The organism is Cupriavidus sp. BIC8F (assembly GCF_032465815.1).
Classification (GTDB): domain Bacteria; phylum Pseudomonadota; class Gammaproteobacteria; order Burkholderiales; family Burkholderiaceae; genus Cupriavidus; species Cupriavidus necator.
Window position 1 is genome coordinate 1,635,944 of sequence record NZ_CP136094.1, and the last position, 224,390, is coordinate 1,860,333.

213 protein-coding genes, 1 tRNA gene, 1 other RNA gene and 3 pseudogenes (2 of these 218 running past the window's edge) are annotated in these 224,390 nt (G+C 67.2%); 140 read left to right on the plus strand and 78 right to left on the minus strand.

The window, feature by feature from the left end:
- The 4 genes from icmF to RS901_RS07690 form a co-directional block, all read left to right on the plus strand.
- Positions 1–2,187, plus strand: the 3' portion of a protein-coding gene (gene icmF, locus RS901_RS07675; protein ID WP_316152565.1) for a fused isobutyryl-CoA mutase/GTPase IcmF. 1,104 nt of this gene lie to the left of the window's left edge; the window shows 2,187 of its 3,291 coding nt (coding positions 1,105–3,291); the start codon falls outside the window, past its left edge; the stop codon is at positions 2,185–2,187.
- 143 nt (positions 2,188–2,330) lie between these two features.
- Positions 2,331–2,768, plus strand: coding sequence for an HIT family protein (locus RS901_RS07680; RefSeq protein ID WP_316152567.1), 438 nt, complete (start codon positions 2,331–2,333; stop codon positions 2,766–2,768).
- Entirely contained in the window at positions 2,725–3,675 is a 951-nt protein-coding gene (locus RS901_RS07685; RefSeq protein ID WP_316152569.1) for a 3-hydroxybutyryl-CoA dehydrogenase, read from the plus strand. Before RS901_RS07680 ends, RS901_RS07685 begins: the two co-directional genes overlap by 44 nt.
- Positions 3,676–3,858: 183 nt before the next feature.
- Positions 3,859–4,191 (plus strand): hypothetical protein, encoded by a 333-nt coding sequence (locus RS901_RS07690; protein WP_316152570.1) that lies wholly within the window; start codon positions 3,859–3,861, stop codon positions 4,189–4,191.
- Positions 4,192–4,194: 3 nt separating this feature from the next.
- On the opposite strand, the gene RS901_RS07695 is transcribed toward RS901_RS07690, so the two are convergent.
- Entirely contained in the window at positions 4,195–4,617 is a 423-nt protein-coding gene (locus RS901_RS07695) for a DUF3293 domain-containing protein (RefSeq protein WP_316152572.1), read from the minus strand.
- A gap of 1 nt (position 4,618) precedes the next feature.
- Positions 4,619–5,287 (minus strand): Crp/Fnr family transcriptional regulator, encoded by a 669-nt coding sequence (locus RS901_RS07700; protein ID WP_316152574.1) that lies wholly within the window; start codon positions 5,285–5,287, stop codon positions 4,619–4,621.
- 238 nt (positions 5,288–5,525) lie between these two features.
- Between RS901_RS07700 and RS901_RS07705 the strand changes: the two genes are divergently transcribed.
- From RS901_RS07705 to RS901_RS07735, 7 genes are all read left to right on the plus strand, one after another.
- Complete coding sequence (locus RS901_RS07705) at positions 5,526–7,484, plus strand: AMP-dependent synthetase/ligase (protein ID WP_316152576.1); 1,959 nt, start codon at positions 5,526–5,528, stop codon at positions 7,482–7,484.
- 14 nt (positions 7,485–7,498) lie between these two features.
- A complete protein-coding gene (locus RS901_RS07710) occupies positions 7,499–8,461 on the plus strand; it encodes an ABC transporter ATP-binding protein (RefSeq protein ID WP_013955385.1) in 963 nt (320 codons plus the stop codon).
- 11 nt (positions 8,462–8,472) lie between these two features.
- Positions 8,473–9,387, plus strand: a complete 915-nt coding sequence (locus RS901_RS07715; protein WP_013955386.1) for a branched-chain amino acid ABC transporter permease — start codon at positions 8,473–8,475, stop codon at positions 9,385–9,387.
- A 24-nt stretch (positions 9,388–9,411) separates the two neighbouring features.
- Entirely contained in the window at positions 9,412–10,488 is a 1,077-nt protein-coding gene (locus RS901_RS07720; RefSeq protein ID WP_013955387.1) for a branched-chain amino acid ABC transporter permease, read from the plus strand.
- A 91-nt stretch (positions 10,489–10,579) separates the two neighbouring features.
- Positions 10,580–11,917 carry an ABC transporter substrate-binding protein gene (locus RS901_RS07725; RefSeq protein WP_013955388.1) on the plus strand — a complete coding sequence of 446 codons (1,338 nt, stop codon included), beginning with the start codon at positions 10,580–10,582 and terminating at the stop codon, positions 11,915–11,917.
- Positions 11,918–11,995: 78 nt separating this feature from the next.
- Entirely contained in the window at positions 11,996–12,814 is an 819-nt protein-coding gene (locus RS901_RS07730; RefSeq protein WP_010814873.1) for an ABC transporter ATP-binding protein, read from the plus strand.
- 92 nt (positions 12,815–12,906) lie between these two features.
- Positions 12,907–14,157 carry a phenylacetate--CoA ligase family protein gene (locus tag RS901_RS07735; RefSeq protein ID WP_316152583.1) on the plus strand — a complete coding sequence of 417 codons (1,251 nt, stop codon included), beginning with the start codon at positions 12,907–12,909 and terminating at the stop codon, positions 14,155–14,157.
- A 48-nt stretch (positions 14,158–14,205) separates the two neighbouring features.
- Here the strand turns inward: RS901_RS07735 and RS901_RS07740 are convergent, their stop codons facing one another.
- The 8 genes from RS901_RS07740 to RS901_RS07775 form a co-directional block, all read right to left on the minus strand.
- Positions 14,206–14,574 carry a YbaN family protein gene (locus RS901_RS07740; RefSeq protein WP_316153416.1) on the minus strand — a complete coding sequence of 123 codons (369 nt, stop codon included), beginning with the start codon at positions 14,572–14,574 and terminating at the stop codon, positions 14,206–14,208.
- Positions 14,575–14,706: 132 nt separating this feature from the next.
- On the minus strand, positions 14,707–15,684 hold the full coding sequence (locus RS901_RS07745) for a nitronate monooxygenase family protein (RefSeq protein WP_316152586.1): 978 nt from the start codon (positions 15,682–15,684) through the stop codon (positions 14,707–14,709).
- Between the two features lie 127 nt (positions 15,685–15,811).
- The gene (gene creC / locus RS901_RS07750) at positions 15,812–17,248 is read right to left on the minus strand and encodes a two-component system sensor histidine kinase CreC (RefSeq protein WP_316152588.1); all 1,437 of its coding nucleotides are present in this window, start codon (positions 17,246–17,248) and stop codon (positions 15,812–15,814) included.
- Positions 17,249–17,257: 9 nt separating this feature from the next.
- Entirely contained in the window at positions 17,258–17,950 is a 693-nt protein-coding gene (gene creB, locus RS901_RS07755) for a two-component system response regulator CreB (protein ID WP_316152590.1), read from the minus strand.
- 9 nt (positions 17,951–17,959) lie between these two features.
- Positions 17,960–19,087: an NAD(P)/FAD-dependent oxidoreductase gene (locus RS901_RS07760; protein WP_316152592.1), complete on the minus strand. Its 1,128-nt coding sequence runs from the start codon at positions 19,085–19,087 to the stop codon at positions 17,960–17,962.
- A 368-nt stretch (positions 19,088–19,455) separates the two neighbouring features.
- Positions 19,456–20,781, minus strand: coding sequence for a sigma-54-dependent transcriptional regulator (locus RS901_RS07765; protein ID WP_041227706.1), 1,326 nt, complete (start codon positions 20,779–20,781; stop codon positions 19,456–19,458).
- An 8-nt stretch (positions 20,782–20,789) separates the two neighbouring features.
- On the minus strand, positions 20,790–22,796 hold the full coding sequence (locus RS901_RS07770; protein WP_316152595.1) for a sensor histidine kinase: 2,007 nt from the start codon (positions 22,794–22,796) through the stop codon (positions 20,790–20,792).
- A gap of 70 nt (positions 22,797–22,866) precedes the next feature.
- Positions 22,867–24,162 (minus strand): dicarboxylate/amino acid:cation symporter, encoded by a 1,296-nt coding sequence (locus RS901_RS07775; protein ID WP_013955397.1) that lies wholly within the window; start codon positions 24,160–24,162, stop codon positions 22,867–22,869.
- Positions 24,163–24,555: 393 nt separating this feature from the next.
- Between RS901_RS07775 and RS901_RS07780 the strand changes: the two genes are divergently transcribed.
- The 5 genes from RS901_RS07780 (at position 24,556) to RS901_RS07800 (ending at position 28,614) form a co-directional block, all read left to right on the plus strand.
- A complete protein-coding gene (locus tag RS901_RS07780) occupies positions 24,556–24,876 on the plus strand; it encodes a (2Fe-2S) ferredoxin domain-containing protein (protein ID WP_010814863.1) in 321 nt (106 codons plus the stop codon).
- Between the two features lie 148 nt (positions 24,877–25,024).
- Positions 25,025–25,666 (plus strand): alpha/beta hydrolase, encoded by a 642-nt coding sequence (locus RS901_RS07785; protein ID WP_010814862.1) that lies wholly within the window; start codon positions 25,025–25,027, stop codon positions 25,664–25,666.
- A 63-nt stretch (positions 25,667–25,729) separates the two neighbouring features.
- On the plus strand, positions 25,730–26,929 hold the full coding sequence (locus tag RS901_RS07790; protein ID WP_013955398.1) for a D-alanyl-D-alanine carboxypeptidase family protein: 1,200 nt from the start codon (positions 25,730–25,732) through the stop codon (positions 26,927–26,929).
- Between the two features lie 66 nt (positions 26,930–26,995).
- A complete protein-coding gene (locus tag RS901_RS07795; RefSeq protein ID WP_013955399.1) occupies positions 26,996–27,304 on the plus strand; it encodes a YbeD family protein in 309 nt (102 codons plus the stop codon).
- 113 nt (positions 27,305–27,417) lie between these two features.
- Positions 27,418–28,614 (plus strand): class I SAM-dependent rRNA methyltransferase, encoded by a 1,197-nt coding sequence (locus tag RS901_RS07800; protein WP_316152602.1) that lies wholly within the window; start codon positions 27,418–27,420, stop codon positions 28,612–28,614.
- A gap of 113 nt (positions 28,615–28,727) precedes the next feature.
- Here RS901_RS07800 and RS901_RS07805 read toward each other — a convergent pair whose 3' ends face one another.
- The 3 genes from RS901_RS07805 to RS901_RS07815 form a co-directional block, all read right to left on the minus strand.
- Positions 28,728–30,827: an ATP-dependent helicase gene (locus tag RS901_RS07805; RefSeq protein ID WP_316152604.1), complete on the minus strand. Its 2,100-nt coding sequence runs from the start codon at positions 30,825–30,827 to the stop codon at positions 28,728–28,730.
- A gap of 158 nt (positions 30,828–30,985) precedes the next feature.
- Entirely contained in the window at positions 30,986–31,522 is a 537-nt protein-coding gene (locus RS901_RS07810; protein ID WP_316152606.1) for a TlpA disulfide reductase family protein, read from the minus strand.
- Positions 31,523–31,633: 111 nt separating this feature from the next.
- The gene (locus RS901_RS07815; RefSeq protein WP_316152608.1) at positions 31,634–32,143 is read right to left on the minus strand and encodes a thioredoxin family protein; all 510 of its coding nucleotides are present in this window, start codon (positions 32,141–32,143) and stop codon (positions 31,634–31,636) included.
- A 118-nt stretch (positions 32,144–32,261) separates the two neighbouring features.
- Here RS901_RS07815 and RS901_RS07820 point away from each other — a divergent pair, with 118 nt between their 5' ends.
- The 3 genes from RS901_RS07820 (at position 32,262) to RS901_RS07830 (ending at position 33,853) form a co-directional block, all read left to right on the plus strand.
- On the plus strand, positions 32,262–32,864 hold the full coding sequence (locus tag RS901_RS07820; RefSeq protein ID WP_010814855.1) for a hypothetical protein: 603 nt from the start codon (positions 32,262–32,264) through the stop codon (positions 32,862–32,864).
- A gap of 83 nt (positions 32,865–32,947) precedes the next feature.
- Positions 32,948–33,595: a LysE family transporter gene (locus RS901_RS07825; RefSeq protein WP_211980651.1), complete on the plus strand. Its 648-nt coding sequence runs from the start codon at positions 32,948–32,950 to the stop codon at positions 33,593–33,595.
- Between the two features lie 78 nt (positions 33,596–33,673).
- Entirely contained in the window at positions 33,674–33,853 is a 180-nt protein-coding gene (locus RS901_RS07830) for a hypothetical protein (RefSeq protein WP_316152613.1), read from the plus strand.
- Here the strand turns inward: RS901_RS07830 and RS901_RS07835 are convergent.
- Positions 33,835–34,557, minus strand: a complete 723-nt coding sequence (locus RS901_RS07835) for a GntR family transcriptional regulator (RefSeq protein WP_316152615.1) — start codon at positions 34,555–34,557, stop codon at positions 33,835–33,837. The two genes, RS901_RS07830 and RS901_RS07835, sit on opposite strands and share 19 nt — an antisense overlap.
- A 394-nt stretch (positions 34,558–34,951) precedes the next feature.
- On the opposite strand from RS901_RS07835, the gene ptsP (RS901_RS07840) reads away from it, so the two are divergent.
- The 8 genes and pseudogenes from ptsP (RS901_RS07840) (at position 34,952) to RS901_RS07880 (ending at position 45,018) form a co-directional block, all read left to right on the plus strand.
- Positions 34,952–37,504: a phosphoenolpyruvate--protein phosphotransferase gene (gene ptsP / locus RS901_RS07840; RefSeq protein WP_316152618.1), complete on the plus strand. Its 2,553-nt coding sequence runs from the start codon at positions 34,952–34,954 to the stop codon at positions 37,502–37,504.
- A 57-nt stretch (positions 37,505–37,561) separates the two neighbouring features.
- Positions 37,562–39,271 carry an N-acetylglucosamine-specific PTS transporter subunit IIBC gene (nagE, locus tag RS901_RS07845; protein ID WP_410054163.1) on the plus strand — a complete coding sequence of 570 codons (1,710 nt, stop codon included), beginning with the start codon at positions 37,562–37,564 and terminating at the stop codon, positions 39,269–39,271.
- Between the two features lie 118 nt (positions 39,272–39,389).
- A complete protein-coding gene (locus RS901_RS07850; RefSeq protein WP_316152619.1) occupies positions 39,390–40,454 on the plus strand; it encodes a porin in 1,065 nt (354 codons plus the stop codon).
- Between the two features lie 42 nt (positions 40,455–40,496).
- Positions 40,497–41,600, plus strand: coding sequence for an N-acetylglucosamine-6-phosphate deacetylase (nagA, locus tag RS901_RS07855; protein WP_316152622.1), 1,104 nt, complete (start codon positions 40,497–40,499; stop codon positions 41,598–41,600).
- Positions 41,593–42,624: an SIS domain-containing protein gene (locus RS901_RS07860; RefSeq protein WP_316153418.1), complete on the plus strand. Its 1,032-nt coding sequence runs from the start codon at positions 41,593–41,595 to the stop codon at positions 42,622–42,624. The genes nagA and RS901_RS07860 overlap by 8 nt, the downstream gene beginning before the upstream one ends.
- A gap of 58 nt (positions 42,625–42,682) precedes the next feature.
- On the plus strand, positions 42,683–44,170 hold the full coding sequence (gene zwf / locus RS901_RS07865; protein ID WP_316152624.1) for a glucose-6-phosphate dehydrogenase: 1,488 nt from the start codon (positions 42,683–42,685) through the stop codon (positions 44,168–44,170).
- 184 nt (positions 44,171–44,354) lie between these two features.
- Positions 44,355–44,657: pseudogene (locus tag RS901_RS38825) on the plus strand (glucose-6-phosphate isomerase); the annotation flags it as partial.
- Positions 44,593–45,018 carry a hypothetical protein gene (locus tag RS901_RS07880; RefSeq protein ID WP_316152628.1) on the plus strand — a complete coding sequence of 142 codons (426 nt, stop codon included), beginning with the start codon at positions 44,593–44,595 and terminating at the stop codon, positions 45,016–45,018. The pseudogene RS901_RS38825 and the gene RS901_RS07880, both read left to right, overlap by 65 nt.
- Positions 45,019–45,028: 10 nt before the next feature.
- Here the strand turns inward: RS901_RS07880 and RS901_RS07885 are convergent, their stop codons facing one another.
- Entirely contained in the window at positions 45,029–46,573 is a 1,545-nt protein-coding gene (locus RS901_RS07885) for a YifB family Mg chelatase-like AAA ATPase (protein WP_316152630.1), read from the minus strand.
- Positions 46,574–46,654: 81 nt separating this feature from the next.
- Positions 46,655–46,933 carry an accessory factor UbiK family protein gene (locus tag RS901_RS07890; RefSeq protein ID WP_316152632.1) on the minus strand — a complete coding sequence of 93 codons (279 nt, stop codon included), beginning with the start codon at positions 46,931–46,933 and terminating at the stop codon, positions 46,655–46,657.
- 388 nt (positions 46,934–47,321) lie between these two features.
- On the opposite strand from RS901_RS07890, the gene RS901_RS07895 reads away from it, so the two are divergent.
- The 12 genes and pseudogenes from RS901_RS07895 (at position 47,322) to mnmH (ending at position 58,982) form a co-directional block, all read left to right on the plus strand.
- A complete protein-coding gene (locus RS901_RS07895; protein WP_013955418.1) occupies positions 47,322–48,119 on the plus strand; it encodes a TorF family putative porin in 798 nt (265 codons plus the stop codon).
- 49 nt (positions 48,120–48,168) lie between these two features.
- A complete protein-coding gene (locus RS901_RS07900; protein ID WP_010814843.1) occupies positions 48,169–48,507 on the plus strand; it encodes a P-II family nitrogen regulator in 339 nt (112 codons plus the stop codon).
- Between the two features lie 33 nt (positions 48,508–48,540).
- Positions 48,541–50,125 (plus strand): annotated as a pseudogene (locus RS901_RS07905) (ammonium transporter).
- Positions 50,126–50,670: 545 nt separating this feature from the next.
- On the plus strand, positions 50,671–51,966 hold the full coding sequence (gene gshA / locus RS901_RS07910) for a glutamate--cysteine ligase (RefSeq protein WP_316153419.1): 1,296 nt from the start codon (positions 50,671–50,673) through the stop codon (positions 51,964–51,966).
- 9 nt (positions 51,967–51,975) lie between these two features.
- A complete protein-coding gene (gene gshB, locus RS901_RS07915) occupies positions 51,976–52,944 on the plus strand; it encodes a glutathione synthase (protein WP_316152660.1) in 969 nt (322 codons plus the stop codon).
- Between the two features lie 67 nt (positions 52,945–53,011).
- Positions 53,012–53,467: a PTS sugar transporter subunit IIA gene (locus RS901_RS07920; protein WP_013955422.1), complete on the plus strand. Its 456-nt coding sequence runs from the start codon at positions 53,012–53,014 to the stop codon at positions 53,465–53,467.
- Positions 53,436–53,705, plus strand: coding sequence for an HPr family phosphocarrier protein (locus RS901_RS07925; protein WP_010814838.1), 270 nt, complete (start codon positions 53,436–53,438; stop codon positions 53,703–53,705). The genes RS901_RS07920 and RS901_RS07925 overlap by 32 nt, the downstream gene beginning before the upstream one ends.
- A 49-nt stretch (positions 53,706–53,754) precedes the next feature.
- Positions 53,755–55,527 carry a phosphoenolpyruvate--protein phosphotransferase gene (ptsP, locus tag RS901_RS07930; protein ID WP_316152664.1) on the plus strand — a complete coding sequence of 591 codons (1,773 nt, stop codon included), beginning with the start codon at positions 53,755–53,757 and terminating at the stop codon, positions 55,525–55,527.
- Positions 55,528–55,741: 214 nt separating this feature from the next.
- Positions 55,742–56,047 (plus strand): bacterioferritin-associated ferredoxin, encoded by a 306-nt coding sequence (locus tag RS901_RS07935; protein ID WP_316152666.1) that lies wholly within the window; start codon positions 55,742–55,744, stop codon positions 56,045–56,047.
- 126 nt (positions 56,048–56,173) lie between these two features.
- Entirely contained in the window at positions 56,174–56,653 is a 480-nt protein-coding gene (gene bfr, locus RS901_RS07940; protein ID WP_316152669.1) for a bacterioferritin, read from the plus strand.
- 182 nt (positions 56,654–56,835) lie between these two features.
- Positions 56,836–57,879 carry a selenide, water dikinase SelD gene (gene selD / locus RS901_RS07945; protein WP_316152672.1) on the plus strand — a complete coding sequence of 348 codons (1,044 nt, stop codon included), beginning with the start codon at positions 56,836–56,838 and terminating at the stop codon, positions 57,877–57,879.
- Positions 57,879–58,982: a tRNA 2-selenouridine(34) synthase MnmH gene (mnmH, locus tag RS901_RS07950; RefSeq protein ID WP_316152675.1), complete on the plus strand. Its 1,104-nt coding sequence runs from the start codon at positions 57,879–57,881 to the stop codon at positions 58,980–58,982. The genes selD and mnmH overlap by 1 nt, the downstream gene beginning before the upstream one ends.
- Before the next feature lie 9 nt (positions 58,983–58,991).
- Here mnmH and RS901_RS07955 read toward each other — a convergent pair whose 3' ends face one another.
- The 3 genes from RS901_RS07955 to gpmA form a co-directional block, all read right to left on the minus strand.
- Positions 58,992–59,765, minus strand: a complete 774-nt coding sequence (locus tag RS901_RS07955) for a molybdopterin-synthase adenylyltransferase MoeB (RefSeq protein WP_316152678.1) — start codon at positions 59,763–59,765, stop codon at positions 58,992–58,994.
- 172 nt (positions 59,766–59,937) lie between these two features.
- Positions 59,938–61,545 (minus strand): S41 family peptidase, encoded by a 1,608-nt coding sequence (locus RS901_RS07960; protein ID WP_316152680.1) that lies wholly within the window; start codon positions 61,543–61,545, stop codon positions 59,938–59,940.
- Between the two features lie 179 nt (positions 61,546–61,724).
- Positions 61,725–62,471 (minus strand): 2,3-diphosphoglycerate-dependent phosphoglycerate mutase, encoded by a 747-nt coding sequence (gene gpmA / locus RS901_RS07965; protein ID WP_316152682.1) that lies wholly within the window; start codon positions 62,469–62,471, stop codon positions 61,725–61,727.
- Between the two features lie 188 nt (positions 62,472–62,659).
- Between gpmA and RS901_RS07970 the strand changes: the two genes are divergently transcribed.
- From RS901_RS07970 to RS901_RS07990, 5 genes are all read left to right on the plus strand, one after another.
- Positions 62,660–63,073 (plus strand): rhodanese-like domain-containing protein, encoded by a 414-nt coding sequence (locus RS901_RS07970; RefSeq protein ID WP_041227714.1) that lies wholly within the window; start codon positions 62,660–62,662, stop codon positions 63,071–63,073.
- Between the two features lie 83 nt (positions 63,074–63,156).
- Positions 63,157–63,414, plus strand: a complete 258-nt coding sequence (gene grxC, locus RS901_RS07975) for a glutaredoxin 3 (RefSeq protein WP_013955430.1) — start codon at positions 63,157–63,159, stop codon at positions 63,412–63,414.
- A gap of 200 nt (positions 63,415–63,614) precedes the next feature.
- Positions 63,615–64,133 (plus strand): protein-export chaperone SecB, encoded by a 519-nt coding sequence (gene secB, locus RS901_RS07980; protein WP_010814828.1) that lies wholly within the window; start codon positions 63,615–63,617, stop codon positions 64,131–64,133.
- 104 nt (positions 64,134–64,237) lie between these two features.
- Positions 64,238–65,254 carry an NAD(P)H-dependent glycerol-3-phosphate dehydrogenase gene (locus tag RS901_RS07985; RefSeq protein WP_316152692.1) on the plus strand — a complete coding sequence of 339 codons (1,017 nt, stop codon included), beginning with the start codon at positions 64,238–64,240 and terminating at the stop codon, positions 65,252–65,254.
- 36 nt (positions 65,255–65,290) lie between these two features.
- Entirely contained in the window at positions 65,291–66,268 is a 978-nt protein-coding gene (locus RS901_RS07990) for a Bug family tripartite tricarboxylate transporter substrate binding protein (RefSeq protein WP_013955432.1), read from the plus strand.
- Positions 66,269–66,284: 16 nt separating this feature from the next.
- Here the strand turns inward: RS901_RS07990 and trmL are convergent, their stop codons facing one another.
- Together trmL and RS901_RS08000 are read right to left on the minus strand one after the other, a co-directional pair.
- Positions 66,285–66,755, minus strand: coding sequence for a tRNA (uridine(34)/cytosine(34)/5-carboxymethylaminomethyluridine(34)-2'-O)-methyltransferase TrmL (gene trmL, locus RS901_RS07995; RefSeq protein WP_316152695.1), 471 nt, complete (start codon positions 66,753–66,755; stop codon positions 66,285–66,287).
- 247 nt (positions 66,756–67,002) lie between these two features.
- Positions 67,003–67,864: pseudogene (locus RS901_RS08000) on the minus strand (ComF family protein).
- Here RS901_RS08000 and RS901_RS08005 point away from each other — a divergent pair.
- From RS901_RS08005 to RS901_RS08040, 8 genes are all read left to right on the plus strand, one after another.
- Entirely contained in the window at positions 67,853–68,806 is a 954-nt protein-coding gene (locus RS901_RS08005) for a methyltransferase domain-containing protein (RefSeq protein ID WP_316152698.1), read from the plus strand. The pseudogene RS901_RS08000 and the gene RS901_RS08005 sit on opposite strands and share 12 nt — an antisense overlap.
- Positions 68,807–69,078: 272 nt before the next feature.
- On the plus strand, positions 69,079–69,588 hold the full coding sequence (locus RS901_RS08010) for a DUF2244 domain-containing protein (RefSeq protein ID WP_316153420.1): 510 nt from the start codon (positions 69,079–69,081) through the stop codon (positions 69,586–69,588).
- A gap of 58 nt (positions 69,589–69,646) precedes the next feature.
- On the plus strand, positions 69,647–70,909 hold the full coding sequence (gene coxB, locus RS901_RS08015) for a cytochrome c oxidase subunit II (protein WP_114136414.1): 1,263 nt from the start codon (positions 69,647–69,649) through the stop codon (positions 70,907–70,909).
- Positions 70,910–70,947: 38 nt separating this feature from the next.
- Positions 70,948–72,555 carry a cytochrome c oxidase subunit I gene (ctaD, locus tag RS901_RS08020; protein ID WP_010814820.1) on the plus strand — a complete coding sequence of 536 codons (1,608 nt, stop codon included), beginning with the start codon at positions 70,948–70,950 and terminating at the stop codon, positions 72,553–72,555.
- Between the two features lie 74 nt (positions 72,556–72,629).
- On the plus strand, positions 72,630–72,761 hold the full coding sequence (locus RS901_RS08025; RefSeq protein WP_010814819.1) for a cytochrome oxidase small assembly protein: 132 nt from the start codon (positions 72,630–72,632) through the stop codon (positions 72,759–72,761).
- 17 nt (positions 72,762–72,778) lie between these two features.
- Positions 72,779–73,390, plus strand: a complete 612-nt coding sequence (locus tag RS901_RS08030) for a cytochrome c oxidase assembly protein (RefSeq protein ID WP_316152708.1) — start codon at positions 72,779–72,781, stop codon at positions 73,388–73,390.
- 39 nt (positions 73,391–73,429) lie between these two features.
- Complete coding sequence (locus RS901_RS08035; RefSeq protein ID WP_114136416.1) at positions 73,430–73,654, plus strand: DUF2970 domain-containing protein; 225 nt, start codon at positions 73,430–73,432, stop codon at positions 73,652–73,654.
- A 144-nt stretch (positions 73,655–73,798) separates the two neighbouring features.
- The gene (locus RS901_RS08040) at positions 73,799–74,659 is read left to right on the plus strand and encodes a cytochrome c oxidase subunit 3 (protein WP_316152712.1); all 861 of its coding nucleotides are present in this window, start codon (positions 73,799–73,801) and stop codon (positions 74,657–74,659) included.
- A 130-nt stretch (positions 74,660–74,789) separates the two neighbouring features.
- Here the strand turns inward: RS901_RS08040 and RS901_RS08045 are convergent, their stop codons facing one another.
- Positions 74,790–74,999, minus strand: coding sequence for a twin transmembrane helix small protein (locus RS901_RS08045; protein ID WP_013955442.1), 210 nt, complete (start codon positions 74,997–74,999; stop codon positions 74,790–74,792).
- Positions 75,000–75,074: 75 nt separating this feature from the next.
- Here RS901_RS08045 and RS901_RS08050 point away from each other — a divergent pair, with 75 nt between their 5' ends.
- The 5 genes from RS901_RS08050 to RS901_RS08070 all read left to right on the plus strand — a co-directional run bounded on the left by RS901_RS08050 (position 75,075) and on the right by RS901_RS08070 (position 79,358).
- The gene (locus tag RS901_RS08050; RefSeq protein WP_316152715.1) at positions 75,075–75,842 is read left to right on the plus strand and encodes an SURF1 family protein; all 768 of its coding nucleotides are present in this window, start codon (positions 75,075–75,077) and stop codon (positions 75,840–75,842) included.
- Between the two features lie 53 nt (positions 75,843–75,895).
- On the plus strand, positions 75,896–76,546 hold the full coding sequence (locus tag RS901_RS08055; RefSeq protein ID WP_194946769.1) for an SCO family protein: 651 nt from the start codon (positions 75,896–75,898) through the stop codon (positions 76,544–76,546).
- Between the two features lie 10 nt (positions 76,547–76,556).
- Positions 76,557–77,669 (plus strand): COX15/CtaA family protein, encoded by a 1,113-nt coding sequence (locus tag RS901_RS08060; protein ID WP_316152718.1) that lies wholly within the window; start codon positions 76,557–76,559, stop codon positions 77,667–77,669.
- A complete protein-coding gene (gene cyoE / locus RS901_RS08065) occupies positions 77,666–78,610 on the plus strand; it encodes a heme o synthase (RefSeq protein ID WP_037025354.1) in 945 nt (314 codons plus the stop codon). The genes RS901_RS08060 and cyoE overlap by 4 nt, the downstream gene beginning before the upstream one ends.
- 127 nt (positions 78,611–78,737) lie before the next feature.
- A complete protein-coding gene (locus tag RS901_RS08070) occupies positions 78,738–79,358 on the plus strand; it encodes an SCO family protein (protein WP_013955447.1) in 621 nt (206 codons plus the stop codon).
- Between the two features lie 106 nt (positions 79,359–79,464).
- Here the strand turns inward: RS901_RS08070 and rpoH are convergent, their stop codons facing one another.
- A complete protein-coding gene (gene rpoH / locus RS901_RS08075; protein WP_114132175.1) occupies positions 79,465–80,391 on the minus strand; it encodes an RNA polymerase sigma factor RpoH in 927 nt (308 codons plus the stop codon).
- Positions 80,392–80,731: 340 nt separating this feature from the next.
- On the opposite strand from rpoH, the gene RS901_RS08080 reads away from it, so the two are divergent.
- Positions 80,732–81,607, plus strand: a complete 876-nt coding sequence (locus RS901_RS08080; RefSeq protein ID WP_316152725.1) for a pirin family protein — start codon at positions 80,732–80,734, stop codon at positions 81,605–81,607.
- A gap of 19 nt (positions 81,608–81,626) precedes the next feature.
- Here RS901_RS08080 and ybiB read toward each other — a convergent pair whose 3' ends face one another.
- The 5 genes from ybiB to RS901_RS08105 all read right to left on the minus strand — a co-directional run bounded on the left by ybiB (position 81,627) and on the right by RS901_RS08105 (position 86,817).
- Entirely contained in the window at positions 81,627–82,619 is a 993-nt protein-coding gene (gene ybiB, locus RS901_RS08085; protein ID WP_316152727.1) for a DNA-binding protein YbiB, read from the minus strand.
- A 95-nt stretch (positions 82,620–82,714) separates the two neighbouring features.
- Positions 82,715–83,518, minus strand: a complete 804-nt coding sequence (locus RS901_RS08090; RefSeq protein ID WP_316152729.1) for an ABC transporter ATP-binding protein — start codon at positions 83,516–83,518, stop codon at positions 82,715–82,717.
- An 18-nt stretch (positions 83,519–83,536) separates the two neighbouring features.
- Complete coding sequence (gene ntrB, locus RS901_RS08095; protein WP_316152731.1) at positions 83,537–84,442, minus strand: nitrate ABC transporter permease; 906 nt, start codon at positions 84,440–84,442, stop codon at positions 83,537–83,539.
- Positions 84,443–84,493: 51 nt separating this feature from the next.
- Positions 84,494–85,804, minus strand: coding sequence for a CmpA/NrtA family ABC transporter substrate-binding protein (locus tag RS901_RS08100; protein ID WP_013955453.1), 1,311 nt, complete (start codon positions 85,802–85,804; stop codon positions 84,494–84,496).
- Positions 85,805–86,169: 365 nt separating this feature from the next.
- The gene (locus tag RS901_RS08105) at positions 86,170–86,817 is read right to left on the minus strand and encodes an ANTAR domain-containing response regulator (RefSeq protein WP_316152734.1); all 648 of its coding nucleotides are present in this window, start codon (positions 86,815–86,817) and stop codon (positions 86,170–86,172) included.
- A 255-nt stretch (positions 86,818–87,072) separates the two neighbouring features.
- On the opposite strand from RS901_RS08105, the gene RS901_RS08110 reads away from it, so the two are divergent.
- Together RS901_RS08110 and maiA are read left to right on the plus strand one after the other, a co-directional pair.
- Entirely contained in the window at positions 87,073–87,774 is a 702-nt protein-coding gene (locus RS901_RS08110) for a fumarylacetoacetate hydrolase family protein (RefSeq protein ID WP_316152736.1), read from the plus strand.
- 4 nt (positions 87,775–87,778) lie between these two features.
- Positions 87,779–88,426, plus strand: coding sequence for a maleylacetoacetate isomerase (maiA, locus tag RS901_RS08115; RefSeq protein ID WP_316152738.1), 648 nt, complete (start codon positions 87,779–87,781; stop codon positions 88,424–88,426).
- A gap of 72 nt (positions 88,427–88,498) precedes the next feature.
- Here the strand turns inward: maiA and ftsY are convergent, their stop codons facing one another.
- A complete protein-coding gene (gene ftsY / locus RS901_RS08120) occupies positions 88,499–89,617 on the minus strand; it encodes a signal recognition particle-docking protein FtsY (protein WP_316152741.1) in 1,119 nt (372 codons plus the stop codon).
- Positions 89,618–89,834: 217 nt separating this feature from the next.
- Between ftsY and RS901_RS08125 the strand changes: the two genes are divergently transcribed.
- From RS901_RS08125 to RS901_RS08145, 5 genes are all read left to right on the plus strand, one after another.
- On the plus strand, positions 89,835–91,382 hold the full coding sequence (locus RS901_RS08125) for a pitrilysin family protein (RefSeq protein WP_316152743.1): 1,548 nt from the start codon (positions 89,835–89,837) through the stop codon (positions 91,380–91,382).
- A gap of 9 nt (positions 91,383–91,391) precedes the next feature.
- Positions 91,392–92,774, plus strand: a complete 1,383-nt coding sequence (locus tag RS901_RS08130; RefSeq protein WP_316152745.1) for a pitrilysin family protein — start codon at positions 91,392–91,394, stop codon at positions 92,772–92,774.
- An 82-nt stretch (positions 92,775–92,856) separates the two neighbouring features.
- Complete coding sequence (gene rsmD, locus RS901_RS08135) at positions 92,857–93,561, plus strand: 16S rRNA (guanine(966)-N(2))-methyltransferase RsmD (protein WP_316152746.1); 705 nt, start codon at positions 92,857–92,859, stop codon at positions 93,559–93,561.
- Between the two features lie 240 nt (positions 93,562–93,801).
- A complete protein-coding gene (gene coaD, locus RS901_RS08140; RefSeq protein WP_010814369.1) occupies positions 93,802–94,287 on the plus strand; it encodes a pantetheine-phosphate adenylyltransferase in 486 nt (161 codons plus the stop codon).
- A 68-nt stretch (positions 94,288–94,355) separates the two neighbouring features.
- Positions 94,356–94,616 (plus strand): YfhL family 4Fe-4S dicluster ferredoxin, encoded by a 261-nt coding sequence (locus RS901_RS08145; protein WP_316152749.1) that lies wholly within the window; start codon positions 94,356–94,358, stop codon positions 94,614–94,616.
- Positions 94,617–94,717: 101 nt separating this feature from the next.
- Here the strand turns inward: RS901_RS08145 and RS901_RS08150 are convergent, their stop codons facing one another.
- From RS901_RS08150 to RS901_RS08185, 8 genes are all read right to left on the minus strand, one after another.
- The gene (locus RS901_RS08150) at positions 94,718–96,577 is read right to left on the minus strand and encodes a PhoX family phosphatase (RefSeq protein ID WP_316152750.1); all 1,860 of its coding nucleotides are present in this window, start codon (positions 96,575–96,577) and stop codon (positions 94,718–94,720) included.
- Positions 96,578–96,772: 195 nt separating this feature from the next.
- Positions 96,773–97,369 carry an aminoacyl-tRNA hydrolase gene (gene pth / locus RS901_RS08155; RefSeq protein ID WP_013955462.1) on the minus strand — a complete coding sequence of 199 codons (597 nt, stop codon included), beginning with the start codon at positions 97,367–97,369 and terminating at the stop codon, positions 96,773–96,775.
- A 151-nt stretch (positions 97,370–97,520) separates the two neighbouring features.
- On the minus strand, positions 97,521–98,138 hold the full coding sequence (locus RS901_RS08160; protein ID WP_316152755.1) for a 50S ribosomal protein L25/general stress protein Ctc: 618 nt from the start codon (positions 98,136–98,138) through the stop codon (positions 97,521–97,523).
- Positions 98,139–98,270: 132 nt separating this feature from the next.
- A complete protein-coding gene (locus tag RS901_RS08165; protein WP_010814374.1) occupies positions 98,271–99,224 on the minus strand; it encodes a ribose-phosphate pyrophosphokinase in 954 nt (317 codons plus the stop codon).
- Positions 99,225–99,318: 94 nt separating this feature from the next.
- A tRNA-Gln gene (locus tag RS901_RS08170) sits at positions 99,319–99,395 on the minus strand.
- Between the two features lie 59 nt (positions 99,396–99,454).
- On the minus strand, positions 99,455–100,333 hold the full coding sequence (gene ispE, locus RS901_RS08175; RefSeq protein WP_316153422.1) for a 4-(cytidine 5'-diphospho)-2-C-methyl-D-erythritol kinase: 879 nt from the start codon (positions 100,331–100,333) through the stop codon (positions 99,455–99,457).
- Between the two features lie 8 nt (positions 100,334–100,341).
- On the minus strand, positions 100,342–100,935 hold the full coding sequence (lolB, locus tag RS901_RS08180) for a lipoprotein insertase outer membrane protein LolB (RefSeq protein WP_013955465.1): 594 nt from the start codon (positions 100,933–100,935) through the stop codon (positions 100,342–100,344).
- Between the two features lie 93 nt (positions 100,936–101,028).
- Positions 101,029–102,984 (minus strand): tetratricopeptide repeat protein, encoded by a 1,956-nt coding sequence (locus RS901_RS08185; RefSeq protein WP_316152760.1) that lies wholly within the window; start codon positions 102,982–102,984, stop codon positions 101,029–101,031.
- A gap of 153 nt (positions 102,985–103,137) precedes the next feature.
- Here RS901_RS08185 and mutM point away from each other — a divergent pair, with 153 nt between their 5' ends.
- The 3 genes from mutM to mutY all read left to right on the plus strand — a co-directional run bounded on the left by mutM (position 103,138) and on the right by mutY (position 107,689).
- The gene (mutM, locus tag RS901_RS08190; RefSeq protein WP_316152761.1) at positions 103,138–104,016 is read left to right on the plus strand and encodes a bifunctional DNA-formamidopyrimidine glycosylase/DNA-(apurinic or apyrimidinic site) lyase; all 879 of its coding nucleotides are present in this window, start codon (positions 103,138–103,140) and stop codon (positions 104,014–104,016) included.
- A 282-nt stretch (positions 104,017–104,298) separates the two neighbouring features.
- On the plus strand, positions 104,299–106,251 hold the full coding sequence (locus RS901_RS08195) for a dynamin family protein (protein WP_316152762.1): 1,953 nt from the start codon (positions 104,299–104,301) through the stop codon (positions 106,249–106,251).
- Between the two features lie 259 nt (positions 106,252–106,510).
- Complete coding sequence (gene mutY, locus RS901_RS08200) at positions 106,511–107,689, plus strand: A/G-specific adenine glycosylase (protein WP_316152763.1); 1,179 nt, start codon at positions 106,511–106,513, stop codon at positions 107,687–107,689.
- Between the two features lie 28 nt (positions 107,690–107,717).
- Here mutY and RS901_RS08205 read toward each other — a convergent pair whose 3' ends face one another.
- The 11 genes from RS901_RS08205 to RS901_RS08255 form a co-directional block, all read right to left on the minus strand.
- Positions 107,718–108,377: an LON peptidase substrate-binding domain-containing protein gene (locus RS901_RS08205; protein WP_316152765.1), complete on the minus strand. Its 660-nt coding sequence runs from the start codon at positions 108,375–108,377 to the stop codon at positions 107,718–107,720.
- Between the two features lie 91 nt (positions 108,378–108,468).
- Positions 108,469–109,353, minus strand: a complete 885-nt coding sequence (rapZ, locus tag RS901_RS08210; RefSeq protein ID WP_316152767.1) for an RNase adapter RapZ — start codon at positions 109,351–109,353, stop codon at positions 108,469–108,471.
- Between the two features lie 117 nt (positions 109,354–109,470).
- Positions 109,471–109,863 (minus strand): PsiF family protein, encoded by a 393-nt coding sequence (locus tag RS901_RS08215; RefSeq protein ID WP_316152769.1) that lies wholly within the window; start codon positions 109,861–109,863, stop codon positions 109,471–109,473.
- Between the two features lie 167 nt (positions 109,864–110,030).
- Positions 110,031–111,002, minus strand: a complete 972-nt coding sequence (hprK, locus tag RS901_RS08220; protein ID WP_010814384.1) for an HPr(Ser) kinase/phosphatase — start codon at positions 111,000–111,002, stop codon at positions 110,031–110,033.
- Positions 111,003–111,082: 80 nt separating this feature from the next.
- The gene (ptsN, locus tag RS901_RS08225; RefSeq protein ID WP_010814385.1) at positions 111,083–111,538 is read right to left on the minus strand and encodes a PTS IIA-like nitrogen regulatory protein PtsN; all 456 of its coding nucleotides are present in this window, start codon (positions 111,536–111,538) and stop codon (positions 111,083–111,085) included.
- A 455-nt stretch (positions 111,539–111,993) separates the two neighbouring features.
- The gene (gene hpf, locus RS901_RS08230; protein WP_010814386.1) at positions 111,994–112,344 is read right to left on the minus strand and encodes a ribosome hibernation-promoting factor, HPF/YfiA family; all 351 of its coding nucleotides are present in this window, start codon (positions 112,342–112,344) and stop codon (positions 111,994–111,996) included.
- A gap of 48 nt (positions 112,345–112,392) precedes the next feature.
- Positions 112,393–113,874 carry an RNA polymerase factor sigma-54 gene (locus tag RS901_RS08235; RefSeq protein WP_316152779.1) on the minus strand — a complete coding sequence of 494 codons (1,482 nt, stop codon included), beginning with the start codon at positions 113,872–113,874 and terminating at the stop codon, positions 112,393–112,395.
- 135 nt (positions 113,875–114,009) lie between these two features.
- Complete coding sequence (gene lptB / locus RS901_RS08240; protein ID WP_316152781.1) at positions 114,010–114,810, minus strand: LPS export ABC transporter ATP-binding protein; 801 nt, start codon at positions 114,808–114,810, stop codon at positions 114,010–114,012.
- A gap of 57 nt (positions 114,811–114,867) precedes the next feature.
- Entirely contained in the window at positions 114,868–115,518 is a 651-nt protein-coding gene (gene lptA / locus RS901_RS08245; protein WP_316152783.1) for a lipopolysaccharide transport periplasmic protein LptA, read from the minus strand.
- 100 nt (positions 115,519–115,618) lie between these two features.
- Complete coding sequence (gene lptC / locus RS901_RS08250; protein WP_316152785.1) at positions 115,619–116,248, minus strand: LPS export ABC transporter periplasmic protein LptC; 630 nt, start codon at positions 116,246–116,248, stop codon at positions 115,619–115,621.
- A gap of 43 nt (positions 116,249–116,291) precedes the next feature.
- Entirely contained in the window at positions 116,292–117,275 is a 984-nt protein-coding gene (locus tag RS901_RS08255; RefSeq protein ID WP_035822810.1) for a KpsF/GutQ family sugar-phosphate isomerase, read from the minus strand.
- Positions 117,276–117,416: 141 nt separating this feature from the next.
- Here RS901_RS08255 and RS901_RS08260 point away from each other — a divergent pair, with 141 nt between their 5' ends.
- Positions 117,417–119,396 carry a monovalent cation:proton antiporter-2 (CPA2) family protein gene (locus RS901_RS08260; protein WP_114132151.1) on the plus strand — a complete coding sequence of 660 codons (1,980 nt, stop codon included), beginning with the start codon at positions 117,417–117,419 and terminating at the stop codon, positions 119,394–119,396.
- A gap of 18 nt (positions 119,397–119,414) precedes the next feature.
- On the opposite strand, the gene RS901_RS08265 is transcribed toward RS901_RS08260, so the two are convergent.
- Positions 119,415–119,789 carry a ribbon-helix-helix domain-containing protein gene (locus RS901_RS08265; protein ID WP_010814393.1) on the minus strand — a complete coding sequence of 125 codons (375 nt, stop codon included), beginning with the start codon at positions 119,787–119,789 and terminating at the stop codon, positions 119,415–119,417.
- A gap of 101 nt (positions 119,790–119,890) precedes the next feature.
- Positions 119,891–120,469 carry a DJ-1/PfpI family protein gene (locus RS901_RS08270; protein WP_316152789.1) on the minus strand — a complete coding sequence of 193 codons (579 nt, stop codon included), beginning with the start codon at positions 120,467–120,469 and terminating at the stop codon, positions 119,891–119,893.
- A 216-nt stretch (positions 120,470–120,685) separates the two neighbouring features.
- Here RS901_RS08270 and RS901_RS08275 point away from each other — a divergent pair, with 216 nt between their 5' ends.
- From RS901_RS08275 to RS901_RS08285, 3 genes are all read left to right on the plus strand, one after another.
- Positions 120,686–121,258: an adenine phosphoribosyltransferase gene (locus RS901_RS08275; RefSeq protein WP_316152791.1), complete on the plus strand. Its 573-nt coding sequence runs from the start codon at positions 120,686–120,688 to the stop codon at positions 121,256–121,258.
- 43 nt (positions 121,259–121,301) lie between these two features.
- Complete coding sequence (locus tag RS901_RS08280; RefSeq protein ID WP_035822654.1) at positions 121,302–121,913, plus strand: LysE family translocator; 612 nt, start codon at positions 121,302–121,304, stop codon at positions 121,911–121,913.
- A 276-nt stretch (positions 121,914–122,189) separates the two neighbouring features.
- Positions 122,190–123,869, plus strand: coding sequence for a Na/Pi cotransporter family protein (locus RS901_RS08285; RefSeq protein WP_316152796.1), 1,680 nt, complete (start codon positions 122,190–122,192; stop codon positions 123,867–123,869).
- A 9-nt stretch (positions 123,870–123,878) separates the two neighbouring features.
- On the opposite strand, the gene RS901_RS08290 is transcribed toward RS901_RS08285, so the two are convergent.
- The 4 genes from RS901_RS08290 to uvrA all read right to left on the minus strand — a co-directional run bounded on the left by RS901_RS08290 (position 123,879) and on the right by uvrA (position 128,268).
- Positions 123,879–124,364, minus strand: a complete 486-nt coding sequence (locus tag RS901_RS08290; protein ID WP_316153425.1) for an adenosine-specific kinase — start codon at positions 124,362–124,364, stop codon at positions 123,879–123,881.
- A gap of 128 nt (positions 124,365–124,492) precedes the next feature.
- Positions 124,493–124,882 (minus strand): hypothetical protein, encoded by a 390-nt coding sequence (locus tag RS901_RS08295; protein ID WP_316152798.1) that lies wholly within the window; start codon positions 124,880–124,882, stop codon positions 124,493–124,495.
- 122 nt (positions 124,883–125,004) lie between these two features.
- Positions 125,005–125,274: a hypothetical protein gene (locus RS901_RS08300; RefSeq protein WP_316152799.1), complete on the minus strand. Its 270-nt coding sequence runs from the start codon at positions 125,272–125,274 to the stop codon at positions 125,005–125,007.
- Positions 125,275–125,406: 132 nt separating this feature from the next.
- Entirely contained in the window at positions 125,407–128,268 is a 2,862-nt protein-coding gene (uvrA, locus tag RS901_RS08305) for an excinuclease ABC subunit UvrA (protein ID WP_316152801.1), read from the minus strand.
- A gap of 364 nt (positions 128,269–128,632) precedes the next feature.
- Here uvrA and RS901_RS08310 point away from each other — a divergent pair, with 364 nt between their 5' ends.
- The 5 genes from RS901_RS08310 (at position 128,633) to RS901_RS08330 (ending at position 133,806) form a co-directional block, all read left to right on the plus strand.
- On the plus strand, positions 128,633–129,883 hold the full coding sequence (locus tag RS901_RS08310) for an MFS transporter (RefSeq protein ID WP_316152803.1): 1,251 nt from the start codon (positions 128,633–128,635) through the stop codon (positions 129,881–129,883).
- Between the two features lie 183 nt (positions 129,884–130,066).
- Complete coding sequence (locus RS901_RS08315) at positions 130,067–130,627, plus strand: single-stranded DNA-binding protein (protein ID WP_316152804.1); 561 nt, start codon at positions 130,067–130,069, stop codon at positions 130,625–130,627.
- 201 nt (positions 130,628–130,828) lie between these two features.
- Complete coding sequence (locus RS901_RS08320) at positions 130,829–131,872, plus strand: porin (RefSeq protein WP_316152806.1); 1,044 nt, start codon at positions 130,829–130,831, stop codon at positions 131,870–131,872.
- A 15-nt stretch (positions 131,873–131,887) separates the two neighbouring features.
- A complete protein-coding gene (locus RS901_RS08325; protein ID WP_316152807.1) occupies positions 131,888–132,874 on the plus strand; it encodes a tripartite tricarboxylate transporter substrate binding protein in 987 nt (328 codons plus the stop codon).
- Positions 132,871–133,806 (plus strand): BMP family lipoprotein, encoded by a 936-nt coding sequence (locus tag RS901_RS08330; protein WP_316152808.1) that lies wholly within the window; start codon positions 132,871–132,873, stop codon positions 133,804–133,806. Before RS901_RS08325 ends, RS901_RS08330 begins: the two co-directional genes overlap by 4 nt.
- 27 nt (positions 133,807–133,833) lie before the next feature.
- Here the strand turns inward: RS901_RS08330 and RS901_RS08335 are convergent, their stop codons facing one another.
- On the minus strand, positions 133,834–135,006 hold the full coding sequence (locus RS901_RS08335; RefSeq protein ID WP_316152809.1) for a GGDEF domain-containing protein: 1,173 nt from the start codon (positions 135,004–135,006) through the stop codon (positions 133,834–133,836).
- 396 nt (positions 135,007–135,402) lie between these two features.
- Between RS901_RS08335 and RS901_RS08340 the strand changes: the two genes are divergently transcribed.
- The gene (locus RS901_RS08340; protein WP_013955494.1) at positions 135,403–135,747 is read left to right on the plus strand and encodes an RcnB family protein; all 345 of its coding nucleotides are present in this window, start codon (positions 135,403–135,405) and stop codon (positions 135,745–135,747) included.
- 84 nt (positions 135,748–135,831) lie between these two features.
- Here RS901_RS08340 and RS901_RS08345 read toward each other — a convergent pair whose 3' ends face one another.
- A complete protein-coding gene (locus tag RS901_RS08345; protein ID WP_114131544.1) occupies positions 135,832–136,125 on the minus strand; it encodes a hypothetical protein in 294 nt (97 codons plus the stop codon).
- 85 nt (positions 136,126–136,210) lie between these two features.
- On the opposite strand from RS901_RS08345, the gene RS901_RS08350 reads away from it, so the two are divergent.
- The 6 genes from RS901_RS08350 (at position 136,211) to RS901_RS08375 (ending at position 141,254) form a co-directional block, all read left to right on the plus strand.
- Entirely contained in the window at positions 136,211–136,417 is a 207-nt protein-coding gene (locus RS901_RS08350; RefSeq protein ID WP_316152813.1) for a hypothetical protein, read from the plus strand.
- 204 nt (positions 136,418–136,621) lie between these two features.
- Positions 136,622–137,386 (plus strand): hypothetical protein, encoded by a 765-nt coding sequence (locus RS901_RS08355; protein WP_316152815.1) that lies wholly within the window; start codon positions 136,622–136,624, stop codon positions 137,384–137,386.
- 181 nt (positions 137,387–137,567) lie between these two features.
- Entirely contained in the window at positions 137,568–138,068 is a 501-nt protein-coding gene (locus RS901_RS08360) for an ion channel (protein WP_316152816.1), read from the plus strand.
- Positions 138,069–138,143: 75 nt separating this feature from the next.
- On the plus strand, positions 138,144–139,619 hold the full coding sequence (locus tag RS901_RS08365; protein ID WP_316152817.1) for a DUF308 domain-containing protein: 1,476 nt from the start codon (positions 138,144–138,146) through the stop codon (positions 139,617–139,619).
- Positions 139,620–139,667: 48 nt separating this feature from the next.
- Positions 139,668–140,018: a hypothetical protein gene (locus tag RS901_RS08370; protein WP_316152818.1), complete on the plus strand. Its 351-nt coding sequence runs from the start codon at positions 139,668–139,670 to the stop codon at positions 140,016–140,018.
- Between the two features lie 297 nt (positions 140,019–140,315).
- Positions 140,316–141,254, plus strand: coding sequence for a transporter substrate-binding domain-containing protein (locus RS901_RS08375; RefSeq protein WP_316152820.1), 939 nt, complete (start codon positions 140,316–140,318; stop codon positions 141,252–141,254).
- Positions 141,255–141,269: 15 nt separating this feature from the next.
- Here the strand turns inward: RS901_RS08375 and RS901_RS08380 are convergent, their stop codons facing one another.
- Complete coding sequence (locus tag RS901_RS08380; protein ID WP_316152821.1) at positions 141,270–142,178, minus strand: MurR/RpiR family transcriptional regulator; 909 nt, start codon at positions 142,176–142,178, stop codon at positions 141,270–141,272.
- A gap of 292 nt (positions 142,179–142,470) precedes the next feature.
- Here RS901_RS08380 and RS901_RS08385 point away from each other — a divergent pair, with 292 nt between their 5' ends.
- The 6 genes from RS901_RS08385 (at position 142,471) to RS901_RS08410 (ending at position 148,867) form a co-directional block, all read left to right on the plus strand.
- Positions 142,471–142,998, plus strand: coding sequence for a type IV pilin protein (locus tag RS901_RS08385; protein ID WP_316152823.1), 528 nt, complete (start codon positions 142,471–142,473; stop codon positions 142,996–142,998).
- Positions 142,999–143,006: 8 nt separating this feature from the next.
- The gene (locus RS901_RS08390; protein ID WP_316152825.1) at positions 143,007–143,501 is read left to right on the plus strand and encodes a GspH/FimT family pseudopilin; all 495 of its coding nucleotides are present in this window, start codon (positions 143,007–143,009) and stop codon (positions 143,499–143,501) included.
- On the plus strand, positions 143,501–144,088 hold the full coding sequence (pilV, locus tag RS901_RS08395) for a type IV pilus modification protein PilV (RefSeq protein WP_316152828.1): 588 nt from the start codon (positions 143,501–143,503) through the stop codon (positions 144,086–144,088). Before RS901_RS08390 ends, pilV begins: the two co-directional genes overlap by 1 nt.
- 7 nt (positions 144,089–144,095) lie before the next feature.
- Positions 144,096–145,151 (plus strand): PilW family protein, encoded by a 1,056-nt coding sequence (locus tag RS901_RS08400; RefSeq protein ID WP_316152830.1) that lies wholly within the window; start codon positions 144,096–144,098, stop codon positions 145,149–145,151.
- Positions 145,152–145,153: 2 nt separating this feature from the next.
- The gene (locus tag RS901_RS08405; RefSeq protein ID WP_316152832.1) at positions 145,154–145,630 is read left to right on the plus strand and encodes a pilus assembly PilX family protein; all 477 of its coding nucleotides are present in this window, start codon (positions 145,154–145,156) and stop codon (positions 145,628–145,630) included.
- Positions 145,631–145,696: 66 nt separating this feature from the next.
- Positions 145,697–148,867 (plus strand): pilus assembly protein, encoded by a 3,171-nt coding sequence (locus RS901_RS08410; RefSeq protein WP_316152834.1) that lies wholly within the window; start codon positions 145,697–145,699, stop codon positions 148,865–148,867.
- Here RS901_RS08410 and RS901_RS08415 read toward each other — a convergent pair.
- The 5 genes from RS901_RS08415 to RS901_RS08435 are packed head-to-tail and all read right to left on the minus strand — an operon-like array spanning position 148,843 to position 154,172.
- A complete protein-coding gene (locus tag RS901_RS08415) occupies positions 148,843–150,354 on the minus strand; it encodes an efflux transporter outer membrane subunit (protein WP_316152835.1) in 1,512 nt (503 codons plus the stop codon). The genes RS901_RS08410 and RS901_RS08415 overlap by 25 nt on opposite strands.
- Before the next feature lie 11 nt (positions 150,355–150,365).
- Complete coding sequence (locus RS901_RS08420; RefSeq protein WP_316152837.1) at positions 150,366–151,529, minus strand: ABC transporter permease; 1,164 nt, start codon at positions 151,527–151,529, stop codon at positions 150,366–150,368.
- A complete protein-coding gene (locus RS901_RS08425; RefSeq protein WP_316152839.1) occupies positions 151,526–152,494 on the minus strand; it encodes an ABC transporter ATP-binding protein in 969 nt (322 codons plus the stop codon). Before RS901_RS08425 ends, RS901_RS08420 begins: the two co-directional genes overlap by 4 nt.
- Positions 152,491–153,471, minus strand: coding sequence for an HlyD family secretion protein (locus tag RS901_RS08430; RefSeq protein WP_316152840.1), 981 nt, complete (start codon positions 153,469–153,471; stop codon positions 152,491–152,493). The genes RS901_RS08425 and RS901_RS08430 overlap by 4 nt, the downstream gene beginning before the upstream one ends.
- Positions 153,468–154,172, minus strand: a complete 705-nt coding sequence (locus tag RS901_RS08435; RefSeq protein WP_316152842.1) for a TetR/AcrR family transcriptional regulator — start codon at positions 154,170–154,172, stop codon at positions 153,468–153,470. Before RS901_RS08435 ends, RS901_RS08430 begins: the two co-directional genes overlap by 4 nt.
- Positions 154,173–154,364: 192 nt before the next feature.
- Between RS901_RS08435 and RS901_RS08440 the strand changes: the two genes are divergently transcribed.
- Positions 154,365–155,741, plus strand: a complete 1,377-nt coding sequence (locus tag RS901_RS08440) for a carbohydrate porin (protein WP_316152844.1) — start codon at positions 154,365–154,367, stop codon at positions 155,739–155,741.
- 15 nt (positions 155,742–155,756) lie between these two features.
- On the opposite strand, the gene queF is transcribed toward RS901_RS08440, so the two are convergent.
- Positions 155,757–156,590, minus strand: coding sequence for an NADPH-dependent 7-cyano-7-deazaguanine reductase QueF (gene queF, locus RS901_RS08445; protein WP_114131557.1), 834 nt, complete (start codon positions 156,588–156,590; stop codon positions 155,757–155,759).
- Positions 156,591–156,607: 17 nt separating this feature from the next.
- Positions 156,608–158,146, minus strand: a complete 1,539-nt coding sequence (gene ilvA / locus RS901_RS08450) for a threonine ammonia-lyase, biosynthetic (RefSeq protein WP_316152846.1) — start codon at positions 158,144–158,146, stop codon at positions 156,608–156,610.
- 311 nt (positions 158,147–158,457) lie between these two features.
- Here ilvA and otsB point away from each other — a divergent pair, with 311 nt between their 5' ends.
- From otsB to RS901_RS08470, 4 genes are read left to right on the plus strand one after another with little or no spacing between them, the layout of a single operon-like run.
- On the plus strand, positions 158,458–159,258 hold the full coding sequence (otsB, locus tag RS901_RS08455) for a trehalose-phosphatase (RefSeq protein ID WP_316152848.1): 801 nt from the start codon (positions 158,458–158,460) through the stop codon (positions 159,256–159,258).
- Positions 159,259–159,271: 13 nt separating this feature from the next.
- Positions 159,272–161,137 (plus strand): glycoside hydrolase family 15 protein, encoded by a 1,866-nt coding sequence (locus RS901_RS08460; RefSeq protein WP_316152849.1) that lies wholly within the window; start codon positions 159,272–159,274, stop codon positions 161,135–161,137.
- Between the two features lie 60 nt (positions 161,138–161,197).
- Positions 161,198–162,589 carry an alpha,alpha-trehalose-phosphate synthase (UDP-forming) gene (otsA, locus tag RS901_RS08465; RefSeq protein WP_316152850.1) on the plus strand — a complete coding sequence of 464 codons (1,392 nt, stop codon included), beginning with the start codon at positions 161,198–161,200 and terminating at the stop codon, positions 162,587–162,589.
- A gap of 35 nt (positions 162,590–162,624) precedes the next feature.
- Positions 162,625–162,969, plus strand: coding sequence for a 4a-hydroxytetrahydrobiopterin dehydratase (locus RS901_RS08470; RefSeq protein WP_316152852.1), 345 nt, complete (start codon positions 162,625–162,627; stop codon positions 162,967–162,969).
- A 13-nt stretch (positions 162,970–162,982) separates the two neighbouring features.
- On the opposite strand, the gene RS901_RS08475 is transcribed toward RS901_RS08470, so the two are convergent.
- From RS901_RS08475 to RS901_RS08510, 8 genes are all read right to left on the minus strand, one after another.
- Positions 162,983–163,588, minus strand: a complete 606-nt coding sequence (locus RS901_RS08475; RefSeq protein WP_316152854.1) for a nucleotidyltransferase family protein — start codon at positions 163,586–163,588, stop codon at positions 162,983–162,985.
- 20 nt (positions 163,589–163,608) lie between these two features.
- Positions 163,609–164,646: an XdhC family protein gene (locus RS901_RS08480; protein WP_013955522.1), complete on the minus strand. Its 1,038-nt coding sequence runs from the start codon at positions 164,644–164,646 to the stop codon at positions 163,609–163,611.
- The gene (locus RS901_RS08485; RefSeq protein WP_316152856.1) at positions 164,619–165,176 is read right to left on the minus strand and encodes a carbon monoxide dehydrogenase subunit G; all 558 of its coding nucleotides are present in this window, start codon (positions 165,174–165,176) and stop codon (positions 164,619–164,621) included. Before RS901_RS08485 ends, RS901_RS08480 begins: the two co-directional genes overlap by 28 nt.
- On the minus strand, positions 165,167–166,423 hold the full coding sequence (locus tag RS901_RS08490) for a VWA domain-containing protein (protein ID WP_316152857.1): 1,257 nt from the start codon (positions 166,421–166,423) through the stop codon (positions 165,167–165,169). The genes RS901_RS08485 and RS901_RS08490 overlap by 10 nt, the downstream gene beginning before the upstream one ends.
- A 2-nt stretch (positions 166,424–166,425) precedes the next feature.
- Positions 166,426–167,322 (minus strand): AAA family ATPase, encoded by an 897-nt coding sequence (locus RS901_RS08495; protein ID WP_035822733.1) that lies wholly within the window; start codon positions 167,320–167,322, stop codon positions 166,426–166,428.
- A 194-nt stretch (positions 167,323–167,516) separates the two neighbouring features.
- Positions 167,517–168,317, minus strand: a complete 801-nt coding sequence (locus RS901_RS08500) for a xanthine dehydrogenase family protein subunit M (protein WP_316152860.1) — start codon at positions 168,315–168,317, stop codon at positions 167,517–167,519.
- A 27-nt stretch (positions 168,318–168,344) separates the two neighbouring features.
- Positions 168,345–170,720, minus strand: coding sequence for a xanthine dehydrogenase family protein molybdopterin-binding subunit (locus RS901_RS08505; protein ID WP_316152862.1), 2,376 nt, complete (start codon positions 170,718–170,720; stop codon positions 168,345–168,347).
- Positions 170,721–170,732: 12 nt separating this feature from the next.
- Positions 170,733–171,230: a (2Fe-2S)-binding protein gene (locus tag RS901_RS08510; RefSeq protein WP_018314794.1), complete on the minus strand. Its 498-nt coding sequence runs from the start codon at positions 171,228–171,230 to the stop codon at positions 170,733–170,735.
- A gap of 334 nt (positions 171,231–171,564) precedes the next feature.
- On the opposite strand from RS901_RS08510, the gene RS901_RS08515 reads away from it, so the two are divergent.
- The 17 genes from RS901_RS08515 to RS901_RS08595 all read left to right on the plus strand — a co-directional run bounded on the left by RS901_RS08515 (position 171,565) and on the right by RS901_RS08595 (position 191,511).
- Positions 171,565–172,143, plus strand: coding sequence for a YqaA family protein (locus tag RS901_RS08515; RefSeq protein WP_013955529.1), 579 nt, complete (start codon positions 171,565–171,567; stop codon positions 172,141–172,143).
- Between the two features lie 181 nt (positions 172,144–172,324).
- Positions 172,325–176,299, plus strand: a complete 3,975-nt coding sequence (locus RS901_RS08520; RefSeq protein WP_316152867.1) for an FAD/FMN-binding oxidoreductase — start codon at positions 172,325–172,327, stop codon at positions 176,297–176,299.
- A 9-nt stretch (positions 176,300–176,308) separates the two neighbouring features.
- Positions 176,309–176,746 carry an HIT family protein gene (locus RS901_RS08525; protein ID WP_316152869.1) on the plus strand — a complete coding sequence of 146 codons (438 nt, stop codon included), beginning with the start codon at positions 176,309–176,311 and terminating at the stop codon, positions 176,744–176,746.
- A 123-nt stretch (positions 176,747–176,869) separates the two neighbouring features.
- Entirely contained in the window at positions 176,870–178,735 is a 1,866-nt protein-coding gene (locus tag RS901_RS08530) for an ABC transporter ATP-binding protein/permease (protein WP_316152871.1), read from the plus strand.
- 72 nt (positions 178,736–178,807) lie between these two features.
- Complete coding sequence (locus RS901_RS08535; RefSeq protein ID WP_078195253.1) at positions 178,808–179,230, plus strand: gamma-butyrobetaine hydroxylase-like domain-containing protein; 423 nt, start codon at positions 178,808–178,810, stop codon at positions 179,228–179,230.
- A gap of 34 nt (positions 179,231–179,264) precedes the next feature.
- Positions 179,265–179,996: a bifunctional demethylmenaquinone methyltransferase/2-methoxy-6-polyprenyl-1,4-benzoquinol methylase UbiE gene (gene ubiE / locus RS901_RS08540; RefSeq protein WP_013955533.1), complete on the plus strand. Its 732-nt coding sequence runs from the start codon at positions 179,265–179,267 to the stop codon at positions 179,994–179,996.
- A gap of 63 nt (positions 179,997–180,059) precedes the next feature.
- Positions 180,060–181,052, plus strand: a complete 993-nt coding sequence (locus RS901_RS08545; RefSeq protein ID WP_316152875.1) for a Tim44 domain-containing protein — start codon at positions 180,060–180,062, stop codon at positions 181,050–181,052.
- Positions 181,053–181,181: 129 nt separating this feature from the next.
- On the plus strand, positions 181,182–181,871 hold the full coding sequence (locus RS901_RS08550; protein ID WP_316152877.1) for a ubiquinone biosynthesis accessory factor UbiJ: 690 nt from the start codon (positions 181,182–181,184) through the stop codon (positions 181,869–181,871).
- A 67-nt stretch (positions 181,872–181,938) separates the two neighbouring features.
- The gene (gene ubiB, locus RS901_RS08555) at positions 181,939–183,519 is read left to right on the plus strand and encodes a ubiquinone biosynthesis regulatory protein kinase UbiB (RefSeq protein ID WP_316152879.1); all 1,581 of its coding nucleotides are present in this window, start codon (positions 181,939–181,941) and stop codon (positions 183,517–183,519) included.
- A 33-nt stretch (positions 183,520–183,552) separates the two neighbouring features.
- Complete coding sequence (locus tag RS901_RS08560) at positions 183,553–184,173, plus strand: methyltransferase domain-containing protein (RefSeq protein WP_316152881.1); 621 nt, start codon at positions 183,553–183,555, stop codon at positions 184,171–184,173.
- Positions 184,174–184,466: 293 nt separating this feature from the next.
- On the plus strand, positions 184,467–185,903 hold the full coding sequence (locus RS901_RS08565; RefSeq protein ID WP_316152882.1) for a sodium:solute symporter family protein: 1,437 nt from the start codon (positions 184,467–184,469) through the stop codon (positions 185,901–185,903).
- 164 nt (positions 185,904–186,067) lie between these two features.
- Positions 186,068–186,418 carry an FmdB family zinc ribbon protein gene (locus RS901_RS08570; RefSeq protein WP_316152884.1) on the plus strand — a complete coding sequence of 117 codons (351 nt, stop codon included), beginning with the start codon at positions 186,068–186,070 and terminating at the stop codon, positions 186,416–186,418.
- 14 nt (positions 186,419–186,432) lie between these two features.
- On the plus strand, positions 186,433–187,146 hold the full coding sequence (locus tag RS901_RS08575; RefSeq protein WP_316152887.1) for a DUF502 domain-containing protein: 714 nt from the start codon (positions 186,433–186,435) through the stop codon (positions 187,144–187,146).
- A gap of 66 nt (positions 187,147–187,212) precedes the next feature.
- Positions 187,213–189,021 carry an aspartate--tRNA ligase gene (aspS, locus tag RS901_RS08580; protein ID WP_316152889.1) on the plus strand — a complete coding sequence of 603 codons (1,809 nt, stop codon included), beginning with the start codon at positions 187,213–187,215 and terminating at the stop codon, positions 189,019–189,021.
- A 212-nt stretch (positions 189,022–189,233) separates the two neighbouring features.
- Entirely contained in the window at positions 189,234–190,145 is a 912-nt protein-coding gene (locus tag RS901_RS08585; protein ID WP_316152891.1) for a hypothetical protein, read from the plus strand.
- Between the two features lie 98 nt (positions 190,146–190,243).
- Positions 190,244–190,732: a dihydroneopterin triphosphate diphosphatase gene (gene nudB, locus RS901_RS08590; protein WP_316152893.1), complete on the plus strand. Its 489-nt coding sequence runs from the start codon at positions 190,244–190,246 to the stop codon at positions 190,730–190,732.
- Positions 190,729–191,511 (plus strand): endonuclease/exonuclease/phosphatase family protein, encoded by a 783-nt coding sequence (locus RS901_RS08595; protein WP_316152896.1) that lies wholly within the window; start codon positions 190,729–190,731, stop codon positions 191,509–191,511. The genes nudB and RS901_RS08595 overlap by 4 nt, the downstream gene beginning before the upstream one ends.
- A 4-nt stretch (positions 191,512–191,515) precedes the next feature.
- Here the strand turns inward: RS901_RS08595 and mobB are convergent, their stop codons facing one another.
- Positions 191,516–192,031 carry a molybdopterin-guanine dinucleotide biosynthesis protein B gene (gene mobB / locus RS901_RS08600; protein ID WP_316152898.1) on the minus strand — a complete coding sequence of 172 codons (516 nt, stop codon included), beginning with the start codon at positions 192,029–192,031 and terminating at the stop codon, positions 191,516–191,518.
- Between the two features lie 93 nt (positions 192,032–192,124).
- Between mobB and clsB the strand changes: the two genes are divergently transcribed.
- Entirely contained in the window at positions 192,125–193,468 is a 1,344-nt protein-coding gene (gene clsB / locus RS901_RS08605; RefSeq protein WP_316153426.1) for a cardiolipin synthase ClsB, read from the plus strand.
- Here clsB and RS901_RS08610 read toward each other — a convergent pair.
- Positions 193,462–193,779 carry a hypothetical protein gene (locus RS901_RS08610; protein ID WP_316152900.1) on the minus strand — a complete coding sequence of 106 codons (318 nt, stop codon included), beginning with the start codon at positions 193,777–193,779 and terminating at the stop codon, positions 193,462–193,464. The two genes, clsB and RS901_RS08610, sit on opposite strands and share 7 nt — an antisense overlap.
- A gap of 49 nt (positions 193,780–193,828) precedes the next feature.
- Here RS901_RS08610 and RS901_RS08615 point away from each other — a divergent pair, with 49 nt between their 5' ends.
- From RS901_RS08615 to RS901_RS08650, 8 genes are all read left to right on the plus strand, one after another.
- Positions 193,829–194,419 carry a TetR/AcrR family transcriptional regulator gene (locus tag RS901_RS08615; protein ID WP_026201385.1) on the plus strand — a complete coding sequence of 197 codons (591 nt, stop codon included), beginning with the start codon at positions 193,829–193,831 and terminating at the stop codon, positions 194,417–194,419.
- 76 nt (positions 194,420–194,495) lie between these two features.
- Positions 194,496–196,283 (plus strand): acyl-CoA dehydrogenase C-terminal domain-containing protein, encoded by a 1,788-nt coding sequence (locus RS901_RS08620; RefSeq protein WP_316152901.1) that lies wholly within the window; start codon positions 194,496–194,498, stop codon positions 196,281–196,283.
- Between the two features lie 76 nt (positions 196,284–196,359).
- Positions 196,360–198,783, plus strand: coding sequence for a 3-hydroxyacyl-CoA dehydrogenase/enoyl-CoA hydratase family protein (locus RS901_RS08625; RefSeq protein WP_316152903.1), 2,424 nt, complete (start codon positions 196,360–196,362; stop codon positions 198,781–198,783).
- A gap of 21 nt (positions 198,784–198,804) precedes the next feature.
- Positions 198,805–200,004, plus strand: a complete 1,200-nt coding sequence (locus RS901_RS08630) for an acetyl-CoA C-acyltransferase (protein WP_316153430.1) — start codon at positions 198,805–198,807, stop codon at positions 200,002–200,004.
- A 111-nt stretch (positions 200,005–200,115) separates the two neighbouring features.
- Positions 200,116–201,072 (plus strand): DegV family protein, encoded by a 957-nt coding sequence (locus tag RS901_RS08635; RefSeq protein ID WP_316152905.1) that lies wholly within the window; start codon positions 200,116–200,118, stop codon positions 201,070–201,072.
- 34 nt (positions 201,073–201,106) lie between these two features.
- Complete coding sequence (locus RS901_RS08640) at positions 201,107–201,883, plus strand: enoyl-CoA hydratase (protein WP_316152907.1); 777 nt, start codon at positions 201,107–201,109, stop codon at positions 201,881–201,883.
- A 182-nt stretch (positions 201,884–202,065) separates the two neighbouring features.
- Positions 202,066–202,638: a PAAR domain-containing protein gene (locus tag RS901_RS08645; RefSeq protein ID WP_316152909.1), complete on the plus strand. Its 573-nt coding sequence runs from the start codon at positions 202,066–202,068 to the stop codon at positions 202,636–202,638.
- Complete coding sequence (locus RS901_RS08650) at positions 202,631–203,236, plus strand: type VI secretion system amidase effector protein Tae4 (RefSeq protein ID WP_316152910.1); 606 nt, start codon at positions 202,631–202,633, stop codon at positions 203,234–203,236. The genes RS901_RS08645 and RS901_RS08650 overlap by 8 nt, the downstream gene beginning before the upstream one ends.
- Positions 203,237–203,634: 398 nt before the next feature.
- Here RS901_RS08650 and RS901_RS08655 read toward each other — a convergent pair whose 3' ends face one another.
- Positions 203,635–204,039 (minus strand): acyl-CoA thioesterase, encoded by a 405-nt coding sequence (locus tag RS901_RS08655; protein WP_013955553.1) that lies wholly within the window; start codon positions 204,037–204,039, stop codon positions 203,635–203,637.
- 107 nt (positions 204,040–204,146) lie between these two features.
- Here RS901_RS08655 and RS901_RS08660 point away from each other — a divergent pair, with 107 nt between their 5' ends.
- The 10 genes from RS901_RS08660 to RS901_RS08705 all read left to right on the plus strand — a co-directional run bounded on the left by RS901_RS08660 (position 204,147) and on the right by RS901_RS08705 (position 214,874).
- The gene (locus RS901_RS08660) at positions 204,147–206,045 is read left to right on the plus strand and encodes an ABC transporter ATP-binding protein/permease (protein WP_316152915.1); all 1,899 of its coding nucleotides are present in this window, start codon (positions 204,147–204,149) and stop codon (positions 206,043–206,045) included.
- Between the two features lie 205 nt (positions 206,046–206,250).
- On the plus strand, positions 206,251–207,393 hold the full coding sequence (locus RS901_RS08665; protein ID WP_316152917.1) for an ABC transporter substrate-binding protein: 1,143 nt from the start codon (positions 206,251–206,253) through the stop codon (positions 207,391–207,393).
- Entirely contained in the window at positions 207,390–208,244 is an 855-nt protein-coding gene (locus RS901_RS08670) for an ABC transporter ATP-binding protein (RefSeq protein WP_316152919.1), read from the plus strand. The genes RS901_RS08665 and RS901_RS08670 overlap by 4 nt, the downstream gene beginning before the upstream one ends.
- Before the next feature lie 12 nt (positions 208,245–208,256).
- On the plus strand, positions 208,257–209,030 hold the full coding sequence (locus RS901_RS08675) for an ABC transporter permease (RefSeq protein WP_316152920.1): 774 nt from the start codon (positions 208,257–208,259) through the stop codon (positions 209,028–209,030).
- A gap of 55 nt (positions 209,031–209,085) precedes the next feature.
- The gene (locus RS901_RS08680) at positions 209,086–210,069 is read left to right on the plus strand and encodes a LysR substrate-binding domain-containing protein (RefSeq protein ID WP_316152921.1); all 984 of its coding nucleotides are present in this window, start codon (positions 209,086–209,088) and stop codon (positions 210,067–210,069) included.
- A 103-nt stretch (positions 210,070–210,172) separates the two neighbouring features.
- On the plus strand, positions 210,173–211,480 hold the full coding sequence (locus RS901_RS08685) for a Glu/Leu/Phe/Val family dehydrogenase (protein ID WP_316152923.1): 1,308 nt from the start codon (positions 210,173–210,175) through the stop codon (positions 211,478–211,480).
- Positions 211,481–211,758: 278 nt separating this feature from the next.
- Entirely contained in the window at positions 211,759–212,658 is a 900-nt protein-coding gene (locus RS901_RS08690; protein ID WP_316152925.1) for a glutamate/aspartate ABC transporter substrate-binding protein, read from the plus strand.
- A 63-nt stretch (positions 212,659–212,721) separates the two neighbouring features.
- On the plus strand, positions 212,722–213,450 hold the full coding sequence (locus RS901_RS08695; protein ID WP_316152927.1) for an amino acid ABC transporter permease: 729 nt from the start codon (positions 212,722–212,724) through the stop codon (positions 213,448–213,450).
- Between the two features lie 9 nt (positions 213,451–213,459).
- On the plus strand, positions 213,460–214,143 hold the full coding sequence (gltK, locus tag RS901_RS08700) for a glutamate/aspartate ABC transporter permease GltK (protein WP_316152929.1): 684 nt from the start codon (positions 213,460–213,462) through the stop codon (positions 214,141–214,143).
- Positions 214,140–214,874 (plus strand): amino acid ABC transporter ATP-binding protein, encoded by a 735-nt coding sequence (locus RS901_RS08705; protein WP_316152931.1) that lies wholly within the window; start codon positions 214,140–214,142, stop codon positions 214,872–214,874. Before gltK ends, RS901_RS08705 begins: the two co-directional genes overlap by 4 nt.
- Positions 214,875–214,936: 62 nt before the next feature.
- On the opposite strand, the gene RS901_RS08710 is transcribed toward RS901_RS08705, so the two are convergent.
- On the minus strand, positions 214,937–215,767 hold the full coding sequence (locus tag RS901_RS08710; protein WP_316152933.1) for a class II glutamine amidotransferase: 831 nt from the start codon (positions 215,765–215,767) through the stop codon (positions 214,937–214,939).
- A 139-nt stretch (positions 215,768–215,906) separates the two neighbouring features.
- Between RS901_RS08710 and RS901_RS08715 the strand changes: the two genes are divergently transcribed.
- The 5 genes from RS901_RS08715 (at position 215,907) to rnpB (ending at position 220,586) form a co-directional block, all read left to right on the plus strand.
- On the plus strand, positions 215,907–216,980 hold the full coding sequence (locus RS901_RS08715) for a tartrate dehydrogenase (RefSeq protein WP_316152935.1): 1,074 nt from the start codon (positions 215,907–215,909) through the stop codon (positions 216,978–216,980).
- Complete coding sequence (locus RS901_RS08720; RefSeq protein WP_316152937.1) at positions 216,977–218,284, plus strand: glycerate kinase; 1,308 nt, start codon at positions 216,977–216,979, stop codon at positions 218,282–218,284. Before RS901_RS08715 ends, RS901_RS08720 begins: the two co-directional genes overlap by 4 nt.
- Positions 218,285–218,328: 44 nt before the next feature.
- A complete protein-coding gene (gene pyrC, locus RS901_RS08725) occupies positions 218,329–219,363 on the plus strand; it encodes a dihydroorotase (RefSeq protein ID WP_316152939.1) in 1,035 nt (344 codons plus the stop codon).
- Between the two features lie 20 nt (positions 219,364–219,383).
- Positions 219,384–220,211: a DUF3025 domain-containing protein gene (locus RS901_RS08730; RefSeq protein ID WP_316152941.1), complete on the plus strand. Its 828-nt coding sequence runs from the start codon at positions 219,384–219,386 to the stop codon at positions 220,209–220,211.
- 34 nt (positions 220,212–220,245) lie between these two features.
- Positions 220,246–220,586, plus strand: an RNA gene (rnpB, locus tag RS901_RS08735) — RNase P RNA component class A.
- Between the two features lie 54 nt (positions 220,587–220,640).
- Here rnpB and RS901_RS08740 read toward each other — a convergent pair.
- Positions 220,641–221,063: an OsmC family protein gene (locus RS901_RS08740; protein ID WP_013955568.1), complete on the minus strand. Its 423-nt coding sequence runs from the start codon at positions 221,061–221,063 to the stop codon at positions 220,641–220,643.
- Between the two features lie 726 nt (positions 221,064–221,789).
- Between RS901_RS08740 and rplM the strand changes: the two genes are divergently transcribed.
- The 4 genes from rplM (at position 221,790) to erpA (ending at position 223,835) form a co-directional block, all read left to right on the plus strand.
- On the plus strand, positions 221,790–222,218 hold the full coding sequence (gene rplM / locus RS901_RS08745; protein WP_010813907.1) for a 50S ribosomal protein L13: 429 nt from the start codon (positions 221,790–221,792) through the stop codon (positions 222,216–222,218).
- Positions 222,219–222,230: 12 nt separating this feature from the next.
- Positions 222,231–222,623 carry a 30S ribosomal protein S9 gene (rpsI, locus tag RS901_RS08750; RefSeq protein ID WP_010813906.1) on the plus strand — a complete coding sequence of 131 codons (393 nt, stop codon included), beginning with the start codon at positions 222,231–222,233 and terminating at the stop codon, positions 222,621–222,623.
- 253 nt (positions 222,624–222,876) lie between these two features.
- Positions 222,877–223,365: a polymer-forming cytoskeletal protein gene (locus RS901_RS08755; protein ID WP_316152960.1), complete on the plus strand. Its 489-nt coding sequence runs from the start codon at positions 222,877–222,879 to the stop codon at positions 223,363–223,365.
- Between the two features lie 101 nt (positions 223,366–223,466).
- Positions 223,467–223,835, plus strand: a complete 369-nt coding sequence (gene erpA, locus RS901_RS08760) for an iron-sulfur cluster insertion protein ErpA (protein WP_010813904.1) — start codon at positions 223,467–223,469, stop codon at positions 223,833–223,835.
- A gap of 59 nt (positions 223,836–223,894) precedes the next feature.
- Here erpA and RS901_RS08765 read toward each other — a convergent pair whose 3' ends face one another.
- A protein-coding gene (locus RS901_RS08765; RefSeq protein ID WP_316153432.1) for a phytanoyl-CoA dioxygenase family protein crosses the window boundary here: on the minus strand, positions 223,895–224,390 show its 3' portion. Its footprint extends 302 nt past the window's final position; 496 of the gene's 798 nt are visible here — the last part of the coding sequence; its start codon lies beyond the right edge, outside the window; it ends in the stop codon at positions 223,895–223,897.

A 224,390-nucleotide genomic window follows, 5' to 3' on the forward strand; every position in this document is an offset into this window, starting at 1 on the left:
GACGCGTGGCGCGATGTCGCCAAGCAGGTGCAGCGCAATCGCGAGCAATGGCACGGCAAGGCGGAAGACATGCCGGTGTACGGCACGCAGGCCTCGCGCTTCAATGACGATGGCGTGACCATGCTGTACCAGGGGCTGCGCGCGGCGCTGGCCGAACGCGGCCTGAAGGTGCAGGCGGGCGCGCTGCCCGTGCTGTGGGGGCGTATCTCCACCGGCCAGAACGTGATCGTGCCGCCGGCACGCAGCCGCTACCTGGCGGAACTGGCCGATACGGTGCGCGGCTACCACCGCCGCGTGCGGGAGCAGAGCCGCATCGCGCGCGAGCGCCAGCAACTGCGCGAGTCCAGCCGCATGCTGCAGGCGGCGCAGGGCGATGGCACCGCACTGGACGCATTGGCTGTGGAACGCGACGCCGCCCTCGGCCAGGTCGAGCGCAAGCTGCTGGCGATGTGGCCGCAGATGCGCGAAGCCTACAGCGGCGACGAGTACGTGGTCAGGATCCGCGACAAGGAGATCCGCACCGGGCTGGTCACCACCACGCTGTCCGGCACCAAGGTGCGCAAGGTGGTGCTGCCGCGCTTCGAGGATGACGGCGAGGTGCTGAAGTGGCTGATGCGCGAAAACGTGCCCGGCAGCTTCCCCTACACCGCCGGCGTGTTCGCCTTCAAGCGCGAGAACGAGGACCCCACGCGCATGTTCGCCGGCGAGGGCGATGCCTTCCGCACCAACCGGCGCTTCAAGCTGGTGTCCGAAGGCATGGATGCCAAGCGCCTGTCGACCGCGTTCGACTCGGTCACGCTATACGGCGAAGACCCGCACGTGCGCCCCGACATCTACGGCAAGGTCGGCAACTCGGGCGTGTCGATCGCCACGCTCGACGACCTGAAGGTGCTGTACGACGGCTTCGACCTGACCAGCCCGAGCACCTCGGTGTCGATGACCATCAACGGCCCGGCCCCGACCATCCTGGCGATGTTCATGAACACCGCCATCGACCAGCAGCTCGACAAGTTCCGCGCCGACAACCAGCGCGAGCCCACCGCCGACGAGGAAGCCAAGATCCGCGCCTGGGTGCTGCAGAACGTGCGCGGCACGGTGCAGGCGGACATCCTCAAGGAAGACCAGGGCCAGAACACCTGCATCTTCTCCACCGAGTTCTCGCTCAAGGTGATGGGCGATATCCAGGAGTACTTTGTCCACCACCAGGTGCGCAACTTCTACTCGGTGTCGATCTCCGGCTACCACATTGCCGAGGCCGGCGCGAACCCGATCTCGCAGCTGGCGTTCACGCTGTCCAACGGCTTCACCTATGTGGAGGCGTACCTGGCGCGCGGCATGCATATCGATGATTTCGCGCCCAACCTGTCGTTCTTCTTCTCCAACGGCATGGACCCCGAGTACAGCGTGCTGGGCCGCGTGGCGCGCCGCATCTGGGCCGTGACCATGCGCGACAAATACGGCGCCAACGAGCGCAGCCAGAAGCTGAAGTACCACATCCAGACCTCAGGCCGCTCGCTGCATGCGCAGGAGATCGACTTCAACGATATCCGCACCACGCTGCAGGCGCTGATCGCGATCTACGACAACTGCAATTCGCTGCATACCAATGCCTACGACGAGGCCATCACCACGCCCACCGGCGAATCGGTGCGCCGCGCGCTGGCGATCCAGCTGATCATCAACCGCGAGTGGGGTGTCGCCAAATGCGAGAACCCCAACCAGGGCAGCTTCCTGATAGAGGAGCTGACTGACCTGGTGGAAGAGGCAGTGCTGCAGGAGTTCGAGCGCATTGCCGAACGCGGCGGCGTGCTCGGTGCGATGGAGACCGGCTACCAGCGCGGCAAGATCCAGGAAGAGTCGCTCTACTACGAGCAGCTCAAGCACGACGGCACGCTGCCCATCATCGGCGTGAACACGTTCCGCAACCCGGACGGCGATCCGACCCCGCAGAAGCTGGAACTGGCGCGCTCCAGCGAGGCCGAGAAGCAGAGCCAGCTCGACCGCCTGCAGGCGTTCCAGCAGGCCCATGCGGCCGAGGCCCCGGCCATGCTGGCGCAGTTGCGCCAGGCGGTCATCGACAACCAGAACGTATTCGCGGTGCTGATGGACGCGGTGCGGGTTTGCTCGCTGGGGCAGATCACCCACGCGCTGTTCGAGGTAGGCGGGCAGTACCGGCGCAATATGTAGACCCGGCGGCACCGCGCAGCAAGCAGTGCCCGATTACCGCGCAGGGCGGCCGCAGTGAAGGGCCGCCCTGCGTTACACTCGAAGGCTGCGCCGGCGGGCCGCGCCACGGCAAACGTATTCGAGACAACAGCAAGCCAAAGACCATGAACACCCAGTACAACCCGACCAATATCTTCGCGAAGATCCTGCGCGGCGAGCTGCCGTGCATCAAGGTCTACGAGGACGACGACACCATCGCCTTCATGGACATCATGCCGCAGGCCGACGGCCATACGCTGGTGGTGCCCAAGGAAGCCGCGGTCAACCTGTTCGACCTGTCCGAGCAGGGCGCGCAGGCCGCCATCGTTGCCACGCAGCGGGTGGCGCGCGCGGTGCGCGCGGCGTTTGCGCCCGACGGCATCTCCATCGGCCAGTTCAACGGCGCGGCCGCGGGCCAGACCGTGCCGCACGTGCATTTCCATATCGTGCCGCGCTATGCCGACGCCGCGCTGCGCGGCCACGCGCGCGAGATGCAGGACCCGGAACAGCTCAAGGGCCATGCCGAGCGCATCATTGCCGCGCTGCGCGAGCAGGCGGCCTGATCAAAGCATCAAAGCATCCAAGCATTCAACCAAGCAAGCAGAGGAAGACAAGATGGCAATCAAGACTGTAGGCATCGTCGGTGCCGGCACCATGGGCAATGGCATCGCCCAGGCCTGCGCAGTGGTAGGTCTGAACGTGGTGATGGTCGACATCAGCGATGCCGCCGTGCAGAAGGGTGTTGCCACCGTGGCGGGCAGCCTGGACCGGCTGATCAAGAAGGAAAAGCTGACCGAGGCCGACAAGGCCAGCGCGCTGGCGCGCATCAAGGGCAGCACCTCGTATGACGATCTCAAGGCCACCGATATCGTGATCGAGGCCGCCACCGAGAACTACGACCTGAAGGTCAAGATCCTCAAGCAGATCGACAGCATCGTTGGCGAGAACGTGATCATCGCGTCCAACACCTCGTCAATCTCGATCACCAAGCTGGCCGCCGTGACCTCGCGCGCCGACCGCTTTATCGGCATGCACTTCTTCAACCCGGTGCCGGTGATGGCGCTGGTGGAACTGATCCGCGGCCTGCAGACCAGCGACACCACCCATGCTGCCGTCGAGGCCCTGTCGAAGCAGCTCGGCAAGTACCCGATCACGGTCAAGAACAGCCCGGGCTTCGTCGTCAACCGCATCCTGTGCCCGATGATCAACGAGGCCTTCTGCGTGCTGGGCGAAGGCCTGGCCTCGCCGGAAGAGATCGACGAAGGCATGAAGCTGGGCTGCAACCACCCGATCGGGCCGCTGGCGCTGGCTGACATGATCGGCCTGGACACCATGCTGGCGGTGATGGAAGTGCTGTACACGGAGTTTGCCGATCCGAAGTACCGCCCGGCGATGCTGATGCGCGAGATGGTGGCCGCGGGCTACCTGGGCCGCAAGACCGGCCGCGGGGTGTACGTCTATAGCAAGTAAGCTGCCCGGCACTTGCTGCGTGGTACGGCGGCCGCCTGCGGGCGGCCGCCGCTTTTTCCGGTGCCGGTTCCGGTCGCCGCCAAATCCCGCTTACACGGCGTTATATGCCGAAACACTCCGCCGCATCCGGTAACAGGAATGCGCGGTAGAGTGCACCCTTCCGTTTACGACAAGACAAGCTCCATGGCTCACCCGATTCTCTTTGCTGCGCTGCTCGCGGGCGCAATGTCCCTGCTGGCGGCCCGTTCGGCGATGGCTCATGTGGATGTGGGCGTGCAGGTCGGCGCGCCGGTCTATGTGGCCCCGGCCCCTGTTTATGTGGCGCCCCCGCCGCCCGTGGTCTATGCGCCGCGCTACCACGGCTGGCATGGCGACCGCTATTGGGACGGACGCCGCTGGTATGGCCGCGGTGAGTGGCGCGGGCGGCATCACCACCCGCATCACTATCGGTACTACGATCGCCATTACGGGCACGGCCACGGCCACGGCCACGGGCACCGCGGCCACGGCCACTGACCCTCAGCGCAGCAGCACCAGCCGCGGCACCGCGTCCGCGCCGCTCCAGACCACCGCGTTCTGTCCGTATCGTTCGCCGAGCGCGCGCGCATCCTCCAGCGACAGTCCCGGCACCAGGAAGCTCGGCTCGGCCGGCCAGCCGTTGGCAGGATGCTCGCCGGCGGCTTCGATCGCGCGCAACCCCATCCTTGCCACGTCCTGCGCCAGCGCCTGCTGGCGCCGTGCGTTGGCGTCGTCGTCGCAGCGCAGGCTGAACGGGTTGGCGGCGGTAATGAAGGCGCTCGATGCCACACCCAGCGCGCGGTGCAGCGCCGCCAGCGGGGCGCTGGGTTGGTCTACCCGCAATATCATCGGCAGGTCGCCCAGCACGCGGTAATGCGTCTCGCGATAGGCCTGCAGCGTGGCGGCATCGATGGCGCTGGCCATGTTATTCGCCGTACTGCCGCAACCCCTCCAGGTCCAGCACCTCGATCACGCCGTAGTCCACCCGCACCAGCCCCTGCTGTTCCAGCACCTTGAGCGCCTGGTTGGCGCGCTGGCGCGAAATGCCCGCGAGCAGGCCGATTTCTTCCTGCGAGATTTCCAGCGTCTTGCCGATCCCCGGATACAGGTGCTCATTGAACAGCGACGACACCGCGCGCGCCACGCGCGAATCGATGTCGAGCAGACGCTCATACTCCACCGCGGCGATGAACTGTCCCAGGCGCTCGTTGAACTGCATCAGCAGGAAACGCGTGAACGGCAGGCTGGTATCCAGCAGCCACTGAAAAGTGTCGCGCGGCAGGAAGGCGATGGTTGAGCGGCGCAGCGCCATCACGTCGTACTTGCGGATTTCCGACTTGAGTACGGCGCCTTCGCCGAACCAGCCGCCGGTGGGCACGCCGGTGAAGGTGACCGACTTGCCCGAGGGCGACACCGTGGTGATCTTGACGATCCCTTCGAGCACGCCCATCCAGTGCTCGGCCATGTCACCCTTGTGGCAGACGTAGTCGCCCTGGGTGTACTCGTGCACGAACATGGCGCGGCGCACGCGCTCGCGCTGCTCGGGGCTCAGGTCTGCTGCCCACACGCAGCGGTCGACAAAATCGTTCAGCATGGCCTGCAGAAGCTCCGGTAGGGATAAACCCGGAATTGTCACCGGCGTGACAACCCGGGGTTTTTGCATCGGCTATCTTACGATCACCACGGAGCCGGCAAGTGCCAGAAAAACAAGGCACTACGGGCTTGATGCGCTGCGGCATGATGACCGCCAGGCAAAACAGGCCAAGTATAACGACCGGACCGCCGCTTGACACCGGGCGTGGACCCCCACGCCGGAGGGACAGGAGACAGCGATGCAGGAATCGTCGGCGACGACCTTCCCGCGATGGCTGCTGGCGCACGCCCAGCAGCGGCCGGATCATCCGGCTCACCGCGAGAAGGATCTCGGCATCTGGCAGACATACAGCTGGGCCCAGGCGGCGCAGCAGGTGAGGGCACTGGCTTGCGGGCTGGCCGCGCTCGGTTTCAGGCGCGGCATGAACCTGGCGGTGGTGGGCGACAACCGCCCGCGGCTGTACTGGGCCATGACCGCGGCGCAGGCGCTTGGCGGCGTGCCGGTTCCGCTGTACCAGGACGCCATCGCCAACGAGATGGTCTACGTGCTCAACGATGCGGAAATCGAGTTCGCCATCGTCGAGGACCAGGAGCAGGTCGACAAGCTGCTGGAAGTGGAGGCGCAGCTGGCCGAGTCCGGCCGCGCCGTGCGCCACGTCATCTTTGAAGACCCGCGCGGCCTGATGGACTACGACCATCCGTCGCTGATGTCTTATGAACGGCTGCAGGAGCTGGGCCGCGAGTTCGACCAGGCGCACCCGGGCTTCTATGACGAGGCCATCGCCGCCGGCCAGCCCGACGACACCGCGATCATCCTCTATACCTCTGGCACCACCGGCAAGCCCAAGGGCGTATGCCATTCGCACTACGGCCTGATCGGCGCGGCGCGCAACGGCTGCGCCTTCGACAAGCTGAGCGCTGACGATGACGTGCTGTCCTACCTGCCGATGGCATGGGTGGGCGACAACCTGTTCTCGTACGCGCAGGCGATGGTGGCGGGCTTCACGGTGAACTGCCCTGAATCGCGCGAAACGGTGATGACCGACCTGCGCGAGATCGGCCCCACCTACTACTTTGCGCCGCCGCGCATCTATGAGGGGCTGCTGACGCAGGTGATGATCCGCATGGAGGATGCCGGCTGGATCAAGCGCAAGCTGTTCCACTGGGCCATGGATGTGGCGAAGCGCTGCGGCACCGATATCCTTGACGGCGAGCCGGTATCGCTCGCGGACCGCGCGCGCTACGCCGTGGGCGAAGCGCTGGTCTACGGTCCGCTGCGCAATGTGCTGGGCATGAGCCGCATCCGCGTGGGCTATACCGCGGGCGAGGCGATCGGACCGGACCTGTTCCGCTTCTACCGCTCGATCGGCGTGAACCTGAAGCAGTTCTACGGCCAGACCGAGACCTGCGCCTATGTGTGCCTGCAGCCGGACGGCAAGGTCAAGTTCGATTCAGTCGGCCCGGCGGCGCCGGGCATGGAAATCCGCATCGCCGACAACGGCGAGGTGCTGGTGCGCGGCGTGGGCCTGCTCAAGTCCTACTACAAGCGCGACGACGCCACGCGCGAGGCGATCAACGACGAGGGCTACTTCATGACCGGCGACGCCGGCGTGATCGACGCCGACGGCCACCTGAAGATCATCGACCGCGCCAAGGACGTGGGCAAGCTGGCCGATGGCTCGATGTTCGCCCCCAAGTACATCGAGAACAAGCTCAAGTTCTTCCCGTACATCAAGGAGGCGGTGGCCTTCGGCAGTGACCGCGACCAGGTCTGCGCCTTTATCAATATCGACTTCGAGGCCGTGGGCAACTGGGCCGAGCGCCGCCATCTGCCGTATGCCGGCTATGTCGACCTGGCCGCGCAGCCCGACGTGCTGGAGATGATCGGCGAGTGCGTGAACCAGGTGAATGCCGACCTGGCCAACGACCCGATGCTGGCCGGATCGCAGGTGGCACGCTTCCTGGTCCTGCACAAGGAACTGGATCCGGACGACGACGAGCTCACGCGCACGCGCAAGGTGCGCCGCGGCTTTATCGCCGACAAATACGGCGTGCTGGTGGAGGCGCTCTATGCGGGCAAGTCCGAGCGGTTCATCGAGACACGCGTCAAGTTTGAAGACGGACGCGAGGGCAGCGTGTCGGCCACGCTGAAGCTGGTCAATGCGAAGCGCCTGCCTGTGGCGGCGCGCGCGGCATGAGCGAGGGCAGCAAGATGACGCAAGTAGCCTGGCAAGGCGCGGGGCAGCGCGAATGGGCGGGGACGGCACGCACGGATGCCAGCGGCACGGGCAGCGGCGGTGCGATCGCACCGGCAGGCCCGATGTCTCCCGCGGGTCTGGCGGATGACAGCGGCGCGCATCCCGGCACGCAGCGCGCACAGCGCACCGGCGAGCAGGCGCGCACCGGCGGCGAGGTGATCCTGGACCTGCAGCATATCTCGCTGTCGTTCGGCGGGGTCAAGGCGCTGACCGATATTTCGTTCGATGTGTGCGAGCACGAGGTGCGCGCCATCATCGGCCCCAACGGCGCCGGCAAGAGTTCGATGCTCAATGTGATCAATGGCGTCTACCACCCGCAGCAGGGACGCATCGTGTTCCGCGGCGAGGAGCGCAAGCAGATGCACCCGACCGCCGCGGCACGCCAGGGCATTGCGCGCACCTTCCAGAACATCGCGCTGTTCAAGGGCATGACGGTGCTGGACAACATCATGACCGGGCGCAACACGCAGTTTCGCACCGGGCTCTTCGCCCACGCGCTGTGGTGGGGCCCGGCGCGCAACGAAGAGATGCGCCATCGCCAGAAGGTCGAGGAAGTAATCGACTTCCTCGAGATCCAGTCGATCCGCAAGACCCCGGTGGGTCGCCTGCCGTATGGCTTGCAGAAGCGCGTGGAGCTGGCGCGCGCGCTCGCGGCCGAGCCCTCGATGCTGCTGCTGGACGAGCCCATGGCCGGCATGAACGTGGAAGAGAAGCAGGACATGTGCCGCTTCATCCTGGACGTGAACCGGCAGTTCGGCACCACCATCGTGCTGATCGAGCACGACATGGGCGTGGTGATGGATATCTCCGACCGCGTGGTGGTGCTCGACTACGGCAAGAAGATCGGCGACGGCACACCGGACGAGGTCAAGGGCAACCCTGACGTGATCAAGGCATACCTGGGCACTTCGCACTGAGGCTCTGAATCATGACGTTCTTCTTTGAAATCCTGATCGGCGGCTTGCTCTCGGGCCTGATGTACTCGCTGGTGGCGCTGGGCTTCGTGCTGATCTACAAGGCCTCGGGCGTGTTCAACTTCGCGCAGGGCGCGATGGTGTACTTTGCCGCGCTGGCGGTGGTGGGGCTGATGGACAAGGGCCTGCCGATGTGGGCCGCGGTGATCGGCGCCTTCGTGGTGATGATCCTGGTCGGCATGAGCACCGAGCGCTTCGTGCTGCGCAAGCTGGTCAACCAGCCGCCGATCACGCTGTTCATGGCGACCATCGGGCTGTCGTTCTTTCTCGAAGGCCTGGGGCCGCTGCTGTTCGGCAATGAGGTGCGTCCGATCAACCTGGGCATCGTCGACGAGCCGATCGAGTCGATCCTGACCAACTTCAATATCGTGTTGTCCAAGTTCGACATCGCGGCGGCGGCCATCGCCGGCGTCCTGGTGGGCTCGCTGGCGCTGTTCTTCCAGTACACCAAGGTCGGCCGCGCGCTGCGCGCGGTGGCGGACGACCACCAGGCTGCGCTGTCGCTGGGCATCCCGCTGCAGAACATATGGGCCATCGTATGGGGCGTGGCGGGCTTCGTTGCGCTGGTGGCCGGCATGCTGTGGGGCTCGCGCAATGGCGTGCAGTTCGCGCTCACGCTGACCGCGCTCAAGGCGCTGCCGGTGCTGATCCTGGGCGGCTTCACCTCGGTGCCCGGCGCCATCGTCGGCGGGCTGATCATCGGCGCCTCGGAGAAGCTGGCCGAGATCTATATCCCGCCGGTGTTCCAGTCGATGTTCGGCGGCAACTTCGGCGGCATAGAAGGGTGGTTCCCGTATGTGTTTGCCCTATTGTTCCTGCTGGTTCGGCCCGAAGGGCTGTTCGGCGAGAAACATATTGATCGCGTCTGACCGACTTCGCACAGGAGACTTGCCATGTTTTATCGTGAAGCCGGCCAGTTCAAGACCAGCTACGTCGCCGACAGCCAGATCTTCCCCATCCGCCAGGACCGCATCGGCTTTGCCGTGCTGATGGCCGTGGCCTTCGTGGCGATCCCGTTCGTCGGGTCGGAATACTGGTTCTCGGCCATCCTGATCCCATTCCTGATTTTTTCGCTGGCGGCGCTGGGGCTGAATATCCTGACCGGCTATGCCGGCCAGCTGTCGCTCGGCACCGCGGCCTTCATGGCGGTGGGTGCCTACGCGGCCTACAACTTCCAGTTGCGCATCGAAGGCATCCCGGTGTTGCTGTCATTCCTGCTGGCCGGGCTGTCGGCGGCGCTGGTGGGGGTGGCCTTCGGCCTGCCGTCGCTGCGCATCAAGGGCTTCTACCTCGCGGTGGCGACGCTGGCGGCGCAGTTCTTCGTGGTGTGGGCGCTGACCAAGTTCCCCTGGTTCTCCAACAACAGCTCGTCGGGCGTGATCACGGCGCAGCGGCTGGACCTGTTCGGCGTCGCCATCGACACCCCGCTGAAGAAGTACCTGTTCGTGCTGGCCATCGTCACGGTGCTGGCGCTGGCGGCCAAGAACCTGGTGCGCTCGGCCACCGGGCGCGCGTGGATGTCGGTGCGCGACATGGATGTGGCAGCCGAGGTGATCGGCATCCCGCTGATGCGCACCAAGCTGCTGGCGTTCGCAGTCAGCTCGTTCTACTGCGGCGTGGCCGGCGCGCTGTACGCGTTCTGCTACCTGGGCTCGGTCGAGCCCGACGGCTTCTCCCTGGACCTGTCGTTCCGCGTGCTGTTCATGATCATCATCGGCGGCGTGGGCAGCATCCTGGGCTCGTTCCTGGGCGCGGCCTTCATCCTGCTGCTGCCGATCTTCCTGGACAACGTGCTGCCGCCGCTGGCCGCGCTGCTGCACCTGCCGTTCACCAATGCCACCGTGTCGCACATCCAGCTGATGGTGTTCGGCGGGCTGATCATCTTCTTCCTGATCGTGGAGCCGCACGGGCTGGCCCGGCTGTGGCAGATCGCCAAGGAGAAGCTGAGACTGTGGCCGTTCCCTCATTGACGGAAGGGGTGCCTGTGTTACCGCAGTTCCTGTGTGAAGTTCTGAAGCTTACGCATAACGAAACGCTCCCTTGAGGGCGATGGAGACTGTCATGACCAACCTGATTCGCAATGTGCAACGCGCCGCCCTGGTGGTCAGCGCCGCGGCGGCACTGCTGGCGCCGGCGGCGCCGGCCATGGCGCAGAGCAACGAGCAGTTCGTGGCGCTGCCAAGTTATCGCGTGGGGCCATATGGCGCCAACGGGCAGTCCTGGTATGGCGGCTTCATCGACTACCTCAACTACGTCAACCTGAAGGAAGGCGGCGTCAACGGCGTCAAGCTGTCGTGGGAAGAGTGCGAGACCGAGTACAACAACGCCAAGGGCGTGGAGTGCTATGAACGCCTGAAGTCCAAGAACGCCACCACCAAGGGCACGGCCTACCACGCCATGTCCACCGGCATCTCATACGCGCTGGTCGACAAGACCGCCGCCGACAAGGTGCCACTGGTGATGATGGGCTACGGCCGTACCGACGCGGTGGATGGCTCGGTGTTCCCGTACGCGTTCCCGCTGGTGACCACGTACCAGATGCAGGTCTCGGCCATCGTCAAGTACCTGGCCTCGAAGAACGGCGGCTCGCTGGCCGGCAAGAAGATCGTCTACCTGTACCACGACTCGGCCTATGGCAAGGAGCCGATCGTGGCGCTTCAGGCCGAGGCCAAGCTGGGCAAGTTCAACCTGGTGGAGATTCCGGTGGCGCACCCGGGCAACGAGCAGGGCGCGCAGTGGCTGAAGATCCGCCAGGAGAACCCCGACTACGTGATCTTCTGGGGCTGGGGCGTGATGAACCAGACCGCGTTGAAGGCCGCGCAGAAGGTGGGTTTTGCACGCGACAAGATAATCGGTTCGTGGTGGGCCGGCTCGGAAGAAGACACGGTGCCTGCAGGTGATGCCTCCAAGGGCTACATGAGCGCCACCTGGAACGTTGCCGGCCGCAACGTGCCGCTGATCGCCGATATCGACAAGGTGGTCTACGGTGCCGGCAAGGGCAATATGCAGGACAAGAACAAGGTGGGTTCGGTGCTGTACAACCGCGGCGTCTCGGCGGCGGTGGTGACGGTGGAAGCGGTGCGCGTGGCGCAGGCCAAGTTCGGCAAGGGCAAGCCCATGACCGGCGAGCAGATGCGCTGGGCCTTCGAGAACCTGAACCTGACCAACGCGCGCCTGCAGCAACTGGGCGCCACTGGCCTGCTGCCCGAGATCAAGACCAGCTGCGACAACCACGAAGGCTCGGGCAAGGTGAAGATCCAGCAGTGGGACGGCACCAAGTGGGTGGTGGTGTCGGACTGGATCGAGGGCAACAAGAGCCTGATCCACCCGCTGTTCAAGGCCACGGCGGCGCAGTATGCGAAGGAGAAGGGGATTACGCCGGCTTGTTCGAAGTCCTGATAGCAACCTGGCGGGCATGCGGTGCCTGGCGCCGCGTGCCCGCCTGAGCCGAACCGTCTTACCAACACGAGCCGCACCATGAGCCTTCTGTCCGTCAACAATATCGAAGTCATCTACGATCACGTGATCCTGGTGCTCAAGGGCGTCTCGCTCGAAGTGCCGGAAGGCAAGATCGTGGCGCTGCTCGGCGCCAACGGCGCGGGCAAGACCACCACGCTCAAGGCCATCTCCAACCTGCTGCAGGCCGAGCGCGGCGATGTCACCAAGGGCTCGATCGAGTATCGCGGCGACCGCGTCGACCAGCTCACGCCCAACGACCTGGTGCGCCGCGGCGTGATCCAGGTGATGGAAGGGCGCCACTGCTTCGCGCACCTGACCATCGAAGAGAACCTGCTCACCGGTGCCTACACGCGCGGCCTGTCGCGCGGCCAGACACGTGACGAGCTGGAAAAGATCTACGAGTACTTCCCGCGCCTGAAGACGCGCCGCAAGTCGCAGGCCGGCTACACCTCCGGCGGCGAGCAGCAGATGTGCGCGATCGGCCGGGCCATGATGGCCAAGCCCGCGATGATCCTGCTGGACGAGCCTTCGATGGGGCTGGCGCCGCAGATCGTCGAGGAGATCTTCGAGATCGTGCGCGGCCTGAATTCGCGCGAGAACGTCAGCTTCCTGCTGGCCGAGCAGAACACCATGGTGGCGCTGCGCTATGCCGACTACGGCTACATCCTGGAAAACGGCCGCGTGGTGATGGACGGGGACGCCGAGTCGCTGCGCACCAACGAGGATGTCAAGGAGTTCTACCTGGGCGTGGCGGCCAACGATGCGGACGACGGTGCCGGGCGCAAGTCGTTCCGCGATGTGAAGAGCTACCGGCGCAGGAAGCGCTGGCTGGCCTGAGCCGACGTAAGCCGACCCAATTTATCCGGCATTGCCACCACGCGCCTGTGGCGCGGCGGCATGCCGCATCCCATTCCCTGACGCACAGCACCATGCCAGAAAACTTCGATTCGCTCGAAACCCGCGCGCCGGAAGTCCGCGAGCAGGCGCTCCTTGCCGCCCTGGCACGCCAGGTCGCCCACGCGCGCGACAACGCGCCCTACTTTGCCGAGATGCTGAGCGGGGTCGATCCGCGGCTGCTGACCTCGCGCGGGGCGCTGGCGGCGCTGCCGGTCACGCGCAAGTCGGACCTGACCGCGCGCCAGCGCGCGCTGCCGCCGCTGGGCGGGCTCAACGCGACGCCGCTGGGCAAGCTGCGCCACGTGTTCCAGTCGCCCGGCCCGATCCACGAACCCGACGGCCATGACGCCGACTGGTGGCGCGTGGCCCGCGCCATGCATGCGGCGGGCTTCCGCGCCGGCGAGCTGGTCTACAACACCTTCTCCTACCACTTCACCCCGGCCGGCATGATGATGGAGACCGGCGCGCACCGGCTGGGCTGCTGCGTGTTCCCGGCCGGTGTCGGCCAGACCGATTCGCAGGTGCAGGCGCTGGCCAGCCTGCAGCCCACCGCCTACGCCGGCACGCCGTCGTTCCTGAAGCTGCTGCTGGAGCGCGGCGACGAGCTGGGCACGCCCTGCACCAGCCTGGCCAAGGCGCTGGTCTCGGGCGAGGCGCTGCCGCCGTCGCTGCGGGCCTGGTTCCAGGCGCGCGGCGTGCGCGTGCAGCAGATGTATGGCACCGCGGATGTCGGCCTGATTGCCTATGAGACCGAGGGCGGCGACGGCTGGGTGGTGGACGAGGGCGTGCTGGTAGAGATCGTCGAGCCCGGCGGTTCCCGGCCGATGCCCGAAGGCGAGACCGGCGAGGTGGTGGTGACGGTGCTGGGCAACGGCGACTACCCGCTGATCCGCTTCGGCACCGGCGACCTGTCGGCCATCGTGGCGGAGTCGTCGCAACGGCCCAGCCCGTGCGGGCGCACCAACATCCGGCTCAAGGGCTGGCTGGGCCGTGCCGACCAGGCCACCAAGGTCAAGGGCATGTTCGTGCATCCGGGGCAGGTGGCGGATGTGCTGCGGCGCCATCCGGAGATTCGCGCGGCGCGGCTGGTGGTGACTGGTGACCCTGGCGCGGACGTAATGACGCTGCGCTGCGAGGCTACGCGCGAGGATGGTGACTTGCAGCGTGCGGTGGCGGAATCGCTGCGCGAAGTGATGCGGCTGCGCGGAGAGGTGGCCTTCGTGGCGGCGGGGTCGTTGCCGCAGGATGGGAGGCTGATCGAGGATGCGCGGCGATACGACTGAAGACAAGGCAAAGGCCCCGCATGGGCGGGGCCTTTGATGCAGGGCAGGTCAGGACTTCCCCCCCTCCACCGGCCGCGTCGGCAGCCTGACCATCCACACACTCACCCCCACCGCACAAGCCAGCAGCGCCGCCGAAGCAATCGGCCGCGCCCGCAGCAGCCACGCGGTCGTCCCCATCGACACCCACATCATCGACAACGCCAGGCACTTGGCCCGGAAGGGAATGCTGCGATAGCGCTGCCAGTCGCTGACGAGCGGCCCGAAGCGCGGATGTCCCAGCAGCCATTCATGGAAGCGCTGGGACCCCCGCGCGAAGCATGCCGCGGCCAGCAGCACGAATGGCGTGGTCGGCAGCACCGGCAGGAAGATGCCGATCACCCCCAGCAGCAGGAAGGCCGCGCCCAGCACCACCCACATGGCGCGCAGCGCCTGCTGCCGGCGGCTCAGCGTGGCGACGGGGTCCGGAGCGGAATCGGGCGGGGTGGCGGGGCTAGGACCAGGCAATGGATGGGGGAAGGGCCGCAGCAGCGGCCCGGTGGTGACTGGGGTTTAGCGCGCGATACCCAGGCGCGCCTTGGCGGCATCGTACTCCGCTTTCATGCGCACGACGATTTCGCCGGCGGTGGGGATGTCGTGGATCTGGCCCACGCCCTGGCCGGCGCCCCAGACGTCCTTCCACGCCTTGGCCTTGGAGGCGCCGCTGGAGAAGTCCATCTTGCTCTTGTCGGCCACCGGCAGGTTGTCCGGATCCAGCCCCGCGTTGCTGATGCTTTCGCGGATGTAGTTGCCGTGCACGCCGGTGAACAGGTTGGTGTAGATGATATCGGCGGCGGCCGAGCTGGTGATCGACTGCTTGTACGTTTCTGCCGCGTGGGCCTCCTGCGAGGCGATAAAGCGCGTGCCCACGTAGGCAAAGTCCGCGCCCATGGCCTGCGCGGCCAGCACCGCCTCGCCGGTGGCGATCGAGCCCGACAGCGCGATCGGGCCGTCGAAGATCTTGCGCACCTCGCCCACCAGCGCGAACGGCGACAGCATGCCGGCATGGCCGCCGGCGCCGGCCGCCACCAGGATCAGGCCGTCGACGCCGGCCTCGATCGCCTTCTCGGCATGGCGCAGGCTGATCACGTCGTGCAGCACGATGCCGCCGTAGCTGTGCACCGCGTCGATCATTTCCTTGACCGGGGCGCGCAGCGAGGTGATGAAGATCGGCACCTTGTGGTCCACGCACACCTTCACGTCGTGTTCGAGCCGCGCGTTCGAGGTATGCACGATCTGGTTGACCGCGACCGGGCCCACCTGCGCGCCCGGGTTGGCGGCCTTGAAGGTGGCCAGCTCGCCTTCGATCTGGGTAAGCCACTCGTCGAGCAGCTCCGCCGGACGCGCATTGAGCGCCGGGAACGAGCCAACGATGCCGGCCTTGCATTGCGCCAGCACCAGCTCCGGGTAGCTGACGATGAACATCGGCGAGGCGATGACGGGCAGGGCCAGGTTCTGCAGGGCCTGGGGCAGTTGCTTGGCGGCGGGCATGGTGTCTCCTGAACTACTGGGCGGGCACGTTGCAGGTGCCCTAAATGAACGGTCGTTCGATTATAGGGAGTTTCAGCGCGGTCACGTTAGAAGCCCCAGTCTATGCCGGTGCGGTCACCTCGTCGAACTACCCGGCCGGAAGGGACAGTTCCGCCAGCGCGCCGCCGCCGGGGCGGTTGGCCAGCGTCACATCGCCATGATGCAACGTTGCCACCTCGCGTGCAAAGCACAGGCCCAGGCCGGTGCTCTTGTCCGCACCGTGCGGGCGCGGCAGCGAGTAGAAGCGCTCGAACACGCGCGGCAGCGCGTAGTCGGGGATGCCCGGGCCCTGGTCGGCGACGGCGATGGCCAGCGCGCCGCCGCGGCGCTCCAGCCGCACCGTGACTTCGCTGTCTGGCGGGGCGAAGTCGATGGCGTTCTCCAGCAGGTTGGCGATGGCCTGGCGCAGCAGGAACGGATCGCCGGCGACCAGGTCCGGGCTGGCGTCGGCGGCCAGCCGCAGCGTCACGCCGCGCTGGCGCGCGCGCGGTTCCAGCTCGTTGCCCAGTTGCGCCAGCAGCGGGGCCAGCCGCACCGGCTCGCGCACTTCCAGGCGCTGGCGCTGCTCCACGTCGGCCAGCGCCAGCAGCTTGCGGATCATGGTTTCAAGCCGGCCCGACTGGGCGCGGATATTGGCGACGAAGCGCTGGCGATCCGCCGCCGGCATCTCTTCCTGCAGCAGCTCGGCGGCACCGCCGATCGCGGCCAGCGGGCTTTTCATCTCATGGGTCAGCGTGTGGATGTAGTGCTCGACATACTGCTTGTCTTCCAGCCGCTCGCGCATGCCCTGCACCGCGCGGCCCAGCTCGGCCAGCTCGCTGCCGCCGCGCAGCGGCATCTCGGCGCGCTCGCCGGCCGCCACCGCGCGTGCATACCCGCGCAGCCGGCTCAGTCCATGCGCCAGCCACAGCGTGCAGGCCAGCCCGATCACGCAAGCCGCGCCGATCAGCAGGCCGCCGTAGAGCAGGATCTTGCGCTGGCTGCGCTCGATAAAGGGCGCCATCGCCGCATTGGGCTTGGCCACGGTCAGCACGCCGATGATGCGCTCGCCGTCCCCGTCGCGTATTGGCGCGGCCACGTGCATCACGGTGCTGGCCTCGTCGTCGGGGTCGGTGCGCGTGCTGCGCGCGCCGTACTTGCCGCGCAGCGTCAGGTAGACATCGTTCCAGCGCGAATAGTCGCGGCCCACGTCAGTGCCGGTGGAGTCAAAGCGCACGATGCCCCTGGCATCGGTCACGTAGACGCGGTAGCCGATGCTGTCCTTGTGCAGGCCCGACACATCGGCGTCCACCGGCAGGTCGCGCAGTGCCGCCATGTGCCGCGCGAAATCGCCGTCGGCAATGCGGCCGGCCTTCATGTCGTCGGCGGCAAGCGCCGCCAGCACGTGCGCGGTGTCGATCAGGGTGTCTTCCATGGCCTGGCGCACGCCGGGCTTGACCTCCTGCACGAACACGCGCAGCGTCAGCACGGTGGCCAGGCCCACGATCAGGAAGAAGCCGAAGAAGATGCGCAGGCCGATATGCATGGCGTGCGCTCAGGGTTCCAGCGAATAGCCCATGCCGCGATGGGTGCGGATGCGCTCGGCGCCGTCGGGGGATGCCTCCCGCAGCTTGGCGCGCAGGGTCTTGATATGGGTGTCGACGGTGCGGTCGCTGGTGTCGAGCGCGTTTTCCCAGACGCATTCCATCAGCTGCGCGCGCGAATAGATGCGGCCCGGATGCGCCACCAGCCAGGCCAGCAGCAGGTACTCGTAGCGGGTCAGCTCCAGCCAGCGGCCGCGGTAGGCCAGGCGCGCGCCGTCCTTGTCGTGCGTGAAGCCGGCGACCTCGTCGCCCTTCGCTGTGCTGCCGCCGCGCGCCCGGCGCAGGATGGCGCGCACGCGCGCGGCCAGCTCGCGTGGCGAGAAGGGCTTGACCACGTAGTCGTCGGCGCCGATCTCCAGCCCGACGATGCGGTCGATCTCTTCATGGCGCGCGGTCAGGAAGACCACCGGCGCATTGCTGAAGGTGCGCAGCGTGCGGCAGACCTCGAAGCCGCTGAGATCCGGCAGGCCCACGTCCAGGATCACCAGGTCGGCCGCGCCGGCGCGCATGCGCTCGAGCGCGGCGCCGCCGAGCGTGCAGTGCTCGGCCAGCATGCCGTCGGTGCGCAAGGCATAGAGGATGGTGTCGGCGATGGCCTGCTCGTCTTCCACCACCAGGATCCGCGGTTGTTCCATGCCCGGCATTCTAGCCGGTCAGGCGCTGGCCGCCGTGCGGGCCGGCGGCGCGGGTTCGTCGCCCCGGCGCTTGTGGAAATAGATCTGCTCCGCGGCCCAGCGCAGCGGCGGCGAGTACAGCATCAGGTCAAAGGGCCAGTCGCACTGGAAGCGGTCGAACATCCAGCGCAGCGCACGCTTGGCGCGGAAACGGGGCGCGCTGGCGGTGGCGGCGGCTTCCGGGGCCGGGCCGCCGCGCAGCAGATGCGCGGCCACGGCCTGGCCGACCGACTCGCCATGGGCAAAGGCATGGTGGATGCCGCCGGCGGTGACCGGCGAGACGATGCCGGCGGCATCCCCCGTCAGGATCACGCCGTCGCGCGCCAGCGGGAAGACCGGGCCGCCGCACGGGATCAGGCCCGCGCGCGTTGCCGCGGGCTGCGCCAGCTGCGGCAGGCCGGCGCGCTCGCGCACATGCGCCAGCAGCCCGTCCAGGTCCGGCGCGCGGCCGTGACGCGGCAGGTAGCGCAGCGCCAGGCCGGCCTGCACGCCGGTGGGGTTCTGCGCGATCCAGCCGATATAGCCGGGCGCGAAGCGCCGGGTGATAAAGCAGTGCAGCGCGCCTGGCTCGGGCAGCGCCAGTCCCGGGAACTCATACTCCACGCCATACAGGAAGCTGTGCACGCGCCCCAGCCCGGCACATTGCGCCACGCGCGACTTCGCACCATCCGCTCCCACCAGATAGCGCGTATTGCCCACGCCGGTCACATGCCAGCCGCCGTGGCGCGGCACCGCGCCCACAAACGCCTGGCCCAGGCGCAGCTCGACCCGGTGGCGCACCAGCTCGGCAGCCAGCCAGCGCATCAGCCGCGGCGTATCGGTGGTGTGGAAGTAATAGCCAGGCGCGCTCAGGTCGATGCTGCGCAGCTTGGGCGAGTACAGCCGCACCTGCTCCACGCGGTGCACGCAATCGGCCGGTGCGCGGCCCAGCCAGGTTTGCTCGATGGCTTCCTTGACCAGGATGCCGGTGGTGTGGAGCTTGTCGCCCGGATCGGTCTTGCGTTCCAGTACCAGCACGCGCAGGCCGGCGCGTGCCGCGGCCAGGGCGCAGGCGGCGCCGGCAAAGCTGGCGCCGGCGATGACGATGTCGTAGTCGAAGGAGGGCATGGCGGGTTCCTTGGAGATGGAAGGGACCCAGTGTTGCCAGCGGGGGTGAGGGGAGTGTGTGGGGAGTGTGAAGTGGGGGAGGGGGCAAGCGCCGTGCGGCTGGTTGTCGTTCTTGACTAGCGTGGGCTGTTTCGCCGGCGTAGCCGGCGAAACAGCCCACGCTAGTCAGAACCCACAAACCAACCGCAGAGCGACGAGCCCAAGCTCTTCGACTGAATCGCCCAAAAAAAACGCCCCGCATACGCGGGGCCGTCAATTACCACGAAGATTGATACACACGGCGGGCACCTGCCAATGCCACAACCGCCACCGAAGGATAGTCCGCCAATGTGACGGCCCCGTGGCAGCGCAATGAAGGCAGCGTGACATCACAGCCCGTAGCGCTTGATCTTGTCATAGAGCGTGGCCTTGCCGACTTGCAGCAAGTCCGCCGCCTGGCTGACCGCACCACCGGTGCGCGCCAGTGCATCCGCAATCACGGCGCGCTCGAAGTGCTCCATCCGCTCGCGCAACGGCGCGGCTTCATCGGGGCCCGCGGCCTGCGCACCTGCCTGCCCGCCCTCCGGCACGCCCAGCACCATCCGATCCGCGGCATTGCGCAGTTCGCGCACATTGCCGGGCCACGGCCGCTGGGCCAGTGCCTGGCGTTGCGCTTCGGACAGGATCGGTGCCGGCCGCTGGTAGCGCACTGCAGACACCAGCGAGAAGTGCTCGAACAGCGGCACGATGTCCTCGCGCCGTTCGCGCAGCGGCGGCAGCGCGATGGTGACCACGTTCAGCCGGTAGTACAGGTCCTCACGGAAGCTGCCCTGCGCCACCAGTGCATCCATGTCGCCCTTGGCCGCGGCCACGATGCGCACATCGATCTTCACCGAGGCATTGGACCCCAGCCGCTCCAGCGAGCCTTCCTGCAGCACCCGCAGCAGCTTGACCTGCAGCGCCAGCGGCATGCTCTCGATCTCGTCGAGGAAGAGCGTGCCGCCCGAGGCATGTTCGAGCTTGCCGATGCGGCGCTTGCCGGCACCGGTGAAGGCGCCGGCCTCATGGCCGAACATCTCGCTCTCGAAGATGGCCTCGGGCACCGCGCCGCAGTTCAGCGCGATAAACGGGCCTTCGGCGCGGCCGGACAGCGCATGCAGGCTGCGTGCCACCAGTTCCTTGCCGGTGCCGGTCTCGCCGTTGATCATCACCGGCACGTCGGTGGGCGCGACATTGGCCACCAGCGCGCGCACCTGCCCGATCGCGGGCGAGCGGCCGATGATGCGCGTGCCCGCCGCAGGGCCGGCCAGCTCGCGGCGCAGCGCCTGGTTTTCCAGTTCCAGCGCGCGGCGTTCCAGCGCGCGGCGCACGGTGTCGGTGAGGCGGTCGGCGCCGAAGGGCTTTTCGATAAAGTCGTAGGCGCCTTCGCGCATGGCCTGCACGGCCATGGTGATGTCGCCGTGGCCGGTCACCAGGATCACCGGCACGCCCGGCGCGGCGTTGCGGCAGTGCTGCAGCAGGTCCAGGCCGCTGGCGCCGGGCAGGCGCACGTCGGTCACCACCACGCCGGCAAAGGCGCCGTGCAGGTGCGGGATCGCGGCCTCGGCGGAGGGCAGCGCCAGCACCGCGAAGCCGGCCAGCTCCAGGCTCTGCGCGGTGGCCTGGCGCACCAGCGGCTCGTCTTCGACAAACAGGACACGCAGACCGTCTTGCATGGCAATACTCATTGAGAGGCGGAAACCGACGGCGCCGGATCGATGGCGGGGGCGCGCGCCAGCACCAGCGTGAACTGCGCGCCGCCGCCGGGCACGTTGGCCACGCTCAGCTGCCCGCCGAACTCGCGCACGATCGACGACGAGATCGCCAGCCCGAGGCCCAGGCCCTGCCCGGTTTCCTTGGTGGTGAAGAAGGGTTCGAACAGGCGCGGCAGCGCTTCCGGCGCGATGCCGGTGCCGTTGTCGCGCACGACGATGGTGACGGCGTGGTCTTCTGCCTGCACGTCGAGATCGATCTGTCCCTGCGCCGGCGCGGCCGCCGCAATCGCATCCAGCGCGTTGCCGAGCAGGTTCAGCAGCACTTGCTCCAGCTTCAGCTCATCGGCGCGCACGGCCAGCCCGGGCAGGGCGTCCAGGCCGGCGACGCTGACCGTGACCGCGCCCAGCCGCGGCGCCAGCAGCGCCAGCACGTGATCGACCGCCGCGCGCAGCGCCACCGGCCGGCGCACCGGGCGCGCCTTGCCGGCGAACAGCTTGAGCTGGCTGGTGATCTTGCCCATGCGCTCGGTCAGGTCAGCAATGGCGGTCAGGTTGCCTTCGGCCGCGGCCAGCTGGCCGCGCTCCAGCAGCACGCGGGTGTTGTCCGAGAACGTGCGCAGCGCCGCCAGCGGCTGGTTCAGCTCATGCGTGATGCCGGCCGCCATCTGCCCCAGCGCGGCCAGCTTGCTGGCCTGCACCAGTTCGTCCTGGGCCGCGCGCAGCTCGCTTTCAGCACGGGTGCGCTCGGCCACTTCATCTTCCAGCTTTTCATTGATTGCCATCAGGTCGGCGGTGCGGGCCTCGACGCGGCGCTCCAGCTGGTCGTAGGCGGCCTCCAGCAGGCGGCGGCTGTACTGCATGTCGCGCGCGCGCTGGCGGCGCTGGCGCCAGTTGACCAGCAGCAGGCAGATGCAGGCATAGGCCAGCGCCGCCGCCACGGTGGCGTTGCGCGCATTGGCCAGCACCGGCTCCAGCGGCGCCATCACCTGCATGGTCCAGCCAGCGGGGCCGACCGTGCGGCCCAGTTCCAGGTAGCGGTCGGCGCGCTCGGCGCCGTCCGGGGCAAAGGTGGTCCTGGCGGCGGGCGATTCGTCGCGCACGCGCACCAGCCGCGCGCCGTCGGTCAGCGTGGTGTCCGCCAGCCAGCGCGTGACCGGCGAGGTCAGCGGCTCCAGCGGCAGCGGCGTCACCGCGCGGCCGTGGTACTGGCGGGTCTTTTCCATCTCGGCCTGCAGCGCCGGCGGCAGCGGGCGCAGGGTGCGGTACTGCCACGCCGACACCGACGACAGGAAGATCACGCCATGGTCGTCGCTGACCATCAGCGGCTCGGCGCCGCTGCCGGCACGCTGGAACCACTCCAGGTTGAGCTTGACCACGGTCACGCCGATGACCTTGCCGCCGGACTCGACCGGCTGCGCGAGGTAGTAACCGGGCTCGTCGCTGGTGATGCCGATGGCATAGAAGCGCCCCATCTTGCCGCCCGCGGCGGCCTGGAAGTAGGGGCGGAAGCGGTAGTCGGTGCCGACAAAGCTGCCGGGCTGGCCGTGGTTGCTGGCCGCCAGCGCAATGCCGTTGGCGGCGATCACATAGGTGGCCGAGGCATGCGCGCGGCGATTGACCTCCGCCAGGTACTGGTTGGCGGCGGCCACGCGTTGCGGGTCGTTGGGGGAGTCCAGCAGCCCGCGCACGAAGGGGTGCAGCGAGACCAGCGCGGGCAGGAATTCGTAGCGGTCGAGGGTGCTTTCCAGCGAGGCGGCGTAGCGGTCGGCGCGCGTGGCCGTGCTTTGCTGCAGGGTGGCCAGGCCGCGCTGGACCGAGACCAGCCAGGTCAGCGCGCACAACAGCAGCAGGCCCGCGGCCAGGGCGACCGCAAAGCCCCACCAGCGGCCGTTGCCGCTGTCCGGCGCATGGGTCGGATGCGCGGCAGACGGGGCGGCGGGGTCATGCACGGCGAGAAAGTCGTCGGAGTGTGGCATCGGCGCGCGCGAAGGCTGTCGCGCCGATGATACCCGCTGGCGGGCGGCCGGGGCAGCCACCCGCATGGCGTCAGACGTTCTGGCCGGCGTCGGCCAGTACTTCAGCATCGCGGCCGCCGTGCTGCAGCACACTGTTGAGCTTCTTGCGGTCAAGCTCGCGCTCCCATGCCGAGACCACCACCGTGGCCACGCCGTTGCCGATGATGTTGGTCAGCGCGCGGCACTCGCTCATGAAGCGGTCGATGCCCAGGATCAGCACCATGCCCGCCACCGGGATGGTCGGCACCACGGCCAGCGTTGCGGCCAGCGTGATGAAGCCCGAGCCGGTCACGCCGCTGGCGCCCTTGGAGGTGATCATTGCCACCGTCAGGATGGTCAGCTGCTGCATCAGCGTCAGCTCGATGCCGGTTGCCTGTGCAATGAAGATCACCGCCATCGTCATGTAGATGTTGGTGCCGTCCAGGTTGAACGAGTAGCCGGTGGGCACCACCAGGCCCACCACCGAGCGCGAGCAGCCGAGCTTTTCCAGCTTCTCCATCATGTGCGGCAGCGCCGCTTCCGACGAGCTGGTGCCCAGCACGATCAGCAGCTCTTCCTTGATGTACGAGATGAAGCGCAGGATGCTGAAGCCGGTCAGGCGCGCCACCGTGCCCAGCACGAACACCACGAAGACGATGGCCGTGAAGTAGAAGGTGCCGATCAGCTTGAGCAGCGGCACCAGCGAGCCCAGGCCGTACTTGCCGATGGTGAACGCCATCGCGCCGAAGGCGCCGATGGGGGCCACCTTGGTGATCACGTGGACGATGTGGAAGAACACCTTGGAGACCTGCTCGATCAGCTGCACCACGATGCGCGCGCGCTCGCCGAGCACGGCCAGCGCGGCGCCGAAGAACAGCGACACCAGCAGGATCTGCAGGATGTCGCCGTTGGCGAAGGCGCTGAAGACCGTGTCCGGGATGATGTGCATCAGGAACTCGACCGTGCTCTGGCCGTGCGCCTTGGACACGTACTGGGCAATGGCCTTGGTGTCCAGCGTGGCCGGGTCGATGTTGAAGCCCACGCCCGGCTTGAGCAGGTGCGCGGCGCCCAGCCCGATCAGCAATGCGAAGGTCGACACCACCTCGAAGTACAGCAGCGCCTTGCCGCCGACGCGGCCGACCTTCTTCATGTCGCTCATGCCGGCAATGCCGGTCACCACGGTGCAGAAGATGATCGGCCCGATGATCATCTTGATCAGCTTGATAAAGCCATCGCCCAGCGGCTTCATGGCCACGCCGGTGTCGGGCCAGTAGTGGCCGAGCAGGATGCCGACGAAGATGGCGAACAGGACCTGCACGTACAGGATCTTGTAGAAGGGTTTTCTCATGATGTCGTCCTCGGTGTTGACCGTACCCGGGCGGGGCTGCGCGGGCCGCGCGCCGTCACGGTTGCGGCGCGTTCAGGGGCAGGAATTTGCAACCGCCGTGCCAGTCAAACCGGCATTGCTAACTGGTTGATTCACAAGGAAACGCCGGCCTGGCAGGGGCGCGCGGCCTCCGGGATTCCGGAAATCCGGACGGTGCGGCTCCGGGGTTTCGGAATGCCGGAGGCATCGCAGGTGCGCGAGGCGCCACCCGCTGGGGGCCGGCGGCAACTTTCACGGCCGTGCCAGGGCGCCGCCATCGCGGCCATGCCGCCGCGACACCGTATAATTCCGAGCTTCCGTTCAATGCCGTCCGGGCCGTGCCGCCGTCCGGGGCCGCCTTCTCACACCGTACGCATGAGCAGCTACTATCAGCATCACGTCTTCTTCTGCCTGAACCAGCGCGAGGCCGGTGAGAACTGCTGCGCCAACCACAACGCCCAGGCGATGCAGGAATACGCCAAGAAGCGTTGCAAGGAACTGGGCATCGCCGGCGGCGAAGGCCGGGTGCGCATCAACAAGGCAGGCTGCCTGAACCGTTGTGAACTCGGCCCGGTGCTGGTGGTCTACCCCGAGGCCATCTGGTACACCTTTGTCGATGAGCACGACATCGACGAAATCATCGACAGCCACCTGATGAAGGGCAAGCCTGTCGAACGGCTGATGGTGGACCGCTGAACGAACCGAGGCCGGCGCATGCCGGCTTGTTGTTTACCTGTTTTGCCGCTTTGCTGTATTGCCCCGCCGCCCGCCAGCCGGACGGTTTTTTCATTTTTGCCCGGGCTTGCCGCCGGGCGCTTGCTTCACCGCCATCCTGACCGCCATCATGAACGCGCATACCCAGGTACTTTCCATTGCCGGTCCCGCCGGTGCGATCGATCTCTCGGTAGACCTGCCGCAAGGTGAGCCGCGCGGCCTGGCGCTGGTGGCGCATCCGCATCCGCTGTTCGGCGGCACCAAGGACAACAAGGTCGCGCAGACGCTGGCGCGCAGCTTCGTGCAGCTGGGCTACGCCACGGTGCGCCCCAACTTCCGCGGCGTGGGCGGCAGCGCCGGCGAGCATGACAACGGCATCGCCGAGCAGGACGACTTGCTGGCCGTGGTGGCCTGGATGCGCCAGCAGACCGCGTGGTCGGCACAGGCCGCAACGCTGCCGCTGGCCATGGGCGGGTTCTCGTTCGGCAGCTTCGTCACCACCCACGTGGCACGCCGTCTGGCCGAGGCCGGCACGCCCGCGCAGCGCCTGGTGCTGGTGGGCACCGCCGCCAGCCGCTGGCAGGTGGCCGAGGTCCCGGCCGATACCATCGTGATCCATGGCGAACAGGACGACACCGTGCCGCTGGCCAGCGTGTTCGACTGGGCCCGCCCGCAGGAGCTGCCGGTGATCGTGATCCCCGGCGCCGACCATTTCTTTCACCGCAAGCTGCACCTGATCAAGCAGCTTGTCGTCAATGCGTGGGACCGGTGAGGCCGGCGCGCCGCCACCCCCGAACCATTCCCGCGCAACCTTTTTACTGTCGGAAACTGAAACATGCTGAATAGAGCCACGACACGCCTTTCGTCCGCTTTTGCCCCCGCCGCCATCGCCGCCGCCGTCGTGCTGGCCGCCGCGCCTGCCGCCGTCCTGGCGCAGGGCGTGCCGATGCCGCAGGTCGCGGCCAAGTCGTGGATGCTGTATGACGTGACCAGCGGCCAGGCCCTGGCGTCGCAGAACGCCGACGCGCGCATCGAACCGGCCTCGCTGACCAAGCTGATGACCGCTTACCTGGCGTTCGAGGCACTCAAGGAAAAGCGCCTGACGCTGGACCAGTCCGTGGTGCCGACCAGCCTGGTGCTCAAGGTCAAAAGCGATGAGTCGCGCATGTTCATCGAGCCCAACAAGCCGGTCACCGTGCAGGACCTGCTGCTGGGCCTGATCGTGCAGTCGGGCAACGACGCCGCGCTGGCGCTGGCCGAAGCCGTGGGCGGCTCGGAAGAGGGCTTTGTCGCGATGATGAACCGCGAAGCCCAGCGCATGGGCATGAAGAACACCCACTTCACCAACACCGACGGCATTCCCGACCCGAACCACTACACCACCGCGGTGGACCTGGCGACGCTGACCACGCGCCTGATCAAGGACTTCCCCGAGTACTACGCCATGTACTCGCAGAAGGAGTTCACCTATAACAAGATCAGGCAGCCCAACCGCAACCGCCTGCTGTACATCGACCCGACCGTTGACGGCGTCAAGACCGGCCACACCAAGTCCGCCGGCTACTGCCTGATCTCGTCGGCCAAGCGGCCGCTGGCCAACGTGCCGGACGGCTCGCGCCGCCTGATCTCGATCGTGATCGGCACCACCACCGAACAGGTGCGCACCCAGGAAAGCCTGAAGATCCTCAACTACGGCTTCCAGTTCTTCGACACGCTGCGCCTGTACGACAAGGGCCAGGTGCTGGCCACGCCGGACATCTACAAGGGCAAGAGCGGCACGGTCAAGATCGGCGTGCAGAACGAGACCTTCGTCACCGTGCCCAAGGGCACCGGCGGGCGCCTCAAGCCGGTGCTGGAGCGCCAGGAACTGCTGATCGCGCCGATCTCGGCGGGCCAGCAGGTGGGCATGGTCAAGCTGATGGACGGCACCAACAAAGTGGCGGAGTTCCCGGTGGTGGCGCTGGAAGAAGTGCCCGAGGCCGGCTTCTTCGGCCGCCTGTGGGACACCATCCGCCTGTGGTTCAAGCGCAAGTGACCTGAATGGAATGCGCGCAAGCCGGCGCGCCATGCGGCGCGCCGGTTTCGTGCCGGAGAATCCGACATGACAACCGACAACCAAGGCAGCGGCAACAAGCCGGGCGATATCCCGCCGGAGCAATCGCTGATCGAGTATCCCAGCCACTTCCCCATCAAGGTGATGGGCGCGATGCAGGACGGCTTTGCCGAGGCCATCGTAGAGCTGGTGCAGGGATTCGATCCCGACTTCCACGCCGGCAAGATGGAAATGCGTCCCTCGAGCGGCGGCAACTACCTGGGCCTGACCGTGACGGTATGGGTTACCAGCCGCGAGCAGCTCGATGATTTGTATCGGGCGCTGACTTCGCATCCGATGGTGAAGGTCGTCCTCTAAGGCATCTTTCCCGCATTGTTTTCTCCCCTCTCCCGCGCGCGGGAGAGGGGAGCCGCCTTGATGCGTTCGCGCCAGTTTCAATTGCTGGTGGCCTGCAGTTTCCCCATACCAACATGAACACCATCACCCTGAAACCCGGCAAGGAAAAATCCCTGCTGCGCCGCCACCCGTGGATCTACGCCACCGGCATTGCCACGACCGAAGGGCGCTGCGAGCCGGGCGCGACCGTGATCGTGCGCGCCGCCGATGGCCGCTTCCTGGCCAAGGCCGCCTACAGCCCCGAGTCGCAGATCCGCGCGCGCGCGTGGACCTTCGATGAAAACGAGCCGGTCGACCACGCCCTGTTCAAGCGCCGCGTAGCCGCGGCCATTGCCTACCGGCGCCAGTGGGTGAAGGACAGCGACGCGGTGCGGCTGATCTTCGGTGAATCCGACCGGCTGCCTGGCCTGATCGTCGACTACTACGGCAATGGTGAAAAGGGTCAGCTGGTGTGCCAGTTCAATTCGGCCGGCGTGGAGCACTGGAAGACCGCGATCGTGCAAGCGCTGGTCAAGGAGACCGGCTGCCCCAACGTCTATGAGCGTTCCGACGCCGCCGTGCGCCAGCGCGAAGGCCTGGAGCTGGTGACGGGCGTGCTGGCCGGCGCCGAGCCGGATCCGGCGCTGTCGGTCACCGAGCACGGCGTGCGCTACTACGTCGACGTGCGCAACGGCCACAAGACCGGCTTCTATGTCGACCAGCGCGACAACCGCAAGCTGGTGGGCGACCTGGCCGCCGGGCGCGAGGTGCTGAACTGCTTCTGCTATACCGGCGGCTTCTCGCTGGCGGCGCTGCGCGGCGGCGCCACCTCGGTGACCTCGATCGATTCGTCTGGCGAGGCGCTGAAGATCGCGGCGGGCAATGTCACGCTCAACGGCTTCGAACCCGAGCGCGCCACCTGGCTCGATGCCGACGTGTTCAAGACCCTGCGTGAATTCCGCGCCGAGGGCCGCCAGTTCGACCTGATCGTGCTGGACCCGCCCAAGTTTGCCCCGTCGGCGCAGCATATCGACCGCGCCGCGCGCGCCTACAAGGAAATCAACCTGGTCGGCATGCAGCTGCTGCGCCCGGGCGGGCTGCTGTTCACCTACTCGTGCTCGGGCGCGATCAGCATGGAGCTGTTCCAGAAGATCGTGGCGGGCGCGGTGACCGATGCGCGTGCGGATGCGCGCATCCTGCGCCGGCTGTCGGCGGGCACGGATCATCCGATGCTGGCGGCGTTCCCGGAAGGTGAGTACCTGAAGGGGTTGTTGCTGGAAAAGATGGCCTGACACAGAGGCTTGCGAGCGGCGATGGCCTCAGGCCGCCGCTTGTTTTCTCCCCTTTCCCGCTTCGCGGGAGAGCGAACCGGCGGCATAGTGGACGCCTGGGCAAGTCCCGCATCTCACCGCCACATATTCCGCATCCGACCAGCCAGATCCACCGGCGCCAGCGCCGGCTTTGCCTTCCCTTCCCCCGGCATCGGCGGCGGCGGCCAGGCCCGGCTATGGAAGTTCGGCATCACGCGATTCGGCAGGAACCGCGTGCGTGACGCATACACATGCCGGTCGCCGAAGCCCACCTGCTGGTGCACGTAGAAGCGTTGCGGCACCACGATATCCAGATGGTCCTTGGCCCGCGTCATCGCCACATACAGCAGCCGCCGCTCTTCCTCGATCTCCTCGGTCGTGCCCGTCGCCAGATCGCTCGGCATGCACCCGTCCACTGCGTTCAACACATACACTGCCTTCCACTCCTGCCCCTTGGCCGAATGGATGGTCGACAGGATCAGGTAGTCCTCGTCGCGCGAGGGCACGCCGGATTCGTCGCTGGAGGCGCTGGGCGGGTCCAGCGTGAGCTCGGTCAGGAAGCGCTCGCGCGCGCCGTAGGTGGCGGCGATGCGCTCCAGCTGCTGCAGGTCGGCCTGGCGCGCGGCGGCATCGTCGTGCAGGCGCTCCAGGTGCGGCGCATACCAGGCCAGCACTTGCTCGAACTCCGAAGGCCATGGCGAGGTGGGCGCCATCAGCGCTCGCGCCAGCGCCAGCAGATCGGCCCAGGCGGGCGCCGCGGCCGGCGGCGGCTCGAATTCCTCCAGCGAGAACAAGGGCTCGGTGGCCAGCGCCATCGCATCGAGCACGCGCGCCGCGGTCTTGGGGCCGATGCCGGGCAGCAGCTGCAGCGTGCGGAAGCCCGCCATGCGGTCGCGCGGGTTTTCCAGCCAGCGCACCACCGCCAGCACGTCCTTGACGTGGGTCGACTCCAGGAATTTCAGCCCGCCGAACTTCACGAACGGGATATTGCGCCGGGCCAGCTCGATCTCTACCTGCGCGCTGTGGTCGGCGGCGCGGAACAGCACCGCCTGTGCCATCAGCGTCAGGCCGGCCTCGCGCCGCGCCAGCACCTGCTCGACCACGTAGCGGGCCTGGTCGGCCTCATCGTTGACCACGATCACGCCGGGCTTTTCGGCCGAGGCGCGCTCGGACCACAGGTCCTTGGTATAGCGCTCGGCCGCCAGCCCGATCACGGCGTTGGCGGCCTGCAGGATCGGCTGCGTCGAGCGGTAGTTCTGCGACAGCGTGACCTGCTGCGCGGCCGGCGTGAACTGCGCAGGGAAGTCCAGGATATTGCGCACGGTGGCGCCGCGGAAGGCATAGATCGACTGCGCGTCGTCGCCCACCACGGTCAGGCCGCGGCCGTCCGGTCGCATGGCCAGCAGGATCGACGCCTGCAGCGCATTGGTGTCCTGGTATTCGTCGACCAGCACATGGTCGAAGCGCGCGCCCATGTCCTGTGCGATGGTGGGCTCGGCCATGGCCTGCGCCCAGTACAGCAGCAGGTCGTCATAGTCCAGCACATGCTGCTTCTGCTTGGCCTCGACATAGCCGGCGAACAGGGTGCGCAGCGCATCGGCCCACATCGCGTAGCGCGGGAACTGCTGCCTGAGCACGTCTTCCAGTGGCGCCTGGGTGTTGACCACGCGCGAGTAGATCGCCAGGCAGGTTTCCTTCTTCGGGAAGCGGCTGGCGGTCTCCGACAGGCCCAGGTCGTGGCGCACCACGTGCATCAGGTCGGCGGCATCGCCGCGGTCGCTGATGGTGAAGGCGGGCGACAGGCCCAGGGTCTCGGCGTATTCGCGCAGCAGGCGCGCGCCGATGGCGTGGTAGGTGCCGGACCACTGCAGCGCCGCGCGCCCCGCGCCGGTCTGGGTGCCCAGCGCCTGGTCGACGATGCGCTCGACGCGCCGTCCCATCTCGGCCGCGGCGCGGCGCGAGAACGTCAGCAGCAGGATGCGGCGCGGATCGGCGCCGGCCAGCACCAGGTGCGCGACGCGGTGCGCCAGCGTATTGGTCTTGCCCGAGCCGGCGCCGGCGATGATCAGCAGCGGCGCGTCGCTGCCGTGTTCCACCGCGGCACGCTGCTCCGGGTTGAGCCGGGACAGGTAGGCGGGGACGTCATCGGCTTCAGGGGCAGCGAGGTCGGCGGCGGGGGCTAGGTCCAAAGTCACAGGGAGGGCTCGGGGAAGGCTCGGAAATCTCAAAAAAGGCTGGCGCCAACTGTATATCCATACAGGGTTTCAGCGCAACCAGCCGACGGGCGATCGGGACATGAAAACAAAAAAGGTGCTCGATGAGCACCTTTTCCCGGTGGTTGGCAGCGACAGCGTTACGCGGACTTTGCCAGCGCGCCATCCAGCAGCTTGTGCAGGGCATCCCACTCGGGCTCGCCCACATAGCGCTTCAGGATGCGGCCGTCCTTGTCGACCACGAAGGTGGTCGGCGTCAGCTGCACATTGCCGAAGGCCTTGGCCGCGGCGCCGTCGGAATCCATCGCCACCTTGAACGGCAGGCCGCGCGTCTTGGCGTAGTTCATCACATACATGGGCGGGTCGTAGTTCATCGCCACGGCGACGAATTCCAGCCCCTTGCCCTTGAACTGCTCATAGGTGCGGACCATGTCCGGCATTTCCTTGACGCAGGTGGCGCAGCTGGTGGCCCAGAAGTTGATCATGTAGACCTTGCCCTTGAGGTCGGCGGTGCTGACCTTCTCGCCCGACAGCAGCGTGAAGGTGGCCGCCGGCGCCGTATTGGCCGGCGACAGTGCGCGATAGCCGAACCAGCCCAGCAGCGCGAGCACGACCACGGCAACGACGATGGGCCAGGGCTTGCGGGAGGATTTGGTGGCAGGGGCAGCAGTGGTCATGGAATCCGGGTCAGGCAGGTTCGGTGAGCAATGGGACATTCTAATGCCGCGGGCGTTCGCGCGCTGCGCGGGGCCGGGCTGCGGCAATCTGCCGCAAGCGCCCCCATCCATTCAGCGCCGGGTGGCGATGGCGGCGCGTGCCTGGTCCAGCGCCTGTTCCAGGTAGGCCCCGTAGAAATCCGGCTGCATGCCGCGCAGCGGGCCGGCGGCGGCGCGGCCCTGGCGGTCCAGGAACAGCACCGTGGGCGCCACCCGCACCTGGTGCGCCCGCGCCCACGCGCGCGCGGTGGTCAGGCTGCCGTCGGCATCGCGCAGCGGGGTGTCGGCGGTCATGTCGAGCTCGCGCACGGCAATCTCGCCGGCGGCGGCCTGCGGGCCCAGGTAGTTGCGGCGCACGGCATCGCAATAGCTGCAGCCCGGCATCGACACCAGCACCACCAGCGGCTCGCCGCGGCGCGCGGCCTCGGTGCCGTGGGCGCCCAGGTCGGTGGCCGGCGGCAGGTGGGCGGGGCTGGCGGCGGCTGCGGGCATGCCGGCCGCGGCTGCCAGCAACGCGCTCGCGGCCACCCAGCGCAGGCTGGTGATGGCAAAGGCGTGACGGGCGATGCGGGCGGCAGGCATGGCAGGAACGTGGGGGCAGGGGGAGTGGGAGCGGCGCGGCAAGCACTGGCGCGCCGCTTTCGGGATAATACCGGTTTCCGCCCGCAGCCTGCGCGCGCCGTCCCCCCATGGATTCCCGATGCGTCTTGTGCCGCCCCCGCCGAGCTTTCCTGCCGCTGTCCGCCGGCCGCTGCTGTGCTGTGCCGCCGTGCTGGCATTCGCCCTGTGCGCCTGTTCGCCGCGCTATGACTGGCGCACCATCCAGTCCGGCGAGGGCGCCTATGCCGCGCTCTATCCGGGCAAGCCCACCAGCGCCGCGCGCGACGTGACCATTGCCGGGCGCAAGCTGCCGATGACCATGGAAGCCGCGCGCGTCGACGATACGCTCTTTGCCGTGGGCGTGGTGACGCTGCCCGCCGATGACGAAGCGCTGCGGCGCGAGGCGCTGGCGGCGATGCAGGCCGGCCTGCTGGCCAACCTTGGCACGCCGTCGGGCGAGCCGCGCGCGCGGCCCGTCACGGTGATGAGTGCTGACCGTCCGGGCCGCCCGCTTGCCGGCGTGGAAGTGCAGGCCAGCGGCGTGTCGCCGCAGGACCAGTCGCCGCGCCGGCTGACGGCGCGCCTGGTGGCCGTGGGTACGCGCGCGTATCAGGCGGTGGTGCTGGAATCGGGCGATGCCGCGCGCGACGCGCGCCAGGCCGAGCAGGTGGAGCAGTTCCTGGGCGGCTTCCACCCGTTCTGACGCGCCGCGCCGCAGGAAAGATTGTTTGTGCCGTGGCTGCGGGAGCGTGGCCCCGGCATGGTTGTCGTCAAAGGAGAGTTGGGATGCGTTGGGAAGTGTGGTTGGCTTATTTCGCCGCGTGCTGGGTGATCGCCGTGTCGCCGGGGTCGGGCGCGGTGCTGTCGATGAGCCATGGGCTCTCGTACGGGCTGCGCAGGACCACCACCACCATCTTCGGCCTGCAGGCCGGGCTGGTGATCGTGCTGCTGGTGGCGGGCGGCGGCCTGGGCGCGCTGCTGCTGGCCTCGGAGCAGGCCTTCATGGTGGTCAAGACGATTGGCGCGCTGTACCTGATCTACCTCGGCGTGCAGCAATGGCGCGCGAAGATGGAGAGCGGGGCGGACCAGGGTGGCAGCGCCGCCCCCGTGCGCGTGGCGGTGATGAGCCGGCGCCGGCGCTTTGCCACCGGCCTGCTGACCAACGTGACCAACCCCAAGGGCATCATCTTCATGGTCGCGGTGCTGCCGCAGTTCATCGATCCCAACCGGCCGCTGGCGCTGCAGCTGGCGATCCTGGCCGCCACCATGTGCTGCGTGGACCTGGTGGTGATGCATGGCTATGCGCTGCTGGCTTCGCGCATGCAGGGGCTGTTCCGCAATGCGCGCGCGGTGCGCTGGCAGAACCGCTTCTTTGGCAGCGTGCTGATGGCGGTGGGCGCTGCGCTGTTCTTCGTGCGCCGGCAACACGCCTGAGCAGGGTCGGCATCAATACTGGCGCGCACCGGCCGGGTTTGCTTCAATGAGGAGGAAACCCGGCCACGGAGACCCCGCATGCCCGCCTCGCTGAACCCCTACGCCGGTGCGCGCTTGCAGCCGCGCCATACCGTGCCCCCGGACGAAGAGCCCGCGCCGCCGGGCGTGCCTCCGAACTTGCCGTTGCCGCCAGAGGAAGACCCGACCCCGCCCCCGGTCGAGCCGCCTGTGGCCGGCCGCTACTGCTTGAGCTCGTAGAAGTCGTTCAGGCAGTAGGCGTCGGTCAGTTCGACCGGCTTGTCGCCATGGGTATAGCCGGTGCGCAGGATATGCAGCAGCGGCTCCCCCGGCGCGATATTCAGGCGCGTGGCCAGTTCCTCGCTGGCGACGATCGCGCGCAGCTTCTCGGTCACGCGCAGCACTGGCTGGCCGATCCGCTCCAGGTAGGCATAGAGTGATTCGCCGATGGCGCTGGCGTCCGGCAGTACCGCCAGCGCCAGCGTGGTCACGTCCATCCAGAAGGTCTTGCCGTCGGCCTTGCGCAGCCGGGTCAGCCTGACAATCTCTTCGCCTTCCGGCAGTGCCAGCGCCGCGGCCTCCTGCGTCGTGGCGCGGCGGCGTTCGAACGCCACCAGCTCGCTGGCCGGCGTCATGCCGCGCCGGCGCGCCAGCTCGCTGAAGTTGTCCAGCCGCGCCGCCTTCGGCTCAGGGCGCGGCGCGATAAAGGTGCCCGCGCCGCGGCTGCGCGTGATCGCGCCTTCCTCTGCCAGCATCTGCAGCGCGCGCCGGGCCGTGACGCGTGAAATCCCCAGTGAATCCACCAGCGTGCGCTCGGACGGCAGCGCGTCGCCCACCCGCCATTGGCCGGCCTGGATGGCCGCAGCCAGCCTGCGCGCCACTTGCAGGTAGATCGGCGTCGCCTCCGCTTCGTCCGGCTTGAGGGCCTGCAACCGTTGATCCATTGCGAATCCTCGTAGGTACCAGAATGTGGGAGCGATGATACCACTTTAGGACATTTCGAGTCGATGTGGCTGGACTTGCGCGGCCTCGGTGATGAAGGCACCACAGCCTCGCTTTTCGTCATTGGTATTAGAAAGGTTTCACTGATTATGCTGGCGGAAAGCGCTGCTGGGATTGGGGGAAATCCTAGGCGTCGTCAAGGGGTGTGTGATGAATCCGCCAAATGTGAGGGCCGTGCGAGTGCTGCTTTGCGCCATCTCAATAAAGATGCCACTTAGATACAATAACATTGTAGTGGTTTTCACTGGTATTTTTATTGTCGGTGGCCGTCTATCTTTCCCCTGACCCTGGCGCCGCCGCATTCCCGCACCGGCTGCCGCGATTTCTGGAAGCAAGATGGCTGAGACGAGCGAAACCCTGTTGCTGCGGGCTCCGGTAAGCGGAGTGCTGCTTCCCCTCGCGGCGGTGCCGGACCCGGTCTTTGCCGACGGCATGTTCGGCGACGGCCTGGCCATCGACCCCCTGAGCGACACGCTGGTGGCGCCTTGCGACGGCACCATCGTCCACCTGGCCGCCACCGGCCACGCCCTGACGCTGCAGGCTCCGTGCGGGGCGCAGGTGCTGCTGCATGTCGGCATCGATACGGTGTCGCTGCGCGGCGAAGGCTTTGCGCCTTGCGTGGCGCAGGGTGCTGCCGTGCGCCAGGGCGATGCGCTGATCCGTTTCGATGTCGACCGCGTCGCGCAGCAGGCGCCGAGCCTGGTGACGGTGATGGCGATCGCCAATGGCGATGCCTTCACCGTCGCCGCCAGGACCGACGCGGCGCAGGCCGAGGCAGGCCGCACGGTGCTGCTGCAGGTGCGTGCCGCGGATGCTGCGGCGCCTGCGCGGGAAGACCACGCGACCGCGGCCGAACAGCGGCGCTCGGTCACGCTGGCCTGCCCTGGCGGCCTGCATGCCCGGCCCGCGGCACGGGCGCGCGAAGCCGCGCGCGGCCTGGACGCCACCGTCGCATTGCACTACGGCAGCCGGCAGGCGAGCCTGGCCAGCCTGGTGGCGCTGCTGGGCCTGGCCGCCGGCGACGGCGCCACGGTCGAGCTGGTGGCAACCGGCCGCGATGCCGGCGCCGCGCTCGATGCGGTCGCGTACGAACTGCAACGCGCCGGCGTGGGCGAAGAAGAACCCGTACCCAAGGTAGCCGCACCGGTGGCGCAGCCCGGCCCTGGCGCCGACCTGCCGGCGGTTGGCATCCCCGGCGTGGCTGCCGCCCCCGGCATCGCGATCGGCACGCTGCACTGGTGGCGCGAGACCACGCTGGAGCCGGCCGAGGTCGGCCAGGGCATTGCTGCCGAGCGCGAGGCCCTGCGCGCCGCGCTGGCGGCCATCGACGCCCAGCTGGCGTATGAGAGCGAAGCCGCCACCGCGCGCCGCGCCGGCGCCGAGGCCGGCATCTTCGCCATGCATCGCGCGCTGCTGGAAGACCCGGCCCTGCAGGGCGCGGCCGAGACCATGATCGCCGCCGGCAAGAGCGCGGGCTTTGCATGGCGCGAGGCCACCCGGGCCGAAGCCGCCATGCTGTCCGCGATGGCCGACCGCCGCATGGCCGAACGTGCCGCCGACCTGCTGGATCTGGGCAAGCGCGTGCTGCGTGCGCTGGCCCCGGCGGGCAGTGTCCCGGTCCAGCTGCCCGCACCGGCTGCCGACGGCGATGTCATCGTGCTGGCCGCTGGGGAATTCACGCCCTCCGACCTGACGGGACTGGACCGCACCCGGGTTGCCGCACTGGTGATGGCGCGCGGTGGCCCGACCTCGCACGCGGCCATCATCGCGCGCCAGCTCGGCATCCCTTGCCTGGTGGCGCTAGGCAGCGCGCTGGAGCGCCTGCAGGACGGCACGCCGGTCATCGCCGACGGCGACAGCGCCCGCCTGCACGCCTGCCCCGATGCGCATTTGCTGGGCGCCGCTGCCAGCGCCGTCAGGCTGCGCACGCAGCAGCGCGAGGCCGACCTGCGCGCCGCGCACGCCGCGGCCAGCACCCGCGATGGCGTGCCTGTCGAGGTGGCCGCGAATATCGGCAGCCTCGACGACGCCCGCAATGCCGTGGCGCATGGTGCCGATGCGGTCGGCTTGCTGCGCACCGAACTGCTGTTCCTGCACGGCGACGCAGCCCCCGCGGCGGCGGACCATACCGCCCGCTGCCAGGCCATTGCCGATGCCCTGCAGGGGCGCAGCGCGATCGTGCGCACGCTTGATATCGGCGCCGACAAGGACGCCGCCTGGCTGCACCTGCCTGCCGAAGACAACCCCGCCCTGGGCCTGCGCGGCGTGCGCCTGGCGCAGGTGCGCCCGCAACTGCTGGACGATCAGCTGAGCGGCCTGCTGGCCGTGCGCGCGAGTGCGCCGCTGCGCATCCTGCTGCCCATGGTCAGCGAGGTCGGCGAACTGCTGGCCTGGCGCGAACGCATCCGTGCGCTGGCGGCCAAAGCGGGCGCCGATCCCGATATCGAGGTCGGCGTGATGATCGAAGTCCCTTCCGCCGCGCTGCTGGCCGACCAGCTCGCCGAGCACGCCGATTTCTTTTCGATCGGCACCAATGACCTGACCCAGTACACCCTGGCCATGGACCGCTGCCAGCCCGAACTGGCGGCGCGCATGGACGGCCTGCATCCCGCGGTGCTGCGCATGATCGCCGCCACCACCGAGGGCGCCGCGCGCCACGGGCGCTGGGTGGGCGTGTGCGGCGCGCTGGCGGGCGACCCGCTGGCCGTGCCGGTGCTGGTCGGCCTGGGCGTGACCGAGTTGTCAGTCGACGCCGGGCTGGTGCCGGGCGTCAAGGCGCGCGTGCGCGCGCTCTCGCATGCCGATTGCCGGCAGCGCGCAGGCGAATTGCTGCGGCTGCCGTCAGCCGCCGCGGTGCGCGACGCGTGCCGCCGCTACTGGCCCGCATAAACGCCGGCCGACCAGAACCCAATACGCGCCACGCGCGCACAGATTCGGAGAACGCCAATGAAGATGGACCTGCTGCCCAGGGTGCAACGCCTGGGCGCCACGCTGATGCTGCCGATTGCCGTGCTGCCCGTGGCCGGCCTGCTGCTGCGCCTGGGCCAGCCCGACGTGTTCGACATCAAGCTGATGGCCGAGGCCGGCAACGCGGTCTTTGCCAACCTGGCCCTGCTGTTCGCGATCGGCGTGGCGGTGGGCTTTGCGCGCGACAACAACGGCGCGGCGGCGCTGGCCGGCACCATCGGCTACCTGGTGCTGACCACGGTGATGAAGACCATCGACAAGTCGCTCGACATGGGCGTGCTGGCCGGCATCGTCGCCGGCGCGGTCGCTGGCGGGCTCTACAACCGCTATCGCAACGTCGCGCTGCCACCCTATCTGGGCTTCTTCGCCGGCAAGCGCTTCGTGCCCATCGTCACGGCGCTGTGCTGCCTGCTGCTGGGCATCGTGCTGGCCTACGCATGGGCGCCGGTGCAGGCGGGCATCAACGCGGCCGGCGCATGGCTGACCACGGCGGGCTCGGCCGGCGCCTTTGTGTTCGGGCTGCTGAACCGGCTGCTGCTGGTGACCGGGCTGCACCACCTGATCAATACCCTGGCGTGGTTCGTGTTCGGCAGCTACGCCGATCCGGCCACGGGGGCGGCGGTATCGGGCGACCTGCACCGCTACTTTGCCGGCGACCCCGGCGCAGGCCTGTTCATGACCGGCTTCTTCCCGGTAATGATGTTCGGCCTGCCCGCCGCCTGCCTGGCGATGTACCACGAGACGCCGCCGGCGCGGCGCGCGCTGGTGGGCGGCATGCTGTTCTCGATGGCGCTGACCTCGTTCCTGACCGGCATCACCGAGCCAATCGAGTTCAGCTTCATGTTCCTGGCGCCGGTGCTGTACGGCCTGCATGCGCTGATGACTGGCCTGTCGATGGCGCTGTGCCATGCGCTCGATATCCGGCTGGGCTTCACCTTCTCGGCGGGCGCGATCGACTATGTGCTGGGCTACGGGCTGTCCAGCCGCGGCTGGCTGGCGATTCCGCTGGGGCTGGCCTATGCGCTGGCCTATTACGGGCTGTTCCGCTTCTTCATCCGCCGCTTCAACCTGCTGACGCCGGGCCGCGATGAAGTGGTGCCCGTGGTGCCCGCCGGCGGTGCCGCGCAGCCGGCCACGGGCAGCGTGGCGCAACGCTATGTCGAAGCGCTGGGCGGCCCCGCCAACCTGGTCGTGGTCGATGCCTGCACCACGCGGCTGCGGCTGAACGTGGCCGACATCGGCGCGGTGTCAGAGCCGCAACTCAAGGCGCTGGGCGTGCGCGGCGTGCTCAAGCGCCCGCCCAACGTGGTGCAGGTTGTGATCGGGCCGCAGGCCGAGCAGGTTGCCGGCGACATCCGCGCGGTGCTGCAGCAGGCGCCGCAGGCCACGGCCGTCGTGGCTGCTGCGCCCGCCGCTGCAACCCAGGCGCCCGTGCCGGCTGCTGGCGCCTTCGATCCCGCCTGGTGGATCGATGCGCTGGGCGGCGCCGCCAATATCGCCTCGGTCGGCGTGGTGGCACTGACGCGGCTGCGCGTGGTGGTGCGCGAGCGCGCCCGGGTGCGTGCCGGCCACCTTGCCGGCAGCCAGCTGATGTGGATCGGCGAAGACACCGCCCATATCGCCTTCGGCCATGCGGCAGACGGCCACGCGGCCGCCTTCGAGCGCGCCCTGCAAGCCATGCCCACCTGACCCCCGCCGCCGCAGCCGTGCGCGGCTGCGGTCGACCTTCCCCATCGGCCACAACAACGACGGCCGCGACGACAGCCGCGCCGGTGGATACCGTCTGCCTATCCAGGAGTCATTGATCGTGAAACGCATTGCACTGACGGCGCTGCTCGCAGCGTCGGCCGGGGGCGCCTGCGCCCAGTCCGCCGGCACCGGCATCACCTTGTACGGCCGCGCCGTGGCCGGCCTCGACTATGTCAACGGCATCGCCCGCCCGGGCGGCGACGTGGACACCTTCCGCTTCGGCAGCAACCAGTACGGCGTCAGCTTCTGGGGCATGCGCGGCACCGAGGACCTTGGCGGCGGCCTGCGCGGGGTCTTCAACCTGGAGGGCATGATCACCTCCGGCACCGGGCGCTCCGATCCGCTGTTCAATCGCCGCGCGCAGGTGGGCCTGGCCAGCAACGACTGGGGCGCGCTGCTGCTGGGCCGGGCCATGAGCCTGACCGACGACGAGAGCGGCGCGATCGACCCGATGGGCCTGCAGGCCAGCTCGGTCGCCACGCTGGCCTATGGCCGCAACTGGGGCTCGCGCCCCAATGCCGTGACCTACAACTCGCCGGTGTGGGGCGGGCTGAGCGTGCGCGCGCAGGCCGGCAGCGACGGCGTGGCGGGCAGCTTCAACAGCGGCAAGCAACTGAGCGCGGCCATCAAGTACGCGCAGGGAAACTTGAACCTGACCGGCATCTACGAGGAACTGCGCGATGCGCAGGGCCGCATGGACAACCTGTACGCAAGCTCGCGCCAGTACACGCTCGGTGGCAGCTATGCGCTGAACAACCTGCGCCTGTTCGCCGGCTACAACCTGACCGTGTCCTCGGGCGATACCGTGGCCACGCCGGAGAACACCTACGCCGCCACGCGCAGCCAGATGGCATGGGTCGGCGCCAACTACCGCGTGCTGCCGGCGCTGACGCTGCTGTCCGGCGTCTACTACGCCACCCTGAACAAAAGCGGCGGGCATGGCACGCTTGTCACACTGGGCGCAAAGTATGACTTGTCGAAGCGCACCTCGCTGTATGGCACGGTGGCGTCGGTGTTCAACTCGCGCAATGCCACCTTCTCGGTGGAGGCGTCGCCGGACACCATGCCGCGCGCCGGGGCGGACCAGCAGGGCGCCTATGCCGGCATCATCCACCTGTTCTGACGGTGGCTGGCCGGTGATTCAAATGTATTGGAGAGCATTGCCATGAAAGGAAACATCCTGACGCCGGCCGGCTGGATCTTCGGAGAGATCCATGCCGGCCCGGACGGACGCATCGCGCGCATCGAGGGCGTGCCCGCCACGCCTGAGCACAACGATGCCCCGTACGTGCTGCCGGGGTTTGTCGACCTGCTCAACCACGGCGGCGGCGGCAAGGACTTCATGGATGGCGAGGCCGCGGTGCCGGTGATCCTGCGCGCGCATGTGCGCTTTGGCACCACCAGCCTGCTGGGCAGCACCATGACCTCGCCGCACGACGTGCTGCTGTCCGCACTGCAGGCGCTGGGCCGGGCCTGCGCGCAGCGCCCGCCCGGCGCGGCGCGCATGCTGGGCGTGCACCTGGAAGGGCCGTATATCAACCCCGGCAAGCTGGGCGCGCAGCCGGATACCTCGGCCACCGCCACGCCCGAAGAACTGGAGCAGTACCTGGGCGCCGCGCCGCTGAAGGTCGTGACGCTGGCGCCCGAACTGCCGGGGCATCTGGACATCATCCGCCTGCTGGCCGCGCGCGGCGTGCGCGTGCAGCTGGGCCACACGCTGGGCACCTATGAAGACGCCGTGGCCGCGCTGGAGGCCGGCGCCAGCGGCTTCACCCACCTGTTCAACGCGATGACCCCGCTGCAGCACCGCGCGCCGGGCGTGGTGGCGGCAGCGCTGGCGCATGCCGAGTTTGCCGAGCTGATCCCTGACCTGCTGCACGTCCACCCCGGCGCCATCCGAGCCGCGCTGCGCGCGATTCCGCGGCTGTATGCGGTCACTGACGCCACCGCCGCCGCGGGCATGCCGGACGGCGTGTACCACCTGGGCAGCCAGACCGTCTACAAGGTCCACGGCAGCGTGCGCCTGGCCGACGGCACGCTGGCTGGCAGCGTGCTGACCATGGACCAGGCGCTGCGCAACTTTGTGTCGATCGGGCTGGACCTGGCCGATGCGTCGCGGCGCGTGTCGCTGTATCCGGCCCAGTACCTGGGCATGTCCGACCGCGGCATGCTGGCACAGGGCTGCTGGGCCGACGTGGTCGTGCTGGACCGCGCGCTCTCGGTGCGCACCGTTTATGTCGAAGGAGAATGCTGTGTCGAGAATGCTTGAAGAGGCGCTGAGCGCGCCGGCCGTGGTGGCCGCGCAGTTGGCGCAGGCGCCGCGCGTGGCGGCGCTGGCCGCGCAACTCGCCGCGCACGCCTGGCCCGCGGCGCTGACCGTGGCGCGCGGCAGCTCGGACCATGCCGCCAGCTACTTCGCCACGCTGGTCACGCGCCGGCTGGGCGTGCCGGTGGCCTCGCTGCCGATGTCGACGGTGACGCTGCACGACAGCGCGCTGCGCGTGGCCGGGCTGCTGGCGGTGGCGTTCTCGCAGTCGGGCCGCAGCCCGGACCTGGTCGAGACCATGCAAGCGCTGCGCGATGGTGGCGCCGCCACCGTGGCGCTGGTCAACGCGCCCGATTCGCCGCTGGCGCAGGCGTGCGCGCATGAACTGCCCTTGCTTGCCGGCCCCGAGCAGAGCGTGGCCGCGACCAAGAGCTATATCGCCATGCTGTCGATGTCGGCGCTGCTGGTGGGGCATCTCGAGGCCGCGCGCAGCGGCGAGCGCGAACTGGTCGATGCCTGCGCGGGCTTGCCGGCCGCGCTGGCGCAAGCGGCCGCGCAGGACTGGTCGGCGCTGGTGCCCGCGCTGCGCGACGTGGAGCGCATGATCGTGCTGGGCCGCGGCGCGGGCCTGGCGATTGCGCAGGAAGCGGCGCTCAAGCTCAAGGAGACCTCCGGCATCCAGGCCGAGGCCTTCTCCGGCGCCGAAGTGCGGCACGGCCCGATGGAAATCATCGGTGACGGCTACCCGCTGCTGGTGTTCGCGCCGCGCGGACCGGAACAGGCCGGGCTGCTGGCGCTGGCCGCCGAGATGCGCAAGCGTGGTGCGCGCGTGCTGCTGGCCGCGCCTCCTGGCACGGTTGATGCGGAGCTGCCCCTGGAGTTGCCACTGGCGCCGGCCGGCCATCCGCTGCTCGATCCGATCTGCGCCATCCAGAGCTTCTATGTCGCTGCGCAGGCGCTGGCTCTGGCGCGCGGCCGCAATCCCGACCAGCCGCAGTACCTGCGCAAGGTGACCGAGACGCGCTGAGCCGGCCCATACTGCCCCAATACCGCCCCACGCCGCCCCGGCAAGCAAGGAGTCAGTCATGCAAACCACCCGAACCGCCACTTCCTCCGGCACTGCCGACGCGCGGCCGCTGGACCTCGTCATCTTCGGCGGCGCCGGCGACCTGTCGGCGCGCAAGCTGCTGCCATCGCTCTACATGTGCCACCGCGACGGCAACCTGCCCGATGGCACCCGCATCATCGGCGTGGGCCGGCACCGCTGGGACCGCGAGGCCTTTGTCAATTTTGCCGATGAAAGAGCGCAACCGTTTGTCGACGCGCGCTATCTTGAGCCGGCCAAATGGCAGACCTTCCTGCAGCGGCTGGATTTCGTGCACGTTGACGCCTCGCAGTCCGGGGACTATCCGGCGCTGGCCGCGCAACTGCGCCAGGACGCGCCGCGCATCTACTACATGGCGATGCCGCCCGGCTTGTTCGCGGCCACCTGCGACAACCTTGCCAGCCATGGCCTGATCGCCAACGACACACGGCTGGTGCTGGAAAAACCGCTGGGCGTGGACCTGGCCTCGGCCATCGGCATCGGCGAGGTGGTCAGCCGCTACTTCAGCGAGGACCGCACCTACCGGATCGACCACTATCTGGGCAAGGAAACGGTGCAGAACCTGATGGCGCTGCGCTTCGGCAATTCGATCTTCGAGCCGCTGTGGCGCACGCCGTTCGTGCGCAGCGTGCAGATCACCGTGGCCGAGACCGTGGGCGTGGGCACGCGCGGCGGCTTCTACGACGAGGCCGGCGCCATGCGCGACATGGTGCAGAACCACCTGCTGCAGCTGGTCAGCATCCTGGCGATGGAGCCGCCGGCATCGCTCACCTCCGATGCGGTGCGCGATGAAAAGCTCAAGGTGCTGCGCTCGCTGCGGCCGATGTCGCCCGAGGACGTGCGCCGCAATACCGTGCGCGGCCAGTACACCGCGGGCGCCATCGCCGGCGAGCTGGTGCGCGGCTACCTGCAGGAAGAAGGCATTCCGCCCGACAGCCGCACCGAGACCTTCGTCGCGATGCGCGCCGAGCTGGGCACGTGGCGCTGGAACAAGGTGCCGTTCTACCTGCGCACCGGCAAGCGCATGCAGGAGCGCGTGACCGAGGTGGTGATCAACTTCGCCGAGGTGCCGCATTCGATCTTCGATGCCGGCAGCACGCTGCAGCCCAACCGCATGGTGATCCGGCTGCAGCCGGAAGAGTCGGTGCGGCTCACGCTGATGGTCAAGCAGCCGGGCGAGGGCATGAAGCTGAAACCGCTGAGCCTGGCGCTGAACCTGGACTCGGCCTTCACCACGCGGCGCGCCGAAGCCTACGAGCGCCTGCTGCTCGACGTGATCCGCGGCCGGCTGGCGCTGTTCGTGCGGCGCGACGAACTGCAGGCCGCCTGGACCTGGGTCGACCCGATCCTGGAAGCGTGGCGCCAGCAGGACGAAGGCCCGCGCCCCTATACCGCCGGCACCTGGGGCCCGGCGGCATCGTCGGCGTTCATGGCGCGCGAAGGCGTGCAGTGGTCGGAGGAGGCGTGATGCGGCTGACCGAACGCCCTGCATGGCGGGCTCTCGCCGCGCTGGCGGCGCAGCCGCTGCCGCACCTGCGTGAACTGGTGCACGAGCCGGGCCGCGGCGACTACGCGCGCTTGTCGGCTGCCGGCATCGGACTGGACTCACGCGGCAACGCATCAACCGCGCTGTCCATGAAGCGCTGCTGGCCCTGGCGCAAGATGCGGGCATCGAGGCGCAGCGCGACGCCATGCTCGCCGGCGAAGCCGTCAACGCCACCGAAGGCCGCGCCGTGCTGCACGTCGCGCTACGTGGTGGCGCCGACGCCCATCCACCCTGGGGAAACGGGCTGGCGGCGGAAATCGATGCGGAACTGACGCGCGCCTGCGACTTCGCCGATGCCGTGCGCGATGGCCGCGTGCGCGGCTTCGGCGGCGCGCCGGTCCGGCATGTGGTCAGCCTCGGCATCGGCGGTTCCGACCTGGGCCCACGCATGGCCTGCGAGGCGTTGGCCGCGCACGCCAGCGACGCCGTGCAGCTGCATTTCGTCTCCAACCCGGACCCGGCGCAGTTATACGCCGTGTCCGCAGGAGGCCGCACGGCTGGCACCGCATCGCACCTTCCCCGGCAACGTGCCGGTCAGCCTGCTCTGGCTGGACACGCTCGACGCCGCGCCCCTGGGCGCGCTGATCGCGCTGTACGAGCACAAGGTCTTCGTGCAGGCCGCGATCCGGGGCATCCACGCCTATGACCAGTGGGGCGTGGAGCTGGGCAAGGCAATCGCGTCGGACATGCAGGGGTGCCTGGCGCGGCGCGAGGTGCCCAAGGAGATGGATCCGGTGGGGGCTGCGACGCTCGCTTCACTTGTTGGTTAGGCCGAGGCATTCAACCGCCCGCCATCCGCAACGCCCGCCGATACTGGATCGCCTCCCCCACGTGCGCGGCGGTCAGCACCTCGGCACCTTCCAGGTCCGCGATGGTGCGGGCCACCTTCAGCACGCGGTAGTACGACCGCGCCGACCACGCCAGCCGCGTCATCGCGCCGCGCAGCAATGCCTGCGCCTGCGGTTCCATCGCGCAGTGCTGTTCGATCTCACGTCCGCCCAGTTCATTGTTGGGCTTGCCCTGCCGGGCCAGCTGGCGCTCGCGCGCGGCCAGCACGCGGGTGCGCACCACGGCGCTGGGTTCGCCGGGCGGGCCGTCGAGCATCTCGCCCTGGTCCTGCGCGGGGACTTCCACCTGCAGGTCGATGCGGTCGAGCATCGGGCCGGAGATGCGGGACTGGTAGCGCCGCACCTGGTCGGGCGTGCAGCGGCAGGGGCGGTCGGGATGGCCGAGGTAGCCGCACGGGCAGGGGTTCATTGCGGCGACGAACTGGAAGCAGGCGGGGAAGTCGGCGTGGCCGGCGGCGCGGGCGATGGTGATGCGGCCGGATTCCAGCGGCTCGCGCAGGACTTCCAGCACCCTGCGGTCGAATTCGGGCAGCTCGTCCAGGAACAGCACGCCGTGGTGCGCCAGCGAGATCTCGCCCGGGCGCGGGTTGTTGCCGCCGCCGACCATGGCCGGCCCGGATGCCGTGTGGTGCGGCGACCGGCACGGGCGCTGGCCCCATAGCGCGGTGCGGAAGCCGCCCGGCGTCAGGCTCATGACCGCGGCGGACTCCAGTGCTTCCTGCAGCGTCATCGGCGGCAGCAGCCCGGGCAGGCGCTGCGCCAGCATCGACTTGCCGGTGCCCGGCGGGCCCACCAGCAGGGCGGAGTGCTGGCCGGCGGCCGCCACTTCCATGGCCCGCCGTGCCTGCGCCTGGCCGCGCACGTCGCGCATGTCGGGACCGCGGTCCGTGGTGGCGGGCAGCAACGCCGGCATGGCGCGGGGCAGCCGCGCCTCCGGCAGGGGGCAGAGGTGGTCGCATGCCTGGCGCAGCGTGGCGGCGGCATGCACCGCCAGGTCCTCGATCAGCGCGGCCTCGGCGCCATTGCCTGCGGCCACCAGGAAGGCGCGCGGCGCCTCGCCGGAGGCGGCGCGGGCGGCGTTGTCGCGCGCCAGGCCCATGGCCATGGCCAGCGCGCCGCGCACCGGGCGCAGTTCGCCGGACAGGGACAGCTCGGCGGCGAACTCATGCGCATCCAGTGCCTCGGACGGGATCTGGCCGCTGGCGGCCAGGATGCCCAGCGCGATGGCCAGGTCGAAGCGGCCGGATTCCTTGGGCAGGTCGGCCGGGGCCAGGTTGACGGTGATGCGGCGGTTGGGAAACTCATAGCCGCTGTTGAGGATGGCGGCGCGCACGCGCTCGCGGCTTTCGCGCACGCCGGTGTCGGCCAGGCCGACGATGGTGAAGGCCGGCAGGCCGTTGGCAAGGTGGGTCTCGACCCGCACCGGCGGCGCGGCGATGCCGGTCAGTGCCCGGCAGCGTAGGACGGCAAGGCTCATGTCATTGAACTGTTAACGAAAAAGGCCGCCAGGAGTGGCGGCCTTCAGACAGGCTGGCGGGATCGGGCAGGGCCGGCGTGCTCACGCGCCCCCGGTCGAGTCCACCGAGCCGGCGCCGGGCGGGATGCCGGCGCGGCGCTCAAGCTCCGCCACGCGGCCCTCCAGTTCTTCCAGGCGGGCGCGGGTGCGGGCCAGCACCTGCGACTGGACGTCGAATTCCTCGCGCGTGACCAGGTCCAGCTTGGCAAAGCCCTGGGTCATCATGCCGCGCACGTTTTTTTCGATGTCCCTTGCCGGCGAGTTGCGCAGCGCCTCGCTGACCTTGTTCTGCAGGTCGTTGAAGAGATCGGTCGGTTTCATGGTTTCTCCTTTGCGCACCTAACTGGTGCCAATCCGGGTGGGCATCTGGCGTATAGCGCGCTTTCGCACAGGATTTGGGCGCCCCGATTGCGGGCGCGCGGCCTTGTGTGTCGCGGCACGCAGCCACCGTCAGGACTCAATTATCGCCCGTGAGGCACGTGGGCGAAAGCTCCGGCGTATCCGCGTTCACACCTTTTAACCCGATCTGGCTTCGCTGCAGGGCAGATTCAAGTCTGGCTTTGGTCACGGCACGCGATCACGGCCGACATGGATCGCCGATTTCCGAGGAGCTGGCATGGCAGTTGCAGTAGTGGGTACGCCTGCTTCATTGAATCACTGAAATCCAATAAACGAAATCCGAGCCATCAGGAAAAGGGAGAAGAAATCCATGAAGAAGTTGGCCCTTGCAGTCAGCGCGGTTGTTCTGACCAGTGCTGCTGCCACTGCCTACGCGCAAAGCACGGACGCGGCGGCCCCGGCACCGGCCGCCGCCGCGGCCGAGCCGGCATCGCCGCATACGTTCACGGCCAACGTGTCGCTGGTCTCGGACTACCGCTATCGCGGCATCAGCCAGACCAACCTGCGCCCGGCCATCCAGGGTGGCTTTGACTACGCCCACGAAAGCGGCTTCTACGTGGGCAACTGGAACTCCAGCATCAGCTGGCTCGAGGATGCCAACCCGGCGGTCTCGGCGCCGGTCGAGATGGATTTCTACGGCGGCTTCAAGAACACCTTCAAGGTTGCCGGCACCGAATTCAACTATGACGTGGGCGTGCTCCAGTACTACTACCCGGGCGGCTACAACAACCCGCGCCCTTACACCACGGAACTGTACGCCGGCATCGGCTGGGGCCCGGTGTTCCTGAAGTACTCGCACGCGGTCACCAACCTGTTTGGCTGGGCCGACAGCAAGAACAGCGGCTACATCGACCTGAGCGCCAACGTGCCGCTGAACTTCTGGGATCTGACCCTGAACGCGCACGTCGGCTACCAGGACGTCAAGCACAACAGCGATGCCTCGTACACCGACTGGAAGATCGGCCTGACCAAGGACCTGGGCAAGGGTTTCGCGCTGGCCGTGGCCTATGTCGATACCAACGCCAAGCAAGCGGCGTACACCAGCGCCAACCGTGGCCGCTACCTGGGCAAGGCGGCGGCGTGGGCCTCGATCACCAAGACTTTCTAACTCTGACGCAGCCCGGGCGAGCTGCCGGCCCGCCCCCAGGAGAATCCTGATGAAACTCATCATTGCAGTGATCAAGCCGTTCAAGCTCGACGAGGTGCGCGAAGCGCTGTCGGACGTGGGCGTGTCCGGCATCACCGTGACCGAAGTGAAAGGCTTCGGCCGCCAGAAAGGCCACACCGAGCTGTACCGCGGCGCGGAGTACATCGTCGACTTCCTGCCCAAGGTGAAGATCGAGGTGGCGGTGCCGGACGACGTGGTCGAGCGCGCCATCGAGGCGGTCGAGAAATCGGCCCGCACCGGCAAGATCGGCGACGGCAAGATCTTCGTGGCCCCGATCGAGCAGGTCATCCGCATCCGCACCGGCGAGACCGGCGGCGATGCCCTGTGACCCCGAGACAGCACAACACAAGAGGTTAAGCACATGAAAACCTGGTTCAAGCGATTCCTGACGGCTGGCGCGATGGCGCTGGCCATCGGCACGGCGGGCGTGGGCATCTCCACGCCGGCCGCCGCACAAACAAGCCGGCCGCCGAGGCATCCGCCCCGGCCGCCTCCGCCGCCCCCGCCGCAGCCGCTGCCGAAGCGTCGGCGCCGGCTGCTCCGCTGCCGCTGCGCCTGCCGCGGCCGCACCGGCCGCCGCCCCCGCGGAAGCCGCCGCCGCCCCCGCGGAAGCCGCCGCCGCGCCGGCCGCACCGGCGCCCAACAAGGGCGACACCGCCTGGCTGCTGGTCTCGACCGCCTTCGTGATCCTGATGACGCTGCCCGGCCTGGCGCTGTTCTACGGCGGCCTGGTGCGCTCCAAGAACATGCTGTCGGTGCTGATGCAGTGCCTGGTGATCTTCTCGCTGGTGGCGCTGCTGTGGGCGATCTATGGCTACAGCTTTGCCTTCACCGAGGGTAACGCCTTCTTCGGCGGCACCGACCGGCTCTTCATGAAGGGGCTGACGGTCGAGGCCGTGGCTGCCACCTTCAGCAAGGGCGTGGTGGTGCCGGAACTGGGCTACTTCGCCTTCCAGTGCGCCTTCGCCTGCATCACCTGCGGCCTGATCATCGGCGCCTTCGCCGAACGCGCCAAGTTCTCGGCCGTGCTGGTGTTCGTGGTGCTGTGGTTCACGTTCTCCTACATCCCGATGGCCCACATGGTCTGGTTCTGGCCGGGTCCGGACGCCTACACCGACGCCGCTGCCGGCGCCGCCGCGACCGCCAAGTCGGGCTGGCTGTTCCAGAAGGGCGCGCTCGACTTCGCCGGCGGCACCGTGGTGCATATCAACGCCGCCGTGGCTGGCCTGGTGGGTGCCTATATGTTCGGCAAGCGCATCGGCTTCGGCCGCGAGGCGATCCGTCCGCACAGCCTGACGTTCACCATGGTCGGCGCTTCGCTGCTGTGGTTCGGCTGGTTCGGCTTCAACGCCGGCTCGGCGCTGGAAGCCAACGGCTCGGCCGCACTGGCCTTCGTCAACACGCTGCTGGCCACCTCCGCCGCGGTGCTGGCGTGGACCTTCGGCGAGTGGATCGGCAAGGGCAAGCCGTCGATGCTGGGCGGTGCCTCGGGTGCGGTGGCCGGCCTGGTGGCGATCACCCCGGCTGCCGGCTTCGTCGGCCCGATGGGCTCGATCGTGATCGGCCTGCTGGCTGGCCTGCTGTGCCTGTGGGGCGTGACCGGCCTGAAGCGCATGCTGGGCATGGACGACTCGCTGGACGTGTTCGGCGTGCACGGCGTGGGCGGCATCCTGGGGGCGCTGCTGACCGGCGTGTTCGCTTCGCCCAGCCTGGGCGGCACGGGCATCTACGACTACGTGACCAACAAGGTGGCGGACGACTATTCGATCGCCGGCCAGCTGTGGATCCAGTTCGAAGGCGTGCTGACCACCGTGGTGTGGTCCGGCGTGGTCGCCTTCGTGGCCTACAAACTGGTTGACATGCTGATCGGCCTGCGGGTGCCGGAAGACGAAGAGCGCGAGGGCCTGGATATCACCTCGCACGGCGAGACCGCGTATGAAGTCTGATCGAAAAAGTGTTGTGCTGGAGAGCTGATTGGGAATCTTCTCTCAGGAGCTTTAGCCCGGCCGCGTGCCGGGCTTTTTTCTCTCCGGCATTGCTTGCGATTGCAGACATTTGCCGGTCAGCCGTGGCCGAGCCACGCGTGCTGCGCCTCGGCGAGGACTCCCGTAGCTCCTCGCAAAACCCGCCAGCCGAGTGCCGGCAAGGGCTGGCTGGCGATCCCCCCGCGCGCCGCGCGGGCTTTTCGCAAAGTGCTTAACTCCGATCTTAAAAAGCTTCAATTGTCTTTAATGTGCGGGGCACATACATTGCCAGTGAGGCAGTTTCCTCCACCTGCAGAACGCTCCCCGTATCTGTCAGGCCATTCAAGAGCGCGGCATCGCCGCGCTTTTTTTTGCCTGTGCGGCCGGCTCTTTATTTCGCGCCGCCCATCCCCATATCTTTATCCCTCAGGCCCGGCCGTGCATATCCTTATAAGTGGGGTGCCAGCGCCTGGTTGGCCGTTCCTCTACAATCGGGGCGAACGATAAAGACGATCTATAGGATGGATATGGTCCCGCATCTCATCACCGCGCTGAACGGTCCGCTGCTCGAACTGGAAAAGAAGATCCTGGACGCCACGCCGTCCATCGAGCGCTGGTTCAGACTGGAATGGCAGGAGCATACCCCTCCGTTCTATTGCTCGGTGGACCTGCGCAATGCCGGCTTCAAGCTGGCGCCGGTCGATACCAACTTGTTCCCGGGCGGCTTCAACAACCTCGCCCCGGAAATGCTGCCGCTGGCGGTCCAGGCGGCGATGGCGGCGATCGAGAAGATCTGCCCGGACGCCAAGAACCTGCTGCTGATCCCTGAGCGTCACACCCGCAACATGTTCTACCTGCAGAACGTGGCGCGGCTGTCGCTGATCATGCGCCAGGCGGGCCTGAACGTGCGCCTGGGCTCGCTCTCCGAGGAAATTACCGAACCGACCCCGATCGAGCTGCCCGACGGCCAGACCCTGGTGGTCGAGCCGCTGGCGCGCCTGGGCACCAAGGGCCGCCGGCTGGGGCTGAAGGACTTCGACCCCTGTTCGATCCTGCTGAACAACGACCTGTCGGCCGGCATCCCGCCGATCCTGGAGAACATCAACGAGCAGTACCTGCTGCCGCCGCTGCACGCCGGCTGGTCCACCCGCCGCAAGACCAGCCACTTCGCCGCCTATGACGAGGTGGCCAAGAAGTTCGCCAAGCTGATCGACATCGACCCGTGGATGGTCAACCCGTACTTTGCGCGCACCACCGGCGTGAATTTCCACGAGCGCGTGGGTGAGGAGGAGCTGGCCGACGCGGTCGAGGGCGTGCTCAAGAAGATCGCCAAGAAGTACCGCGAGTACGGCATCAAGGAAACGCCGTACGTAGTAGTCAAGGCCGATGCCGGCACTTACGGCATGGGCATCATGACCGTGCGCGATCCGTCCGAGGTCAAGGGCCTGAACCGGAAGGAGCGCAACAAGATGAGCGTTGTCAAGGAAGGCCTGGAGGTCAGCGACGTCATCATCCAGGAAGGCGTGCACACCTTCGAGAAGGTCAATGAAGCGGTGGCCGAGCCGGTGGTGTACATGATCGACCGCTACGTGGTCGGCGGCTTCTACCGCGTGCACACGGGCCGCGGCAACGACGAGAACCTGAACGCGCCGGGCATGCATTTCGTGCCGCTGGCGTTCGCGCCCAACGGCATCCCGGACAGCCACGCCAAGCCTGGCGCCGCCGTGCCGAACCGCTTCTACATGTATGGCGTGGTGGCCCGGCTGGCACTGCTGGCGGCGTCGCTGGAGCTCGAGAAGACCGACCCGAACCCGATTATCTGAGCCGCCGCCATGCGCATCCTCTTCATCACCGATCCGCTGGAGACCTTCAAGACGTACAAGGACTCCACCTACGCCATGATGACCGAGGCCGCCGCGCGCGGCCACGAGCTGTACTGGTGCCTGCAGCCACAGCTGGCGCTGTCCGGCCGCACGGTCGAGACCGTGGCCACGCGCCTGCACCTGACCGGCGAGACCAGCGACGCCGATCACAGCGCCTGGTACCGGGAGGGTAACAGCGCGCTGGAGCCGCTGTCGGCCTTCGACGCGGTGCTGATGCGCAAGGATCCGCCCTTCGACATGGAGTACGTCACCAGCACCTGGCTGCTGGAGCTGGCCGAGTCGCAGGGCGCGCGCGTGTTCAACAAGCCGCGCGCGATCCGCGACCATTCCGAGAAGCTGGCCATTGCCCAGTACCCGGAATACATCACGCCGACGCTGGTCACGCGCGACCTGGCGCGCATCCGCGACTTCCACGCCGAGCATCGCGACATCATCGTCAAGCCGCTGGACGGCATGGGCGGCATGGGTGTGTTCCGCGTCGGCGCGGACGGCATGAACCTGGCCGCGATCGTCGAGACGCTGGGCCACGACGGCGCCCGCACGCTGATGGTGCAGCGCTATATCCCGGCGATCAAGGACGGCGACAAGCGCATCCTGCTGATCGGCGGCGTGCCGGTGCCGTATTCGCTGGCGCGCGTTCCGATGGCGGGCGAAGTGCGTGGCAACCTGGCTGCCGGCGGCACCGGCCGCGCGCAGGAACTGAGCCAGCGCGACCGCGAGATCGCCGAGGCACTGGCGCCGGGGCTGTGGGGGCAGGGCCTCCTGCTGGTGGGCCTGGACGTCATCGGCGACTACCTGACAGAAGTCAATGTGACGAGTCCGACCTGTTTCCAGGAGATCACCCAGCAAACCGGCTTCCATGTCGCGGCGATGTTCATCGACGCGCTGGAGCACGCCGTCGACGCTGCCGGCCGCTGAGCCTGGCCGGCAGCGGGGGCGCGGGGGCTGCCTGCTACAATCGGGGCAATCCAACGGATTCACCATCATGGCAGGCATCCTGATCATCGCGCACACGCCGCTGGCTTCAGCCCTGCGCGATTGCGCCGCCCACGTCTACTGTGGCCAGCCGCAGCGGCTGGAAGCCATCGACGTCCTTCCCGATGCCGACCCCGCCGTCGTGCTGGCCGAGGCCAGGCGCCGGCTGGCGGCCATCTGCGAAGACAACGGCGCGCTGGTCCTCACCGATATCTTCGGCGCCACCCCCGCCAATATCGCCGCACGCCTGGCCGAGCCGGGCCGCGTGCGCGTGCTGGCCGGCGTCAACCTTCCCATGCTCGTGCGCGCGATCTGCTACCGGGGCGAAAAGCTCGACCAGCTGGCCACCAAGGCCCTGGCCGGCGGCTCGCAGGGTGTGCTGCAGGTCGGCACCACGACTGTCCAGAACCAAACCGCAAACCATCCCGACAAATATGCTGCAGAGGGACACCACCATCATCAATAAGCTCGGACTGCATGCACGCGCGTCCGCCAAGCTGACCCAGCTCGCCGGCAACTTTGTCAGCCAGGTCAAGATGTCCCGCAATGGTCGCCAGGTCGACGCCAAGAGCATCATGGGCGTAATGATGCTGGCCGCCGGGATCGGCTCGACGGTGACCCTGGAAACCGACGGACCCGACGAGCAGGAGGCGATGGACGCGCTGCTGGCGCTGATCGCCAACCGCTTTGGTGAGGGAGAGTGAGGCCGGCGGCCTCGACCCGAGTTCTTAAACGTTCCTGACGGAGCGGTACATGCCTTTCGCCCTGCACGGCATCCCGGTCTCGCGCGGCGTCGCCATCGGGCGCGCGCACCTGCTTGCGCCCGCGGCGCTAGATGTGTCGCACTACCTGGTCGATGAAGACCAGCTCGACGCCGAGGTCGAACGGCTGCGCGCCGCGCGCGCCGCGGTACGTGCCGAACTGGCCGCGCTCAAGCGCGACCTGCCGCGCGATGCGCCCGAGGAGCTGGGCGCGTTCCTGGACGTGCACGCGATGATCCTCGACGACGAGGCACTGGCGCGCGAGCCCGAGGCCCTGATCAGGGGCCGCCGCTACAACGCAGAGTGGGCACTTACCACGCGCCTCGAAGAGCTGATGCGCCACTTCGACGAGATCGAGGATGAATACCTGCGCGAGCGCAAGACCGATATCCGGCAGGTGGTCGAGCGCATCCTGAAGGCGCTGGCCGGGGCCCCGGTGCTGGTGCCCGCGCCGGTGCCGGCGCTGGCCGCCGACGGCGAGGCCGCGACCGGGGTGATCGTGGTGGCCCACGATATCGCCCCGGCCGACATGCTGCAGTTCCGCCATACCATCTTCCACGGCTTCGTCACCGACATGGGCGGGCGCACCTCGCATACCGCCATCGTCGCGCGCAGCCTGGACATCCCGGCAGCGGTCGGCGTGCAGAGCGCGAGCGAGCTGATCCGCCAGGACGACTGGATCATCATCGATGGCGATGCCGGGCTGGTGATCGTCGACCCGACCGCCATCATCCTGGAAGAGTACCGCCACCGGCAGAGCGAGCGCGCGCTGGAAAAGAAGCGCCTGCAGCGGCTGCGGCATACCCCGGCGGTGACGCTGGACGGGCTGGAGATCGACCTGCTGGCCAATATCGAGATGGCCGAGGACGCCGGCGCGGCGCTGTCGGCCGGAGCGGTTGGCGTGGGCCTGTTCCGCTCTGAATTCCTGTTCATGAACCGGCGCGACGAGCTGCCGGGCGAAGACGAGCAGTTCCAGGCCTATCGCGGCGCGGTCGATGCAATGCACGGGCTGCCGGTGACCATCCGCACCATCGACATCGGCGCCGACAAGCCGCTCGATGCCCGGGGCGACGGCCGCGGCGATGAATTCGAGACCGCGCTGAACCCGGCGCTGGGCCTGCGCGCGATCCGCTGGTCGCTGTCCGAACCGGGCATGTTCCTGACCCAGCTGCGCGCGCTGCTGCGGGCTTCGGCCTTCGGCCCGGTGCGGCTGCTGGTGCCGATGCTGGCGCATGCCAGCGAGATCGACCAGACCCTGGCGCTGATCGCCAAGGCCAAGCGCCAGCTCGACGAGCGCGGCGAGGCCTACGATCCGGGCATGAAGGTCGGCGCCATGATCGAGATCCCGGCGGCGGTGCTGCTGCTGCCGCTGTTCCTGCGCAAGATGGACTTCCTGTCCATCGGCACCAACGACCTGATCCAGTACACGCTTGCCATCGACCGCGCCGACAACGCGGTGGCGCACCTGTTCGACCCGCTGCACCCGGCGGTGCTGCAACTGGTGGCGCGCACCATCCGCGAGGCCAACCGCGCCGGCGTGCCGGTGGCCGTGTGCGGCGAAATGGCGGGCGACCCGTCCATGACCCGGCTGCTGCTGGGCATGGGGCTGCGCGAGTTCTCGATGCACCCGGCACAGCTGCTGCGGGTCAAGCAGGAGATCCTGCATGCCCACTGCGAACGGCTCGAGCCGCTGGTCGACCAGGTCCTGCAGGCCTTCGATCCTGAGGAGCAGGCGACCGCCCTGCGGCAGCTGGCACGACCCTGATCTCATCAGGGTTTTCTGATGCAGCAAGGCGGCTGGTGCAGCACTTCCGTAAGCCGGAAAGTGCCGCCCAGGCCGCCTTTTTTTTGCATCCTGTGGCGTCTACCCGACCTCTCCCAATGTGGCTTAATGGGAATTGTTATCATTATTGATCTCTGATATTCTGACGTTCATTCGCAGTGGCATGCCGGTGCCACGCGCCCCACAGGAGGGAGTTGTGTACGTCTGTATCTGCAACCAGATCACCGATCGTGAGATTCACGGTGCCGCGCACCTGGGCATCGAAACCCTCGACGAACTGGCCGAAACGCTTGGCGTTGGCACGTGCTGCGGGCGCTGCCGCGAGTGCGCGCGCCAGGTGTTGCAGGAAGGCGTGGCAGCGGTGCGCAACGTCACCGTGGCGGCCCTCGCCAACATCCAGGTTGTGGAGATTTCTTCCTGTTCCGCATCGGGCCCATGTACCATAATGGACACTCGGGACCCGGCAGTCGCGAACGACCAGCGCAAGGCGCTGGTGGCCTGAACGCGCCCATGAACTGAAGATCCGGTTCACGGCGCGCTTTTGCGCTTTTTCCTTTTTCACTGACTGCACGGCGCCATTGGCGCCGTTTCGTGTTTTTGCGCGGGCCCGATGCAACAGGAGCCACCAATGAAAGGTGACAAGAAGGTCATCCAGCATCTGAACGCCCAGCTCAAGAACGAGCTGACCGCGATCAACCAGTATTTCCTGCACGCCCGCATGTATCGCCACTGGGGCCTGAAGAAGCTCGGCGACGTGGAGTACAAGGAATCGATCGGCGAGATGAAGCACGCCGACCGCCTGATCGAGCGCATCCTGATGCTGGACGGCCTGCCCAACCTGCAGGACCTGCACAAGCTGCTGCTCGGCGAAGACACGCCCGAGATGCTCAAGTGCGACCTGAAGCTCGAGCAGACCGCGCACGCGACCGTCAAGGAAGGCATCGCCTACTGCGAATCCGTGGGCGATTACGTCAGCCGCGAAATCCTGGTCGATATCCTCACCGATACCGAGGAACATATCGAATACCTGGAAACGCAGCTGGACCTGATCGACAAGGTCGGGCTGCAGAACTACCTGCAGTCGCAGTTGGAGCCGGGCGAGCAATAAGCCGGTCTCCGGCGTGGCCGCTCTTCATGAGCGGCCCGCCCCAGCGCGCGGCGCCATTCGGCACCGCCTTGTTGCTCGCCTGTTGGCAGTAACCCTTCTCATTCCAATTTCTGTCTTCATCCAGGCGTCGCTGGCGGGGCAAAGGCTCCTGACCCGCCAGCGCGCCGTGCGGAGCCCACCACATGACCAGTCCCATCCGTCTGACGCAGTACAGCCACGGCGCGGGCTGTGGCTGCAAGATTTCCCCGAAAGTGCTTGACGTGATCCTGGCCGGCAGCGGCGCGCAGCATTTGGACCCGCGCCTGTGGGTCGGCAATGCCTCGCGTGACGATGCCGCGGTGTATGCGCTGGATGGCGCGGACGGTGAGCGCGGGGTGGTCTCCACCACCGACTTCTTCATGCCCATCGTCGACGATCCGTTCGACTTCGGGCGCATCGCCGCCACCAATGCGATCAGCGATATCTATGCGATGGGCGGCGACCCGCTGATGGCCATCGCCATCCTGGGCTGGCCAGTCAATGTGCTGCCGCCCGAGGTGGCGCGCGAGGTGGTGGCGGGCGGGCGCCGCGCCTGTGACGACGCCGGCATTCCGCTGGCGGGCGGGCATTCGATCGACGCGCCCGAGCCGATCTTCGGCCTGGCGGTGACCGGCCTGGTCGAGCGCGCGCACATGAAGCGCAACGATACCGCCACGCCTGGCTGCCGGCTGTACCTGACCAAGCCGCTGGGCATCGGCGTGCTGACCACGGCGGAAAAGAAGGGACTGCTGCGCGCCGACAACCGCTACCTGGCACGCGACTGGATGTGCGTGCTGAACCGTCCGGGCAGCGCCTTCGGGCGGCTGCCCGGCGTGCGTGCGATGACCGATGTCACCGGCTTCGGCCTGCTTGGTCACCTGGTGGAGATGGCCGACGGCAGCAGCCTGACCGCGCGCCTGGACTACGTGGCGGTGCCGGTGCTGGACGATGTGGTCGACTATATCGGCCAGGGCTGCGTGCCGGGCGGCACCCAGCGCAACTTTGACAGCTATGGGCATCGCATTGCGCCGCTCACCGACGGGCAGCGCGCGCTGCTGTGCGACCCGCAAACCAGCGGTGGCCTGCTGGTGGCGGTTGAGCCTGCTGGCGAAGCCGCGTTCCTGGCCGAATGCCAGCGGCTCGGACTGGCACTGGCCCCAATCGGCGAGATGGTGGCGCGCGCCGCGCTTGCCGTAGAGATCCGGTGATGCGCCCTGACACCGCCGACTTCCGCACCCTGTTCCTCAGCGGCGTGGCCATGCTGGACGTGCGCGCGCCGCTGGAATTCGCGCGCGGGGCCTTCCCCGGCGCGGTCAACCTGCCGCTGATGGACGATGCCGAGCGCCATGAGGTGGGGCTGCGCTATGCGCAGCAGGGCCAGCAGGCGGCAATCGAACTTGGCCACCAGCTGGTGTCGGGGCTGCGCAAGGCGGCGCGGATCGCAGCCTGGGCGGAGTTTGCGCGCGCGCATCCGGACGGCTACCTGTATTGCTTCCGCGGCGGACTGCGCTCGCAGCTGGTGCAGCAGTGGCTGCACGCGGCCGGTGTCGATTACCCCCGCGTGACCGGCGGCTACAAGGCCATGCGCGGCTTCCTGATCGAGACCACCGATGCCGCGGCGGCACAGCAGCAGTGGTTCGTGCTGGGCGGCCTGACCGGCAGCGGCAAGACCGATGTGCTGGCCGACGTGCCCGCCGCGATCGACCTCGAAGGCCATGCGCGGCACCGCGGTTCGGCCTTCGGGCGGCGCGCGCTGGCCCAGCCGCCGCAGATCGATTTCGAGAACGCGCTGGCCATCGACGTGCTGCGGCATATTGACGCAGGCTGGCGCGCGCTGGTGGTGGAGGACGAGGGCCGCTTTATCGGCAGCCGCGACGTGCCGCAGGCGCTGACGCAGCGCATGCAGGCCAGCCCGCTGGTGTGGCTGGAAGCGTCGTTCGACGAACGCGTGGAGCGCGTGCTGCGCGACTATGTGCAGGGGCTGGCGGCGGAGTTCATCGCCGAGAAGGGCAGCACGGAAGGTTTCGAAGCCTACGCCACGCGCCTGCGCGAGGCCATGGCCGGCATCTCGCCGCGGCTGGGTGGCGCCCGCTACGGCAAGCTGTCGGCGTTGCTGGACCAGGCGCTGGCGCAGCAGGCGGAGCGCGGCGAGGTGGATCTGCACCGCGACTGGATCGCCGTGCTGCTGCGCGAGTACTACGATCCGATGTACGCCTTCCAGCGCGAACAGCGCGAGGCGCGCATCGTCTTTCGCGGCGATCGCGCCGCCGTCACCGACTGGCTGCGGGCGCACACGGCGCAGCGGGACTAGCCTGCGGCTTCAGTGCCCGCCGCAGACCGGGCAATCCGGCGTGCGTGCCAGCCGCATCGTGGTCCATTCCATCGACAGCGCATTGACCATCAGCAGCCGGCCCGCCAGGCTCTCGCCGACACCGGCGAGCAGCTTGAGCGCCTCGGCCGCCTGCACCGTGCCGACCATGCCGACCAGCGGCGCGAACACGCCCATGGTGGCGCAGGCCACTTCCGGCGCGGGTTCGGCCGGCGGGAACAGGCAGGCATAGCAGGGCGCGTCGGGCTGGCGCCGGTCGAACACGCTGATCTGGCCATCGAAGCGCAGCGCCGCGCCCGACACCAGCGGCACCTTGTGGCGCACGCAGGCGCGGTTGACCGCCTGGCGCGTAGCGAAGTTGTCGCAGCAGTCGAGCACCACGTCGGCCGTGGAGACGAGTTGGTCAAGCTCTGCATCGCCCACGCGCGCGGGCACCGTCACGATCTCCAGCCCCGGGTTGATGCGCAGCATGCCTTCGCGCGCCGAATCCACCTTGGGCCGGCCCACGTTGGCGGTGGTGTGGATGATCTGGCGCTGCAGGTTGGTCAGGTCGACTTCATCGTTGTCGACCACCGTGATGCGGCCCACCCCGGCCGAGGCCAGGAATGGCAACGCGGCCGCGCCCAGGCCGCCGGCGCCGATCACCAGCGCATGGCCGTCAAGCAGGCGCCGCTGGCCCTCGATGCCAAGCTCATCCAGCAGGATGTGGCGCGAGTAGCGCAGCAGTTGTTCGTCGTTGAGGCCGTCGTTCTGGTCGTCGTTCATGATGGCTGGCGCAGGGCTGGTGCGGCGCTTCGTGTTGCGGTGAGGGCGGCAGGGCAGGGCCGGGCAGGTCACGCCTGGCATTGTGCTCCAACTTGCTTTCCCATGCCGGGCGGGCGGGAATGAAAAAAAGCGGCCCCGCAGGGCCGCTTCTGGTGTGGCGCCGGCCCCGGCTTCAGGGAGCCTTGCCCGTCGGCGTGCCCAGCGGCTCGCCGATCGGGGCGCTGGCCGGCGGCTGCTTGGCGGGGGCCGGTGCCGCTGGCTTGGCTGCCGGTGCGCTCGCGCCCTTGGCGCCGCTCTTGCCCGAGGGCTTTGCCGCCTTGCCGTTGTCGGCCGGCGGATTGGTTTCGAGCTTCGACTTGGAGCGCTTGACCGGCTGGCCGTTGAGCTGGGCGATGGCCTGCTGCAGCATGAAGTCTTCGGCCGAGCCAAATTCCACCGGCTTCTTGCGGCGGTCCTTCTCGCGCTCTTCCGGTGATTTCTTCGCGTTCTCTTCTTCCAGGCGGCGCAGCTCTTCCACGCGGCGCTGCTCGCGCTCGGTCATTTCCGGCTCTTCCGATTCCTGCTTGTTGTGCAGGTGGCGCTCGGTGTCGATCTCGCGCGTGATCAGCGCGTCGTCCGGATCGCCTTCGGGGTTCTGGTCGACCGGGATGTCCGGACGGATGCCCTTGGCCTGGATCGACTTGCCGCTCGGCGTGTAGTAGTACGCGATGGTCAGCTTGATGCCGGTGTCGTTGGTCAGCGGGCGCACGGTCTGCACCGAGCCCTTGCCGAAAGTGGTCTTGCCCATGATCTGCGCGCGGTGATGATCCTGCAGCGCGCCGGCCACGATCTCGGAGGCCGAGGCCGAGTAGGCGTTGGTCAGCACCACCATCGGGATCTTCTTGTAGATCGCGGGCAGGTCCTTGAGCGGATCGTCTTCCAGCGACGACAGGCGGTAGTTGTTGTACGACGCCTTGTACACGCGCTTGGCATCGGGCACCTGGCCGTTGGTGGACACCACCGTGGCGTCTTCCGGCAGGAAGGCCGCGGCCACGCCGACCGCGCCCTGCAGCACGCCGCCGCCGTTGTTGCGCAGGTCCAGCACCAGGCCCTTCATGTTGGGGTTCTTTTGCGCCAGCTCGGTCAGCTTGCGGGACAGGTCGGCGATGGTGCGTTCCTGGAAGCTGGTCAGGCGGATCCAGCCGATATTGTTGTCCAGCATCTTGGCCTTGACCGACTGCACGCGGATCTCGGCGCGCGTGATCGAGACCGGGAAGGTGCGTTCCTCGCTCTTGCGGTAGATGGTCAGAGTGACCTTGGTGCCGGGCTCGCCGCGCATGCGCTTGACCGCCTGCTCCAGCGGCAGGCCGCGCACGGGCTTGTCGTCGATGCGGGTGATCAGGTCGCCCGGCTGGATGCCGGCGCGGAAGGCAGGGGTGTCCTCGATCGGGTTGATCACCTTGACCAGGCCTTCTTCCTGCGAGATCTCGATGCCCAGGCCGGCAAAGCGCCCGCGCGTGCCTTCCTGCAGTTCCTTGAAGTCTTTCTCGTCGAGGTAGGACGAATGCGGGTCGAGGCTGGCGACCATGCCCTTGATGGCTTCGGTCAGCAGTTTCTTGTCATCGACCGGCTCCACGTACTCGCGCTTGATTTGCCCGAAGATATCGGCCATCAGCCGCAACTGGTCAAGCGGCAAGGGCCCCGATGAATTCTGGGCGGTCGCCGAAATCTGCAGCGTGGCGAGCACGCCGGCGACGAGGCCGACAGAAACTAGGCTGATGTTCTTGAGCGTCTTGCGCATGAGGGCTGCCTGAACGTGTACTCGAAGTACTGGTGTACGGTAGGGAGATTATGCCGGCTGCGGCCGCCCGGCGCCGGGCGGTTTGTCCGACAGTATAAGTGCGTGTGGTGAAAAGGGCCTGTCCCGTCCCGGCTCAGGGTGGGCGGCCGCACATCCGCGCGCGGCCGCCCGGGCCGGCTTCAGCGTGCCTTGCCCTGGCTGGCCACGGCCGCCAGCGAGGCGGCGATGGCGTCCTGGTCACCCAGGTAGTAGTGGCGCAGGGGGCGCAGGTCGGCGTCCAGCTCATAGACGAGCGGGGTGCCGTTGGGGATATTGAGTCCGACGATATCGTCATCCGAGATCTGGTCCAGGTATTTCACCAGCGCGCGGATGCTGTTGCCATGGGCGGCAATGACCACGCGCTTGCCGGATTGGATGTCGGGGGCGATGGATTCGTTCCACAGCGGCATCACGCGGGCCACCGTGTCCTTCAGGCACTCGGTCAGCGGGATCTCGTTGCGCGGCACATTGGCGTAGCGCGGATCGTCGTACGAGGCACGCGGGTCGGCGGGCTCCAGCGCGGGCGGCGGCGTGTCATAGCTGCGGCGCCACACCAGCACCTGCTCGTCGCCGAACTTGGCGGCGGTTTCTGCCTTGTTCAGGCCGGCCAGCGCGCCGTAGTGGCGCTCGTTCAGGCGCCATTCGTTGCGCACCGGGATCCACATCAGGTCCATTTCATCCTGCACATGCCACAGCGTGCGGATAGCGCGCTTGAGCACCGAGGTATAGGCCACGTCAAAGCCCAGGCCGGCATCCTTGAGCAGCTTGCCGGCCTGGCGCGCCTGGTCGGCGCCGGTTTCGGTCAGGTCGACGTCGACCCAGCCGGTAAAGCGGTTTTCAAGGTTCCACGTGGATTCGCCGTGGCGGATGAGGACGAGCTTGTACATGCTGCTGCTTCCAGAGAGTAGGTAACCTGCATGCGTCCGCGCCGTCACCTGGAGTGGGCTGATGGGTTCCTTGTGGACATCCCATGTCTCAGACAGGCGACAATGGCGGATGGCCATGCGACGGCAGGGCCTGGACGCCAAACCGCGTATTTTATAATGCCGCCGACCCAACCTACCGGAATGCCAACGTGAATTTCTTTGCCGACTACAACAACCTCGCTCTGATCGCCCTTGCCGTGGTCTCGGGCGGCTTGCTGGCCTGGCCCGCGATCTCGCGCAGCACCCGCGGCAAGACCGTCAATACGGCCGCCGCGACCCAGCTGATCAACAAGCGCGGCGCGGTCGTGGTCGACATCCGCGAGCCCGCCGAGTATGCCAAGGGTCACCTGCCGCAAGCCAAGAGCGCGCCGCTGGCCGACCTGCCCTCGCGCGCGGCCGGCCTTGCAAAGGACAAGGCTGCCCCCATCATCGTCGTGTGCCAGACCGGCCAGCGCTCGGGCAAGGCCCAGGCAGCGTTGAAGGAAGCCGGTTACAGTGAGATCTACGCGCTCGAGGGCGGCATCGCCGCCTGGCAGCAGGCAGGCCTGCCGCTGGTGAAGTAATCCCGGGCAGCACCGCCGTATCCGTCACAGCGCGCCCCCGGCCAAGCCGGGCCGCGCGCGCATTGCATTCAAGGAGAACCCGCATGGCCCGTGTCGTCATGTACAGCACCGTGGTGTGCCCGTATTGCCTGATGGCTGAACGCCTGCTCAAGTCCAAGGGCGTGGAAATGATCGAGAAGATCCTGATCGACCGCGAACCCGGCAAGCGTGAAGAGATGATGGCCCGTACCGGTCGCCGCACCGTGCCGCAGATCTACATCGACGAGACCCACGTGGGCGGCTTCGACGACCTCTCGGCGCTGGACCGCCAGGGCGGCCTGGTGCCGCTGCTGGCCGCCTGAGCCCGTTGCGCCGGCGCTGGCTCGGAATCGTCTGATTCCGGGCCGGGCTGGTTCCGGCACACCCCCGGCGCGGGTGAATTCGCCACCCGCGTCATGTACCATATGCGTTTTCCAACCGGGCACCGGCCAGCCTTGCACGACGCAAGGGCTGCGGCCGCCGCGCCCGATGCACATCCAGCCCATCCTCCCGGAAGCCTTTCATGAGCGACCAGCAAAACACCCAGCAGGACGATCAACCCTTCTTCAACATCCAGCGCGTCTACCTGAAAGACATGTCGCTGGAGCAGCCCAATTCGCCCGGCATCTTCCTGGAATCGGAAGCCCCGTCGGTGGAAGTGCAGGTCAACGTCGGCGCTTCGCAGCTGCAGGAAGGGATCTTCGAGGTGGTGGTGACGGGCACCGTGACGACCAAGGTGCAGGACAAGGTTGCCTTCCTGGTGGAAGCGCACCAGGCCGGCATCTTCGACATCCGCAACGTGCCGGTGGAGCAGCTGGACCCGCTGCTGGGCATCGCCTGCCCGACCATCCTGTACCCGTACCTGCGCGGCAATATCGCTGACGTGATCACCCGCGCCGGCTTCCAGGCCATCCACCTGTCGGAAATCAACTTCCAGGCGCTGTATGAGCAACGCCTGCAGGCTGCCATGGAAGAAGCTCAGGGCGCCGAAGGCGGCAACAGCGGCATCGTGATGCCCGACGGCAGCCAGGCCCGCCACTGATTCCGGCGGCCTGAGCCATCATCGAAACGGGGCTGCGGCCCCGTTTTGACTTTGGACTACCATCGGTGGCGTGAACCTCCGCGCCATCTTCTGTTCGAGCTGCCATGAAACTGACCTTCCTCGGTGCCGGTGCCTGGGGCACCGCACTCGCCAGCCATGCCGCGTCCACCAACGACGTGGTGCTGTGGGGACGCGATCCCGCGCAGCTCGCGGCGATTGCGGCCACGCGTGAGAACGCCGCCTACCTGCCTGGCGTGACGCTGTCCGGGCGGCTGACGGTGCAGGCGGATTTCGAGCAGGCCGTGGCGCATGCCGCCGACGATGCCGACGGCATCGTGGTGGTGGCAACGCCGGTGGCGGGCTTGCGCGAGATGACGCGCCGGCTGGCCGCGCGCAGCGCCAGGCCGGTGTCGATGCTGTGGCTGTGCAAGGGCTTCGAGTCCGGCACCCACCTGCTGCCGCACCAGATGGTGCGGGCCGAGCTCGACGCCGCCGGGCGCACCGAGGGCTTTGCCTACGGCGTGCTGACCGGCCCCAGCTTCGCGCGCGAGGTGGCGCTGGGGCTGCCGTGCGCGCTGACCGTGGCGGGCAACGAGCCGTCGCTGGCCGACCGCGCGCAGGCGGCCTTCCACCATCATGCGATGCGCATCTACGGCTGCGACGACCTGACCGGCGTGGAAGTCGGCGGTGCGGTCAAGAACGTACTGGCCATCGCCACCGGTGCCAGCGACGGGCTCGGCTTGGGCCTGAACGCGCGCGCCGCGCTGGTGACGCGCGGGCTGGCCGAGATGACGCGCCTGGGGCTGGCGCTGGGCGGCCGGGTCGAGACCTTCATGGGCCTGGCCGGCGTGGGCGATCTGATCCTGACCGCCACCGGCGACCTGTCGCGCAACCGCAAGGTCGGCCAGCAGCTGGCGGCGGGGCAGAGCCTGGAGCAGATCCTGGCCGGGCTGGGCCATGTCGCCGAAGGCGTGCGCTGCGCCCAGGCGGTGGCCGAGCTGGCCGCCACGCACGGCGTCGAAATGCCGATCGCCCGCGCGGTCTGCGCGGTGCTGTTCGACGGGCTGAGCGCCGCCGATGCGGTGGCGCAGCTGCTGCAGCGCGACGCGCGCGACGAATGACTACCCGTGTATCCACCTTCTGATCCTCTGCACCGCATGCCCACACGACGACAAGCGCTGATCGCGCTGGCGGCTGCCTGCGCCGCCGGGACTTCCGGCAGCGTCTTCGCCCAGCCCTGGCCCGCGCGGCCGATCCGCATGGTGGTGCCGTTCCCGCCGGGCTCGTCGCCCGACCTGATCGCGCGCATCGTGACCGAAAAGCTGGCCGCAGCGCTGGGCCAGCCGGTGGTGGTGGAAAACCGTCCCGGCGCCGGCGGCAATATCGGCACCGGCATGGTGGCGCGCGCCGCCCCCGACGGCTATACGCTGCTGTTCACCATCAACGGCCCGCTGGTGACCGCGCCGACGCTGTCGCGCAACCTGAACTACGACCCGTTCCGCCAGCTGGCGCCGGTCACGCTGGTGGCGACCTCGCCCAACGTGCTGGTGGTGGATGCGCGCCTGCCGGTGCACAACCTGCGCGAGTTCGTCGCGCTGGCACGGTCGAAGCCGGCTGAGCTGAACTATGGCTCGCCCGGCAACGGCAGCGCCTCGCACCTGGCGATGGAGCAACTCAAGGCGATGGCGGGCATCGACCTGCAGCACGTGCCGTACCCCGGCTTCCCGCAGATCACCACGGCGATGGTGGGCGGGCAGGTGCAGGCGGGCTTCATGGTGCCGGCGATCGCGATGCCGCAGGTCAACGCGGGCAAGCTGCGCGTGCTGGCCGTGACCACCACGGGGCGCACGGCGGTGTTGCCGTCGGTGCCGACGGTGGCGGAATCCGGCTACCCGGGCTTCGAGGCGATCTCCTGGCAGGCGGTGCTGGCGCCGGCGGGCACGCCGCAGGCCGTGATCGACCGGCTCTACCGCGAGCTGGTGGCGATCATCGGCAGCGCCGACGTGCGCGACAAGATGCGCGCGCAGTATTTCGTGCCGGCCGGCACCGCGCCAGCCTCGCTGCGCCAGACCATGGTGAGCGAGAAGGCACGCTGGGACAAGGTGATCCGCGCCGCCGGCGTGCAGCCGGAGTAGGCGCTGGCCGGGCGGCTCAGCTGCCGCCTTCGAACCCGTTCTGGCGCCACGCCTCGAACACCACCACGGCGACCGTGTTCGAAAGGTTCAGGCTCCGGTTGTCGGGTCGCATCGGCAGCCGGATGCGCTGCGCGGGCGGGAACCAGTCGCGCCGCTCCGGTGATAGCCCGCGCGTCTCGGAACCGAACACGAACCAGTCCCCGGGCCGGAACGCTACCTGGCCGAACGGCGTCGAGCCGCGCGTGGTCAGCGCGAACATGCGCGCCGGGTCGGGCTGTTCGCTGGCCATCAGCGCGTCCCAGCTTTCATGCACGCGCATGGTGGCGTACTCGTGGTAATCCAGTCCCGCGCGGCGCATGCGCGCGTCTTCCAGCGGAAAACCCAGGGGTTTGACCAGGTGCAGCCGCGCGCCGGTGTTGGCACACAGGCGGATCACATTGCCGGTATTGGGCGGGATTTCCGGTTCGACCAGGACGACGTTGAACATGATGCGGGGGGATGGCGGGCGCGCTGCGCCCTTCGTCAGAACGGTGCGCAGCTTACCGCGCGCACCGGCCACTGTCATCCAGACGCTAGACCACTGAATCATTGAAATGGGAGGTGAAGGACATGTCATGCGGGATGCAGCGCTAGGCGCAAAGCGCAGCAATAGCACGGCTATTGCGAGCATTTGCAACGACGCGATGCGCCCGCATGACGTGGCAGGCACCGACCAATTTCAGTGATTCAGTGGTCTAGGGCGTGCGCAGCGCGACGATCACGCTGACGCGGGCCGCGCCATGCGCCTTGAGCACGCTGGCGGCCTCGTGCAGGGTGGCGCCGGAGGTCATCACATCGTCCACTAGCGCCACGTGCAGGCCGTCCAGCCGCACGGCGCGCGTCAGCCTGAAGGCGCCGCGCAGGTTCACCTGCCGGGCGGCCAGGTCCAGCGCGCTGGCTGCCGGTGTCGCGCTGGCGCTGCAGCAGCACCGGGTCGGCGCGCAGGCCCAGGTGGCGCGCCAGCGGCCGCGCGATTTCCCAGGCCTGGTTGAAGCCGCGCGCGGCCAGCCGCTGCGGTGACAGGGGGACGGGGGCGATCAGGTCGGGCGGCGCCCGCCGGGCGCCGGCCCAGGCCCCCGGCAGCCCCGCGGCCAGCCGGGCCGCGAGCCAGCCCGCCAGTGGCAGCGCGTGGCCGAACTTGAGCGCCAGCACCAGCTGGTCCTGGGGCGACGCGTAGTCGCCCAGCGTGTGGGCGTGATCGAATGCCGGGGGCGATGCGGCGCAGGCCGGGCAGTGGAAGTGGCGCCCCAGCGCCAGCGCGCAGGCGGGGCAGCGCCGCACCGGGCGCAGGAGGTCGGCGGCGCAGGTTGCGCAGACCACCTGCCGCTGCACCGCCCCGCACAGCGCGCAGGCACTTGGCAGCAGCAGTTCGCCGGCGCCGGCCAGCACCCTGCCGGCGGCGCCGGCAGCCAGCGCGGCGCGCGCGTATACTTGCCGTCCGGCCGCGGCCCATCGGGCGCGGCGGCCGCGTTCATCCGGCGCCCCGGCCTGATCCTGTATCTGTCCGCGCGCCGGTTCCTGGTTTTCTTGCTGCCCTGTCTGCCCGTGTCCCTGCATGCCGCTGATTCCCCCGATGCCTTCCTGCCGCCCGCGCGCCTGACCCGGCTCGCCTTCGACCGGCGCAGCCGCGGCTTCGGCCAGCTGGACTTCCTGCTCGGCGAGATCGGCCGCCGCATGCAGGAGCGCATGGAAGTGATCCGCCTGGCGCCGCAGCGCGCGCTGGATATCGGCTGCGGCCACGGCCAGGGCCTGGCCGGGCTGCGCGCGCGCTTCCCGGATGCGCAGATTGCCGGGCTGGACATCTCCGGCGCGATGCTGGCCGAGGCCGGCCAGCGCGACCCGCAGCGCCGGCCCGGCTGGATCGGCCGCATGCTGGGCAAGCGGCCGCTCTTTGACCTGGTCCAGGGCGATCTTGCCACACTGCCTTTTGCGCCCGCGAGCTTCGACCTGCTGTGGTCCAACCTGGCGCTGCACTGGCATCCGGAGCCGCACCGTGTGTTCCCGGAGTGGCACCGCGTGGCGCGCGACGAAGGGCTGGTGCTGTTCTCGCTGTTCGGCCCGGACACCCTGAAGGAGCTGCGCGCGGCCTTTGCCGAAGTCGACGAAGCTCCCCATACGTTGCGCTTTGTCGACATGCACGATATCGGCGACATGCTGGTGCACAGCGGCTGGTCCACCCCGGTGATGGACATGGAAACGCTGACCGTGACCTACGAGTCCCCCGCCACGCTGCTGCGCGAGGTGCAGGCCTTCGGCGGCCTGCGCGGGCCGGCTGGGGCGCTGCCGCAGGGCCTGCGCGGCCGCGGCTGGTACCAGGCGCTGGCGCAGGCGCTGGAGCGGCGGCGCAACGCCGACGGCGTGATCCCGCTGAGCTTCGAGATCGTCTACGGCCACGCCTGGAAGCTGGCCAAGCGTGGCGGCCAGGCGGTCGACGACCAGGGCCGCGCGGTGGTGCCGCTGGACCAGATCGGCCGTGCAAGGCCGCGTCGGACAAGTTAAAACAGAGTTAACTTGCGCCGGTGCGGGATTGCCGCAAACATAGCGCCGGCGCGGCGGGCAGGGCGATGGCGGGGCTCCTCCCTATGCACAGAATCAAGCGGCGCGCAAGCCGTCCGGTCAAGGCGCGCCCTTGTCCGTGTATAGGAAGCGCCCTATAATGCGCCAGTTTGTCGCAGTGGTCCCCTGGCACAAGAACGTCCTGGTTTTGCACTTGCACTGTGCGGCCCGGACGCCATCGTCCCGGGTGTGCATCCGATGCAGAGTGGTTGGCGATGCAAGACTTGGGTATCGCACTCCAGACGGCAGGTGGTGACTCCGGCGGAAATCTCGACGGACCTCTCCCCGCGCCCCACGACTGGCTGATGAAGCGGAATTGCTCGCTGTCTCCACGCCAGGTCGGCTGGTTTTACCTCTCGATCCTCACGGTTTCGCTTGCCATCGCGTTGTTTTTCGCGTGGCAAGGGTCCTGGCTCGTGCTGCCGTTTGCCAGCATCGAGCTGATCGGGCTGGGGATCGCGCTGCTGGTGTATGCGCGCCATGCGACAGACTATGAGCGCGTCAGCATTACCGACGGCATGCTGGTCGTGGAGACAGCCAGCGGCACAAAGGTGACGCGCCAGGAATTCAACCCGCGCTGGGTGCGGGTCGAACTGGGTGAATCGTTCCGCGCGCTGGTGACGCTGCGCTCGGGCAGGCGTGAGGTACAGGTGGGGTGTTACGTGGACCCGTACCGGCGACGCAAGTTCGCGCAGGAGCTCGCAGCGGCCTTGCGCCGCCTCTGAGAGGCGGCGGTGGCGGCGGCGGGGACAGATTTGAATCTGTAAATTGGGTAGATAACAAATGAAAATGTGGAAGAAGGCATCCGCAGTTTGTCTGGCCGGCGCGTCCCTGCTTGCCAGCCAGGCGGCGTCCGCGGTCAGCGACATGCCGGGCGGCCCCGCCGTGCGCCAGCTCAACCTGACCGAGCCGGTTACCAAGATCGCCGAACAGATTCACTGGCTGAACTGGATGATGCTGATCATGTGCACGGTGATCTTCATCGCGGTATTCAGCGTGATGTTCTATTCCGTCTTCAAGCACCGCAAGTCCAAGGGTGCCAAGCCTGCTGCCTTCCACGAGAGCATCACGGTCGAAGTGATCTGGACCATCGTCCCGTTCATCATCGTGATTGCGATGGCCCTGCCGGCGACCAAGACCGTGGTGGCGATGAAGGACACCACCAACTCCGACATCACCATCAAGGCCACCGGCTACCAGTGGAAGTGGGGCTATGACTACCTGAAGGGCGAAGGCGAAGGCATCTCCTTCGTGTCGACCCTGACCACCCCGCGCGAGCAGATCAACAACGAGCAGCCCAAGTCGAACACCTACCTGATGGAGGTGGACAACGAGCTGGTCGTGCCGGTCAACAAGAAGATCCGCATCGTCACCACCGCCAACGACGTGATCCACGCCTGGATGATCCCGGCCTTCGGCGTCAAGCAGGATGCGATCCCGGGCTTCGTGCGCGACACCTGGTTCAAGGCCGAAAAGATCGGCGTGTACCGCGGCCAGTGCGCCGAGCTGTGCGGCAAGGAACACGCCTTCATGCCGATCGTGGTGCGCGTGGTCTCGGACGCCGACTACACCAAGTGGGTCGACGGCAAGAAGAAGGAGCTGGCGGCCAAGGCTGACGATCCCAACAAGACCTGGACGCTGGACGAGGCCAAGGTGCGCGGCGAGAAGATCTACGCAGCCAACTGCGCAGTGTGCCACCAGCCCAACGGCAAGGGCGGCGGGGCCTTCCCGGCTCTGGACGGCTCCAAGGTGGTGAACGGCCCCAAGGCCGGCCAGATGCACATCCTGCTCGAAGGCAAGGGCGGCATGCCGTCGTGGAAGCAGCTCTCGGATACCGAGCTGGCCATGGTCATGACCTATACGCGCAACGCCTGGAGCAACAAGACGGGTGAAGTGATCCAGCCGAGCGACTTCGTGGGCGCCCGCGCGGGCAAGTTCCCCGAGGGCGGCGGCGCGGCAGGCGGCGAAGCGCCGAAGGCCGAAGCCAAGCCGGCCGACAAGGCTGACAAGCAGGCCAGCCTCGCGGGCAACCGCGTCGCGGGCTGACCCGCTGAAGACAGAACAGGATTAGAGGAGCATTTGCGATGAGTACTGCTACCCCGGACGCGCTCGCCCATCCGCACGATCATGCGCATGACGACCACGCGCACGACCACCCGCATGGCTGGCGCCGCTGGCTGTTCGCCACCAACCACAAGGACATCGGTACGCTGTACCTGCTGTTCTCGTTCATCATGCTGCTGTCGGGCGGCTTGCTGGCACTGCTGATCCGCCTGGAGCTGTTCGAGCCGGGCCTGCAGTTCTTCCGCCCCGAGCTGTTCAACCAGTTCACCACCATGCACGGCCTGGTGATGGTGTTCGGCGCGATCATGCCGGCCTTCGTCGGCTTCGCCAACTGGATGATCCCGCTGCAGATCGGCGCGTCCGACATGGCGTTCGCGCGCATGAACAACTTCAGCTTCTGGCTGATGCCGCCGGCCGCGCTGCTGCTGGCCGGCTCGTTCCTGGTCCCGGGCGGCGCCACTGCCGCCGGCTGGACCCTGTATGCGCCGCTGTCGGTGCAGATGGGCCCCGGCATGGACATGGCCATCTTCGCGATGCACATCATGGGTGCGTCGTCGATCATGGGCTCGATCAACATCATCGTGACCATCCTCAACATGCGCGCCCCGGGCATGACGCTGATGAAGATGCCGATGTTCTGCTGGACCTGGCTGATCACCGCCTACCTGCTGATCGCCGTGATGCCCGTGCTGGCCGGCGCCATCACCATGGTGCTGACCGACCGCCATTTCGGCACGAGCTTCTTCTCGGCCGCCGGTGGTGGTGACCCGGTGATGTACCAGCACATCTTCTGGTTCTTCGGCCACCCCGAGGTGTACATCATGATCCTGCCGGCGTTCGGGATCGTCTCGCAAGTGGTGCCGGCGTTTGCCCGCAAGCGCCTGTTCGGCTACAGCTCGATGGTGTACGCCACCGCCTCGATCGCCATCCTGTCGTTCATCGTGTGGGCCCACCACATGTTCACGACCGGCATGCCGGTGACCGGCCAGCTGTTCTTCATGTACGCGACCATGTTGATCGCGGTGCCCACCGCCGTGAAGATCTTCAACTGGATCGCCACCATGTGGCGCGGCTCGATGACCTTCGAGACCCCGATGCTGTTCTCGATCGGCTTCATCTTCGTGTTCACCATCGGCGGCTTCACCGGCCTGATGCCGGCCGTGGCCCCGATCGACATCCAGCTGCAGGACACCTACTTCATCGTGGCGCACTTCCACTATGTGCTGGTGGCCGGCTCGCTATTTGCGCTGTTCGCGGGCTTCTACTACTGGGGTCCGAAGTGGAGCGGTTTCATGTACAACGAAACCCGCGGCCAGATCCACTTCTGGGGCTCGATCATCTTCTTCAACGTTACCTTCTTCCCGATGCACTTCCTGGGTCTGGCCGGCATGCCCCGACGCTATGCCGACTACCCGACCCAGTTCGCGGATTTCAACGCGATCGCGTCGATCGGTGCACTGGGCTTCGGCCTGATGCAGGTGTACTTCTTCTTCTTCGTGGTGCTGCCGTCGTACCGCGGTGGCGAGAAGGCCGCCGACAAGCCCTGGGATGGCGCCGAGGGCCTGGAGTGGACCGTGCCGTCGCCGGCGCCGTTCCACACCTTTGAAGTTCCCCCGCAGGTCCGCTAAGGCGCGGCCAGTGTAATCAGGCAGCGGGAGGCGGCAGCGTCCGCCTCCCGCGCCGGCAGGCAACAGAAGCAGCTATGCAGTCTCCAGACAAAAGCCCATCACGCCCGGACCAGAAGGCCGCCAACCGCCGCCTTGGCCTGATCCTGCTGTCGATCGTGGTGGTTTTCTTTCTGGGGTTCTTCGCCAAGATGATGTTTCTTGGCTGAGGCGGCAGGGTAGCGAGATGAGCATCGACCAGCAGACTGGCAGGGAAGCGGACAAGCGGTTCAACCGCGGCATGATGCTGCGCCTGGTCGTGATCGTGGCCGTGATGTTCGGCTTCGGCTATGCGCTGGTGCCGCTGTACAAGAAGATCTGCGAGATCACCGGCATCAACGTGATCACCACGCGCGAGCTGCACGGCGCGGTGAAGAACACGCAGGTCGACAAGAGCCGCACCATCACGGTGGAGTTCGACTCCAACGCGCGCGGGCCCTTCGCCTTCCGGCCGGTGAAGAACAGCATGGAAGTGCACCCGGGCGAGATGGCGACGATCGTCTACGAGGTGGCCAACGGGCAGCCGCGCGACATCTCGGCGCAGGCCATCCCGAGCTACGCGCCCAAGCAGGCGACCCAGTATTTCATGAAGCTGGAGTGCTTCTGCTTCAAGCAGCAGACGCTCAAGGCGAAAGAGGCGCGCGAGATGCCGGTGGTGTTCGTGATCGATCCCGCGCTGCCCAAGGATGTGAAGAATATTACGCTGTCGTACACCTTCTTCGAGGTGGGCGCGCCGGTGGCGCAGGCGCCCGAGGGCCAGCTGGCGCCGCAGCCGGCACCGGCCGGCAAGGGCATCTGAGGCGGCCGCGGTGCATGCCGGGGCAGAGGAGGACGGGCGATGGATGAGATGAAGGACGCGGTCAAGCGCAAGATGTCGTTCGGGCAGACCATGCGCGCGGTGCTGTGGTCTTTCATCGGCCTGCGCAAAGGCGCCGAGCACGAGCGCGACATGGCCCGGCTGAACCCGGTGCATGTGGTGATCGCCGGCGTGATCGCGGCGGCCATCTTCATCGCGGTGCTGGTGGTCATCGTGCGCATCGTGGTGGGGCAGGCAGCGGGATAGCAGGGCAGGACGGGTAGACAACAAAAGCAGTCGCAGAACAAAGCAACCGCGGCGGCGGGGCCGGCCCAGAGGAGGGGGCGGCCCGCAGTGCCAAAGCGCGGATCACGAATACTGAATCAAAGACTCTGAGCTGGAGATAAAAGAATGAGTGCGAATCGCGCAAACGCTCCGTACTACTTCGTACCGGGCCCGTCGCGCCACCCGATCACGGCAAGCTTCGGCCTGCTGATGACGGGCGCGGGAGCCGCCGGTTGGGTAAACGGGCAGCCCTGGGCGCCGTACCTGTGCGGCTTCGGCCTGCTGTGGTTCCTGTTCGTGCTCAAGAGCTGGTTTGGCGACGCCATCAGCGAGTCCGAAGGCGGCATGTACGGCAAGAACATCGACCTGTCGTTCCGCTGGTCGATGGGCTGGTTCATCTTCTCGGAGGTGATGTTCTTCGCGGCCTTCTTCGGCGCGCTGTTCTATGCCCGCACCATCGCCATGCCCTGGCTGGGCGACCTGAACAACAAGATCCTGTGGCCCGACTTTGCCGCGGTGTGGCCCAACACCGGCCCGGCCGGCGTGGTGGAAAGCTTCCAGACCATGGGTCCGTGGCCGATTCCGACCATCAACACCGCGCTGCTGCTGATGTCCGGCCTGACGCTGACCTGGGCGCACCACGCGCTGCTGGCCGGCAAGCGCAGCCAGCTGATCCAGGGCCTGGTGCTGACCATCCTGCTGGGCGCGGTCTTCATGTGCTTCCAGGTGTACGAGTACATGCACGCCTACTCGGAACTGAACCTGAAGCTGTCCTCGGGCATCTACGGCTCCACCTTCTTCCTGCTGACCGGCTTCCACGGCTTCCACGTCACCATGGGCGCAATCATGCTGACCGTGGTGCTGATCCGCGTGCTGAAGGGCCACTTCACGCCTGACCACCACTTTGCATTCGAAGGCGCTGCCTGGTACTGGCACTTTGTTGACGTGGTGTGGCTGTTCCTCTACGTCGTGGTGTACTGGCTGTAAATCCGGCTGCCGTACCCGCCGGCGCGCCCCTCGGGGGCCCGCCGGCGCCAACGCAAAAGAGAAACGCCGCAGGAGGTTGTCCAGCCTGCGGCGTTTGTCTTTTGCGGGCCTGCTGCCCGCGTCCTGGCGTTCAGGGCGCCATGCGGATGCCCGTGCTGTGGATCCAGCCCATCCAGTTCGAGAACAGGATGAACAGGAACAGCGCCACCGAGAACCCGACGCGCAGCATCAGCGAGCGCATCATGTTGGGCGTCGTGCCGCGGTCGCGCATCATGAAGAACAGGGCGGAGGCCAGGCTGGCGATGATCAGGATGAAGGCAACAATGATGACAATGCGCATGGCGGGGCAGGTCGGGGCAAAGAGCGACGGAGAAACCCATTATCGCACCGGCCCGCGTTGTGGTCCCGCCTGGCGATGACAGTGCGCCGCTTGTTCAGCCCGCTGCCGCTAGCCGCCGCGCTGGTGGTGATCGCCGTGACCTGCGCGCTGGGCAACTGGCAGCTCAACCGCGCGCACGACAAAGAGGCGCGCGCGGCGCGGCTGCAGGCGCTGTCGACGCAGCCGCCGGTGGTGCTGGGCACGGCGCCGCTGCCGCAAGTTGTGACCGACCGCACGGTCCGCGTGACCGGGCGCTTTGACACGGCCCGCACCGTATTGCTGGATAATCGCCCCCACGGCAATGGCAGCAGCCCCGGGGATAGCCGCGCCGGCTTCCTGGTGCTGACGCCGCTGCGGATTTCAGCCGGCTCGCTGGCGCCCGCAGGTGCCGCCGGCGCCATGCAGTCGGTGCTGGTGCTGCGCGGCTGGCTGCCGCGCGATGCCCAGGACCGCACCCGGATTGCGCCGTTCCCCACGCCCGAGGGCGAGGTAACGATCGAAGGCACGGCACTGGCGGCCGTGCCGCGGGTCTATAGCCTGGGCCAGGACGCCGCCGGCAGCAAGATCCGCCAGAACCTGGACATCGCTGCCTATGCGGCCGAAACCGGCCTGGCGCTGCACCCGCTGGTGCTGGAGCAGCGCAGCGACACCGGCGACGGTCTGGCGCGCGACTGGGCCCCGGCCGACCTGGGCGCGGACCGGCACTACGGCTATGCCTTCCAGTGGTTCGGGCTGGCCGCGCTGACGGTGGTGCTGGTGACCGTGCTGGGCTGGCGCCGCGCGCGCCGGGTGGCCGCACCGTAACTCGAATGAACCGGGCGCATGCGCTCGCCGAAGACAAAGGACAGACGTACTCCATGGCACAGCAAGACTCCGCCCCGGCCGCCGCGGCCTCGCCGCCGGATACCCGCATCGATGCGCGCACGCGCCGCGGCCGCCTGCAGATGCTGATGCTGTTGCTGGTGTGCGCGTCGCCGGTGATTGCCTCTTACTTCACCTACTACGTGATCAAGCCGCGCGGCGGCGCCACCAACTACGGCGCGCTGGTCGACCCGCAGCGGCCGATGCCGCCGGTGCGCGTCACCGACGAGCAGGGCCGGGCCGTGCCGCTGGAGCAGTTCCGCGGCAAATGGCTGCTGGTGACCGCCGATCCGTCCGCCTGCGACGAGGCCTGCGCGAAGAAGCTCTTCACCATCCGCCAGATCCGCGCCGGGCAGGGCCAGGACCGCGAACGCATCGTGCCGGTGTGGCTGGTGACCGACGACGGCAAGATCGACGAGCGCCTGACCGCCGCCTACAACGAGCCCTACGCCGGTGTGCGCTTCCTGCGCATCGACCGCCAGGCCGCGCAGCAGTGGCTGCCGGCCGAACCCGGCAAGCGCGCCGAGGACACCCTGTTCCTGGTCGACCCGCTGGGCAACCTGATGATGCGTTTCCCGCAGGACCCGGACCCCAAAAAGATGAGCGGCGACCTGAAGAAGCTGCTCAAGGTCTCGCGCATCGGCTAAAGGGGACGGCATGCTGCTGCAACTGGCCATCATCGGCATCCTGATTGCGCTGTTCCCGCTGTCCTACGTGCTGGTGAAAGGGGACCGCAACAAGTACCGCAAGCTCGCCTGGATCACGGCGTTCCTGACGCTGGACCTGATCATGTTCGGCAGCTTCACCCGCCTGACCGACTCCGGCCTGGGCTGTCCGGACTGGCCCGGCTGCTACGGGCACTCCAACCCGCACGCCGCGATGGAGCCGATCCGCGCGGCCGAGACCGCACTGCCCAGCGGCCCGGTGACGCTGGCCAAGGCGTGGATCGAGATGATCCACCGTTACTTCGCCATGGCGGTCGGGGTGCTGATCATCACGCTGATGGTGCTGGCGTGGGTCAAGCGGCGCGAGCTGAAGCAGTCGCCGTGGTTCGCCACCGGAGTGCTGCTGCTGGTGTGCGTGCAGGGCGCGTTCGGCGCCTTCACCGTGACCCTGAAGCTGCAGCCCGTCATCGTGGTCACGCACCTGATGCTGGGCATGGCCCTGCTGGCCGTGCTGATCCAGCTGGGATCGCGCAACGATCCGCCGCACCCGGTCGCGGCGCAGGCGGCGCGGCTGCGCTGGCCGGTGCGCATCGGCCTGCTGCTGCTGGTGATCCAGATCTTCCTGGGGGGCTGGGTCAGCACCAATTACGCGGTGCTGGCCTGTACCGACTTCCCGCTGTGCAACGGCCAGCTGGTGCCCGCGATGGATTTCCGCCACGGCTTCACGCTGTGGCGCCAGCTGGGCATGACCGCCGACGGCGACTACATCCCGCACGCGGCGCTGGTGGCGATCCACTGGGTGCACCGCGGCTTTGCCTTTGTCGTGCTGGGCTACCTGGCGTGGCTCGGCCTGCGCGCGCGCCGGCTTGAAGGGCTCGCGCGCGCGGCCGGCTGGCTGCTGGGCACGCTGGTGCTGCAGCTGGCCACCGGGATGTCCAATATCGTGTTCGACTGGCCGCTGGTGGCCGCGGTTGCGCACAACGGCGGCGCGGCGCTGCTCCTGCTGCTGCTGGTCCGCCTCCACTACAATACAGGGCTCGCAGGGCTCACCATGCGGGCCGCCGGCGTCCCCGCTGCCGTGCCGAACGCCGCCCGCGCCACATGAAAGACAAGACCCCTTCCGTGGTTACCGCTACCCACCCCCATTCCCTGGGCAAGTTGAGCCGGATACGGCACCTTGCCCGACAATATGCCGCCCTGACCAAGCCGCGCGTGACGCAGCTGGCCGTGTTCTGCGCCATCATCGGCATGTTCCTGGCCACGCCCGGCATGGTGCCGTGGCGCGTGCTGATCGGCGGCGCCGCCGGCATCTGGCTGCTGGCCGGTGCGGCCTTTGCCATCAATTGCCTGGTCGAACAGAAGATTGACGCGCTGATGCGCCGCACCGCGTGGCGCCCGTCGGCCACCGGCGAGATCACCACGCCGCAGACCCTGGTGTTCTCCGCTGTCCTGGGCGGCGCCGGCATGTGGCTGCTACACGTCTACGCCAACGACCTGACGATGTGGCTGACCTTTGCCACCTTCCTTGGCTACGCGGTGGTCTACACCATCCTGCTCAAGCCGGCCACGCCGCAGAACATCGTCATCGGCGGGCTGTCCGGGGCAATGCCGCCGGCGCTGGGCTGGGCCGCGGTGGCGGGCGAGGTGCCGGCCGAAGCCTGGTTCCTGGTGCTGATCATCTTCACCTGGACCCCGCCGCACTTCTGGGCCCTGGCGCTGTACCGCCGCGCCGACTACGCCAAGTCCGGCCTGCCGATGCTGCCGGTCACGCACGGTGAGCGCTACACGCTGCTGCATATCCTGCTGTACACGCTGATCATGATCGCCGCGACGCTGCTGCCCTTTGTCTACGGCATGAGCGGCTATATCTACCTGGCGGCCGCGCTGGCGCTGGGCGCGGGCTTCCTGGCCTACGCCTGGAAGATGTACCGCAACTATTCAGACGAACTGGCGCAGCGCACCTTCCGCTTCTCGATCCTGTACCTGTCGCTGCTGTTCGCCGCGCTGCTGGTCGACCACTACTTCAAGTTCGTGCCGCAGGTCTGACCTGTGGCCCACCGGCTGCGGCATCTTGTCGCGGCCGGCGCAGCGTGGCGGCCCGATCGGCGATACTGCGTGATGTCGCCGCCCTCTGGTGCCGCTGTTCCCCCCACCCCTGACCGGTTTCCGCCGCATGCCCCGCCTAAGCCCCGCCTCCGGCCTGTTCGCCGCCTTCCGCCGCTTTTCCCTGCTGGCCGCGCTTGCGCTGGCCGTGGCTGCCTGCGGGCAGCAGAAGGCCTCGTTCCGCAATGTCGATATCACCGGCGCGGCGGACTTCGGCAAGGACTTCTCGCTGACCGACCATCACGGCAAGGTGCGCACCATCGCCGACTTCAAGGGCAAGGCGGTGGTGATGTTCTTCGGCTACACCCACTGCCCGGACGTGTGCCCGACAACGATGGCCGAACTGAAGGCGGTGATGGAGAAACTGGGCCCGGACGCCGACCGCGTGCAGGTGCTGTTCGTCACGGTCGACCCGGAACGCGACACGCAGGCGTTGCTGGCCCAGTACGTGCCAGCCTTCGATGCGCGCTTCCTGGGGCTGCGCCCGGCCGACGAAGCCGCACTGCAGAAGGTGACCAAGGACTTCAAGGTGTTCTACGCCAAGGTGCCGGGCAGCTCCCCGAGCAACTACACGGTGGACCACTCCGCGGGCAGCTATGTGTTCGACCCGGAGGGCAAGCTGCGGCTGTTCATCCGCCACGGCCAGGGTCCGGATCCGATCGCGCACGACCTGAAACAGCTGCTGTCGTGACGTGAAAGGGAGGGAAGGGGTGCGGCATAACGTCGCACTCTCCCTCTCGCGGGCAACAAAAAGGCCGGTCCAGTGGACCGGCCTTTTGCATGGCTGGGGGAGCGGATCAGGCGAATGCCTGCAGCGCACCCTTCATCTTCTTCATGGCCGCGGCCTCGATCTGGCGGATGCGCTCGGCCGAGACGCCGAACTCGTCAGCCAGCTCATGCAGCGTGGCGCCGCCCGAGCCGTCGTCCTCGACGTGCAGCCAGCGCGCCTCGATGATGCGGCGGCTGCGTTCGTCCAGCTTGCCCAGCGCCTCTTCCAGGCCCTCGACCTGCATGCGGTCGTGGCGCTTGGCTTCCAGCACGCGGGTGGGCTCGTTGTGGTTGTCCGCCAGGTAGGCGATGGGGGCGAATTCCTCTTCGCCGTCGTCGATCTGGCCTTCCAGCGCCAGGTCGCCGCCCGACAGGCGGGTTTCCATCTCCATCACTTCTTCGGGCTTGACGTTCAGCTCGCGCGCCACGGCCTCGACCTGCTCCGGCGTGAACGTGTGCGCGCCCTGCTTGTGGCTGCGCAGGTTGAAGAACAGCTTGCGCTGGGCCTTGGTGGTGGCCACCTTGACCATGCGCCAGTTCTTCAGCACGTATTCGTGGATCTCGGCCTTGATCCAGTGCATCGCATACGACACCAGGCGCACGCCTTGTTCGGGGTCGAAGCGCTTCACGGCCTTCATCAGGCCGATATTGCCTTCCTGGATCAGGTCGGCGTGCGGCAGGCCGTAGCCCAGGTACTGGCGGGCGATCGACACCACCAGGCGCAGGTGGGACATCACCATCTGGCGGGCAGCATCAACGGAATCGTGGTCGCGGAGCTCGCGCGCCAGGCGCTGCTCTTCCTCCGCGGTCAACAGCGGAATCCGGTGGACAGCCTGGATATAGCTGTCGAGGTTGCCAACGGTGGCCGGGAAGGTCAGCGCAAAGCTGCCCGTGCTCCGGGGTGCCGTCGGCAGACGGTTATTCAGGGTTTGGTCGGCAGACAAGACTGCGTTCACTCAATGGCTCCTTTCGCATCCGGCGGTTCGGTTGCCGGGGTGCCGCGCCTCTTGGGCCGGCGGCATTGCAACACATATTAGCACTCAGGCCGGGTGAGTGCTAATTGGAGCCCCGATGGCCGTGATAGTTCCACTCGATTGCTCTTACGGATGGCATAGCTACTTACCACTTCGAGCGGCGGAAACGATACCCACGGTTCGGCGCACTGGATGTTAGAGCGGTGCGGGGCACAGGGGTTCTGCCCGCTGCTGCAATGATTTGTTGCAGCAGCGGCTACACTCGACCCAACTGCAGCGCGCTGGCATCCTTGCGAGCCTCTCTTATTCCACTGGAGGAGTTATGTCTGCTATCGAACACTTGCTCAAGCCGCATGTGCGCGACCTGGGCGATTTTACCGTGCGCCGGCTGTTGCCGGCCGCCGCTACCCAGACCGTCGGGCCGTTTATTTTCTTCGACCATATGGGGCCGGTGCAGCTGCCGCCGGGCGCCGGCGCTGATGTGCGCCCGCATCCACATATCGGGCTGGCCACGGTCACCTACCTGTTCGAGGGCGAGATCATCCACCGCGACAGCCTGGGCAGCGACCAGGCGATCCGCCCGGGCGACGTCAACTGGATGACCGCCGGGCGTGGCATCGTGCACTCGGAACGCTCGCCCGAGCATGTGCGCCCCGCCGGTGCCCGCCTGCACGGCATCCAGACCTGGGTGGCACTGCCGCAGGAGCATGAGGGTGCCGAGCCGTCGTTCTTCCACCATCCCGCCGCCACGCTGCCGCGGATCGAGCGGCCGGGCGTGCGCATGGTGGTGATTGCGGGCGATGCCTTTGGCCAGGTCTCTCCGGTCAAGGTCTTCAGCCGCACCCTGTATGTGGCGATCGAGCTGGATGCGGGCGCGAGCGTGGAGATCCCTGCCGAACATGCCGAGCGGGGCATCTATCCGGTGGATGGCGCGGTGGCGCTCGACGGCGAGCCGCTGCCGGCCGAGCACATGGTGGTGCTCACGCCGGGCCAGCCCGCGACGCTGACGGCCACGGCGCCGTCGCGCGTGATGCTGCTGGGCGGCGACCCGACCGACGGGCACCGCTTTATCTACTGGAATTTCGTTGCCAGCAGCAAGGTGGCGATCGACGCCGCCGCCCAGCGCTGGGAGGACGATCAGTTCCCGCACGTGCCGGGCGAGACCGAGCGCATCCCGCTGCCCCCGCGCAGGGCCTGACAGCGGTCCCGGGGCTGGCTCAGACCGGGCTGGCCCAGGTCACGTGGGTGCCTTGCCGCAGGCATTCGCGGATGGCCTCGACCTGGATCGCGATCGGTGCCGGCACCGGCGCCGCTCCTTCCAGTACGCGCCGGATCCAGGCCACGGTCTGGCCGGCGTCGCTGCCAGGCGGCAGTTCAGGCACTTCGGCCAGTGAACCCACGGCCGGATCGACCAGCGTCTGCTGGTGCCCCTCATGCAGCCAGTCGATGCGGCTGGTGCGGCGCGCATCGGCCACCACTTCGCCCTCGGTGCCGCGTGCCAGCAGCACGTTGGCGGGCTCATGCGAGAAGTAGTCGGTCAGCGTCTCGCGGTATTCGGGGTGAGTGTAGCTATACAGGCGCAACCCTTCGGCGGGCGAATGCTCGCCCACTGGCTGCAGCATCTTGGCCACCGTATGCGACGAATTGCGCAGGCCGATCACGGTGCGCCGCTCCAGCAGCTTCGACAGCCCGGGCGACAGTACATCCACCGGCAGCACCGCCAGCGGCCCGAGGTCGCTGCCCTCGCGCAGCCGTGCCGAGGCCTCGTCGGTAGTCACGCACAAGGGCACGCCCAGCGCCTCGAACAGCGTCATGCTGGTCACGCGGCCATTGAACAGGCGCGTGCCGTGCACCAGCACGGGGACATCTTCGCGCGCCAGCAGCAGCGCCAGCAGTGGCACCAGGTTGGGTTGCTTGCGCGCGCCGTTGTAGCTGGGGATCACCACCACCTGCCGGTCAGGCGGCGCCGGCAGCGGCTGGCAGTGCGCATGGGCGGCTTCCAGCATGCCGGCCAGCTCGTGCGGGGCCTCGCCCTTGATGCGGTAGGCCATCAGGATGGCGCCAAGCTCCAGGTCCGAGACGCGCCCGGCCAGCATGGCGTCGAACAGGGCCTGCGCGTCTTCGCGGGGCAGCGCCCGCGCGCCGTTGACGCCGCGGCCGATCTCCTTGATATAGCGGGCAGCAGGGAAGGACGTGGCTGGCGTGGTCATGGCGGCGTGGGGGTAGTCTGTTCTGGGTTCATGATAGCGGAGCCAGGCCGCCGCGCCCACCGCCGCCGGTCACCGCGCATCGCCTCCTGAGGACACTACGCGGCTTCCTGCAGCGCCGGGTTGCGCTGCTTGCGGTAGAGGAAGTCCAGCACCGCGGTGCGGCAGGCGTGGTAGGCCTTGTCGTCGGCCAGCGCGACGCGGTCGCGCGGGCGCGGCAGGCCCACCTTCAGGATCTCGCCGATGGTCGCGGCCGGGCCGTTGGTCATCATCACGATGCGGTCGGCCAGCAGCACGGCCTCGTCGACATCGTGGGTCACCATCACCACCGTGCTGCGGGTGCGCGCCACGATCTTGATCAGCTCGTCCTGCAGGTGCGCGCGCGTGAGCGCATCGAGCGCGCCGAAGGGCTCGTCCATCAGCAGCACCTTGGGCGCCATCGCCAGCGCGCGGGCTATGCCCACGCGCTGCTTCATGCCGCCGGAGATTTCATGCGGGTACTTGTTCTCGGCGTGCGTCAGGCCCACCAGCGCCAGCGTGTCTTGCGTGCGCGCCTTGAGCTGCGGCTTGCTCTCGCTGGCGGCAAAGACGCGCTCCACGCCCAGGTAGACGTTCTCGAAGCACGTCAGCCACGGCAGCAGCGAATGGTTCTGGAACACCACCGCGCGCTCCGGCCCCGGCCCGGCGATCTCGCGCCCGGCGCAGATCAGCGCGCCGGTGGTGGGCGTGGCCAGTCCCGCGACCAGGTTCAGCAGCGTGGACTTGCCGCAGCCGGAATGGCCGATCAGCGTGATGAATTCGCCCTCGGCGATATGCAGGTTGATATCGCGCAGGGCGACGAACGGTCCCTTGCGGGTCTTGAAGGTCTGGCCGACTTTTTCGATGCTGACGAACTTGTCCATGGCGATTCTCCCCACGTATCAGTTGGTGCCGTAGCTGAAGCGCCGGGCCAGCGCCAGCAGCGCGTGCTCCAGCAGCAGCCCGATGATGCCGATCACGAAGATCGCGATCACGATGTGCTCGACCTTCAGATTGTTCCATTCGTCCCACAGCCAGAAGCCGATGCCGGTGCCGCCGGTCAGCATCTCGGCCGCGACGATCACCAGCCACGCGGTGCCGATCGACAGCCGCACGCCGGTCAGCATGTAGGGCAGCACCGCGGGGAACAGCACCCGCGTGAACACCTTCCATTCCGACAGGTCCAGCACGCGCGCCACGTTCAGGTAGTCCTGCGGCACGCGCGTGACGCCCACCGCGGTGTTGATCACCATCGGCCAGATCGAGCAGATAAAGATCGCCCAGATCGCGGCCGGGTTGGCCGCCTTGAACAGCAGCAGGCCGATCGGCAGCCACGCCAGCGGCGAGACCGGGCGCAGCAGGCTGATTACCGGCGCGGTCATCGCGTTCAGGAAGGCAAAGCGCCCGATCAGGAAGCCGGCCGGGATGCCGACCAGCGCGGCCAGGCCGAAGCCCGCCGCGACGCGCGCCAGCGATGCCAGTACGTTCCAGCCGATGCCCTGGTCATTGGGCCCGTTGCGGTAGAACGGGTCGGCAAACAGCGGCACCGCGGCGTTCCATGTGGCCTGCGGCGTGGGGATGGCCGGGATCATCGTGGCGATGCCGTGCCAGGCCAGCACGAACAGGGCAAAGCCCAGCACCGGCGGCACGGCCTTGAGCACCAGCGCGGCCAGCGCTTCGCGGCGTTGCGCGCGCCGGGCCTGCGCGGCGATTTCCTGCTCGCGCCGGCGCACCCGCTCCTTGGTGTCGGGGTCGGCGCTGGCGGCTACGGTGGCACCATCGGGCGTGGTGTGGGCTATGGCATTCACGTCTGGCTCCTTTTGTCAGGGGCACTGCGGATCAGTGGGGAAAGGCTTGCGTCAGGCCTTGATCTTGAAACCGTCGGCGTAGGCCTTGGGGTCCTTGCCGTCCCAGACCACGCCGTCGATCAGCTTGGCGCTGCGCATGTCGCTCTTGGGCAGCGGCACCTGGGCGGCGGCGGCGGCCTGCTTGTAGACGTCGATGCGGTTGACCTGCCTGGCCACGGCGAGATAGTCCGGATGTTCCTTCAGCAGGCCCCAGCGCTTGTGCTGGGTCAGGAACCACATACCGTCGGACAGGTACGGGTAGTTGGCGCTGCCGTCCTGGTAGAACTTCATCGCGTCGGGGTCGTCCCAGGTCTTGCCCAGGCCGTTGGTGTAGCGGCCCAGCATGCGGTCCAGGATGATATCCATGTCGGTGTTGACGTAGGACTTGGCGGCGATGGTCTCGGCGGTCTTGCGGCGGTTGGAGGCCGACGCATCGATGAACTTCGATGCCTCCAGCACCGCGGCCACCATCGCGCGCGCGGTGTTGGGGTATTTCTGCACGAACTCCGCGGTGGTGCCCAGGGTCTTCTCGGGGTGGCTCTTCCAGATGGCCTGCGTGGTCTCGGCGGTGAAGCCGATCTTGTCGGCGATGGCGCGCGCGCCCCAGGGCTCGCCCACGCAGAAGCCGTCCATATTGCCCACGCGCATATTGGCCACCATCTGCGGCGGCGGCACCGTGATCGCCTTGGCGTCCTGCATCGGGTTGATGCCGTTGGCCGCCAGCCAGTAGTACAGCCACATCGCATGCGTGCCGGTGGGGAAGGTCTGGGCGAAGGTGTAGTCACGCTTCTCCTTCATCATCAGCGCCTTCAGGCTGGCGCCGTCCTTGACGCCTTTCTCGGCGAGCTTGGACGACAGCGTGATGGCCTGGCCGTTGTGGTTCAGGTTCATCAGCACGGCCATGTCCTTCTTCGGGCCGCCGATGCCCAGCTGCACGCCGTAGATCAGGCCGTACAGCACGTGCGCCGCGTCCAGCTCGCCATTGACCAGCTTGTCGCGCACGCCGGCCCATGAGGCTTCCTTGGTCGGCGTGATCTTGATGCCGTACTTCTTGTCCAGCCCGAGGGTGGCGGCCATCACCACCGAGGCGCAGTCGGTCAGCGGGATAAAGCCGATGCGCACGTCGGTCTTCTCCGGCGCGTCCGAGCCCGCAGCCCATGCACCGGCGCGCACCAGCGGATCGACCAGCGTCATCACGCTGGCGCCGGCGATGGTGGCCAGCACGCGGCGGCGGCCGCTGCTGGCCGGGACGGCGTCGGCAGCCGCGTCGGAAACGTGGACGGCTGCGTGCAGCGGCTTGGCAATCCTGAGGCGAGAGGGCATTGCATGGCTCCAAGAAAAAAGGCGTCCCTGCCGCGACCGGCTTCGCCAGAAGACCGGTGCGGCGCAGGGACGCCGTTGTCCGTGGCGTGGCGCAGCCCGCGTTGGCCGTGCCCGCCGAAATTGTTGGTCGGCCGCCGTTGGCCGATACCTGCATAACGCAAGGCGTGTGCCAGCCTGTGCAGCGCAGCATTCGAGGGCGGATTTTTGACGGATCGGGAGGAAATGGCCGGATGCGGTGCGCGCGCGGTCGCCGCCGCCGCATTCGGGGAAGCAGGGGAGAGAGGTGACGCCGCGCGGCAGCGCCAGGAGCGGGCATTGCACCAGTCGTGTGCGGCAGCGCACCACGGCTGGCAGGCGCGAGCGGCTCAGCCCATCACGTCGATCACGCGCTGGGCCGCGTCCACCAGCTTCAGGCCGCGCTCCATCGCCATGCTGCGCAGGCGCTTGTAGGCCTCGTCCTCGCTGAGGCCGCGTGCCTGCATCAGCAGCCCCTTGGCGCGCTCGACCACCTTGCGCTCGGCCAGCTTGAGCCGGGTGGCATCGAGCTCGGCGCGCAGCTGCTGGTCCAGTTCAAAGCGCGCGTAGGCCACGTCGAGCACGGTCTTGACGCGCTCGGCGCGCAGCCCGTCGACGATATAGGCGGTGATCCCCGCCGTCAGCGCTGCCTTGATGCGCTGGCTGTCGTCGTTGTCGGTGAACAGCACGATCGGGCGCGGCGCATGCTGGGTCGAGACGCAGACATGTTCGATGGTGTCGCGCGCGGCGGATTCAGACGCGATGATCAGCATGTCGGGCTGGGTGGCCGTGATCACATCCGGCAGGCGCAGGTCGGCATCGACGATCTGGATCTCGGTAAAGCCCGCGCTCACCAGCCCGCCGCGGATGGTCTCGACGTTCAGCGGGTCGGCATCATGCGGGTCTCGCACGAGCAGGATCCGCAACACCCGGCCACCGGCAGTGGAAGGGCCAGGTGCGGCGGGGGTAGACGATGGGGGCGGGTGGCGTCGTGTCATGGCTAGGCTCTGTTGCAGTGCGCCATGCAAGATTCGCGCCGGGTAAGTATCCGGTCACCTGCGCCAGTCTGGTGCGGTGGCGCTGCGAGGATGCCTGGATTCATTGTATGCGGTCGTACGCAGAGGCAACTCTCGCGGTGTATCCTGTTGCCCTGCTGCGCCGGGCGCGTCTGCTGGCGACGCCGCGAGTGGCTGCATCCCGCAACCCCGCATCCCTGCGCCGCAGCACCGATCAGAACAAATCTGGAGAGAAGCATGACCGAATTCGTGTTCGCCCCGCCCGCGCCCGTTGGCGTGCCGGTGCGCGGCAGCAACGCTAGCTTCCCGGTCCGGCGCGTGTACTGCGTCGGCCGCAACTATGCTGCCCACGCCCGTGAAATGGGCTCGGACCCCGACCGCGAGCCGCCGTTCTTTTTCTGCAAGCCGTCCGATGCTGTCAGCTATGTCGCCGACGGCACCGAAGGCGCCTTCCCGTATCCGCCGGGCACCAGCAACTGCCACTATGAAGTGGAGCTGGTGGTGGCGATCGGCAACGGCGGCCGCGACATCCCGGTCGACCAGGCAGCCGGCCACGTGTTCGGCTACGCCGTGGGCCTGGACATGACCCGCCGCGACCTGCAGAACGAATCGAAGAAAACCGGCCGCCCCTGGGAGACCGGCAAGGCCTTCGACCAGTCCGCGCCGATCGGCCCGATCGTGCCGGTGTCGGCCATCGGCCATCCGGAGAAGGGCGCGGTGACGCTGGCGGTCAACGGCGTGGAGAAGCAGCGCGGCGACCTGTCCGACCTGATCTGGTCGGTGCCGGAGATGGTGTCGTACCTGTCGAAGCTGTTCGAGCTGCAGCCGGGCGACCTGATTTTCAGCGGCACGCCTGAAGGCGTGGGCCCGGTGGTCAAGGGCGATGTCATGCAGTGCCACGTCGGCGGCGTGGGCGATCTCACCATCAAGGTAGTCTGATCCGATGCTCAAGCTTTACAGCTATTTCCGCAGCTCGGCCTCGTTCCGCGTGCGCATTGCGCTGGAGCTCAAGGGGCTGTCCTATGACTATGTGCCGGTGCACCTGCTCAAGGAAGGCGGCCAGCAGCTCAAGCCGGAATTCCGCGCCGTGAACCCTGACGGCCTGGTGCCGGCGTTCGTCGACGGCGAGCACGTGCTGCAGCAATCGCTGGCCATCGTCGAGTACCTGGACGAGATCCACCCCGAGCCGAAGCTGCTGCCCGGCACGGCGCTGGACCGCGCCTACGTGCGCGGACTGGCCCAGGAGATCGCGTGCGAGATCCACCCGCTGAACAACCTGCGCGTGCTGAAGTACCTGAAGCACACAGTGGGCGTGACCGACGAGGTCAAGGACGCGTGGTACCACCACTGGATCGAGCTGGGCTTTGCATCGCTGCAGGCCAACCTGGAGCGCGGCGGCAAGGCCGGGCGCTTCTGCTTTGGCGACACCCCCACGCTGGCCGATATCTGCCTGGTGCCGCAGGTGTTCAACGCGCAGCGCTTCAATATCGACCTGGCCCGCTACCCGGCGATCGCCAGGATCTATGAAACCTGCATGGAGCTGCCTGCCTTCCAGAAGGCGCAGCCGAAGTCGCAGCCCGACGCGGAATAAGCGTTCGCAGGCCTGCAAGGCAAAACGCCCCGGCACTACCGGGGCGTTTTGCTTGGCGCGGGTTGCCGGGCCTTACCCCAGCAGCGCGTCGGCGAATTCGTCCGCCTTGAACGGTTGCAGGTCTTCCACCTTCTCGCCCACGCCGATGAAGTAGACCGGCACCGGGCGCTGGCGCGCGATCGCCGCCAGGATGCCGCCCTTGGCGGTGCCGTCGAGCTTGGTCACGATCAGGCCAGTCAGGCCCAGCGCGTCGTCGAAGGCGCGGGTTTGCTGCAGGGCGTTCTGCCCGGTGTTGGCGTCGATCACCAGCAGCACCTCGTGCGGCGCGCTCGGCATGGCCTTGCTGATCACGCGCTTGACCTTCTTGAGCTCTTCCATCAGGTGCAGCTGCGTCGGCAGGCGGCCGGCGGTGTCGGCCATGACGATGTCGATGCCGCGCGCCTTGGCCGCATTGACGGCGTCGAAGATCACCGCCGCCGGGTCGCCGCTTTCCTGCGCCACCACGGTGACGTTGTTGCGCTCGCCCCAGATCGTCAGCTGCTCGCGCGCGGCGGCGCGGAAGGTGTCGCCGGCGGCCAGCAGCACCTTTTGGTCATAGCGCTGGAAGTGCTTGCACAGCTTGCCGATGCTGGTGGTCTTGCCGGCGCCGTTGACGCCCGCGATCATCATCACCATTGGCTGCTCTCGGCCCAGCGTCATGGTCTTTTCCAGCGGGCGCAGCAGCTGGGTCAGCAGCTCGCGCAGTGCCGCCTTGACGCCTTCGGCGGTCTCGATGCGCTCGGCCTTGACGCGCTTGCGCAGCTCGCCCAGCAGATATTCGGTGGCTTCGACGCCGGCATCGGCCATCAGCAAAGCGGTTTCCAGTTCCTCGAACAGGGCCTCGTCGACCCTGACGCCGACGAACAGCGTGCCGATGTTGCGGCTGGTCTTGGACAGGCCGGTGCGCAGCCGCTGCATCCAGCCCTGCTTCGCTTCAGCGGTCTGGGCGGGCGGCGGGACCAGCTCGAGCGCTTCGGCCGGTGCGGGCGCCGGCAAGGGAATCGGGACTGCCACGGGCGCTGGGGCAGGGGGTGGCACTTGCGCGGGGACCGGTGCCGGTACGGGGGCGGGGACCTCGACCGGAGCGGGGGCCGGGGCTGGCGCCTCGACGGGCGCGGGCTCGGCCTTGCGCTTCTTCCAGAAACTAAACATTGGGGAATGGAGTCAATACCGGGGCCGATACCCTGGCGGCAGCCAATGCCAGCAGGCAACCGGTTATAAATCAATGGGTTACGCAGGCGTCGCGATGGCTGGGGAGAAACCGTTGTGGTCCCGGCCGGCGATTGCGTATAGTTCGCTACATGGCAGATTCATGCGCGCAGTCTTGCGCACGTGAGTCGATCGGCAAAATTCTAGCAGACGGGGTCGCATGAACCATTGCGCTGTCCTGACCGCTGCGGGCGCACAAGGCACTAAAGCCTGCGTCCAAACGCGCATCCAACGCCTCTCACAACCTTCCAATCAGCTTCCTGCCCGCGCCGCGCGTCTTGCGCGGCGTGTCATTCCCACGCTGCTGCTGGCCTTGCTGCCCTGGTCGATGCCGGCGGGGGCGCAGGAAGCCGTGCCCTCGCCGAGGCCCGGCACGCAGACCGCCCTGGCCGGCGCGACCGCGCAGGGCACGACTGAATACCGCCTGTCCAACGGGCTGCGGCTGATCGTCAAGGAAGATCACCGCGCCCCCACGGTGGCGCACCAGATCTGGTACCGCGTGGGCGGCATCGACGAGGTCAGCGGCACCACTGGCGTGGCGCACATGCTCGAGCACATGATGTTCAAGGGCACGCCCAGGGTCGGCGTGGGCGAGTTCTCCAAGCAGGTGGCCGCGCTGGGCGGGCGTGAGAACGCCATGACCAACCGCGACTTCACCATGTACTACCAGCAGATCGGCAAGCAGTACCTGCCGAGGATGATGGAGCTGGAGGCCGACCGCATGGCCAACCTCATCATCACCAAGGACGAGTTCGAACGCGAGATGAAGGTGGTGATGGAAGAACGCCGCCTGCGCACCGACGACTCCGCGCGCGGCACCGTCTATGAGCAACTGCTGGCCACGGTCTACACCGCCGCCGCGTACCGCCACCCGGTGATCGGCTGGATGGACGACCTGGTCAATATGCGCGTGGACGACGTCAAGGAGTGGTACCGCCACTGGTACGTGCCCAACAACGCCATGGTGATTGTCACCGGCGACGTCAAGGCCGAGGAAGTGCGCGCCCTGGCCGAGCGCTACTACGGCAAGGTCAAGCCGCGCACGCTGCCGCTGCGGAAGGACCAGGAAGAGCCGGCGCAAAAGGGCATCAAGCGCATCTGGGTCAAGGCGCCGGCAGAGAACCAGTACATGGTGATGGCCTACAAGGTGCCGCGCCTGCGTGATATCGAGAAGGACGTCGACCCCTACGCACTTGAGGTGCTGTCGGCCGTGCTCAACGGCTACGACAACGCGCGCCTGACGCGCGAACTGGTGCGCGAGCAGCGCCTGGCCGACGACGTCAACGTCGGCTACGACAGCATCAACCGCGGCGAGTCGCTGTTCGTGCTCGACGGCACGCCGGCGGCGGGCCACAACACCGACGAGATCGAGCGCGCGCTGCGCGCCGAGGTCCAGCGCATCGCCAAGGAAGGCGTGTCGCCGGAAGAGCTCAAGCGCGTCAAGGCGCAGGTGGTGGCCGGCCAGATCTACAAGCGTGATTCGGTGTTCGGGCAGGGCATGGAAATCGGCGTGTCCGAGATCTCGGATATCTCCTGGCGCCAGATCGACCGCATGCTCGACAAGATCAAGGCTGTCTCGCCGGCGCAGGTGCAGGCAGTCGCCGCGAAGTATTTCAACGACGACAACCTGACCGTGGCCACGCTGGTGCCGCAGCCGATCGATCCGAACAAGCCCAAGCCCCAGGCCCCGTCGGGCCTGCGCCACTGAGGAAAGGCGATGACTCAGTACGTCACCACCCCGCAGCGTGCGCTGCGCAAACTGGCAGGCGCCGCATTGGGCGCCGTCGTCCTGCTGGCCACGCAACTGGCGCAGGCCGCGATCCCGATCGAGCACTGGACCGCGTCCACCGGCGCCAAGGTGTTCTTCGTGCACAGCCCGTCGATCCCGATGCTCGACGTCAATATCGACTTCGACGCCGGCAGCCGCTATGACCCGCCGGGCAAGGCCGGGCTGGCCACGCTGACCGCCGCGCTGCTGGACAAGGGCGCCGCGGCGCTGGAGGGCCAGCCGGCGCGCGATGAAGCGAAGATCGCCGATGGCTTTGCCGATACCGGTGCCGCCTTTGGCGGCGCCGCCGGCGGCGACCGCGGCGGCATCGGGCTGCGCACGCTGACCGCGCAGCCGGAGCTGGACCAGTCGGTCGCGCTGGCCGAGCAGCTGATCAAGGCGCCGACCTACCCGGACGCCGTGGTCGGGCGCGAGAAGCAGCGCCTGATCACCGCCATCCGCGAAGCCGACGCCAAGCCCGGCGTGATCGCCGACAAGGCGCTGGCCAAGGCCATGTATCCCGACCACCCCTACGGCGTGGCCGCGACCCCGGACAGCGTGGCGTCGATCACGCGCGACGACATCGTCAGGTTCTGGCGCGACAACTACGGCGCGCAGCGCGCGGTGGTGACGCTGATCGGCGCGGTCGACCGCAAGCAGGCCGAAGCCATTGCCGAGCAGCTCACGCGCGGGCTGCCGCCCGGCAGCGCGGCGCCGGCCATGCCGCAGGTGCGCCTGAACATCGCCCCGAGCGAGCAGCGCATGCCGCACCCGGCACAGCAGTCCAGCGTGGCCATCGGCCAGCCGGCCATTGCCCGCGGCGACCCCGATTACTTCGCGCTGCTGGTGGGCAACTACGTGCTGGGCGGCGGCGGCTTCAGCTCGCGCCTGACTGACGAGGTGCGCGAGAAGCGCGGCCTGACCTACGGCGTGGACAGCTACTTTGCGCCGTCCAAGCAGCCGGGTCCGTTCGGCATCAGCCTGCAGACCAAGAAGGCGCAGACCGACGAAGCGCTGGCGCTGGTGCGCCAGGTGCTGGCGCGCTTTGTCGCCGAGGGTCCGACCGAGAAAGAGCTGCGCGCGGCCAAGGACAACCTCATCAACGGTTTCCCGCTGCGCATCGACAACAACCGCAAGCTGCTGACCAACGTCGCCAATATCGGCTGGTACGGGCTGCCGCTGGATTACCTGGACACCTGGACCGCCCAGATCGGCAAGGTCACGCGCGAGCAGGTCAGGGCCGCTTTCCAGCGCCATGTGCGCCCTGACAACATGGCGACGGTGATCGTCGGCGGCCCGGTGGCAGCGCCTGCGACCGCCGCCAGGCAGTGATGCCGGCACCGCTTGGGCCCGTCATGCGCGCCGGGGCTCCGGCGCGTGCGGCGAACCGGCCCGCAGGCTCTACAATCACGGGATGAATTCGCGTTCCCGATTGCCGACGCCCGCCACCGGCGGGCGACTCGCCTCTCCTGCCGCTGCCAGCGGCGGGCGTTCCCCCGTTTCCGCGTCGCCACGCCAGGCACCGCGCCAGGCACCACGCCACGAACCGTCCCAGGTCCGCATCATCGGCGGCCGCTGGAAGCGCACCTTGCTGCCCGTTCCCGACGCCCAGGGCCTGCGCCCCACGCCCGACCGCGTGCGCGAGACGCTCTTCAACTGGCTCGGCCAGGACCTGTCCGGGCTGGAATGCCTGGACCTGTTCGCCGGCTCCGGCGCGCTCGGCTTCGAGGCCGCCTCGCGCGGCGCCGCCGCGGTCACGCTGGTCGAGTCCAATGCGCGCGTGGCCAAGCAGCTGCGCGACAACCAGTACCGGCTCGACGCGGCCCAGGTGCGCGTGATGCAGGGCGATGCCTTTGCCATTGCCGCGCAGCTGCCCGATGCCAGCTTCGACGTGGTCTTCCTGGATCCGCCCTTCGCCGAGGACTGGATCGGGCCGGCACTGGAGCATGCGGCGCGGCTGTCACGGCCCGGCGGCGCAGTCTATGTCGAGACCGACCATGCGCTGACCGGCGCCGACGCACCGGTGCCGGCATCGCTTGAAATCGTCCGCCACGCGCGCGCCGGCGCGGTGCATTTCCACCTGCTGCAGCATCGCGTGCCGGGCAACGGCGCTGGCTGATGCACCAGCCTGGGGCGATTGTCCGGGTACGCCTGTTCCACATTGAGGAAGGGCCCCTTCCTCAATGGGAAACGGGTTCCTGGTTGCGCTGCGGCAAAACGGTGCACCGGGCGACTTCCAAGTGGCGCATTTGGGGTTACACTACGCCGCTGTCACAACGCTCGCGACGCAGCACCCACGCCGGTCCGGCCGGCGCAAGAGGCGGCCCATGGCCGGCAGCGGGCAGATCAAGGAGGAAGTATGGTCATCGCGGTCTATCCCGGCACGTTCGATCCAATGACCCGGGGACACGAGGATCTGGTCCGCCGTGCGTCGAACATCTTCGACGAACTGGTGGTCGGGGTGGCGCACAGCCCCAACAAGCGCCCGTTCTTTTCGCTCGAAGAGCGCATCGGCATTGCCCGTGAAGTGCTCGGGCATTATCCCAATGTGCGCGTCGAAGGCTTTTCCGGCCTGCTCAAGGACTTTGTGCGCAACAACAATGCGCGCGTGATCGTGCGCGGTCTGCGCGCGGTGTCCGACTTCGAGTACGAATTCCAGATGGCAGGCATGAACCGCTACCTGCTGCCCGACGTGGAAACCATGTTCCTGACGCCGTCGGACCAGTACCAGTTCATCTCCGGCACCTTCGTGCGCGAGATCGCGGTGCTGGGCGGCGACGTCAGCAAGTTCGTGTTCCCGTCGGTGGAACGCTGGCTGCAAGAGAAAATCGGCAAACCGGAATAAAATAGCAGACTCAGATACGTCGAGTCGCGGCCAGTCGGGCGCGGGCGTGTCCGCAGGAAGGAAACACCATGGCGCTGATGATCACTGACGACTGCATCAACTGCGACGTTTGTGAACCCGAGTGCCCGAACGAAGCCATTTCGATGGGGCCCGAGATCTATGAAATCGACCCCAACAAGTGCACCGAGTGTGTCGGGCACTTCGACGAGCCGCAATGCCAGCAGGTCTGCCCGGTCGCCTGTATCCCCAAGGATCCGAACCGCGTCGAAACGCTTGAGGTCCTGATGCAGCGCTACCGGCTGCTGACGGCCGCCAAGCACGCGGCCTGACCCGCAGCTTCAGCCAGGCAAAAAAGGCCCCCGGCACCGCAAGGTGACGGGGGTTTAACTTTTCCCCAGTTACTGCTGGTACTACCTACAACACTGCGCGGTCACGCACCCATCGGCTTGCCGTCGCTACGGCGCACCACGATGGTGGACGAGCGCGGCGGCTTGGCCGCGTCCGGCCACTTGCCGGTGGGGTGCTGGATATTGATGAAGCAGGTGGTCAGGTCCGGCGTGTAGGCAATGCCGGTGATCTCGCAGCCGGTCGGGCCCGCCAGGAAGCGCCGGGACTGACCCGTCGGCGAGATGTAGTACATGCTGTTGTTGCCGAACGTGCCGCTATAGGTGGCGCTGGTGCTGGAATCGGTCTGCACCCACAGGCGGCCCTTGGGGTCGACGCGCAGGCCGTCCGGGCTGGAGAAGGTGTCGCCGTTGATATTGCCCTTCAGGTTGTCGGTGGCCAGCGACGGGTCGCCAGCCTGCAGCAGGATGCTCCACGTGAAGGTCGTGGCCAGCGGCGAATTGCCGGCTTCGTTCCACTTGACGATATGGCCGTGCAGGTTGTTCTTGCGCGGGTTGGCGGTGTCGGTCTGCTGGCGGCCGCTGTTGTTGGTCAGCGTGCAGTAGAGCGTCTTGTCCGGTGCGGCCGTGATCCACTCGGGGCGGTCCATCAGCGTGCCGCCGGCCACGCGCGCGGCCGACTTGGTGTTGATCAGCACGTCGGCCTGGCTGGTGAAGTCGACCGTGCTCGGCGCCGGCGAGACGGCCGACTGGGTCCAGTTGCCCGGGTCCGATGCGCCGACGGTCAGGCCGTTCTTGCCCTGCGTCAGCTCGATCCACTGGCCGCTGCCGTCGGCATTGAACCTGGCCACATAGAGCGTGCCGCTGTCCAGCAGGTTGGCATTGGCGGCGCGGTTGTTCGGATCGAAGGCCTTGCTCGGGATGAATTTGTAGATGCAGCCCGGCGTGCCGTCATCGCCCATATAGAAGGCGACGTTGTTGCTGGCGTCGCTCAGGAAGGCGACGTTCTCATGGTCGAAGCGGCCCATCGCCGTGCGCTTGGCCGGCGCGCCCAGCGTGCCGTACGGGTCGATCTCGACCACCCAGCCGTAGCCGTTGTCGGCCTGGGTCGGGTCGATGTAGTTGTCCGTGCTTTCTTCGCAGGTCAGGTAGGTGCCCCACGGCGTGTAGCCGCTCGAGCAGTTGTTGAGCATGCCGACCACGGTCGAGCCCACCACCGAGGCGGCCGGGCCGCCCACGCGGTACAGCGTGTTGCCGGTGTAGCGCTTGTTGTGGATCGAGTCGCGCTTGACCTGCCACTTGCCGCTTGCGGCCAGTTCGACTTCGATCACCGAGATGCCCACCGCCGACAGGGCGATGCGCTTTTGCTCCGCGCTTGCGGTGGCGGCGTTGTAGGCGGTCGGGAACAGGATGTTGTAGTCCGGCAGCTCGTGGTTGATCGCGAGCAGGCCGCCCTTCTGCGGATCGACGCCCGGCAGTGCGAAGTAGTGCATGCCGTCGTGGTTGCCGCCGGCCTGGCGCTCGGTTTCGGCCGAGGACTGGAAGGCGCCGGCATAGCCGGTGGCGCCGGCTTCGACCGGGTCGCCGGCGGAGAACAGCACGTCGACGCTGTAGCCGTTGGGCACGACCACGGTATCGGCGGTCGACTTGGCGATCGGCTCGAAGGTGACGTCGTAGCTAGGGGCAACCGCGGCGGGCGCGGGGGCCGGAGCGGGTGCGGGCGTGGGGGCTGGTGCCGGTGCCGGTGCGGGATCGTCATCGCCGCCACAGGCGGCCAGCAGGCCGCTGCCGAACGCCGAGGCCAGCGACAGGCCAAGGCCGCCGCGCAGCACCCGGCGGCGGGCCGGGTTGGCGGCTACGATGTCTTCAAGCATCTGGCCTGGCACGTCAACGTCGGGCTTGGCGGCGCGGCTGGCGGCTCGTGCTTCATCGGTCAGGTACGACATGGGCTTCCTCCTGTGGGTTGTCACGCGCATCGGCCACCATGCGATACCGACGCGATTGGAAACCACGGAATGTATGTGCCGCCCATGGCACTTTGATGACATATTGTCTGCAACAGCAGCCTTGAGCCGCCAAACGAAAACGGGCCGCAGATGCGGCCCGTTTTCATGCTGTTGTCGCAGGGATGTGCGTATTTGTCAGCGCGTGGTATGCAGTTGCGCCATGGCGCGTTCGGCATCGCCACGCGCCAGCAGGCCGAGCGGGTCGATGCAGCGGTCGATGGCGGCATCGATGGCTTCCTGCTCCTCGCGCCGAGGCGGCTTGAGCACGAAGTTGACCACGTCCTCGCGGCCCGCGCCGGCGCCGCCTGGCGCGTTGCGCGGATGGCCCACGCCCAGGCGCAGGCGCCAGTAGTCCTGCGTGGACAGGTGGGCCGAGATGTCCTTGAGCCCGTTGTGGCCGCCCGCGCCGCCGCCGCGCTTGAGCTTGGCCGCGCCTGCCGGCAGGTCCATCTCGTCGTGCGCGACCACGATCTCGTCGGGGAGGACCTTGTAGAAGCGCGCCAGCGACACCACGGCCAGGCCGGAGCGGTTCATGAAGGTCGATGGCTTGAGTAGCCAGATGTCCTGGTCCCACAGCCGCGCACGCGCGGCCAGGCCGTGGAAGCGGCCCTCCACGCGCATCGTGGCGCCGCCCATGCGGGCCAGCTGGTCCACCAGCCAGAAGCCGGCGTTGTGTCGGGTGGCCTCGTACTCCGCACCGGGATTGCCGAGGCCGACGATGAGCTTGATCATGCGTTTGACTGGGTCGTTGGCGCGCAAGGCTGCGCCACAAGCGCCAAGGATACCGAAAAACCGGCAGACGGCTGCCGGGCGAAAAAAAACCGCCGCAAGAAGCGGCGGTTTCTTCGTGGCGCGGCCGGCAGGCCGCAACCGCTGCTGCAGCTTAGGCAGCCGGCGTTTCGCCAGCGGCTTCGCCACCTTCGGCAGCTTCCGACACCGCACCAGCCGGTTGCGAGATGCTGGCGATGGCCGGGTTGTCGTCACCGTGGGTGATCACGGTCACGCCCTTCGGCAGCTTGATGTCCGACAGGTGGACGGTCTGGTTCAGCTCGACGGCGGCCAGGTCCACTTCGATGAACTCGGGCAGGTCGGCCGGCAGGCACGACACTTCCAGGTCATTCACGATATGGTTGACGATGCCGTGGCCCAGCTTCACGCCAGGAGCGGTTTCCTGGTTCATGAAGTGCAGGGGCACCTTGACGTGGATCTTGTCGTTGGCCGACACGCGCTGGAAATCGACGTGCAGCACCAGCGGCTTGAACGGGTGCATCTGGAATGCGCGCAGCAGGGCCTGTTCCGACTTGCCAGCGACTTCCAGTTCCAGGATCGACGAGTGGAACGCTTCCTTCTTCAGGGCGTGCCACAGCGCGTTGTGATCCAGTTCGATCATCTTCGGTTCGGCGGCGCCGCCGTAGATGATGCCGGGGGTCTTGCCCGAATTGCGCAGGCGGCGGCTCGCACCCGTTCCCTGTACGCTACGCTCGAAAGCGACAACTTTCATGATGACTCCAAATGTAAGAAGGCTGTCCGCGACCAGACAGCCTCGTTGCGGCGCAAACAGAAAATGATGCGCCGATCAGGGCACGTTGATCGCTGAAAAACGGCGATCAACGCAGTAAAGCCCTAAATTCTATCAGGAACCCGCAAACAGCGACATGATCGAGTCGCCCTTGACGATGCGGGTGAAGGTCTCGGCCAGCAGCGGGGCGGTCGAGAGCTGGCGGATCTTGGTGCATTTGGCGGCTTCTTCGGACAGCGGGATGGTGTCGCACACCACCACTTCGTCCAGCGCCGAGTCCGCGATGCGGGCAGCCGCGCCACCCGACAGCACCGGGTGCGTGCAGTAGGCGAAGACTTTCAGCGCGCCGCGCTCCTTCAGCACCTGGGCGGCCTTGCACAGCGTGCCGCCGGTGTCGATCATGTCATCCATGATGACGCAGTTGCGGCCGTCGACTTCACCGATGATGTTCATCACCTCGGCCACGTTGGCCTTGGGACGACGCTTGTCGATGATCGCCAGGTCGCAGTTCAGTTCCTTGGCCAGTGCGCGGGCACGGACCACGCCGCCGACGTCCGGCGACACCACCAGCAGGTCACCGTAGTTCTTCTCGCGCAGGTCGCCCAGCAGTACCGGCGAAGCGTAGATGTTGTCGACGGGAATATCGAAGAAGCCCTGGATCTGGTCAGCGTGCAGGTCCATCGTCAGCACGCGCTCGACACCGGCGACTTCCAGCATGTTGGCCACGACCTTGGCCGAGATCGCGACGCGCGCCGAACGCGGGCGGCGGTCCTGGCGGGCATAGCCGAAGTAGGGCATGGCGGCGGTGATGCTGCGTGCCGAGGCGCGCTTGAGCGCGTCGACCATCACCATCAGCTCCATCAGGTTGTCGTTGGTCGGCGCGCAGGTGGACTGCAGCACGATGACGTGCTTGCCGCGAACGTTTTCCTGGATATCAACTTGAACTTCGCCGTCGGAGAAACGGCCAACCAACGCCTTGCCCAGAGGAATGCCGAGGTGCTGTACGACAGCCTCCGCGAGTTTGGGGTTGGCGTTGCCGGTAAATACCATCAAGCCTTCGCTGCTCATTCGGGGCACCTGTCTTGCTGCTGGGGGAGCTTGGCGTCACCGGCAAAGCCGGTGACTGATACAGAGGGTCCGTAAGGACACTATAGGAATGTAATGGCAGGGGAAGAAGGATTCGAACCTTCGAATGCCGGAATCAAAATCCGGTGCCTTGACCAACTTGGCGACTCCCCTACACAACCGGGCCGTTCTTCGTGGTACCAGACTGCCGTACCGCGCCGAACGAAAACTTGCTACGCGAGCGCTGCGAGCGGATGACGTGCCAGACTGCGCACACACCTGCCATCCCATTCGGGTGGCAACCTTTCCAAAACCTGCCGCGCTGTTGCCGCGTCGGGAAAACGCGCAAACACGCAGGCTCCGGAACCGGTCATCCTGGCATGCTGATTGTGTTGCTTCAGCCATGCTAGGGCTCGGGCGACTTCGCCGAACTTCGCTGTTGCTATCGGTTCCAGGTCGTTGCGACCGAAATCGAATTTGTTTGTGCGAGCAGCGAAGACCGCAATTATGGAGAGCGGCGTATCCCTTGTCAAGCACTCGTCCGAAAAAATTTCAGCGGTGGGGACATGCTGTTTCGGGTGGATGACCACGAACCAGCTGTCGGGCAACTCGACTGGCGTCAGGTCCTCGCCGATGCCCTGTGCAAAGGCGTTCTGGCCGAACACGAACACCGGCACGTCGGCGCCCAGCGCCAGGCCGATGCGCATCAGTTCGGCACGCGCGAGGCCCAGTCCCCACAGGTGATTCAGCGCCAGCAGCGTGGTGGCCGCATCGGACGAGCCGCCACCGATGCCGCCGCCCATCGGCAGCACCTTGTCGATGGCTATGTCGGCCCCGAACGTGGTACCGGTGGCCGCCTGTAACGCGCGCGCGGCGCGCACCACCAGGTCGGTTTCGGCCGGCACCCCGGGCACGTCTGTGACGCGCGCGACCACGCCGTCGTCGCGCCGGCGGAAATGCAGCGTGTCGCACCAGTCGACCAGCTGGAACACGGTCTGCAGCGTGTGGTAGCCGTCGGCGCGGCGGCCGGTCACGTGCAGGAACAGGTTGAGCTTGGCCGGCGCGGGGCAGTCGCGCAGTTCGGGCGGGGGCAGGGGTTGGCTGCGGTGCATGGCGTGGTTCACGGCGTCTGGGGATCGATCACGAGGCGCACCGACAGCGGATTGCTGCCGGCGTCGCGCGCCAGGTCGATGCGGCGCGGCACCTGGGCGGCCGCTTCCTGCCAGGCGACATAGCGCACGGTCCAGCCGTTCTGCGCCAGCGTGGCCAGCCGGCCCTGTTCGTCGCGCGTGGTGCGCGCGGGCGCGCCCTTGGTGGCGCGGCCGTGCAGCCAGTCGCGCATGCCGGACACCGGCAGCGCAAAGCCAAGCGCTTCTTCCATCAGGGTGTCGACCTCAGGCGCGTTGCGCGGCGGCTGGTTGGGCAGGTCGAGCGTGGCGCCGGACGGCGTGGCGGTCACCACGGCCAGGGTCTGGCCAAGCGGGGACACCAGGTCCAGCCGCACATTGCGGCCCTGCTCTTCCCAGCGGAAGCTTCCCTGCACGCCTTCGTCGCGCCCGTAGCGCACGTAGTTGGCGGAGAAGCGGCCGGTGTATTGCTGGCTGGCGGCGGCCTGGTCGCCATCAAAGCTGCGCGACGGTGCCACGCTGGCACATGCCTGCAGCAGCAGCGGGGCGCCAAGGCAGAGGAGCGCCAGGCGTCGGGATCGGTTCATGGGCTTGGTCGTAAGAACGGCGGCGCGGCGGCGGCCGCCGGCTGACGGGAATCCGGCGCTGCGGACCCGGGCTGCGGGCCGCGGCGGGCGGGGTTACTTGGACAGTTGCACGTTGACCTTGTAGCGGCGCAGCGTGTCGACCAGGGTCTCGTTCTCGGGATCGACCCGGACGGCCTCGGTCCAGGTCTTGCGCGCTTCGTCGTGCTCGCCGAGCTGCCACAGCACCTCGCCCAGGTGCGCGCCGATCTCGGCCTCGGGCGCCTTGGAATAGGCGTTGCGCAGCAGGTCGGCCGCCGGGCGCAGGTCGCCCATGCGGAATTTGACCCAGGCCAGGCTGTCCATGATGTACGGATCATCCGGCCCCAGCTCGGAGGCACGCTCGAGCAGCTTGAGCGCCTCGGGCAGGCGCTCGTTGCGGTCGGCCAGCGAGTAGCCCAGCGCGTTGTAGCCCTGCTTCTGCTGCGGCTGCAGCGCGATCACCTTGCGCAGGCCCTTTTCCATGCTGTCGTAGCGCTTCTGGCGCTCGTCGAGCATGGCCAGCTCGTAGATCCAGTCGGCGTTGTCGGGCTCGGCCGTGACCCGGTCGTTGAGCAGCTTGCGGGCGCGGTCATAGGCCTTGCTTTCCATCAGCGTAGCCACCTCGGCCTGGCGGATGGCGGTCACGCGCTGCGTGCGCTGGCCGGGATCGGGGATGTCCTCGGCGTCGGTGAGCATCTCGCCGAAGAGCGCCTGGGCGTCGTCGAGCTTGCCCATGCGCGCCAGCAGCTGCGCGCGCTTGGCGGTGGCCGCGGGCGCCAGCCGGATGTCCTCGATGCGGTCCAGCCACTGGATGGCGCCGGCGTAGTCCTTGCGCTCCTCGGCGATCTGCGCCAGGTACTGGTAGGCAATGTCGGGGTTGGCGGTGGGCTGCTTCTCGACCAGCTGCAGGTATTCCTTCAGGTACTGCTCGGCCTCGCCGTAGTTCTTGGCCTGCAGGCTGGTCAGGCCTAATGCCAGCGGCACGCGCGGGTCGCCCGGGGCTACCTTGCGCAGGGTCTCGAACTCCTGCCGGGCCGACTGCATGTCATTGCGCAGCAGGTACAGCCGCGCCAGCGTGATATGGCCGTTGACCGAATCGGGCGACTTGTCCAGGAAGCGCTTCAGGATCGCGACGGCTTCGTCGGGCTGCTTCTCGGCGCGCAGCTCGGCAGCCATCAGCGCGGCCGCTTCATAGTCCGGGCGCAGCCGCAGCGCCTGGTCGAGCGCGGCGAGCGCGCCCGGCTCGTCGCCGGCGACTTCCCTGGCGCGGGCCAGGGCCAGCTGCGTTTCAGGCAGCTTGGTGTCATTCCTGGTCAGGTCCTGCAGCAGTGTGGCCGCGCCGGCCGGATCGCTGGTGCGCGACAGCTGCTGCTGCAGCTGCAGGATGGCCTCGCCGCGATGGGTAGCCGGCACCGCCGCCAGCTGTTGCTGCAGCAGGGGTCGGGCATCGTCCCAGCGGCCGTTGAGCACCAGCAGCGTCGACAGCACCTGCGTTGCCGCGGGCGAAGTCGGCGAAATCTCCTTCCACAGGCGCGCGGAGTCCAGCGCCTGCTGCGGGATGCGCGCATTGAAGGCGATCTCGGTAGCGCGCTGCGCGAAGCGCGGGTCGCGGGTCTGCCGGGCCAGTTCCATGTAGGCCCGGTAGGCCGGGCCGACCAGGCCGCGCTGCATGGAAATCTCCGCGGCCAGCACCATATAGACGATGTCGTCGGTCAGCTCCAGCGACGGCAGCGCGCTGCGTGCCGGCTTGCTGGCGGCGGGGCGCTCGCCTTCTGCCGCGGCCAGCTGCAGTGCCGATGGCAATGGCATGGCGCTCGCAGGCGGCGCGGCGTGGCTGGTGCCGGCAGCCAGGGCCAGCAATGCCGAGGCGGCCAGCGCACGCGCATGGCGGCGCGGCGCCTGGAAAAACCGGGCCAGGGCGCCAGCCGCGAGCGCTGTGCGCGAAACGGCGCCTGGAAAAGCGATCGGGAGGCCGCCCGCGGTGGCTTGCAACGTGGAGTCCGGCATCAGGTCCGGCATGAGGTCCGACATGTAGTGATTGCTCCGGCGCGCGCTGGCGAGGGATGGGAGAAAACGCATTGATAAGGCCATTGTAGCCTGCCGCTACAATGCGCTGCTTGGCGCCGCAGGCCGGTGCCCGCAGGCGCCGCAGGAGTTTTGAGCGGTAACCAACGGAGAGGTTCGATGCCAGAATTGCCCGAGGTCGAGGTGACCCGGCGCGGCTTGCTGCCGCATGTGGTGGGGCGGCGCATCGCCGCGGTCACGGTGCGCCACCGCGGCCTGCGCTGGCCGGTCGATCCGGAGCTGGAAATGCGGCTGGCCCAGCGCGTGGTGCGCCGGATCGAGCGCCGCGGCAAATACCTGCTGCTGGAATGCGTGAGCGAGGCGGCGGGCGAGCCGGCCGGCTGGCTGCTGGTCCACCTGGGCATGACCGGCACGCTGCGGGTGCTGCCCGACGCGCCGCCGCCCGGCGCGCACGACCACCTGGACCTGGTGCTGGGCCCCGGGCCCGGCGCCGCGCTGGGCACCCAACCGGGCACCATCGTGCTGCGCTTCCGCGATCCGCGCCGCTTCGGCGCCATCCTGTGGAGCACGCTGCCCGAGGCCGAACTGCCGTCGCACCCGCTGCTGCGCACGCTCGGCATCGAGCCCTTCGATCCTGCCTTCGACGGCGCCTGGCTGCACCGCCACACGCGCGGGCGCAGCGCCGCCATCAAGACCGTGCTGCTGGCCGGCGGCATCGTGGTGGGCGTGGGCAATATCTATGCGTCCGAAAGCCTGTTCCGCGCCGGCATCCGCCCGACCACCCCGGCCGGGCGCCTGAGCCGCGCGCGCTGCGACCGCCTGGCGCAGGCGGTGCGCGAGACCCTGGCGCAGGCGATCGAGCGCGGGGGCAGCACGCTGCGCGACTTTGTCGGCAGCGACGGCGCCAGCGGCTATTTCCAGCTTGATTGCCTGGTCTACGACCGCGCCGGCCAGCCGTGCCGGGTCTGCGCCACCCCGGTGCGCCAGATCGTGCAGGGCCAGCGCTCCACCTTCTACTGCCCGAACTGCCAGCACTGAGCCCTGGCGGCGGCCGCCCGGGCAGGCGCCGTGTGGCGCACAATGCGCGCCATAGGCGATTGTCGATGGGTCGGCGCAACACTCCTTGTGCAAGGCATGAGCGAGGGACGTGAATTCCACAAAACCGCTGTGGAAACCTGTATCGTGTGCGCAGTCATAAAAAGTTACAAAATGGCCCAGCCGCTTGCAGGGTAGACAGTGGTCGGGCCGGCATTGCGCGAACACGGGCGCAGCGCGAAAGCGGCGTGCCCCGAGGTAAAACCAAGTCAGCCGAACAGCTCCATGACAACGCTCGCCCACCAATTCGAACAATACGGCGCCTGGAGAACCGGGGTCCTCCAGTCACTGGCCGAATTCCAGTCCTGGCTGCAGCAGCACGACCTGTACGACGCCCAGGCCGATGACCGCGTGCAGCGCATCCAGAACGTGCTGCGCAGCGACCGCCTCAAGGTCGCCTTTATTGCCGAGTTCTCGCGCGGCAAGAGCGAGCTGATCAACGCCATCTTCTTTGCCGACTACGGGCGCCGCATCCTGCCGTCGTCGGCGGGGCGCACCACGATGTGCCCGACCGAGCTGCGCTATGACGAGGCCGAGCCGCCGTGCATCCGGCTGCTGCCGATCGAGACACGCCTGCAGGAGGCCTCTACCGCTGACTTCCTGGAGGCCGGCACCTCGGCTTCGCACTGGCATTCGGTGCCGCTGGACCCGTCTTCGCCCGAGGGCATGCTGGCTGCGTTCCAGCACGTGGTGCAGACCGTGCGCGTGCCGCCCGCGCAGGCCGAGGCACTGGGCCTGTACCACGAGAACGATCCCGATGCCGCCTACGCGGTCGATGCCGAGGGCATGGTCGAGATCTCGCGCTGGCGCCACGCCGTCATCAATTTCCCGCACCCGCTGCTGCGCCAGGGCCTGGTGATCCTGGACACACCGGGCCTGAACGCGATCGGCACCGAGCCCGAGCTGACGCTGCGGCTGATCCCCGACGCCCATGTGGTGGTGTTCGTGCTGGCCGCCGATGCGGGTGTCACCAAGAGCGACCTGGAGCTGTGGCGCAGCCATGTCGGCGCCGGCCACCGGCGCGGCTGCCTGGCGGTGCTCAACAAGATCGACGGGCTGTGGGATCCGCTGCGCGAGCCGGGCGAGATCGCGCAGGAGATTGCGCGGCAGGTGTCCACCACCGGGCAGGTGCTGGGCATCGAGCAGTCGCGCGTCTATCCGGTGTCGGCGCAGAAGGGTCTGGTGGCCAAGGTCACGCACGACGACGAGCTGCTGGCGCGCAGCGGCCTGCCCGAGTTCGAGCACGTGCTGTCCGACCAGCTGATCCCGAGCCGGCGCGAGATCGTTTCGGACCAGGCGCACCGGCTGGTGCAGGACATGGCGCGCGCCGCGCAGCAACTGCTGCAGAGCCGCCGCCGCGATATCGTCGAGCAGCTGTTCGAGCTGCGCGGCCTGCGCGGCAAGAACCACGCGATGGTCAAGCACATGCTGATGCGCGTGCAGGGCGAGAAGGAAGAGTTCGAGCAGAGCATCAGCAAGTTCCAGGCGCTGCGCCTGGTCTTCGGCCGCCACAGCGCCGACATCATTAAGAGCCTGCAGCTGCGCGACGTGCGCCTCACCATGCGCAGCGCGCGCGAGCAGATGAAAGAGCGCTTCTTCTCGCGCGGCCTGCGCGAAGACATGGACGCACTGTTCGCGCAGCTGACCAGGCTGGTGACCGATGCCGATAACAAGATCGGCCAGCTGCACCAGCTGATCGAAAGCATGTACCGGCGCTTCAACGCCGAGCACGGCTTCACGCTGCCCGCGCCGATGCAGTTCACTGCCGAGCGCTACGTGGCCGAGCTTGAGGAAACGCTGCGCCTGGTGCATGCGCATTTCGGCACGGTCAGCATGCTGACGCGCTCGCGCCCGCAGCTGGTGCAGAGCGCCTTCAGCACCATGGCCAGCCGCGTGCTGGAGAATTTCCGCGACCTGAACCGCGATATCGAGGTCTGGCTCAAGTCGGTGATGACGCCGCTGGAAGCGCAGGTGCGCGAGCACCAGAAGCAGCTGCGCCGGCGCGTCGATTCGATCGAGCGCATCCACGAGGCCACCGACACGCTGGAAAGCCGCATTGCCGAGCTCGAGGAAGTGCTCAACGGCCTGGACGAGCGCAGCGGCCGTATCGAGGGCTACGCGCAGCGGCTGCTGCGGCCGACGGCCGCCGCCGACCGCGCGAGCCTTGCGGTGGCCTAGTGTCCTGTTCCGCAAATACCTTGCCATGAAATCGCCCAGTTGGCCGCCATGCGTCGTTGCTCGTCGTTGCCATAGCTACGGCTATGGCGCCTCCTCGCGCCTAGCCTGACGACCAACTGGACGATTTCATTTTGGCAAGCTATCTACGGAACAGGACACTAGCCAGATCCTGAAGCCGGTATATCATGTGGCGCCGCACTTAGCGGCGCCTTTTTCTTTGGTGCGCCGCGCGCCCCCGCGCTTCAGAACGTTTCACCAGATGCCCCGCAAACCAGCCCCCCGCGCCGTTCCCGCCATCCCCGACGATATCCGCGTGCCGCCCGACTTCGGCGCCCGCGTGGTCGACTGGCAGTGCCAGCATGGCCGGCACGACCTGCCGTGGCAGAACACGCGCGACCCGTACCGCATCTGGCTGTCGGAGATCATGCTGCAGCAGACCCAGGTGAGCGCGGTGATCGACTACTTCCAGCGCTTTGTCTCGCAGCTGCCCACGGTGCAGGCGCTGGCGGCGGCGCCTGCCGACCAGGTCATGGCGCTATGGGCCGGGCTGGGCTATTACTCGCGCGCGCGCAACCTGCACCGTTGCGCCATGCAGGTGGTGAGCGAGCACGGTGGCCATTTCCCGACCGATCCCGCGGTGCTGGCCACGTTGCCCGGCATCGGCCGCTCCACCGCTGCGGCGATCGCCGCGTTCAGCGCCGGCGTGCGCTCGCCGATCCTGGACGGCAACGTCAAGCGCGTGTTCGCGCGCTGCTTCGGCATCCACGGCCATCCGGGCGAGCGCGTGGTGGAAACGCGCATGTGGCAGCTGGCCGAGCTGGCCTTGCCGGCGGCAGGCCCGCGCCAGGCCGAGGACATGATCGCCTATACGCAAGGGCTGATGGACCTGGGCGCCACGGTGTGCTCGCGCGGCAAGCCGGCGTGCCTGGCCGATGCCGGCGCGTGCCCGCTGTCGGCCGGCTGCGTGGCGCGCCGCGATGGGCTCACCGGCGTGCTGCCCACGCCCAAGCCGCGCGCGGCCATCCCCGAGCGCAGCACGGTAATGCTGCTGGTGCGGCGCCGGCGCGAAGTGCTGCTGCGCCTGCGCCCCGGCAGCGGCATCTGGGGCGGCTTGTGGAGCCTGCCGGAGATGCCGGTCGAGACCGTGCCCTTCGACGCGGAAGCCGCCGAGGCGGCGGCGCTCGACTATGCCAGCGCCTTTGGCAAGCCCGCGCGCGCCGCGCTGACCGGCGAGCTGACCCATGTGTTCACGCACTTCCGCCTGCTGATCCGCGCCATCCGGGTCGATGTGAGTGCGGACGGCGCAAGCCTGATGGCGCAGGACAGCGCCGCGGAAGCCGCGCAGCGCTGGATCTCGCTTGATGATCTCGATGCGGTGGGTACGCCCGCGCCGGTGCGCAGGCTGCTGGAGGACCAGGCGCGCGGCGGGCTGTTCTGAAGCCTGGCGGGGTCTCGGGGATCCGTGCCTAGAGCATGTGGTTCTGGCGCATGTAGCGGTGCACGATCTCGATGCGCATGCCGGCATCGGGCAGCGCCATCAGCATCTGCTTGGCCTTGAGCGGCACCGGCAGCAACTCGCACAGCCGGTTGGCGACCCAGCTCGGGTCGTCCCACAGGTAGGGCTCGTCGAACGGCAGCCGGTCGGGGTGCTCGGCATGCAGCCGCGTGACAATGCGCCGCAGCGCATCCAGGCATTCGCCCAGCAGCTCCAGCTTGCAGTCGATGATGTCGGGGGGTAGCACCTCGGCGCGGGCGACCAGCAGGCCGTCGTCGCGGGTGTCATGGCTGACGATATGGAAGCGCTCGCGGCCGCGCGCGCGGATCAGCAGCACGCCCAGTTGTTCCATGTTGCAGTCGACAATCTCTGCCAGGCAGCCGACCAGCTCGGGCACGGTGGGCTGGTCCGGCCGGGCCACTTCCTCGCCGCTTTCGATCAGGCAAACGCCAAAGGGTGTGCTGTCGCGCAGGCAGTTGCGCACCATGTCGACATAGCGCGCCTCGAACACGCGCAATGGCAGCCGTCCACCGGGAAAGAGCACGGTGTGCAACGGGAACAGCGGCAGGTTGTCGAGCGTCCGTGGCGGATCTTCTGATCCCGTGGGACGGTAGAGGTCGGTCGAGGACATGCAGTGCCAGCTTGGGTATCGCGCAGCAATGGGCCAGCCGGCCAACGCGGCGCGCAGATGCCAGTGATGCCAGTGGGCAGTCCCGCCTGCGTCAGCCCGCCGGTGCGAGCTCTCGGTGTCTCACCAGCACATTACCATGCGCCCGGAAGTAGTTGGCAAGCCTTTCCGCAATATAGACCGAGCGATGCTGGCCGCCGGTGCAGCCGATCGCCACGGTCAGGTAGCTGCGGTTGTCGGCAATGAAACTTGGCAGCCACTTTTCCACATAGGCGCGGATATCCTCGGCCATTGCCAGCACCATTGGCTGGGCCTGCAGGAAGTCGATCACCGGCGTGTCGCGCCCCGTCAGCGGGCGCAAGGCCAGGTCGTAATAGGGGTTGGGCAGCGAGCGCACGTCGAACACCATGTCCGCATCGCTGGGCACGCCGTGCTTGAAGCCGAACGACTCGAACAGCAGCGTCAGCCGCTGGCTGTCGTCGCGGATCAGCTCCTTGATCCAGCTGCGCAGCGTATTGGTGCGCACATTGCTGGTGTCGATGCGGTGCGCGGCCTCGGCCAGCGGGCTCAGCAGCGCGCGCTCCATCTCGATCGCTTCCATCAGCGCGGTGTCGTTGAAGGCCGGTTCACCGCCCTGGCCCGGCATGCCGTCGGTACGCACCGACAGCGGGTGGCGCCGGCGCGTCTCGGAGTAGCGCTGCACCAGTGCGTCGGTGCTGGCGGTCAGGAACACCACTTCGACCTGGTGCTCCGCGGCCAGCGCGCGCACGGTGTCGGGCAGCTGGTCGAGCGACTCGCGGCTGCGGATGTCAGTGGCGACGCCCAGGTGCGTATAGCCCTGGCTGTCGAGGTAGCGGGTCAGTTCCGGGATGAACTGAGCCGGCAGGTTGTCCACGCAGTAGTAGCCTGCGTCTTCGAGCACGTTCAGCGCGACGGACTTGCCGGAACCGGATATGCCGGTGATGAGGATGATGCGCATAGCAACTGAAGCATAGCATCACGTGATGAAGGCGTCATGACACCACGCGCAAAGCAAGCATGGCGAACCTCGCGGTTCGCCATGCTTTTGTCGTCAGGTTGCGGCGCTGGCTGCGGCTCAGGCTGCCTTGGACAGGCATTCCTTCATGTAGGCCTTGTATTCGTCGCCCTTCTTGCCCTTGCCCGACTTGCTGCAGGAGGCCATTTTCTCTTGCTGGGTCTTGGACGCGCCCTTGGACAGGCATTCCTTCATGAACGCCTTGCGTTCGTCGCCCTTCTTGCCGGCGGCTTCCGTATTGCAGGCCTTCATCTTGTCCTGCTGGGCGTTGGCTGCGGGCTTGTCCGGGGTAGCCGGGGTGGCGGGCGTGGCAGGCATGGCCGGCGTTGCCGGAGCCGTGGCCGCTGGCTTGGCTGGCGTGGCGGGGGTTGCCGGCGTGGCGGTGGTCTGTGCAAAAGCGCTGGCGGCGATCATCGGGGTGACCAGCGCGCACATCGCGATCAGTTTCTTCATGCTTGCTCTCCTGGCTGTGGAAAACTTCATGGCCGCGCGCCATTGCCGGCGTTGCAGCTTCCGTAACGGGCGCGATGCCCATTACAGCACAAAACGGAGCATGCCTGAAGAACGTTGACGTTCTGCGTCAACGCCGTTGTAAGCAAATGAAAACGCTGGCGCTCAGCTCAGAGCAGGCGGCCCTGGCCGCGCGAAACCGCATCGGCCTGCATCGCGGCGCGCTGCCGGTCCATGAAGTCGCGCAGCGTATCGATGCCGCGCAGGCGCAGGATGGTGTTGCGCACCGCGGCCTCGACCAGCACGGCCAGGTTGCGCCCGGCCGCCACCTGAATCTTGACCATGTGGATCGGCAGGCCCAGCACGTCCAGATATTGTGAATCGAGCGGCAGGCGCTCGAACTCGCCGTCGTTGCGGCGCACCAACTGCACCACCAGCTTGATCTTCATCTTCCGGCGCACCGCGGTCTCACCGAAGATGGTCTTGATGTCGAGCAGGCCCAGGCCGCGGACTTCAAGCAGGTTCTGCAGCAGCGGCGGGCAGCGGCCTTCGATGAAATCCGGCCCCAGGCGCACGAAGTCCACGGCATCATCGGCCACCAGCCCGTGGCCGCGCGAGATCAGTTCCAGGCCCAGTTCGCTCTTGCCCAGGCCCGATTCGCCCATGATCAGCACGCCCATGCCCAGGATGTCGAGGAATACCCCGTGCATGGTCACGCGCGGAGCGGAGATGCGCGACAGGTACAGGCGCAGGTGGTCGATCACCGCGGCCGACGACACCGGCGTGGTGAACAGCGGCGTGGACGAGCGCGTGCAGCGCAGTTCCAGGTCGGGCGGCGGCTCCATGCCGTCGGCGATCACCAGGAAGGGCGGCTCGAGCAGGATCAGCTCGCCCATCTGGCGCTTGCGGGTCTCGTCGTCCAGTCGCTGGTAATAAGTGATCTCGGGCTTGCCGAGCACCTGGATGCGGTTGGGGTGGATCAGGTTCAGGTGGCCCACCAGGTCGGCGGCGGAGGTGGCTTCGCGGGCGAACTCCACGTCGAAGGCGCGGTCCGCGCCTTCCAGGCCGGCCACCCACGAGAGTTTGATGTCGGCTGCGTTGTCGTCGAAGATGGACTGGGAAGTGACGCCGGTGAGTTCCATGCGGTATGACTGGTGGGGCGGTTTGCGAAGCGCCTGGCGCCTGCCCGGTCTGGTGCCGGCCCGCTTGGGGGATCAGGGGATCAGGGATGCCATGCAATCAGCAGCTGATGGACGGCATCGGGCGTGGGCAGCGTGGCCAGTCCTTCGCGCATGTCGCGGTCGGAAAGCAGTTGCGCGATTTCTGACAGGATTTCCAGGTGCTGCTGCGTAGCCTGTTCGGGCACCAGCAGGAAGATCAGCAGCGATACCGGCTTGCCATCCGGCGATTCGAACGGAATCGGCTCGGCCAGGCGCATGAAGGCGGCCAGCGGCTGCTTCAGGCCTTTGATGCGGCCGTGCGGGATCGCTACGCCGGCGCCCAGGCCGGTGGATCCCAGCGACTCGCGCGCGAACAGGTTGTCCGTCACGATGGCGCGCGCCACACCATGGTTGTTCTCGAAGAGGAGCCCGGCCTGCTCGAACACACGCTTCTTGCTGGTGACGCTGACGTCGAGGGTGATGTTGCCGGGTGGCAGCAATTTGGCCAAACGATTCATGGGCGATGCGCAGGATTTCAGTTAGCGGGCAGATCGTTCCGCCGGGCAGTGGGCTGGCTCCGGGCTGCCGTTGGCCTGGCCGGAGGCGTCCGGCCCATTATAGAGCAGCGACTACCCCCGTATTGTGCAGCGCAGCGGGGCAAGCCGGTGCAGAACGATACATGGTGATGCAATCATGCCTCCGGGCCGGGAGCCGGCGCACCGATGCGGGGCGCGGCCTGGATTCCCTCTCTTTGTATGGCGCAGCATACACCTTGGCGCAGCGCTTGCGAACACTCTTGCCCATTCGGGTGAAAAGCGTTGGCTCCGGCGCCACAGCCGGGCCGCACCGCCAGTGCTGGCGCGGCATCCCGGCGCCAGCCCGGAACGCAAGGGCGCAAAAAAGCCGCGCTTCGTTGCGCGGCTTGCCTGTTCAATCCTGATTCAGCAGCCCGCTGCGGGGCTGCCGGGCACGGTCATTGCTGCATTTGCGCTGCGGCCATCTGGTACTTGACCGCTTCGCGGTCGTGGCCTTGCACGCGATCCTTGTAGCGGATCACCTGACGGTCCAGCTTGTCGACGAGTGCGTCGATCGCTGCATATAGGTCTTCGTGATGCGCCTCGACAAAGATGTCCTTGCCCTTGAGATGTAGATTGATTTCCGCGTACTGACGCCGGTCCTTTTCCTTGTGGTTGTCGACAGAGAGCAGCACGCTAACGCCAATGACCTGATCGAAATGCCTGACGATTCGCTCCAGCTTCGTTTCCACGTACTCACGCAGAGGGGGCGTGATGTCCAGGTGGTGTCCACTGATCTTGAAGTTCATAGCGCTTCTCCTTCTGAAAGAGCCTCACCAGGCAGGCGGTGGGCTCGGCTACAAAGACTTGCGGAGATTGACTGCGGGGATCTTCAGGGCTTCGCGATACTTGGCAACAGTGCGGCGCGCAACAACAAAGCCTTGCTCACCCAGCAGTTCGGCAATGCGACTGTCGGAAAGGGGATTCCTCGGGTCTTCGGCTCCTATCAGTTGCTTGATCAAGGCGCGGATGGCCGTTGATGAAGCCGCGCCACCGGTTTCGGTGGACACGTGGCTGCCGAAGAAGTACTTCAGTTCGAAAGTACCCATCGGCGTTGCCATGTATTTATTGGTCGTCACCCGGGAGATGGTTGACTCGTGTAAACCCAGTGTATCGGCAATCTCCCGCAAAACCAAGGGGCGCATGGCGATTTCGCCGTGACTGAAAAAGTTCTTTTGACGCTCGACAATGGCCTGCGAGACACGCAGGATTGTGTCGAACCTTTGCTGGATGTTCTTGATCAGCCAGCGCGCCTCCTGCAGCTTCTGCTGCAGCCCGGCCGTGCCGGACTCACCCTTCGCGCCACGCAGGATTTGCGCATACATATCGTTGATGCGCAGCCTCGGCATCACATCCGGATTGAGCTGCGCGATCCAGCCGCCGCCGCTCTTGCGCACGAACACGTCCGGCACCACAAAGTCGGCCTCCGGGCGGCTGTACGCATGGCCGGGGTAGGGCGCCAGCGAGCGGATCAGTTCGTGAGCGGACTTCAGTGCCCCTTCATCGACCTGCAGCGCCTTCTTCAGCCGTGTGTAGTCGCGTACTGCGAGCAACTCCAGGTGGTTGGTGACGATGTCCAGCGCCAATTCGCGCTGCGGGTGCGTCAGGCGCCGCAACTGCAGGGCCAGGCACTCGGCGGCGTTGCGCGCACCCACGCCGGGCGGGTCGAAGCTCTGCAGCAGCGTGAGGATGGCGTGGACTTCGTCGATCTCGAATTCGAGTTCTTCCGGCAACTCCGTGCAGATCTCCTCAAGCGACGCGCTCAGGTAGCCATCGTCGTCGAGCGATTCGATCAGGAAGATGGCCAGGCCCTTGTCGCGCGCCGAGATCTTCAGCGGCGTGAGCTGCTCCATCAGGTACTCGCGCAGCGTGGGCTCGGCTTCGCGCAGCTGCATCGGCGTTTTTTCGTCCTCGTCGCCCTGGGGGCGGCGGGCAAAGTCGTCCAGGCTCCAGTCGCCGCTGCCATAGTCGTCGCCGTTGCCGCTGTCGCCATAGCTGTCGTCGTCACCCGCGCCGTCGGCGCGGGCCTCGCCATTGCCCTGGGGCTCTGCCGGGGCGGGCGCCGGTGCGCTCTGCAGGTTGACCGAGCCGTCCGCCGCCACGCGCAGCGGGCTTTCGATCCAGTCGTTCTCGCGCTCGAGCAGCGGGTTTTCCGTCAGCGCCTGTTCGACCTCTTGCTGCAGTTCCAGCGTGGAGAGCTGCAGCAGCCGGATCGACTGCTGCAGTTGCGGGGTCAGGGCCAGATGCTGGGAAAGACGGAGCTGTAGCGACGGTTTCATGCGACCTATTCTATGCGCATCTTTCCGTTGTTGGAACGGAAATTGCTATCGCTTTTGCGGTCCGATCGCCGCTGGCTGTGGGAGGGCCCACGCGCGCCCGCGAAGAGGCCTGCCGCTCGCGGGCAGGCCGCTAAATCACATGCGGAAGTTCTCGCCCAGGTAGACGCGCCGCACTGCGTCATTGGCGATGATTTCCTCGGGCTGGCCCGCGGCCAGCACCGTGCCTTCGCTGATGATGTAGGCATGGTCGCAGATGCCGAGCGTCTCGCGCACGTTGTGGTCGGTGATCAGCACGCCGATATTGCGTGCCTTGAGGAAGCTGACGATGCGCTGGATCTCGCCCACGGCGATCGGGTCCACACCGGCGAAGGGTTCGTCCAGCAGGATGAAGCGCGGCGACGACGCCAGCGCGCGCGCGATTTCCACGCGGCGGCGCTCGCCGCCCGACAGCGACAGCGCCGGGTTGTTGCGCAGGTGCGCGATCTGCAGGTCGTCGAGCAGCGAATCCAAACGGCGCTCGATCTCGGCCTTGGGCAGCGGCTTGCCGTTGTTCACCTGAAGCTCCAGCACCGCGCGGATGTTCTCTTCGACGTTGAGCTTGCGGAACACCGAGGCTTCCTGCGGCAGGTACGACAGCCCCATGCGCGCGCGCTCGTGGATCGGCAGGCCGCTGATGTGGTCGCCGTCGAGCACGATATCGCCTTCGTCCAGCGCCACCAGGCCCACGATCATGTAGAAGGACGTGGTCTTGCCCGCGCCGTTGGGCCCGAGCAGGCCGACCACCTCGCCGCTCTTCACGTCGAGCGAGACGTCCTTGACCACCGTGCGCGAGCCATAGCGCTTCTTCAGGTGGCGCACGACCAGCGTGCTGCCCCCGGGAAGGATGGAGGAGGCTTCGACGGAAGGCTTGTCGGCGATGGTTGCGGTATCGGTCATTGGCACAGTCTGGCGTTCAGGCGTCTCTGGCGCGGGCAGGCAAGCCGGCGCCAGGCGTCAGGGTTTGTTGGCAGGCGCAGGCGCCGGCTTCAGGTCCAGCGGCGAGCCGCCGTTGCCCGTGGCACCGGCCTTCTGGTCCTGGCGCGGCGACAGCACCGCGCGCACGCGGCCGGACGAATTGGCGGCCGCGGCGTCGCCACTGCCGCCGCCGGCGGCCGTGTAGAACTCCTTGCGGCTGTCGTAGGTCAGCACCGCGCCGCGGATTTCGTCGACCTGCTTGGCGCCCTGCAGGCGCGCCATGCGGGCATTGCCGATCAGCTTGGAGTACTCCTGCTTGCCGTCGTACTCGATGCGGTCGCCCCAGCCGTCGATGTATTCGTCGACGCCTTCACGCTTCTGCCGGATGTAGGCCTGCTTGCCCGGCTTGGCGGTGGCCACCGCGAACTGGTAGCCCTCGGGGTCGGTGCGCAGTTCGGCGGCGTCGGACTTCAGGATCATGGTGCCCTTGGTCAGCACCACGTTGCCGGTCAGCGTATAGATCTGCTTGACGTCGTCGTAGCTGGCGTTGTCCGCCTCCAGCACCATCGGCTTGTCGCGGTCCGCGCGCTCGGCCAGGGCGGGCTGGGCCAGCAGGCCGATGGCCATGGCCAGGGCGAGCAGGGCCGGGGCGGTGCGTCGACGGGACGATGTCGTCAGGGAAGCAGTCATGTTGGCAGGGGTTGCTTGAGGGCGTCTGGGTACGTTGGTGCGGGTTGGTGCGGACCGGCTGCGCATGCCGGCACTGCGTGCGCGGCCCCCGGGCCGGGGCTCAGGACCCCGGCGCGCGGCCCGGGGTCGGCCCGGTGATGATGGTGCCGCGTACATTGCCGAGCAATTGTACTTCGCGCGTGACGTTGTTGAAGATCAGGCCGTTGGCGGTCATCACCGACGGGCCGCGCGTCAGCTTGACCGGCTTGTCGGTCTTGACGATGTCGTCATTGACCCGCAGCTGGAAATAACTGGATGCGGCGGTCAGCTGCGGGTCCTTGGACACGTCCGCGCCCTGCTGGCGCATGACGAAGCCGTTGCCGTACAGGTCGATCACCGAGCCCTCGGCGTTCATGCGGCCCATATCGGCGCGGGCGGTGACCGGCGGGCGGTCCGGCTCGTACGCGCGCATGGCGGGCCGGGTCACCTCGTAGGTCTGGTCGTCCTCGAAATGGACCATGCGATCGCCGGTGAAGCGGATCTTGGTGCTGCCGTCCGGCGCCAGCTCGGTGGCCGAGAAGCGGTCCATGAAGTAATCAGGCTCATGCTTCTTGGTGTTTTGCGCGGCCAGGTCTTCCTTGGGGGAGTTGATCTGGACCAGCCAGAACGTGCTGCCCGCCACGAAGGCCATCAGCAGCAGCGGCAGCAGCCGCATGACGATGCCGCTGAGGGAGGCGAGGAGTGCCTGCATGGTGTCCTTGGCGTTGTGCCGGTTGTGCCGGGCCCGCGCCCGCTCAGATGACCTTGGCGCGGGTCAGGTCGTGGATATGCAGCGCGCCGGTCAGGCGGCCGTCGTCATCCACCACCAGCAGCTGGTTGATGCGGTTGGCTTCCATCACCTGCACCGCTTCGACGGCGAGCTGGTTCTCGTTGACCACGTGCGGGTTGCGGTGCATGACCTCGCCGATGGGCACGGTCTTCCAGTCGCGCGGGGTTTCCAGCAGGCGGCGCAGGTCGCCGTCGGTGAAGACGCCAATGGCGTGTCCGTCCGGGTCCACCACGGCGGTCATGGCCATGCCCTTGCGGGTGATTTCCATCAGCGCCTGGGCCAGCGGCGTGTTTTCACGCACCTCGGGCACGGCGTTGCCGGTGCGCATCACGTCGCGCACATGGGTCAGCAGCTTGCGTCCGAGCGCGCCGCCGGGGTGCGAGCGGGCGAAGTCTTCCTCGCCAAAGCCGCGCGCATCCAGCACCGCCACCGCCAGCGCATCGCCCAGCGCCAGCGCCGCGGTGGTGCTGGCCGTTGGCGCCAGGTTCAGCGGGCAGGCTTCTTTCTCGACCGCCGCGTCCAGGTGGACGTCGGCCAGCTTGGCCAGGTTGGAGTCGGGGTTGCCGGTGACCGAGATCAGCCGCGCGCCGATGCGCTTGACGATCGGGATGATCGACAGCAGCTCGCCGGTCTCGCCAGAATTGGAGAAGGCGATCAGCACGTCGTCGCGCGTGACCATGCCCAGGTCGCCGTGGCTGGCTTCGGCCGGGTGCACAAAGAACGCCGGCGTGCCGGTAGAGGCCAGCGTGGCCGCGACCTTGCGTCCGATATGGCCGGACTTGCCGATGCCCGAGACGACCACGCGCCCGGTGCATTGCAGGATCAGCAGCACGGCACGGGCAAAGTCGCCGTTCAGGCGTCCGGAAAGTGCGGAAACCGCATCGGCTTCGGTCTGGAGAGTGTCGCGGGCGAGCCTGAGTGCTCGATCCGCATCGAAATTGGCTATCATGGCGACGAAGTATACCAACGAATGCGATGGCGCCTGGCCCGACCCATGGCGCACGTCGTGCTTGCCGTGCTCGCCGTATTTTGCCGGCAGGGTGCCCGTGCCGGGTCGGACGCGCGCCTGGCCGGTCACCCAGACCGCCTGATGCATTCTCCGCTGGAACTGACCCTGGTGCTGCTGGCCGCTGCCGTCTTCGGCGTGGTCGCATTCCGCATGCTGCAGCTGCCGCCGATGCTGGGCTACCTGGCCGTCGGCATCCTGATCGGCCCGCATGCGCTGGGGCTGGCCAGCGACACCGCGCAGACCAAGTACCTGGCCGAATTCGGCGTGGTCTTCCTGATGTTCTCGATCGGGCTGGAGTTCAACCTGACCAAGCTGCGCTCGATGAAGCGGCTGGTGTTCGGCCTGGGCGGCTCGCAGGTGGTGCTGTCGATGCTGGCGGTGGTGCCGGCCAGCTGGGCTTTCAACTGGCTGTTCCCGCTGTCCTGGCAGGCATCGGTGGCGCTGGGCGGGGCCCTGGCGATGTCTTCCACCGCGATCGTCTCCAAGATGCTGTCCGAGCGCATGGAGCTGGAAAGCGAGCAGGGCCGCAATATCATCAGCATCCTGCTGTTCCAGGATCTGGCGGTGGTGCCGCTGCTGATCGTGATCCCGGCACTGTCGCGCGATCCGGGCGACCTGATGGTGGCGCTGGGCCTGGCCACGGTCAAGATCGTGGTGGCCCTGGGCGCCATCTTCTTCCTGGGCCAGCGCCTGATGAGCCGCTGGTTTCACGTGGTGGCGGCGCGCCGTTCGCAGGAACTGTTCATGCTGAACCTGCTGCTGGTGACGCTGGGCATGGCGGCGCTGACCGAGCGGCTGGGCCTGTCGATGGCGCTGGGCGCCTTCATGGCGGGCATGCTGATCTCCGAGACGCCCTACCGCCACCAGGTGGAAGAGGACATCAAGCCGTTCCGCGACGTGCTGCTGGGGCTATTCTTCGTCACCATCGGCATGCTGCTCAATATCCGCGTGGTGCTGGACCACGTGTGGCTGGTGCTGGCGCTGCTGGTGGTGCCGGTGCTGTTCAAGCTGGTGCTGATCGCGGTGCTGGCGCGGGTCTTCGGCTCGCGCCAGGGGGTGGCCATCCGCACCGGGCTGGGGCTGGCGCAGGCCGGCGAATTCGGTTTCGTGCTGCTGAACCAGATCGACGGCCTGAACCTGGTCGACCCGGTGCTGATCCAGGTGATCCTGGCGTCGATGCTGCTGTCGATGCTGGCCGCGCCATTCCTGATCCAGTACAGCGACGCCATCGTGCTGCGCTTTACCGCCAACGAATGGCTGATGCAGTCGCTGAACATGACCCGCATCGCCGCGCAGAGCCTGCAGACCGAGAAGCACGCCATCATCTGCGGCTTTGGCCGCAGCGGGCAGAACCTGGCGCACATGCTCGAGCGCGAGGGCATCAACTACGTGGCGCTGGATCTGGATCCCGACCGCGTGCGCGAGGCTGCCGCGGCCGGCGATACCGTGGTCTACGGCGACGCCGGCCGGCGCGAGGCGCTGATCGCCGCCGGCATCCACCGGGCGGCCGCCCTGATCGTCACCTATGCCAACACCCCATCGGCGCTCAAGGTGCTGCACCACGTGCAGGAGTTGGCGCCGGCGCTGCCGGTGATCGTGCGCACGGTGGACGATTCAGAGCTCGACACGCTGCAGAAGGCCGGCGCCACCGAAGTGGTGCCTGAGATCATCGAGGGCAGCCTGATGCTGGCCTCGCACGCGCTGGTGCTGCTGGGCGTGCCGATGCGCCGGGTGGTGCGCGGCGTGCAGCAGGCGCGCGACGCGCGCTACAGCCTGCTGCGCGGCTATTTCCACGGCCGTGACGATGATGAGGACATGGTCGAGCGCGATTCGGTGCGGCTGCACTCCGTGTCGCTCGGGCCGCAATCCACTGCGGTGGGGCGGCGCCTTGGCGTGCTGGGGCTGGAGCGGATCGGCGTGGAAGTGACCGCGGTGCGCCGGCGCGGCATCCGCGCCTTCGACCCGGAGCCCGAGACCGTGCTGGAACCGGGCGATATCGTGGTGCTGCGCGGCCCGCCCGAGGCGCTGGAAGCGGCAGAGACGCGCATCCTGAACGGCTGAGCGGGGCCGCCGGATGCGTCAGTGCGGACGCGCCTCGACCCAGGATTCCGGCAGGTTGTCGAGCACGGCGCGTGCGTCCAGCGAACGGATCGGCACGCTGGCATCGGCCGGGATGCGGCCCTCGCCCTGCAGCATCAGGTAGCGCAGGCAGCACACGCGCAGGAAGGACGAGAAATTCCCCGCCACCGCCTCGCTGCCGCGATGTTCGGTCAGTTCATCGTGCAGGCGCGTGATCAGCTGGTTGACGGTCATGTCGTCGCGCCGCGCCAGTTCTTCCAGCACTTCCCAGAACAGGCTCTCCAGCCGGATGCTGGTGGCCACGCCATGCAGGCGCAGCGAGCGCGACTGGCTTTGGTAAGACGCCGGATTGGCGCGGATAAAGATTTCACACATGGATGCTCCCGTGCGGGCGGCGCGGCCGGCGGGCATGTGCACGGCTCGCCGTATGGGGCGGGCCGTGCCTTCACGCGTTGGGGCGCCGCGTGCGGAAAGCTCTAATGTACGATCCGCGTGCCCAGCACGGCAAGGAACTGCGCCAGCCAGGCCGGATGCGCGGGCCAGGCCGGGGCGGTGACGAGGTTGCCGTCGGTATGGGCCTGGTCCACGGGAATATCGGCATAGGTGCCGCCGGCCAGCTTCACCTCGGGCGCGCAGGCGGGGTAGGCGGAGCAGGTCTTGCCTTCGAGCACGCCTGCCGCGGCCAGCAGCTGGGCACCGTGGCAGACCGCGGCGATCGGCTTGTCCGCCTGGGCGAAGTGGCGCACGATCTCCAGCGCGCGCGCGTTCAGGCGCAGGTATTCCGGGGCGCGGCCGCCGGGGATGACCAGTGCGTCGTAACCGGCGGGGTCGATCTCGGCAAAGGTCGCATTGAGGGTGAAGTTGTGGCCGCGTTTCTCGGTGTAGGTCTGGTCGCCCTCGAAGTCATGGATGGCGGTGGCGCAGGCGTCGCCCGCCCGCTTGTCCGGGCAGGCCGCGTGGACGGTGTGGCCGACCATCTGCAGTGCCTGGAACGGCACCATGGTTTCGTAGTCTTCGGCGTAGTCGCCCACCAGCATCAGAATCTTCTTTGCCATCGCGGTCTCCTGTATGGTTACGGGTGTCCGGCGGGTGCCGGACGCGGCAGCCCGGCCCCTTGGCTAGCCAACCGGGCCGGCAGGGCCATTGTGCTAGCCGCCCCGATGGCGCGGGTGGTAACTGGTTACCGCGCTGGCGGCCACCCCTGCCGCGACCCACTGCGACCCATTTCTGACTGGCGCGCCACGCTGCGCGCCTACCGTTTCCAGACCCCTATGGCAGATTCCATCATCCAGTCCCCTGAGCTCGGCGACGTCACCGGCTACCTGCGCGAGCGCATCCGCACCGTGCCGGACTGGCCCATGCCGGGCGTGATGTTCCGCGACATCACCCCGCTGCTGCAGAACCCCAAGACGCTGCGCGTGCTGATCGATGTCTTTGTGCACCGCTACATGGATGCGCAGCTCGACCTGGTGGCGGGCATCGACGCGCGCGGCTTTATCTTGGGCGCGATCGTCGCGTATGAGCTGAACCTGGGCTTCGTGCCGATCCGCAAGAAGGGCAAGCTGCCGTTCCAGACCGTGGCCGAGGAGTATGAACTGGAATACGGCAGCGCCACCGTCGAGATCCATGCCGACGCCTGCAAGGCCGGCGACCGCGTGCTGCTGGTCGACGACCTGATCGCCACCGGCGGCACCATGATGGCCGGGCGCAAGCTGCTGGAGCGCCTCGGCGCGACGGTGGTGGAGGGCGCCGCCATCGTCGACCTGCCCGAACTGGGCGGCTCGAAGCTGCTGCAGGACGGCGGGCTGCCGCTGTTCACCGTGTGCAAGTTTGACGGTCACTGAGCCACGCTGACCGGCCTGCAAGATTTCCACGCAAGGAGACCCCATGCCTGACCTGCTGCTGTTCCTGCTGACTTCGATTGCCGTGACTGTGGCCCCGGGCCCCGACAACCTGCAGGTGCTGGCGCGCGGCATGGCGCAGGGCCGGCGCGCGGGGCTGGTGGCGGCACTGGGCTTTTCGGTCGGGTGCCTGTTCCACACCGTGATCGCGGCGGTGGGGCTGGCCGCGGTGCTGCGCTCCTCGCCGCTGGCGTTCCAGCTGATCAAGTACGCCGGCGCGGCCTACCTGATCTGGATCGGCATCCAGGCGCTGCGCGCAAAGGGCGGGCTGGCGCAGGGCGGTGATGTCGATGCGGTGCCGCTGGGGCGCGTGTTCCGCCAGAGCGTGCTTGGCAACATCATGAATCCCAAGGTGACGCTGTTCTTCCTGGTGTTCCTGCCGCAGTTCGTGCGCGCCGATGCCGCGCACCCGGGGCTGCAGTTCCTGCTGCTGGGCGTGGTCTTCATGCTGCAGACGGCGGTGGTGTTCTCGCTGTTCGGGCTGTGCGCGGGCTGGCTGGGCGCCTGGCTGCGCCGCCGCCCGGCCACCGGCCGCTGGCTGGACCGCGCCGCCGGGGCGATCTTCGTCGGTCTGGGGATCAAGGTCGCGCTGCCCTGAGCGCCCGTCGGCTGGCGCGCACCCGGGCGCTCGTTGCGGCATGCTTTGCCGGTGTTGCCCGTTGCCCGTTGCCCGTTGCCCGTTGCCCGTTGCCCGTTGCCCATTGCCCATTGCCCATTGCCCATTGCCCATTGCCCATTGCCCATTGCCCCCGCACGCCGCACCCATGCCGTTGCCGCTGTCGGGTGACGGGCGCATAATGCCCCATTGACAACTACACGATGACCGGGCCGAGCCTCCAGGGTTTTGTCGGCACTGGTCACACAAAGGCGCACAATGGGCGTACTCCTTCACCTGCTATCAGGCGTTGCCCTGCTCGTCTGGGGCACCAACATCGTCAAGGTCGGCATCCTGCGCGTCTACGGCGCGAACCTGCGCCATGTCCTGTCGACCAGCGTCTCCAACCGCTTCACCGCCTTCCTCGCCGGGCTCGGCGTCACCGGCCTGGTCCAGAGCAGCAACGCCACCGCGGTCATCGTCAGCTCCTTCGTCGGGCAGGGCCTGATCGCCGTGGCGCCGGCGCTGGCGATCATGCTCGGCGCCAACGTCGGCACCGCGCTGATGGTGCAGGTGTTCTCGCTGGACCTGTCCTGGCTGTCGCCGCTGCTGATCTTTATCGGCGTGATCTGCCACCTGACCTGGAAGGGCAGCAGGCCCGGCCACGTCGGCCGCGTGCTGATCGGCCTGGGGCTGATCACGCTGGCGCTGGAACTGATCTCCATCGCCACCCGTCCCGTGGTGGAGGCCGCCGGCGTCAAGGTGCTGTTCGCCTCGCTGACCGGCGACTCGGGGCTGGACATGCTGGTCGGCGCCTTCCTGACCATCCTGTGCTATTCCAGCCTGGCCGTGGTGCTGTTCTGCGGCGCGCTGGCCTCGGCTGGCGTGGTGTCGATCCACGTGGCGCTGGCGCTGGTGCTGGGCGCCAACCTGGGCTCGGGCATCTCGGCGCTGCTGACCACCTCGGGCAACAACCAGCCGGGCAAGCGCGTGACGCTGGGCAACCTGTTGTCGCGCCTGCTGGGCTGCCTGGTGGCGCTGCCGCTGCTGGGCCAGGCCGAGGAGCTGCTGGCGCTGCTGGACCATGACCCGCAACGGCTGATCGTTAATTTCCACCTGCTGTTCAACGTCGCGCTGGCGGTGCTGCTGCTGGGCGCCACCGCGCCGCTGGCGCGCCTGTGCGAGAAGGTGCTGCCCGGGCGCAACACCGGCGACAGCCAGGTCACGCCGCGCCACCTCGATACGGCCGCGCTGTCCACGCCTACGCTGGCGCTGGCCAACGCCGCGCGCGAAGTGCTGCGCATCGGCGACCGCGTCGAGCAGATGCTGGACAACATGCTGCGCGTGCTGCGCACCAACGATGCCAAGCTGGCCGACGCCACCTGCCGCATCGACAACGAGGTGGACGACCTCTACACCGCGATCAAGCTCTACCTGACCCGCATCAGCCTGGAAGCGCTGGACGAGCGTGACGGCCAGCGCTGGACCGAGATCATCTCGCTCACCATCAATCTGGAACACGCGGGCGACATCATCGAGCGCATCCTGCTCGATACCAAGGACAAGAAGATCGCCCACAACCTGATGTTCTCCGAGGCGGGCATGCAGGAAATCGCCGAGATGCACGCGCGCCTGGTCGCCAACCTGCGGCTGGGCTTGTCGGTGTTTCTCAACGGCGACCTCAAGAGCGCCCAGGCGCTGATGGCCGAGAAAGCGAACTTCCGCGAGCTGGAGCGCAAGTACGCGCGCACCCATCTGCAGCGCGTGGCGGTGCAGACCGCCGAGAGCATTGAAACCAGCTCATTGCACCTCGATGTGATCAGCGAGCTCAAGCGCCTGAACTCCCTGTTCTGCGCCACCGCCTACCCGGTGCTGGAGCAGGCCGGCGTACTCAACCGCAGCCGGATGAAGGAAGACGGCCTGCCGACGGTGTCGACCGTGCAGGCAGCGCAGCACTGAGCGGCGACGCTAGAGCTTGTAGCCGAACTTCCGCAACAGCGCTTTGCGCTCGGCCACATCGGCATCGGTCTCGATCCCCAGCGGCGAGGCGCCATCGATCACGCCCACCACGCCACGCCCGGCATCGGTCTGGGCGATGATCACCTGGGTCGGGTTGGCCGTCGCGCAGAAGATGCGGCAGACCTCCGGCACTGCCCGCACCGCGGCCAGCACGTTGACAGGAAAGAACCCGTCGCCGAGGAAGATCAGGAAGGTATGCCCGGCGCCGATGGCGCGGGCGTTCTCGCAGGCCAGGTCGATCAGGTCTTCATCTGTGCCCGACCAGCGCACCAGGCGCTTGCCCGAGGCCTCGCAGAACGCCAGCCCGAAGAGGATGCCCGGCACGGTGCCGGCCAGCGCCTCGTGCAGGTCTTCAACGGTCTTGATGAAATGCGACTGGCCGAAGATGAAGTTGGTGGCTTCCGGCTTGGTGACCGGTACCGACAGGAATTCCATGGCGGGCCTCCACGCGCTGGTGGCGACGGCCGTCATGGCCGTCGCCGTTCATGGTAGGCGCTGCAGCACCGAATGCAAGCCGGGTGCCGCAAAGGGAACGAAGTCCGTCAGGCTGCGGAATGACGGAACTATTCAACAACGAACGAACCTTCGCCGCGAGCACACAAGAATCCCACACACGCTTCGATATTGGTTCCAACTAGCGCTTGAAACGATGGCGCCATGCACGCGGTAAAGCCGTCAACCTGGTGTGGATTCCACTGGATCAAGCCCTCCCAATTCCATCCGCATCCCCGTAAAGGAATTTTCGATACGACGCGTCCTTTAGGACTGCCTGTGAAATCGTGAAAGATCGCGTAGGAAGCGGGATAAAACAGGGTATCTCTCTTCGTGGTATAGCCATTGTTGGGATAAACGCTGATGGCAGGAATGACCGCGGACGAATGTGGGGCCAGCGAGCCTTCCTGCCCCGGCGACATCCTCGGGCGCTCCGGAATGATGAAGGGGGCCTTTTCCATCTCGGTGTCGGGAGAGATGGCATTCTGTTTGGGATTCTTTGGGACATAGGCGCCGGGAAATCCCGGCGCGGAAGGATCCAGGCGCCGACAGACGACCGCGTCTAGCGTCTGCGGATCGAGCGTCAGATCCCTTCGTTTGTAATGTCCACTCCGCCATGCATTTGACACCAGCGCGCGTGGCGCTCATTGGCCTCAGGTAGTTGTTGCGACCGCAAAATGGTCCGTGAGCCATCTGCATTGCGTATCGCATTGTCCGGCGCATTCTGTGCATGGGTGGTGCTCATGCTTACAGCAGCCCCGAGGGCAGCGACTCTGACCACATCCCGCATTCGAAACGGCATCGGTGTCTCCTCGTCGTTGTGGAAAGAGAAGGCGTGATTCGTCACGTCCATACTTTCACGTTAGGAGACGGAAACGGCTACGAAGACAGCAATGTCACCTCTGCTTGATACACCGCAACTAGTGCTATCGCTACGTAAGCCCGACGATTTCTGTCGGGCCTGTAACTGAAAATTCCTAAGGCCCTACCGCTCCAGCAACGGCTTCAGATACTTGCCCGTAAAGCTGGCCTTGCTCCTGGCCACATCCTCCGGCGTGCCGCGCGCGATCACCTGGCCGCCACCGGCGCCGCCTTCCGGCCCCATGTCGATCAGCCAGTCCGCGGTCTTGATGACATCGAGATTGTGTTCGATGATGACCACGGTATTGCCCTGGTCGCGCAGCTTGTGGATGACCTTGAGCAGCAGTTCGATGTCGTGGAAGTGCAGCCCGGTGGTGGGCTCGTCCAGGATATAGAGCGTGCGCCCGGTATCGCGCTTGGACAGTTCCAGCGACAGCTTGACGCGCTGTGCCTCGCCGCCCGACAGCGTGGTCGCCGACTGGCCCAGCCGGATATAGCCCAGGCCCACGTCCAGTAGGGTCTGCAGCTTGCGCCGCACCACCGGCACGGCGCTGAAGAACTCATGCGCCTGCTCGACGGTCAGGTCCAGCACCTCGGAGATGTTCTTGCCCTTGTACAGGACTTCCAGCGTCTCGCGGTTGTAGCGCTTGCCGTGGCAGACGTCGCAGGGCACGTAGACGTCGGGCAGGAAGTGCATCTCGACCTTGAGCACGCCGTCGCCCTGGCAGGACTCGCAGCGCCCGCCCTTGACGTTGAACGAGAAGCGGCCCGGATCGTAGCCGCGCTCCTTGGCCGACGGCACGCCGGCGAACAGTTCGCGGATCGGCGTGAACAGGCCCGTGTAGGTGGCCGGGTTGGAGCGCGGCGTGCGCCCGATCGGGCTCTGGTCGACGTTGATGACCTTGTCGAAATGCTCCAGCCCCTCGATGCGGTCGTGCGGCGCCGGCTCCGGCGTTGAGCCGTACAGGTGGCGCGCCACCGCATGGTAGAGCGTGTCGTTGATCAGCGTCGACTTGCCTGAGCCGGACACGCCGGTGATGCAGGTCAGCAGGCCCACCGGCACCTCGGCGGTGACGTTGCGCAGGTTGTTGCCGCTGGCGTTGACGATGCGCAGCAGGCGCTCATCGTCTGGCGCGGCGCGTTCCTGCGGCACCTCGATGCGGCGCTGGCCGGACAGGTATTGCCCGGTCAGCGATGCCGGCGACTCCTCGATCTGCCGCGGCGTGCCCTCGGCCACGATCATGCCGCCGTGCACGCCGGCGCCCGGGCCGATGTCGACCACATAGTCGCAGGCGCGGATCATGTCCTCGTCATGCTCGACCACCAGCACCGAGTTGCCGATGTCGCGCAGGTGCTTGAGCGTGCCGATCAGGCGGTCGTTGTCGCGCTGGTGCAGGCCGATCGAGGGCTCGTCCAGCACATACATCACGCCGGTCAGGCCCGAGCCGATCTGCGAAGCCAGCCGGATGCGCTGCGCCTCGCCGCCCGACAGCGTATCGGCGCTGCGCTCCAATGACAGGTAGTCCAGCCCGACGTTGTTCAGGAAGTTCAGCCGCGCCGAAATCTCCTTGATGATCTTGTCGCCGATCTCGCGCTTGGCGCCGTGCATGTCCAGCGTCAGGAAGTACGTCAGCGCGTCGCGCAGCGGCCAGCCGTTGATCTCGAAGATCGCGCGCGCCTGCTCGCCCTCGCCCAGCTTGACGTGGCGCGCCTCGGTGCGCAGGCGGGTGCCGTGGCAGGCGGGGCAGGGCTGGTTGTTCTGGTACTTGGCCAGTTCTTCGCGCACGGCGACCGAATCGGTTTCGCGGTAGCGGCGCTCCAGGTTGGGGATGATCCCTTCGAACACATGTTCGCGCACGGTGGTGCGGCCGCGTTCGTTGATATAGGTGAACGGGATCTCCTGCTCGCCCGAGCCGTGCAGCACCGACTGCTGCACGTTTTCCGGCAGCTCCTCGAACGGCGTCTCGGTGTCGAAGTCGTAGTACGCCGCCAGGCCTTGCAGCATCTGGAAGTAGAACTGGTTGCGGCGGTCCCAGCCCTTGATCGCGCCCGAGGCCAGCGACAGGTTGGGGAAGGCCACCACGCGCTTGGGGTCGAAGAAGGTGATCTGGCCCAGCCCGTCGCAGCTCGGGCAGGCGCCCATCGGGTTGTTGAACGAGAACAGCCGCGGCTCCAGCTCCTGCAGCGAATACGAGCAGATCGGGCAGGCAAACTTGGAGCTGAACATATGCTCCTTGCCGCTGTCGAGTTCCAGCGCAAGCGCGCGGCCATCGGCCAGGCGCAATGCGGTCTCGAACGACTCGGCCAGGCGCTGCTTGATGTCGGCGCGCACCTTGACGCGGTCCACCACCACTTCAATGGTGTGCTTCTCGGTCTTCTTCAGTTTCGGCAGCGCATCGACCTCATAGACCTTGGCCTCGGCCTCATGCGCGGCGCCACCGCCCGAGCGGATGCGAAAGCGCACGAAGCCCTGCGCCTGCATGCTGTCGAACAGGTCCGAGTGCTCGCCCTTGCGGTCGGCCACCACCGGCGCCAGGATCATCAGCTTGGTGTCCTCGGGCAGCGCCAGCGCGGCGTCCACCATCTGCGACACGCTCTGCGCCTGCAGCGGCAGGTTGTGGTCGGGGCAGTAGGGCGTGCCGGCGCGGGCATACAGCAGGCGCAGGTAGTCGTGGATCTCGGTGACGGTGCCGACCGTGGAGCGCGGGTTGTGGCTGGTGGCTTTCTGCTCGATCGAGATCGCGGGCGAGAGGCCCTCGATCAGGTCCACGTCCGGCTTTTCCATCAGTTGCAGGAACTGGCGGGCATAGGCGGACAGCGACTCCACGTAGCGGCGCTGGCCCTCGGCATAGAGCGTGTCGAAGGCGAGCGAGGACTTGCCCGACCCCGACAGGCCGGTGATCACGATCAGCCGGTTGCGCGGCAGGTCGAGATTGATGTTCTTCAGGTTGTGGGTACGCGCCCCACGGATCTTGATTTCTTCCATATGCCGAAAAGTCGTCGCCAGACAGGCCTCCCTGCCAGGCTGGCAGGGCTGTCTGAAGGAATCGCAGAACCCGAAACAAGTACCATAATCGGCACTTCCGACCGCTGGCGACGGCCGGAATGCGCGCCCGGGCACACGCCCGGGGGCCCTCTGGCATGGCCAGGTGACCCGGGAAGCGCGAAGGAGCAAACCTGTTAATATACCCAACTTCGGTTTCCGGGGTGGTCCGCGCCATGCAGGCGCCCGGCGAAGCCGCCGCCGGCCCCGGGTTCCGGGCGGCAACTTCCCCCCGCGATCCCGATCGAAACTGCCGTTGCGATGCACCGGCAGCCAGCCTGACAGATTCCACGATCCCACGATCGCAATGCCGTCGATCCAGTCTTCTTCCCCGGGTGCGGGTGCCGCTGACGCATCCCTGGCCCCCGCCCGCGAACGCATGACCCGCGCCGAGCTGCGCGCCGCCGTATCGCTGGCCAGCATCTTCGCCCTGCGCATGCTGGGCCTGTTCCTGATCCTGCCCGTCTTTGCCGAATACGCGCACAGCCTGCCTGATGGGCACGACGCCCAGCGCGTGGGCCTGGCCATGGGCATCTATGGCCTGATGCAGGCATTCCTGCACATCCCGCTGGGCTGGCTGTCCGACCGCATCGGGCGCAAGCCGGTGATGGTGGCCGGGCTGCTGCTGTTCATCGCCGGCGGAATGGTGGCCGCCTTCTCCGACACGCTCAGCGGCATCATCGCCGGCCGCGCGCTGCAGGGCATGGGCGCGATCTCCGCGGCCATCACCGCCTGCATCGCCGACCTGACGCGCGAGCGCCATCGCACCAAGGCGATGGCAATGGTGGGCGGCAGCATCGGCCTGACCTTCGCGCTGTCGCTGGTGATCGCCTCGCCGCTGCTGCACAGCATCGGCATGTCCGGCATCTTCGGGCTGATGTCGGTGCTGGGGCTGGTGGCCATCGGCGTGACGCTGTTCCTGGTGCCGACCCCGCCGCCGCCGCATCCGGTGCGCCTGCCGTTCCGCAAGGTGCTGCTCAACCCCGATCTGGCGCGCCTGAACGTCGGCGTGCTGGCGCTGCACGCGTCCCAGGTGGCCATGTTCATGGTGGTGCCCGCCATGCTGGCCGATGCCGGCATGCCGCTGGACCAGCACTGGAAGGTCTACCTGCCGGTGGTGCTGGTGTCCTTCGTGCTGATGCTGGGCCCGATGATGGCGGCCGAGCGCTACGGCCGCGTGCGCCCGGTGCTGCTGGGCGCGGTCGCGCTGATGACCGCGGTGCAGCTGCTGTTTGCCGCCGTGCACGGGCTGTGGGCCATCGTAGGCGTCCTGCTGCTCTTCTTCGTCGCGTTCAACGTGCTGGAGGCGATGCAGCCTTCGCTGGTGTCGCGCTACGCCGCGGCCGCGCGCGGCGCGGCGCTGGGCGTCTACAACACCACGCAGGCGCTGGGCCTGTTCCTGGGCGGCGCGGTCGGTGGCTGGCTGCTCAAGCACGAGGGGCGCAGCGCCGTGTTTGTCGGTTGCGCGGCGGTGCTGTTGCTCTGGCTTATAATCGCTTGGAGCATGAAGGCGCCGCCGGCGCGCGGGCAGGAAGCTGCACCGGCAACGCCGGCCTGATCCGCATCACATCGTAAAGAATCCGGCCTGGAAAAGGCCTAGCATGATCGCGCCACCCGACGTCTGGCCGGGGGCGCGATGTTCGTTTACGTCACCGCAGTATCGCGTCACACTACATCCGCTTTACCGTCATCGTATTGCCACGCTTTTCAACACAGCGCGTGGCTTTTGGAGAACATTCACATGGCATCGGTCAACAAAGTCATTCTCGTCGGCAACCTCGGCGCAGACCCGGAAACCCGCTACCTGCCCAGCGGCGACGCCGTGACCAATATCCGCCTGGCGACCACCGATCGCTACAAGGACAAGCAGAGCGGCGAGATGAAGGAGGCCACCGAATGGCACCGCGTCTCGTTCTTCGGCAAGATCGCCGAAATCGCCGGCCAGTACCTGCGCAAGGGATCGTCGGTCTATATCGAAGGCCGCATCCGTACCCGCAAGTGGCAGGACCAGTCGGGCCAGGACAAGTACTCCACTGAAATCGTTGCCGACCAGATGCAGATGCTGGGTTCGCGCCAGGGTGGCGGCGGCGGTGGCGGTGACGAAGGCGGCTACGGTGGCGGCGCAGGCGGCGGCGGTGGCTACAGCCGCGAAGCGTCGGGCGGCGGCGGCGGCTACGGCGGTGGCGCCCGCGGCGGCCAGGGCGGTGCCCAGGGTGGCGGCCAGAGCGGTGGTGCGGCACGCCGTCCGCAGCAGCCGGCCTCGAATGGTTTCGAGGACATGGACGACGATATTCCGTTCTGAGCACGGCCTCGCTTCAAGCATCACCCCGAAAGCCCGCTACGCGGGCTTTTTTGCGCCTGCATTCTCCGCGCAAACCGCATTTCTTCATGCGCACACATTCGTATGCGGATGTGCGGCCACACCCTATATTTTGCATTCTTAATTTGTATGCAAAATGGAGGGTGATGCGTGAAGGTGGGGAACACAAGGCGCAGTCACGCCATGGCGCTTGCGGGCATGCTGGCGGGGGCGAGCTGCGGCGTTGCGCAGCAGGCGCAGGCGCAATTAGTATCGACTTCGATTTCGGTCTACGGCCTGATCGACACCATGGTCCGATACTCGGACAACAACCGCGGGGACCAGCGCCTGGCTGAACTGAGCGAGGGCTACTTCAGCGGTTCGCGCTGGGGCGTGCGCGGCAATGAGGCGCTGGGTGCGGGATGGTCGGCGCTGTTCAACCTGGAAAGCGGTTTCGACCTGGCCACGGGCACTTCGCTGCAAGGCACTGCGGCGTCGAACTACGGACAGGTTGGCACGCAGGGTACAGGCCGGCTGTTCGGCCGGCAGTCTTACCTGGGGATCGAGCACCAGGCGTGGGGGAAGCTGACGTTCGGACGCCAGTTCACCACGGCCTATGACGCGACCTTCCGCTTCCAGCCCTATGGCCATCCCAATCTCGATGCGGTGGCCATCCTCAACGGCTATACCGGTCCGCGGCAAGACAACATGGCGAAGTACGCGGGCAAGTGGGGCGCGTTCTCGGCGGCGGCGCACTACACCTTCGGCGAAGTGCCGGGCGATGCGGCGGCCAGCAGCAGCCGGGGACTGGCGCTGGCCTGGACCACGGCGCGGATCGACGTGGGTGCCCTGTTCCAGAGCACCAATGCCCTGGCGGCCGAAGAGAAGCGCACGATCTGGGGCATCGGCGGCAGCAGCCAGCTGGGGCGCGTCAAGCTGGTGCTCGGCTACCTGGACAACCGCTACCACCTGAGCCCGACCCGCAACCATGTGCTGAGCGGCGGCGCCACGGTGCAGGCAACGCCCGCGCTGGCGGTGTCGCTGGCGGCCGGCTATGACCGGCAGACCGCCGCCAGCGGCCACCGGCTGATGCTGACGAGCGTGGCTGAGTACAGCTTGTCCAAACGCACCAGCGTCTATGCGGAAGCCGATTTCAACCGCATCAGCGGCAGCTATGCGCTGCCCGCCTTCATGGGCGTGCGTGGCAACAAGTTCGGCGGCGGCGTCGGCCTGCGCCATCGCTTGTAAAGCCGGAGGGCCATCGTGATTTCGAGAAGACAGTTCCTTGCCGCGGCGCTGGCCGTGCCGGCATTGCCGGGGATGCCGGCGCGCGCGGACAGCGGCGCCGCGGCATGGCCGCGCCATCCGGTGCGGCTGGTGGTGACCTTCCCGCCGGGCGGGTCCAGCGACATCGTGGCGCGGCTGCTGGCACCGGTGCTGCAGGAAAAGCTGGGGCAGCCATTCGTGACCGACAACCGCCCGGGGGCGGGATCGACAATTGGCGCGGCAGGGGTCGCCGCGGCACCCAATGACGGCTACACGCTGCTGATGTCGAACTCGGCGGCGCTGAGCATCTCGCCGTTCCTGCTCAAGCGGCCCGCCTACGACCCGGTACGCAGCTTCACGCACGTGCATTACATCGGCGCGGTGCCGACGGTCTTTGCCGTGCATCCGTCGGTGGCGGCGCGCAACCTGGCGGAGCTGGCGGCGTGGATCCGCGCGCAGCGCGACCCGGTGCCGTTCGGCAGTGGCGGGGCAGCGTCGGTGGCGCATATCGTCGGCGAACTGTTTGGCCAGCAGGCGGGGTTGCGGCTGACGCACGTGCCATACAAGGGCGCGGGCCCGATGCGCGCCGACCTGCTCGGCGGACAGATCCCGTTTGCGGTGGATGCCCTGCCGCAGAACCTGCCGTTGCTGCAGTCCGGCGCCTTGCGCCTGCTGGCGGTGACCTCGGCACAACGCGTGCCGCAGGCGCCCCAGCTGCCCACCGTGGCGCAATCCGGCTATCCCGGCCTGGTGGCCGAAAACTTCGTCGGCGTCTCCGCGCCGGCCAACCTGCCCGAGGACATCGTGCAACGCTTGCATCAACAACTGCAGGTCATCCTGCAACAACCGGCCCTGCGCGGCCGCCTGGAAGCCCAGGGCTTTGTGCTGGCCGAGCGCCGGCCCGATGAGTTTGCCGCCTACGTGCGACAGCAGGCGCAGGCCTGGGGTCCTGTGGTCGCGGCAACCGGGGCGACGCTGTCATGAGCGCGCGCATCCAGGTAGTCCTGTTCGGGCCCGAAGGACGCGGCAGCTTCAACCAAGCCGGGCATGCCGGCGCCATGCGCGCACGCAATGCCGGCCATGACGTGGCGGTGACGTGGATTGCCGATCCGGATCCGCAGGTGCGCGCCGCAGCGCTGCTGGCGCTGTGCAAGACCGGCCCGGACCTGATCGTTGCGCATGGCGGACAGGGGGACTATCCCGTTTCGGTTGCCGCGGCTCGCCATCCCGCCCGGCGCTTCGTGGTCACGCAGGGCAGCGTGCTGTGCGCCAATACCGCGAGCTATGAGGTGCTGCAGGAACAGTCAGCCTTCCTTGCAGGCGTGCTGGCGGCGACTGATTCGCGCACCGGCGTGGTTGCCCATTTGTCGGGCGAGAAGGTGCGTCCCGGGCTGAAGGGGCGCGCGGCGTTTCTCCATGGCGTGCGCAGCGTGGTGCCTGGCCTGCCGGCACTCACGACCTTCTGCGGCAACCAGCACGATCCGGCGTTGGCCGGCGGCGCTGTTGCCGCGCAGGCCCGCGCCGGCGCCGATATCGTCTTTGCGATGATCGACGGTGGCCGCGACGGTGCCATTGCCGCCTGCCGTGCCGCGGGCATCCGCCAGATCGGCAACGTGCTCGACTGGACCGGCAGGCATCCCGAAGTCTTCCTGGCTTCCGCGGTGGCCGACAGCGGCTTGTGCGTCGAGCTGGCGATCGGGGATTTCAAGCGGGACCGGATCGCATGGGGAACCACCCAAAGCTTCGGGCTGGAAGCGCCGGCGGCCGTCCGGCTCGCCCTGGGCCGCGATGTCAGCACGGCCGCGCGCTCGGCAATCGACCACTGGAGCCAGCGCTTGCTCGATGGCGGCGTGGCCGTGGCGGAGGGCTATGACGGGCCCGAGTTTGCTGTGGGCGATGCGCCTGCGGTTGCATAGCCGCCGCCGGACGGAGGCACGGCAGCATCATGCCAGCACCGGCAAGCCGGCTTCCCGTTCCCACTCCACGCAATTCCTGCCCTTGTTCTTGGCCGCATACAGCACGTTGTCCACGCGCATCAGCAGTGCTTCCAGGTCTTCGCCGGGCCGCAGCGTGGCCACGCCAAAGCTGGCGGTAACCGTATGCATGCCCGGCAGCACGTCCATTTCCGAGCTCCCCAGCGCCTGGCGCAACCGTTCGGCCAGGTGCAAAGCTGCTTCGGGCGGGGTATCGGGCAACAGCACGACGAACTCCTCGCCGCCCAGGCGCGCGGCGATATCGCGCCGGCGTACGCCAGCGGCGATGATCCGGCCGACTTGCGCCAGCACCGCGTCGCCGGCGCTGTGGCCGTAGTTGTCGTTGATGAACTTGAAGAAGTCGAGGTCGCACAGCAGCACGCTCAGCGGCTTGCCCTGAGGTGGCGGGATTTCCCGCGCGGCCAGCGCCTCCAGGCTGCGGCGCGTGTGCAGCTGCGTCAGCGGATCAGTGTCGCGTTCATGCCGCAGGCCGTCGATCACGTCCAGCGTGGTCGCCGCCAGCAGCGCCAGCGCCAGCGTGAGCAGCAGCAATGCCATGGCGGCCTGCAGCCACAGCCAGTAGGCCGAGCGGGTGAGGACGGCGGCGTCCTGTCCGGTGGCCGGAGCAATGGTCAGCACCGTGCGCGGCAGGAAATGAAGGGCAAACAGCAGGAAGACCCAGAACAGCACTCGGTCCGCGGTGCTGCCTGTGCGCAGGCGGGCCAGCGGCGCAATCCCCAGCAGCAGGATCAGCGCGATGCCGATATTCAGGATGTAGATGCGGGCGACCAGCCGGGGCTGCACGAAATCAAACCAGGCAAGCGCAGCAAACAGGGCCAGCGGCAGCGACACCAGCGCGCAGGTATCGACGCGCGCGCCGATGCGCGCCAGCATGCCACGCAGCATCAGCACGGCACTGCCCAGGTAGAGCGCACCGGTGACCGTGGCGTTGCCGCCGCCGTTGCGCGGCAGCCAGACGATCTGCAGGCCGATGGCAACCGCGTACAGCAAATAGCAGGCACCGAGCTGCAGCAGGTAGTGCCGCGTGCGCTCATGGTTCCAGGCCAGCAGGAAGCAGAGCGAAAGCAGGATGGCAATGGCGGGATTGACCAGGGCCAGGAATTGACCAGCATCGTGCAACACGGAGAGTCCCCTGTTTTTATGGTTCTCTGGCAGGGACGGGTGCCCGCGTGCGAAGCGCCGTGAACTGGGCGTGAGCCAGGGAACATCGAGGGCGGCGCGCCCGCAGCGGCATGCCGTGGCGCCGCGGCCCGCTGACAGACTGAGTAGCGGCCACCCGTAACCAATTGTTTCTGTCGGGACCGATTCTAGTCATGGGTGACGTCAGCGGCTCCCCCCCAATGGGTGCCAACCCGCAAACAATTGTGAACAATTCGTCAGGGTGAGTGCATCCAAGGTCACATCGAGCCTCATCGCCATGGATGGCGGATGCCGCCGTTGTCCGTATTTGTGACTAATCTGGTAGATGCTGTCCGGATCCTCCGGCAGTTCGGTTTTCCCGTACGCAAGGAGATCACGATGAAGACCAAGAAAGCGATGCCGGCGCTGTTGCTGGCGGCAAGCGTGCTGGCGGCGCCGTTTGCGATGGCGCAGGGCGGTGCCAAGTCCAAGCCCAAGCCGATGACGGATCCCATGGCCGCCTCCGAGCCGGCGGCGCAGAACTCGCCCTATATGCAGGTGCAGCAGTGGAAGAAGGGTGACCGGCTTCCCACCGAGTTCAGGGACCGCCAGTATGTGATCGACGACTACAAACAATACAACCTGCCCGCGCCGCGCAAGGGCACGCGCTGGGTCGGGATTGGCGCGGAATATTACTTGGTGGCGCCAAACGGCGTGGTCCAGCAGGTCGGATCGGGTTCCTGACCCAGCCTGCTGCGGCGACGACCGCGGGAAAAGAAACAAAGCCGCCACGCGGGGCGCGTGGCGGCTCTTTTTTTTGCGACGGTCTCAGATCCCCAGGATCTTCTTCGCTTCGAGCAGCGATTTCATCGCTTCGTCATGCTTGCCGGCCTTGTGGTAGGCCTCGCCGTCGGCGCGCAGCCTGGCAACCTTGGCGGAATCATCCGGCGACAGCGCCGGCTTGGTCGACAGTTTGGCGTCGATGGCCTTCATCTCATTGGGGCAGTTATGGGCCAGCACCAGGCCGGGGGCGCCGGCCAGCAGCAGTGCCGTAAGGACAAGGACAGATTTGCGCACGATGGCCTCCGCGAAGACGCTGTTGGGATTTCCAGCATAGTCCATTGCCGCCCCGTCCTGCGCCTGGCCGGGTGCGGCATGAATGGGCTGGTTTTGCCTGTGCTGCGCATATCCCCCCACGAAGGGGTAAATGGCGATTATTCGTTTCTCTTTTGAACAGCCCGCAGCCACGCCATCTCATCCGGAACTCAACCAGTTGGGCGAGATATTGCCGGTATTTTCTGGCGGTGCGGATACGCACGGACGCGGTCGCATGATGCTTGAATCCGCCCGCTCTGAATTGGGCCGGGCACCCTCCGCGTTACCGCCAGGCGCGGCAATCCGGGTATTTTCATAATCATTATCCCGAGTCACCTGAATTTTAAACGGGCGTTGGCGCTATTGAAGCAGGAGCAGTTTTCCGATGATCCGGGAACGCGCTTCATTAATGAAACAGCCCGTGCGAATGCACGATTTATGGGAATTGCCGCGATCTCTAGATTGAGCTCACCCGGCACGGACCCGGGCACGCCATTCATGAGAACCCGGGGGGGCTTCCATCATGCAACACATCGAACTGAAACTTGCCGGCGCGCCCGGGGCCGTGCTGCTGCACGGCGCGGCAGATCCCACCGCTGCCGATGGCGGCGAAGGCAGCTTCTACCTCAATACGACCACCAATACGCTGTTCGGCCCGAAGACGGCGCAGGGCTGGCCGGCCGGGGTCTCTGTGGTTGGCCTGACCGGTCCGGTGGGGCCGGCGGGTCCGGCCGGGTCCGACGGCGCAGCCGGGGCGCAAGGTCCGCAGGGCGAAAAGGGTGAAAAGGGCGATACCGGCGAGACTGGCGCCACCGGCCCCCAGGGCCAGCAAGGAGAGGCAGGCGCGAATGGCGGCGCCGGAGCGACGATCTATACGGCCAACTTCGCTGTGTACAACTCGCCGGATGGCAATGGCACCTATGTCATGACCGGCACCGGGCTGGACCGGCAAAGTACCGATCCGAATTTCGGCGCGGTGATGCCGGCAGGCTGCAGCGGCGGCATGACCCTGAACGCGAGCCTGGCGGGCACGGTGCCCGATGACGAAGTCAGGTACACCCTGACGGCATACCGTGTCGCCAGCGGCGCGGCGCTGGAAACGATCGCCCCGCTTGCCATCACCGACGCGTCCGCCTGCTCGCTCGGCGCCACCGTGCGGACCTGCTCGGCGCCGGCCACGACGACGGTGGCGGCTAACGACATTGTCCAGGTGCAGGTCAATGGCAACCGCAACTTCAAATGGGGCGGCGCGCTGTACGTCAATCTTTCCTGCAAGAGCAGCAGCTGATCCATGCGGCGGCCACCCGGCCGCCAACAACCCTCTGCCAGGGCTACGAGCACGGCCGCGCGCCAGCCGCACCCGGCTCCCTGGTTTTCCTGCACGCCTTCCAGTGTTATTTTGGAGGGCGCTTTTTTTTCCCGCGCTGTTCCCGATCCTCCCGGACACCGACCAGGCTCTGCCACTGCGCATGGAAACCTCCGCCGAACACTATTCGCTGGCCCTGCTGTGCGCCGCCGTGCTGACCGTGACCGTGGTCGGCATCCACTACGAGGCGCTGCGGCTGCTGTCGGCGATACATCCCCGGCGCTGGAGCGGGCGCATGAACATCGGCGTGCTGATCGTCTGCATCATCGTGGTCCACTGCCTGGAAGCACTGGTGTTTGCGCTGGGCTTCTGGTTCGCCGACCAGGTGCTGGGCCTGGGCGGACTGACCGCGATGGGCAGTGCCGGCGTGTCCGGCGTCCACACGCAGCCAAGCGCGCTGGTCTACGCCTACTTTGCGTTGGAGACCTTCACCACGCAGAGCCTGGGCGACATCGTCCCGGTGGGTGCCAGCCGCCTGATCGCCAGCATCGAGCCGCTGGTCGGCCTGATCCTGATCGGCTGGTCCACCTCGTTCACCTATGTGATGATGCGCCGCGACTGGGAGCTTGAGCGCGATGAGGGAGGCGGGCACCGCGCGCCCTAGCGGAATCACCGCTCATGTGGCCCAACCACGGGCCGCCCTCGGCGGTGGCCCGCAACGGAAGGAGGAAGACCGGACATGGCAAGACTGGTGATGATCCTGCTGGGCGTGGACTACCTGCGCACGCGCTGGCGCGGCCTGCTGCGGCTGGGCTGCCTGAGCGTGCTGCTGGGGGTGGCCATGTTTGTCGATGCGCTGGACAACGCCATCTATTTCCCGATGACGCCGTTCGCGGTGGTGCTGCTGCTCGAAGGGCTGGCAACGCTGGTGGTGGCGCGCACCGGCATCGGCGGGCAGCGTACGCTGCGGCAGGTCAAGGGCGTGTCGTTCTGCTTTGCCGCGGTGCTGATCCTGGCCGGCCATCATCACGGCAACTTCGTGCTGTCGATGATCTTTGGCACGCTGTTCCTGGCGGACGGGCTGCTGCAGATCGTATCGGCCCGGGTGATACGGTTCCGCACCTGGCGCCTGGCGGTAGCCGTCGGCTTGTTCGAGATCGCGCTGGCCATCTTCTTTTACCAGCCGTACCCGACCCACTATGTGGGCACCGTGCCCTATTGCCTGGCCCTGGGGTTAATCTTCGGCGGCTGGAACATGCTGCTGCTGGCCTCGCGCTTGCGCCGGCTGGACCACAACCCCGGCATGGACGAAGCCGATGCCACGCCGGCCGCCGCCGCCGCCGGCCCGGCAACCGATACGGCTGCTGCTGCTGCTGCCGACGCGCCCGACATGACCCTCTGGGACGGCCCGCCCGAACCCGGCGAGCACGCGCTGACCGTGCATGTCTGGACCCCGGTCGGGTCCGCCCGCGGCGAAGCGCGCCGCCAGCCGCTGGTCGACCGCTATATCGCCGCGGTGGACCGCGACGGCGTGATCTCCACCGGCCATGCCGCGCTGGAATCGCCCCGGGGCATCTATATCAGCCTGTACCCGGCCGAGGAAATCGACCGCTCGCCAGACGAATTCACCCGCATCCTGCGCGCCACCCGCGAAAACGACGTGGGCGGCAAGTTCCAGCCGGATTACCAGACCGAAGCGCGCGCCTGGTGCCCGTCGACCGTGCAGGTGCGCATCCGCAACTATGACCCGGAGCGCCTGGGCCGCTTCTGGAGCGCCTATCGCCAGAACACCACCTACAACCTGACCGACCGCAACTGTTCCAGCACCGTCTCGCACGCGCTGGAAGCGGCGCTGGAAGGCGCGTCGGCCCGGGTCTGGCGCCAGGCCAGGGGCTGGCGGCCGCTCTGGCGACTACTGACCACGCCGGAGTTGTGGGTGGCGGCGCAGATCCGCAAGCGCGCCAAGACCATGGCCTGGACGCCCGGCCTGACGCTGGACTACGCACGCGCGCTCAGCATGCTGGCCGATCCGCGGCCGTCCGGCTGGGCCAGCATGACCCGGCTGGCGCTGGGGCAAATGCGGCGCCAGCGCCAGGACTGGCGCGAGGCGGCGCGCACCCGGGCAGGCAAGGCGGGCACCGGAGCCGTCGCAGCTGGCATCGACGCCGCAAATGCTGGAAGCGCCGGTAGTGTCAGGCAGGCCGCGAACGATTAAGCTGGCAGCCTTTGCATAAATTCATCGAGCCACAGGAGAGAAGTCATCATGCCGAGCCAGCGAACCCTGATCCGCATTGCCGCCATCGCCGCCCTGGCGATGGCCTGCAGCGCGCATGCGCAGAGGCCGGGCGGGGACAGTGCCGCCGCCGCGGCCATTAACGAAGCGGTGCAGCAGGGCACCACGCCCTACCGTCCCGACCCGGCCGCAACGCCGGGCAGCATCCAGTCGGACGAATGCCGCGCCCTGGCCGCGCAGATCGCCGAGGCGCCCAAGCGCGAATACCGCGCCACCCAGCCGGCCATCGAGACCGCCCAGGGCCGCATGATCCCGGAACTGGAACGTGACCGGCCGAAGAAGTCGCTGCAGCAGGCGTACCGGGAGAAGTGCACGCAGTAAGCCGCACGCGGTCGCCGCAGCCGGCAATACACCGCGGGCGGCACCACGGCCGCCAGCTGCTTTTTCCGCCTTTCCCTTCCCCCGGCCGTTCCCAACACGGATCGTTCGCCATGCACCTGCGCGGCGCATGGCTGCCCCATGGCTGCGCAACCGCCTGGCGCCGGACGCGTCTGTTTCACCACGCCGGGGAAAAATACATATGTTTCATGGTTATCCATGATGGAACACTTGTTGCTCTTTGCCTAGCATTCCGATGCAAGGGCGCATCGCGTGAACGCTACCCAAGGAGAGCCTGGTATGAAAGCAGCACAAGTCACCTGTCCGCGCAGTTCGCGGCGTCCCCTGGCGGAGCCGCTTGCCGCCGCCGTACTGGCGTTATTCGCGGGCACGGCGGGCGCTGCCGACGTGGCGGCCAGCCCGACGCTCGGCAAGGTCAAGTCGTCGGGCACGATCGCCATCGGCCACCGCACCTCGTCGATCCCGTTTTCGTACTACGACGCCAACCAGAAGGTGATCGGCTTCTCGCAGGACATCTGCGACCGCGTCGTCGATGCGGTGAAGCGCGAGACCGGCGTCGCCGGCCTGCAGGTGCGCATGGTGCCGGTGACCTCGCAGAACCGGATCTCGCTGGTGCAGAACGGCACCGTGGACCTGGAATGCGGCGTCACCACCAACCTGAAGTCGCGCCAGCAGCAGGTGGCGTTCTCGACCACCTTCTTTGTTGCGGGCACGCGCTTGCTGGTGAAGAAGGGCAGCCCGGTGCGCGACTTCGGCGACCTGTCGGGCAAGGCGGTGGTGACCAATGCCGGCACCACCTCCGAGCGCATCCTGCGCCGGCTCAACGACGAGAAGCAGGCCAATATCACCGTCCAGAGCGCCAAGGACTATGGCGAGTCATTCCTGATCCTGCAGTCCGGGCGGGTGGCAGCATTCATGATGGACGACGTGCTGTTGTCCGGCGCGCGCACGCTGGCGCCCAATCCCGCGGAGTGGGCGGTGGTGGGCACGCCGCAGTCATTCGAGGCCTACGCGTTCATGATGCGCAAGGACGACCCTGGCTTCAAGCAGGTGGTCGACGGCGCCATCACGGGGCTGATACGCAGCGGCGAGATCAACAAGCTCTACGCCAGATGGTTTGCCGCACCGGTGCCGCCCAAGCACGTGAACTTCGAGCTGCCGATGAGCGAACCGCTGAAGAAAGCCTACGCCAACCCCAACGACGAGGCCTTCGACTAAGCGCGGCGGGCCGGCTCAGCCGCGTCCGGCCGCCACGTAGGCGCCGGTGCGGTGCAGCTCGCCCTCGGCCTGCTCCAGCGCGCGGATCGCGCCCTTGCCTTTGCGCGCAAGCAGCTGCTCGACCAGGGCCTCGACCACGGCCACGCCGGCGGTGACGGACGGGAAGAACGACGGGCTTTCCACCGAGAACAGCAGCGTGCAGTCTGCCGCCAGCGCGATCGGCGCGACCGTGCTGTCGGTCAGCGCGATCACCTTGCAGCCGCACTCGCGCGCGGCCGTGGCGACGCGGATGCTTTCCTGCGAGTAGGGGGCAAAGCTGACCACCAGCACCGCATCCTTGGGCGCCAGGCCGCGCAGCTCCATCTCCAGCGTGCCGGCGTCGGCGCGGATCAGGTGCACGGAGCTGCGGAACAGCCGGTAGACATAGTGGAAGGTGAACGCGATCGGGAAGCACGAGCGGAAACCCGCCACATGCACGCACGCCGCATGCGACAGCAGTTCCGCCGCTTGCTGCAGGGTCTTCTCATTGTTGGCGGCGATCATGTCCAGGTTGTTGTGCTGCGCATCCAGCATCTCGCCCAGCATGCGGCTGGCGCTGCTTTCACGCACCACCTTGCGCGCGCGGCGCGCGTACGGCTGGCTGCCGCCGCGCAGGGCATCGACGAACAACTCACGCAGCCCCTGCCAGCCCTCGAAGCCGAGATGCTGCGACAGCCGCACCAGGGTGGCAGGCTGCACCCCGGCACTGGCCGCGATCTTGCGCATCGACAGCACCGCCACGTCCTGTGGATGGTCGAGCAGGTAGCGCGCGCCGCCCTGGAACTGCGTGCTGAGCGTTGGGAAGTTGCTGCGCAGCAGCGCCAGCAGGGCGTCCAGGTCCTGCGGCGGCGCTTGCGGCGATGGGGTGGGGCTGTCGGGCGGCATGGGCATTCCGGATTCGGTGTTTGTAACGATTGTTGCATAAGTGTGGGCCCGGGCGCGCATCGGGACAATCGAACAGGGCGGGCCAGGGTTCCCCCTCACTGACGGATAACGTCTGCCGCATGCCTTGGCTGTATGCCCTGTGCAGATCCCGTAACGCCACTGTCTGTTCGCTACAACGCCGGCCAGCCGGCATCATATTTTCCTTACCCACTTGGCGGATCGTGACTTACACTCCGCGCCATAACCTCCGGAATTCGGTCAACCGGAACATAATTGGTATCGGAGCGCGAGCATGGGACATAGAAGCCCGGCAGTGCGACACGGCGGGAGGGTCAGCCCGTCGTTTCGGGTCATTGGGAAAGTTGGGGTAACCGGCAATCCATGCCGGGGCTGGCGCCTGCGCGGCGCCAGGGCAGCGCATGGCTTCACGCTGATCGAGGTGATGATCACCGTGGCGATCATTGCCATTCTGGCTACGATCGCCTACCCGTCCTACACGCAATACGTGGTCCGCAGCAACCGCTCCGCTGCGCAGAGTTTCATTCTCGGCGTGGCCAACCAGCAGGAGCAGTACAGCCTCGATGCGCGGCAGTACGCCACATCGATGGCCGGGCTCGGGGCCTCCGTGCCCGCCGAAGTCTCGCGCAACTACAACGTTACGCTTACCGCCGACAACACCACGGCACCGCCGTCCTACCTGGTCACGGCAACACCCACCGGCGGACAGTTGGTCAATGATGCGCAATGCCTCAACCTGACCGTCGACCAGACGGGAGCCAAAGGCATCAGTGGCCCCGGCCCGGTAACCAACTGCTGGTGAACGCGATCATGGGCGCTTCTAAGCGGTTCTCCACAACTAGCGTGCAGGGATTGCCGGCGCGCCGGATTCCTGGCTTCACGCTGATCGAACTGATGGCGACGGTGATGATCGCAGCCATCCTGCTGTCGGCCGGCACACCGTATTTCCGTGAGTTCGTCCTCGGACAACGGATACGGGCCGCTGCCTATGACCTGGCCTCAACCCTCTCCTACGCGCGCAGCGAGGCGGTGAAGCGCAATACCAGCGTCAGTATCGCGCCGGCGGCCGGCGGCTGGCAGAACGGCTGGACCGTGATGGCGGGCGTGGCCGTGCTGAGTCGGCATGAGGCGGTAACCGGGCTGACCGTGAGCGGCCCCGCCGGTGGCCTGGCCTACAACAGCAACGGGCGCCTGGCCGCCTTGGCTTCGACATTCGGCATTTCTGCGTCTGGCAGCACCGTAACGCCCCGCTGTGTCAGCGTTGACCTGAGCGGCATGCCGGCCAGCCAGACAGGAGCCTGCTGATGCGCAACAATCCGCGATTCCTGCGCCGCGCGCGCGGCTTCGGCTTGATGGAGGCGCTCGTCACGCTGATCATCCTGCTGATTGGCTTGTTGGGGCTGGTGAGCCTGATGCTGGCCAGCCAGCGGGCCGAGGCCGAGTCCTACCAGCGCGCGCAGGCGCTTATCCTGCTGCAGGACATGGTCGAACGCATCAATGCCAACCGCTCTGCAGCCGGCTGCTATGCCATCACGACCGATAGCGTCGGCGGCGTGCCTTACCTCGGCATCGGCGCTGGCGCGCTGCCGCTCTGCTCGCTCGGCACGGTGCAGGCCTATACCCTGGCGAACAGCGATCTTGCCGCATGGAGCAGCCTGCTTGCCGGTGCCAGCGAAATCAGCGGCACCGCCAATGTTGGCGCTATGGTCGGCGCACGGGGGTGTGTCAGCTTTAACCCGGTATCGAACGTCTATGTCGTGTCTGTGGCCTGGCAGGGCAAAAACAAGACCGCAGCACCGGTTGCAGGCCTCGCGTGCGGCAAGGGGCTGTACGGAGATGAAGCCCAGCGGCGCGTGGTGAGCGCCACGCTGCAGATCGCCAACCTCAACTGATTGCCCCGTGACGACTTCTGCTTCCCTGCGCCCATTGTCATCGATGCGCCGCCGCCAGGCGGGCATGTCGCTGGTGGAGTTGATGGTTGCCATCGCCATCGGCCTGTTCCTGCTGGCGGGGATCACGGTGCTGATCAGCCAGCAAAGCAGCGCGCGCGCGGAACTGGACAAGTCGGCCCGCCAGATCGAGAGTGGCCGATACGCCTTCACCTTGTTGCAGGACGAGATCGAGCATGCCGGATACTACGGCCAGTACGGCAGCGCCATGACAGCGCCGACCGCCTTGCCGAATCCGTGCGCCACGGACAAGGACAGTCTCGATAAGGCGCTGGGATTGCCTCTGCAAGGCTATGATGCCCCCGCGACCGTGCCGGCGCCGCTGTCTGGCTGCCTGGCCGATGCGGACCATGTGCCCGGAACCGATATCCTGGTAACCCGTCGACTGGATACCGGCGATATCCTGGCTACGCCCGCCAATGCCGTCCCCGGCCAGGCATACGTACAGACCACGCCGAGCAGCAAGGTCACTGGCATCGGTCCGGACGCGACGCCCGCCACGCCAGGCACCTACACGCTGCTGCAAAAAAATGGCACCACGCCGGCAGGATTGTGGCGCTATGTGCAGTCCATCTACTTCGTCAGCCCGTGCAACAAATACGCGGCAGGCGCCACCACCTGCACGGCCGCGGCCGACGGCGGCAAGCCGGTGCCGACGCTCAAGCGGCTGGACCTGAGTGCCGCGGGTGGCGTGCCGGTCTTTGTCATGACGCCGCTGGTCAATGGCATCCAGGATCTGCAACTCGATTATGGGATCGACGGGCTCAACACCGGATCGCCGGCCGTGCCGTTCGTCACCGCGCCGGGACTGGCCGACTGGCCCAATGTCATGGCGATGCAGGTCAGTCTGCTGGCGCGCAATACCGAGCCGTCTATGGGCCAGTCCGACAAGAAAACCTACAGCATGGGCATGGCTGGCACCGTGGGGCCGTTTTCGGATGGCTACAAACGCCACGTCTATACCGGGACCGTGCGCGTCATCAATCCCAGCAGCCGGAGAGAATGAAGATGAGGCGTCCCCCCAATTCCAACTGGCGCAAGAAGCACGCCGGCCTCAGCCTGGTAATGGGTCTGGTTATGCTGATCGTGCTGACCCTGCTGGTGGTTTCCGCGGTGCGCCTGGGCAACTCCAGCCTGCGCATCGTGGGCAACCAGCAAGCCAAGGCCGAGGCGACCGCCGCGGCCCAACAGGCCATCGAGAAAGTCGTCAGCTCGGCAGCCAGCTTCTACGCACCCGCTGCGCAGACCTTCGATATCGACGTCAACAACGACGGCGTGGCCGATTACACGGTCCAGGCGGCAGCACCCGCATGCCAGCAGATGGCGCCGGCCGACGGCTACAGCTATGACTTTGCGGGCTCCGCCCCGCAGGACACCTATTGGGACGTGACCGCCGTTGCCACGGACAAGCGGGGCAGCGGTGTCTCGGTCACCGTGCACCAGGGCGTCAGGGTACGGATGGATTCGACAGCCACCTGCACATAATGGCGGCAGAGCGTTGACCAGAACAAAAACGAACTTATCAGAATCGCCGGGGGTTACGTGATGTCAATGTTCCGAGTCTTGCGGGGCTTAGTGCTGGCCGCGCTGGTTATCACGCCGGTTGTCGGCCATTCCGACGACACGGACATCTTTGCCCCGTCGACGAGCACTTCCCAGGGGGCCCCCAACATCCTGTTTGTCCTGGACAACACGGCGAACTGGTCCAAGGCCTCTCAGAAGTGGGTCGGTTCGCCGACCCAGGGGCAAGCCGAGCTGCTGGCCATCAAGAATTTCGTCGGGAGTCTGAAGAAGCCGACTAACGTTGGCCTCATGATGCTGACGGTCAATGGCTCCAAGCGAGATGGGGGCTACGTACGGTTCGGCATCCGCGACATGATGAACACCGCAAACAACCAGGCCTTCCAGAATATGCTTGCGGGCGTTGCGAGCAACAATAACGACTACAACGTCAACTCGCCTGACGAGAAGATCGACCAAAGCTCGGGAAGCTACGCCAATGCCCTGTATGAGGCTTGGTTGTATCTGACCGGGGCGGACAACAGTTGGGCGGGGATGGATCCGCTAGCCGATTTCGCGGGCAACGCCGGTACCAATAAGGACAACCTGACAACGTCAGCGATCGGCAAGCTTTCCAGCGGGTTTGCCTATAAGGGATCGGCCAATGGCTCCGGCTACAACAGCCCCCTGGGAGGCGGCTGCGCACAGACCTATATCATCTTTATCGGCAACAACCGGCAAGGTGTGATGCCGCCGGTGCCGGCGATCACGGATCCTGCCGTGACCACGCTGCGCAAGTACAACGTCTCGACCTCGCCGGATATCCAGTCGGCCTGGGCGCATTTTCTCAAGACACGCCCGGATCTTGGCACCAACACGACGGCAGCCAAGAACGGATCGATCATGACGTTCACGATCGACGCCTACAACGCTCAGAGCAATCCGGACTTCACCACCATGATGAAAAACATGGCGAGGCAAGGCACGGAAACCAACAGCGGCTACTTCCAGGCAGGCAGCGACGTGGAGCTGGAGACGGCGCTGAACAAGATCCGTGACCGGATCCTGGACACCAACTCCGTGTTCGCGTCCGTATCGCTGCCGGTGTCGGTCAGCGTGCGGGGCACCTACCTGAACCAGGTCTATCTGGGCATGTTTCGTCCCGATGCCCTGTCCAAGCCGAACTGGGTCGGCAACCTGAAGCAGTACCAGCTGGGCGTGGATAAGTCGACTACGCCTCCTACCGTGTTCCTTGCCGATGCGCAGAATGCCGCAGTCGAGAACGCAAAGACCGGCTTCGTCAACCCCGATGTGACCAGTATCTGGACCACCGCCTCCAGTTTCTGGGACGCCACGAACTACCCGGGCTCGCAAGGGAGGGGCGGAGTGTCGGACGCGCCGGACGGCGATCTGGTCGAGAAAGGGGGGGCGGCGCAGTTCCTGCGCACAACGTTCAAATCAAGCCAGGCAAGCCGGCAGGTTTATACCTGTACCGGCACCACCTGCGTCGCTGGGTCCCAGCTGAAGAACACGCCGTTCAGTACGGCGAACAGCGATATCGTGGCGACAACCTTGGGATTGCAGAGCACCGCGAACAAGGAGCCCGTGATCAACTGGGTGCGTGGCGGCAATACCCTGGTCGATGACCCGGCCGTCGCCAACCCTTCGTCGGCGCCGACCTACAACATCCGCGGCTTCGTCCACGGCGATGTGCTGCATTCACGCCCGGCGGTGATCAACTACAGCCGGACTGCCGACGATGTGGTGGTGTTCTACGGGTCCAACGACGGCATGCTGCACGCCGTCAAGGGCGGCCCAGCCGGCAGCAACGAACTCTGGAGCTTCATCCCCTCCGAGCATTTTCCGAAGTTTGCCCGGATGTACAACCATGATCCGGCCATTTCCTCGACCTCGCCCAAGCCTTATTTTGTCGACGGCTCGGCAACGGTCTATACCTATTCCAGCAAGAACGATGGCATCATCGATGCATCACGTGGCGACAAGGCCTATCTGTTCCTGACCATGCGGCGCGGCGGGCGCTTCATCTACGCGCTTGACGTCAGCGATCCCAATACGCCAAAGCTGCTCTGGAAACACAGCAATGCGGACAGCGGCTTTGAGGAACTGGGCCAGACCTGGTCGGACCTGCGGGTGGGGAAGGTGCGCGCGTTCCCTGACGACCCGGTGCTGATCTTTGGCCTGGGCTATGATCCCGATGCCAACGACCCGGTGGTCCAGAAGCAAGCGACCATGGGGCGCGGCGTGATGGTCCTGGACGCTGCGAGGGGCATCGTCAGGTGGCAGGCCGGGCCGTCGGCGGTAACCGGTGACAAGGGCCTGAATGTGCCAGGCATGGCCTACGCCATGCCCGCCAACATGGCCATTATCGATTCCAACCGTGACGGGTATATCGACCGCATCTATGCGGCCGATACCGGTGCCAACATCTGGCGCATCAACATCAGCGACGCCGACCCCACGAAATGGAAAGCAGGCTTGCTGGCTGCGCTGGGCGGGACCGGCTCCGACGCGCGCAAATTCCTCTTCGCGCCCGATGTCGTGCCGCCCCCTGTCGGGACGAACCCGGCCTATGACACGCTGTTGATCGGTTCTGGCGATCGTGAGCATCCGTTCGATACCAGCATCCAGAACCGCTACTACATGATCAAGGACTACCACGAGCTCAATGCCATGCGGTCGACGCCGATCGTCGAGGGCGCGCCCGGCTCGGACACGGGGACCGATGGCAAGCTCTATGACGCCACTGCCAACCTGGTTCAGCAGGGCACGCCCGAGCAGATCACGCAAGCCAACGCCGCGCTGACCGCTGCAAGCGGGTGGTACATCATGCTGCAGCCCGGCGAGAAGGCCGTCAGCGGATCTACGACGCTGTCTGGCACCGTGATGTTCGGCACCAATACGCCCAAGGCGGCATCTTCCAATTCCTGCACGGGGGATCTTGGCATCGCACGCATTTACCAGCTGAACTACCTCAATGGCGCGGCCACAGCCAATCTCAACAGCAAGACCATCGGCCTGACCAGCGATGACCGCTTCCAGGAGCGCGCCGGCGGCGGGTATCCGCCCACGCCGGTGCCGGTGTCGGTGAGGATCGGCAACGATGACTACAACGTTGCCATCAGCGGCACGCAGGTGATCAGTCCCCCCGGACCCAAACTCGGCCGCCGTTACCGCATCTATTGGCGCAGGGGCATGGATTGACCGGTGGGAGCCTTGGCCGCCTGGCCTTCCTCTCCCCACCACCCACCCCCAAGCGCCTGCAGCAGCGCCGCCGAATCCGCCAGCCGGTCGGCGCGTGCCTGCGCCAGTTCCAGCGACGCCTGCCGTGATTGCCGTTCGGCATCCAGCACCGACAGCTGGCTGACGCCGCCGAGCCGGTACTGCTCCGACACTACCGCCAGCGTATCGCGCGCCTGCCGCGCGCTGTCGGCGCGTTCGCGCAGCGCGGCGGCATCGGCTTCGAGTGCGCGCAGTGAATCGGCCACGTTCTGCAGGCCCTGCAGCACGGCTTGCCGATACGCGGCCAGCGACTGCTCATAAGCCGCCTCCGCGGCACGCTTGCGCGCCTGCAGCTCGCCGCCGCGGAATACAGGCTGCACCAGCCCCGCGGCCAGGCTCCATACGTTCAGGCTGCTGAACAGGTCGCGCGCCGCGGTGGCCTGCGTGCCGCCGCTGGCGCTCAGCGTGATCTGCGGATAGAGATTGGCGGTGGCCACGCCGATATTGGCCGAGGCCTGGTGCAGCAGGGCCTCGGCCGCGCGGATATCGGGACGGCGGCGTGCCAGCGTGGCGGGCAGGCTGACCGGCAGCGTGTCGGGCAGCTGCAGTTCGTCGAGGCGGAATTCGGGCAGCGTGGCCGAAGCCGGGGTCTGCCCCGTGTACACCGCGAGCTGGTGCCGCGTGGCATCGAGCTGGCGTTGCAGGGCCGGCACCAGGGCCTGGGTTTGCGCGAGTTCGGCCCGCTGGCGCTGCACGTCGACACGGGCGACACCGCCCGCGCGCAGGCGCTCCTCGGTGATGCCAAGCTGGCGCTGCTGGGCCGCGGCGACAGCGGCTGTATCGGCCAGTTGCGCGCGCAGGCCGGCTTCGCGGATGGCCGCGGTGGCCACGTTGGCGGCCAGCGCCAGGCGCGCGGCTTCCAGTTCATAGCGCTGGTAATCCACCGCTGCCTGCAGTCCCTCCAGTTCGCGCCGCTGTCCGCCGAACAGGTCCAGCACGTACGACACCTGCACAGTGGCGCCGTACAGCGTGAATGGGCCCGGGCTGGGGATCGCGGTGATGCCCAGGGACTGGAAATCGACCTGCTGGCGCGTGGTGTTCAGCTTTGCGTCAACGGCGGGCCAGCGCGTGGCGCCGGTGCGCGCGGCCAGGTTCTCCTGCGCCTCGCGCAGCCGGGCGCGCGCCTGCGCGAGCGTGGGGCTGGCATCCAGCGCGCTGCGGATGGTGGCGTCAAGCGCCGGGCTGCGGAACAGCGCCCACCACTGCGCGGGCACATCGGCGCCGGCGGCCAGGGTTTGCGCGTGGGCTTGCCCGCCTGCGTCCGCGGCGTCGGCCGCGACGGTTGCCACCGGCTGCGGGCCCGGCACGTAGCCGGCGTCGTCCGGCGGCGCAGGCGCGCGGAAGTCGGGACCGACGGCGCAGCCGCACAACAGTGCCGCGGCGACAAAGACAGGCGTGAGTCGAGACATGGCGAACCCCTTCAATCCAGCGTGCGGCGGTAGAAGCGCACCGCGATCGCCATCACCACCACGATGAACAGCGCCATCGGCCACACATTGGGCCATAGCTCGACCCAGCCGTTGCCCTTGAGCAGGATGCCGCGCACCATGCGGTGGAAATACGTCATCGGCAGGATGTTGCCGATGGCCTGCGCCCAGCCCGGCATGCCGGCGAACGGGAACATGAAGCCGGACAGCAGGATGTTGGGCAGGAAATAGAAGAACGTCAGCTGCATCGCCTGCAACTGATTCTGCGCCAGCGACGACAGCGTGATGCCCACCGTCAGGTTGGCCGCGATAAACAGCAGCGCCGCCAGGTACACCGCTGACACCGAGCCGACGAACGGCACGCTGAAGATCCAGCGCGCGGCCAGCAGCACGATGGTCGACTGGATCAGGCCGATGAAGATATAGGGCACGATCTTGCCGGTCATCACCTCGAGCGGCCGCACCGGCGTGGCCAGCAGGTTCTCCATGGTGCCGCGCTCGCGTTCGCGCGTCATGGCCAGGCCGGTCATCATCACCATGGTCATCGTCAGGATCACGCCCATCAGGCCGGGAACGATGTTGTATTGCGTGATGCCTTCCGGGTTGTAGAGCCGCTGCACCTGCACGTCGAAGGGCGGCTTGCCGCCGGCAAGCGGCGCCAGTGGTCCCTTCAGGTCATGCGTGGCCACGCTGTAGGGCAGCTGCGGCAGCGCGGCGATGGCCTGGCCGGTGGCCGAAGGATCGGTGGCATCGGCCTCGACCAGCAGGGCGGGCCGTTCGCCGCGCAGCAGCCGGCGCGTGAAGTCGGGCGGGATGGTCAGCACGAACTGCACCTCGCCTTTCATCAGCGCCTCGCGCCCGGCCTGCTCGTCGGGCAGCGTGCCGACCAGCTTGAAGTAGGTCGATTGCTCCATGCTGGCGATAAAGGAGCGCGTGAATTCGCTCTGGTCGGCGGCAATCACGGCAGTCGGCAGGTGGCGCGGATCGGTGTTGATGGCAAAGCCGAACAGCAGCAGTTGCATGATCGGCAGCCCGATGATCATGGCGAAGGTGACGCGGTCGCGCCGCAGCTGCAGGAACTCCTTGAGCACGATGCTCCACCAGCGCTGCAGCGAGAAGCGCTGTTGCGCGGCCGGCGTGCGGGCGGCGGCTGTCATGACGCCTCCCTGGCCTTGCGGGCCCCCATATTGTCCTCGGCCCCGCTCATCATGTGGATGAACACGTCTTCCAGGCTGGTCTGGGTCTGCTCGGCGCGCCGGCCCGGTCCGGCCAGCCGCGCGAGCGTATCGGCCAGCGCCCGCGCATCGCGCCCGGTCACATGCAGCGCGGTGCCGAAGGCCACGGTCTGCTCCACGCCCGGCGCACCCTGCAGTTGCTCCGACAGCGCGGCGAGATCGTCGCCTTCCACGCTCCAGGTCGACAGATTCTGGCTGGCCACCACTTCCTCGGCGGTGCCCTGCGCCAGCAGCTTGCCGTAGGCGATATAGGCCAGCTTGTGGCAGCGCTCGGCCTCGTCCATGTAGTGCGTGCTGACCAGCACCGAGATGCCGCGCGCGGCCAGCTGGTGCAGCTGCTCCCAGAAGTCGCGCCGGGCCTTGGGGTCCACGCCCGCGGTGGGTTCGTCGAGCAGCAGCAGCTCGGGCTCGTGCAGCAGGCATGCCGCGAGCGCCAGCCGCTGCTTCCAGCCGCCCGACAGCGCGCCGGCCAGCTGCGCCGAGCGCGTGGCCAGGCCCAGGTCTTCCAGCGCGCGGTCGACCGCCTCGCGCCGGTTCGGCATGCCGTAGACGCGCGCGACAAAGTCCAGGTTCTCGCGGATCGACAGGTCGTCCCAGTAAGAGAACTTCTGCGTCATATAGCCGACGCGGCGCTTGATCTCGTCGGACTCGCTCCGGATGTCGTAGCCCAGGCAGGTGCCCGCGCCGGAATCGGGCGTCAGCAGCCCGCACATCATGCGGATCGAGGTGGTCTTGCCGCTGCCGTTGGGGCCGAGGAAGCCGAAGATCTCGCCGCGCGCGACCTGCATGCTCAGATCGTTGACCACGTGCTTGTCGCCGAAGTGCTTGTTCAGGCCGCGCACGTCGATGGCGAGTCCGGCCGCGCCGCCGTTCGCTCGGCTGTTCATGGCCGCACCACTTCGACGGGCTGGCCCGGCCGCAGCTTGGGCGCATCGGCCGCCGCCGGGCGCGCTTCGACCAGGAACACCAGCTTGCGCCGCGTCTCGTTGCTGTAGATCACCGGCGGCGTGTATTCGGCCTCGTTGGCGACGTAGCTGATGGTGGCCGCCACCGGCGCGGCGCAGCCGTCGCAGCGCACCTGCAACGCCTGGCCGTTGCGCAGCGCGCCCACCACCGTCTCCGGCACATAGAAGCGCACCTTGACGTTGCCCGGCGGCAGCATGCGCACCACGGGGCTGCCCGCCGGCACCCACTCGCCGAGGCGGTAGGGCGTGTCGTAGACCAGCCCCGCCTGGGTCGTGGCCACGGTCTTGCGCGACAGCTTCCACTCGGCCTGCGCCAGCGCCGCGCGCGCGGCGGCCACTTGCGCGGCCTGCGCGGCTTGCTGCGCATCGCGGCCCGGCAGCCGGGCCACGTCGATATCGCGCTGCAGTTCGCGCACGCGCGCGGCGTCGCTGCTGGCTTGCGCGCGCGATTCGTCCAGCTGCGCCTGCGCGATGCCGCCGATCTCATACTGGCGCTGGTCGCGCCGCAAGGCCGCGGCACTGCGCTGCGCCTGGGCCTGTGCCTGCGCCAGCTGGGCGCGGCTGACCTCGACTTCGACCGGGCGCTTGCCGGTCTTCATGTCTTGCAGCTGTGCCTCGGCTGCGCGCAGCTGGTCTTCGGCCTGCTGGCGCGCGGCGCGCTCGTCGTCGGATTCGAGTGCAAACAGCGCGGCGCCCTGGCCGACCTGCTGGCCGCGCTGCACCGACAGCGTGTCGAGACGTCCGGCGAAGGGCGAGGCCACGCTGACGAATTCGCCTTCGACATAGCCTTGCCAGGTGTCGGCGCGTTCACGGCTGCAAGCGGCGACCAGCAGCACCGCCGCGAGCGTGGCAAGCACCGCTGCCGGCAGTTGCGGGCGGGTGGGGTGGGCGTGGTTCATGATGACTCCGGAGAAAGCCTGGACTTGCCAGCGTCGGGCGCCGGTGCCAGCCCGTGCATCAGCAGCGCGGATACGTGGCGCACCAGGGTGTCGGTATCGACCGCTTCGCCGCCGGGCAGCCGGCGCCAGATATGGGTGGTGGCCAGCGGCAGCAGCGCCAGGCCGACCAGCGACGGCATCACCAATGCCGGCTCCAGGCCGCTATTGAGCTGCCCGCGCGCGATCGCGGCCGCCAGCGGCCCGCTCAGTGCGCCGGCGCGCTGCAGCGCGAAGCGGTCCAGCACGCGCTCGCGCAGGGCGCCGTCGGCGCTGGCGACCTCGCGGATCCACAGCCCGGGAAACCAGGGCGTGGCGGCCGCGGTGCGGATCAGCCGGCCGGCAATGCCGATCAGCATGGCCATCGGCTCGGCATCCGCGGCGGCGGCAAAGACGCTGGCCACCAGCGGCTGCAGCTTTTCCTCGACCACGGCGTCCAGCAGCAATTCGCGGTCGCTGAAGTAGTAATGGACCAGCGCCGGCGTCACGCCGGCCTGGGTGGCAATCGCCTTGACCGGGGTGCCAGCCACGCCCTGGCGCGAGAACATGTCGGTGGCCGCATCGAGGATGCGTTCGCGCTGGCCGGGCTGGCCGGCCTCAGGCCGACCAGGGCGCCCGGGGCTGCGGCGCGGTGAAGGTTTGGGCTGGGCGGGTTGGCGCGGCATGTGACGACGCGATGCGGAACGGGTTGCTTCAATATTAATTTTTGAGTTAATTAATTCAAGCCCGGTTACAACGTCGGCGCCAGGGCACACGAGCCGGCGCGACACGCGCGGTGGACATGTCATGTGGGCTTGGCTATGCTGCGGGCGCCGAAGCGCGCCGTTGCCGGCACATCCTTACTCCACCTATTTCCGATGCTGTTTTCGCCACTTTCCGCCGCGCCACGGCGCGGCCCGTTCCGTTTCCGCCGAGCGCTGGCCGCGCTGGCCTGCTGCGCATGCCTGCCCGCGCTGGCGCAGCAGGCGGAGCCGGAACAGGCGGCCGCCGCGGCTGAAAGCCCGTTTGGCTTTCACGGCCAGTCGACCTATGTGTGGCAGCGCAAGCCCGCCTTCGGCGCCGCATACTCGGGCCCGAACAGCCTCAGCACGGAAAAGGCGAAGAGCTACTCGTTCACCGCGACGCTCGACCTCGGCTTGCGGCTGTGGCAGGGCGCCGAGTTCCATTTCAACCCAGAGGTCGCGCAAGGCGTGCCGTTCTCAGGCCTGCACGGCGTCGGTGGCTTGTCGAACGGCGAACTGGCCAAGGGCGCGAGCACCAACCCAGTGTTCTACCGCGCGCGCGCCTTTATCCGCCAGACCTGGGGGCTGGGCGGCGGCACCGAAACGCTCGAGGGCGATTTCAACCAGTTGGCCCGCACGGTGGACCAGCGCCGCGTGGTGCTGACGGCGGGCAACTTCGGCGTGCTCGACGTCTTCGACCAGAACGAGTTCGGCTCCGACCCGCGCACGCAGTTCATGAACTGGTCTTTCCTCACGCATGGTGCCTTCGACTATGCGGCGGATTCGCGCGGCTACACCTGGGGCCTGTCGCTGGAGTACATCGGCGACGGCTGGTCGGCGCGCATCGGGCGCTTCCTGCAGCCGCTGGAATCCAACGGGCTGCAGCTCGACACCCGCATGTTCGAGCACTACGGCGACATCATCGAAGTGGAGAAGCGCTACCAGCTGGCCGGCCGGCCCGGCACCGCCCGGCTGCTGTGGTTCCGCAACAAGGCGCGCATGGGCGCGTTCAGCGACGCCATCGGCTTTGGCATGGCCAACAACACCACGCCGGACGTCGCCGACGTGCGGCGCGAGCACGCCAAGAGCGGCGTGGGCGTGACACTGGTGCAGCAGGTCACCGATTCACTGGGGATGTTCGCGCGCGCCAGCCTGTCCGACGACAAGACCGAGACCTACGCCTTCACGGAGATCGGCCGCCAGGTGTCGGCGGGCGGCGTGCTGAAGGGCGATGCGTGGGGACGGGCTCGCGATGCGCTGGGCGTGGCGGTGGCGATCAACATGCTGGGCCCGAACCACCGCAACTACCTGGCCGCGGGCGGGCAGGGCGCGTTCCTGGGCGACGGCGCGCTGCGCTACGGGCCCGAGCAGATCCTGGAGATCTACTACAGCTTCCAGCCGGTGAAGTACCTGAGCATCAGCCCGGACTTCCAATACGTGCGCAACCCTGGGTACAACCGCGACCGCGGGCCGGTGAAATTCTACGGGGTGCGGTTTCACGGGGAGTTCTGATCCTCCCCGCCTGCCTCACTGCCGCGCGTTGCGCTTGTTATCCGGCCAAGCCGTATTGAAGTTGGTGCGGAACGGATTGATATCGAGCCCGCCGCGGCGCGTGTAGCGCGCATACACCGCCAGCTTGACCGGCTTGCACTCGCGCATCACGTCCATGAAGATCCGCTCCACGCACTGTTCGTGGAACTCGTTGTGGTTGCGGAACGAGATCAGGTACTTTAGCAGCCCTTCCTGGTTGATCGGCGCACCCACGTAGCGGATCTGCACGCTGCCCCAGTCCGGCTGGCCGGTGACCAGGCAGTTGGACTTGAGCAGGTGCGACACCAGCGTTTCTTCCACCGGGGTTTCTTCCTGGTCCGCGCTGAGCAGCTCCGGCGCGGGCTCATAGCGGTCCACCTCGATATCGAGCCGGTCCAGCAGCAGGCCGTCGAGCTCACCCATCTTCTGCTTGCCCAGGTCTGCTTCAGTTACCAGCCGCACCTGCACGGTGCCGCCGGTGGCTTCGGACAGGTCGTGGTGCAGCAGCTGCTGCAGCGCCTCGGGGGAAGCAATCCTGGTCTGGTTGAACGAGTTCAGGTACAGCTTGAACGACTTGGACTCGATGATATTGGGCGTGTCCGACGGGATGATGAAGCTGGCCAGCGCCACCTGCGGCTTGCCCTTCAGGTTCAGCCACGACAGCTCGTACGCGTTCCAGATATCGACGCCGAAGAACGGCACCGGCTTGCCTTCGGGCAGGCCGATCTCGGTGCGCTTGGGCTGGCGCGGGATCGGGAACAGCAGCGAGGCGTCGTATTCGGTCTTGTAGGCCGAGGGCTTGCCCAGCGGCGAGTGTTCAGGGAGGCTCATGGGGCGCTCAGCAGGTGTCAGGACAGGAACAGCTTGTACACCGGGTTGTCGGTCTCGTCCCAGTGTACGTAACCCAGCGTTGAAAGGAAGGCGCGGAAGGCGCGCTTCTCGTTCTTCGGCACCTGGATGCCGACCAGGATGTTGGAGGTATCCGCACCCTGGTTGCGGTAGTGGAACAGGCTGATATTCCAGTTCGGGCTCATGCTGGACAGGAACCGCATCAGCGCGCCTGGCCGCTCCGGGAACTCGAAGCGGAACAGCAGTTCGTCATGCGCCAGCGCCGAGCGGCCGCCCACCATGTAGCGGATATGCTGCTTGGCCAGCTCGTCGTTGGATAGGTCCAGCGTGTCGAAGCCGTGCTTGCGGAAGCTGGCGGCGATCTTGTCGTTCTCGGCGCGGCTGGCGATCTGCACGCCGACGAAGATATGCGCCATGCTGGTATCGGCGATGCGGTAGTTGAACTCGGTCACGCTGCGCGTGCCCACCAGCTCGCAGAAGCGCTTGAAGCTGCCGCGCTCTTCCGGGATGGTCACGGCGAACACGGCTTCGCGCGCCTCGCCCACCTCGGCGCGCTCGGCGACAAAGCGCAGGCGGTCGAAGTTCATGTTGGCGCCGCAGGCGATTGCCACCAGGTGCTGGCCCTTGAGCTTCTCGCGCTCGGCATAGGCCTTCAGGCCCGCCACGGCCAGCGCGCCGGCCGGCTCCAGGATGCTGCGGGTGTCCTGGAACACGTCCTTCAGGCCGGCGCAGATGGCGTCGGTATCCACCAGGATGATGTCGTCGACCAGCTCGCGCGTGATGCGGAAAGTCTCCTTGCCGACCAGCTTGACCGCGGTGCCGTCCGAGAACAGCCCAACTTCCTTCAGCTCGACGCGCTTGCCGGCGTCGACCGAGCGCTTCATCGCGTCAGAGTCCACCGTCTGCACGCCGATCACCTTGATCTCGGGGCGCACCGCCTTGATGTACGAGGCGATGCCAGAGATCAGCCCGCCGCCGCCGATGGCAACGAACACGGCATGGATCGGGCCCGGGTGCTGGCGCAGGATCTCCATGGCGATGGTGCCCTGGCCGGCGATGACCTCGGGATCGTCGAACGGGTGGATGAAGGTCAGCTTGTGCTTCTTCTCCAGCTCCGCGGCGTGGTTGTAGGCGTCGCTGTAGGACTCGCCGTGCAGCACGATTTCCACCCACTGGCCGCCGCGTTCGCGCACGGCGTCGATCTTCACCTGCGGCGTGGTGACCGGCATGGCGATGATGGCCTTGCACTGCAGGCGCGCCGCGGACAGCGCCACGCCCTGCGCGTGGTTGCCGGCCGAGGCGGCGATCACGCCGCGCTTGAGTTCTTCCGGCGTCAGCGAGGCCATCTTGTTGTATGCGCCGCGCAGCTTGAAGGAGAAGACTGGCTGGGTGTCCTCGCGCTTGAACCAGACCGCATTGCCGGTGCGCGCCGACAATTGATGCGCGTAGGTCAGTTCGGTCTCCTGCGCCACGTCGTAGACCTTGGCGGTCAGGATCTTCTTCAGGTAGTCGGGTCGGGCGGCGGACATGCGGGTCATGGTCTCAGGGCGGGCCGTGGGGCGGCGCAAAAAAAGGCGGAAATTCTGGCGGAAACCGCCAATGATAAAGGATGGCGGCGACTTCCACCCGGCCCGGGCGACGCTCCCGCCGCCCGCGGAGGGCGGCCCGGGCCGCGCGGAGGGCGCTTCTCGTGTGGATGACGATGCACTCGCGAGGGCGCGGCGAGCCAGGGCGCAGCGGGGCCGCGGAGGTCTGGCCCCGGACTCGCATCGAGGCCGGGTTGCGTGGGCGCCATGTAGGACGGCGCCCGGTGGACGCCGGTCAAAACGACGTGTTACGGTGTAACGCGATGCCACAGCTACCGCTAATCGAACCCAATACCGCCCTGTTTCTCGACTTCGACGGCACCCTGGCCGACCTGGCCCCGCGTCCGGAACTGGTGCAGGTCGAACCCGAACTGGTCGGCACGCTGCACGCGCTATTCGAGCGTCTGAACGGCGCGCTGGCCGTCATCTCCGGGCGCCCGATCTCTGAACTCGACCACTTCCTGCAGCCCCTGCGCCTGCCGGCCGCCGGCGTGCACGGTGCCGAATTCCGCACCGACGGCGGTATGGTGTCCAAGACTTCCGCCCCCGGCCTGGAACCGCTGATCCCCCACCTGGAAGCGCTGGTGCGCACCTATCCCGCCCTGCGGCTGGAGCGCAAGTCCGTTGCCGTCGCCATCCACTACCGCCAGGCGCCTGAACTGGCCGGCGTGGTCGATGCCGCGGTCACCGAAGTGTTGCGCCATGCCGTCGGACTGGAGGCGCTGCCCGGCAAGATGGTGGTCGAGATCAAGCCGGCGGGCGTCGACAAGGGCGACGCCATTGCCGCATTCATGAAATCCGCGCCCTTCGCCGAGCGCGTGCCGCTCTTTGCCGGCGACGACCTGACCGACGAGCCGGGCTTTGCCGCAGTGCGCAAGCTCGGCGGGCTGGGCGTGCTGGTGGGCCAGCGCGAGACCGTGGCCAGTGTCAGCGTGCCTGGGCCGGCCGCGCTGCGCAGCTGGCTGCACCGCTCGGCCCGCGCGCTGGAAGGCGCCGGCGGCCAGCCGCGCGCCGTGCCGCATGAGGCCGAGCCAGGCCTGGCCCGGCGCACCACGACATCCTGAGGGAGGTATCGCTGTGACCAATCCGAGCAGCCCGAGCGAACCGGGCCAGCCGCCGACCGAAGGCGTGCACAAGACCGTGGACGGCGGCAGCCGCTTTGCCAATCCGTCGTTGTCGCTTGGCATGATCGGCAACTGCGCCATCTCTGCGCTGGTGGACTGCCGCGGGCGCATTGTCTGGTCGTGCCTGCCGCGCTTTGACGGCGACCCGGTGTTCAACGCCCTGCTTGACCCGAGCGAGAACGCCGGCCATTTCTCGATCGAGATCGAGGACTTCCAGTCGTCGCGGCAATGGTACGAGCCCAATACCGCGGTGCTGCGCACGCGGCTGACGGACATCCACGGCAACTGCCTGGAAATCACCGACTTTGCGCCGCGCTTCTTCCGGCTGGGGCGCTATTTCCGCCCGACCACGCTGGTCCGGCGCATGCGCCCGGTGCGCGGCGCGCCGCGCGTGCGCGTGGTGGCGGCGCCGCGCTTCGAATGGGGCCGCAAGGCGCCGCAGATGACGCGCGGCAGCAGCCATGTGCGCTATATCGGCGACGACATGACCCTGCGCATGACCACCGACGCGCCGATGGCCTATGTGCTGTCGCATACGCCGTTCCTGGTCACGCGCGGGTACAACTTCATCCTGGGCCCCGACGAGACCCTGGCGCACGGCGTGGAAGAGACCGCGCGCGATTTCGAGCAGGAGACCACCGCCTACTGGCGCCTGTGGAGCCGCCGCCTGGCGGTGCCGTGCGAATGGCAGGACGCGGTGATCCGCGCGGCCATCACGCTGAAGATGTCGCTGTTCGAAGAGACCGGCGCCATCGTCGCGGCGATGACCACCAGCATCCCCGAGGCCCCGGGCAGCGGCCGCAACTGGGATTACCGCTTCTGCTGGCTGCGCGACGCCTTCTTCGTGGTGCGCGCGCTCAACAGCCTGTCCGAGGTCGGCACCATGGAGGACTACCTGCGCTGGCTGTCCAACGTGGTGATGCAGTCGCAGGACGGGCATATCCAGCCGCTGTACGGCATCGGCCTGGAGCGCGAGCTGCCTGAAAGCATGCTCGACCATCTGCCCGGCTACCGCGGCATGGGCCCGGTGCGCGTGGGCAACCAGGCGCAGGAGCACTTCCAGCACGACGTCTACGGCAATGTGGTGCTGGGCGCGGCGCAGGCCTTCCATGACCACCGGCTGCTGCACCGCGGCGGCCCAGCTGAATTCCGCCGGCTGGAAGAGGTGGGCGAACAGGCGGTGAAAGTGTTCGGCACCCCCGACGCCGGCATGTGGGAGCTGCGCACGCGGGCGCGAGTGCATACGTCGTCGGCGCTGATGAGCTGGGCCGCCTGCGACCGCCTGGCCAAGGTTGCCGACAAGCTGCAGCTGCAGGCGCGCGCCGCCTACTGGCACGACCATGCCGAGCGCATGAAGGCGCGCATCCTGGCCGAATCCTGGAGCGAAGAGCGCCAGGCCTTCGCCGAAAGCTTCGGCGGGCGCGAGCTGGATGCCAGCGTGCTGCTGATGGCCGAAGTCAATTTCATCGAGCCGCGCGATCCGCGCTTCATCGCCACGGTCAAGGCGCTGGAGGCTTCGCTGTGCAACGGCCCCTATATGCGCCGCTACGAGGCTCCCGACGATTTCGGCAAGCCCGAGACCGCGTTCAACATCTGCACGTTCTGGCGCATCGATGCCCTCGCGCGCATCGGCCGGCGCGAAGAAGCGCGCGAGATCTTCGAATCGATGCTGGCCGCGCGCAATCCGCTGGGGCTGCTGTCCGAGGATACCCATCCGGTGAGCGGCGAGATGTGGGGCAATTTCCCGCAGACGTATTCGATGGTCGGGCTGATCAATGGCGCGATGCGGCTGTCGGCGCCGTGGGACACGGTGATCTGAGCCGCCCATGGCATCCACGGCATCCACGGCAACCAGAACAGAGGGCTCCAAGAACAACATATGTCAAGACTTGTAGCGGTATCCAACCGGGTCGCCGATCCCCGCAACGTGGCGGCGGGCGGCCTCGCCGTGGCGCTATCCGAAGCCCTGCGTCAGACCGGCGGCATGTGGTTCGGCTGGAGCGGCAAGGCGCTGGAAACCGCCCAGGGTGGCACGCCGGGTGAAGGCGATCTGCACCTGCAGCAGGCCGGCAACGTCACGCTGGCCACCGTCGACCTGAGCCGCGAGGACCACGACGCCTACTACCTGGGCTACAGCAATGGCGTGCTGTGGCCGGTGTTCCACTACCGGCTGGACCTGGCGGATTTCGACTCCAACTTCCTGAACGGATACCGGCGCGTGAACCAGCTGTTCGCGCGCAAGCTGGCGCCACTGCTGCAGCCCGACGACATCATCTGGATCCATGACTACCACCTGATCCCGCTGGCGTCAGAGCTGCGCGCCATCGGCTGCGGGCAGAAGATCGGCTTCTTCCTGCATGTGCCGCTGCCGCCGCCGCTGATCCTGGCCGCCATCCCGCAGCACGAGTGGCTGATGCGCGCGCTGTTTGCCTACGACCTGCTCGGCTTCCAGAGCCATGCGGATGTCGAGCACTTCTCGCGCTACGTGCAGGCCGAAGCGCAGGCCGAGCCCATGGGCGAGCACCGCTACCGCGCCTTCCACCGCACGGTGCGGGCGCAGGCCTTCCCGATCGGCATCGATGTCGACGAGTTCATGGAGCTGGGCCGCGGCGCGGATGCGCAGGAAACCTACGAGATGATGTGCGCGCAGTACGCGCGCCGCCGGCTGCTGCTGGGCATCGACCGGCTTGACTATTCCAAGGGCCTGCCGCAGCGGCTCAAGGCGTTCTACCGGCTGCTGGCAGAGTACCCCGAGAACCGCTCGAGCGCGACGCTGGTGCAGATCGCCGCGCCCTCGCGCGAGTCGGTGGATGCCTACGTCGACCTGCGCCGCGAGATGGAGCAGCTGAGCGGCTCCATCAACGGCGAGTTCGGTGAGCTGGACTGGATGCCGGTGCGCTATATCCACCGCACCACCGCGCGCAAGCGGCTGCCCGGCCTGTGCCGCGCCAGCCGCGTGGCGCTGGTGACGCCGCTGCGCGACGGCATGAACCTGGTGGCCAAGGAGTTTATCGCCGCGCAGGACCCGGAGGACCCAGGGGTGCTGGTGCTGTCGCGCTTTGCCGGCGCCGCCGAGCAGCTGCGCGAGGCGCTGCTGGTCAATCCGTACGACACGCGCGCCACCGCGCAGGCGATCCAGCAGGCGCTGCATATGCCGCTGGCCGAGCGCCAGCAGCGGCACCAGAAACTGCTGGAGCGAATCCGCGCGCAGGATGTGCACTGGTGGAGCAGCGAGTTCCTGCGCGCACTGACTGAGACCGAAGGGGCCTGAGGCGCGGGCTGTTCTTCCGGTCGGGGAGCAAGACCATGAGCGAAGACCTGGCAGCGCAATCGTGCACGCCTTGCCGCGGTGGCGTGCCGCCGTTGACGCCGGCTGAAGCTGAGGACTTATTGCAGCAGGCGCCGGCGTGGGAGCTGGTCGATAGCGCGACGCGGCTCGAACGGCGTTTCACCTTCGGCAATTTTGCGCAGGCGCTTGCGTTCGTAAACGGCGTCGGGCAGCTGGCCGAGGCGCAGGGGCATCATCCGGAGATCAGCTTTGGCTGGGGGCATGCCACGGTGTCGTGGCGGACCAAGAAGATCAAGGGGTTGCACCGGAATGATTTCATCATGGCGGTGAAGACGAGCGAGTTGGCGGAGGGGATCGGCTGAGGTTGGTGGGGCGTCACTTCAAATCCCCGGGCGTATCAATATCCCGAAACGCTCCTTCATCCTCGGTCAGGATCCGCGTCACAGGTTTGTCTTTCAGCAACGCCCGCGCGCCCTCATCCCCATCCAGCTTCAGCAATTCCTCACGCCAGGCCGCGCCGAAACCCACGGGATGCCCGCGCTGCCCGTTGCGCCACGGCGCGGCGATGGTGTCCGGCGTGGTGATCGTCAACGCCACGGCCCGGATCAGTTCCATCGAGAGCCAGGGCATATCCGCCAGCGCTACCACCCAGCCGCGCGCTTCGGGCGTGGCTGCCACGGCAGCACGCAGAGCTGCGCCCATGCCGGCTTCGGCGTCGGGCGACTCCACCACGCGGCAGCCGCCGCGGCGCAGCTCCTCCGCCAGTGCCGGGTTGCCCGGACGAATGACTGCGATCGATTCCGGCAGCGCCGCGGCCAGCGTGCGGGCGCTGCGCCAGGCCACGGAGCGGCCGCCGGGCAGCACCTCCAGCAGCTTGTTGCGTTTGCCGGCGGCGTCGAAGCGGCGGCCGAAGCCTGCGGCCAGCAGGATGCCGGTGGGCAGGTCGGTGCGGAGCAGGGGAGCGTTGGGGGCGGCAGTCATGGCGGGCACTCGCGAAGTCGTCAGGTGGGGTCAGGCGCGACGTCGCAGCTGCTGCCGGTGCTGGCAGCCATCTCGCGCGCGGCCTTGGCGCCTTCCACCTGCAGGATGTCGGGCAGCGATACGTGGTTCCTGGCCGCGATCACCTCGGCCAGGATCGAGATGGCGATCTCCGGCGGCGTGCGGCTGCCGATGTAGATGCCCACGGGGCCATGCAGCCGCGCCAGTTGCAGCTCGGTCAGGTCGAATTCCTTGAGGCGTTCGCGGCGCGCCTGGTTGTTGCGGCGCGAACCCAGCGCGCCCACATAGAAGGCCTTGGTGCGCAGTGCTTCCATCAGCGCCAGGTCGTCCAGCTTGGGGTCGTGCGTGAGCGCGATCACGGCGCAGCGCTCGTCCAGCTTCATGTCGGTGACGGTGTCGTCCGGCATGGTGCGCACCATGGTCACGCCGGGGATGTCCCAGGTCTCGGTGTATTCCTCGCGCGGGTCGCACACGGTGACCTGGAAGCCCAGGCCCACGGCGATCTGGCACAGGTACTTGGACAGCTGCCCGGCGCCGATCACCAGCATGCGGTAGCGCGGGCCGTGGATGGTCAGCAGGGTCTTGCCGTCGAACACCAGGCCGTCGGTGGCGTTGGCCGGGCCCAGCGTGGCGGTGCCGGTGGCCATGTCCAGCGTGCGCGCGACCAGGCGGCCGTTTTCCACGGCGTCGAGCAGCTCGGCGATGCCGCTGGCCGGGGTCAGCGGTTCGGTGACCAGCTCAATGGTGCCGCCGCAGGGCAGCCCGAAGCGGTGGGCTTCCTCGGCGCTGATGCCGTACTTGATCGCTTCCGGGTGGTCGGCGGTGATGCCCTGCCGGCGCACGCGGTCGATGATGTCATCCTCGATGCAGCCGCCCGAGACCGAGCCCACCACCAGGCCGTCGTCGCGCACGGCCAGCATCGCGCCTTCGGGCCGGGGCGACGAGCCCCAGGTCCGCACTACCGTGACCAGCAGCACGCGATGGCCTTGCTGCTGCCACTGCACGCTGTTCTTCAGGACTTCGAGATCCACGCTGTCCATGATCGTTTCCGCTTCGGTTCCTCTGTTGGTTCATTGTCGCCGGCGGCTGCGGCGGGGGCGCCCTCGGCCGCTGGCGTGTCGTCTGTGGCGTCAGGGGTGACGGCCTCGGTGAAGCGCGCAAAGAAGGTATCTGCCATCTTGCGTGCCGCGGCGTCCACCAGCCGCGAGCCGATCTGTGCGATCTTGCCCCCCACGTGGGCGTTGACGGTGTAGGTCAGCACGGTCTGGTCACCGTCTGGTTCCAGCCGGACCTGGGCGCTGCCCTTGCCGAAGCCCGCCGCGCCACCCTGGCCATCGAAACGGATGGTGTAGCTGTCGGGGGCCTGGATGTCTTCCAGCGCCATGCGGCCCTTGAAGCGCGCCTTGACCGGACCCACCGCGGCCGTCAGGGCCAGCTGGTAGGCGTTGTCGCCGTCGGGCTCGATACTCTCACATCCCGGGATGCATTGCTTGAGCAGCTCGGTGTCGTTGAGCGCTTCCCATGCCACCTGCTGCGGGACCGGCAAGCGCTGGCTCTGGTTCATTTCCATGGCGGGGCTTCCTTGTTGTGCCTGGCGAGGGCAGGGGTGGCGGCCCGCGGCGGGCCGCCATGGTCGGACAGCAGCGTTTCGAGCGCCAGCAGGCTGTCCAGGTTATGGGCCGGGCGCAGTGCGTCCACGTGCGGCAGGATGGCTTGCACGCCACGCGCCTGCGGGGTGAAGCCGGGGTAGCGCAGCAGCGGGTTGAGCCAGACGATGCGGTGCGCAAAGCGGCGCAGCCGTGCCATTTCGTCGCCGAGCACGTCGATGTGTTCGTGGTCCAGGCCGTCGGTGACCAGCAGCACGGTGGCGCGCCCGGACAGCGTGCGCCGCGCCCAGTGGCGGTTGAAGCTGGCCAGCGCGGCGCCGATGCGGGTGCCGCCGGCCCAGTCGCGCACCTGGCCGGTGATCACCGCGACGGCCTCGTCCGGGTCGCGTTCGCGCAGCGAGCGGGTGATGTTGGTCAGCCGCGTGCCGAACAGGAACACCGACAGCCGCTCGCGCGACTGCATCAACGCATGGCAGAAGTACAGCACCGCGCGCGAGTACTGGCTCATCGAGCCGGAGATGTCGAGCAGCAGCACCACCGGCGGCTTGCGCTCGGCGTGCTTGCGGAACTTCCAGCGCAGCCACTCGCCATGCTGGCGCACCGCCAGGCGCGCGCTGGCGCGCAGGTCGGCATGGGTGCCGCAGGTGGCGGCGCGCAGGCGGCGGGTGCGCTGCAGTGCAAGATGGGCGCGGCGCGTGCGCACCAGGTGCTGCAGCGCGCGCCATTCCTGCGCGGTCAGGGTTTCAAAGTCGCGCTGCGCCAGGCGTTCCTGGTCGGAGAAGGTCAGCGGCACGTGGATGCGCTCGGCTTCGGTCTGCGCGGGCCGCGATGGCGTTTCGGGCTGGCGCGCGGCCAGGGCATCGGCCAGCCGGTTGCTGCGCTTCGGCGGCGGCGCTCCAGCATCGACGCGCGGCAGCAGCAGCGCGCGCAGCTTGCCTTCCCAATCGGGATCGCGCCAGAACAGGTCGAAGGCGGCATCGAACAGCGGGCGCTGGTCGGGGCCGGACAGCACCAGTGCCGCCAGCGCGGCACGCACCTCGTCGCGCTGGCCGATATCGACATGGCGCAGCGCCTGCAAGGCATCGACCGCATGGGCCGGCGACAGCGCGAAGCCGCCGTCGCGCAACAGCCGCATGAAGTGCGTGACGTTGCGCGCCAGCACCGGCAGGGCCGGTGTGGCAGGCTGTACAGAGGCGTGCAGCGTGGCCATCTTCAGCCTCCCGGCGTAGCACCCGCCAGCAGCTCGGCCACGGTGGGGCCATCCACGCGCGCCAGGTCGTCCTGGTACTTGAGCAGCACGCCCAGCGTGTCGCGCACGGACTGCGGATCGAGTTCGGTCGCGCCCAGCGCGGACAGCGCGCGGCACCAGTCGATGGCCTCGGCGATGCCCGGCGCCTTGAACAGGTCGATGCCGCGCAGCCGGTGGATAAAGTCGATCGCCTGGGCCTGCAGCGCTGCAGCGGCCTCGGGGGCACGCGCGGCCACGATCTGCAGTTCGCGGTCGCGCTCCGGGTAGCCCATCCACTGGTACAGGCAGCGGCGCTTGAGGGCGTCGTGGACTTCGCGGGTGCGGTTGGAGGTGATCACGATCAGCGGCGGACGCTCGGCGCGGATCACGCCGATCTCGGGGATAGACACCTGGAATTCGGACAGCACCTCCAGCAGGAAGGCTTCGAAGGGCTCGTCGGCGCGGTCGATCTCGTCGATCAGCAGCACGCGCGGGACTTCCGGTGCGGCAGGGTCGGGCAGCAGTGATTCCAGCAGCGGACGCTTGAGCAGGTAGTCGTCGTGGTACAGCGACTGCGCCTCGGGCCGCTCGCCGCGTGCCTCGGCCAGGCGCAGCGCCATGATCTGGCGCGGGTAGTCCCATTCGTACAGCGCGCTGGCGGCGTCCAGCCCTTCATAGCATTGCAGCCGCAGCAGCCGCGTGCCGAGCACGCCCGCCATCGCATGCGCCATGGCGGTCTTGCCGACGCCGGGCTCGCCTTCCAGGAACAGCGGCCGCTGCATGCGCATGGCGAGATAGAGCACCGTGGCGGTCTCGCGGTCGGCGAAGTATTGCTGGCGTTCCAGCTGGGCGATGGTGTCGTCGATGGAGGTGGGAAGCATGAGATTCTTTCTGTGCCGGCATGCCTCGCACGCCGACGGTTTGCTCCCCTCTCCCGCTTGCGGGAGAGGGGCAGGGGGAGAGGGCAGGAGGTTCGCGCGCGATACCGCTTGATTCAAGCGCCTGCCCTCTCCCCCGACCCCTCTCCCGCGGTGCGGGAGAGGGGAGACCACAATGGGGAGAGGTAAAGCTCGCGCTACCCCTTCGCCGCCGCCTCCACCGCCCGCGCCGCCAGCACCGGGATCAGATGCGCCCGGTACTCCGCCGACGCATGCAGGTCGGCGTTCAGCTGCGCCGCATCGACCTTCACCCCACGCGCCGCCTGCGCGGTGAAGCTGGCCGACAGCGCCTGCTCCAGCGGCTGGCAGCGGAACACGCTGTCGGCGGCACCTGTCACCGCCACGCGCACCGTGTTGCCGGTCCGCGCCACCATCACGCCCACCAGCGCAAAGCGCGAGGCCGGGTTGCGGAACTTGGCGTAGGCCGCCTGCTCCGGGATCGGGAAGCGCACCGCGGTGATCAGCTCGTCCGGTTCCAGCGCGGTTTCATAGAGACCTTTGAAGAAGTCGTCGGCGGCGATGGTGCGGCGGTCGGTGACCACGGTCGCTCCCAGCCCCAGCACAGCAGCGGGATAGTCGGCAGCGGGATCGTCATTGGCGAGCGCGCCGCCGATGGTGCCCATGGCGCGCACCTGGCGGTCGCCGATGCCGCCGGCCAGTGCCGCCAGCGCCGGGATGCGCTGGCGCACCTCGGCATGCTCGGCCACATCGGCATGGCGCGCGGCGCCGCCGACCACGATCTCATTGCCTTCGACGCGGATATCGGCCATGCCGGGAATGCGCGCCACGTCCACCAGCACGGAGGGCGCGGCCAGTCGCAGCTTCATCGCGGCCAGCAGGCTCTGGCCGCCGCCGAGGAACTTGGCGTCGGGATCGGCCTTGAGCGTGGCCACGGCCGCCTTGGCATCCGCGGCGCGTTCAAAATTGAATGCGTACATGTCGGTTTCCTTTGCGGTGTGCGTGGGTCACGGCCGGGCGGCCTGGATGGCCTGCCAGACCCGGTGCGGCGTGGCGGGCATCTGGATGTCCTTCACGCCCAGCGGGCTGAGCGCATCCACCAGCGCATTGATGAACGCCGGCGGCGAGCCGATCGCGCCGGCCTCGCCGCAGCCCTTCACGCCCAGCGGGTTGTGGGTGCAGGGCGTGCCGGTGGCGGTCTCGACGGTGAAGTCGGGCAGGTCGCCGGCGCGCGCCATGGCGTAGTCCATGTACGAGCCGGTCAGCAACTGGCCGCTGTCGTTGTCGTAGATGCACTGCTCCAGCATGGCCTGGCCCAGCCCCTGGCCGATGCCGCCATGGACCTGGCCTTCGACGATCATCGGGTTGATGATGTTGCCGAAGTCGTCCACCGCGGTGAACTTGACCACCTGCGACTCGCCGGTATCGGGATCGACCTCGACCTCGCACACATAGGCGCCGGACGGGTAGGTGAAGTTGGTCGGGTCGTAGAACGCGTTTTCGTTCAGGCCCGGCTCCAGCTTGTCGAGCGGATAGTTGTGCGGCACGTAGGCGGAGAGCGCGACCTCGCCGAAGGTCTTGGTGCGGTCGGTGCCGGCCACGCGGAACACGCCGTTGCTGAACTCGATGTCGGTGTCGGCGGCTTCCAGCAGGTGCGCGGCGATCTTCTTGGCCTTGGCCTCGATCTTGTCGAGCGCCTTGACGATGGCCGAGCCGCCCACCGCCAGCGAGCGCGAGCCGTAGGTGCCCATGCCGAACGGCACCCGGCCGGTGTCGCCGTGCACGATCTCGACCTGGTCCAGCTGCAGCCCGAGCCGGTCGGCGACCACCTGCGCGAAGGTGGTCTCGTGCCCCTGGCCATGGCTGTGCGAGCCGGTGAACACGGTCACGGTGCCGGTCGGGTGCACGCGGATCTCGCCCACCTCGAACAGCCCCGCGCGCGCGCCCAGCGCGCCGGCGATATTCGACGGCGCCAGCCCGCAGGCCTCGATATAGCAGGAATAGCCCAGGCCGCGCAGCTTGCCGCGCTGCTTCGCTTCGTCGCGCCGGGCCGGGAAGCCCTTGACGTCGGCCAGTTCCTGCGCGCGCGCCAGGCATGGCTCGTAGTCGCCGGTATCGTAGGTCAGGCCCACCGGCGTGGCGTACGGGAACTGGCGGATGAAATTCTTGCGGCGCAGCTCAGCCGGGTCGATCTTCATCTCGTGCGCGGCGGTTTCGACCAGCCGCTCGACCACATAAGTGGCCTCGGGCCGTCCGGCGCCGCGGTAGGCATCCACCGGCGCGGTGTTGGTGAAGACCGACTGCACCTCGGCGTAGATCGCGGGCGTGGCGTACTGGCCCGCCAGCAGCGTTGCATACAGGATGGTGGGCACGCTGCTGGCGAAGGTCGACAGGTAGGCGCCCATATTGGCGGTGGTATGGACCCGCATCGCCAGGAACTTGCCGTCGGCGTCGAGCGCCAGCTCGGCCCTGGTCACATGGTCGCGGCCGTGCGCATCGGTCAGGAAGGACTCGGAGCGGTCCGCGGTCCACTTGACCGGGCGGCCGATCTTCTTCGAGGCCCAGGTCAGCGCCACGTCTTCCGGGTACAGGAAGATCTTGGAGCCGAAGCCGCCGCCCACGTCCGGCGCGATGATGCGCAGGCGCGATTCGGGCAGCCCCAGCACGAACGCGCCCATCAGCAGGCGTTCGACGTGCGGGTTCTGGTTGGCCACGTAGACGGTGTAGCTGTCGTCCTGGCGCGTGTAGCTGGCGTTGACCGCGCGCGGCTCGATCGCGTTGGGGATCAGCCGGTTGTTGACGATGTCCAGCGTGGTCACGTGGGCGGCCGTGGCAAAGGCGGCGTCGGTGGCGGTCTTGTCGCCGTGGCCCCAGGTGTAGCAGGTGTTGGCGGGCACGTCGTCATGGACCAGGGTGGACGCCTTGGCGGCATCGGCGGCGCTGACCACGGCGGGCAGCTCTTCATAGTCGACGTCGATCTTCTCGGCGGCGTCGCGCGCCTGCTGCAGGGTTTCGGCGATGACCAGCGCGACCTGGTCACCGACGTGGCGGACCTTGTCGTGGGCAATCACCGGGTGCGGCGGCTCCTTCATCGGCGAGCCGTCGATGCTGTGGATCAGCCAGCCGCAGGGCAGGCCGCCGACCTTGTCGGCCGCCAGCTCGTCGCCGGTCAGCACGGCGATCACGCCGGGCGCGGCCAGGGCCTCGGTCTTGTCGATCGAGCGGATGCGCGCATGCGCGTGCGGCGAGCGCAGGAAGTACGCGTAGCTTTGCTGCGGCAGCACGATGTCGTCGGTGTACTGGCCGTTGCCGGTCAGGAAGCGATAGTCTTCCTTGCGCTTGACCGGCGCGCCTACCAGGCGTTGGTTCTCGGGTGCGTTCATGGCCGGTCCCCCTTATTCCGCGCTGGCGGTGGTGCCCTGCATGGCCGCCTGGCCCTGCTGCACTGCGCGCACGATGTTGTGGTAGCCCGTGCAGCGGCACAGGTTGCCTTCCAGGTGCGCGCGGATGGTGGCGGCGTCGGCGCCCGGGTGTTCCTGCACCAGCGCGGTGGCGCTCATCACCATGCCGGGCGTGCAGAAGCCGCATTGCAGGCCGTGGCATTCGCGGAAGGCTTCCTGCATCGGGTGCAGGCCGTTGCCGGCCTTGTCGCCGGCGAGGCCCTCGATGGTGGTCACGGCGGCGCCGTCGGCCTGGACCGCGAGGATATTGCACGACTTGACCGCCCGGCCATCCAGGTGGACCGTGCAGGCGCCGCACTGCGCGGTGTCGCAGCCGACGTGGGTGCCGGTCAGGCGCAGCTGTTCGCGCAGGAACTGGACCAGGAGGGTGTTGGGTTCTACCTGCGCGTCAACGGGCTTGCCGTTGACCGTCAGGCGGATCGGAATCGCCATGCTTGTCTCCATGTGGGGTGGATGCGCATGACCAAATTCCCAGAATCCCGAAAGCAACTGCGCGGGACTGGCCACGACGCGGTACTGCCGCTTAAGACGGCTATAGGACGGCTATTTCGTGATATTGGTGCTGCCGCTGCAACTGCTCAGGGTGCGCCAGCGCACGCAGATTCGGCGCAATTGCCGCGGCCGGCGAACGATCGGCCGCAACAGGCTCTAACAGTTAATCACAAATCCAGCACAGGTGCCATGTGGTTTGCCCGCTCCCCATTCGGGGGGCGGGGCCCTGGCAGGGCCGCTGCTAGAATGGTCCGGCCCCCTTGCTCACCCTGACATGGAAGCCTTCTTCGACTGGCTGTTCGAAACCATTGCCCTGCCCAAGGTGGGCCTGCCCGCGATCTTTGTGGTCAGCCTGATCTCGGCCACGCTGCTGCCGCTGGGCTCGGAGCCGGCGGTGTTCGGCTACGTCAAGCTCAACCCGCATATGTTCTGGCCAGCGATCCTGGTGGCCACGCTCGGCAACACGGTGGGCGGTGCCATCGACTGGTGGCTGGGCTACGCCGCCAAGCTGGCGCTGGTGCGCTACCACAAGCGGCGCCGGGCGCGCGAGCATGACCTTGAGCACCTGGAGCACCGCAAACATATGCGCAAGCCGCCCAAGCCCAAGCTCGATGCGCGCTACTTCCGCTGGATGCGCCGGCTTGGGCCGCCCACGCTGCTGTTCTCCTGGCTGCCCGGCATAGGTGATCCATTGTGCACTTTAGCCGGCTGGCTGCGCCTCTCGTTCTGGCCCAGCCTGGCCTGGATGGCGGTCGGCAAGTTCATCCGCTACCTGTTCATGACCGCCAGCCTGCTGTGGATCCCGGACAGCTTTTGGCACAACATTGCGCAAATGTGGAAGGCCTGGTTCTGATCCGGTGCGCCGCCGGCACCACCGCAGGGCGCCAGTGCCACCGCCAAAATGTCGCCTAATCCCTTGTTCCAACAAGGATTCCTTGATGTTGCGGTGCGGCGAAACCGGGCCTTGCAGTACAATCGCGCTTTAATGAACGATTCGCGCACAGTCATCGTGCGCAGCAGGAAGCGGTCCCCCAATGAACGCCCCACTCGTGCTCGACGCCAAGCTCGCCGCGCAGGACGCCCCGCCGCGCCTGCGTGAAATTCCCTATAACTACACGTCCTTCTCGGACCGCGAGATTGTCATCCGCCTGCTCGGCGAGGAAGCCTGGCGCATCCTGGACGAGCTGCGCAGCGAGCGCCGCACCGGCCGCTCGGCCCGCATGCTGTACGAGGTGCTGGGCGATATCTGGGTGGTCCGCCGCAATCCCTACCTGCAGGACGACCTGCTGGAAAATCCCAAGCGCCGCCAGATGCTGGTGAGCGCGCTGCACCACCGCCTGAACGAGATCGAGAAGCGCCGCGCCGCCGACCGTGCCGAGCACGCCGAGCCCGCCGCCGAGGACCGCTCGCACCGCGTGGAGCAGCTGGTCGCCTTCGCCAAGCAGGCGATCGAGGACTTCAAGAACGAATTCGCCGCGGCCTATGACCTGCGCAAACGCGCGCAGCGCGTGCTGGGCAAGGTCACGCAGAAGGACAACATCAAGTTCGACGGCCTGTCGCGCGTCTCGCACGTGACCGACGCCACCGACTGGCGCGTGGAATATCCGTTCGTCGTACTGACCCCGGATACCGAGGAAGAGATCGCCGGCCTGGTCAAGGGCTGCTTCGAACTCGGCCTGACCATCATCCCGCGCGGGGGCGGCACCGGCTACACCGGCGGCGCCGTGCCGCTGACGCCGATGAGCGCGGTGATCAATACCGAGAAGCTGGAGCAACTCGGCCCGGTCGAGCAGACCGACATGCCGGGCGTGTCGCACAAGGTTGCGACCATCTTCTCCGGCGCCGGCGTGGTGACGCGCCGCGTGGCCGATGCGGCCGACAAGGCCGGCCTGGTGTTCGCGGTCGACCCGACCTCGATCGATGCCTCGTGCATCGGCGGCAACGTGGCCATGAACGCCGGCGGCAAGAAAGCCGTGCTGTGGGGCACCGCGCTGGACAACCTGGCCTGGTGGCGCATGGTGGACCCGGAGGGCAACTGGCTGGAAATCACCCGGCTGGACCACAACCTGGGCAAGATCCACGATGTGCCGGTGGCCACCTTCGAGCTGAAGTGGTCGGACGGCAACCGTGCGCCGGGCGAGAAGGTGCTGCGCACCGAGACGCTGGCCATCGAGGGCCGCAAATTCCGCAAGGAAGGCCTGGGCAAGGACGTCACCGACAAGTTCCTGGCCGGCCTGCCCGGCGTGCAGAAGGAAGGCTGCGACGGCATCATCACCAGCGCGCGCTGGATCCTGCATCGCATGCCGAAGTTCATCCGCACGGTCTGCCTGGAGTTCTTCGGCCAGGCGCGCGACGCCATCCCCAGCATCGTCGAGATCAAGGACTTCCTCGACGCCGAGACCAAGAAGCCAGGCGGCGCCATCCTGGCCGGCCTGGAGCACCTGGACGAGCGCTATCTGCGCGCGGTCGGCTACGCCACCAAGAGCAAGCGCAACGCCTTCCCGAAGATGGTGCTGATCGGCGATATCGTCGGCAACGATGAAGACGCCGTGGCGCGCGCCACCTCGGAAGTGATCCGCATGGCCAACGGCAAGAGCGGCGAAGGCTTTATCGCCGTCAGCCCTGAGGCGCGCAAGAAGTTCTGGCTGGACCGTTCGCGTACCGCCGCCATCGCCAAGCACACCAACGCCTTCAAGATCAACGAAGACGTGGTGATCCCGCTGAACCGCATGGGCGAGTACACGGACGGCATCGAGCGCATCAATATCGAGCTGTCGATCAAGAGCAAGCTCAAGCTGGTCGACACGCTGGAAGCATTCTTCGCGCGCGGCAACCTGCCGCTGGGCCGCAGCGACGACGCCAACGAGATCCCCAGCGCCGAACTGCTGGAAGACCGCGTGCAGCACGCGCTGACGCTGCTGCGCGAGATCCGCGCGCGCTGGCGCTACCTGCAGGACCACATGGACGTGCCGCTGACGCAGGCCAAGGCTTCGCTGATCGGGCACGGGCTGGGACTGCTGGGGCAGGAGTTCGATGCGCGCCTGCAGCATCAGCCTGACGCCACCGTGTTCCACCTGCTGCAGGACCGCACCATCCGCGTGTCCTGGAAGGCCGAGATCCGCGCCGAGCTGCGCAAGATCTTCAACGGCGGCGAGTTCAAGCCGATCCTGGACGAGGCCCAGAAGATCCACAAGCAGGTGCTGCGCGGCCGCGTCTTCGTGGCGCTGCACATGCACGCCGGCGACGGCAACGTGCACACCAACATCCCGGTGAATTCCGACGACTACGACATGCTGCAGGACGCGCACCGCGCGGTGGCCCGCATCATGGCGCTGGCGCGTTCGCTCGACGGCGTGATCTCGGGCGAGCACGGCATCGGTATCACCAAGCTGGAATTCCTCACCGAGGAAGAGATCGGCGACTTCCGCGCCTACAAGGCCAAGGTCGACCCGCAGGGCCGCTTCAACAAGGGCAAGCTCTTGCCTGGCGCCGACCTGCGCAATGCCTACACGCCGTCGTTCGGCCTGATGGGGCATGAGTCGATCATCATGCAGCAGAGCGATATCGGCGCCATTGCCGAGAGCGTCAAGGACTGCCTGCGCTGCGGCAAGTGCAAGCCGGTGTGCGCCACCCACGTGCCGCGCGCTAATCTGCTGTACAGCCCGCGCAACAAGATCCTGGCGACCTCCCTGCTGATCGAGGCCTTCCTGTACGAAGAGCAGACCCGCCGCGGCATCTCGGTCAAGCACTGGGACGAGTTCTCCGACGTGGCCGACCACTGCACCGTCTGCCACAAGTGCGTGACGCCGTGCCCGGTCAAGATCGACTTCGGCGACGTGTCGATGAACATGCGCAACCTGCTGCGCAAGATGGGGCAGAAGAAGTTCAACCCCGGCACCGCGGCGTCGATGTTCTTCCTCAACGCCACCAACCCCGAGACCATCAACCTGACCCGCAAGGTCATGATCGACTGGGGCTACAAGGCGCAGCGCCTGGGCAACGAGGTGCTGAAGAAGTTCGCGAAGAAGCAGACCGCGCATCCGCCCGCGACCGTGGGCAAGGCGCCGGTGCGCGAGCAGGTGATCCACTTCATCAACAAGAAGATGCCGGGCAACCTGCCCAAGAAGACCGCGCGCGCGCTGCTCGACATCGAAGACAACGAGATCGTGCCGATCATCCGCGACCCGAAGGCGACCACGCCGGAATCGGAAGCGGTGTTCTACTTCCCGGGCTGCGGCTCGGAGCGGCTGTTCTCGCAGGTGGGGCTGGCCACGCAGGCGATGCTGTGGCACGTCGGCGTGCAGACCGTGCTGCCGCCGGGCTACCTGTGCTGTGGCTATCCGCAGCGCGGCAACGGCCAGTACGACAAGGCCGAGAAGATCGTCACCGACAACCGCGTGCTGTTCCACCGCGTGGCCAACACGCTGAACTACCTCGACATCAAGACCGTGGTGGTCAGCTGCGGCACCTGCTACGACCAGCTTGCCGGGTATGAATTCGACAAGATCTTCCCGGGCTGTCGCATCATCGACATCCACGAATACCTGCTTGAGAAGGGCGTGAAGCTGGAAGGCGTGACCGGTACGCGCTACATGTACCACGATCCCTGTCATACCCCGATCAAGACCATGGATCCGACCAAGCTGGTCAACGACCTGATGGGCGGGAACACCGGTCTGGGCAAGATCGAGAAGAACGAACGCTGCTGCGGTGAATCGGGCACGCTGGCGGTGACGCGTCCGGATATCTCGACCCAGGTCCGCTTCCGCAAGGAAGAGGAAATGACCAAGGGCGCCGACAAGCTGCGCGCCGACGGTTTCACCGGCGACGTCAAGATCCTGACCAGCTGCCCGTCATGCCTGCAGGGGCTGTCGCGCTACAAGGAAGATGCTTCGGTGCAGGCGGACTACATCGTCATCGAGATGGCCAAGCATTTGCTGGGCGAGAACTGGATGCCCGAGTACGTGGCCAAGGCCAATGCCGGCGGCATTGAACGCGTGCTGGTGTAAGCCAACGCCATGACGCGCGCTCCCAACTGCCCGCTCTGCGAGACCGACGGCGGCGAACTGGTCTGGATGGGCGACCGCGCCCGGCTGATCCTGGTCGAGCATGACCGTTTCCCGGGCTTCTGCCGCATCGTCTGGAACGACCACGTGGCCGAGCTGAGCGACCTGGAGGATGCCGACCAGGCCTGGCTGATGCGGCTGGTCGCACGTGTCGAACGGGTGGTTCGCGAGGTCATGGCGCCGGACAAGGTCAACCTGGCGGCCTTTGGCAATATGGTGCCGCACCTGCACTGGCACATCATCCCGCGCTACCGCTGGGACTCCCACTTCCCCGAGGCGATCTGGGCCGCGCCGCAGCGCGCGGCGGATGCCGTGCGCGTGCAGGAGCTGGCCAGCCGGCTGCCGGCGCTGCGTACGGCGCTTTCGCTGCTCGAAGCCAGCGACACCTGAGGGGCGCGCGGAACCCACGCCTGGCCGTGACCGTCTGAATGCTGTTGCCGCCGTGGCCTGCCGCCACGGTATCCAGAACAACAAGCCCGGCCGGCATCCGCTGACGGGCCAAGCGCTGCCGCTATGTCCTCCACTCCGACTTCCGTCACCGTACCGGGCCCAGCCGTCCCTGCCAGGGCCCTCAAGATCCAGAGCCGGCTGCGCATGGCCGCGACCTGGGCGCTGATCAAGCCTTACTGGAAATCCGACGACCGCGTCGCCGGGCTTGGCCTGCTGGCCCTGGTGGTCGTGCTCAACCTCGGCATCGTCTATATAAACGTGCTGCTCAACGAGTGGAACCGCGTGTTCTACAACGCGCTGGAGCAGCGCGACTACGCCTCGTTCAAGGTGCTGCTGCTGCGCTTCTCGTGGATCGCGGCGTTCTTCATCGTGGCGGCGATCTCGCGCCAGTACTACACCATGATGCTGCAGATGCGCTGGCGTACCTGGATGACCGGCCGCTTCATGGGCCATTGGCTCGGGCACCAGGCCTATTACCGCATCGAGCAGACCCACACCACCGACAACCCTGACCAGCGTATCGCGGACGATCTGCGCCAGTTCACGGACGGCGCGCTGTCGTTGTCGCTCGGGCTGCTCAACTCGGTGGTGACGCTGCTGTCCTTCGTCGGCATCCTGTGGACGGTATCGGGGCCGATCAGCTTTGCAATGGGCGGCACCGAATGGACCATCCCCGGTTATATGGTGTGGTTCGCGGCGGGCTATGCAGTGATCGGCTCGCTGGTGGCGCACGTGGTCGGCCGCCCGCTGATCGGCCTGAACTTCCAGCAGGAACAGTACGAGGCGGATTTTCGTTTCACGCTGGTGCGCCTGCGCGAGAACAGCGAGCCGGTGGCGCTGTACCGCGGCGAGCCGACCGAGCAGGCCGGGCTGCGCGCGCGCTTCGACCGCATCCGCGCCAACTGGAACCAGCTGATGCGCTATACGCGGCGCCTGACCTTCGTCAGCTCCGGCTATGCCCAGTTCGCCATCATCTTCCCGATCCTGGTGGCGGCGCCGCGCTACTTCGCCGGCAAGATGACGCTGGGCGGGCTGATGCAGACCAGCTCCGCCTTCGGCCAGGTGCAGGGCGCGCTGTCGTGGTTTGTCGACAGCTACGCCACGCTGGTGGGCTGGAAGGCCGCCGCCAACCGCCTGATCGATTTCCAGGAAGCGATCCGCGTGGCCGAGCGCCAGGACATGGCGCCGGGCGGCGTGCGCGATATCGAGGTGGAACATACCGGCAAGCCGCAGAATGGCATCACCATCGATGGCCTGGCGCTGGCACTGCCGGTACGCGCCGCGCGCAGCGCGGCCGTGGGGCAGCGGCCGCTGGTGGCGCCGTTCTCGCTGTCGGTCGCGCCGGGCGAGCGCTGGCTGGTCAGCGGCCCGTCTGGTTGCGGCAAGAGCGTGCTGTTCCGCGCGCTGGCGGGGATCTGGCCGTACGGCAGCGGCACCGTAACGATGCCCGACGGCGCGCGCATGCTGTTCCTGCCGCAGCGCAGCTACCTGCCGATCGGCACGCTGGCTGATGCGCTGGCATACCCCGACGCTGGCACCGTGCACAGCGCGGAAGCGCTGCAGGTGGCGCTGCGCCAGGCGCGGCTGGCGGCGCTGGTGGACCAGCTCGACGTGTTCGACAACTGGTCGCTGAGGCTGTCGCCGGGCGAACAGCAGCGGCTGGCGTTTGCACGCGCACTCTTGCAGAAGCCCGACTACCTGTTCCTGGACGAGGCCACCAGCGCGCTGGACGAGGAAACCGAAGGCGTCATGTACAAGCTCATGGTGGACTCGCTGCCCGGCGCGGCCATCGTCAGCATCGCCCACCGCAGCACCGTGGCGGCCTTCCACGGCCGGCGCCTGCGCTACGTGCCGCAGGACGGGGAAGCGGCCCGGGCTGCGCAAGCCGGTGAGCCTGGGGTAAGCTATCGGGTCGTAAGCGAAGCGTGATGCCGTGCCGTACGGGCAGCATCGCGCGGCAATCACCCCCTCAGGAGCGACCCTAACCGGGCCGCGATCATCATGGCAGGCCTCGAAAAAGATACCCCTCACCCCACCGCGCTGACCGTCCATACGCAATCCCGCGTGCTGGAGATCGGCTTCGACAACGGCCGCAGCTTCCGGCTGCCGTTCGAGCTGCTGCGCGTGTATTCGCCGTCCGCTGAAGTCCAGGGCCACGGCCCGGGGCAGGAAGTGCTGCAGACCGGCAAGCGCGAGGTGGGCGTCAACGCGGTCGAGCCGGTCGGCAACTACGCGATCCTGATCCGCTTTACCGACGGCCACGACACCGGCATCTATTCCTGGGACCTGCTGTACCGCCTCGGCGACAACCAGGATGCGCTCTGGCACGACTACCTGCAGCGCCTGGAAGCCGCCGGCGCCGACCGCGACACCCCGATGCCAGCCGCCGGCGCTGCCGGCGGCCACGGCTGCGGCCATCACTGAGCCGCGCCGAACCGATTACCCTGGAGTCTGAAAGATGAGTGAAACCCACTTCGGGTTTGAAAAGGTCGACGAAGCGGAAAAGGCCGACAAGGTTGCCGGCGTATTCCATTCGGTGGCAAGCAAGTACGACGTGATGAACGACCTGATGTCGGGCGGCATGCACCGGCTCTGGAAGATGTTCACCATCGCCCAGGCCGGCGTGCGCCCCGGCCACAAGGTGCTGGATATCGCCGGCGGCACCGGCGACCTGGCCAAGGCGTTCGCCAAGCAGGCCGGCCCGACCGGGCAGGTCTGGCTGACCGATATCAACGAGTCGATGCTGCGCGTGGGCCGCGACCGGCTACTGAACAAGGGCATCGTCACGCCGGTCTGCCTGTGCGACGCCGAGCACATCCCGTTCCCGGACAATTACTTCGACCTGGTCACGGTGGCCTTCGGCCTGCGCAACATGACGCACAAGGATGCCGCGCTGGCCGAGATGCGCCGGGTGGTCAAGCCGGGCGGCAAGGTCATGGTGCTGGAATTCTCCAAGGTATGGAAACCCCTGGAGAAGGCCTACGACGTCTATTCTTTCAAGGTGCTGCCGTGGCTGGGTGAGCGGGTGGCAGGGGATGCCCCCAGCTATCGCTATCTCGCGGAATCGATCAGAATGCATCCAGACCAGGTTTCGCTTGTACGCTTGATGGAACATGCTGGCCTGGAAAATGTCGAATACTTCAATCTGACGGCCGGAGTGGTGGCGCTCCACGTCGGGCGCAAGTATTAAGAAGACTTGAAATCGCCATGCCTCGCCCGCATATAGGGTGAAACTGACAGGGGATAGCAGAATATGTCGTCATTTCGTGGAAAATTCCTGGTTGGGTCGCTGATTACCGCGATTGCCTTCGGAATGGTGTTCGACGCCAATGCCAAGCGCATGGGCGGTTCGCGCAGCATCGGCAAGCAGTCGTCGACGGTCACGCAGCAGCGCCAGCAGGCGCCGCAGCCCACTTCGCCGACCCAGCAACCGGCCCAGCAGCCTAATCAGGCAGCCCCGGCCACGGCTGGCGCCGCCGGCGCGGCTGCCGCGGCAGCCCCCAAGCGCAACTGGGGCGGCATCCTGGGCGGCATCGCCGCCGGCCTGGGTATCGGCTGGCTGCTGTCGCACTTCGGCCTGGGGGGCGCGGCGTTGGGCTTCCTGTCCAACCTGATCCTGATCGCGCTGGTGGCGTTCGCCGCGATCTGGCTGATCCGCAAGTTCCGTGGCGGCAGCAAGCGCACCCAGCAGCCGGCCTACGCCGGCGCCGGCAACGCGCCGAACCTGGACCGCACCGCCGAACCCATGTTCCGCGGTGAGCCGACGCCTGTGTCTTCGGGTAGCCCGGCAGGCCCGGCCGCCAGCTCGGTACTGCCGGCAGCATCGGCAGCCCCGGTCGCGGCCGATGCCGTGGCCCAGCAGCCGTGGGGCGTGCCGGCCGACTTCGATACCGAAGCCTTCCTGCGCAACGCCAAGGTCCACTTCGTGCGCCTGCAGGCCGCGTGGGATGCCGGCAACCTGGACGACATCCGCGAGTTCACCACGCCGGAGATGTTCGCCGAGATCAAGATGGACCTGGCCGACCGCGGTGCAGAGGTCAACAAGACCGACGTGGTCACGCTGGAAGCCCAGCTGCTCGGCATCGAGTCGGCCGCGGCCCAGCATATCGCCAGCGTGCGCTTCTCGGGCATGATCCGCGAGAAGTCCGGCGAGGCGGCCCAGCCGTTCGGCGAGGTCTGGAACCTGGCCAAGCCTGCCAGCGGCACCGGCGGCTGGCTGCTGGCCGGCATCCAGCAAGAGTCCTGATGCCGCACCCCGCGGCGGTGATGCGCCGGAGGGAGTAGCTTAGAATGGAGGCCCACGTGAAAGCGTGGGCCTTTTTTGTTTGGGACGCCCGACCTGCGGCGTCGCTGCCTGCCCGCCAACCGCGCTGTCATGAATACTCTGCCTTCCGCCCTGGCCATGCCCGCCATCTCGGCGCTGAACCACCTGCTTGAGCAGGAGCCGTGGGCCCGCAACCAGCTCACGCCGTTTGCCGGGCGCGTGATCCGCTTCGATGCCGCCGCCTTCGTGCTGTCGCTGAAGGTGACGGAGCACGGCTGCACCGAACCGGCCCCCGAGGCCGAGGCGCCCGCGGTGACGCTGCGCGTGCCGGTGCAGCAGTGGCCGCTGGTGGCCGCCGACGTCGCCGAAGGCGGCCAGGCCGCCGCCATGCGCCATGTCCGCATCGAGGGCGACGCCGAGCTGGCCAACACCGTCTCGACGCTGGCGCGCAACCTGCGCTGGGACGCCGCCGAAGACCTGTCGCGCGCGCTGCGCGGCATCCTGGGCGGGCCGGTGAGCGACAGCGTGGCGCAGCGCGTGGTCGATGGCGCGCGCCAGGTGCATGAGCAGGCCACGCGCGTTGGCCGCGCCCTGGTCGACAACGTCACCGACTACCTGCTGGACGAGCATCCGACCCTGGTGCGCCACGCCGCGCTCGATGCCTTCGGCGCCGACGTGGGCCGGCTGCGCGACAGCCTGGCCCGGCTTGAAAAACGGCTGGAGCGGCTGGAGCGCGCTGGCCCGCCGGGGGCATCCGGCCAGTCGGGCCAGTCCGGCAAGCTGCCGTCGCCGCACCGCTGAGCCGGCCGCGCCCCGATCCCATCCACCACCAACGTGACTGCCTGCCCGGCCCTGTGAAGACTCCCGAATGACCCGCCTCCTGCGCCTTGGCAAGATTCTCTTCGTCATCCTCTATTACGGCCTGGACGAGCTGGTGCTCTCGGGCTTCAGCAGCCGCAGGATCCGCTTCCTGGTGCGCGTCATCACCATCGGGCGCAAGCTCGAGATGCCGCGCGGCGAGCGCCTGCGGCTGGCGCTGACGCGGCTGGGCCCGATCTTCGTCAAGTTCGGCCAGGTGCTGTCGACCCGGCGCGACCTGATGCCGGCGGACATTGCCGACGAACTGGCCAAGCTGCAGGACCAGGTGCCGCCGTTCGATTCGGTGGTGGCGGTGAAGATCATCGAGCGCGCGCTGGGGCGGCCACTGGACCAGCTGTTCGAGACCTTCGAGCACCAGCCTGTGGCCAGCGCCTCGATCGCGCAGGTGCACTTCGCCACGCTCAAGGGCGGCCCCTGCCACGGCCGCGAGGTCGCGGTGAAGGTCCTGCGCCCGGGCATGCTGCCGGTGATCGACAGCGACCTGGCGCTGATGCGCGACATGGCCACCTGGCTGGAACGCTTCTGGGCCGACGGCAAGCGCCTGAAGCCGCGCGAGGTGGTGGCCGAGTTCGACAAATACCTGCACGACGAGCTCGACCTGATGATCGAGGCGGCCAACGCCAGCCAGCTGCGCCGCAACTTTGCCGACACCAGCCTGCTGCTGGTGCCCGAGGTGTTCTGGGACTGGTGCAGCAGCACCGTGTTCGTGATGGAGCGCATGCACGGCATCCCGATCTCGCGCACTGAATCGCTCAAGGCCGCCGGCGTCGACATGCACCAGCTGGCGGAGGAGGGCGTCGAGATCTTTTTCACTCAGGTGTTCCGAGACGGCTTCTTCCATGCCGACATGCACCCGGGCAACATCCTTGTGTCAGTGCAGCCAGAGACCTTCGGCCGCTATATCGCGCTGGACTTCGGCATCGTCGGCGCGCTGTCCGAGTTCGACAAGAACTACCTGGCGCAGAATTTCATCGCCTTCTTCCGGCGCGACTACCACCGCGTTGCGCTGCTGCACGTGGAGTCCGGCTGGGTGCCGCCCGATACCCGCGTCGAAGAGCTGGAAAGCGCGGTGCGCGCCTGCTGCGAGCCGTACTTCGACAAGCCGCTCAAGGAAATCTCGCTGGGCATGGTGCTGATGCGGCTGTTCCAGACCTCGCGCCGCTTCAATGTCGAGATCCAGCCGCAGCTGGTGCTGCTGCAGAAGACGCTGCTCAATATCGAAGGCCTGGGCCGCCAGCTCGACCCCGACCTGGACCTGTGGAAGACCGCCAAGCCTTTCCTGGAACGCTGGATGCACGAGCAGGTGGGCTGGAAGGGCGCCTGGGAGCGGGTCAAGGTGGAGGCGCCGCTGTGGGCCAAGATGCTGCCCGACTTCCCGCGCCTGGCGCACCAGTTCCTGGAGCGGCGCGCGCTGACCAGCAACGGCGAGCAGGACAAGCTGCTGGCGATGCTGGTGGTGGAGCAGCGCCGCACCAACCGGCTGCTCGGCACCGGGCTGCTGCTGCTGCTGGGAGGCTTCGTCGCCGGCATCGTGCTGACGCATGTGCTGGGCTGGGCGGGCTACTGGTAGCGCACCCCTGGCCGAGCCATATTAGAGGTGACCATGAGCGACCCTGCCAAGCCTGCGCCGACCTTCTCCACCCGCAACGCCGCCGACCCGGCGTTCTGGGACGAGCGTTTCGAACAGGGCTTCACGCCCTGGGACCAGGGCGGCGTGCCCGAGGAATTCCGGCAGTTCATTGAAGGCCGTGCGCCATGCCCGACCCTGGTGCCAGGCTGTGGCAACGGCTGGGAGGCAGCGTGGCTGTTCGAGCGCGGCTGGCCGGTGACGGCAATCGACTTCTCGCCACAGGCGGTCGCGTCGGCGCGGCGGACGCTGGGGCCGGCGGGGGCGGTGGTGCAGCAGGGCGATTTCTTCGCCTTCACGCCGCAGCCGGCATGCGAGCTGATCTACGAACGGGCCTTCCTGTGCGCGCTGCCGCCGGCGATGCGGGCTGACTATGCCGCCCGGGTCGCGCAACTGCTGCCGCCGGGCGGCCTGCTGGCCGGCTACTTCTACCTGGGCGAAAACCGCGGCGGGCCGCCGTTCGCGATGCCGGCCGAGGAGCTGGACGCGCTGCTGGCACCGGCCTTCGAGCGACTGGAGGACCGGCCCTCGGCCGCGCCGCTGCCGGTGTTCCAGGGACAGGAGCGCTGGCAGGTCTGGCGCCGCCGGTCCGGCTGAACCAGCCCCGGCCAGCGCTTGTGGCGCAGGCGATGCTCCGCGTGGCGCATTTGCGCCAGCGGGGAATTTTTTTCGCCCACGCTGGTCTGCGTCGCTATAATCCGCGTTTTGATTCGGCTACGACCGCAGCCCCGGCCGCGTTTTCCGCCCAGCGCGAGAACTCCAGGCAGCTCGATATGCGGCCCCGACCGATGAATTGGACTCCGGGCAGATGCGCGCAAGCAGTGAGCACCCACGCGCCGCCCGGCATTCGGTTTCTCGCCACAAGGGCACTTTCTGCATAGGGCAGCGGCATGCTGATCTGGTTCGTCATCATCTACTGGGTAATCTCGGTCGGCATCGGCCTGTGGGCGGCGCTGCGCGTACGCAACACCACCGATTTCGCCGTCGCCGGGCGCAGTCTGCCGTTCTACATCGTCACCGCCACCGTCTTTGCCACCTGGTTCGGCTCCGAGACTGTGCTGGGCATCCCCGCGGTATTCCTGAAGGAAGGCCTGTCGGGCGTCGTTTCCGATCCCTTCGGCTCCTCGCTGTGCTTGATCCTGGTAGGCCTGTTCTTCGCCCGGCCGCTGTACCGGATGAACCTGCTGACCATCGGCGACTACTACCACAACCGTTATGGCCGGCTGGCCGAGGTGCTGACCACGCTGTGCATCGTGGTGTCCTACCTGGGCTGGGTCGCGGCGCAGATCAAGGCGCTGGGGCTGGTGTTCTTTACCGTGTCGGACGGCGCGGTGTCGCAGGAGGCCGGCATGATGATCGGCGCGGCCAGCGTGCTGGTCTATACGCTGTTCGGCGGGATGTGGTCGGTGGCGATCACCGACTTTATCCAGATGATCATCATCGTCATCGGCATGCTCTATATCGGCTACGAGGTCAGTGGCCAGGCCGGCGGCGTCGCCGCCGTGGTGTCGCATGCGGCCGCGGCGGGCAAGTTCGAGTTCCTGCCGTCGCTGGACCTCATCCAGATCATCGGCTTCGCGGCGGCGCTGTTCACCATGATGCTGGGCTCGATCCCGCAGCAGGACGTATTCCAGCGGGTAACCTCGTCGCGCACCGAGCAGATCGCCGGGCGCGCCTCGGTGCTGGGCGGGGTGCTGTATTTCTGCTTTGCCTTTATCCCTATGTTCCTGGCGTATTCGGCCACGCTGATCGACCCGGACATGGTAGCCAAGTACATCAACGCCGATTCGCAGCTGATCCTGCCGAAACTGATCCTGAAGCACGCGCCGATGTTTGCCCAGGTCATGTTCTTCGGCGCGCTGCTGTCGGCGATCAAGAGCTGCGCCTCGGCCACGCTGCTGGCGCCATCGGTGACGTTTGCCGAGAACATCCTGCGACCCTATTTCCGCCACCTGGATGACAAGCAGTTCCTGCGTGTGATGCAGGCGGTGGTGCTGGTGTTCACCGCCACCGTGACGCTGTTCGCGCTGAACTCGCACCTGTCGATCTTCCATATGGTCGAAAATGCCTACAAGGTCACCCTGGTGTCGTCGTTCGTGCCGCTGGCCTTCGGCATGTTCTGGAAGCACGCCACCCGCCAGGGCGGGCTGGCGGCGATCCTGCTGGGCCTGTCGTCGTGGCTGACCTGCGAGGTCGCGTTCGCCGGCGCGGTGGTGCCACCGCAGATGGTGGGCCTGCTGTTCTCCATCAGCGGCATGGTGGTCGGTTCGCTGGTGCCGCAGTGGATTGCAGATCACGCGCCGGTCAAGGAAGTCCATATCGCCTGACGCCCGGGGGTCCGCAACCCCCTCATTTCCGGCGATCAGGCAGCCCCGGAACGGTTTATAATTCAAGGCTTTGCATCGTCGCGCGGGAATCTCCCGCAGCCGCCATGGCCCGCGGCGATGTCCGCCTTTGTACCGATTCCGAAGTTTTCTCGCGAAATAACACCATGCCGATCTATGCCTACCGTTGCGACGCCTGCGGCCACGGGCGCGATGTGCTGCAGAAAATGAGCGATGCCCCGCTGACGGACTGCCCGTCGTGCGGCACCGCCGGCGCGTTCAAGAAACAGCTGACCGCTGCTGGTTTCCAGCTCAAGGGCTCGGGCTGGTACGTGACCGACTTCCGCGGCGGCAGCGCCGGCGCCAGCGCGCCTGCTGCCACCGGCGCCGCGGGTGGCGCCGCTGCAGCGGCGGCCAGCGCCCCGGCGGCGGCTGAATCGTCGGCCAGTCCTGCCTCGTCCGCTTCGGCCACCCCCGCGGCCGCTGGCGGCTGCGGCAGTGCCTGCGCCTGCCATTGAGCCGGACCCGCCCCGTGGTTGCCAAGAAGACTTCCGCCCTGAAAACCTGGTTCCTGACCGGGCTGCTGGTGCTGGTGCCGCTGGGCATCACGCTGTGGGTGCTCAGCCTGATCATCGGCACGATGGACCAGAGCCTGGCGCTGCTGCCCGAGGCCTGGCGCCCGGACCGGCTGATGTTCGGCAAGCGCGTGACCGGCCTGGGCGCCATCCTCACGCTGCTGGTCATCCTGCTGGTCGGCCTGCTGGCGCATAACTTCATCGGCCAGCGCCTGGTGCGATGGTGGGAAGCGCTGCTGGGCCATATCCCGGTGGTGGGCCCGATCTACACCAGCGTCAAGCAGGTCTCGGACACGCTGCTGTCGTCCTCGGGCAATGCCTTCCGCAAGGCGCTGCTGGTGCAGTACCCGCGCGAGGGCTCGTGGACCATCGCCTTCCTGACCGGGCGCCCCGGCGGCGACGTGCAGAACCACCTGCAGGGCGAATATGTCAGCGTCTACGTGCCGACCACGCCGAATCCGACCTCGGGCTTCTTCCTGATGATGCCCAAGGCCGACACCATCGAACTCGACATGACCGTCGACGCCGCGCTCAAGTACATCGTCTCGATGGGCGTGGTGGCACCGGCGGAATTGCCGCGCAAGAACGGCAGCGTCCCCCGGCCGGCAGCCCCGGCCAGTCCGGCCGGCAGGGCCAGCAACGAGGAAACGGTCGAGACGACCGATCCTTAAGCATCCAATCTGATCACGGGCCGCCCGATGCGCTTCGGGCGGCCGCGTTTTACCGGGAATCTCCTTATGTCCTCCATGCGAACTCACTACTGCGGTCTGGTGACCGAACAATTCTCGGGCCAGGAAGTGGCCCTGACCGGCTGGGTCCAGCGCCGCCGCGACCATGGCGGCGTGATCTTCATCGACCTGCGCGACCGCGAAGGCCTGGTGCAGGTGGTGTGCGACCCGGACCGCCCCGAGATGTTCAAGGCCGCCGAAGAGATCCGCAATGAGTTCTGCATCCGCGTCACCGGCAAGGTGCGTCCGCGCCCGGCCGGCACCGAGAACGCCAACCTGACCTCGGGCAAGATCGAGGTGCTGTGCCATGAGCTGACCGTGCTGAACCCGTCGGTCACGCCCCCGTTCCAGCTCGACGACGACAACCTGTCGGAAACCACGCGCCTGACGCACCGCGTGCTGGACCTGCGCCGCCCGCAGATGCAGTACAACCTGCGCCTGCGCTACAAGGTGGCGATGGAAGTGCGCAAGTTCCTCGATGCGCAGGGCTTTATCGACATCGAGACCCCGATGCTGGGCAAGAGCACGCCCGAAGGCGCGCGCGACTACCTGGTGCCGTCGCGGGTGAACCCGGGCCACTTCTTCGCGCTGCCGCAATCGCCGCAGATCTTCAAGCAGATGCTGATGGTGTCGGGCTTCGACCGCTACTACCAGATCACCAAGTGCTTCCGCGACGAAGACCTGCGCGCCGACCGCCAGCCGGAATTCACGCAGATCGACTGCGAAACCTCGTTCCTGACCGAGCAGGAGATCCGCGACCTGTTCGAGGACATGATGCGCACGGTGTTCAAGAACGCCATCGACGTCGACCTGGACGCCCGGTTCCCGGTGATGGAGTTCCGCGAGGCCATGGCCCGCTTCGGCTCGGACAAGCCTGACCTGCGCGTCAAGCTGGAATTCACCGAGCTGACCGAGGTGATGAAGGACGTCGACTTCAAGGTGTTCTCGGGTCCCGCCAACAGCGACAACGGCCGCGTGGTCGGCCTGCGCGTGCCGGGCGGCGGTGCGATCTCGCGCGGCGAGATCGACGCCTACACCCAGTTCGTCGGCATCTACGGCGCCAAGGGCCTGGCCTGGATCAAGGTCAACGAAGTGGCCAAGGGCCGCGACGGCCTGCAGTCGCCGGTGGTCAAGAACCTGCACGACGCCGCCATTGCCGAAATCCTCAAGCGTACCGGCGCCCAGGACGGCGACATCATCTTCTTCGGCGCCGACCGCGCCAAGGTGGTCAACGACTCGATCGGCGCGCTGCGCCTGAAGGTCGGCCACTCTGACTTCGGCAAGGCCAACGGCCTGTTCGAGGACACCTGGAAGCCGCTGTGGGTGGTCGACTTCCCGATGTTCGAGTACGACGAGGAAGACGCGCGCTGGGTGGCCATGCACCACCCGTTCACCAGCCCCAAGGACGAGCACCTGGAATACCTGGAGACCGACCCGGGCAAGTGCCTGGCCAAGGCCTACGACATGGTGCTGAACGGCTGGGAAATGGGCGGCGGCTCGGTGCGGATCTTCCGTTCGGACATCCAGAGCAAGGTGTTCCGCGCGCTCAACATCAACGACGAGGAAGCCCGTGCCAAGTTCGGCTACCTGCTGGACGCGCTGCAGTATGGCGCGCCCCCGCACGGCGGCCTGGCCTTCGGCCTGGACCGCATCGTCACGATGATGGCCGGCGCCGACTCGATCCGCGACGTGATCGCCTTCCCGAAGACCCAGCGCGCCCAGGACCTGCTGACCCAGGCCCCGAGCTCGGTCGACGAGAAGCAACTGCGCGAGCTGCATATCCGCCTGCGCGCCGCCGAGCCCAAGCCGACGGCCTGAGTTGCCAGAAGCCCGCAAGGAAGCCGCGCAATTGCGCGGCTTTTTTGCTTTCTGTGCAACGTCGGGTCGCCTGCGCTGTGAGGCGCGCGGCGCATTGGTTTCGATTTGTTACCGGTCGGAACGAAGGGCGCCGCGGCGGGGTCTGCTCTTTTTGACACGTAATTTGCCGAGGGGCCTCGCAATGAAGGCTTCCGGCACTCGGGAGGAAATTCGTGACCCTGGATATCGACCTGATCCGCCAGTTCCTGCTGGCCCATGACCAAACCATCCTGACCTGGCTGGTGGCCGGGCTGCTGATGATGCTGCTGGCGCGCTTCGAGCTGCGCCGCGCCGTGCGCCGCTCGGCGCAGGCCATGTCTGAATCGGTGGCCACCACCGTGGCGGCCTGCGTGCCCGACATCGCCCATGCGGTGCAGTCGGCCGCGCCCGCCGCGGCGGCCGAGCCGGTGGAAATGCAGCGCGCCGAAGCGTTGCGCCGGCTGGCGCTGGATACCGTCGGCGTGGTCATGACGCGCGGGCGCTGGCTGGACGAGCTCGGCAACCTGCGCCTGGCCGACGACGCCTTGCTGGCCGGCCAGCGCGCCGACGGCGCCGACCCGCTGCTGGTGGTGGCGCCGCAGCCGGTGGTGCAGGCCTACCTGGATGCGCAGCGCGTGTTCGAGGACGAGGCCGCGCAGGTGCAGGCGCTGCGCCGCGATGCCCAGCGCGTGCAGGAGGCGCTGCAGGCCCTGGACGCCGAGGTTGCCCATATCGAGCAGGAAACCGGCAGCATCGTGCTGCGTTTCGAGCAGGTCAACGCGCAGGCCGCGCAGGGCATGGATGGCGGCGACTACCAGCGCTTCCTGATCCAGAAGTACAACGCGCTGGGACAGCGCGAGAAGGATATCGCGCTGGAGCGCACACGGCTGCAGGGCGAGGTCCGGCACCGCGCCGACGCCCTGGCCACGCACGCGCATGGCGCGTCCAAGCGCTACCGCCAGGCGCTGGCGCCGCTGATGGACCAGCTGCGTGCCGCCTGGGGCCACGGCGACTCACCCCAGGTGTTCGACACCTGGCAGCGCACCGCCGCCGACGAGCCATACCTGGCACCCCATGCCACGCATGGCGCGCGCAGCGCCGCCTGAAGACCGCCGGCGGTCGCCTCGGGCGGGCGCCGCCACGCTTTCGCGTGGCAACGTGGCGCGGCTGCGCTATCCTTGGGTTTGTCCTTTCGCCCCGACCCATGTCCTACAAGATCCCGGAATCCGTGCTGGTGGTGATTTACACGCCAGATCTTCAAGTCTTGCTGCTGGAACGCGCCGATCGCCCGGGGTTCTGGCAGTCCGTGACCGGCAGCCTCGACACCCTGGACGAACCCCTGGCCCTGACCGCCGCGCGTGAAGTGGCCGAGGAAACCGGCATCATCGCCGGCGAGCACCAGTTGGCCGACTGGGCCCACACCATCCAGTACGAAATCTACCCGCAGTGGCGCCACCGCTACGCCGAAGGCGTCACGCGCAATACCGAGCACTGGTTCGGGCTGCGTGTGCAGGAGGCGCTGCCGGTGACGCTGGCGCCACGCGAACACCTGCAATACCAGTGGCTGCCGTGGGAGCAGGCAGCGCAGCAGTGCTTTTCCAGCAGCAATGCCGAGGCCATCCGCCAGCTGGCGTGGCGCTCGGCCGGGGCTGGCGCTGGCGAGCCGCAGGCGTTGTACGGAGCGCAGCCATGAAGCTGCGCGTGGTCACCTACAACATCCACAAGGGAGTGACCGGCATCTCGCGGCGCCCGCGCATCCAGAACGTGCGCGCCGGCCTGCATGCGATGGATGCGGACATTGTCTTCCTGCAGGAAGTGCAGGACCGCAACGACCGGCTGGTGGCCGCGGCGCTGTTCGATCCGGAGCATACGCAGCTCAACTACCTGGCCACTGACGCCTATCCGCACTCGGTCTACGGACGCAACGCGGTCTATGACTACGGCCATCACGGCAACGCAATCCTGTCGCGCCACCCGATCCTGATGTCCGAAAACCTGGATATTTCCGACCATCGCTTCGAGCAGCGCGGGCTGCTGCATGCGGTGGCGGATGTGCACGGGGTGGAAACCCACCTGATCTGCGTGCATTTCGGCCTGTTCGCGCGCAGCCGCGCGCGCCAGGCCGAGGCGCTGGTGGAGCGTGTGCGCACGGTGGTGCCGGCCGGCATGCCGCTGGTGATCGCCGGCGACTTCAACGACTGGAACCACCGGCTCGATGCGCAGATCTGCAATACGCTGGGCGCGGTCGAGGCCTCGCACGCGCGTGGCGCGCGGCTGCATACCTTCCCCAGCCATATGCCGTGGTGGCAGCTCGACCGCATCTATGTGCGCGGCTATGAGATCGAGCGCGCGCATGCGCTGACCGGCCGCGACTGGGCGCAGCGCTCGGATCACGTGCCGCTGGTGGCGGAACTGGGCCATCCGCAGGGCGAGTTGGCCATGCCCGCGGAGCCCGCCGGCAAGGCCGCCTGAGAATTCAGCGCGCGCGGTCCGGATAGTCGCGGATGAAGGCGAACACCGCCTGCGGGTCGTTCAGGTCGAGCACCGGCAGCGCGGTCATGGCGGCCACCGCGGCAGGGTCGTCGCTTGCCACTGCCACCACGCCCGGCACCTCGTCCCACAGCGGCGCGCGCCCCAGTGCCGGGCGATAAACCTCCAGCTTGGGAAAATCACTGCGCTTGTAGCCTTCAACCAGCACCAGTTCGGTGTCGGCCGGCAGCACAGCGAGCGCATCGTCCAGTTCGGGCGAGGGCACCGCTTCCGGGTAGTGGCGCATCAGCGTCAGGTGGCGCGCGCCGACCAGCACGACATTGCCGCAGCCGGCCTCGCGCATGCGCCAGGAGTCCTTGCCGGGCGTGTCGGGGTCAAAGCCGTGGTGAGTGTGCTTGACGCCGGCCACGCGCAGGCCGGCGGCGACGAAACAGGGGATGAGCTGGTCCAGCAGCGTGGTCTTGCCGCTGCCGGACGATCCGGTAATGCCGAATACCTTCACAATGGGTTCCGTGGGGGGCGTCAGTCGTCGATTGCCCGTCTCTGGCTGCGCGGGCAAGCATCAGTATCGACGATAGCAGAGATGCGCCTGCCAATGTGCGCGCGGCGCCTTGCGCCCGGAAATCTGTCCGATAATCACGGCATGTCACGGATATCCCACTCCGCTCATGCCGACGCCCGCGCGCACGACCCGGCCGCGGCCGGCGACCACGCGCCGCGCCGCCACATGCTGCGCTGGACCTGGCGCCGCGGCAAGCCCACCACCGGCAATGTGGTGCGGCTGCTGCACGGCGGCCAGGACTTCTTCCCCGCGCTGATCGCCGCCATCGATCAGGCCGCGTTCCAGGTGATGCTGGAAACCTACATCTATGCCGATGACGAGGTCGGCCGCGCGGTCAGTGACGCGCTGATCCGCGCCGCCGCGCGCGGCGTGACCGTGCGCGTGACGGTGGACGGATTCGGCGCCGGCGACATGCCCGCCGCGCTGGCCGCGCGGCTGCGCGCCGGGGGCGTGCAACTGCGCGTGTTCCGCATGCTGCGCGGCTTCCGGCTGGCGCGGCGCCACCTGCGCCGGCTGCACCGCAAGCTGGCGGTGATCGACCGGCGCGTGGCCTTTGTCGGCGGCATCAATATCATCGACGACCACAACCACGGCCCGTTCGAGGGTGCCAACCTGGGGCCGCGCTATGACTTCGCGGTGCAGCTCAGCGGCCCGCTGGTGGACGGCATTGCGCTGTCCGCCGAGCGGCTCTGGTGGCGCTTGTCGCTGCGCGATATGCACGGCGCCGAACGCGCCGCCGCGGTGGCCGACTACCCGCTGGTCACCGACCTGCCGCCGCGCCCGGAAGCCGCGGGCGGCGTACGCGCTGCGCTGCTGCTGCGCGACAACCTGCGCAACCGCCGCACCATCGAGCGCGAATACCTGCGCGCGCTGGGCGCCGCGCGCCACGACGTGATCCTAGCCAACGCCTACTTCCTGCCTGGCCACAAGATGCGGCGCGCGCTGCTGGCCTGCCGCGCACGAGGCGTGCGCGTGCGGCTGCTGCTGCAGGGCCGGGTCGAATACCGGCTGCAGCACTACGCCACCCATGCGCTGTACGCCTCGCTACTGGAGGCCGGCGTCGAGATCTACGAGTATGCCGAGAGCTTCCTGCACGCCAAGGTGGGCGTGGTGGACGAGGCCTGGGCCACGGTCGGGTCGAGCAATATGGACCCGTTCAGCCTGCTGCTTGCGCGCGAAGCCAACGTCGCCGTTTATGATGCGGCCTTCGCCGCTGAACTGCGCACCGCACTGGAATTCGCCATTGCGCACCGCAGCGTGCGCGTGATGCCGGAGGTGCATGCGCGCCGCTCGCCGCTGCACCGGCTGGCCAACTGGGCGGCCTATATGGTGCTGCGCCTGGGTGTCGTCATTGCCGGTGTCACAGGGCGCTACTGAACGGCAGCCTCGAGCGCGGTGTGTGTTTGCTGCCATGCGGCAGGGCGCTGGCTGCAACCGGTTGCCGTGCAAGCCATGCCCGACATGACGGACATGCTGCATTGCAGTCCGTTTAGAAACAGCGGTCTAATTAAAAGCTTGATGGTCGGCTGCTGCGCCAGAATAATCTGAACGACCGTTCTTTTTTGGCTTAGACTGCGTGCATTCGCGGTATGCACCGGCAAATCCGCCGGTTCGGCCGCAAGCAGAAATGCAACGTCAGGGTCATACGCGATGCCGCAGCAGGGCATCGCAGAACGGAGAAAAAACATGCGACACCAGTCAGCCCGTCTCGAATCCGCCGCCGCCTCCCCCGCGCCAATGCGCAAGGGTGAAATGACGCGCGTGGCAATTCTGGATGCCGCACTGGAATTGTCGTCCCGCGACGGGCTCGAAGGTCTGACCATCGGGCTGCTCGCGGAACGCATGCAGATGAGCAAGAGCGGTGTCTTCGCGCATTTCGGTTCGCGCGAAGACCTGCAGGTGGAGGTGGTGCGGGAGTATCACCGCCGGTTCGAGCAGGAGGTGTTCTATCCCTCGCTGCAGGAGCCGCGCGGACTGCCCCGGCTGTGGTCGATGGTGCGGCGCTGGATGGAGAAGCGCATCCAGGAAGTGACGACTGGATGCATCTACATCAGCGGCGCCGTGGAGTACGACGACCGTGCCGGCAGCCTGGTGCGTGACGAGCTGGTCAAGAGCGTCACCATCTGGCGGGCAGCGCTCACGCGCGCCATCAACCAGGCGCGGGAGGAAGGGCACCTGCGCGCGGACTGCGATCCGCGCCTGATGCTGTTCGAGATGTACAGCCTTGAACTAGGCTTGCATCATGACGCCCGTTTCCTGCGCCTGCCTGACAGTGCCGAGCTTGCCATGGTCGCGCTCAACAAACTGATTCAGTCTTACCGTACCTGAGGTCGCCCCGGTCGGACCGTATCGCGCAAGCGGGACGGGCGGCGTGGCGGCATCGCACAACTCCAAGGAGTCTCAGATGGGCCAGTACACCGCACCGTTGCGCGACATGCAGTTCGTGCTCCATGAACTGCTCGGCGCCGAAGCCGAACTCAAGGCGATGCCGCCGCACGCGGACATCGACGCGGACACCATCAACCAGGTCATCGAGGAAGCCGGCAAGTTCTGCTCGGATGTGGTGTTCCCGCTCAACCAGGTGGGCGATCGCGAAGGCTGCACCTACGTCGGCGACGGCGTGGTCAAGGCCCCCACCGGCTTCAAGGAAGCCTACCAGCAGTACGTCGAAGCCGGCTGGCCGGCGCTGGCGTGCGATCCCGAATTCGGCGGCCAGGGCCTGCCGATCGTGATCAACAATGTGGTCTACGAGATGCTGAACTCGGCCGGCCAGGCCTGGACCATGTACCCGGGCCTGTCGCACGGCGCGTACGAGGCGCTGCACGCGCACGGCACGCCCGAACTGCAGCAGACCTACCTGCCCAAGCTGGTCTCCGGTGTATGGACCGGCACCATGTGCCTGACCGAGCCGCATTGCGGCACCGACCTCGGCATCCTGCGTTCCAAGGCAGAGCCGCAGGCCGACGGTTCGTACCTGATCTCGGGCACCAAGATCTTCATCTCGGCCGGCGAGCACGACATGGCCGAGAACATCATCCACCTGGTGCTGGCACGCCTGCCGGACGCGCCGGGCGGCACCAAGGGCATCTCGCTGTTCGTGGTGCCCAAGTTCATCCCCGATGCCAACGGCAACCCGGGCGAGCGCAACGGCATCAAGTGCGGCTCGATCGAGCACAAGATGGGCATCCATGGCAACGCCACCTGCGTGATGAACCTGGACGGCGCGCGCGGCTGGATGGTGGGCGAGCCCAACAAGGGCCTGAACGCCATGTTCGTCATGATGAACGCCGCGCGCCTGGGCGTTGGCGCGCAGGGCCTGGGCCTGACCGAAGTGGCGTACCAGAACTCGCTGGCCTACGCCAAGGACCGCCTGCAGATGCGCGCGCTGACCGGCCCGAAGGCGCCGGACAAGCCCGCCGACCCGATCATCGTGCATCCGGACGTGCGCCGCATGCTGCTGACGCAGAAGGCCTACGCCGAAGGCGGCCGCGCCTTCAGCTACTGGACCGCGCTGCAGATCGACCGCGAGCTGTCGCACCCTGACGAAGCCGTGCGCAAGCAGGCCGGCGACCTGGTCGCGCTGCTGACGCCGGTGATCAAGGCCTTCCTGACCGACAACGCTTTCACGTCCACCAACGAGGGCATGCAGGTGTTCGGCGGCCACGGCTATATCGCCGAGTGGGGCATGGAGCAGTATGTGCGCGATGCGCGCATCAACATGATCTACGAAGGCACCAACACCATCCAGGCGCTGGACCTGCTGGGCCGCAAGATCCTGGGCGACATGGGCGCCAGGATGAAGGCCTTCGGCAAGATCGTGCAGGAATTCGTTGAAGCCGAAGGCACCAACGAAGCCATGCAGGAGTTCATCAACCCGCTCGCCGACATTGGCGACAAGGTGCAGAAGCTAACCATGGAAATCGGCATGAAGGCGATGGGCAATGCCGACGAGGTGGGCGCCGCCGCGGTGCCGTACCTGCGCGTGGTGGGCCACCTGGTGTTCTCATACTTCTGGGCCCGCATGGCCAAGATCGCGCTGGAGAAGGAAGCGAGCGGCGACAAATTCTACACCGCCAAGCTGGCCACGGCACGCTTCTACTTTGCCAAGCTGCTGCCGGAAACCGCCGCTGAGATCCGCAAGGCGCGCGCCGGTTCGGCCACGCTGATGGCGCTGGACGCAGACCTGTTCTGAGTCGACTCTACCCGTCGTTCCCGGCCGGGAACGACGGCTTCGCATCTGTCCAACGCTCACTAATCCAGGAGCGAGCATGTCCAATTTCATCGTCAAGAAAGTCGCCGTGCTGGGTGCCGGCGTCATGGGGGCGCAGATCGCCGCCCACCTGATCAATGCGCGCGTGCCCGTGGTGCTGTTCGACCTTCCCGCCAAGGAAGGCCCCAAGAACGGCATCGCGCTGCGCGCCATCGAGAACCTGAAGAAGCTCTCGCCCGCGCCGCTGGGCATCAAGGAAGAGGCCGGCCTGATCCAGGCGGCCAACTACGAGGACGACATCGCGCTGCTCAAGGAATGCGACCTGGTAATCGAGGCGATCGCCGAGCGCATGGACTGGAAGCACGACCTGTACAAGAAGGTCGCGCCGCACCTGGCCGCGCACGCGATCTTCGCGACCAACACCTCGGGCCTGTCGATCACCGCGCTGTCCGACGGGTTTGATGCGGACCTGAAGTCGCGCTTCTGCGGCGTGCACTTCTTCAACCCGCCGCGCTACATGCACCTGGTCGAGCTGATCCCGACCGCGACCACGCAGCCGCAGATCCTCGACCAGCTTGAAGCATTCCTGACCACCACGCTCGGCAAGGGCGTGGTGCGTGCCAAGGACACGCCCAACTTCATCGCCAACCGCGTCGGCATTTTCTCGATCCTGGCCGTGTTTGCCGAAGCCGAGAAGTTTGGCATCCCGTTCGACGTGGTCGATGACCTGACCGGCTCCAAGCTGGGCCGCGCCAAGTCCGCCACCTTCCGCACCGCGGACGTGGTCGGCCTGGACACCATGGCGCACGTGATCAAGACCATGCAGGACACCCTGCACGACGACCCGTTCGCACCGGTGTACAAGACCCCGGCTGTGCTCAAGGGCCTGGTCGACGCGGGTGCGCTGGGCCAGAAGACCGGCGCCGGTTTCTACAAGAAGGAAGGCAAGGCCATCAAGGTGCTCGACGCCAAGACCGGCCAGTATGCCGATGCCGGCAAGAAGGCCGATGAGATTGTGGTGCGCATGCTGAAGAAGGATGCGGCCGAGCGCATCAAGCTGCTGCGCGAGTCGACCAACCCGCAGGCGCAGTTCCTGTGGGCGGTGTTCCGCGACGTGTTCCACTACATCGCCGTGTACCTGGAGCAGATCGCCGGTTCCGCCGCCGACATCGACCTGGCGATCCGCTGGGGCTTCGGCTGGAACTCGGGTCCGTTCGAAGACTGGCAGTCGGCCGGCTGGAAGCAGGTGGCCGAGTGGGTCAAGGAAGACGTGGAAGCCGGCAAGGCGCTGTCGGCCGCGCCGCTGCCGGCATGGGTATTCGAGGGCCCGGTGGCAGAGAACCAGGGCGTGCACGCCGCCGCCGGTTCGTGGTCGCCGGCAACGCAGTCGTTCGTCGCGCGCAGCACGCTGCCGGTGTACCAGCGCCAGGCATTCCGTGCCGCGATCAAGGGCACTGCCGCGGCCGACCCGCGCAAGGCCGGCCGCACCGTCGAAGAGAACGACGCCGTGCGCATCTGGGTGAGCGAAGGCCAGGACGACGTGCTGGTGGTCTCGTTCAAAAGCAAGATGAACACCATCGGGCCGGACGTGATCGACGGCCTGACCCGCGCCATCGACCTGGCCGAAGCCGGCTACAAGGGCCTGGTGGTGTGGCAGCCGACTTCGCTGCAGCTGGGCGCGCCGGGTGGCCCGTTCTCCGCCGGCGCCAACCTGGAAGCGGCCATGCCCGCCTTCATGATGGGTGGCGCCAAGGGCATCGAACCGTTCGTGAAGAAGTTCCAGGACGGCATGATGCGCGTGAAGTACGCTTCGGTGCCGGTGGTCTCCGCGGCGTCCGGCATTGCGCTGGGCGGCGGCTGCGAGCTGATGCTGCATTCGGCTTCGCGCGTGGCCGCGCTGGAGACGTATATCGGCCTGGTCGAAGTGGGCGTGGGCCTGGTGCCCGCCGGCGGTGGCCTGAAGGAAGCCGCGCTGGCAGCCGCGCGCGCCGCGCAGGCCGCAGGCAGCACCAACTACCTGCAGTTCCTGACCAGCCGCTTCCAGAGCGCGGCCATGGCCAAGGTCTCGGCCTCGGCGCTGGAAGCGCGCCAGATGGGCTATCTGCAGCCGTCCGACAAGATCGTGTTCAACGTGCATGAGCTGCTCTACGTGGCGCAGAACGAAGTGCGCGCGCTGGCCAACGCCGGCTACCGCGCGCCGCTGCCGACGCTGATCCCGGTGGCCGGCCGCTCGGGCGTTGCCACCATCAAGGCATCGCTGGTCAATATGCGCGACGGCGGCTTTATCTCGGCGCACGACTTCCTGATCGCCAGCCGCATTGCCGAAGCGGTGTGCGGCGGCGACGTCGAGGCCGGCTCGATGGTGAGCGAGGACTGGCTGCTGGCGCTGGAGCGCAAGGCCTTTGTCGACCTGCTCGGCACCGGCAAGACGCAGGAGCGCATCATGGGCATGCTGCAGACCGGCAAGCCGGTGCGTAACTAACAGGGCAAGCGAGGAACCGACATCATGAAACAACTGCAAGACGCATATATCGTTGCGGCCACCCGCTCGCCGATCGGCAAGGCCCCGAAGGGCGCGTTCAAGAACACGCGCCCGGATGACCTGCTGGCCACCATCCTGAAGGCTGCAGTGGCACAGGTGCCAAACCTGGACCCGAAGCTGATCGAAGACGCCATCGTCGGCTGCGCGATTCCTGAGGCGCAGCAGGGTCTGAACGTCGCCCGCATCGGCGCGCTGCTGTCGGGCCTGCCCAATACCGTGGGCGGCATCACTGTCAACCGCTTCTGCGCCTCGGGCGTGAGCGCGGTGGCGATGGCGGCTGATCGCATCCGCGTGGGCGAGTCCGACGTGATGATCGCCGCCGGCGTGGAATCGATGAGCATGGTGCCGATGATGGGCAACTCGCCGTCGATGTCGCCGGAGATCTTCACCCGCGACGAGAACGTGGGCATCGCCTACGGCATGGGCCTGACCGCCGAGAAGGTGGCGCAGCAATGGCAGGTCAGCCGCGAGGACCAGGATGCGTTCTCGCTGGCCTCGCACCAGAAGGCCATCGCCGCGCAGCAGGCCGGCGAGTTCAAGGACGAGATCACGCCGATCGAGATCGTCGAGCGCTTCCCCGACCTCGCCAGCGGCCAGGTGAACGTGAAGACGCGCACGATCTCGCTGGACGAAGGCCCGCGCCCGGAGACCTCGCTGGAAGGCCTGGGCAAGCTGCGCCCGGTGTTTGCCAACAAGGGCAGCGTCACCGCCGGCAACAGCTCGCAGACCTCTGACGGCGCCGGCGCGCTGATCCTGGTCTCGGAAAATGTCCTCAAGCAGTTCAACCTGGTGCCGCTGGCTCGCTTCGTCTCGTTCGCGGTGCGCGGCGTGCCGCCCGAGATCATGGGCATCGGCCCCAAGGAAGCGATTCCGGCGGCGCTGAAGGCCGCGGGCCTGACCCAGGACCAGCTCGACTGGATCGAACTGAACGAGGCCTTTGCCGCGCAGTCGCTGGCGGTGATGCGCGATCTGCAACTGGATCCGGCCAAGGTCAACCGCATGGGCGGCGCGATTGCGCTGGGCCACCCGCTGGGTGCCACCGGTGCGATCCGTTCGGCCACGGTGGTGCACGCGCTGCGCCGCCACAACCTGAAGTACGGCATGGTGACCATGTGCGTTGGCACGGGCATGGGCGCCGCAGGTATTTTCGAGCGCGTCTGAACGCGCCTGCGGGACGGTCCTTCGCGACTGTCCCGCCCTTCTGTCAGGTGAAGAAAGCAGTACCGGGGCTGCCGCCCGCCATGCGGGTCACCAGGTAGGGGAGACAATAATATGCAGGAGACAGCCATCCTGGCCGATGCCGCGTGCGATCTGCCGCGCGACGTCATGGCCCAGCTGAAGGTCCACACGATTCCGTTCCGCATCCGCGCGGGCGAGCATTTCGTTGCCGATACGCGTGATGAAGACGCGCTGCCCACGCTCTACCAGCAATACCTGGTCGGCCGCCAGGACCACTACGCCGAATCGATCCCGCTGCTCGAGCGCGAGCTGGAAGAACACCTGCTGCGCAATGTGGTGGCCCACTGCGACCGCGCCATCCTGTTCACCATCGCCAGTTCGCGCAGCAAGCTGTATGCGCATGCGAGCGGCGCGGTGATCGGCACCGTGGCGCGCAGCGTGCGCCTGCGCAAGGAGGCCGGGCGCATTGGCCTGTTCGACCTGACCGTGGTCGATACCGGCGCGATCGGGCCGGGCCAGGCGCTGATCGTGCGCGAAGCCGCGCGCATGGCTGCCGCCGGCGTTAGCCCGCAAGCGGTGCGGGAAGCGGTCGAGACGCGCCTGCGCGATGCCGCCCATATGTTCCTGGTGCCCGACGAGCTGGTCTACATGTACACGCGCGCGCGCCAGAAGGGCGAGGGCAGCATCACCTGGGGCCGCTATGTGATGGGCAGCGCCTTCAATATCCGCCCGGTGGTGCGCATGCACCGCGGGCACACCGACGCCATCGCCAGGGCGCGCGGCTCCGAGGAGGGTGCGCGCCGCGTGCTGCAGCATGCCGAGCAGTGCATCCGCGGCGGCGACCTGATGGTGCCGGCGATCTCCGTCTGCTATGCCGGGCCGCTCGACGCCGTGCGCGCGATGCCGGCCTTTCAGTCGCTGGAGCGCACCGCGCGCGCGCAGGGCGTGGAACTGATGCTGGCACCGATGAGCCTGACGGTGGCGCTGAATGTCGGCGCGCGCGCGTTCGGGCTGAGCTATCTTTCCGAATCGCCGCCGCCTTTTGAATAACCCTCCAAGCAATGCATCCACAGACGAGGACACCATGAGCATCCGCACCGGCATCGAGCAGGGCATCCTGACCATCGAGTTCGACCGCATCGACAAGAAGAACGCCATCACCGCGGCGATGTACCAGGTCATGGCCGACGCGCTGCGCGCGGCCGAGACCGACCGCAACGTGCGCGCCATCCTGCTGCGCGGCAAGCCAGAGATCTTTACCGCCGGCAACGACCTGGAAGACTTCATGCAGCGCCCGCCTGCCGCGGGCGAAGGCGCCGAGCAAGCGCCGGTGTTCCAGTTCCTCTACCAGATCAGCCACGCCACCAAGCCGATCGTGGCGGCCGTCAGCGGTGCCGCGGTCGGGGTGGGCACCACCATGCTGCTGCATTGCGACCTGGTCTATGCGTCCGATACGGCCAAGTTGTCGCTGCCGTTCGTGCAGCTGGGCCTGTGCCCCGAGGCCGCCTCGAGCCTGCTGCTGCCGCGGCTGGTCGGCTACCAGCGCGCGGCCGAGAAGCTGCTGCTGGGCGAAGCCTTCAGCGCGCAGGAGGCGCTGGAGATCGGGCTGGTGACGCGCGTGCTGCCGGTGGCCGAGCTGCACGACTATGCGCTGCAGCAGGCGCGCAAGCTGGCGGCGCTGCCGGCGTCATCGCTGCGCGAGAGCAAGCGGCTGATGAAGGCGGGCGATATGGCGGCGGTGGAAAAGCAGATGGCCGACGAGGGCGCGGTGTTCCGGAAGATGCTGGTGGCGCCGGAGGCGAAAGAGGCGTTTGCTGCCTTCTTCCAGAAGCGCAAGCCGGATTTTACGAAGTTTGAGTGAGCCTGTCCGATGTGCCCCTCGGTAATGCAATGCCGGGGGGCCTCTTTCCTGGCGACTCCACGCTCCTGTATCTCTGGATGGCTGAACCGGTGGGACTAGTCACCATTTCGCTGATTGATTCCTTATGGAAGCTCTGGCGCAATGGCGTGCGGTGAAAACCTATCTCCAAGCAAGGTGCGGCCATGGTTACCAGAACCTATCTCATCAAGGGCGACAAAGCTAACAATGGGGCCACGATCATTGGTGGCAGCCCCGGATCCAGCTACGAAGGCAACCCGACAGCGCGTGAAGGCGATCCGGTGTACTGCCCAGTCTGCAAGCGAACGGGAATCATCGTCTGCGTCGGCCCACGCTGGCCCAGCACGGATGAGGGCAAGGAAGAAGCCTTGAGCGGTGACATCTGCGCGTGCGGTTGCAATCCGCCGCCTGTCTTCTTTGCGTCGCGACCGTACACGATGACCATGACGGCAGAGGATGCTGCGCAGTGGCATAAGGCGCATGCGCGGAACAGCGCCGGTTTTCCCACCTCGCCGGTGACTGTCAGGTACGACGAACAAATTCGAGCGCAATCAGGAGCGGCCCTCGTCGCAGGCTATCCGTACTTCGTTGAGATCTCCGATGGCCGGACGTTCGCCGGGCGCCTGGACGAAAGCGGAAAGCTGCCTCGCGTGTATACGGAGAGCGCCGACGAGTACTCGGTCTATTGGGGCGATGAAGCCCTGGCAAAGCAGTGCGAGGGGTCCGAGCATGCCTAACAAGAGAACAATCGTTAGGACAAATTCGACCCCGGATTCCATCAAGGAGGTATCACTAAAGGCTGTTACATTCGCTGAGCTGTGGACGGCCTATCCGCAAGGCGCACCGTACGTCGATCCAAAGACAGGCGACATACCGCCAGGTTTCGAGAACCAGTGCGCGATTCGCATGAGCGTGACCCTGCACCGGGTCGGCATCGAGATGAAGTCGTTTCGCGGCAAGGGCCAGATTCGCTTGGACGGCAAGCGCACGGCAGTCCTGGCGTCCGAGATGGCGGATTGGCTGCGGCTGAAGCCGCTAGCGGGCATCGGTGCGCCGGAAAACGTCACGGGGGCCGATTGGCAGAGGAAGATCAAGGGGCGCACAGGAATCGTTGCCTTCAAGAACTACTGGAGGCGGGACGGTGAATCGGCTGGCAATGCGACAGGCGGTCACATTGACCTGTGGAACGGATCGAGGCTGACCATTAGCAGTGCGCCCGGTGCTATTGCAACAATTGGTCGCAGCTTGGGCTGGGACGCATTGTTTCCCGGCACCCACTACGGGTGGTCGGATCTCGCGCGGTCAACGGAGATACTTTTCTGGGAAATCAAGTGAACAAGCGGCGCATTGCCATCACAGCGGCATTCGCCGGCATTGGTCTGGCCAGTGTCCTCACATGGTCCCGTGTCGATGTATACCTCTGTGACATGGTCCCGAGCCTGTGCATGCCGCGGCCTGGGACTTGCGTTGGAATCGATATATGCCCTTCTGATATCCGGATGCTGCTGGGTTTGATCTTGCTGATACCTGTGCCACCAGTCTTGTTTGGTGTCCTGGGGTTCCTGCTTTGCGCGCGTGTCGACAGAGTCACCGTGCTGGCTGCCGCGCTGGCGGGGGCGGTTCTCGCACATTGGGCGGTTGTGTTCACTGTAACCAGAATCATTGCGCTGTAGTGCCAAGGAGGCGGCGCAAATGGACAGGACATTGGAAACAATGTACTGACCTGCCGCCCCTCAAGCCGACGGCAACACCCGCGGCTGCCGCGATTCATCCGTTGCCACATACGTCAGCGTGGCCTCCGTCACCTTGACGATCTCATTGCTGTGGCGCATCCGTTGCGCATAGACCTCGACCGACACCGTGATCGAGGTACGGCCGGTCTTGACGATGTCCGCATAAAAGCTGACCAGGTCGCCAACGAACACCGGATGCTTGAACAGGAAGGAGTTGACCGCGACGGTGGCCACGCGGCCCTGGGCGCGTTCCACCGCCGGGATCGAGCCGGCGATATCCACCTGCGCCATGATCCAGCCGCCGAACACGTCGCCGTGCACATTGGCGTCGGCGGGCATGGGCACCACGCGCAGTGCGGGATTCTTGCCAGCGGGCAGGGCGGGGACGGTGTGGGGAGCGTTCATGACGGTGTGTGGTGGACTGCGGAAGGAGGTGGGGCGGGCGAAAGACCCTTCGCCTGCCACGTAATGCGAACTCTGCGACAATCGCGCATTGGCCCGAATTCTAACGTATGCGCCGCTATTCCACGACCGCTGAGCCGGCCCCCGCTCCTGCTTCAAACACGCTCTTTCCCGGTCAGCGCGCGCCGCGCAGCGACTGGCAGACGGTGCGCAACCTGCTGCCCTATGTCTGGCACTACAAGTGGCGCGTGATGCTGGCGCTGGCGTGCCTGGTGTCTGCCAAGGTGGCCAACCTGGGCGTGCCGGTGCTGATGAAGCAGCTGATCGACAGCATGAACCTGCAGCCGGGCGACCCGCGCGCGCTGCTAGCGGTGCCGGTCGGGCTGATCGTCGCCTACGGGCTGCTGCGGCTGTCGGCGACGCTGTTCACCGAGTTGCGGGAGATGCTCTTTTCCAAGGTCACGCAGAGCGCGGTGCGCGAGATCGCTCTGCAGGTGTTCCGGCACCTGCACGCGCTGTCGCTGCGCTTCCACCTGGACCGGCAGACCGGCGGCATGAGCCGCGACATCGAGCGCGGCACGCGCGGCATCCAGTCGCTGATCTCGTATTCGCTGTACAGCATCCTGCCCACGCTGGTGGAGATGGGGCTGGTGATTGGCTTCTTTATCCTGCACTACGACATCTGGTTCGCGGCCATTACCGGCTGCGCGCTGGTGGGCTATATCGTCTTCACCATCGTGGTGACAGAATGGCGAACGCATTTCCGCCGCCGCATGAACGAGCTGGATTCGCGCGCCAACCAGAAGGCGATCGATTCCCTGCTCAACTTCGAGACCGTCAAGTACTTCGGCAATGAAGAGTATGAGGCGCAGCGCTACGACGAGAACCTGCGCAAGTACCGCACCGCGGCGATCCGCTCGCAGAACTCGCTGTCGTTCCTGAACTTCGGCCAGCAGACCATCATCGCATTGGGGCTGATCCTGATCCTGTGGCGCGCCACCGTGGGCGTGGTCGACGGCAAGCTCACGCTGGGCGACCTGGTGCTGGTCAATACGCTGATGATCCAGCTCTATATCCCGCTGAACTTCCTCGGCGTGATCTACCGCGAGATCAAGCAGGCCACCACCGACATGGACCGCATGTTCGTGCTGCTGGGCACCAACCAGGAGGTGGCCGACGCACCCGGCGCGCAGCCGCTGCAGGTGGACGGCGCGCAGGTGCGCTTCCGCGACGTGCGCTTCAGCTATGAGCCGGACCGGCTGATCCTGGACGGCGTGGACTTCACCATCGCGGCGGGCACCACCACCGCGGTGGTGGGGCACAGCGGCTCGGGCAAGTCGACGCTGGCGCGGCTGTTGTTCCGCTTCTACGACGTCAACGGCGGCGCCATCGAGATCGACGGCCAGGACATCCGCGCGATCACGCAGGACAGCCTGCGCCGCGCCATCGGCATCGTGCCGCAGGACACGGTGCTGTTCAATGACAGCATCTTCTACAACATTGCCTACGGCCGGCCCGACGCCAGCCGCGACGAGGTCATCGCCGCCGCGCGTGCCGCGCAGATCGACACCTTTATCCGCGAGCTGCCGCAGGGCTACGACACCCCGGTGGGCGAGCGCGGCCTGAAGCTGTCCGGCGGCGAGAAGCAGCGCGTGGCGATCGCTCGCACGTTGCTGAAGAACCCGCCGGTGCTGGTCTTCGACGAAGCCACCTCGGCGCTGGATTCGCGCACCGAGCAGGCGATCCAGGCCGAGCTGATGCGGCTGGCGCAGAACCGCACCACGCTGCTGATCGCGCACCGGCTTTCCACCGTCGTGCATGCCGACCAGATCCTGGTGATGGACCACGGCCGCATCGTCGAGCGCGGCACCCATGCCGAGCTGATGCGCGCGCGTGGCCGCTACGCCGAGATGTGGGACATCCAGGCGCGCGCCGCCGCCAAGGGCGGCGAAGCCGTTGGCGCGGATGCGCTGGCACTCGACGTGGGCGACGCCACGCAGGACGCCTGAGCGGGACTGCATTCTCCTGCATCCACATGCACCAAGGCGCGGCGGGCATTGTCGACAATCATTGCCGACGATGCGCCTGCGGCAATCGCCTCGCACGTTTTTGGTTCGGCAATCGCTTGCGGGCACGCCCTGAAACGGAGCTCCAAAACCTGGCACGTCCCTTGCGGACGAATCCCTCCGAGATCACGATCAACGGAGAGATTCCATGCCTCATTTCCACGCTGCGCCAGTGTCGCCCGGCGTTTGCGCCGCTGCCGCCGAGAACAATGAACATACCGGCACGCGCGCGGCCCGCAACACGGCACGGCGCCGCCTGCTGAAGCTCAGCGTGATGATCGGCACTAGCCTGGTTCTGTCGACACAGTTCGCCGGCGCGGCCCACGCGCAGGCTGTACCAACCAAGGTCCGCTTCCAGCTCGACTGGCGCTTCGAAGGGCCGGCGGCACTGTTCCTGCTGGGCGAGCAGAAGGGCTACTACAAGGCCGAGAAGCTCGACGTCTCGATCGACGCCGGCAACGGCTCGGGCAACGTGGTCAACCGCGTGGCCTCGGGCACGTACGACATGGGCTTCGCCGATATGTCGTCGGTGATGGAGTTCTACGGCAACCACCCGGACGCGAAGAACAAGCCGGTGGCCGTGATGATGGTCTACAGCAACACGCCCGCGGCCGTCCTCGCGCTGAAGAAATCCGGCATCCGCGCGCCGAAGGACCTGGCCGGCAAGCGCATGGGCGCGCCGGTGTTCGACGCCGGCCGCCGCGCTTTCCCGATTTTCGCCAAGGCCAACGGCCTGCAGGCGTCCTCGTTCAACTGGCAGGCGATGGACCCGACGCTGCGCGAGACCATGCTCACGCGCGGCGACCTCGATGCCATCACCGGGTTCTCGTTCACCTCGATCCTGCACCTGAACGCGCGCGGCGTGAAGGATGAAGACATCGTGGTGCTGCCGTACCCGCAGTTCGGCGTGAAGCTGTACGGCAACGCGGTGATCGCCTCCGAGGAATTCATGAAGAAGAACCCCGAGGCGGTGAAGGCCTTCCTGCGCGCCTTCAGCAAGTCGGCGCGCGACGTGATCGCGCGGCCGGAAGAGGGCATCAAGGCGGTCAAGGCGCGCGACGGCATCATCGATGAGAAGCTGGAAGTGCGCCGGCTCAAGCTGGCGCTGGACAGCGTGGTCAAGTCGCCGGACGCGAAGGCCGAGGGCTTCGGGCGCATCAGCAAGCCGCGCCTGTCACTGATGGCCTCGCAGGTGGCCGATGCCTTCGGCACCAAGGGCCGCATCAACCCGGATGCGCTGTGGACCGACGCGTTCCTGCCCAGCGCGGCCGAACTGGATGTGCTCCGATGATGACGCGCCAGGCTGCCTTCATGCCCGCCTCCGGCGGCAGCGCCGCGCCCGCGGCCGCGGAACCCTTTGTCGATTTCAACCGGGTCTGGCTGGCCTATGACGATGAGCTCGCGCACAAGGGCGAGTTCGCGGTCGAGGACATCTCGCTGCAGGTGGCGCCGGGTGAGTTCATTGCCATCGTCGGCCCGTCCGGCTGCGGCAAGTCCACCTTCATGAAGCTGGCGACGGGGCTCAAGCCGGCCACGCGCGGCATCGTGAAAATCGCCGGCCAGAAGGTGACCGGCCCGCTCAAGCAGGTCGGCATGGCCTTCCAGGCGCCGACGCTGCTGCCGTGGCGCACCACGCTGGACAACGTGATGCTGCCGCTGGAGATCGTCGAGCCGTATCGCTCCACCCTGCGCGCACGTCGCGACGAGTACATCGAGCGCGCCCGCAAGCTGCTGCACACGGTAGGCCTGGCCGGCTACGAGGGCAAATACCCCTGGCAGCTGTCCGGCGGCATGCAGCAGCGCGCCTCGATCTGCCGCGCGCTGATCCACGAGCCGCGCATGCTGCTGCTGGACGAGCCCTTCGGCGCGCTCGACGCCTTTACCCGCGAGGAGCTCTGGTGCGTGCTGCGCGACTTGTGGCAGGTGCAGCGCTTCAACGTGATCCTGGTCACGCACGACCTGCGCGAGGCCGTGTTCCTGGCCGACACCGTCTACGTGATGAGCCAGCGCCCGGGCCGCATCCTGATGCGCAAGGAGATCGACCTGCCGCGCCCGCGCGACCTGGAACTGACCTATACCGAGCCCTTTGCCGACCTGGTGCACGTGCTGCGCGAGAAGATCGGCCATGTGCGGCAACACTAAGGCAACGCTACGATGATGACTCTTACTTCCGCGCAGGAGCGCCGCGTGCAGCGCGTGGCGCCCTGGCTGCTGCTGGCCGCGGTGCTGCTGCTGTGGCAGGGCGCGTGCATGGCCTTCGGCGTGTCCGACTTTATCCTGCCGACGCCGTCGGCGATCGTGGCCTCGCTGGTGGAATACGCCGGCGTGATCGCCGGCCATGCATGGCGCACCTTCTGGACCACCATGGTGGGCTTTGGCGTCGCCATCGCCGTGGGCGTGCTGCTGGGGCTGGCAATGGGCTCGTCGCGGCTGCTCTATGCCGCCAGCTATCCGCTGATGACGGCCTTCAACGCGCTGCCCAAGGCGGCCTTCGTGCCGATCCTGGTGGTGTGGTTCGGCCTGGGCGCCGGCCCGGCCATCCTGACCGCGTTCCTGATCTCGTTCTTTCCGATCATGGTCAATATCGCCACCGGGCTGGCCACGCTGGAGCCGGAGCTGGAAGACGTGCTGCGCGTGCTCGGCGCCAAGCGGCGCGACGTGTTGTTCAAGGTCGGTCTGCCGCGCGCGATGCCGTATTTCTTCGCCTCGCTGAAGGTGGCGATCACGCTGGCCTTCGTCGGCACCACGGTGTCGGAGATGAACGCCGCCAACGAAGGCATCGGCTACCTGCTGGTGTCGGCCGGGTCGGCCATGAAGATGCCGCTGGCCTTTGCCGGGCTGGTGGTGATCGCGGTGATGGCGATGGCGATGTACGAGCTGTTTGCGGTGGTGGAGAAGCGCATGACCGGCTGTGCGCATCGCGGCTGACGGCTTGCTGCCGGGCAGGTGACGGAGGCCCCGGCGCGGGTGGATAATCCGCGTCATGGAAATCAAATGGCTTGAAGACTTCGTCAGCCTGGCCGAGACGCACAGCTTCTCGCGCTCGGCCGAGCTGCGCCACGTCACGCAGCCCGCGTTCTCGCGCCGCATCCAGTCGCTGGAGGCGTGGGTCGGCACCGAGCTGATCGACCGCTCGAGCTACCCCACCAGCCTGACCCCGGCCGGCAAGGTGTTCTACGAGCAGGCGCTGGCCATGCTGGCACAGGTCAGCGAAACCCGCGCGCTGATGCGCGGCCAGCGCTCGGCCAACGCCCAGGTGCTGGAGTTCGCGGTGCCGCATACGCTGTCGCTGACCTTCTTCCCGGAATGGCTCAAGGCGCTGGAGCGCAGGATCGGCACGCTGCCGTGCCGGCTGCGCGCCCTCAACGTCCATGACGCGGTGCTGATGCTGGTAGAGGGCGGCTGCGACCTGGTGATGGTCTACCACCACGCGCGCCAGGCGATCCAGCTGGATCCGGCACGGTACGACATGCTGGTGCTTGGTACCGAGCGGCTGTCGCCCTACAGCGTGCCGGACGCCGCCGGCAAGCCGCAGTTCCGGCTGCCCGGCTCGGACAAGAAGCCGGTGCCTTTCCTCAGCTACACGCCCAACGCCTTCCTCGGCCGCATGGTCGACCTGCTGCTGGCCGATACCTCCGAGGCGCTCAAGCTCGACAAATGCTACGAGACCGACATGGCCGAGGCGCTCAAGGTGATGGCGCTGGCCGGCCACGGCATGGCCTTCCTGCCCGAAAGCGCGGTACGCGAGGACGTGGCGGCGGGCCGGCTGGTGCGGGCCGAGTCGGCGCGCGGGCTGCCGTTGTCGATCGACATGGAAATCCGCCTGTACCGCGAGCGCCCGGGCGAGAACGGCAGCGAACGCCGTGCCGGGGCACGACGCAAGCGCCAGCTGGTCGATCAGGTGTGGTCGACCTTGTCAGCGGCCCAGTCCGCCCAGCCGGCCGGTGCCCCGGTTTCCGCCAGATGACAAGGTTATGCATGTTTTGCATGACGGGATGAGCAAACGGCATTGGATTCGGGCGGGGCGCCACCCCTAAGCTTGCGGGCATTCTTCACACCGGAACCAACCGATGTCTTCCGCAGCACCGACCAATATTGCTGGCCAAAAGCACGCACTCCCGTCTTACCTCAACGCCGACAATCTCGGCCCCTGGGGCATCTACCTGCAGCAGGTCGACCGTGTCACGCCTTACCTGGGCTCGCTGGCACGCTGGGTTGAAACCCTGAAGCGCCCCAAGCGCGCACTCGTCGTCGACGTTCCCATCGAGCTGGACAACGGCACCATCGCCCACTTCGAGGGCTACCGCGTGCAGCACAACCTGTCGCGCGGCCCGGGCAAGGGCGGTGTGCGTTTTCACCAGGACGTGACGCTGTCGGAAGTGATGGCGCTGTCGGCATGGATGTCGGTGAAGAACGCAGCGGTGAACGTGCCCTACGGCGGCGCCAAGGGCGGCATCCGCGTCGACCCGCGCACGCTCTCGCACGCCGAGCTGGAGCGCCTGACGCGCCGCTACACCAGCGAAATCAACATCATCATCGGACCGAGCAAGGACATCCCGGCGCCCGACGTCAACACCAACGCCCAGGTGATGGCATGGATGATGGACACCTACTCGATGAATTCGGGCAGCACCTCCACTGGCGTGGTGACTGGCAAGCCGATCTCGCTGGGCGGCTCGCTGGGCCGCCACGAGGCTACCGGCCGCGGTGTGTTCGTGGTGGGTTCGGAGGCTGCACGCAATATCGGCCTGGAAATCAAGGGCGCGAGCGTCGCCGTGCAGGGCTTCGGCAATGTGGGCGCCGTGGCGGCCAAGCTGTTCCATGAGGCCGGCGCCAAGGTGGTGGCGGTGCAGGACCACCGCACCACGCTGTTTGACCCGGCTGGCCTGGACGTGCCGGCGATGATGGAATACGCCGCCCACAGCGGCACCATCGAAGGCTTCCGCGGCGAAGTCCTGCGCACCGAGCAGTTCTGGGAAGTCGACTGCGACATCCTGATCCCGGCCGCGCTGGAAGGCCAGATAACCGCCAAGAACGCGCCGCTGATCAAGGCCCGCCTGGTGATCGAGGGCGCCAACGGCCCGACCACCCCGGAAGCCGACGATATCCTGCGCGAGCGCAATATCCTGGTGGCGCCGGACGTGATCGCCAACGCCGGCGGTGTAACCGTTTCCTACTTCGAATGGGTGCAGGATTTCTCGTCGTTCTTCTGGACCGAAGAGGAAATCAACCAGCGCCTGGTACGGATCATGCAAGAGGCGTTCCGCGCAATCTGGCAGGTGGCGCAGGACAACAAGGTGACGCTGCGCACCGCCGCTTTTATCGTAGCCTGCTCGCGGATCCTGCAGGCGCGCGAAATGCGCGGCCTGTATCCCTGATCGCAGGGTACGGGTGAACCGGAACGAGGCGCGAAGCACTGGCATGGTGCGATGCAGCAACGGATCCGGTGCCCAAGGTTCATGACCGCCAGACGCGGTCTCCGGCAAGCGCCGGAGACCGCGCTGTCGTATCCGGACGACGTGCGCATCGATTGCCCTGAATAAGGGTTCTAGGAGAAAACCCAGTTGTATTGCGGCGGATGCTGCGCAATACTGTTTCACCAGAGGGGGTTTTGTCTCTAGAATCCCGCTTTCTCTTCTATGGTCAAGGAGATGTTATGAATTTTGCCAAGTTGGCTTCCCTGATGATTGCCGCCGGCGTGATGTGCGGAACGGCACAGGCAGCCGAACAACTGACGGGCACGCTGAAGAAGATCAAAGACACCGGCGTGATTACGCTGGGCGTGCGCGAGTCGTCGATTCCGTTCAACTACAACCTGGGCGGCGTGCGGCAAGTCGGCTATTCCTACGATATCAACATGAAGATCGTGGAAGCCATCAAGGACCAGCTGAAGCTGCCGAACCTGCAGGTCAAGGAAATCCCGATCACCTCGCAGAACCGCATCCCGCTGCTGCAGAACGGCACCATCGACATGGAGTGCGGCTCGACCACCAATAATCTGGAACGCCAGAAGCAGGTTGCCTTCACCAACTCCATCTTCATCATCGGCACGCGCATCATGGTGAAGAAGGATGCCGGCATCAAGGACTGGGCCGACCTGAAGGGCAAGAACGTCGTCACCACTGCCGGCACCACGTCGGAGCGCCTGCTGCGCAAGATGAACGACGACCAGAAGCTGGGCCTGAACATCATCAGCACCAAGGACCACGGCCAGTCGTTCCTGACGCTGGAATCGGGCCGCGCGGTCGCGTTCATGATGGACGATGCGCTGCTGTATGGCGAGCGCGCCAAGGCCAAGAGCCCGGCCGACTGGATCGTGGTGGGCAAGGCCCAGTCGCGCGAGTCGTATGGCTGCATGATCCGCAAGGACGACCCGCAGTTCAAGAAGCTGTCCGACACCGTGATCTCCGGCATGATGAAGGACGGTTCGGTCAACACGCTGTACACCAAGTGGTTCATGCAACCGGTTCCGCCCAAGGGCCTGAACCTGGACTTCCCGCTGTCCGACGACATGAAGGCCCTGATCAAGGCGCCGAACGACAAGGCGCTGGACTGACCTGACCGGGACAGCAGTGCGAAACGGAAGGCATGTCCTTCCGTTTCTTTTTGAGGACGCAACATGAACTACAACTGGCATTGGGGAGTTTTCCTCGAACAGGCCGCCCAGAACGAGACCTACCTGGACTGGATGATTTCCGGCCTGAAGGTGACGCTCGCGCTGGGGCTCTCGTCCTGGGCCATTGCCCTGGCCATCGGGTCGGTGCTCGGCGTGCTGCGCACCGTGCCCAGCAAGTGGCTGGCGGGCATCGCCGCCACCTATGTGGAAGTTTTCCGCAACATCCCGCTGCTGGTGCAGCTGTTCATCTGGTATTTCGTCATGCCCGAGCTGCTGCCCGGCGGCGAGGCGATCAAGCAGATGAACCCGTTCGCGCAGCAGTTCCTGGCCGCCATGCTGTGCCTGGGCACCTTTACCGCGGCGCGGGTCTGCGAGCAGGTACGTTCGGGCATCAACTCGCTGGCGCGCGGGCAGAAGAATGCCGGCCTGGCGATGGGCTTCACGCTGCCGCAGACGTACCGGCACGTGCTGCTGCCGATGGCGTTCCGCGTGATCGTGCCGCCGCTGACTTCCGAATTCCTGAATATCTTCAAGAACTCGGCGGTGGCGTCGACCATCGGCCTGCTGGAACTGGCGGCGCAGGGCCGGCAACTGGTGGACTACACCGCGCGCCCGTATGAATCGTTCATCGCGGTCACGCTGATGTACGCGCTGATCAACGTGACGGTGATGCTGATCATGCGCTGGGTGGAAGCCCGCACGCGCGTGCCCGGCTTCATCGGCGGCAAGTAAGGGGGAGCCATGGCTTATTCCTTCGATTTCACCTCCATCACCCCTGCCACGCTTCATGTCCTGGGCGAGGGCATGATGGTCTCGCTCAAGATCACCGTCACCGCGGTGGTAGTGGGCATCGTCTGGGGCACCATCCTGGCGATGATGCGGCTGTCGTCGTTCAGGCTGCTGAACTGGTTTGCGCAGGGGTACGTGACCATCTTCCGTTCCATCCCGCTGGTGATGGTGCTGCTATGGTTCTTCCTGATCATCCCGCAGGTGCTGCAGAACCTGTTCAACCTGTCGCCGGCGACCGACCTGCGCATGACGTCCGCGCTGGTGGCCTTTGCGCTGTTCGAGGCCGCGTACTACTCGGAAATCATCCGCGCGGGCATCCAGAGCGTGTCGCGCGGGCAGATGTTCGCGGCGCAGGCGATGGGCATGACCTATGGCCAGTCGATGCGGCTGGTGATCCTGCCGCAGGCGTTCCGCAACATGGTGCCGCTGCTGCTGACGCAAGGGATCATCCTGTTCCAGGATACGTCGCTGGTCTACGTCAGCGCGCTGGCCGACTTCTTCGGCCAGGCCTACGGCATCGGCGAACGTGACGGCCGCATCGTCGAGTTGCTGCTGTTCGCCGGCCTGGTGTACTTCATCATTTGTTTCTCCGCTTCGCTGCTGGTCAAGCGTTACCAGAAAAAGGTGGCTGTATGATCGAAATCAACAATGTCTCCAAGTGGTACGGCGCCTTCCAGGTGCTGACCGACTGCACCACCAAGGTTGCCAAGGGTGAAGTGGTGGTGGTGTGCGGCCCGTCCGGGTCGGGCAAGTCCACGCTGATCAAGACCGTCAACGCGCTCGAGCCGTTCCAGAAGGGCGATATCCTGGTCGACGGCACCTCGGTGGGCAATCCCAAGACCAACCTGCCCAAGCTGCGCTCGCGCGTGGGCATGGTGTTCCAGAACTTCGAGCTGTTCCCGCACCTGTCGATCACTGAGAACCTGACCATCGCGCAGATGAAGGTGCTTGGCCGCTCCAAGGAAGAGGCGCTGGCCAAGGGCCTGAAGTACCTGGACCGCGTGGGCCTGAAGAGCCAGGCGGAGAAGTACCCCGGCCAGCTGTCGGGCGGCCAGCAGCAGCGCGTGGCGATCGCGCGCGCGCTGTCGATGGACCCGATCTGCATGCTGTTCGACGAACCGACCTCGGCGCTGGACCCGGAGATGGTCAACGAAGTGCTGGACGTGATGGTGCAACTGGCCCAGGAAGGCATGACCATGATGTGCGTGACCCACGAAATGGGCTTCGCGCGCAAGGTGGCCAACCGCGTGATCTTCATGGACCAGGGCAAGATCGTCGAGGACTGCGAGAAGGAGGAGTTCTTCGGTAATATCGAACACCGCTCCGAGCGCGCCAGGCAGTTCCTGTCGAAGATCCTGCAACACTGACCGGACGGGCAGGGCAAGCAAGAAGGGACGCCTCGGCGTCCCTTTTTTTCGTTCCCGATGGCTCAGGTGCAGGCGGTGTTGGCCGCGTTCTTCGCCTGCACTTCCGGCGGGATCGGCACCGTCAGCGTCATGGTTGGGCGCCCGTCCTCGAACATGATCAGTTCGCCCGGGGCGAAGCGGTTCCAGGTCTCGTTGTCGGTCAGCGGCTGGGTGGCGATCACCGCCACGCGGTCGTCTGGCGTGGTGACCTGGGCGAAGTCGATCGACAGGTCGGCGTCGATCAGGTGCGCGGTCGAGAATGGCCACTGCCGCACCAGGTAGTACAGGTGCGTCGAGCAATGCGCGAACAGCGCCTGGCCGTTGCACAGCAGGAAGTTGAAGACCCCGTGCAGAGTGATCTCGCGGGTGATGTCAGCCAGCGCATGGCACAACTCGTTCAGCGGCGGCTGCGAGCCCGGAAAGCGCTTGCGCAGGCCCTGCATCAGTGTGCAGAAGGCCAGTTCGCTGTCGGTGTCGCCCACCGGCTGGTAGACGCCGGACAGGAACGGGGTGAAGCCCTTCAGGTCGCCGTTATGGGCAAAGATCCAGTGGCGGCCCCACAGTTCGCGCATGAAGGGGTGGCAGTTCTCCAGCAGCACGGTGCCCTGCGTCGCCTTGCGGATATGCGAGATGACGTTCTTGGACTTGATCGGGTAGCGCTTGATCAGGTCTGCCACCGGCGAGGTGCCGGCGGACTGGTTGTCGATAAACAGGCGGCAGGCCTTGTCCTCGAAGAAGGCGACACCGAAGCCGTCGGCGTGATGGTCGGTCAGGCCACCGCGCGCGGCAAAGCCGGTGAAGGAGAACGTCACGTCGGTCGGCGTGGCGCAGTTCATGCCTAGCAGCTGGCACATATCGGGGCACCGGTCGGCAGCGGGCTGCCGCTTTGCAATAGAATGCAGACATTATCCCGCGCACCCGGGCCGCTGCCAAGCAGCATTGGCCGGGCCGCGCGCGGCGACCGGCCATCCTGCACGTATCTCGCCAATAACCATGCGCCAATACAAGATCGCCGTGATTCCCGGAGACGGAATCGGCACGGAAGTCATGCCCGAGGGCATCCGCGTGATGGACGCCGCGGCGCGGCGCTTCGGCATCGACTTCCAGTGGGACCACTTCGACTTTTCCAGCTGCGACTACTACGCCCGCCACGGCAAGATGTTGCCGGACGACTGGTTCGACACGCTGGTCAAGTACGACGCCATTTACTTCGGGGCGGTGGGCTGGCCAGATGCGGTGCCTGACCACGTTTCACTATGGGGCTCGCTGCTGCAGTTCCGGCGCTCGTTCGACCAGTACGTGAACCTGCGCCCGGTGCGGCTGATGCCCGGCATCAGGAGCCCGCTGGCCGGCCGCCAGCCTGGCGATATCGACTTTTATGTGGTGCGCGAGAACACCGAGGGCGAGTACTCCAGCATCGGCGGGCGCATGTTCCCGGGCACCGAGCGCGAGATCGTGGTGCAGGAAACCGTGATGAGCCGCACCGGCGTCGACCGCATCCTGAAGTTTGCCTTCGAGTTGGCACAGAAGCGGCCCAGGAAGCACCTGACGTCGGCGACCAAGTCCAATGGCATCTCGATCACCATGCCGTACTGGGACGAGCGCGTCGAGGCGATGGCGGCCAGCTACCCCGGCATCAAGGTCGACAAGTACCACATCGACATCCTGACCGCGCATTTCGTCCAGCATCCGGACTGGTTCGACGTGGTGGTGGCCAGCAACCTGTTCGGCGACATCCTGTCCGACCTGGGCCCGGCCTGCACCGGCACCATCGGCATCGCGCCGTCGGGCAATATCAACCCGGACCGCACCTTCCCCAGCCTGTTCGAGCCGGTGCACGGCTCGGCCCCGGACATTGCCGGGCGCGGCGTGGCCAACCCGATCGGCCAGATCTGGTGCGGCGCCATGATGCTGGAGCACCTGGGCCATGAAGCAGCCGGCGCCGCAGTGCTGGGTGCGATCGAGAAGGTGCTGGCCGCGGGCCCCGAGCACGCGCCGCTGACGCGCGACATCGGCGGCAAGGCCGGCACGGCCGACCTGGGCCTGGCTATCTCGGAGGCGCTGTGAGCGCGGCGGTCGCGGGCGATCCCCGCGCCTTGCTGCTGGACAGCTTCCACGCCGCGGTGGCGGCGGCCGATCCGCTGCAGATCGTGGCGCAGCAACTGCCGCCCCCGCACGCGGGCGGCCGCACGCTGGTGGTGGGCGCGGGCAAGGCCGCGGCGTCGATGGCCGCGGCGGTCGAGCGTGCCTATGCCGGCAAGGCCACGCTGGAAGGGCTGGTGGTCACGCGCTATGCCCACGGACTGCCGACCGACCATATCCGCGTGATCGAAGCCGGCCACCCGGTGCCCGACGAGGCCGGCGAGCAGGCCGCCGCCGATATCCTGGCCAGCGTGCAGTCGCTGACGCCGCAGGACCGGCTGCTGGTGCTGGTGTCGGGCGGCGGCTCCAGCCTGCTGTCGCTGCCGGCCGAAGGCATCCCGATGGCTGACCTGAAGGCCACCACCCGGGAACTGCTGCGGTGTGGCGCGCCGATCACCGAGATGAATATCGTGCGCAAGCATGTCTCGCGCATCCAGGGCGGGCGGCTGGCGCAGGCAAGCAGTGCGCCGGTGACCACGCTGATCGTCTCGGACGTGGCCGGCGACGATCCCAGCGCGATCGCCTCCGGCCCGACCGTGGCCGACCCGAGCACCTTTGCCGATGCGCTGGAGATCCTGCGCCGCTGGGGTGCGCAGGTGCCAGCCAGCGTGCAGGCCCACCTGGAGCGCGGCGCCCGCGGGGAGGTGCCGGAGACGCCCAAGCCGGGCGACGCGCTGTTCGCCCAGGTCGACAACCGCATGATCGCTACCGCCCATGGCAGCCTGCAGGCTGCCGCGGCGCTGTTCCGCGAACGCGGCATCACGCCGGTGGTGCTGGGCGATACCGTGACCGGCGAAGCGCGCGAAGTGGCCCGCGTCTACGCTGCGCTGGTGCGCGAGATTCGCGCGTACAATGCGCCGTTTGCCGCGCCCGTGGCGCTGATTTCCGGAGGTGAGTGCACGGTCACTTTGCCTGCCGGCGGTGGCGCCGCGAAGGCACGGGGCGGGCGTTGCTCCGAATTCCTGCTGTCGCTGGCGGTCGAGCTGGACGGCATGCCCGGCGTGCATGCGATCGCGGCCGACACCGACGGCATCGACGGTTCGGAAGACAATGCCGGTGCGCTGGCTGATCCGACCACGCTGGCGCGCGCCGCGGCCGCCGGCCTGCCGGGACTGCGCCAGCTGGACGCGCACGACGCCTGGGGCCTGTTCGATGCCATCGGCGACCTGGTGGTCACCGGCCCGACGCGCACCAATGTGAACGACTACCGCGCCATCCTGATTCTCTGATTTCGACGAACGCCCGCCGCCGCCGCGGCAGGCCCAAGCTAGCCATGACCCAGAAGCTCACCATCACCCGCCCGGACGACTGGCACCTGCACCTGCGCGACGGCGCGGCCCTGGCCGCCGTGCTGCCCGACACCGCGCGCCAGTTCGCACGCGCCATCATCATGCCCAACCTGAAGCCGCCCGTGACCACGGTGGCGCAGGCGCAGGCCTACCGCGCCCGCATCCTGGCGGCGCTGCCGGCCGGCCTGCAGTTCGAGCCGCTGATGACGCTGTACCTGACCGACAACACCACGGCCGAAGAGATCGCCGCGGCCAAGGCCAGCGGCTTTGTGCACGGCGTCAAGCTGTACCCGGCCGGCGCCACCACGAACAGCGATGCCGGCGTGACCGATATCCGCCGCTGCTACCCGGCGCTGGAAGCGATGCAGCGCGCGGGCCTGCCGCTGCTGGTGCACGGCGAGGTGACCGATCCCAGCATCGACATCTTCGATCGCGAAGCCGTCTTTATCGACCGCGTGATGACGCCGCTGCGCCGCGACATGCCCGAGCTGAAGGTGGTGTTCGAGCACATCACCACCAAGGACGCGGCCGAGTACGTGCGCGACGCCAGCGGCCCGGTCGGCGCCACCATCACCGCGCACCACCTGCTCTACAACCGCAACGCCATCTTCACCGGCGGCATCCGCCCGCACTACTACTGCCTGCCGGTGCTCAAGCGCGAGACCCATCGCGAGGCCCTGGTGGCTGCGGCGGTCTCGGGCAGCCCGCGCTTCTTCCTGGGCACTGACAGCGCGCCGCACGCGCGCGGGCTGAAGGAACACGCCTGCGGCTGCGCCGGCTGCTATACCGCGCTGCATGCGATGGAGCTGTATGCCGAGGCCTTCGACGCCGCCGGCGCGCTGGACAAGCTGGAAGCCTTTGCCAGCTTCTACGGCCCGGCCTTCTACGGCCTGCCGCGCAATACCGGCACGCTGACGCTGGAGCGAGAGGACTGGGAACTGCCGGCCGAGCTGCCCTATGGCGACACCACGCTGGTGCCGCTGCGCGGTGGCGAGACACTGCGCTGGAAGGCCCGCTAAACCCTGTCGAGCCCTTGCCCATGCAGGTGCCCGCGGCCGACGAGTCTTTCGTCGCCGCGCTGGCCGGGATCGACTGGTCCCGGCCGTGGTTCCAGCCGTTTGCGGCGCAGGGTGCCGCGCTCGCTGCGGCGGTGCAGGGTGGCGCCGATCTGCGCGCGCTGCTCGACGCGCGCGCCGGCCAGCTTGGCCTGCGCAATGCGCGCGGCCTGCCGCTGCGCTTCATCTCCCAGCATGCCTTGCCCGAAGGCAGCGCCTATGAAGCGCATATCCATGCCACGGGCGAGATCCCGACCCGCGACAATCTCCACGATTTCTTCAACGCGCTGACCTGGCTGCATTTCCCACAGGCCAAGCGCGTGCTCAACCAGATCCAGGCCGAGGTCATCGCGCGCGCAGGGGTGCAGACCACGCGCGGCGGCGTGCGCGATGCGGCGACGCTGTTCGACGAGAATGCGGTGCTGTTTGTCAGCGCCGATCAGGACCTGGTGGATGCGCTCAAGGGGTTTGCGTGGCAGCGCCTGTTGGTCGAATCCAGGCCGGCGTGGGGCAGGGCCTGCACGGTGGTGCCGTTCGGCCATGCGCTGCTCGAAAAACTGGTGCAGCCGTACAAGTCGGTCACTGCGCATGCGTGGGTGCTGCCGCTGGCGCCGCAGCAGGCGGCAGGCCCATCGCTGGACGCCATGCTGGCGCAATCCCTTGCCGCTGCGGCCCAGGCTGGCGCGCTGCGCGGCGGGCGCAGTTTTGCGCCGCTGCCGGTGATGGGCATCCCGGGCTGGTGCGACGATAACGCCGAACCTGGCTTCTATGCCGATACCGCGATATTCCGGCCGGGACGGCGCGCCGGCTGAAAGCGCCGCCAATCGGTGTTAGACTGCGGGCCGCAAAGCAGGCCAGGCAACCGCTGCCTGCACCGCAAGGTGCAGGGGGAGGAAAGTCCGGACTCCACAGGGCAGGGTGTTGGCTAACAGCCATCCACGGCAACGTGCGGAATAGGGCCACAGAGACGAGTCTTGCCGCCGGGTTCGCCCGGTGGGAAGGGTGAAACGCGGTAACCTCCACCTGGAGCAATCCCAAATAGGCAGGCGATGAAGCGGCCCGCTGAGTCTGCGGGTAGGGAGCTGGAGCCGGCTGGTAACAGCCGGCCTAGAGGAATGGTTGTCACGCACCGTTTGCCGCAAGGCGGGCGGGGCGCACAGAATCCGGCTTATCGGCCTGCTTTGCTTCTTCTTATGGCATGACCCGGCGCCACCACGGAGTACCGGGTCTGCATCTTCCCTTCAGGCTTCGACGATTTCCAGCGTGTGCGTGATCTCGGCCGTCTTGGCCAGCATGATCGACGCCGAGCAGTACTTTTCGTGCGACAGCTTGATGGCGCGCTCGACCGTGGCGGGGTTGAGATTCTTGCCGGTCACCACAAAATGGAAGTTGATGCGGGTGAAGACCTTGGGGTCCTCGCCGGCGCGCTCGGCCTGCAGCTGCACGCTGCAGCCGGAAACGTCCTGGCGGCCGCGCTTGAGGATAAGTACCACGTCATAGGCGGTGCAGCCGCCCGTGCCGAGCAGCACCATCTCCATCGGCCGCGGTGCCAGGTTGTGGCCGCCGCCCTCGGGCGCACCGTCCATCGCCACGATATGGCCGCTGCCGGTCTGGGCCACGAAGCTCATGCCATCCGCGCCCATCCATGTCACTTTACATTCCATTTTGTTCGTTCCTGTCGTTTATATTGTGTGTTTCCGATCACAAACGCATGATCTCGAATCTTGCAATTCTCAGTATATGGCATCGCCCAGCTTGGGCTGCCGACGTCCATATCCCTATGAAATCTGAGGGTTTCCTCTAGTGTGACAGTTCAATGACATACTTGTATGTTGCGTAAGTCATTGATTTTAATTTGAAATTCCCCGTTTTATGCGTCACGCCTTTCGTTCCGCAATACGAAATTGCATTTCGCACTGCAAATTTCCCTTGCACTGGGGAAAACCCCATGTATAATTTGAATCATTGAACGACGGCGCTGACAGCGCGCCAGAGTGCGAAAGCGAAGCCCCGGGGCAAGCCCTCCGCACCGCCCGCCAGCCCCTCCGTCGATCTCCCAGTGTCTCCTCCACCCTCCTCCTTTGGTGGATTCAAACCCAAGCTCAACAGCTTGGGTTTTTTTTCGCCCCTGCGTCCTGGGGCACCGTGCACGGCAAAGTGCGCGAGGCTGCCCTGGCTTGGTCCCGCCGTGGCTGCGACCTTGACGAAAAGATCAGTCTTTGCTTGTGCGGTTCCGGCACGCACCAGTATAATGGAAGGCTTTCCGTCATACCCGCGGAAGAAAGAGCAGGACCAGGCCAGCCTTCACGGGCCAGCCACAAGACTTGCAGGGGCGAGTACAAGCCTTCGCGAGTCGGATTTCGGGTACGAACTAATAGTCAGGAAAAATCATGAAGACCTTTTCCGCCAAGCCTCATGAGGTAAAGCGCGACTGGTACGTGATTGACGCGACGGACAAAGTCCTCGGCCGTGTCGCCAGCGAAGTGGCACGCCGTCTGCGCGGCAAGCACAAGCCGGAATTCACTCCGCACGTCGACACGGGTGATTACATCATCATCGTCAATGCAGCCAAGCTGCGTGTCACGGGTACCAAGGAAACGGACAAGAAGTACTATCGCCATTCGGGCTACCCGGGCGGTATCTACGAAACGACGTTCGGCAAGATGCAGCAGCGTTTCCCGGGCCGTGCCCTGGAGAAGGCTGTCAAGGGCATGCTGCCGAAGGGTCCGCTGGGCTATGCGATGATCAAGAAGCTGAAGGTTTACGCCGAAGCCGAGCATCCGCATGAAGCGCAGCAGCCCAAGGCGCTGGAAATCTAAGGAGGCCAATCCATGATCGGTAACTGGAATTACGGTACTGGCCGCCGCAAGAGCGCTGTGGCTCGTGTCTTCATCAAGTCGGGCAAGGGCGACATCATCGTCAACGGCAAGCCTATCAAAGAGTATTTCGCTCGCGAAACCTCGCTGATGATCGTGCGCCAGCCTCTGGAACTGACCGCTCACGCTGAAACGTTCGACATCAAGGTCAACGTGACCGGCGGTGGCGAAACCGGCCAGGCCGGCGCAGTGCGCCACGGCATCACCCGTGCCCTGATCGACTACGATGCGACCCTGAAGTCGGCCCTGTCGAAGGCTGGCTACGTCACGCGCGATGCACGTGAAGTCGAGCGTAAGAAGGTCGGCTTCCACAAGGCGCGTCGTCGCAAGCAGTTCTCGAAGCGCTGATGCGTTTTCGCGGGTCCGGTACTGCCGGATCTTGCGAGACCAAAAAACCGCACGCTGGCCGTGCGGTTTTTTTTCGCCCGCGGGCACGGAAATGCGCCGGCCTGCCGAAAAAGCGATTGGGCAGCCATACTTTTGTGGGGTATGGGCTGCGCGCGGCTACAATCACGCCCTGTCGCCATCGGCAAGTGCTGCTTGCCGGCGCGAATGCGCCACGGCCGGAGGGTTCGGCACGAACGAGAGAGGAGTGAGAGTGATGCTGTTTTCGAAAAAGAAGGGCCTTTCGATCGATACGCTGATCGGCGAAGACACCGCTATCGACGGCGACCTGGTGTTTGCGGGCGGCCTGCGCCTGGACGGCCGCGTGCGCGGCAATGTCACCGCGGCGCCGGGCAAGCCGAGCATGCTGGTAGTCAGCGAAAAAGGCATGGTCGAGGGCGAGATCGGCGTCGGCCACCTGGTGCTCAACGGCACCGTCAAGGGCCCGGTGCAGGCCACCGACCTGCTCGAACTGCAGCCGCATGCCCGCGTGCTGGGCGACGTGCGCTATGCGGCGCTGGAAATGCACCAGGGCGCGCTGGTCGAAGGCCGCCTGATGCCGCTGGTGCAAGGCGAGATCAAGGCGCTGCCGAACCTGGTCGAGGCGGCGCCCGCGGTTGAAGTGACGGAAGCGGCGCACGAGGCTGCCGCCACGGACCGCGCAACGCCGGCTGCCGACACCCATCCAACTGAAAAGGCCGCCTGAGCGGCACCCGCCATGCCGGGAGCCCCTTGAAAACACAGGGTTTCGGCACGATCTTTCAGTAGCGCTTAGAATACAGGCGTATCTAAACAGGAGAACACCCCATGAACGCAGTCGCAGAGGCACCCGTTACCGAGGACGTGCCGGCACCGTTCGTCTTTACCGACAGCGCCGCCGACAAGGTCAAGCAGTTGATCGAGGAAGAGGGCAATGCCGAGCTGAAACTGCGCGTGTTCGTGCAGGGCGGCGGCTGCTCCGGCTTCCAGTATGGCTTCACCTTCGATGAGGAAGTCAACGAAGACGACACCACCATGGTCAAGAACGGCGTCACCCTGCTGATCGACTCGATGAGCTACCAGTACCTGGTCGGCGCCGAGATCGACTACAAGGAAGACATCAACGGCGCGCAGTTCGTGATCAAGAACCCGAATGCATCGACCACCTGCGGTTGCGGCTCGTCGTTCTCGGTCTGACCGACACCGGTCCCCAAAAAAACGCACCTTCGGGTGCGTTTTTTCTTTTCCGCGATGGCTTACTGCGCGGCGCGCCAGACCACGGGAAACCAGTCTTCGCGCATGCGCTCGCCGGTCTGCTGATCGATGCCGGGGAAGGGCGGTGAGGTGCGCCCGGGCCGCTGCATGAAGCGCACGTCGTCGCCCAGGAAGCGCGCCGAGAACGCGCGCCGGCGCCCGGTGCCGGTATTGCCGGCAGCGCCATGCACGGTACGGAAGTCGAACACCACGGCATCGCCCGGCTCCAGTTCCGGTGCGAGCAGGGTGTAGCTGCGGTCTTCCACGTCCGGCATCTCCATGAAGGCGTCGTCACCTCCATAGAAGTTCTCGTTGCTGGCCCAGCGCTTGGGCCGCACCAGCCGCGGCCAGCGGTGCGAGCCGGCCACCACGCGCAGGGTATTGGCCTGCGTCACCGGATCCAGCGGGATCCAGTAGCTCGCGGTCTGGGTGCCGTCGACGCAGTAGTAGGGCAGGTCCTGGTGCCACGGCGTGGGCTTGGCCGTGCCGGGCTCCTTG

Coding starts and splice junctions, on each gene's coding strand:
- RS901_RS08625 (WP_316152903.1), top strand. CDS start 196,360: ATGTCCAATTTCATCGTCAAGAAAGTCGCCGTGCTGGGTGCCGGCGTC.
- RS901_RS08505 (WP_316152862.1), bottom strand. CDS start 170,720: ATGAACGCACCCGAGAACCAACGCCTGGTAGGCGCGCCGGTCAAGCGC.
- RS901_RS08110 (WP_316152736.1), top strand. CDS start 87,073: ATGACCGAATTCGTGTTCGCCCCGCCCGCGCCCGTTGGCGTGCCGGTG.
- RS901_RS08565 (WP_316152882.1), top strand. CDS start 184,467: ATGCTGATCTGGTTCGTCATCATCTACTGGGTAATCTCGGTCGGCATC.
- zwf (WP_316152624.1), top strand. CDS start 42,683: ATGCAAACCACCCGAACCGCCACTTCCTCCGGCACTGCCGACGCGCGG.
- RS901_RS08550 (WP_316152877.1), top strand. CDS start 181,182: ATGAATACTCTGCCTTCCGCCCTGGCCATGCCCGCCATCTCGGCGCTG.
- RS901_RS08440 (WP_316152844.1), top strand. CDS start 154,365: ATGCTGTTTTCGCCACTTTCCGCCGCGCCACGGCGCGGCCCGTTCCGT.
- RS901_RS08375 (WP_316152820.1), top strand. CDS start 140,316: ATGAAAGCAGCACAAGTCACCTGTCCGCGCAGTTCGCGGCGTCCCCTG.
- RS901_RS07745 (WP_316152586.1), bottom strand. CDS start 15,684: ATGCCCGCCGCCAAGCAACTGCCCCAGGCCCTGCAGAACCTGGCCCTG.
- clsB (WP_316153426.1), top strand. CDS start 192,125: ATGTGCGCGCGGCGCCTTGCGCCCGGAAATCTGTCCGATAATCACGGC.
- RS901_RS08165 (WP_010814374.1), bottom strand. CDS start 99,224: ATGAGCAGCGAAGGCTTGATGGTATTTACCGGCAACGCCAACCCCAAA.
- RS901_RS08390 (WP_316152825.1), top strand. CDS start 143,007: ATGGGCGCTTCTAAGCGGTTCTCCACAACTAGCGTGCAGGGATTGCCG.
- RS901_RS08520 (WP_316152867.1), top strand. CDS start 172,325: ATGAACGCCCCACTCGTGCTCGACGCCAAGCTCGCCGCGCAGGACGCC.
- ctaD (WP_010814820.1), top strand. CDS start 70,948: ATGAGTACTGCTACCCCGGACGCGCTCGCCCATCCGCACGATCATGCG.
- hpf (WP_010814386.1), bottom strand. CDS start 112,344: ATGAACTTCAAGATCAGTGGACACCACCTGGACATCACGCCCCCTCTG.
- RS901_RS08670 (WP_316152919.1), top strand. CDS start 207,390: ATGATGACGCGCCAGGCTGCCTTCATGCCCGCCTCCGGCGGCAGCGCC.
- RS901_RS08320 (WP_316152806.1), top strand. CDS start 130,829: ATGGCGCTTGCGGGCATGCTGGCGGGGGCGAGCTGCGGCGTTGCGCAG.
- RS901_RS08100 (WP_013955453.1), bottom strand. CDS start 85,804: ATGCCCTCTCGCCTCAGGATTGCCAAGCCGCTGCACGCAGCCGTCCAC.
- mutM (WP_316152761.1), top strand. CDS start 103,138: ATGCCAGAATTGCCCGAGGTCGAGGTGACCCGGCGCGGCTTGCTGCCG.
- RS901_RS07725 (WP_013955388.1), top strand. CDS start 10,580: ATGACCAACCTGATTCGCAATGTGCAACGCGCCGCCCTGGTGGTCAGC.
- RS901_RS08275 (WP_316152791.1), top strand. CDS start 120,686: ATGGCAGATTCCATCATCCAGTCCCCTGAGCTCGGCGACGTCACCGGC.
- RS901_RS08695 (WP_316152927.1), top strand. CDS start 212,722: ATGAACTACAACTGGCATTGGGGAGTTTTCCTCGAACAGGCCGCCCAG.
- RS901_RS08425 (WP_316152839.1), bottom strand. CDS start 152,494: ATGAACAGCCGAGCGAACGGCGGCGCGGCCGGACTCGCCATCGACGTG.
- gshA (WP_316153419.1), top strand. CDS start 50,671: ATGGTCCCGCATCTCATCACCGCGCTGAACGGTCCGCTGCTCGAACTG.
- RS901_RS08315 (WP_316152804.1), top strand. CDS start 130,067: ATGGCATCGGTCAACAAAGTCATTCTCGTCGGCAACCTCGGCGCAGAC.
- aspS (WP_316152889.1), top strand. CDS start 187,213: ATGTCCTCCATGCGAACTCACTACTGCGGTCTGGTGACCGAACAATTC.
- gpmA (WP_316152682.1), bottom strand. CDS start 62,471: ATGTACAAGCTCGTCCTCATCCGCCACGGCGAATCCACGTGGAACCTT.
- RS901_RS08090 (WP_316152729.1), bottom strand. CDS start 83,518: ATGGACAAGTTCGTCAGCATCGAAAAAGTCGGCCAGACCTTCAAGACC.
- lptB (WP_316152781.1), bottom strand. CDS start 114,810: ATGACCGATACCGCAACCATCGCCGACAAGCCTTCCGTCGAAGCCTCC.
- RS901_RS08380 (WP_316152821.1), bottom strand. CDS start 142,178: ATGCCGCCCGACAGCCCCACCCCATCGCCGCAAGCGCCGCCGCAGGAC.
- RS901_RS08710 (WP_316152933.1), bottom strand. CDS start 215,767: ATGTGCCAGCTGCTAGGCATGAACTGCGCCACGCCGACCGACGTGACG.
- RS901_RS08560 (WP_316152881.1), top strand. CDS start 183,553: ATGAGCGACCCTGCCAAGCCTGCGCCGACCTTCTCCACCCGCAACGCC.
- RS901_RS08060 (WP_316152718.1), top strand. CDS start 76,557: ATGCTGCTGCAACTGGCCATCATCGGCATCCTGATTGCGCTGTTCCCG.
- bfr (WP_316152669.1), top strand. CDS start 56,174: ATGAAAGGTGACAAGAAGGTCATCCAGCATCTGAACGCCCAGCTCAAG.
- RS901_RS08310 (WP_316152803.1), top strand. CDS start 128,633: ATGCCGTCGATCCAGTCTTCTTCCCCGGGTGCGGGTGCCGCTGACGCA.
- RS901_RS08690 (WP_316152925.1), top strand. CDS start 211,759: ATGAATTTTGCCAAGTTGGCTTCCCTGATGATTGCCGCCGGCGTGATG.
- selD (WP_316152672.1), top strand. CDS start 56,836: ATGACCAGTCCCATCCGTCTGACGCAGTACAGCCACGGCGCGGGCTGT.
- cyoE (WP_037025354.1), top strand. CDS start 77,666: ATGAAAGACAAGACCCCTTCCGTGGTTACCGCTACCCACCCCCATTCC.
- RS901_RS08035 (WP_114136416.1), top strand. CDS start 73,430: ATGGATGAGATGAAGGACGCGGTCAAGCGCAAGATGTCGTTCGGGCAG.
- RS901_RS08195 (WP_316152762.1), top strand. CDS start 104,299: ATGACAACGCTCGCCCACCAATTCGAACAATACGGCGCCTGGAGAACC.
- RS901_RS07955 (WP_316152678.1), bottom strand. CDS start 59,765: ATGAACGACGACCAGAACGACGGCCTCAACGACGAACAACTGCTGCGC.
- RS901_RS07885 (WP_316152630.1), bottom strand. CDS start 46,573: ATGAGCCTTGCCGTCCTACGCTGCCGGGCACTGACCGGCATCGCCGCG.
- RS901_RS08145 (WP_316152749.1), top strand. CDS start 94,356: ATGGCGCTGATGATCACTGACGACTGCATCAACTGCGACGTTTGTGAA.
- ptsN (WP_010814385.1), bottom strand. CDS start 111,538: ATGAATCGTTTGGCCAAATTGCTGCCACCCGGCAACATCACCCTCGAC.
- RS901_RS08365 (WP_316152817.1), top strand. CDS start 138,144: ATGGCAAGACTGGTGATGATCCTGCTGGGCGTGGACTACCTGCGCACG.
- RS901_RS08535 (WP_078195253.1), top strand. CDS start 178,808: ATGGCAGGCCTCGAAAAAGATACCCCTCACCCCACCGCGCTGACCGTC.
- trmL (WP_316152695.1), bottom strand. CDS start 66,755: ATGTTCAACGTCGTCCTGGTCGAACCGGAAATCCCGCCCAATACCGGC.
- RS901_RS08355 (WP_316152815.1), top strand. CDS start 136,622: ATGCAACACATCGAACTGAAACTTGCCGGCGCGCCCGGGGCCGTGCTG.
- RS901_RS08010 (WP_316153420.1), top strand. CDS start 69,079: ATGCAAGACTTGGGTATCGCACTCCAGACGGCAGGTGGTGACTCCGGC.
- RS901_RS08340 (WP_013955494.1), top strand. CDS start 135,403: ATGAAGACCAAGAAAGCGATGCCGGCGCTGTTGCTGGCGGCAAGCGTG.
- nudB (WP_316152893.1), top strand. CDS start 190,244: ATGTCCTACAAGATCCCGGAATCCGTGCTGGTGGTGATTTACACGCCA.
- RS901_RS07890 (WP_316152632.1), bottom strand. CDS start 46,933: ATGAAACCGACCGATCTCTTCAACGACCTGCAGAACAAGGTCAGCGAG.
- RS901_RS08680 (WP_316152921.1), top strand. CDS start 209,086: ATGGAAATCAAATGGCTTGAAGACTTCGTCAGCCTGGCCGAGACGCAC.
- RS901_RS08330 (WP_316152808.1), top strand. CDS start 132,871: ATGAGCGCGCGCATCCAGGTAGTCCTGTTCGGGCCCGAAGGACGCGGC.
- ubiE (WP_013955533.1), top strand. CDS start 179,265: ATGAGTGAAACCCACTTCGGGTTTGAAAAGGTCGACGAAGCGGAAAAG.
- RS901_RS08610 (WP_316152900.1), bottom strand. CDS start 193,779: ATGTTTTTTCTCCGTTCTGCGATGCCCTGCTGCGGCATCGCGTATGAC.
- RS901_RS08755 (WP_316152960.1), top strand. CDS start 222,877: ATGCTGTTTTCGAAAAAGAAGGGCCTTTCGATCGATACGCTGATCGGC.
- creB (WP_316152590.1), bottom strand. CDS start 17,950: ATGCCGGGCATGGAACAACCGCGGATCCTGGTGGTGGAAGACGAGCAG.
- RS901_RS07760 (WP_316152592.1), bottom strand. CDS start 19,087: ATGCCCTCCTTCGACTACGACATCGTCATCGCCGGCGCCAGCTTTGCC.
- RS901_RS07810 (WP_316152606.1), bottom strand. CDS start 31,522: ATGACCACTGCTGCCCCTGCCACCAAATCCTCCCGCAAGCCCTGGCCC.
- queF (WP_114131557.1), bottom strand. CDS start 156,590: ATGAGCCTCCCTGAACACTCGCCGCTGGGCAAGCCCTCGGCCTACAAG.
- hprK (WP_010814384.1), bottom strand. CDS start 111,002: ATGGAACTCACCGGCGTCACTTCCCAGTCCATCTTCGACGACAACGCA.
- RS901_RS08030 (WP_316152708.1), top strand. CDS start 72,779: ATGAGCATCGACCAGCAGACTGGCAGGGAAGCGGACAAGCGGTTCAAC.
- coaD (WP_010814369.1), top strand. CDS start 93,802: ATGGTCATCGCGGTCTATCCCGGCACGTTCGATCCAATGACCCGGGGA.
- rpsI (WP_010813906.1), top strand. CDS start 222,231: ATGATCGGTAACTGGAATTACGGTACTGGCCGCCGCAAGAGCGCTGTG.
- RS901_RS08480 (WP_013955522.1), bottom strand. CDS start 164,646: ATGGACAGCGTGGATCTCGAAGTCCTGAAGAACAGCGTGCAGTGGCAG.
- grxC (WP_013955430.1), top strand. CDS start 63,157: ATGGCCCGTGTCGTCATGTACAGCACCGTGGTGTGCCCGTATTGCCTG.
- RS901_RS08070 (WP_013955447.1), top strand. CDS start 78,738: ATGCCCCGCCTAAGCCCCGCCTCCGGCCTGTTCGCCGCCTTCCGCCGC.
- RS901_RS08675 (WP_316152920.1), top strand. CDS start 208,257: ATGATGACTCTTACTTCCGCGCAGGAGCGCCGCGTGCAGCGCGTGGCG.
- RS901_RS08290 (WP_316153425.1), bottom strand. CDS start 124,364: ATGGAATTCCTGTCGGTACCGGTCACCAAGCCGGAAGCCACCAACTTC.
- RS901_RS08530 (WP_316152871.1), top strand. CDS start 176,870: ATGTCCTCCACTCCGACTTCCGTCACCGTACCGGGCCCAGCCGTCCCT.
- RS901_RS08660 (WP_316152915.1), top strand. CDS start 204,147: ATGCGCCGCTATTCCACGACCGCTGAGCCGGCCCCCGCTCCTGCTTCA.
- RS901_RS07680 (WP_316152567.1), top strand. CDS start 2,331: ATGAACACCCAGTACAACCCGACCAATATCTTCGCGAAGATCCTGCGC.
- RS901_RS08050 (WP_316152715.1), top strand. CDS start 75,075: ATGACAGTGCGCCGCTTGTTCAGCCCGCTGCCGCTAGCCGCCGCGCTG.
- RS901_RS08255 (WP_035822810.1), bottom strand. CDS start 117,275: ATGATAGCCAATTTCGATGCGGATCGAGCACTCAGGCTCGCCCGCGAC.
- RS901_RS08205 (WP_316152765.1), bottom strand. CDS start 108,377: ATGTCCTCGACCGACCTCTACCGTCCCACGGGATCAGAAGATCCGCCA.
- RS901_RS07740 (WP_316153416.1), bottom strand. CDS start 14,574: ATGTGGGTGGTGCTGGGCGCGGCCTTCCTGCTGCTGGGGGTGATCGGC.
- creC (WP_316152588.1), bottom strand. CDS start 17,248: ATGCATATCGGCCTGCGCATCTTCTTCGGCTTCTTCCTGATCGTGGGC.
- RS901_RS07690 (WP_316152570.1), top strand. CDS start 3,859: ATGGCTCACCCGATTCTCTTTGCTGCGCTGCTCGCGGGCGCAATGTCC.
- RS901_RS08430 (WP_316152840.1), bottom strand. CDS start 153,471: ATGAACCACGCCCACCCCACCCGCCCGCAACTGCCGGCAGCGGTGCTT.
- RS901_RS07985 (WP_316152692.1), top strand. CDS start 64,238: ATGAAACTGACCTTCCTCGGTGCCGGTGCCTGGGGCACCGCACTCGCC.
- erpA (WP_010813904.1), top strand. CDS start 223,467: ATGAACGCAGTCGCAGAGGCACCCGTTACCGAGGACGTGCCGGCACCG.
- RS901_RS08385 (WP_316152823.1), top strand. CDS start 142,471: ATGGGACATAGAAGCCCGGCAGTGCGACACGGCGGGAGGGTCAGCCCG.
- RS901_RS08655 (WP_013955553.1), bottom strand. CDS start 204,039: ATGAACGCTCCCCACACCGTCCCCGCCCTGCCCGCTGGCAAGAATCCC.
- otsB (WP_316152848.1), top strand. CDS start 158,458: ATGCCACAGCTACCGCTAATCGAACCCAATACCGCCCTGTTTCTCGAC.
- RS901_RS08105 (WP_316152734.1), bottom strand. CDS start 86,817: ATGACACGACGCCACCCGCCCCCATCGTCTACCCCCGCCGCACCTGGC.
- RS901_RS07715 (WP_013955386.1), top strand. CDS start 8,473: ATGACGTTCTTCTTTGAAATCCTGATCGGCGGCTTGCTCTCGGGCCTG.
- RS901_RS07780 (WP_010814863.1), top strand. CDS start 24,556: ATGAGCAGCTACTATCAGCATCACGTCTTCTTCTGCCTGAACCAGCGC.
- RS901_RS08185 (WP_316152760.1), bottom strand. CDS start 102,984: ATGTCGGACCTCATGCCGGACCTGATGCCGGACTCCACGTTGCAAGCC.
- RS901_RS07710 (WP_013955385.1), top strand. CDS start 7,499: ATGACGCAAGTAGCCTGGCAAGGCGCGGGGCAGCGCGAATGGGCGGGG.
- lptC (WP_316152785.1), bottom strand. CDS start 116,248: ATGCAGGCACTCCTCGCCTCCCTCAGCGGCATCGTCATGCGGCTGCTG.
- RS901_RS08685 (WP_316152923.1), top strand. CDS start 210,173: ATGTCTTCCGCAGCACCGACCAATATTGCTGGCCAAAAGCACGCACTC.
- RS901_RS07800 (WP_316152602.1), top strand. CDS start 27,418: ATGAACACCATCACCCTGAAACCCGGCAAGGAAAAATCCCTGCTGCGC.
- otsA (WP_316152850.1), top strand. CDS start 161,198: ATGTCAAGACTTGTAGCGGTATCCAACCGGGTCGCCGATCCCCGCAAC.
- RS901_RS07920 (WP_013955422.1), top strand. CDS start 53,012: ATGGCAGGCATCCTGATCATCGCGCACACGCCGCTGGCTTCAGCCCTG.
- RS901_RS08415 (WP_316152835.1), bottom strand. CDS start 150,354: ATGTCTCGACTCACGCCTGTCTTTGTCGCCGCGGCACTGTTGTGCGGC.
- RS901_RS07735 (WP_316152583.1), top strand. CDS start 12,907: ATGCCAGAAAACTTCGATTCGCTCGAAACCCGCGCGCCGGAAGTCCGC.
- RS901_RS08150 (WP_316152750.1), bottom strand. CDS start 96,577: ATGTCGTACCTGACCGATGAAGCACGAGCCGCCAGCCGCGCCGCCAAG.
- RS901_RS07795 (WP_013955399.1), top strand. CDS start 26,996: ATGACAACCGACAACCAAGGCAGCGGCAACAAGCCGGGCGATATCCCG.
- RS901_RS08705 (WP_316152931.1), top strand. CDS start 214,140: ATGATCGAAATCAACAATGTCTCCAAGTGGTACGGCGCCTTCCAGGTG.
- pilV (WP_316152828.1), top strand. CDS start 143,501: ATGCGCAACAATCCGCGATTCCTGCGCCGCGCGCGCGGCTTCGGCTTG.
- RS901_RS08420 (WP_316152837.1), bottom strand. CDS start 151,529: ATGACAGCCGCCGCCCGCACGCCGGCCGCGCAACAGCGCTTCTCGCTG.
- gshB (WP_316152660.1), top strand. CDS start 51,976: ATGCGCATCCTCTTCATCACCGATCCGCTGGAGACCTTCAAGACGTAC.
- RS901_RS07880 (WP_316152628.1), top strand. CDS start 44,593: ATGTGGTCAGCCTCGGCATCGGCGGTTCCGACCTGGGCCCACGCATGG.
- RS901_RS07695 (WP_316152572.1), bottom strand. CDS start 4,617: ATGGCCAGCGCCATCGATGCCGCCACGCTGCAGGCCTATCGCGAGACG.
- RS901_RS07835 (WP_316152615.1), bottom strand. CDS start 34,557: ATGGATCAACGGTTGCAGGCCCTCAAGCCGGACGAAGCGGAGGCGACG.
- RS901_RS08300 (WP_316152799.1), bottom strand. CDS start 125,274: ATGGACGTGACGAATCACGCCTTCTCTTTCCACAACGACGAGGAGACA.
- RS901_RS08570 (WP_316152884.1), top strand. CDS start 186,068: ATGCCGATCTATGCCTACCGTTGCGACGCCTGCGGCCACGGGCGCGAT.
- maiA (WP_316152738.1), top strand. CDS start 87,779: ATGCTCAAGCTTTACAGCTATTTCCGCAGCTCGGCCTCGTTCCGCGTG.
- rplM (WP_010813907.1), top strand. CDS start 221,790: ATGAAGACCTTTTCCGCCAAGCCTCATGAGGTAAAGCGCGACTGGTAC.
- RS901_RS07895 (WP_013955418.1), top strand. CDS start 47,322: ATGAAGAAGTTGGCCCTTGCAGTCAGCGCGGTTGTTCTGACCAGTGCT.
- RS901_RS07720 (WP_013955387.1), top strand. CDS start 9,412: ATGTTTTATCGTGAAGCCGGCCAGTTCAAGACCAGCTACGTCGCCGAC.
- ptsP (WP_316152664.1), top strand. CDS start 53,755: ATGCCTTTCGCCCTGCACGGCATCCCGGTCTCGCGCGGCGTCGCCATC.
- RS901_RS08215 (WP_316152769.1), bottom strand. CDS start 109,863: ATGAAGAAACTGATCGCGATGTGCGCGCTGGTCACCCCGATGATCGCC.
- RS901_RS08595 (WP_316152896.1), top strand. CDS start 190,729: ATGAAGCTGCGCGTGGTCACCTACAACATCCACAAGGGAGTGACCGGC.
- ubiB (WP_316152879.1), top strand. CDS start 181,939: ATGACCCGCCTCCTGCGCCTTGGCAAGATTCTCTTCGTCATCCTCTAT.
- RS901_RS08125 (WP_316152743.1), top strand. CDS start 89,835: ATGAACCATTGCGCTGTCCTGACCGCTGCGGGCGCACAAGGCACTAAA.
- rapZ (WP_316152767.1), bottom strand. CDS start 109,353: ATGCGCATCATCCTCATCACCGGCATATCCGGTTCCGGCAAGTCCGTC.
- RS901_RS08360 (WP_316152816.1), top strand. CDS start 137,568: ATGGAAACCTCCGCCGAACACTATTCGCTGGCCCTGCTGTGCGCCGCC.
- RS901_RS08485 (WP_316152856.1), bottom strand. CDS start 165,176: ATGGAAATGAACCAGAGCCAGCGCTTGCCGGTCCCGCAGCAGGTGGCA.
- RS901_RS07785 (WP_010814862.1), top strand. CDS start 25,025: ATGAACGCGCATACCCAGGTACTTTCCATTGCCGGTCCCGCCGGTGCG.
- pth (WP_013955462.1), bottom strand. CDS start 97,369: ATGATCAAGCTCATCGTCGGCCTCGGCAATCCCGGTGCGGAGTACGAG.
- RS901_RS08730 (WP_316152941.1), top strand. CDS start 219,384: ATGCAGGTGCCCGCGGCCGACGAGTCTTTCGTCGCCGCGCTGGCCGGG.
- RS901_RS08715 (WP_316152935.1), top strand. CDS start 215,907: ATGCGCCAATACAAGATCGCCGTGATTCCCGGAGACGGAATCGGCACG.
- RS901_RS08045 (WP_013955442.1), bottom strand. CDS start 74,999: ATGCGCATTGTCATCATTGTTGCCTTCATCCTGATCATCGCCAGCCTG.
- RS901_RS08490 (WP_316152857.1), bottom strand. CDS start 166,423: ATGGCCACGCTGCACGCCTCTGTACAGCCTGCCACACCGGCCCTGCCG.
- ilvA (WP_316152846.1), bottom strand. CDS start 158,146: ATGACCCGCATGTCCGCCGCCCGACCCGACTACCTGAAGAAGATCCTG.
- RS901_RS08370 (WP_316152818.1), top strand. CDS start 139,668: ATGCCGAGCCAGCGAACCCTGATCCGCATTGCCGCCATCGCCGCCCTG.
- RS901_RS08160 (WP_316152755.1), bottom strand. CDS start 98,138: ATGAAAGTTGTCGCTTTCGAGCGTAGCGTACAGGGAACGGGTGCGAGC.
- RS901_RS08350 (WP_316152813.1), top strand. CDS start 136,211: ATGGCGATTATTCGTTTCTCTTTTGAACAGCCCGCAGCCACGCCATCT.
- uvrA (WP_316152801.1), bottom strand. CDS start 128,268: ATGGAAGAAATCAAGATCCGTGGGGCGCGTACCCACAACCTGAAGAAC.
- RS901_RS08740 (WP_013955568.1), bottom strand. CDS start 221,063: ATGGAATGTAAAGTGACATGGATGGGCGCGGATGGCATGAGCTTCGTG.
- RS901_RS07900 (WP_010814843.1), top strand. CDS start 48,169: ATGAAACTCATCATTGCAGTGATCAAGCCGTTCAAGCTCGACGAGGTG.
- ispE (WP_316153422.1), bottom strand. CDS start 100,333: ATGCACCGCAGCCAACCCCTGCCCCCGCCCGAACTGCGCGACTGCCCC.
- RS901_RS08645 (WP_316152909.1), top strand. CDS start 202,066: ATGGTTACCAGAACCTATCTCATCAAGGGCGACAAAGCTAACAATGGG.
- RS901_RS08265 (WP_010814393.1), bottom strand. CDS start 119,789: ATGTGTGAAATCTTTATCCGCGCCAATCCGGCGTCTTACCAAAGCCAG.
- mutY (WP_316152763.1), top strand. CDS start 106,511: ATGCCCCGCAAACCAGCCCCCCGCGCCGTTCCCGCCATCCCCGACGAT.
- RS901_RS08410 (WP_316152834.1), top strand. CDS start 145,697: ATGTTCCGAGTCTTGCGGGGCTTAGTGCTGGCCGCGCTGGTTATCACG.
- secB (WP_010814828.1), top strand. CDS start 63,615: ATGAGCGACCAGCAAAACACCCAGCAGGACGATCAACCCTTCTTCAAC.
- RS901_RS08640 (WP_316152907.1), top strand. CDS start 201,107: ATGAGCATCCGCACCGGCATCGAGCAGGGCATCCTGACCATCGAGTTC.
- lolB (WP_013955465.1), bottom strand. CDS start 100,935: ATGAACCGATCCCGACGCCTGGCGCTCCTCTGCCTTGGCGCCCCGCTG.
- pyrC (WP_316152939.1), top strand. CDS start 218,329: ATGACCCAGAAGCTCACCATCACCCGCCCGGACGACTGGCACCTGCAC.
- RS901_RS07705 (WP_316152576.1), top strand. CDS start 5,526: ATGCAGGAATCGTCGGCGACGACCTTCCCGCGATGGCTGCTGGCGCAC.
- RS901_RS08545 (WP_316152875.1), top strand. CDS start 180,060: ATGTCGTCATTTCGTGGAAAATTCCTGGTTGGGTCGCTGATTACCGCG.
- RS901_RS07925 (WP_010814838.1), top strand. CDS start 53,436: ATGCTGCAGAGGGACACCACCATCATCAATAAGCTCGGACTGCATGCA.
- RS901_RS07790 (WP_013955398.1), top strand. CDS start 25,730: ATGCTGAATAGAGCCACGACACGCCTTTCGTCCGCTTTTGCCCCCGCC.
- RS901_RS08615 (WP_026201385.1), top strand. CDS start 193,829: ATGCGCAAGGGTGAAATGACGCGCGTGGCAATTCTGGATGCCGCACTG.
- RS901_RS07960 (WP_316152680.1), bottom strand. CDS start 61,545: ATGCGCAAGACGCTCAAGAACATCAGCCTAGTTTCTGTCGGCCTCGTC.
- RS901_RS07685 (WP_316152569.1), top strand. CDS start 2,725: ATGCCGAGCGCATCATTGCCGCGCTGCGCGAGCAGGCGGCCTGATCAA.
- RS901_RS08345 (WP_114131544.1), bottom strand. CDS start 136,125: ATGGACTATGCTGGAAATCCCAACAGCGTCTTCGCGGAGGCCATCGTG.
- RS901_RS07820 (WP_010814855.1), top strand. CDS start 32,262: ATGCGTCTTGTGCCGCCCCCGCCGAGCTTTCCTGCCGCTGTCCGCCGG.
- RS901_RS08405 (WP_316152832.1), top strand. CDS start 145,154: ATGAGGCGTCCCCCCAATTCCAACTGGCGCAAGAAGCACGCCGGCCTC.
- RS901_RS08260 (WP_114132151.1), top strand. CDS start 117,417: ATGCATTCTCCGCTGGAACTGACCCTGGTGCTGCTGGCCGCTGCCGTC.
- RS901_RS08235 (WP_316152779.1), bottom strand. CDS start 113,874: ATGAAACCGTCGCTACAGCTCCGTCTTTCCCAGCATCTGGCCCTGACC.
- RS901_RS08080 (WP_316152725.1), top strand. CDS start 80,732: ATGTCTGCTATCGAACACTTGCTCAAGCCGCATGTGCGCGACCTGGGC.
- RS901_RS07730 (WP_010814873.1), top strand. CDS start 11,996: ATGAGCCTTCTGTCCGTCAACAATATCGAAGTCATCTACGATCACGTG.
- RS901_RS07775 (WP_013955397.1), bottom strand. CDS start 24,162: ATGAGAAAACCCTTCTACAAGATCCTGTACGTGCAGGTCCTGTTCGCC.
- RS901_RS08635 (WP_316152905.1), top strand. CDS start 200,116: ATGCAGGAGACAGCCATCCTGGCCGATGCCGCGTGCGATCTGCCGCGC.
- RS901_RS07815 (WP_316152608.1), bottom strand. CDS start 32,143: ATGCCTGCCGCCCGCATCGCCCGTCACGCCTTTGCCATCACCAGCCTG.
- RS901_RS08285 (WP_316152796.1), top strand. CDS start 122,190: ATGGGCGTACTCCTTCACCTGCTATCAGGCGTTGCCCTGCTCGTCTGG.
- coxB (WP_114136414.1), top strand. CDS start 69,647: ATGAAAATGTGGAAGAAGGCATCCGCAGTTTGTCTGGCCGGCGCGTCC.
- RS901_RS08025 (WP_010814819.1), top strand. CDS start 72,630: ATGCAGTCTCCAGACAAAAGCCCATCACGCCCGGACCAGAAGGCCGCC.
- RS901_RS08665 (WP_316152917.1), top strand. CDS start 206,251: ATGCCTCATTTCCACGCTGCGCCAGTGTCGCCCGGCGTTTGCGCCGCT.
- RS901_RS08040 (WP_316152712.1), top strand. CDS start 73,799: ATGAGTGCGAATCGCGCAAACGCTCCGTACTACTTCGTACCGGGCCCG.
- RS901_RS08280 (WP_035822654.1), top strand. CDS start 121,302: ATGCCTGACCTGCTGCTGTTCCTGCTGACTTCGATTGCCGTGACTGTG.
- RS901_RS08055 (WP_194946769.1), top strand. CDS start 75,896: ATGGCACAGCAAGACTCCGCCCCGGCCGCCGCGGCCTCGCCGCCGGAT.
- RS901_RS07770 (WP_316152595.1), bottom strand. CDS start 22,796: ATGCCACACTCCGACGACTTTCTCGCCGTGCATGACCCCGCCGCCCCG.
- ptsP (WP_316152618.1), top strand. CDS start 34,952: ATGGCTGAGACGAGCGAAACCCTGTTGCTGCGGGCTCCGGTAAGCGGA.
- RS901_RS08620 (WP_316152901.1), top strand. CDS start 194,496: ATGGGCCAGTACACCGCACCGTTGCGCGACATGCAGTTCGTGCTCCAT.
- RS901_RS08470 (WP_316152852.1), top strand. CDS start 162,625: ATGAGCGAAGACCTGGCAGCGCAATCGTGCACGCCTTGCCGCGGTGGC.
- lptA (WP_316152783.1), bottom strand. CDS start 115,518: ATGACTGCTTCCCTGACGACATCGTCCCGTCGACGCACCGCCCCGGCC.
- ftsY (WP_316152741.1), bottom strand. CDS start 89,617: ATGTTTAGTTTCTGGAAGAAGCGCAAGGCCGAGCCCGCGCCCGTCGAG.
- RS901_RS08475 (WP_316152854.1), bottom strand. CDS start 163,588: ATGACTGCCGCCCCCAACGCTCCCCTGCTCCGCACCGACCTGCCCACC.
- RS901_RS08510 (WP_018314794.1), bottom strand. CDS start 171,230: ATGGCGATTCCGATCCGCCTGACGGTCAACGGCAAGCCCGTTGACGCG.
- RS901_RS08270 (WP_316152789.1), bottom strand. CDS start 120,469: ATGGCAAAGAAGATTCTGATGCTGGTGGGCGACTACGCCGAAGACTAC.
- RS901_RS07860 (WP_316153418.1), top strand. CDS start 41,593: ATGCTTGAAGAGGCGCTGAGCGCGCCGGCCGTGGTGGCCGCGCAGTTG.
- RS901_RS07700 (WP_316152574.1), bottom strand. CDS start 5,287: ATGCTGAACGATTTTGTCGACCGCTGCGTGTGGGCAGCAGACCTGAGC.
- RS901_RS07825 (WP_211980651.1), top strand. CDS start 32,948: ATGCGTTGGGAAGTGTGGTTGGCTTATTTCGCCGCGTGCTGGGTGATC.
- ybiB (WP_316152727.1), bottom strand. CDS start 82,619: ATGACCACGCCAGCCACGTCCTTCCCTGCTGCCCGCTATATCAAGGAG.
- RS901_RS08130 (WP_316152745.1), top strand. CDS start 91,392: ATGACTCAGTACGTCACCACCCCGCAGCGTGCGCTGCGCAAACTGGCA.
- RS901_RS08500 (WP_316152860.1), bottom strand. CDS start 168,317: ATGTACGCATTCAATTTTGAACGCGCCGCGGATGCCAAGGCGGCCGTG.
- RS901_RS07830 (WP_316152613.1), top strand. CDS start 33,674: ATGCCCGCCTCGCTGAACCCCTACGCCGGTGCGCGCTTGCAGCCGCGC.
- RS901_RS08435 (WP_316152842.1), bottom strand. CDS start 154,172: ATGCCGCGCCAACCCGCCCAGCCCAAACCTTCACCGCGCCGCAGCCCC.
- RS901_RS08295 (WP_316152798.1), bottom strand. CDS start 124,882: ATGGAAAAGGCCCCCTTCATCATTCCGGAGCGCCCGAGGATGTCGCCG.
- nagA (WP_316152622.1), top strand. CDS start 40,497: ATGAAAGGAAACATCCTGACGCCGGCCGGCTGGATCTTCGGAGAGATC.
- RS901_RS08525 (WP_316152869.1), top strand. CDS start 176,309: ATGACGCGCGCTCCCAACTGCCCGCTCTGCGAGACCGACGGCGGCGAA.
- RS901_RS08495 (WP_035822733.1), bottom strand. CDS start 167,322: ATGCTTCCCACCTCCATCGACGACACCATCGCCCAGCTGGAACGCCAG.
- rsmD (WP_316152746.1), top strand. CDS start 92,857: ATGAATTCGCGTTCCCGATTGCCGACGCCCGCCACCGGCGGGCGACTC.
- gltK (WP_316152929.1), top strand. CDS start 213,460: ATGGCTTATTCCTTCGATTTCACCTCCATCACCCCTGCCACGCTTCAT.
- RS901_RS08515 (WP_013955529.1), top strand. CDS start 171,565: ATGGAAGCCTTCTTCGACTGGCTGTTCGAAACCATTGCCCTGCCCAAG.
- RS901_RS07990 (WP_013955432.1), top strand. CDS start 65,291: ATGCCCACACGACGACAAGCGCTGATCGCGCTGGCGGCTGCCTGCGCC.
- RS901_RS07765 (WP_041227706.1), bottom strand. CDS start 20,781: ATGCAAGACGGTCTGCGTGTCCTGTTTGTCGAAGACGAGCCGCTGGTG.
- nagE (WP_410054163.1), top strand. CDS start 37,562: ATGAAGATGGACCTGCTGCCCAGGGTGCAACGCCTGGGCGCCACGCTG.
- mnmH (WP_316152675.1), top strand. CDS start 57,879: ATGCGCCCTGACACCGCCGACTTCCGCACCCTGTTCCTCAGCGGCGTG.
- RS901_RS08650 (WP_316152910.1), top strand. CDS start 202,631: ATGCCTAACAAGAGAACAATCGTTAGGACAAATTCGACCCCGGATTCC.